Here is a 225944-nt window from a genome sequence, read left to right as displayed (position 1 = left end):
GCGCACGAACCGCACCGCATCATCCACAGCGTCCTCGCCCCGCTGAGCCCGCTGTGCCGGCCTCCTCAGCCGGCCCCCGCACCGCGCCTCCCCGGCCCCCGCACACCTGAGCCGGGGCCGCCGGCCCTACGTCTGCTCATCGGCGTTCGCAGCGGCCTGCCCGACCCTCCACGGCGCGTCTCCGGCGCCGGGGCCGAAGCCGACGGCCTCTTGGAAAGTCTCCTGCAGGTCTTCCCGGGCTGCCGGAGTGCACGCACCGACGACAGTTCCAGTCAGAACGACATCGCCGCCTACGTCCACGCCCTGATCTGCGACGACGGCGACCATCCGGGTGCGGAGAAGGCGTCGGAGGCGGTCGCGTCGGAGGTCTGGCCGTCGTTCGCCGATGCCCGCCTCGCAGGGGAGCAACTGCGTGCCGTCGAGGACCCGGAGGCCGAGGTGGCCACCGAGCAGTGGCGGACGACGGTGCGAGCCGGCACGACCGGCCTGCTGCGGCGCGACCTGATGCTGCTGGAGGCGGAGAAAGAGGGGGAGGACGGCAAGAAGCTGCCTGCCGATGTGGCACTGGCGCTGCTGCGGGCCAGTGCCTGGGCACAAGGCGGTGGCGTCCCCTGGTCGGACATCTGGCCCGCCATGGCCTCGGCGATTCTTCAGCGCCCCGTGGAGAATCCCGACACCATGATCAAGAAACTTCTCGAAAGCAGGCTCGCCGGCTACCTGGCGTGGGGCGTCGAGGACAACCGACGCGTCTACCGGCCTGCGCACGAAGTGGTCGCCCGGACACTCCGGGACCCGAACGTGGAACAACTGCTGTACGGAGAGACACCGTGAACGCACCGCTCGGCGGCGGCGAACCCACCGACATCCACCGCCGGATCGCCGCCGCGCTGGCAGACCTCGTCACCGATACACCAGGTGTCCCGCCCCACCCGTATCTCAGCCGTCACCTCGCTCAGCACGCTGCCCGAGGACAGGTCCTCGACGACGTTCATGTGCCGCCCGCGCTGCTGGCCTGGGACACCAGCGCCTCCGTGCGGCGTCTGCTGCACGGTCAGGATGCCCCGCACCAGCGACAGGAATGGCTGCAGACCTGGGCGGCCCTCGAACCCTTCGCCCGGGACATCACTCCCGCCTCGCGGCTGACGAGCCTGCACCTGGCCCACCACGCCGCCACCTGCCGGCGCACACCGGCCTCCGCCCCCGCCGCCCGCGCAGCCGAGCTGTCCGGCTCACGGGTCACCGCCCTGTGGAGCGACTGCTCACCGCCTGACAACGTGTGGTCCATCACCGACACCGCCGTCACCTCCCTGGCCGCGGTCACCACCCCCGGCGAGGGCGCCCTGGTCAGCGGCGACGACCACGGCGTCGTACGGATGTGGCGCAAGGACGGCACCGCTGCCGCGACGCCCCTGAACATGCACGAGGGAGCCGTCACCCACCTCCTGCCCCTCAGCCCCGGCCGCCTGGCCACCGCCGGCACCGACGGCACGGTCGCCGTACTCGACATCCACCACAACCGCCGCCTGGCGACTGTCCACCGCCGGGCCCGCACCTGGGTCACCTCGCTGGCCCTCTACCGCCCGCCCCGCGCCCCCCACGTACTTCTCGCCGCTCACAGCGACGGCTACATCGCCGTGCTCGACGCCGAGACCTACCGTCCTGTGGACCTCCCCCTGCCCAGCCGGGACAACGCCCCCGTTCTCCTGGCCATCGTCCACCAGCGCGATGACGCGCCCCTGTTGCTGTGTGCCCAAGGCGAGACGATCAGCGTCTTCGACGGCCGGGCCACCTTCATCCACGCGCGCCAGGGCAGCCGTGTACGCGCCCTCGCGGCCCTGCCGGAGCCAGGCCGCTATGCCGTGGGCGACGATGCCGGCAATCTCACCCTGTATGACACGGCCCGCCCGTCCCGGGAAGCGGTCCGGGCGGCTGTCCTTCCCGGCGACGCCCTGTCGAGACTGTCCGCGGTCACCGTCGACGGACAGCCACTCCTCCTCTCCGCCAGCACGGACGGCACCGTGCGACGGTGGAACACCACCACCGCCCTGCCGGTCGGGGACCCGCTGCGCGGCCACACCGCGGCGATCAACGCGATGGCCCTGCTCCCCGGGCAGACCGGCACCCGCCTGATCACCGCAGGCGCCGACCACACGCTGCGCAGCTGGCTCCTGGCCGCCGAAACGGCCCGGCCGCCACGACCGCGATGGCGCCCCGTGACGGCCGCGGCTCTGGCCGGTACACCCGCGCCGGAGCCCCCGCCGTTCTTCGCGGTCGCGTCGGGGGCCACCACGCGGCTGTTCAACATCCGTACCGGCGACCAGTGGACCCTGTGGAAGGACAGTGGTGTGACCGCGCTGACCTGGATTCAGAACGATGCGCAGCTGCTGCTGGCCGCGGCGATGAGCGACAACTCCATCCGCTTGACCGATCCCGCCGGGCCGAAAGGCTCCGCCGGAACACGGCATCTGACGGGTCATTACGCACCGGTGCTGGCTCTCGAAACGGTCCCGTTGCCCGACCGGACGATTCTGGCCAGCGCCAGTGGCGACGGCAGCGTGCGCCTGTGGGACCTGGAGACGGAACAGGCCCTGGCGGTCTTCGACGACCACAAATTCAGTGTGCGGGCCCTGGCCTCGGCCCAGACGTCCGACGGACCGCTCCTGGCCTCCGGGGGCAGCGACGGCAACGCACGCCTGTGGGACCCGCTCCGCCGCACCCCCTACCGTGACGCCATCCGGTGTGCGCAGTACAACGTCAATGCCCTCGCCTTCGTCCCTGCCGCGAGCGGCGCCGCGACGGCGCAGCTGGCCACCGCCGGCCAGGACGGCACCGTCAAGGTCTGGGACATCCGTTCCGGGCACCCCGCCAAGGCCGTGGCGCACCGTGATTTCGGCGACGGTCCCCTCACCGCCGTCACCAGCTTTCCCCACCCCGGCAAACGCACGGTGGTGGCCGCGGCCGGGCGAAGCGCGATTCATTTGTGGGACGTCACCCTGGACGTGGTTCTCCTGCAGATCGCCGTCGGCCGTTCGCTGTCCTCGCTGGCCTCGCGCACAGATCCGCGGGCTCTCGGCCCTGCCACCGTCATCACGGCCACCGGAGGGGCGGGCACCATGGTCTTTCGTCTTGACCACGAGCTGCTCTGACCCGTGTGCGCTGGCTGCGCGCCCCCGCGCTCCGGGGATGCGCCCTCGGGGGACGGCGTGAATCCGTCACCGGCCGGCCGCATCTGCGAGAAAATGATCGACTCATGCCGTCACCCGCTGCGGGGCAGAGCTCTGCCGGGCCCGTGCCGGCAGCCACCCCGTACCGCCAGCGAGGAATTGTGAACTCTGCCTTATCTGCTTCCCCGTCGCCCGCGGCCTGCCCTGCGCCTACGACGTGCCGGGTGAGCCGGGCCGCGATCACTGACGGGGGGTCTTCGCAGTGACCACCCACCCGGTGCCGCCGGTCGCTCTCGTCCCGGCTCCCCCGCGGGGCGTGTGGCGACTGGGGCGGGCCGCCGAGCCCCTTCGGTGCAATCAGCTCGAACCCGAGACCATGGCAGGCTCCTCCGCGGGCCGGTTCAGCCTCTTCAGCTACGGCACCCTCTACTGCTGCAGTGACCAGACGGGATGCTTCGCGGAGGCCCTCGCGCCCTTCCGTGTCCACCCCAAGTGGCGCCGGCTCCTGGATGACACATGGAGCGTGAAGACCGACTTCATGGCGGCCGGACACGTCGCCTCCAGCTGGCGCACGGAGCGCATCCTCGTCCGCCTGGCCGTGCCGCAGGAAGTGCGCTTCCTCGACATCGATGCCGAAGAGACGCGCGAGGTCCTCGCCGAGGCGCTGCACGGCGAACTGAGCGAGCTGGGCGTCCGCGGACCCCTGACGGACGACCATGTCCACGGCAGTGACCGCCGGATCACCCGGCAGATCGCGGCCTGGAGCGTTGCCCAGCGCAATGCCGCCGGCCACCGGCTCGCGCAGGGCATCGCCTACCGTTCCCATTACGGCGGGCGCAGGTGCTGGGCGATCCTCAGTGACGCCGGCCTGACGGAGGTCGAACGACGGCCGGTTCTGGCCGAGTCCCACGAGCTGCAAGAGGTGGCCCGTGAGTACGGGCTGACCGTTCACTGACCCGCTGCGGTGCGTCTGGCTGCCCGCGGGTCACCCGTTCGGGGCGGATGCCCTGCGCGATGTCAGACGTTCCGTCACCTCTCCTGACACAGCTCCGTCTGAAAACCGCTGTTCAGAGGTGAGCCGGGGTGACGGCAGGTGGGCTTTAGGGGGGTTTTTAGGCGGGAAAGCTGTGGAGTAGAGGGCGTGCCGACGGGTACCCTTCTCTCAACACCACACGGGAGTAGCTATGTTGAAGACGCCAGTGATCCGCTTATCAGGATCGCCGCCCAGCGGCAGAGACGACTCACCGGTTCCCCTGGGAAACCTCTTCCCCCTCCTCCAGGCTGCGGCCACGGCATCCGCTGCTGCAACGACGCCCAGCGGACGCTCTCGGAGCTGTGTCACATCCATAGCCGGCCATCCCGGCTGATCCACAGCACGCCAGAGCACACGCCAGCCTTCACATCGCGCCCCAGGCGCACGTCCTCAGCTCACGCTCACTCAGCGCAGCAGCGGGGAAACGAGGAGACCATGCAGATCCAGCGAGAGGCCGCAGCCGAAGCCCGAGCGCACCGCGACACCGCGCGACAGACCATCGCCGACATCGCACGCTTCCTGCAGGAAAATTTCAGCCAGCGCGTCACCGCGCACATCGCCGGCATCGAAGATGCCAAACAGGTCGGCAAGTGGTGCAAGGAGCAGAGCACCCCACGATTTGAATCCGAAGTCCGCCTGCGCACCGCCTACCAGGTCTTCCAGCTCATCCAGCATGCGGAGAACTGCCACACCGCCAGGGCCTGGATGATCGGTATGAACCCGCAGCTGGAGGACGACGCTCCGCTGCAGGCCATTGCCGACGACCGTTTCAAGGACGTCATGGCGGCAGCCCGCGCCTACCTGCAAGGCGACCTCTGAGGCAGCCGGCCATCGAGCCCGCACATCCACCACGAGATGTGCGGGCTCAGCGCGTTTCCACAAGCCTGCGGGCCGGTTCGTAGGACGCGCACGGCCCTACGCAACACCGGAACAGGGAACCAGAGGTCTTTGACGGGACGGCCCTGAAGGGGCGGCCACCGATCCATAAGATCGTCCGGTGCCTCCTGATATATCGCTGTTCACGCTGACCCTGCTCTGCCTGGCCGCGCTGGCGGCGGGCTGGATCGACGCCGTGGTGGGCGGTGGCGGACTGCTGCTGCTTCCCGCGCTGCTCGTCGGTCTGCCGCACACCCCGGTCGCCTTCGTCCTGGGGACCAACAAGTCCACCGCCATCGTGGGCACCACCGCGGCCGCGGTCACCTACGTCCGCCGGGCCCCGATCGACGTACGGACCGCGCTGCGCATCGGCCTCGCCGCGGTCGCCGGGTCGCTGGGCGGGGCGTTCTTCGCGGCCGGGATCAACAGTGCGGTGCTGCGCCCGCTGATCATGGCCGTGCTGCTGGGCGTGCTGGCGTTCATCCTGCTCCGGCCGGCCTTCGGGACCGCGCCCGCGCCCTCGGGGCCGGTCTCCCGCCGGCGTGTGCTGGCGGCCGTCCTGATCGCGGGGCTGGGGATCGGCTTCTACGACGGGCTGATCGGGCCCGGGACCGGTGCGTTCCTGGTCATCGCGCTCGCCGCGGTGCTGCACATGGACCTGGTCACCGCCTCCGCCACGTCCAAGGTCGTCAATGTCTGCACCAACATCGGCGCGCTGACGATGTTCGCGATCCAGGGCACCGTGCTGTGGCAACTCGGCGCCCTGCTCGCGCTGTTCAACTTCGCCGGCGGCATGGTGGGCGCCCGGATGGCGCTCAAGCGCGGTGCCGGATTCGTGCGCGGGGTGCTGGTGGTCGTGGTCGTCGCGCTGCTGTGCAAGCTGGGCTACGACCAGTGGCTGGCGGCCTGACGACGACGGAGGGCGGGCAGCGGCGGAGGGCCGGACGCGAGGGGCGGCCTGACGCCGCCGGGCCGCTCAGAACCGGCAGAGGTACATCCGCGCCATGTCCCGCACGGCGGGCAGCTTCGCCGACACCCGGGCCGCCGTCCGGTTGCCCGCCGGCAGCTTCTCGATGCCGGGGATCTCCATGGCGCTGAGGTTCTCGACGATCTCCAGCTTCGGGCTCAGCGCCGCGATGCCCGCCGTGTCCGTGCCCCAGTGCAGTCGCGCGCCGGCCTTCACCACGACGCGGTTGAGCCACTGGACGCGGATCGCGAACCGGCTGAAGGCGTCGAAGGCCAGCTCACCGCTCGGCACCCGGTCCATCAGCCGCCGCAGCAGCGCCGTGCCGTCCGCCTCGGTCAGATACATCAGCAGCCCCTCGGCCACGATCATCGTCGGCCGGTCCGCGGGGATCTGCGCCACCCACGCCGGGTCGGTCACGGACGACGGGACGGTGCTGTAGCCGGCGCGCTCCGGGTAGAGCTGCCGCCGCAGGTCGATGACCTCGGGGTAGTCGACGTCGAACCACCGCACCCCCGGCCCGGGGTCGAGGCGGTGGACGCGGCTGTCGAGGCCGCAGCCCAGATGCAGCACCGTCGCCTCCTCGTGCCGGGCGAGGAAACGCGCGGTCCAGACGTCCAACTGCCGGGCGCGCAGCGCGACTCCGGCGGCGTTGCCGGGGCTCAGCCGCATCTTGCCGAAGTCGTAGTCGAGCCGTTCCACGGTCTCGGCGGCCGTGGTGTCGCCGAGGATCGGCCGCCGGGCGCGGCTGTCGACCGCGCGGCCGTAGAGCGTGGCGAGGAGGGTCTCCTTCTCCTCGGTCAGCCGCACCTTGGGGCGCGGGTCGGGGCGAGGTTCGTGATGCCGTTCGGTACGCGGACTGGTCATGGCATAGAGAGTACTCAAGATTCAGAAAAATGTGAAGACTCGGAATTTCATGGCCGTTCGCCGTGACTCCTGCCGCCGGCTCGTCTCCCGGGGTCTACCGCCGGTCCGCCCCTGCCAGGGCCGCGGGGCGGGCCCCGATCGCGATCTCCGTGACCGCCGTCAGCAGCACTGCGGAGTCCTCCAGGGCCAGCAGGCCGTGTCGTTCGCGCGGCGTCGTGACGACCTGACCGATCGTCAGTTCCTGGCCGCCGCCCGCCCCGGTCAGCCGGACCCGGCCCCGCAGGACCTGCAGGCTGGCCGCCGGGGGCGCGTTGTGTTCGTCCAGCGAGACGCCCGCGACCAGGGCGATCACGGTCTGCCGCAACCGGTCGTCGTGCACGAAGAGGCGGGCGCTGCGCCCGTGCGCGGAGGCCCTGGCCTCGTCGAGCTGCTGGCGGGCGAGCGCATCGAGATCGTCCATGATGCTGGCCTTTCGCGTACGGACCGGCGGCTGGGCTGCCCTTTCCATCGTTGCCGGTGCACGGGGGGACGCAACCGGGGAGCGCGGCCGCGGGCCCGGGAAACCCGGCGGGCGGGCGCGGGGGCGTCCGGGTGCATACCGCCGCGGGGCGGGCCCGGCTCTTCCGGGATGATCATCAGGGTCCGTACGATGCGGTCCCGTGCCGTCGGCCGAGCCCGCTCGGCCGGCGCGGTCCCACCGTCCCGTACGTTCCCCTCCGCCCCCCACCGTGAAGGATGCGCACCCGTGGCCGACCCCACTGCCGTCAACGGCCCGCCCGACCCCACCGGGCCGACCGGATTCCTGACCGTCATGACGACCACCGACAGCGAGACCAAGGCCCGGAAGCTGGCGCGCGGGGCGATCGAGGGCAGGCTCGCCGCCTGTGCGCAGATCAGCGCGCCGGTCACCTCGGTGTTCCGCTGGGACGACGCGGTCGAGGCCAGCCAGGAGTGGCAGGTGCTGTTCAAGACGGCCCAGGCGCGCTACGAGGCGCTGGAGTCCTACCTCCTCGACGCGCACGACTACGACACCCCCGAGATCATCGCCACCCCCATCACCCGCGGTGGCGCCGGCTATCTGTCCTGGGTCGCAGAGGAGACGAGCTGACATGAAGCGCGACACCACGGAGCGCGGCGCCACGCGGCGGGCGCGGCCCCACCGGAAGCGCTGGATGAAGGCCGCGTCGGCCGTGGCCGGAGTGACGGTGTGCCTGGCCACCGCGTCCGTCGGCCACGCCGTCAACGAGGCCCGGCACGCGGCCCCGAGCGCCGGTGACCCCACCCCGGCCGCCGGCGACGCCTGGACCAGCCGGGACGCCGCCGCCTACTGGACGCCCGACCGCATGGCGGGCGCCGCCCCGGCCGGCAGCGACACCCCGGCCGAGCCCGCCGCCGGCCCGTCCACCCCCTCGACCCGGTCCGCCGCACCGAAGGGGACCGCCGCCGCGGCCCGCGCTGGACGCACCGCCCGGCACTTCGACGGCATCCCGTCCGTCGGCGTGCTGTTCTCCGTCGACGGGGACGCCGAGGCGCACCACTGCACCGCGAGCGTGGTGCACAGCCCGCACGGCAACCTGATCCTCACCGCCGGGCACTGCAACCCGGGAACCCGTGCCGCGTTCGTCCCGCAGTATCGTTCCGGCGCGAGCTCCCAGCCGTACGGCGTGTGGGCGATCGAGCGGACCTTCGCCTACCCCGGCCGCGGCACCAGCGGCGCCGGAGCGGACCTCGACTTCGCCTTCGCCACCGTCGCCTCCGGCGAGGACGGCGACACCCTGGAGGAGGTCACCGGCGGCAACACCCTCTCCCCGACGCCCGGTTACACCAACGACGTCACCGTCATCGGCTACCCGAACGTCCGCAACGACCCGGAGGACCGGGCCGTACGCTGCGCCACCCACACCGGCCGGCTGTCCGGCACCCGTGAACTGCGCATGGAGTGCGGCGGGTTCTACGGCGGCACCTCCGGCAGCCCCTGGCTGAGCGACTTCGACGAGGACAGCGGCACCGGCCGGGTCATCGGGGTCATCGGCGGTATCAACGGCGGCGGCCCGAAGGGCCCGGACGCCGACCGGATCTCCTACAGCCCGTACTTCGGGACGAAGATCCTCAGCCTCTACGCCCGCGCGGCCGAGAAGTGACCCGGGGACGGAGGCGCTAACGGGCGTCCGCCAGCGCCTCCGTCACCCCCTTCTCCTGCCGCCCGAGGAACTGCGGATCGGGCCGCAGCAGCGCGTCGGCCGCCGCCTTCCCGGCCGCGAGGATCTCCCGGACCCCGCCGTACGCCCAGGTCACATCGCGCTTCGCGGCCACCGCGACGCCGGCGGAATCGACCCCGGCCGCGCTGCACAGCGCCAGCGCGCGCCGGATGTGGAAGCCCTGACTGACCAGCACGGCCCGGTCCACCCCGAAGATCCGGCGGGCGCGGCTGCAGGAGTCCCAGGTGTCGAAGCCCGCGTAGTCGCTGACGATCCGGCGCCCCGGGACACCGTGCCGCAGCAGATAGGCGCGCATCGCGTCCGGCTCGTCGTAGTCGCTGCGGCTGTTGTCGCCGGTCACCAGTACCGCCCGGACCGTGCCCCGCTCGTACAGCGCGGCGGCCGCGTCCAGCCGGTGGGCGAGGTACGGCGACGGCTCGCCGTTCCACAGGCCCGCGCCGAAGACGATGGCCACCGGGGCGGCCGGGGAGTCGGCCACACCGTGCACCCGGGGCCCGGCGGTCGCGTTCATCCAGGTCGCGGGCGCCAGCGCCAGCACCGTCAGCGCCACCACGGCCTGGAAGGCCCGGCGCTGCCCCCGCCGGGTCCGCGGCGGCCGCAGCCGGCGCACCCCGCTCCGTATCCGCCGCCACGCCCCCGGTACCGGCCCGCGCATCCCGCCCCCGTTCCCGACCGCGCCGCTCGCGGTCGACCTCGCAGGCTGCGACGCCGGACGCGCCGTGATGGTTGCAGCGGCGGCCTGGCATCGTGGCAGGGGGAGCACCCGCCGTCCGGAGAGGAACGCACCACCATGACCCACGGAACCGAGCGGCTGCCGTTCTTCGTCTACGGGACGCTGCGGCCCGGCGAGGTCAACTACGGCCCGACACTGCGCGGCCGGACCGCGGCCGAGGAACCGGCCCGCATCGGCGGCGCGCTGCTCTACGACGGCCCCGGATACCCCTACGCGACGGCCGGGCCCGCCGACGCGGTGGTGCACGGCGCCCTGATCCGGCCCCGCGACACCGACTACGACGAGGTGTGCACGCTCCTCGACCGGCTGGAGGGCTACACGCCCGGCGACCGGCGGAACCACTACGAGCGGGTGGCCACCGAGGCGGTGTGCCCGGACGGCCGGACCGTACGGGCCTGGGTCTACCTGGCGGCCGGACCGCTCGCCGCCCGGCTGCGCGCCACCGGCACCCCCCTCGCGGGCGGCGACTGGCCCGCCTCGCGCGCGGCGGCCGGCTGACCCGCGCCGCCCCCTGCCGGGAACGGCACCGGCCCCGCCCCGGGCGCCGCCACGGCCCTGGCCCCCGCCCCGGCTAACCTGGACGACTCCTCGGACCCCGGGCTCGCTCCCGTACCGAGGCCCCTTCCCGTACCGCAGAACAGGTGTGACCGCGTGGCTTCCTCCCCGTCCTCCCCCTCCGCCGCAACCGCCCACGAACCGCTGCCCAAGGCGGAGCTGCATCTGCACATCGAGGGCACGCTGGAGCCCGAGCTGGCCTTCGCGCTCGCCGCGCGCAACGGCGTCGAGCTGCCCTACGCCACCGAGGACGAGCTGCGCCGCGCCTACTCCTTCGCCGACCTCCAGTCCTTCCTGAACCTCTACTACGCCCTGATGGCCGTGCTGCGCACCGAGGACGACTTCGCCGACCTCGCCCACGCCTATCTCGCCCGCGCCAAGGAGCAGGGCGTACGGCACGCCGAGATCTTCTTCGACCCGCAGGCGCACACCGCGCGCGGCGTCCCGATCGGCACCGTCATCAACGGCCTGGCCCGCGCCCTGGACAGCGCCCCGGAGACCTACGGCATCACCACCCGCCTGATCATGTGCTTCCTGCGCGACGAGAGCGCCGAGTCCGCCCTGGCGACCTTCGAGGCGGCCCGCCCCTTCTTCGACCGGATCACCGCCGTCGGCCTGGACTCGGCCGAGGTCGGGCACCCGCCGTCGAAGTTCCAGGAGGTCTTCGCGCTCGCCCGGGAGGCCGGCCTCAAGTGCGTGGCGCACGCGGGGGAGGAGGGGCCCCCGGCATACGTGTGGGAGGCCCTGGACGTCCTCGGCGTGGACCGCGTCGACCACGGGGTGCGCTCCCTGGAGGACGAGCGGCTGGTGGCCCGCCTGGTGGCCGACCAGGTGCCGCTCACCGTCTGCCCGCTGTCCAACGTCCGGCTGCGGGTCATCGACGACCTCGCCGACCACCCGCTGCCCGCGATGCTGGACGCCGGTCTGCTGGTGACCGTCAACTCCGACGACCCCGCCTACTTCGGCGGCTACGCCGACGACAACTTCACCGCCGTCCGCGACGCCCTCGGCCTGGACCGGGAAACCCTGCGCACCCTCGCCCGCAACTCCTTCCGCGCCTCCTTCCTCGACGAGCCGACCCGCGAGCGCTACCTGCGAGAGGTCGAGGCACACCAGGGGTAGGCGGCTTCGTCCGGACCCCTCCCGCCGGGCGCGCGTGCGCTGTCACGGGAGGGATCGCGGACGACGGCGAGCGGGGGCGTCGCCCGCGCCCTTCCCAACTCCCTTGAGTCCAGGGGGCGTAGTTCGATCAGAAGTGGGCGGGAAAGGATCGCGATATTGGCCGAATCCCTATAACCTGTGCGCATCTTCACCCGTTTCAGCGTTGTGCAGGAGTGACAGGCGAGCCTCGGCCGCGGCGCGAGAAGGCGTCCGGGGCGGTGTCAGGCAGGCGCACGGAAGCCGGGACAGGGCGTGTCCGGCGGCCGTGAGCGACGCGTCCGCCCGTTCGCCGCCCTATCGGAAGGCATGAAGAAACCGTGCTCCAGGCGAGCCCCGCGACCCCCAACTGCCGGTCCATATTCGGCCGGCGCGCGCATGTGCTGGTGGGCGTGAGCCCGTTCAACAGCCGCTTCAGCGACGCCTACATCGCCCGCCTGGCCGCCTGGGCGCAGGCGTCGGTGGCGGACTTCGACGTCCTGCTCCCCGGCGTCGAGCACGCCTCCTGGATTCTGGCGGCGGTCGGCGAGTCCCGGCCCCTGGCCAAGGCGCGCAAGGAGGTGGCACGCAGGAGGCGCGCGGTGGAGCAGGCGCTGGCGGCGTGCGCGCCGGAACACCGGGCGGCCGTCCACGACTTCGGCGACTTCGCCGACGACCCGCACTACCTCGGGCTCCGCGACGAGGTGGACCGGGCGTTCGCGTCCGACGAGGGCTTCCGGCGGGCCTGCCTGGACATGAGCCGTCAGGCCGTCGGCGGCCGGCTGCGCACGGTCCGGGGCCCCGAGGCCCGCGCCGACGACCGGCAGGCCGCCGCGGCGGTGCGCTAAGTGCTGGACGAACTTCCCTACGTCCTGGACGGCGCCGCCCTCCTCGGCGTCGAGGAGACGCTCATGGCCTACCACCGGCCCTGGCCGCTGTGGGAGCGCATCGCCCGGGGTGAGTTCCCGCTCAAGGTGAGCCCCCGCCAGGGATTCCTCGTCCTCCACGACCGCTGAGACACCCCCGCCGCCGGTCCGGCCGCCCGACCTGCCACCGGGGCACGGGCCGATGGCAGCCGCACGGAACACGGAGTTCGCCGCGGGGAAACGAGGCGGCAACGCCCGGCTGCCAGGCTCGGTCCATGACGGCGCCGATACCGCACCCGCCCTCCGCGTACCCCGCCCCCCTCGGCACGGGAAACCTCGCCGCCGAGATCACCGCGCAGCTCAGCACCCAGCTCCGCCGCGTCCGGCTGCACGGCTTCCGGCATCCGGAGACACCGGCCCCCACCCTCGTCGCCGTCGCCCACGGCAGCCGCGACCCCCGCGCCCTGCCCACCGTCCGCGCCCTGCTCGACCGGGTCCGCGCGCTGCGCCCCGGCCTGCCCGTACGGCTCGGACACATCGAGCTGAACCAACCGCTGCTCACCGACACCCTCGCCGGGCTGCGCGGCACCGCCGTCCTCGTGCCGCTGCTGTTCGGCCGCGGCCATCACGTCACCCACGACCTGCCCGCCGCGCTCGCGGCCGCACCGCTGCTCACCGGCCGGGTCGCCGCGCCCCTCGGACCGCACCCGCTCCTCGCCGAGGCGCTGCACGGCCGGCTGCTGGAGGCCGGCTTCCCCGGCACCCCGTCCCCGCGCACCGCCGTGGTCCTGGCCGCCGCCGGCTCCCGCGCCCCGCGGTCCGCCCGGGACACCGAGCGCACCGCACAGCAGCTCTCCGACCGGCTCGGCGGCACCCCCGTGCTCCCGGCCTACGCCTCCGCGGGCGCTCCCACCGTCCCCGACGCGGTCCGCGCGCTGACCGCCCGCGGCCACGACCGGATCGCCGTGGCCGGCTGCTTCACCGCCCCCGGCCGCTTCGCCGCCCAGTGCGCGGCCGCCGCCCCCGGGACCGCCGCCGCGCCCCTGGGCGACCACCCCGCACTGGCCCGTCTCGTGCTCCACCGCTACGACCAGGCGCTCCTCACGCCTACCGGATACGGCCCCGAGGGCGTCCGGGCGGCTACCGTCGCGGTATGACGGGCACACCACCGACCATCCCCGGCTACACCGCGGCCGACCTCGAACGCTGGGTCCCCGAGCCCGACAAACGGCCGGGCCGCACCGCCTTCCAGCGCGACCGCGCCCGGGTGCTGCACTCCGCCGCGCTGCGCCGGCTGGCCGGCAAGACCCAGGTCGTCACCCCCGGCGCGCACACCCCCGCCTGGGACGCCAGCCCGCGCACCCGGCTGACCCACTCCCTGGAGTGCGCCCAGGTCGGCCGGGAACTCGGCGCCGCCCTCGGCTGCGACCCCGACCTGGTCGAGACCGCCTGCCTGGCACACGATCTCGGCCACCCGCCCTTCGGCCACAACGGCGAGCAGACGCTCAACGAAGTCGCCGCGCCCTGCGGCGGCTTCGAGGGCAACGCCCAGTCGCTGCGGCTGCTGGCCCGTCTGGAGCCCAAGCGGTTCGTGCCCGCCCAGGACGGCTCGGCGGTCAGCGTCGGGCTCAACCTCAGCCGCGCCGCCCTCGACGCGGCCACCAAGTACCCGTGGCTGCGCGGCGGGCACCCCACCGACCCCGCGTCCCCCAAGTTCGGTGTCTACGCGGACGACGCGCCGGTCTACGCGTGGTTCCGGCAGGGCGCCCCCGACGCGGCCCGGAGCTTCGAGGCCCAGGTCATGGACTGGTCCGACGACGTGGCGTACTCGGTGCACGACGTCGAGGACGGCCTGCACGCCGGGCACCTCGACCCCAACCTGCTGCTCGCCGACGCCGAACGCGCCGAGATCTTCGAGGTCGCCGGGGAACGCTATGCGCCCGGCGCCGGCCCCGAGGAGCTGGCCGCGGCACTGGACCGCCTCCTGGAGCAGGAGTGGTGGCCGCACGGCTACGACGGCTCCGCGCTCGCCCAGGCCCGCCTCAAGGACGCCACCAGCCAGCTGATCGGCCGCTTCTGTCTCGCCGCCGAGGGCGCGACCCGGGCCCGGTGGGGGAACGGACGGCTCACCCGTTACGCGGCGGAGCTGGTGGTTCCGGCCGAAACCCGGCTGGAATGCGCCGTTTTGAAAGCCGTCGCCGACCGGTACGTCATGCAGCGCCCCGACCAGGAGGCGCTCCGCGCCGAACAGCGCGTCGTCATCGCCGAACTCGCCGAGGCGCTGCTCGCCCGCGCCCCCGACGGCCTTGATCCACAGTTCCGTTCACTGTTCGACACGGCACCGGACGACACCGCCCGGATGCGCGCCGTCATCGACCAGATCGCCGCCCTGACCGACACCTCGGCCCGCTCCCTGCACGCCCGTCTCACCCGGCGCCCCGGCCATCGGGGGGCCGGACACGGGTGACCCTGGGGGAGAGCCCCCTCTTCCCCCTTCACGCTCCGTGCGGGACGCTCGAACCCGGCCGTCTTCGAACGGAGCACCCTGACAACAGCGAACAGCGAGCCTGACGACAGCGCACGGGACCCGATCGGCGGCGATCGGGAACCCCGACGCCACCGAGCGCATCAACGGGGGAGACACCGGGGGGTACATCGGGGCGTTCACGGACGCGTAAGCGGACGTACGGCACCGCAACGAGGAGGAAGCAAGTGGTCGACGCACACCAGACGTTCGTCATCGTCGGGGGTGGCCTGGCCGGGGCGAAGGCCGCGGAGACGCTCCGCGCGGAAGGATTCACCGGCCGGGTGATCCTCATCTGTGACGAGCGCGACCACCCCTACGAGCGCCCCCCGCTCTCCAAGGGGTACCTGCTCGGCAAGGAAGAGCGCGACAGCGTCTTCGTCCACGAACCCGCCTGGTACGCCCAGGCACACATCGAGCTGCACCTGGGCCAGCCCGCCGTCCGCCTCGACCCCGTGGCCAGGACCGTCCGCCTCGGCGACGGCACCCTCATCGCCTACGACAAGCTGCTGCTGGCCACCGGCGCCGAACCGCGCCGCCTGGACATCCCCGGCACCGGCCTGGCCGGCGTGCACCACCTGCGCCGCCTCGCCCACGCCGAACGCCTCCGCGGGGTCCTGGCCTCCCTCGGCCGGGACAACGGCCACCTCGTCATCGCCGGGGCCGGCTGGATCGGCCTGGAGGTCGCCGCCGCCGCCCGCTCCTACGGCGCCGAGGTCACCGTCGTCGAGGCCGCCCCCACCCCGCTGCACGGCGTCCTCGGCCCCGAACTCGGCGGCCTGTTCGCCGATCTGCACCGCGAACACGGCGTCCGCTTCCACTTCGGCGCCCGCTTCACCGAGATCGTCGGCCAGGACGGCATGGTGCTCGCGGTGCGCACCGACGACGGCGAGGAACACCCCGCCCACGACGTGCTCGCCGCGATCGGCGCCGCCCCGCGCACCGCACTCGCCGAACAGGCCGGACTCGACCTCGTCGACCGGGCGGCCGGCGGCGGCATCGCGGTGGACGCGGCGCTGCGCACCTCCGACCCGTACATCTACGCCGCCGGCGACGTCGCCGCCGCCGACCACCCCCTCCTGGACGGCCGGGTGCGCGTCGAACACTGGGCCAACGCCCTCAACGGCGGCCCGGCCGCGGCGCGCGCCATGCTCGGCCAGGACGTCAGCTACGACCGCGTCCCGTACTTCTTCTCCGACCAGTACGACGTCGGCATGGAGTACTCCGGCTACGCCCCGCCCGGCTCTTACGCGCAGGTCGTCTGCCGGGGTGACGTCGCCAAGCGGGAGTTCGTCGCCTTCTGGCTCGGCGCGGACGGCCGGCTGCTCGCGGGGATGAACGTCAATGTCTGGGACGTCGCCGAGTCCATCCAGCAACTCATCCGCTCCGGGGCGCCGTTGGCCCCCGAGGCGCTGGCCGATCCGGAGGTTCCGCTGACCTCGCTGCTCCCGTAGCGTGCGCGTATGACGCAGAGCACCGACGGTCCCACCGGCCCCGGCGGCACCGACGCCCCGGACGCCGTCACCCTCGACGACGTCCGGGACGCCGCCCGGCGGCTGGCCGGCGTGGCACACCGCACGCCCGTGCTGCGCTCCCGCACCCTGGACGCCCTCGTCGGCGCCGAGGTCCACCTCAAGTGCGAGAACTTCCAGCGGGTCGGCGCCTTCAAGTTCCGCGGCGCCTACAACGCCCTCTCCCGGCTGTCCCCGGAACAGCTCGCCCGTGGAGTCGCCGCCTACTCCTCCGGCAACCACGCCCAGGCCGTCGCCCTGGCCGCCCGTGAGCTGGGCAGCCGTGCCGTCATCGTGATGCCCGAGGACTCCCCGAAGTCCAAGACGGACGCCACCGCCGGCTACGGCGCCGAGATCGTCCGCTACGACCGCTACACCGAGGACCGCGTCGCCCTCGGCCGGCAGCTCGCCGAGGAGCGCGGCCTCGCGCTGATCCCGCCGTACGAGCATCCGCACATCATCGCCGGGCAGGGCACCGCCGCCCTGGAGCTGATCGAGGAGACCGGCCCGCTCGACGCGCTGCTGACACCGGTCGGCGGCGGCGGGCTGATGGCCGGCTCGGCCACCGCCGCCACCGCCCTGGTCCCCGGCATCCGCATGATCGGCGTGGAGCCGGAGGCCGGCGACGACACCCTGCGCTCCCTGGCCGCCGGCCACCCCGTCACCATCCCCGTCCCGCACACCATCGCCGACGGCCAGGCCATCGCCACCCCCGGCGAGCTGACCTTCGCGATCAACCGGCGCCTCCTCGACTCGGTCGCCCTGGTCAGCGACGACGAGATCCGTGCGGCCATGCGGTTCGCCTTCGAACGCCTCAAGATCGTCACCGAACCCAGCGGCGCCAGCGCCCTGGCCGCCCTCCTGGCCGGCCGCATCCGCCCCCTGCCGCCCCGGGTCGGCGTGATCATCTCGGGGGGCAACGTGGGACTGGAGCGGTTTGTGGAGCTGCTGGGGTGAGCCGGGGGCGGGGGTGGGGGAGCCCACGGCGTTCGCGGTGAGGTGACCCACCCCCGCCCGCGACCAGGCGCGGCCGGAACTGTCCGACCCCGGCCGTAGAATTCACGCGTGGCAGGACGGATCAACGATGACGATGTGAAGGCGGTGCGGGACGCGGTCCCGATCGACGCCGTCGTGTCCGAGTATCTCCAGCTCCGCAACGCCGGCGGCGGCAACCTCAAGGGCCTGTGCCCCTTCCACGACGAGAAGTCCCCGTCCTTCCACGTCAGCCCGGCCAAGGGGCTCTACCACTGCTTCGGCTGCCAGGAGGGCGGCGACACCGTCGACTTCATCATGAAGCTCGACCACCTCTCCTTCGCCGAGACCATCGAGCGCCTCGCCTCCCAGGCCGGCATCACCCTGCGCTACGAGGAGGGCGGCTACACCCCCGGCCGCCAGCAGGGCGAGCGCACCCGCCTGGTGGAGGCCCACAAGGCCGCCGCCCAGTTCTACGCCGAGCAGCTCGACAGCCCCGAGGCCGAGATCGCCCGCGCGTTCCTCGCCGAGCGCGGCTTCGACCAGGCCGCCGCCCAGCACTTCGGCGTCGGCTACAGCCCGGCCGGCTGGGACCACCTCACCCGCTTCCTGCGCGGCCGCCGCTTCAGCGACCAGGAGCTGGTCCTCTCCGGCCTCTCACAGGAGGGCCGCCGCGGCCCCATCGACCGCTTCCGAGGCCGCCTGATGTGGCCGATCCGCGACATCGCCGGCGAGGTCGTCGGCTTCGGCGCCCGCAAGCTCCGCGACGACGACAACGGCCCCAAGTACCTCAACACCCCCGAGACCCCGATCTACCGCAAGTCACATGTCCTCTACGGCATCGACCTCGCCAAGAAGGAGATCGCCAAGACCAGCCGCGCGGTCGTGGTCGAGGGCTACACGGACGTGATGGCCTGCCATCTGGCCGGGATCACCACCGCCATCGCCACCTGCGGCACGTCCTTCGGTGAGGGCCACATCAAGATCCTCCGCCGCCTCCTGATGGACAACGCCGGCTCCGAGGTCGTCTTCACCTTCGACGGCGACGCCGCGGGCCAGAAGGCCGCCCTGCGCGCCTTCGAGGACGACCAGAAGTTCGCCGCCGAGACCTCCATCGCCATCACCCCCGGCGGGATGGACCCCTGCGACCTGCGGCTCGCCAAGGGCGACGCGGCCGTCGCCGACCTCGTCGAGGCCCGCACCCCGCTCTTCGAGTTCGCGCTGCGCCATGTCGTCTCCCGGCACAACCTCGACACCACCGTCGGCCGCGCCGCCGCCCTCGACGAGGCCGCCCCCATCGTCGCCAACATCAAGAACAGCTCCATCCAGCACGAGTCCGCCGTCCAGCTCGCCGGCATGCTCGGCATCCTGGACACCCAGTTCGTGGTCAAGCGCGTCTCCCAGCTCGCCCGCTGGGCCCGGGAGCGCGGCCGTGACGGCGGCCCCGACCAGGGCCGTCAGCAGCGCCGCGGCCAGCCGCCCGCCGCCGAGCAGGCCCGCCCCGCACCCGGCCCGCGCGGCCCGGCGCTCAACCTCCGCAGCCCCGCCCACCGCGTCGAGCGGGAGCTGCTCAAGCTGGCGCTGCAGCGCCCCGACCTGGTCTCCCCGGCCTTCGACGCGTACGGCGCCGACGAGTTCACCGCCCCGCCGTACGCCGTCGTCCGCCAGTGCATCGAGGACGCCGGCGGTGCCTCGGCCGGCGCCAACGACAGCGCGTACATCCCCAGGGTGCGGGAGGCCGCCCCCGACGACACCGTCCGCGCCATGGTCACCGAACTCGCCGTCGAGCCGCTGCACACCCGCCGCGACCCCGACGAGGCCTACGCCGGCGTCCAGTTGGTCGCCGTCCGCCTCGCCGCCGTCAACCACCGGGTCACCGAGATCCGCGGCACCCTCCAGCGCCTCGGCCCCCGCGCCGACCCCGAACACCTCGCCGCCGTACAGAACGAACTCTGGGTCCTCCAGCAGTACGGCCAGTCCCTCCGCGAACGCGGATACGCGGCCCTGTAGGGCGCCCTAACACTCCCGGGCACTCCCCGCGGTAGCCGTCCGGTCACGGACCGGACTCAAAAAGTGCTCGCACGCCCCTCGTGGCGGGACTGTGTCGTACTCCACACTGAGGAGCGGTGCCTGAGTCCCCGGTGCGCGGCGGGTCCGGTCGAACCGCACCGGAATCCCCCGCGGAACCACTCCTGACGTACGGGACGGACGGCGGTTCGGCCGCGACCGTGCCCGGCGTTTCTGCCGCTTCAGCAGCGATCACCCTGGAGGTCGCCCCCGTGCAGACCCAGACCCTCGCCGACGCGCCGACCGCCACGGAACCGGATACCGAGCCGCCCGCGGAGCCGCTCACCGTCCCGCAGCAGGCGGAGCCCCCCGCCGCCGAGATGATCGTCGAGGAGATCACCCCGGAACCGGAAGCGGAACCGGAAGGGGAGCCGGAAGCGGAAGCCGGCCCCGAGCCGGACCCGGACCCGGCGCCGCGCCCCGAGGCCGGCAGCCCGTCCGCCGACCTCTTCCGCCAGTACCTCCGCGAGATCGGCCGGATTCCGCTGCTCACCGCCGCCGAGGAGGTCGAACTCGCGCGCCGCGTCGAAGCCGGTCTCTTCGCCGAGGAGAAGCTCACCCACGCCCCCGACCTCTCCTCCCGACTCGCCTTCGACCTCGACAGGTTGGTGGTCCTGGGCCGGATCGCCAAGCGCCGCCTGATCGAGGCCAATCTGCGTCTGGTGGTCTCCGTCGCCAAGCGGTACGTCGGCCGTGGGCTGACCATGCTCGACCTCGTCCAGGAGGGGAACCTCGGACTGATCCGCGCCGTCGAGAAGTTCGACTACGCCCGCGGCTACAAGTTCTCCACCTACGCCACCTGGTGGATTCGCCAGGCGATGTCCCGCGCCCTCGCCGACCAGGCCAGGACCATCCGCGTCCCGGTCCACGTCGTGGAGCTGATCAACCGTGTGGTGCGGGTCCAGCGCCGCATGCTCCAGGAGCGCGGCCACGAGCCGACGCCCGAGGAGGTCGCCGCCCATCTCGACCTGACCGGGGAACGCGTCAGCGAGGTGCTGCGGCTGGCCCAGGAACCGGTCTCGCTGCACGCCCCCGTCGGCGAGGAGGAGGACGTCTCCCTCGGCGACCTCATCGAGGACGGCGACGCCGCCTCACCCGTCGAGTCCGCCGCGTTCCTGCTGCTCCGCGAGCACCTCGACGCGGTGCTCTCCACCCTCGGCGAACGCGAACGCAAGGTCGTCCAGCTGCGCTACGGCCTCGCCGACGGCCGCCCCCGCACCCTGGAGGAGATCGGCCGGATCTTCGGTGTCACCCGCGAACGGATACGGCAGATCGAGTCCAAGACCCTCAACAAACTCCGCGACCACGCCTTCGCCGACCAGCTCCGCGGCTACCTCGACTGAGACCGCCGGGCCCGGCTCCGCACGCGGCCGCACGCCCGGCCCGCCCCGGCCGCACGCCCGGCCCGCCCCGGCCGCACGCCCGGCCCGCCCCGGCCGCACGCCCGGCCCGCCCCGGCCGGTCACGCCTCCCGCTGGAACGCCCCCGGATAGGCCTCGTCGCGCACCGCCGTGTACTGCTGGCGCACGGCCTGGCCGACCGCCAGCTCGTCACCCGGTTCGAAGACCTGGCTCGTGGCGGCCGGCCACTGCGGTGGATCGATCCAGGCGGGCCCGCCGCCCGGCCCGGACTCCGCGCCGCCGGCCGGCGTCAGGGTGCCGTGCGCCACCCCCCACGCCCAGGCCGCCTGCCGGGCCGCGCCCAGCGCCGCGTACTCCGCCGGCTGCGGCACCACGACCGGCACCCCGAACAGCGCCGGCGCCACCGCCTGCACCGCGAACAGCTCCGCCGCCGCGCCCAGCAGGAACACCCGGCGCACCGCCATGCCCCGCCCCCGCAGCACGTCCAGCGCGTCCGCCAGCCCGCAGAGCATGCCCTCCACCGCCGCCCGCGCCAGATGCTCCGGCTTCATGCTGTCCCGCCGCATCCCGTGCAACGACCCGGCGGTGTGCGGCAGATGGGGTGTCTTCTCGCCCTCCAGATACGGCAGCAGCACCATCCCGTACGCACCGGGCGACGACTTCATCGCCAGCTCGGACAGGCCCTCCAGATCCGTCCCCAGCATCTCCGCGGCACCGCGCAGCACCCGGACCGCGTTGCTCGTGTGCACCACCGGCAGATGCCGCCCGGTGGCATCCGCGAACGAGGTGATCGTGCCGCTCGGGTCCACCAGCGCCTCGTGGTGAATCCCGAACACCGACCCCGAGGCGCCCAGCGACACCACCGCGTCGCCCTCCCCGACGCCGAGCCCGAAGGCGGCGGCCATCGTCTCGCCCGTACCGGCGGAGATCAGCAGCCCCTCCGGGGTGAACCCCGCCGTCCCCGACGGGCTCAGCAGCTCCGGCAGCCGCACCTGATGGCCCAGCGCCAGCTCCACGAGGTCCGGCCGGTACGCCCCGGTCGCCGCCGACCAGAAACCCGTCGCCGAGGCCCCGCCCCGGTCCGTCGTCCGCCGGGCCGGCCGCCCCAGCAGCTGCCACGCCAGCCAGTCGTGCGGCTGCATGACCTCAGCGATCCGGGCCGCGTTCGCCGGCTCCGTACGCGCCAGCCAGCGCAGCTTGGTCACCGCATGGGTCGCCTGCGGCACCGCCCCGACAGCCTGCGCCCACGCGGTACGCCCGCCGAGCGAGTCGATCAGGTCCGCCGCCGCGCTCTGCGCCCGCCTGTCGTTGCCGACCAGCGCGGGCCGCACGAGATTGCCCTCGACGTCCAGCGGCAGCAGCCCGTGCGGCTGCGCGGAGACCCCGATCGCCTGCACCCCTTCGAGCAGCCCGCTGCCCGCGGCCTCACCGAGTGAGATCAGCCACGCCTGCGGATCGACCTCGTGCCCCTTCTCGACGGGGTGCGGCGCATACCCGCGCCTGATCACGGCACCCGTGTCCGCATCGCAGACGACGATCTGCGTGCTCTCGGACGAACTGTCCAATCCGGCGACTATCCCCATGGCCTCAGATGATGCCCCATACGACGCATAGGGAGTGAGTCAGGGTTTGCCCGGGAGGGCCGGTCAGGTGTTGCTGGTGCCCCAGTCGTCCTCGTCGAAGCCGCGCGGCTCCCGCAGCGAGCGGACCCGGTCGGCGACGGACGCCGGCAGCCGGTCCCCGACCTTGGCCGACACCGTCCCGAAGGCCTTCGACGCGGCCTCGCGCCCGGTCAGCGCGGCCGACTCGGCGGTGTTCCGGACCGCGGGATTCTGCGAGATCCGCTGGGCGGCCTTGCGGAGCTGCTCGTACCGTTCCCGGCCGGCCCGTGCGCCGAGCACGTACCCGGTGGCCAGTCCCGCGATGAACGTGAGCCGGTAGCGCATTGCTCCACCCTTCCTCTCGTCGGTCCCGTCCGGTGCCGGAAGCACCGGAGTGCGGGCTGTGCCGCGCGCCTACCCTCCGGGGCCGCAGATCACCCGAGGTGACCTGAGGCGATACCGATTGGCGGAGCACCCCCCTGCTTGCGCTAATGTATGTGTCGCAGCGAGCACGCGCCGTCCGGAAGCCCGGACAGCGACGCATTCGAGGCACACAGAGCAATCCCCTGTAGCTCAATTGGCAGAGCAGCCGGCTGTTAACCGGCAGGTTACTGGTTCGAGTCCAGTCGGGGGAGCTCGGTCCCCTGTAGCTCAATTGGCAGAGCATTCGGCTGTTAACCGGAGGGTTACTGGTTCGAGTCCAGTCGGGGGAGCAGAGAGAAGAGGACCCCGCACGGGGTCCTTTTTCTTGTGCCATGGAACCGAACGGCCCGTGATCGAAGTCCTCTTGGGCGTGCGTGGTCGCCCGACGGCAGCCCTCACGGGCAGCAGATCGTATGAGCGGCTATGCTGCGGCAGACGGCGCGCACAAATGTGCGCGACGCGCCGTGGGGGGCGGTAGCTCAGCCGGTTAGAGCAGCGGACTCATAATCCGTCGGCCGTGGGTTCGAGTCCCACCCGCCCCACCGCAGCACCCAGGGCGAAGCCCCTTTCTACCTGGGGAAACGTCAGAACGGGGGCCACCGCCACAGCGCGGTGGCCCCCGTTCAGCCGTTCAGACCAAGATCCAGTGGACGCACAGTGGACACCCAGGGGCCGTCGGGCCGCACAGAGGTCCGGGACCGTATCCCCGCAGGCTCGGGGGACTTGGGAGCGCGTCGTCGCTCGCTCGGCGGCCACCCGGCCCGCCGGCGAGGCGGTGAAGATCTCCTGCCGGCGCAGCCCAGCGGGCCGGGCCATGCCGAGGCGGAGCACTCCCGCCGGGGGTGCCGACCGTCAGACCCTCGCCCCACAGGACTCCCAGCCCTGTCCCACACTCCTCGACCACCGCATCGCCTACGCCCAGTCGGTGGCCGGGCTCTGGCGAGCGGACCGGGGCGACGGCTGACTCGGTGCCCCTTCGCCCAAGTGGCTTTGCCGGCATGGTGCTTGTCCTGACGTGGCGTCGGACGGTGGTTGAGCGGGAAACCCAGTGGCAGTCCTGGCCCGGTGGCGAGGAGTATGCCGGGCATGAGCGAACAACCAGCGCGATGGACGCAGGCGACCGTCTACCCCGATATGTGGATCGATCCGGACGATGATCCCCGTGACAGTCAGGGGCCCGGTCCGGAGGGGGAGCGTGCGACGCTTCTGGAGTTTTTGGCGAGCTATCGCATGACGCTGCGGATGAAGTGTGAGGGGCTGGACGCGGAGCAGCTGGCGCGTCGGTCGGTGCCGCCGTCGACGATGTCGCTGCTCGGGCTGGTGCGGCACCTCGCCGAGGCGGAACGGGACTGGCGGAACTGGATCTGTGACGGTGATCCGGCGCCGAAGCTGTACGGCGTGAAGGACGCGGACTTCGACGGGGTGGTCGCCGAGCAGGCCGTGGTCGATGCCGCGTATGCGGATCTGGAGCGGGAGCAGGCCGCCACCGACGCGGCGCTGGCCGGGCATCCGGATCTGGGTGCGCGGGTGGGGAGGGAAGGGATCGCGGTCCGGGAGCTGATGGTGCACCGGATCGAGGAGTACGCCCGGCACTGCGGGCATGCCGATCTGTTGCGGGAGTGTGTCGACGGGCGGGTGGGGCAGTAGGCCGCGACGTCACCGAGGGCGGCCAGTAGGGGCGGCCCCCTGGGGGCGGGGCCGTAAGGGGCGCCCGTAAGGGGGCGGCCATAAGGGTGGGGCGGCGATGGGGTGGGCTTCGGGCCGACGTGCCGGATGTCTTTCGGCGTGCTCATCATGGTCGTTCAAGGGTCGGTCGGTCGGCCGTCGGGAGGGTGGGGCGCGAAAGGGCAGGGTGTGGGCGATGGAGCTGTTTCCGGCGATCCCGTATGCGGAGTGGCGGGACACCAAAGAGACGGTTCATCGGTTCGCGCAGGTGGTGGGGAAGGTGCGGCTGGCCGCCGGGCCGCGGCGTAACCACTGGTGGAACGTGCCCTTCCATCTCACCGGGCGCGGTATCACCACGCGGCCTATGGGGCAGGTCGACGGCAATCCGCTGTTCACGATCGACTTCGACTTCGTCGGGCATCAGCTGGTCGTGGCGGTGCTGGACGGCCGGACGGTCTCGTTCCCGCTCGCCGGGCGGTCCGTGGCGGACTTCCACGACACCCTGATGGACGTGCTGGCCGGGCTGGGTATCCGGGTGCGGCTCGCCGTCCCCGGGCCGTTCGACCTGCCCGACGCCGGGCGGCCGTTCGCCGAGGACACCGAGCACGCGGTCTACGATCCCGGGCACGCCCACCGCTACTGGCGGGTGCTCAGCCAGGTGGCGGCGGTGCTGGAGGAGTTCGCCGCGGGCTATGAGGGGAAGGTCAGCCCGGTGCACCACTTCTGGCACACCTTCGACATCGCCCACACCCGGTTCTCCGGGCGGCGGGTGGACCAGCCCCGGCAGACCGACCCGGTGACCCGGGAGGCGTACTCCCGGGAGGTGGTCAGCTTCGGTTTCTGGTTCGGGGACGACGGTTTCCCCGAGCCCGCGTTCTACTCCTACACCGCGCCGGAGCCCGCTGACCTGGACAAAGAGCCGCTGCGGCCGGAGGCGGCGCGCTGGGCCGAGCGCGGCGGCAGCCACCTGGCCGTGCTGCGGTACGACGACGCGCGCGCCGCGGCGGACCCCCGTGCGGCCGTGCTCGCGTTCTACGGGAGTGCCTACCGGGCCGGTGCCGGGCTGGCCGGGTGGGACATCGAAGGGCTCGCCTGTCCGGGCGGGGTGACGGACCCCCAGCTGCGGCACGAGCAGGGCTGAGCCGGCGCCGTCGAGGGGCGCGCCTCAGACGACCGGCGGGCGGCCCAGTCTCGTCATCCGCCACACCGTGCGCCAGCGCAGCGGACGGCGCCGGCCGCACGGGGTCCGTACCCCCTCGGCGAAGCCGGCGGCCCAGGCGCGCAGGCCCGCCGCCGAAGGGCTCCGGACGGCGGTCAGCACGGCCCATACGCCCAGGTAGAGCGGCACCAGGACGGCGGGGAGGTGCCGCCGGGCCAGCCAGACGCGGTTTCTGGCGACCATGCGGTGGTAGACCGCGTGCCGGGTCGGTGAGGTGTAGGGGTGCTGGAGCACCAGCTCCGGGGCGTAGCGGATGTGCCAGCCGTCGTCCAGGGCCCGCCAGGCGAGGTCGGTCTCCTCGTGGGCGTAGAAGAAGTCGTCGGGCCAGCCGCCGATCCGGTCCAGCATCGGTACGGACAGCGCGTGCCCGCCGCCGAGGAAGGTGGTGACCAGTCCGCCGCGCGCCGGGTCGCCGGCCCGCAGCCGGGGCACGTGGCGGCGCTGGGTGCGGCCCCGCTCGTCGGCGATGCGGAAGCTCACGATCCCCAACTCCGGGTCGTCGGCGTACAGTTCCGCCAGCCGGCTGAAGACGTCCGGGGCGGTCAGCAGACCGTCGTCGTCCAGGTCGACCACCACGTCGAGGTCCCCGAGCTTGCGCAGCTCGTCGAGGGCGACATTGCGGCCGCCCGAGACCCCCAGGTTCTCGCTCAGCTCGACGCCGAGGGCGCCGTGCGGCAGCGGGGGCAGCGGGGAGCCGTTTCCGATGACCACGAGGTGAGCGGGCTGGAGGTCCTGCTTGGCGACCGAGTCCAGCAGCGCCCGCAGCTCGGCGGGACGGTTCCCCATGGTCAAGATGGCGACGCCTACGCGCAGATGACGCACAGAAGTTTGCTCCGTTCTTGGCGGTCTTGTCGGGATGCTAACCGCCGGGTGCGGCGGCCGCGTGCCACGGCGCTGCCCCGGCGACATCCGGCCGCTGAACGCTGGGGAACATCCGCGCCGCGGGCGGGGCGCCCGCGGATGCCGGGGGTGCCGGACCGGCGCACCATGGAAGGGCCGGGGGGTTCGCCCGGATGCGAGGGGGGTGGATGGAGGAAGCCCTCATGATGGAAGTCAAGACGGTCGACAAGCCGGATGAACGGCGCGACTTTCCCCGGGGTCACCTCGAAGCCCTGCACCTCACCGGACTGGACTTCGCCGTGGCCACCTTCGAGCCCGGCTGGCGCTGGTCGGAGTCGGTGGGCCCGATAGCCGGGACCGACAGCTGCGAGGTGCACCACAACTGCTTCGTGGTCCAGGGCCGGATGCGGATCAGGATGAACGACGGCGCGGAGTCCGAGGTGGGGCCCGGCGATGTCTTCGTCCTCCCGCCCGGACACGATGCCTGGATCGTCGGGGACGAGCAGTGCGTCCTGTACGACTTCGCGGGCCAGATGGCGAAGGACTACGCGAAGGGCTAGGACGGGGCTGGACAAGCGCGACGGTCAGTGGCACCGGGAGGGGCTGCGCGGGCGGAGGACCCTGCCTGACCGCGTACGGAGCGGGGCCGGGGCGCGGTGTGCGGCCGCCGCGTCGGCCGGCCGGGTGACGTGTGGTTTGCCACGCAGATCCGTATGTCTAGGAACGCGATCGGTGGGCAGGGGTGCGGGACGGTCCGGCCTGCGGAATACCTCACGGGGTGATCCCGTTGCCGCAGCCGGAGACCGACTGACAAGCGTCGACAGACCGGAAGCAGGGAAACAGGCATGAGCACCATCGAGCTCACCAAGGAAAACTTCGACGAAATCGTCTCCGCCAACGACTTCGTCCTGATCGACTTCTGGGCCGAGTGGTGCGGGCCGTGCAAGCAGTTCGGCCCGGTCTTCGAGAAGTCCTCCGAGACGCATGAGGACCTGGTCTTCGCCAAGGTCGACACGGAGGCGCAGCCCGAGCTGGCGCAGGCCCTCCAGATCCAGTCCATCCCGACCGTGATGATCGTCCGGGAGAACATCGCGGTCTTCGCGCAGCCCGGCGCGCTGCCCGCCGAGGCCCTGGAGGACGTCATCGGCCAGGCCCGCGCCCTGGACATGGACGAGGTCCGCGCCTCGGTCGCCGAGGCCCAGCAGGCCGAACAGGCCGGGGCCGAGCAGGGGCAGCAGGCGCAGGGCTCGTGAGCGACCTCCTTCTGGTCCGGCACGGCGAGACCGAGTGGAGCAGGGACGGCCGGCACACCAGCTGGACCGACCTGCCGCTGACCGCCACCGGTGAGGAGCAGGCCCGCGCACTGCGGCCGCTGCTGTCGGACCGGAAGATCGGGCAGGTGTACGCCAGCCCGATGGAGCGGGCGCTGCGCACCGCCGAGCTGGCGGGCCTCGCCCGCCCGCAGATCGACGCCGACCTGCGGGAATGGGACTACGGCGGCTATGAGGGCATCACCAGCGCCGAGATCCACCGCAGCCGGCCCGGCTGGTATCTGTTCTCCGACGGCGTCGCCGAGGGGCCGGCGGAGCATCCGGGGGAGTCGCCCGAGCAGGTCGGGGCGCGCGCCGACCGGGTACTGGCGCGGCTCGCGCCACAGCTCGCCGCCGACGAGGGCGATGTGGCGCTGGTGGCGCACGCGCACTTCCTGCGGGTGCTGGCCGCCCGCAGGCTCGGGCTGCCGCCCGCCGCCGGGGGCCTCTTCACCTTCGAGACCGCGACGGTCGGCATCCTGGGAACCGAGCACGACCGGCCCGCGGTCGTCGCCTGGAACGCCCGCAGTCTGTGACGCCGGCGGGCCCGGGGCCGTGAGCGCCGGGCCGTACGCCCGGAGACCCGGGGACGCGGCCGCCGGCCGACTACGGGCTACGGGCTACGGGTCCATCGGGTCGAGGTGCAGGGGCTGCACCTTGCCCTCGATCATGGCGCCGAGGCCCATGACGGCACAGGTGTCGGGGTGGTCCGCGGTGTGCACCGGCATGTTCGTGGCCTGATGGATCATCGGCTCCAGGCCGGGGATCAGGGCGCTGCCGCCCGCGAGCACGATGCCGCGCTCCCCGAGGTCGGCCACCAGATCCGGCGGGCAGCGGCGCAGCACCGCCCCGATGCCGTCGAGGATCGAGGTCAGCGGGGTGGTGATGGCGTCCCGCACCCGCTCGGTGTCGACATGTACGGAGCGCGCCATCCCGCTGACCACGTCCCGGCCGTGCACCTCGGTGGAGCCGGGGGTGATCCCGTCGCCACCGGAGAGGATCAGCTGCAGCGGGCGTACCGCCTGCCCCGCCAGCATCAGTTCGTGGTGCAGCCGCAGATGCTGGACGACCGCGTGGTCGATGGCGTTGCCGCCCACCGGAACGGTCTCCGCCGACACGATCGAACCGAGCGAGAGCACCGCGACCTGCGTGGTTCCGGCGCCGCACACCACGATCATGGTCGCCTCGGGCTGCTCCACCGGAAGCCCCGACCCCACCGCGGCGGCGACCAGGGTGTCGACCAGCTCCACCCGCCGCGCCCCGAGCCCGGTGAGCGTCTCCACGGCGGCCCGCTGGGCCAGCGGCTCACTGCCGTACGGGAGGCAGACCGCGGCCCGCATCGAGGGGCGGCGCCGCCAGGTCCGGCGCAGCTTGTCGCCGACCAGGGTCCGCAGCAGCCGCTGCGCCATGTCGATGTCGACGATGGTGCCGTTGGAGACCGGGCGCACCACGCGGATGTAGTCGGGGGTGCGGCCGTCCATCACCTCGGCCTGGGCGCCGACGGCCAGCAGCGCCCCGCTGCGGGTGTTGATGGCGGCCACGGTCGGTTCGTCGACGACCAGCCCATGGTTCTTCACATACACCCTGGTCCGGGCCGCGCCGATGTCGATGGCGGCCGAACAGCGCCGCAATTGGGCGAGGCTGATGGTCATGGGTGATTCCTCCCCGATGGGCCGGTGTGGACGAAGCGCTCGCGCGGCCGGTTCGCAGGGACCGCTCGAGCGCCATCCTCCGGTCGCGCGCGGGGCGCCGCCCGCTGGACGGGTCCGCCCGGGGGACGGGGGCGGGGCGGTTGCGGCGAAGGGGTGACACGGCGGGGAGAAGCCGGTGCGGCGGCCCCTCAGCCGGTCAGCCGCTGATACAGCCCCCAGGTGAACTCGGGGACGATCTCCCGCGGGGTGCCGTCGGGGCCGGGCGCGGTGCAGGCCAGCCGCCAGCGGGTGGGGGCACTGCCCTCCATGGGGCGGGCCGGGGCGAAGGCGCGGGCGACCTCGTCGACGGTGCACGACCAGGGCGTCAGATCCGCTGTGGTGCGCAGGTCGGGGCCGGTGGCGCCGGGTGCCCGGACGAGCCAGGCGTTCCAGACGGCGCCCCGGCCGCCGGTGAGGACCTCGAACCGCAGGCCGGGCCAGAGCGGGACCGGCCAGGTCAGGGCCTCGCAGTGCAGATCGCCGATCCGGCGGGCGGTCACGCTCTCCGGGGTGCCGAGCAGCGCACGATACGGCCGGAGGCCGCCGGGCGCGCGCGGGGCGTGCATCCGCGCCTGCCAGCGGCGGTTGGCCTCGCGCATCGTGGCGCGGGAGACACCCAGGGTGCGCAGCGCGTCCTCGACCAGCCCGGGGTGGTGGTCGGCCATCCTGCGCAGCAGGACGAGCTGGAAGGCGACCGGTCCGGGCGGACCGGAGGGCGGGTCAGTGTCCGTGGTCGGGTCCATGAGGGACATGGTGGGGGACGGCGCGGGCGGCGGGGCGGCCGGGTCGCTCGCCGTCGGGCAGGAAGAGCACGGAGTTGACGTAGCGGCGGTGCGGGGCGAGGGAGCGGCGCAGCAGCCCGTGCTCGGCGACCTGGCAGGTGCGGGACTGGTGGCCGGGCAGATCGAAGGCGTCCAGCGGCAGCCAGCGGTCGTCCGGCAGGACCCAGCCGCGGTAGCCACGGGCGGCAGTCCAGTCCAGTACGGGCCCGAGGGGCTGGATGCGGGTCTCCAACTCGACGAACAGTGCCGGGAGTTGGTGCGCGACGGTGTCGGCGGCACCGCGCAGTACCGACAGCTCCGCGCCCTCCGCGTCGATCTTGATGAGGGTGACGGACGCCAGCCGCAGCGCGTCCAGCGGGAGACAGGGCACCTCCAGGGCGGCGGTGTGCAGCTCACGGCGGACGAGCGAGGAGACCCCGCGGTCGCCGCGGCCGTCCGCGGGCAGCCAGAGGGTGGCGCACCCGGTGCGGTCGGTGGCCGCGGCGGACACCACCTCGACATGCGCGGGAGTGACCGAGGCGAGCAGACGCGCCAGGTGGGGCACCGGTTCGAGGGTGACGACCCGGTCGGCGCGGCGGGCCAGCCGCCGGGTCCACGGGCCGTACCACCCGCCGACGTCGACGGCCGTGCCGCCGGGCGGGCAGAAGTCGGCGAGCCGACGCAGCTCCGGCTCGAACCGCGGATAGAGCCCGGCGGCCAGCGCCGACACCAGCCGGGCCGGCAGCCGGGGCGCCAGCCGCGCGGCCAGCGTCACGACCCCGGCTCGCGGTCGGCGAGCCGGCCGAGCGCGCGGGTGTGCTCGGCGTCGGTGAGCGGTTCGCCGGAGGAGGGCAGCAGCTGGGGGATGCCGTCGAGGACCGGGTAGCGGCGGCGCAGCCGGGGGTTGTAGAGGGCGTCACCGGGGGCGAGCAGCGACAGCGGGCCCTTGTCGAGCGGGCAGACGAGGATCTTCAGCAGCGGGTCATCGGGTGTCATGAGGCAACTCCGGGGTCTTGGTGGGGGACGCGGGGGCGGGCGGGTCGTGGCGGGGCAGCGCGAGCAGGACCGCCACGGCGACCGCGGTGCCGCCCAGCCGCAGCGCCCGGCGCAGCGGATCGGCGGGCAGCGGCTCACCGAACGCCACGGTGCCGCAGACGACGGTGAACACACAGGTCACGGTGGTGCAGACGGGGACGATCACAGAGGCCCGGCAGCGTTGCAGCGCGGTCTGGGACAGCACCAGACCGGCGGCCCCGGTGACGAGCAGCAGGTACGGGTAGGGCGAGCCGAACAGCCGCTCGGCCACGGCCGGGATGTCCCGGGTGGTCAGCAGCCCGGAGACGCCCTTGATGGCCAGCGAGCTGACCCCGTAGAGCAGGCCGACGGCGACCCCGTAGGGGACACCCGCCGTCGGCAGCCGGTGACGACGGCGGGCGCGCCGCTCCGCCGAGCGGTACAGCAGCAGCCCGGCGGCCAGCGACGGCACCGCGATCAGCAGCAGGGTGGCGGGCGGCGCGGTGCGGGCGACGGCCCCGGCGCCCTCGCCCCGGAGGGAGGCGACGACCAGCGCCAGCGCCACCAGAACCGCCAGGATGCTCCGCCGCTCCCGGCCGCTGGTCCGCTCGCCCAGCACCACCGAGGACAGCAGCAGAAGCAGCACCAGGCCGGAGACGAACAGGCCCTGGGCGGCGGCGAGCGGCAGCGTGCGGTACACGGCGAGCTGGGCGGCGAACCCGGCGGCCAGTGCCAGCGAACCGGCCAGCCACAGCGGGCTGGACAGCAGCCGGCCGACGACCCGTACGGGCTGCCGGGTGCTCAGCGCGGGCAGTCCGGCCAGTGCGCGCTTCTCCAGCACGAAGCCGGTGCTGTACAGGACGTTGGCGAGCAGCGCGGACGCCACGCCCCACCACGGCACCGCGTTACTCCCTTCCCCGGCGGGCGTGCGCGAGCAGGATGGAGGCCAGCGACGGGACATGGCAGGCGGCGCGGTCCACAGGGCGCAGCGGCCGCGGCACATCGTGGTACGGAGCGCCGGCGATCCGTACGGCCTCGAACCCGGACGCGGCCAGGAAGCCGCGCAGCGCACGGGCCGTGTAGAGCCGCAGATGGCCGACGACCTGGGTGCCCGGCCGGCCGTGGACGCGGCGCATGCTCACCTCCGAGAAGACGGGCTGGACCCCGGCGAGCAGCAGCCCGCGGTTGTACCAGGCGGCGAGGTTGGGGGTGGAGAGCAGCAGATGGCCGCCGGGGCGCAGGACCCGGCGCAGCTCGTCCAGGGCGGCGTCGGGGTCCACGAGATGCTCGATGACCTCACTGAAGAGGACGGCGTCCGCGGAGCCGGACGCGAACGGCAGCCCCCCGTCGGTGAGTTCCCCGCGCACCGCACAGGGGAGCCGGGTCCGGGCGCGGCGCAGGGCGTCCTGCGACCAGTCGACGCCGACCAGCCGGTGACCGGTGAGCAGTTCCGCCGCGGTGGCCGCCGCCGAGCCGTCGCCGCAGCCGATGTCCAGGATGGTGGCGGCCGGGGCACCGGGCCCTGCGGGGCCCAGGGCGCGGGCCAGCAGCCGGGCCTGCCGCCGGCTGCGGGCGGCGCCGGAGGCGACCGGCACGGCGGGGTTCTCGTAGAAGTCCCGCAGCGTGGCGGGGGGCCGGGTCACCGGGCCGCTCCGCCGGTCCAGGCGGTGGCGGCGAGCGAGGAGCGGAACAGGGCACCGAGCCGGGCGCCGGCCGCGTCGTCCAGGAGAGCCGGGGACCAGCGCAGCGCCAGCTGGATGCGGCCGGCCACGGAGACGGTGGTGACGGTGAGGCCGCGCGGCATCCGGGCCGGCGCGGAGAACCACACCGCGGTCGGGCGGCCGGCCGCCCCGAAGTCCAGCGGGTAGGGAATCCGGCCGATGTTGGACAGGAGGGTGGTGGAGGTCCAGGGCGCGGCGGCGGCGCGCAGCGCACGGGTGACCGCGCCGCGCAGCCCGACCGGGAGGACGGGCGCCGTCAACACCACGGAGGCGAAGCCGAGTTGGCGCCCCGGGGGTGCGGCCTTGAGGGCGCGGGTGCGGGCGGCGGTGCGCCGCAGCAGCCGGGCCACCGCCTCCGGGTCGGGCGGATCGGCGGTCAGCGGCCCGGCGTCCCTGCGCTCCTCCGGGCCGAAGCCGACCGTCAGCAGCCGGGTGCCGTTGCCGATGGGCATCTCGGCGCCGCGCGGCCGGTCGTCGACGGGCATGGTGAGGACGACGGGGGCGGCGGCCGGGCCGTGCGGGCCGCCCGGGGCGTGCAGCCGGTTCCAGCGGGCCACCATCAGCCAGGTGGCGACCAGGAGTTGGTCGTTGACGGTGTACGGCGCCACCCGTCCCGGTGCGCGCGGCGGCCGGGCCGGAATCGGCAGTTCGGTCAGGAGCATGCCGTTGCCCGGCCGGCCGGTGCGGGGAACGCGGCCGGGGGCGGCGGCGATACGGGCCGGCCGGGAGAAACGCGGCCCGGCGTCCGGCACGTCGTCGGCCTGCGGCCGCTCCGTACGGGGACCGGCGGCGCGCACGGGCGGCGGGGCGGGGGAGTTGTCGGCGCCGCTGTACAGCTCGGCGGCGGTGGCCAGCACCCGCAGACAGGCCGGACCGTCCAGCGCGGTGTGGTGCAGGGTGAGGAGCAGGACGGTGCCGCCGTCCGCCTGCGCGATCACCGTCAGCCGTACGGGAGGTGAGGCGTGCAGCGGCGGGCTGTCGTCGAGCGCGCGCTGCCGGGCGCGGGCCAGCGCGTCCGGGCCGGGCGGCGGGAAGTCGACCGGGTCCACGTCCGGGGCGGCGGTCAGCTGCCAGGTGTAGCGGCGGTGCCACCAGCGGACCGGCGCCTGGCGCATCAGGACGCGCGGATGGCGGGCGAGCGCCCGGTGGAACGCGGTGCGCAGCCGGGCGGGGTCGATCCGCCCGGGGAGGTGCACCTCGATGTGCACGGTCTCCGGATGGCCCTCGTCCAGACAGTGCCGGGAGACCTCGTCCACGACGGGGAAGGGGACGCGGGCCACGACGATGCCGCGGCTCGGCTCGTTGATGCCGTGGCTTTGCTGCCCGATGCCGTGGCTCTGCTCCCCCCCACCCCCGAACCCACCCCCCGCCCCCTCCCCCGAAGGGGGAGAGGGGGAGGGGGCGGGGGAGAACGCGGCGGGGCTGCTGGGGTTGGTGGGTGTGTCGGGGGCACAGGGGTTGGTGGGTGCGGCGGGGCTGCGGGGGTTGGTGGGTGCGGTGGGGCTGCCAGGGTCGGTGGGTGTGTCGGGGCCACAGGTGTTGGTGGGTGTGCCAGGGCTGCTGGGGTTGGTGGGTGTGCCAGGGCCGCGGCGGTTGGGGGGTGCGTCAGGGCCACAGGGGTTGATGGGTGTGCCGGGGCTGCTGGGTTTGGTGGGTGTGCCGGCGCCGCTGGGCGGTCCGTGTCGGCGGGTGGGCGCATCTGGCCAGCCGGCGGGCGGTTCGTGTCTGCCGACGGGCTCGGCGTCCCGGCCGTCGGGCTCGGCGCTCCGGCCGTCGGGTGCGGCGTCCCGGCCGGGCGGTGGTTCTCGTCGCTCGTCGGAGGGCTCGGTCTGGCCCTTGGACGGTTCGCCCCATTGGCCGGGTGGTTCGTGCCCGGCCGGTTGCCGTGTGGTCATCGGGTGGTGTCCTTCCCGCTGTTGTGGGTCGGCGGTGCGGGAGCGCTGTGGAGCGGCGGTGTGGCCCGGCTGTCGCCCGGTGGTACGGGACCGCCCGGCCAGGGGCCCGTCCGCTCGGCCCAGTTCGGGCCGGCGCCCGGTGTTCGTCCCTGGGCCACGATCGGCCGCCCGACCGCTACCGCGCCGCCGTCCCCGTCACCGTCCCGGTCGCTGCCCCCGTCCCGCACCCGGCGCGGAAGTGGCGGCGGCTCGTCGGGGCCGGGCGGATCAGCCGGCCCCGATGCTCCGGGCGCTCCGGACGCTCCCGACGCTCCGGACGAGCCCTCCCGTGCCCCGTCCGTATCGGGCCCCGCCCGCTCCGGAGAGGCCGGCTCCCGAACCGCCCCGCCCGGCATCGTGACCACCGCTGCCGCCAGGGCCAGCAGGGCCGCTGCCTGTGCGGTGGCGCTGAAGGCGCCCTGGCCGGCGGCGTGGGGTGCGCCCGCTCCCAGGGCCGCGATGATGCCGGCGGTCACCATCGCCAGCAGGGCCAGGGGGAGCAGGAGTTGGGGGCGGAAGCGGGCCAGGAGGGCCAGGGCCGGCACGATCAGGGCGTAGGGCCCGGAGGCCAGGGCGAGTACCGCGGTGAGTGCCAGGACGCCCAGGACCCAGGAGGGGGCGGGCGGGGGCGCCGGTGCGGGCGGCGGGGTGCGGGGGGTGCGGCGGACGAGGGCGGAGACGAGCAGGAGCGCGAGCCCGAGGGCGCCGCCGGCCAGGCCCAGTCCGTAGGTGACGGCCGGGGCGTAGGAGAGGGTGACGGTTCCGCCGGAGCCGGCCGGGACGAGGAAGGCCTGCTGCCAGCCGTCCACCCGGAGCGGGGTGAGCGGGCGGCCGTCGAGCGTGGCCTGCCAGCCGTCGTTGGCGTTCTCGTGCAGCTGGAGGTAGACGGCCCGGCCCGCGCCGACCGTCACACTGCGGCGGTCGCCCGCCCAGTCCTTCACGGCGACCTTCCGCTCGGGGGCGTCAGCTCCCTGCTCCGGAGGAGAGTCCTTCCGCTCCGCGGCCGTCGGCTCGCTCTCCGCCCCGTCGCCCACGGCCCGCGTGTCGCCCCGTCGCAGGGTGACCTCGGTCAGTGCCAGCGGCCCCTGGTCGCCCGCCTCCACCCGGTGGCGTCCGGAGGGGAGTTGCAGGCTTCCGTCACGGGCCGGGCCGGCGCACGGGCGGACCGTGACCGGGCGGCGTTCGGTGAGGTCGCGGACGTATCCGGAGGCCTGGGTGGTGTGCAGGACGCCGTCGACGGCGAGCATCGGGCCCTGGCCGCAGCCGACCGAGAAGCGGGCGCCGGCGGCGGGCCGCGGGGTGCGGTAGCCGTCGAGTGCGGGGATATGGATCTCGCTGAGTCCGACCGGGAGCTGGAGTGCCTGGCCGGCGACCGGGTTGTGCAGGGTCAGCGGTGTGACCTTGCTGAGGGTGAGGTCGAGGCGGTCGGTGGTGATCGGGTCGAAGCGGGCCTGGCCGTTCTCGTCGACGCCCGCGGTGGCCGCGCCGTCCGGCGAGTTGATGAGGATCTGTTCCGGCCGGGTGGCGAGGCCGCCGGCCGCGGCCAGCACGATCTGGTCGATCTTCTTCCGGCCGGGCCAGCGCAGATGCAGCGTCGGCCGGTCGCCGGCGATCCAGGCGGTGGTGAGATCGCCGTCGACGAGGTTGCGGGGGCTGAGCGACTGCCCGAAGCCGAAGCCGGTGGAGTCGGCGGTGGCGGTGATCCGGTCCCGCTGTTCCGGTGCGATGCGGTCCAGGAGCCGGTCGAGTTCGGGGCCGGGTACGGGCAGCGCCGTACCGGAGATCCGGTACGGGGCGGCGGCGCCGGTGCGGAACTGGCGGTGCAGTCCGGTCTCCGCGGAGACCGGGGAGAGCCCGCCCGGGTCGCTGCCGCGGTGCAGCGAGAGGACCTCGGCGGGTGCGCCGGACCGCTCGGTGTCGGTGGGGAGTTGCAGCAGCCGGGTGACCTGGACGCCGGGTACGGAGATCTCCCGGAAGCCGGCGCCGGAGAGCCCGGCGCGCGGGGTCTGCGAGCCGAGGATCGTCACCTTCAGCCAGGCCGCCCGCCCGGCCGGGGCCTTGACCCGCTGGGGCGTCCCGTCGGGGCGCAGGGTGCCGGTGGTGCTGCCGCGGTCGGTCTCCACCCGTACGGAGGTCGGGGCGGCGCGCAGCCCGTCCCCGGGCAGCGGGGTGAGGGACAGCGCGGACGGGAGGGTGACGGGCCGGGTGAACGCGACCCGCACCCACTGGCCGACGGGGGCCCCGGCGCTGCCTTCCGCCCAGGCGGTGTCGGGGTTGCCGTCGAAGGCGTTGACCGGGTCGTACTGCGGCAGGTGGAAGAGCCAGTTGCCGCTGGTGGAGGCGGTGACCGAGGACGCGCCGCGGAGGACGGCGGTGGTCTGGTGGCCGGGGCCGGTGGTCGGCAGGATCTGCCGGGGCGGGCGGCCGGGGTCCTGGACGCTGCCGGGGTGGTTCCGCTCGCCGGCGGTGTAGGTGTACGAGGTGTTGCTGTTGACCAGGCCGAAGCGGGTGTCGGCGCGGCGCAGGCCGTCGGCGGTCAGCTGGAGCGGCGGGGTGCCGAGGCCGGGGTGGCGGTCACCGGTCAGCACGGTGGCGCGGCGGCGCAGCGTCGGGTCGGCGGACAGCTGGAGGAGGGCTTCGGGGCCGCCGCTGAGCTGGGCGGTGTCCGCGACGGCCCGGGTGGTGACCGGGCCGGGTTCGGGGGTGCCGGCCGGCCGGTAGATCTCGACGGCGCGCTGGCGCGGGTAGAGGCCCTGGACCTGGAGGGGCGCCCCGGAGGGGATGCGGCCGCCGGTGGTCAGCGGGCCGAAGGCGGCCGCCTTGCGGTAGCCGGAGGCCTGCAGGGTGCGTTTGACGGTCTGCGGGGGGACGTAGCCGATCTGGTCCGGGTCGAGGTCGTTGCGGACGACCACGTCGTGCAGTCCGGCCCGGCCCAAGTAGTCGCGCAGCCCCGGCACTTGCGCGCCGGTGAGCAGGGCCTGTTCGACGGCGTCCAGGGTGCGGCGGGCGCCCGGGGTGCTGAACGGGACGAAGTCGCGCTGCGCCCAGGGGGAGGTGGCGAGCACGTCGAACGGTTCGTCGATGGGGGAGCCCCAGGTGTAGAGGCCGTGCGCGGTCGCGGGGACGACCAGGGCGCGGCTGTGCGGGGAGTGCTTCTGGAGCCAGGCGGCGGCCCGTTGCCAGGAGTCGGGCAGTTCGGTGAAGGCGCCGGGCTGGAGGACGGTGCCGGTGAGGAAGGGCAGCGCGAGGGCGGGCAGCACGAGGAGCGCGGTGAGCAGCGGGAGGCGGCGGCGGGCGGGGAGCCGCCGGGTGCCGCGGCGTTCGGTGGCGATGGCGAGCAGATGCGCCAGGCCCAGGGTGAGCGCCAGCGCCAGGCCCGGGGTGAACTTGTAGATGTTGCGGAACGGGCGCAGCCAGCCGTTGAGCCAGTCCTGCCACAGGCCGTGCAGCGGTCCGCCGAGCGCGCCGCCGTACCCGGCCAGCGCGATCAGCGCCACGGCCAGCACGGTCAGCAGCAGCCAGCGCCGCTCGGGCAGGTCCCGGCGGGCGAGCCCGGCCAGGCCGAGCGCCGCGGCCAGCGCCGAACCGAGCACCGCGTACGGCCGGGCCGTCATGGTCCAGCCGGCCGGCAGCCAGGGTTCGCCGAAGTCGAGGTAGCCGACCCAGTTGCCGGCGCCGCGCAGCAGCTCGGTGGCGGACATGGTGCCGGTGGTGGTGTCGGCCTGCTCGATGAACGGCATGAAGTTCTCGCCGTGCAGGCCGAGCATCAGCAGCGGCACCACCCACCAGGCGGTGGCCAGCACGACGCCGGGCAGCCACCAGGCGAGCAGCCTCGCCCGGCGCGGCCCCGTGCGCGACAGCAGATACAGGCCGGCGGGCAGCAGCGAGGCCAGCGTCGAGGCCGCGTTGACGCCGCCCATGAAGGGGATCAGCAGCGCCGAGCGGGTGGCCGCGATCCGCGCGCTGACCTGCGGGTTGGTCAGTGGCAGCAGCACCCACGGCAGCAGCGCGCCGGGCAGTGCGGCGGCGGAGGTGGAGCCGATGACGAGGGTGAAGGTTGGCCACAGGGCGTAGCAGGCGGCGGCCAGGAGGCGGGCCGGCGGGGTGCCGGTGCGGAGCCGTTCGGCGAGCCGCAGCGCACCCCAGAACGCGGCCGTGACGATCAGCGACATCCACAGCCGCTCGGCCAGCCACACCGGGACCTGGGCGAGATCGGCCAGGCCGTAGTAGGGGAGCGTGGGGAAGGCGTAGCCGATGTACTGGTCGGCGATGCCGCCGAAGCCCGCCCGGTCGTGCCACAGCTGCCCGAGGTCGGCGAGGAACCGCCACGGGTCGGTGGCCACCCCCAGCTTGGTCTCGAACGTCATCTTCCCCGGCGCGGGCGCGAGGAAGCCGGCCAGCGCGAGCGCCCAGAACGCGAACAGCCAGCGTCTGCGCCGGGGAGGGCCGGGCGGCGGCGCGGGCGCGGGCACCGGCCGTCCCCCGGTGTCGGGCGAACCGGGGGACGGGAACGGCCTCAGGGTCTGGGTCATGGCAACCGCCGGAGGATGAGGAGGAGGTTCCAGGTGGCGACCTCCCGGACGCCCGGGAGGCGGGGGAGGGCCTCGGCGAGGAACGGCGCGTAGCGGGAGCGGGCGCTGACCACGGCGATGTCGTCCCTGGCCCGTACCTGGCGCAGGGTGCGGCCGATGTGCACCGCGAACAGGTTGACGCCCAGGGTGTGTTTGGCCGGGTGGCCGGTGCGCCGCAGGTAGCGGGCGCGGGCCCGCTCGGCGCCCAGGTAGTGCCAGGGCGCGGTCTCGTGGCCGCCCCAGGGGGAGAACCAGTTGGTGAAGGCGACGTAGATCAGCCCGCCGGGGCGGGTGACCCGGATCAGCTCGCTGAGGAAGGTCTGCGGGTCGGCGACGTGTTCCAGGACGTTGGAGGAGAAGCAGATGTCGACGGCGCCGTCGGCGAGCGGCAGCAGGTAGCCGTCGGCGACCACGGCGCCCTCGGGCGGCGGGCCGTGCGCGGTCAGCTCGGCCGTGTCGGGTTCGAAGAGCCAGCCCGCGGCGCCGCGGCGGCGGAACTCCGCGGTGAAGTAGCCGCTGCCGCCGCCGACATCGGCGACCACCGCGTCCCGCAGCGGCACATACCGCTCGATCTGGTCGGCGGCGTCCCGGGCGAGCAGCCGGTAGCAGTGCCCGGGGTCGGTCCGCTCCCGGAGGAAGGCCCGGAAGAGGGTGGCTGATCTGCGCAGCGAGGGGTCGCGCACCGGTCCTTCACCGCCCGGACAACGGGTCGAGGACGGCCTCCGCCGCGACCGCGCGGAAGCTCTGCACGGTATGGCTCCACCGGAAGCGGGCGGCGCGCCGTTCGGCGGCGCGGCCCAGGGCGTCGCGGCGCCGGGCGCTGAGCGCGAGGGCGCACCAGTGCGCGGCGAACGCGCTCTCGCCGCGGGCCAGCAGCCCCGTCCGGCCGTCCTCGACGGAGTCCCGCAGGCCCGGGATGTCGAAGCCGACGGCGGGGGTGCGGCGGGCGGCGGCCTCCATCACCACCAGCCCCCACCCCTCGACCAGCGAGGGGTGCAGCAACAGCCAGGCCGAGCACAGGAGTTGGTGTTTGCGCTCCTCGGAGACATGGCCGGTGAGGGTGACGCCGGGCCCGGCCATGGCGGCCAGCCGGGCGCGCTCCGGGCCGTCGCCGACGATCACCAGCCGTCCGCCGGTCACCGGCCGCACCCGCTCCCACAGCCGCAGCAGCAGATCGATGCGCTTGTACTCGACCAGCCGCCCCATGGCCAGGAACAGCGGCTCGGGCGCCTTGGGGGCCAGCGGGCCGGGCTCCGCCACGCCGTTGTACACCAGCCGGATGCGGTCCGGGTCGACACCGAGGCCGTGCAGCGCGGACGCCGTGGAGCCGGAGACCGCGACCATCAGGCCGCGGCGGTGCGCACCGGCCAGCGCCCAGTGCTCCAGGCGGCGGCCGAGCCGGGCGGCGGGCCCGGGACAGCGCAGCCGCCACAGATCCGTGTGGACGTGGTTGACCAGGCACAGCGTCGGGCCGCGGTGCCACAGTGGCGCTAGGTACGGCATGCCGTTGCAGACCTCGACCAGCAGATCGCAGGGCCCGGCCCGGCGCGCCGCCCGGGGCACGCGCAGGAAGTGGCCGGCGTCGCCGCCCGCGGACAGCACCCGGTAGCCGCGGGCGGGCGCTTCGCCCTGTGCGGGAGGAGCCGGGAGCCCGGAGGACGGCGGTCCGCCGCACAGCAGGGTGACCTGGTGCCCGTGGGCGGCGAGTCCCTCGGCGATCCGGTGCACCAGCAGCTCGGAGCCGCCGGCGGCGGGGTTGCCCAGATCGCGGCGGGCGAGGAAGACGATCCGGCGCGGGAGCGGCGGCGGCCCGGAGCCGGGCGGCCCGGACGCCGCGGGGCCGGCGGCGGGCACTGCGGGAGGCGGGGACGGCTGTACGTGCTGGGGCATGTGCGCTCCAACTCGTCTCAGGGTGCGGTACCGGCGGTGGGGGACGTACTGCGTACTGAGTGTGCGGGCCGTGCGGCAGCATGCGGTGGTGCGGTCGCGCCGGGCGGCGGTCCGCCCGGCGCCCGGGGTGCGGTGCCGGGGTGCGGTGCGGCGCGGCGGACGTGCGCCGGCCGGCTGCGTGTGGGGTGGACAGTGTTCGCCCGCCGCCTTCGCCGCGGCTACTCACCGGCGTGACAAAAACGGCCCCGAATTCGACTGACGGTTCATCACTTCGCTCAGGACCCGTCCGGTGTCCGCCTGCCGCGCACCACCCACACCACGCCCACAGGCACGAGCACGGCGCCCGCCGCCGCGGCCGTGACCGGCAGCGTCCGGCCCACCAGCACCAGCTTGTCGCTGTCCGCCTTCGCCAGCCGCACCTGCGCCCGCTGCGTCGCGGGCGTGAACTCCAGCCGCTCACCGCGCAGCAGCGTCACCGCGGTACGCCGGGAGCCGGGGGCCCGCAGCGTCTTGACCGGCGAGAGCACCGCGTTCATGATCCGGCCGGTGCGCGGCTCGACGACCAGCTCGATACCGGAGTTGGCGTACCACTCCTCGGCCTGGATCTGGCCCTGCCGCGGCCGTCCGACCAGCCGCCCCGGCACCTGCCGGCTGCCGGTCCTGGTGGCCGGCACGGTCCCGGTGAAGCGGTAGCCCGGGTAGCCCCGCACCTCCCGCGTACCGGCGAAGCGGAGCGGGACCGCGGCGCCCAGCGTGTTGTCCCACCAGCGGTAGCCCCTCTTCTGCACATCGAAGGGGAACTTGAGGTAGGCCTCGCCGTCGAACCGGGTCGGGGCCTCCGCGCAGCAGTGCACCGGCGCGTTGCTGCGCCGGTCGGTGACCCAGCGCTCGGTGGTCCACTGGAACGCGCGCCGCGGGTCCTTCAGGGCCAGCGTCTGCGGGGTGTCGACGGTGGTGGAGACGTCCCACACCGCCCGCCCGCTCTTCTCGCTCGCCGCGACATCGCCCAGGACGTGCCGGGTGATCGTGATCTGCCGGTGGTCGCGGGTCTTCAGCGCGGCGGTGTCGAAGTAGCCGCCCTCGCCGGTGAAGACGGTGGTGACATCGACATCGACCGGTGTGACCTTGGCCCGTGGCGTGACGTACCAGGCCAGCAGGGGCGCCAGGACCAGCAGGAAGACGCCGAGACCGAGGACGGCCAGGGACAGCGGAGGGGCGGCGGTGGCCGCGGCGGGGGAGGGGGCGGACTTGCCGGATACGGGCATACGGGCACTCCTGGAAGCGGTGGGGGAATCACGCTCTGGTGCACGTGCGGCGCCCCGAGGCGCCATGGGCCGGGAACGTAAGGGAACTCTTGACAGGGCGTCAATGCCCTTCCACACTCGGCAGGCACCGCGACCCCAGTGGTGCCGCGCTGTGGGGCGCGGTTGCCGGACCGGCCCGGGAGGCCGTGCCGGGTGCCGCGCCAACCCCGACGGAGGCCGCCGACGGACTCCGCCTCGACGAAGGGCTCGCCGCGCCATGCCCCGAACGCTCGCCGCCGCTCTGACCGTGCTGACCGCCGCCGCCCTCGCCACCGGCGTCGCGCTCGGCGCCGTCGCCGCCCTGGACACCACCCCCGAGCAGCCGAACGTTCCGCTGGTGACCTTCGGCCGGGGCGGTGACTAGCGGGCCGGGGCGGGCCGGGGAGACGGGGCCGTGCCGGTACGGGGCGTGCTGAGGAGGTCCGCGTCATGGTGACGGCCGTCCGCTCGGCCTGGCGGGAGGTACCGCCCTATCAGGTACGGCAGTTCGCCGCCCTGGCACTGGAGGAGGTGCCCGCCCTCGCCCAGGACATCCTCCGAGAGATCCGCCGTACCTACCCGCAACTCCCGGTGATCCCCGACGAGTTCGGGGAGCCCCGGGCGCTGGTGGGAATCCGCCAGTCGCTGGAGCACTTCGTCGCGCGTCTGACCGCCGGCCCGGACCGGCCGCACGTCCACCCGCGGGTCTTCCAGGAGTTCGGCCGCGGCGAGGGCCTCCAGGGCCGCAGCCTGGACGTCCTCCAGGCCGTCTACCGGCTGGGCGTCCGGCTGGCCTGGCGGCGGCTCGCCGAGATCGGCCAGCAGGTCGCGATCCCGGCGCCCGCGATGTACGAGCTGGCCGAGTCCGGCTACGAGTACCTGGACGGCCTGGTCGCCGAGTCCGTCCGCGGCTACGCCGAGGCCGCCGCCCGCCAGGCCGGTGAGCGGCTGCGGCGGCAACGGCGCCTGATGGAGCAGCTGTTCACGGCCCCCGCGCGGCCCCGGCGCGGCGCGGCGGCGGACGTGCCGCCGGCCCTCGCCGAGCGCGCCGCCGGCCTCGGCTGGGCGCTGCCCGAGCGGGTCGCGGTCGCGGTGCTGCTGCGGCCGGACCGGGAGGCGGTGGCGCCCGCCGTCGCCCCGGACGTCCTGCTGGACATGGAGAGCGAACGGCCCCGGATGGTGGTGCCCGACCCGGATGCCCCCGGGCGGCGTGAGCTGCTGGCCCGCGCGGCGGCCGGCTGGTCGGGCGCGATCGGCCCCGCCGTACCGCTGCTGGACGCCGCGAAGTCGCTGCGCTGGGCCGGGGCCGCGGTCGACCTGACGGAGCGCGGACTGCTGCCCGCCGGCGAGCTGCTGCAGTGCACCGAGCACACCGAGGCGCTGGTCCTGCTGCCGCCGGAGGAGCTGATCGGGGACCTCACCCGCCGCCGCCTCGCGCCCCTGGAAAGCTGTGGCCCGGCCCATGCCCGCCGCCTCGCGGAGACCCTGCTCGCCTGGCTGGAGACCCGCGGCGGCGCCCCCGAGGTCGCCGCGCGGCTCGGCGTCCATCCGCAGACCGTGCGCTACCGGCTGCGCCAGATACGCGAGTTATGGGGCACGGAGATCGACGACCCGGACCGCCGCTTCGAACTGGAGCTGGTGTTACGGGCCCGCCGGCTGCGCGGGGAACTCAGCTGACCCCGCCGGAGCCCGGGGCCCTGCCCTCCACCAGCACCGCCATCCCGTCCAGCAGCCGCGCCAGCCCGAACTCGAACAGCGAGGTCAGCGTCACCACGTCCTCGTCGTGCCCCGAGATCCCCCCGTACATGGGGTAGGAGCCCGAGGTGAGGATGCCCTCGAACACCGGCTCCATGGAGGCCATCCACTGTCTCTGGTCCATCCCGGTCTCCTGCTCGGCCTCCAGGTCGTCCTCGAAGCCGGCGGCGGTGGCGCGGACGTGGTTCAGCAGGGTCACGGCCATGTGGAGCAGCGTCACCGGGTCCACGCCCGCCACCCGCGCCATGGTCCACTCGATGAGCGCCATCGCCCGTGGCATCGGCTGCGGCCGGGTGATCGACAGGTAGTGGGCCAGCCACGGATGCCGCTGGTAGAGCTGCCATTGCAGCCGCGCGCCCGCCTCCATCCGCGCCCGCCAGCCGTCCGGCGCCGGGTCCGGGAGCACGATGTCGTGGAACGCCGCGTCCGCCATCAGCACCACCAGCGCGTCCTTGTTGGCCACATGGCGGTAGAGCGCCATCGAGGACACCCCGAACTCGGCGGCGACCCGGCGCATGGACAGCGCCCGCAGCCCCTCGGCGTCGGCGATCCTGAGTCCGGCCCGGACGACGCGCTCGCGGCTCAGCCCGCTGTCCGTCTCCCGCGGCCCCCGCTCGCGCGCGGGTCCGGGGCGCGCGGTCCGCTGCGGCTGCGGCGCGGCCACCACCGTGCCCACGCCCGGCACGGCGCGGACCACGCCCTCCTGGCGCAGCGTGGTGAGCACCTTGGTCGCGGTCGCCATCGCCACCCCCCACTCCCGGGTGATCCGCCGGGTCGAGGGCACCCGGTCGCCCGGTGCGAGCGTGCCGGAGTCGATGCGGCTCCGGATCTCCTCGACGATCCGCCGGTAGGGCGGCGGGGCTGCCGACTGCTCCACGGGACGACCTCCGTACTAGTGCACCAGGGGCTTTCGCCAGGCTCGCGAGCGTATCAGCGCACCTCGCCAGGGCAGGGCGTTGCCGGTAGTGCACTAGTGTGATGCACCTCCAACTCCCTTACCACTCCAACTGTTTGCACCGTAAGCGCGCCCTGCTTACCGTGTCACCCATGTTGTTTACTCCGTACACACCCCGGCCGTCGGCCGGCCGCCGGGAGTGGACCGCCCTGGCCGTCCTTCTGCTGCCCTGCCTCCTGGTCTCGATGGACGTCTCGGTGCTCTACTTCGCGGTGCCGTTCCTGACCGCCGAACTGGAGCCCAGCAGCGTCCAGCAGCTGTGGATTCTGGACGTCTACGGCTTCGTCCTGGCCGGCCTGCTGATCACCATGGGCGCACTGGGCGACCGCATCGGCCGCCGCAGGCTGCTGCTGTCCGGCGCCCTCCTCTTCGGCCTCGCCTCCGGCGTCGCCGCCTACGCGCAGAGCGCGGAAACCCTCATCGCCGCACGGGCGTTGCTCGGCGTCGGCGGCGCCACCCTGATGCCGTCCACGCTCGCGCTGATCCGCAACCTCTTCCATGACGCCCGGCAGCGCGGCAGGGCCGTCGCGATCTGGTCGTCGGCGATGATGGGCGGCATCGCGGTCGGCCCGGTGCTCAGCGGGGCGCTGCTGGAGCACTTCTGGTGGGGCTCGGTGTTCCTGATCAACACCCCGGCGATGGTGCTGCTGCTGGTCTGCGGGCCGCTACTGCTGCCGGAGTTCAGGAACCCGGCGGCCGGACGCTTCGATCTGCCCGGTGCGCTGCTGTCCTTGCTCGCGATGCTGCCGACGGTCTACGGCGTCAAGGAGATCGCCCGCGACGGCCTGGCACCACGGCCCGTCCTCGTCCTCACGGCCGGACTGCTGGCCGCCGCGGCCTTCGTCCACCGCCAGCGCACCGCCCGCCACCCGATGCTCGACCTGGAGCTGTTCCGCCGCCGCGGGTTCAGCGTCTCGGTCCTGATGAACCTGCTGGCGATGTTCGCGGTCGTCGGCTGCGCGGTCTTCTTCACCCAGTACCTGCAGTCCGTACGGGGCATGAGCCCCATGGAGGCGGCACTGTGGAACCTGCTGCCGACCCTCGCGGTGGGCGGCATGGCACCGCTGGCCGCCACCCTCGCCCAGCGCATGGACCGGGCCCGGGTCATCGCCCTGGGCTTCGCCCTCGCGGCCGGCGGCTTCGTCTGGCTGTCCCGGCTGGCACCGGACTCCGCCCTGTGGTTCGTCCTGGTCGCCTCGTCGGTCTACGCCGCGGGCCTGGTGATGGTGATGTCCCTCGGCAACGAACTGGCCATCGGCCTCGCCCCGCCCGAGCGCGCCGGCTCCGCCTCGGCCCTGCTGGAGTCCGGCACCGAACTGGGCGGCGCGCTGGGCATGGCCGTCCTGGGCAGCATCGGCGGCGCCGTCTACCGGGCCGGCATGGCCGACGCCCTGCCCGCCGCCCTCCCCGCACCCGCGGCCGACGCGGCCCGCGAAACACTGGCCGGCGCCGCCGCGGTGGCCGCCGAACTCCCGGGCCGGGCAGGCGAAGCGCTCCTGACCGCGGCCCGCTCCGCCTTCACCGACGGCTTCCAGTCGGCCGCACTGACCGCCGCGAGCGTGATGGCCTGCGCCGCGGTCCTGGCGCCGGTGCTGCTGCGGGGGGTGCGGACGACGGGGGCCGGCGGGGAAGCGGACACCGCCGGGGCGGGGGCACCGGACCTCGCCGCGCCGGCGGGAGCGGGGGCGACCGGCACCTCCGCGGCGCCCTAGCGAAGATGCCGCGGGTTCGCGTGCCGCCAGGGCACCACAGGCCTCGTCAGGGGGCCGCCGGCCGGGCCGCGGCGGGGACGGCCTCCGGGGCCGGCGCGGTGTCCGCGCTGATGCGCAGGGACTTCACCAGCTCGCGGTACAGGGCGTCCTTCGCCAGCAGTTCCTCGTGGCTGCCCTGGACACGGATGCGGCCCGCCTCCATCACCACGATGGAGTCTGCGTCGATCACGGTCGACAGCCGGTGGGCGATCGTGACCACCGCACCGGTGGCCGCGCGGGCGCGGACGCAGTCGTGGACGGCGGCCTCGGTCAGCCCGTCGAGCTGGGCGGTCGCCTCGTCCAGGAGCAGGACGTCGGGGGTGCGGAGCAGGGCCCGCGCCAGGGCGACGCGCTGGCGTTCGCCGCCCGAGACGGTCGTGTCGGACAGCGGTGTGTCGAGGCCGTCGTCGAGCGCGTCGACCTTCTCGGCCAGCCGGACGTCGCGCAGCACCCGGCGCAGCTCCCCGTCCGACGCGTCGGGGCGGGAGAGCAGCAGGTTGTCGCGGAGCGTCCCCGGCACGATCGGGGTGTCCTGCTCCACGTACGCCAGTCGCGCCCGGAGCTCCTCGTGGGTGTGGTCACGGTACGGGTGACCGTCCAGGAGCAGTTCGCCCCGCGTCGGCTCCAGAAAGCGCAGGAAGAGGGAGAACAGCGTCGTCTTGCCGGCTCCCGACAGGCCGACGATCGCGGTGTGCCCGCGCCGGGGGACGGCCAGGTCGATGTCCCGTACGGCCGGTTCGGCGTCGGGGCCGTAGGCCGCGGTGACCTGTCGCAGCGCCAGCACGGGCACGTCGGGCCGGTGCTCCCGCTGCGGCGCGGGGCCCGTCGAGGGTGTCGGCCGCGCGGTGCTCTCGGTCGCCAGATCGGCGGTCTCCCGGATGCGCTCCGCCGCGGCGATGCCCGACTGCAGCGCGCTGACGTTCGCACTCAGCTCGGTAACCGGCTCCATGAGCCCGAACGCGTACAGCAGGAAGGCGATCAGGCTGGAGACCTCCATCTGCCCCTCGCCGACCCGCCAGGCGCCCACCGCCAGGATCGCGATGGTCGCCAGCTCGATGCCCGACAACGAGACCGTCCAGGCCAGCGCCTCGCGGCGGACGGCGCGGATGCCGTACTCGGCGGAGGAGCGCGCCTGGGCCAGGATGCGTTCGGCCGTGCGGTCCTCGGCACGGCTCACCTTCACCGTTCTGATGGCACGCAGGGTGCCCGCCAGTACGCCACCGAGCCGGCCGAGGTGCTCCTGGGCGCGCTGCTGCGCCGCGGCGATACCGGGCATCAGGACCGCGAACAGCACCCCGGTCAACGCGACCGCCGCCACGGTGGTGCCGAGCAGCACGACATCGAGCACACCCATCAGGACGAGGGTGCCCAGCAGCATGACCGTCCCGTTGATCAGGCCGATCAGCGCGCCGGTGGCGGCTTCGCGCAGCAGCACCGTGTCGGAGGTGACGCGGGTGACCAGCTCACCGCTCGGGCGCCGTGTCACGGCCGGCACGGTGGCCCGCAGAAACCGCCGTACCAGCGCCTCGCGGGCCTCCAGCACCACGCGTTCCCCCACGGTGCCGAGCAGGGTCCACTGCCGGAACCGGACGGCTCCGCCGAGGACGAGCAGGACCAGCAGCGCCGCCACGGGCCCCTTCAGCGACGACGAGGTGCCCAGGGCGTCGAGCACCCACTTGGTGACCATCGGAGTGGCCAGCCCCAGCGCCGACGCCACCAGCCCCAGAAGCAGTGCCCCCACCAGCGCACCCTTGTGCGGCTGAGCGAACGACCACAGGGTCCGCAGCCGCGGCGCGGTCCCCTTCCGAGGGAGGGTGTGACGAACAGTCATGTCACCGAGTGCAATATGTCCGCTCGGCGGGCGCAAGCGAATTTCATCCGGTGCGGCGCTGCCGTTATGCGGTTATGGGTAGAGGAGTTGACGAGGCATCAGGTGGCTGCCGCGACGGCCGGTGTCCGTCCGGCTCACTCCGGGGCGACGCCCAGCATCCGCTGCAGCAGCTCCTTCAGCAGTGTCCGTTCGGCGACCGTCAGGCGGCCGAGGGGCTCGCGGGCGAAGTTCAGGGACGTCCGCAGCGCCTGGGCCAGCCGCGCGCCCTCGTCGGTGGGGGCGGCGAGCTTGACGCGGCGGTCGGCCGGGTCGGGGCGGCGCTCGACCAGGCCGCGGGACTCCAGGCGGTCCACTATGCCGGTGATGTTCGACGGCTCGCACTTCAGGCGCTGGGCGACCTTGCGCATGGGCAGGGGCTCCAGCGAGAGCAGGCTGAGCACCCTGGCCTGCGCGCCGGTGAGGGAGTGCTCGGTGGCGGCCTGCTCGTACTCCTCGTAGTAGCGGGAGACGACGGTGCCGATGAGGTCGACGACCTCGACGGTCAGGGGGTCTGCGCGGGGGGTCATGCATACGAGGATACCCATTTACTTGACAACATGAAATATCGAGGCGCATGGTTGTTTCAGCACCTGAAGCATTTAGGAGGATCGCGTTATGTCCGCACTGCCCACGACCAGCCGCGAATGGCACCTCGTCGCCCGCCCCCACGGCTGGCCCACTCCGGAGGACTTCGCGCTGCGCGAGGTCGCGGTGCCCGAGGTCGGCGAGGGCCAGATCCTCGTCCGTACGCAGCACTTCTCCGTCGACCCGTACATGCGCGGCCGGATGAACGACGTCAAGTCCTACGTCCCGCCCTTCCAGCTCGACCAGCCGATGGACGGCGGCGCGGTCGGCGAGGTCATCGCCTCGCGCGACGACTCCGTAGCCGTCGGTGACCACGTCCTGCACGGCCTCGGCTGGCGGGAGTACGCGGTCCTGGACGCCAAGCGCGCCGCCAAGGTGGACCCGTCGCTGGCCCCGCTCACCGCCTACCTCGGCGTGCTGGGCATGCCGGGCCTGACCGCGTACGCGGGCCTGCTGGAGGTGGCGTCCTTCAAGGAGGGCGACGCCGTCTTCGTGTCCGGCGCGGCCGGTGCGGTGGGCAGCGAGGTCGGCCAGATCGCCAAGCTCAAGGGCGCCTCGCGGGTCATCGGCTCGGCCGGTTCCGACGAGAAGGTCAAGCTCCTGGTGGAGGAGTACGGCTTCGACGCCGCCTTCAACTACAAGAACGGCGATGTCAACAAGCAGCTCAGGGAGGCCGCCCCCGACGGCATCGACGTCTACTTCGACAACGTCGGCGGCGACCACCTCGAGGCGGCCATCAGCTCCCTCAACGTCCATGGCCGGGCCGCCATCTGCGGCATGATCTCGATGTACAACTCCACCGAGCCGACCCCGGCGCCCCGTAACCTCGCCATGGTGATCGGGAAGCGCCTGCGGCTCCAGGGCCTGCTGGTCAGCGACCACGCGGCGCTCCAGCCGAAGTTCGTGGAGGAGGTCTCCGCCTGGATTCGCTCCGGCGAGCTGAAGTACGGCGAGACCAAGGTCTCCGGCATCGAGAACGGTGTCGAGGCCTTCCTGGGCCTGCTGCGCGGCGACAACACGGGCAAGATGATCGTGAGCCTGGAGAGCTGAGTCCGGCCCCGGCCGGAGAGCTGACCTCAGCCCTCCGACCGGCACCGAGGGCGGGGTGGGGCGGGGGGCGGGGGAGGGGAAGCCGGAGAACTGCGCACCTCCCCCCTCGGCGCCCCTCGGACCCCCGGCCCCCTTGCCCCCGCCCTTCACCCCCTCGCGCCACCCGCCACCCCTCACCCGTCACCCGTCACCCGTCACCCGTCACCCCTCACCGCCCCATCCCCCTTGCCCCGCCCGTTAGGCTCGGGGCACGCCGTCGTGATCCGTGGGCGCGAGTCGCGGCGAACCACAGGAGGATTCGGTATGTCCATCCAGACCGTCGACGTCGTCTACACCGCCGTCGCCACCGCTGAGAACGGCCGTGACGGCCGCGTCGCCAGCGACGACGGCAAGCTCGACGTGGTCGTCAACCCGCCCAAGGAGCAGGGCGGAAGCGGCGCCGGCACCAACCCGGAGCAGCTCTTCGCGGCCGGTTACAGCGCCTGCTTCCAGGGTGCGCTGAGCGTCGTCGCCCGCCGGGAGAACGTCGATGTCTCCGGCTCCCGCGTGACCGCCGAGGTCGGCATCGGCAAAACCCCGGACGGCGGCTTCGGTCTCACGGCCGAGATCATCGTCTCGATCCCGCAGGCCGACGCGGCCACCGCCCAGGACCTCGTGGCGAAGGCGCACCAGGTGTGCCCGTACTCCCACGCCACCCGCGGCAACATCGAGGTGAAGCTGACCGTCGCCTGACCCACGGCGCCACCGGCTGATCCATGGCGTCACCGGGTCGCCGGCGTCACCGGTGCCAGGGGCGTCACCGGCGTCACGGGCTTTCCGCAGGGGCCGCATCCCACGACGGGGTGCGGCCCCTGCGCTGTCCGCGCCGCGGCCCCCGCGCTGTCCATGGCGCGAGCCCCGCGCTGTCCGCGACGCGGCGCTTCCGGCCCCTGTGTGCGGACTCAACTCGCGCTATTCTGGCGGCGCTTCACCGCGTTCCTCCCCACAGCTCCGTCGGCGGCCGGCCGGCGGGGGCCCTGGTCTCCGGGGCCTGTCCGGAGGAGCGAGGAGGAGTGATGGACGATCAGGACACGGAGCAGCAGAGCAACCGGTGGGCGCCGTCCGACAGATGGCAGGTCGTCATCGGGGCGCTCGGTCTGCTGGTGGCGATCGTCGCGTGTGTGGGGCAGTTCGCCCGGTAGGTGACGGGACCGGCCCCATGGGTCCGGACACGGCCGGCACCCGTCCTCGTGGCGGGACGGTCAACGGGGGAGTGCCCGGGCTCGCCGTGCACCGCGCGCCGCACCCCCTTGTGTGCCTGTGCCCGCACTCCCGAGCCTTTGCGCCTTTCCCTCGGGTCTGCCCCTCCCGCACCCCGCGCGCCACCCTCCCCACCCCCGCCCATGTGACGCAGGCAACATTCACCCCGTCTTGACGCACCCCCCGTGTAATCGATTTCGTAGCCTCCGCGCGTTCCCCACGGAATCGATTACACGACGATCACGCACACGACGATCACGCGCAGCGAAACCCGCCCCCGTACCGGAGGCGGTGCACGGACAGACGGAACAGCGAACGGACGGCGACGGTGCCATGGCGAACATCAAGGATGTGGCAGAGCGGGCAGGGGTCTCCGTCGCCACGGTGTCGCGGGTCCTCAACGGCCACAGCCCGGTCGCCGAGACCCGGGAGCGGGTGCTCGCCGCCGTACGGGAGCTGGGCTACCGCCCCAACAACGTCGCCCGCGCACTGCGCACCGCACGGACCGGTGCGCTCGGCCTGATCATCAGCGATCTCACCAACCCCTTCTTCACCGAGCTGGCCGACGCCGTCGAGGACGAGGCCCGCAGCCTCGGCTACAGCCTGGTCATCGGCAACGCCGGTGAGCGCCCCGACCAGCAGGACGACTACATCCGCACCCTGCTCGACCGCCGGATCGACGGCCTGCTGGTCAGCTCGGCCGGCACCGGTTCGACGATGCTCAGCGAGGTGGTCGCGTCCGGCACCCCGCTGGTGCTGCTGGACCGCACCGTGCCCGGCGTCGACGCCCCCTGCGTCCGCGCCGACGGCCGTACCGCGCTCACCGAGCTGGCCGCGCATCTCGCCGCCCACGGCCGCCGCCGCCCCGCGATCATCGTCGCCCCGGCCGGCACCCCCACCGGTGACGAGCGCCTGCGCCTGTTCCGGACGGCGCTGGCCGGATACGGCCTGACCCTGCCCGACGAGCGGGTCGGTTCCACCCCCGACCTCCAGCACACCGGCGGCCGGCAGGTGATGAGCGCCTTCCTCGACCTCGCCGAGCCGCCGGACGCGGTGCTGGCCACCGACAACCTGATGGCCCTGGGCGCGATGGACGAACTCCGCGCCCGCGGGCTGCGGGTGCCCGATGACATGGCGCTGGTGGTGTACGACGACGTGCCGTGGTTCACGCACACCGATCCGCCGCTGACCGCCATCACCCAGCCCACCCGCGAACTGGGCCGGGCCGCCGTACACACCCTGCTGGCGCGGATCGAGGACCGGCCCGCCGGCTCGGTGCTGCTGCCCGCCCGGCTGGTCGCCCGCCGCTCCTGCGGCGAGGTGCCCGCCCCCTGAGCCGGCCCGCCCGGTGCCCGTGTCCGCCATGCCGACACGGCTTCCCCGTCCGGGCGGGCCACCCATCCCCATCCCCACCCTCACCCCACCTGAGCCAGCCACCACACAAGCCATCCGAGGAAGAGAGGGGCAGCGCATGACCGGCGTCAACGACGACGTACCGGGCGGACGCGAACTGCTGCGCGTGGAGGGGGTGACGAAGTCGTTCCCGGGCGTCCGCGCGCTCGACGGCGTGGACCTCACCCTGCGCACCGGTGAGGTGCATGTCCTGCTCGGCGAGAACGGTGCGGGCAAGAGCACCCTCATCAAGATGCTCTCCGGCGCCCACCGCCCCGACGCGGGCCGCCTCCTCGTGGACGGCGACGAGGCCACCATCCGCTCGGCGCAGGACGCCGAACGGCTCGGCATCGCCACCATCTACCAGGAGTTCAACCTCGTCCCCGGGATGACCGTCGCCGAGAACCTCTTCCTGGGCCGGCAGCCGCGCACCCGGCTCGGGCTGGTCGACCGGAAGACGATGCGGACCCGGGCCGCCGGCCTGCTGCGGCGGGTACGGCTCGACGTGTCCCCCGACACCCCGGTCTCCGAACTCGGCATCGCCCGCCTCCAAATGGTCGAGATCGCCAAGGCGCTGAGCCTGGACGCCCGGGTCCTGATCATGGACGAGCCGACCGCGGTGCTGACCTCCGAGGAGGTCGAGACCCTCTTCGAGATCGTCCGCGAACTGCGCGACAGCGGCGTCGGCATCATCTTCATCACCCACCACCTGGAGGAGATCGGCGCACTCGGCGACCGGGTCACCGTCCTGCGGGACGGCCGCTCCGTCGCACAGGTGCCGGCCTCGACGGACGAGGACGAGCTGATCCGCCTCATGGTGGGCCGGGACATCGCCGAGCAGTACCCGAGGCAGCGCCCCGAGGCGCCGGGCGCGCCCCTGCTGCGCGTCCGCGGGCTGAGCCGCGACGGCGCCGCCGCCGGGCCGGTCTTCGAGGGCATCGACTTCGAGGTGCGGGCCGGCGAGGTCGTGGGCCTCGCCGGGCTGGTCGGCGCGGGCCGCACGGAGGTGGTCCGGGCGATCTTCGGCGTCGACCGCTATGACGCCGGGACGGTCGAGATCGACGGCAAGGAGCTGGCCGCCGGCGACGTCCGGGCCGCGATGCGCGCCGGGCTCGGCCTCGTACCGGAGGACCGCAAGGGCCAGGGCCTGGTGCTGGACGCCTCGCTGCAGGACAACCTCACCCTGGCCCGGCTCGACCGCGACAGCCGCGGCGGGCTGGTGGACCGGGGCGCGCAGCGGCGCGAAGCGGCCGCGGTGGCCGCGCAGCTGAAGGTCCGGATGAGCGGCCTGGGCCAGAGCGCCCGCACCCTCTCCGGCGGCAACCAGCAGAAGATCGTCATCGGCAAGTGGCTGCTGACGGACACCCGGCTGCTGATCCTCGACGAGCCGACGCGCGGTATCGACGTCGGCGCCAAGGTCGAGATCTACCAGCTGATCAACGAGCTGACGGCGGCCGGCCGCGCGGTCCTGATGATCTCCAGCGATCTGCCCGAGGTCCTCGGGATGAGCGACCGGGTGCTGGTGATGTCGCAGGGCCGGCTGGCCGGTGAGCTGTCGGCCGAAGAGGCCACCCAGGACGCCGTGATGGAGCTGGCGCTCCAGACCCCCGGCTCCCCCAAGAGCACCAAGCACCACGACGAGAGCGCGATGGAGGGCTCCGATGTCCACTGAGGTGAAGACAGGAGCCGCCGCCGAGGCGGTGGGACAGGCACCGGACCGGGACGGCTTCGGGCCGTGGTTCTCCCGGGCGGTCCTCAGGAACGGCCCGCTGGGCGGGCTGATCGCACTGGTCGTCGTGATGGCGGTGCTGTCCAGGGACTTCCTCAACGGGCAGAACCTCCTCAACGTCGGCGTCCAGGCGTCGGTCACCGCGATCCTCGCCTTCGGCGTCACCTTCGTGATCGTCTCGGCCGGTATCGACCTGTCGGTCGGCTCGGTCGCCGCGCTCTCCGCCACCGTCATGGCCTGGGCGGCGACCAACGAGGGCCTGCCCGTCTGGGCGGCGGTCCTGCTCGGCCTGGTGGTCGGCGCGGCGGCCGGCCTGGTCTCCGGCGCGCTGGTCGCCTACGGCAAACTGCCCGCGTTCATCGCCACCCTGGCGATGCTGTCGGTCGGCCGCGGCCTGGCCCTGGTCATCTCCGGCGGCTCCCCGATCGCCTTGCCCGCCTCGGTCGGCGCGCTCGGTGACACCCTCGGCGGCTGGCTGCCGGTGCCGGTCCTGGTGATGATCGCGATGGGGCTGATCGCCGCGCTGGTGCTGGCCCGTACCCACGCCGGCCGGGCGATGTTCGCGATCGGCGGCAACGAGGAGGCGGCCCGGCTCTCCGGCATCGACGTCAGGCGCCGCAAGCTCGCGATCTACGCGATGTCCGGGGTGTTCGCCGCGGTCGCCGGCATCGTGCTCGCCGCCCGGCTCACCTCTGCCCAGCCGCAGGCCGCCACCGGCTACGAGCTGGACGCGATCGCCGCCGTCGTCATCGGCGGGGCCAGCCTCTCCGGCGGCTCCGGCAAGGCCTCCGGCACTCTCATCGGCGCGCTGATCCTCGCCGTCCTGCGCAACGGCCTCAACCTGCTGAGCGTCTCGGCGTTCTGGCAGCAGGTCGCCACCGGACTGGTCATCGCGCTGGCGGTGCTCCTGGACACGCTGCGCCGCCGGAGCGCGCGATGAGCGCCCGGCGGACCACCCGGATCAGGGCCGCGCTGGCGGCCGGGCTGGCGGCGACCGCCGTCCTGGGCCTGGCCGGCTGTGACCGGGGCGGCAACACCGACCTGGGGCTGGCGCTGTCCACGATGAACAACCCGTTCTTCGTCGGCATCAAGGAAGGCGCCCAGGCCGAGGCGGACGCCCGCGGACTGCACCTCAACATCACCGACGCGCAGAACGACCCCACCCAGCAGATCAACCAGATGGAGACGTTCACCAGCCAGAACGTCAAGGCGGCCATCATCAACCCGGTCGACTCCGACGCCGCCGTCCCGGCCGTCGGCGTCGCCAACCGGGCGAAGGTGCCGGTGATCTCCATCGACCGCGGTGTCAACGGCGGCACGGTCGGCTCGACCATCGCCTCCGACAACGTCGCGGGCGGCCGGCTCGCCGCGAAGACGCTGGCCGACTCGCTCGGCGGCAAGGGCAAGGTGGCCTTCCTGGAGGGCCAGGCCGGCACCTCCGCCGCCCGCGAGCGCGGCAAGGGCTTCGAGGAGGGCATCAAGAAGTACCCCGGCATCGAGGTCGTCGCCCGCCAGCCCGCGGACTTCGACCGCACCAAGGGCATGGACGTGATGACCAACATGCTCCAGGCGCACCGCGACATCGGCGGGGTGTTCGCCGCCAACGACGAGATGGCGCTGGGCGCTTCCAAGGCGCTGGGCGGCCGCTCCGGCAAGGACGTCAAGGTGGTGGCGTTCGACGGCACCCCGGACGGCGTCAGGGCGGTCCGCGGCGGCACCCTGACGGCCACCGTCGCCCAGCAGCCAAAACTCCTCGGCAAGCAGGCCGTGGACTGGGCGCTGAAGGCCTCCCGCGGTGAGAAGCTGCCGCAGTCGGTCAGGGTGCCGGTGGTGCTGGTGACCGCGGAGAACGCCGCGAAGTTCGACGGCTGAAGTCATGGCAGAAGCGGGAGAGATGAGAAGAAGTGGGAGAGCGGTGCATGTATGACGTCCTGGTGGTCGGCTCGGCCAACGCGGATCTGACGGTACGGGTCGACCGGCGGCCCGGCGCGGGCGAGACGGTGCTCGGCACGGACCTGGTCGAGTCGGCCGGCGGCAAGGGCGCCAACCAGGCGGCCGCCGCGGCCCGGATCGGCGGGCGCACCGCGCTGCTGGCCCGGGTCGGCGGCGACGCCTACGGGCAGCTGCTGCTCGCAGCCCAGCGCGCGGCGGGCACCGATGTCACCCCGGTCATCGTGGACGAGGCGGCCCGCACCGGCACCGCGATGATCATCGTCGACCCGGACGGGGACAACAGCATCGTGGTGTCGCCCGGCGCCAACGCCGCGCTCACCCCGCAGGACGTGGCCGCCGCGAAGGACACCATCGAGGCCTCCGCCGTGGTCTCCCTCCAGCTGGAGATCCCCATGGAGTCCGTGCGGGCCGCCGCCGCGGCCGCCGAACAGGCCGGTGCCCGCGTGGTGTTCAACCCCTCCCCGGCTCCCGCCACCGCGCCGGCCCCCGAACTCCTCGCGGTGGCCGACCCGCTGGTGGTCAACGAGCACGAGGCGCGGCAGCTCTCCGGGCTGACCGACGGCACCCCCGCCGAGTGGGCGCAGGCCCTGCGCGACCGGGGCGCCCGCTCCGTCGTGGTCACCCTCGGCGGCGACGGCGCGCTGGTCCTGGACGCCTCCGGAGCCGAGAACGTCCCGGGCGTACGCGTCACCGCCGTCGACACCACCGGCGCCGGCGACGCCTTCACCGGCGCCCTCGCCACCCGCCTGGCCCGCGGCGACGCGCTCCCCGAGGCGGCCCGCTTCGCCGTACGGGTCGGCGCCGCCGCCGTCACCAAGCCGGGCGCCCAGCCGTCCTACCCGACCCGGGCGGAACTGGAGCTGCTGGCGCCGGAGCAGCCGCAGGGCTGAGGCCCCGGCACCGCCCGGCCGCCGCGTCCCGCGCGGTGGCCGGGCGGTGCCGACGGCCACCGGTGTCACCGCCCGTCCCGCTCCTTCGGCCCGTACAGCGCGCGGTCCGCGCCGGTCGCCAGCGCCCAGTAGCGGTCGCCGTAGGACCAGTGCCACCACTCGGTGGGGTAGTTGACGAGACCGGCGGCGGTCAGTGCGGCGTTCAGTACCCGGCGGTGGGTGCGTGCGGCGGGCGTCAGATCCGGGGCGCCCGTGTAGCAGGCCCCCTCGCTCTCCTCCGGGCTGGCGTTGACCGGCGTCCCCATGTCGACATGTCCCCCGTCGGCGGTCACGAGGGTGAGGTCCACCGCGCCGCCGGCGCTGTGCGGTGCGATCCCGGGCGGCGAGACGTACCGGCTGGCGGCCCGGTGCAGCCGCTCGGCGTCCCAGTCCGGGTGGGCGGCGCGCAGTTCTCCGGTGTATTCCTCGAAGTAGCGGCGCTGCAGCCCCGGCGGCCGGTAGCCCTCGACGAACTGCAGCCGCAGCCCGTCCGGCAGCGACTCCTGCGCCGCCAGCAGCCGTTGGAGCACACCTTCCCGCAGGAAGGCGAAGTCGCCCGGCGCGTCCTGCCGTTCCCCGGCCACCAGCAGTCCGGGCGCCGCGGTCCGTACGTCCACCAGCCGCTCACCGCACTCCGCCACGGGGATCGCGGCCACCGCCGGGTCCGACATCAGCGTGATCCGGTCGCGGACATCGGTGAGCACCAGCTCCGCCCCGTTCCCCGGCTCCGCCCCGGTCCACTCGGCGGCCGTCACCGCCCGCTCGCCCGACGGCAGCCAGGCGCCGCTGAGACCGCACCCCGCGGCGGAACCGCCGGTGCCCAGCCCGTTGGCGAGCACCAGATGCAGCCCGTGCTCCCGCGCCGACTGCCCGTACCGCGCCACCCGCTCCGCCGTGCCGTGGAAGGAGCTGGCGAGGTACACCCGGCAGCCGTCCGCCGCGGCGCGCGCCGGGACCCCGGGGAAGCTGTTGTCGAAGCAGGTGGCGAGCGCGAACCGGATGCCGCCCAGGGTGAAACGGCCCTCGGCGGTGCCCGGCGCGAAGACCTCGTCCTCACCCTCGAAGAGGTGGACCTTGTCGTAGCGGGTGAGCGGGGCGCCGTCCGGGCCGAAGACGAACGAGGAGACGGCCGGGCGCGAGCCGTCCCCGGCGGTGCGGCCCGGCGCGTTCACGACCGCGGCGACCCCGTGCGCCCGGCAGGCCTCCTGTACGGGCGCCAGCCGGGCGTCGTCGGCCGTGACCGCGAGGCCCACGGGATCGGCGGCTATCCGGGCCAGGTCGTAGTGCGTCAGCGCGAGTTCGGGGAAGACCACCAGCCCGGCACCGCGCCCGGCGGCCTCGGCGAGGAGCCCGGCCATCCGGGCGGCGTTGGCCTCGATGTCGCCCGGCACGGGGAGGAATTGTGCGGCAGCAATGATCATCCGCCCATGATGCCGGGCGGCACGGGCGGACCCGGCGGAATCTCCCTCCCCGGCCCGCCCGTTGAACCGTCCACGACCTGAACCGTCTGCCTCTCGGCCCGCCTACTTCCGGGCCGCGGCCTCCGACGCCGCCACCGTCACGACCGCCCGCACCTGCCCGGTGATCGCGATCCGGTTCCGCACGAAGGCGGGGTCGGTGACCTGGCCGTGCGCCGGGTCCGTGTTGCCGGGGCCGAACTCCAGGACCGGAGTGTGCAGATGCCCGCCCGGGATCGCCGGCCGCACCGCGTCCCGCAGCAGCGTCGCCCGGTAGGCGATCTCGTTGGACAGGTAGTCGCCGCCGCCCCCGGAACGCGCCGTGGAGCCCGGGGTCGGGCCGTCCGGCCGGTCGACCGGTGCGCCGCCGCCCGCCGGGATCTCGGTCACGGCGGTGTGGTCGACCACCGGATACGGCCCGGTGCCGGCCGCCACGATCCGCGCGTACGGCAGGCTGGTGGCCGTCCACTGCGGCTGCGGCCGTACGGTCGGCACCCCCGCGGGAATCGGCACGACCTCCGTGCGGGACTCCCGGGCGTTGTCCGGATAGCCGCCCCGCCAGGCCCCGTTGGTCCGCTCGACGTCGAACCGTCCGGGCCGCCCCTGGCTGACCGTCGTGAACAGGTCGGCCTGCCGCGGCCCGCCCCGGAAGTGCGGCAGCAGGGTGCGCTCCACGGTGCCCGCCGCGAAGTCGGCCCACCGTACGGGGAAGACCGCGGTCTCGATCCGGGCCGGCTTCCCGGACGCGGTCCGCACCGTCGTCCCGTCCAGCGCGAGCGCCGCCGCCCCCGACGGATTGCTCCGCCGGGCGTCGTCGTCCAGCTGGAACGGGTCGAAGCCGGTCACCACGACCCGCAGCACCTCCTTCCCGCCGGGCAGCGCGATCGAGTCCTGCCCGCGCGAGCCCCGCTCCAGCGACCCGAGCAGGGCCTCGCGCTCGCTCTCGGTCAGCCCGAACTCCGGCCGCCACTGCCGTAGTTCCCTCGTCATCCCGAGCCGCGCCCAGTACAGCGGACGGTCGTCGTCCCGGCTCAGATCGCCCCCGGCGGGTCCGCGGCCCTGCGCCCGGTCCACGGCCCGCCGCCACAGCGCCCGCGCCTCGTCCGCGACCTGGCGCCGGGCCTCCGGGTAGCTCGTCACCCGCGCCAGACCGCGCGCGAAGTCCCGCTCCCACCCGTCGAATCCGCTGCGCCGCAGGATCTCCCGCGGTGCCGCCTGCGTCAGCCGCCCCTCCTCCACCGTGGTGTCCGCCGCGGGGGCCGCGGCGGCCGGGGCCGTCAGGGCCAGCGGGGCGACGGCCAGCAGCGCGACACCGAGCGCGCCCATCCTGGTACGTATGCGTGTCATGGGGCGAGTAAAGCGGGGCGCGCGCGGGGGCGGTAGAGGCGGTGTCGGGGACGCGCGGGGCCAACGGGCCCTTCCGGCCCACGGGTTCCGGGCGTCAGCGCTCGCCCGGCCTCTCATCCGGCCCCTCGCCGGGCTCCCCGCCCCGTTCCTCCCCGGGACCGTCACCGGCCTCCCCGGCCCCCGGCTCCCCGCACCCGAGCAGCGCCAGGAAGTCCCGGAAGGCCGCCGGCATGTCCACCTCGTCCGGGTCAAGCAGCCACTGCAGCTGCAGCCCGTCCATCGCGGCGACCATCAGCGGCGCCGCCCGCTCCGGCGTCAGCCCGCCGGGCAGGTCCTCGCCGCACTCGGTCCGCAGCACCGTGGCCATCGCCGCGCGCACGGCCCGGAAGCGGGACTCGAAGAACGGGCGGGCGGGGTGCTCCTCGGTGACACTGTCGGCGGACAGCACCGTGTAGGTCCGGACGAGGCCGGGGCGGGTGGCGTTGTAGTCGACGAGCTGGGCGAGGGTGTCGGTGTGCCGGGCGCCGGCCGCCGCGGCGGCCGAGGCCAGATCCCAGCGGTCGCGGGTCTCCAGCACCCCCACCAGCAGCAGCTCCTTGGAGGGGAAGTGGTGCAGCAGGCCCTGCTGGGTCAGCCCGGCGCGTTCCGCGACGGCGGCGAGCGAGGTACGGCGGTAGCCGCGCTCGGCGATCAGCTCCATGGCGGCCTCCAGGATCGCCGCACGCCGCTCCGCGCGCTGGGCCTCGCGCCCGCCGCCGGTCCGCCGTGCGCCCGGCCCGCAGCCGTGGTGTCCGTCCTGGTCTCGTGGAGTCACCGGCCGAGCGTAACCCTCCCGTGGAGATCCCGTACGACTGATGTAACGGAAAAGTAACGGCGCCTACCGGTCGGGAGGTAGTCCGACAAGAATCCGGACACGGGGGTTCGCACGTCCACCCAGGGAACACCGGAGAGCCGCATGACCGACCACCATCCCCACGGCCCCACCGCTGACGCCGCCCACCATCATGGCCCCGGCCGCGCGCAGGAGCACACCGCGGCCGTCGAGCGGGCCCTCGCCGCGCTCGACCTCGACACCAAGACCCGGCTGCTGTCCGGCCAGGACATGTGGACGCTGCCGGCCGTGCCCGCGATCGGGCTGCGGTCGCTGGTGATGTCGGACGGCCCGGTCGGGGTGCGCGGCCAGGAGTGGAACGCCGCGGACCCCTCGGTCGCGCTGCCCAGCCCCACGGCGCTGGCCGCCACCTGGGACCCCGAGCTGGCCCGCCGGGCCGGTCGGCTCCTCGCCCAGGAGGCCCGCCGCAAGGGCGTGCACGTCCTGCTGGCGCCCACGGTCAACCTGCACCGCTCACCGCTCGGCGGCCGGCACTTCGAGTGCTACGCGGAGGACCCGCTGCTCACCGGCGAGATCGGGGCGGGATATGTCCGCGGGGTGCAGGAGGGCGGCGTCGGCGCGACCGTCAAGCACTTCGTGGGCAACGACGCGGAGACAGACCGGCTCACCGTCGACAACCGCATCGCCCCCCGCCCGCTGCGCGAGCTCTATCTCGCGCCCTTCGAGCACCTCGTGGAAAACGCCCGCCCCTGGGCCGTGATGACCGCCTACAACCAGGTCAACGGCGCGACGATGACCGAACACCGGGACCTCGTCCAGGGCGTCCTGCGCGGTGAGTGGGGCTTCGACGGCTGCAACGTCTCCGACTGGACGGCCGCCCGGAACACCGTGCGCGCCCTGCGCGGCGGCCTGGACGTGGCCATGCCGGGGCCCCGTACGGTCTACGGCGCGCCGCTCGCCGAGGCCGTCCGCCGGGGGGAGGTGGCCGAGTCGGAGGTGGACGACGCGGTGCGCCGGGTGCTGCTGCTCGCCGCCCGCACCGGGTGCCTGGACGGGGTGCCGGCCGCGGTCGGCCCGGACGAGGTCCCGCGGGGGATCGACGGCCGGGCGCTGGCCCGTGAGGTCGCCCGGCGGGGGTGTGTCCTGCTGCGCAACGAGCCGGTGGACGGCGCGCGGCGGGCGCTGCCGCTCGACGCCGCCACGGTCCGCAGGGTCGCCGTCATCGGCGGGGCCGCGCGCGAGGCACGGGTGCTCGGCGGCGGGTCCGCGACCGTCTTCCCCGAGGCGGTCGTCTCCCCGCTGGAGGGGCTGCGCGCCGCGCTGCCCGACGACGTCGAGATCACCTTCGCGGCCGGCGCCGATCCGCGCTGCCGGGTCCCGCACGCCCGTGAGGGCTTCACCCTGCGCGCCCGCTACCTGGCCGCGGACGGCCGGACGCTCGCTGAGACCGCGCAGCACGACGGCAGGGTGCAGGTGATGGGCCGCTTCCCCGAGGGCGTCACCCGGCAGAACCTGAGCGCCGTCGAACTGACCGGCAGCTTCACCCCGCGGAACACCGGCAGCCACACCCTCGCCGTCACCGGCACCGGTGAGCTGCGGCTGACCGTCGGCGGCGCGGTGCTCTTCGACGGACGGTGCGCACCGGCGGGCGGTGACCCCTTCGAGGCGTTCCTGAACCCCGCCGAACGACGGGTCACGGCGCAGCTCACGGCGGACGAGCCGGTCGAGGTCGGCCTGCGGTACGTCCCGGACGGAACGGACCGCGGCGAGGGGCCGGCCGCGCTGACGTTCTCCCTCGGCCACCGGGCGCCGCGGGGCGACGCGGACGCGGAGATCACCGAGGCGGTCCGCGCCGCGGCCGGCGCCGATGTGGCGCTCGTCGTCGTCGGCACCACCGAGGAGACCGAGTCCGAGGGCTTCGACCGGGACGAGCTGCGGCTGCCGGGCCGCCAGGACGAGCTGGTGCGCCGGGTCGCCGCCGCCAACCCGCACACCGTCGTGGTCGTCAACTCCGGCTCCCCGGTGGAGCTTCCGTGGCGCGAGGAGGTCCCGGCCGTGCTGCTGAGCTGGTTCCCCGGCCAGGAGGCCGGGGCTGCGCTGGCGGACGTGCTGCTCGGCACCCATGAGCCGGGCGGCCGGCTGCCCACCACCTGGCCCGCCCGCCTCGACGACGCCCCGGTCACCACCGTCACCCCGGCCGACGGGCAACTCGACTACGCCGAGGGGGTGTTCGTCGGCTACCGCGGCTGGCAGCGGTCCGCGGCCGCCCCCGCCTACCCCTTCGGGCACGGCCTCGGCTACACCGACTGGGAGTACGAGTCGCTGGACACCACCCCGGACTCGGTGCGGGTGCGGGTCCGCAACGCGGGGGACCGGCCCGGACGCGAGGTCGTCCAGATCTACCTGGCGCCCACCGCGGACGCCGCCCCGGACGCTCCGGAGCGCCCGGAGCGCTGGCTGGCCGGCTTCTCCGTCGTCGAGGCCGGTCCCGGTGAGAGCGCCGAGGCCGAGATCCCGCTGCCGGACCGCGCGTTCGCCGTCTGGGACGCGGAGGGCGACGGCTGGCACCGGGTCAAGGGCGTCTACCTCGTCGAGGCGGCGCACAGCGTCGACGACCGCAGGCTGACGGCGGAGGTCACCGTCGGCTGACCGGGCCATGGGCGGGGGCGCTCCTCCCCAGGGACGCCCCCGCCGGTCCCGCCGTCCCCTCATGAGGGCACCACCGCCACATCACCGCCGCTCGTGCGAGCCGTGACCTTGTGCGCGGAGTTCTCGTCCGTCGCGACGGAGACCTTGCGGTTGCCGCCGCTCGTGGTGGCCTCCACGGCGTAGGCGCCCTTCGGCAGACGGATGGTGACATTGCCTCCGCTGGTGCGGCCCGACACCTCGTCCGGGGCCGTGGACAGCGCGAGATCCACGTTGCCGCCGCTGGTCCTCGCCTTCATCGCGCGGGCCGCGGAGTCCTTGACGGCGATGTTGCCGCCGCTGGTCTCCGCGGCGATGCCGCCCGCGGCGCCGCGGACGGTGATGTCCCCGCCGCTGGTCCGCAGGTCGACCCGGGCGTCGCGCGGCAGCAGCACCCGGTAGGCGACCTCGCACCGGCGCCCCATGCCGCACTCCTCGGCCTTGAGCGTCAGCGTGCCGTTCTCGACGCGGTGTTCCGGGCTCGGCTTGCTGTCGTTGTAGACGTACTTCTCCGTCACCCTGACCGGGCCGCCCGCGCCGACCGGGACGACCTCGATGTTCCCGCCGTGCGTCGTCGCGGACAGTGCGGTGACCCTGCCGTCCACGGTGTACGTGCGCTCCGCCCTCTTCACCGGGCCGTAGTCCGTCAGCGAGCAGCCAGCCATCATGACGGCCAACGCCGCACAGGACAGCACGAGATGAGGGGTACGCAGGCGGGCCATGATGAGAGGTCTCCCGGAAAAGGCGGCGAACGGAAACGGAACGGACCGGACAACCGATCACCGCCATCGTTCCGCGCCGCCCCGCCCCACGGCGTCGCCGCACAGGATGACCTTGGCCCCGCCGTGCCCTTAGGGGGTGTCGTTCGGATCAGGGCGGGCTCGCGGGGTCTGGTGCGCACGCTCGCCGCGTTGTCGTCACTCTTCCCCAAGCTCTCGGCTTCGCTCGAGCAGGGGAGGCCCCAACCGCTCCGCGTCGACTCCCTCCTCCGCCTTGCGATCGCACGCACCAGACCCCGCTCCCTGATCCGCCCTGATCCGAACGACACCCCTTAGGGGTCCCCCGCACTCCCCGCCCGCACCGAGAAGCGGTACACGGTCTCCGACCGGTAGGTCTCGCCGGGCCGCAGCACCGTGCTGGGGAAGTCCGGCCGGTTCGGCGAGTCCGGGAAGTGCTGGGTTTCCAGGGCCAGTCCGGCCGCCGGCCCGTAGGGGACGCCGGAGGTGCCGGTCAGGGTGCCGTCGAGATGGCCGGCGGTGTAGAGCTGCAGTCCGGGCTCGGTGGTGGCCAGTTCCAGGGCGCGGCCGGAAACGGGGTCGTACAACTCCGCGACCGTACGCAGCGCGTGGCGCACCCCGCCGTCCAGCGCGAAGTTGTGGTCGTAGGCCCCGTCCACCGCGCGCTCCGCCCGGAAGTCGAAGCGGGTGCCGGCGACCTCGGCCGGCGCGCCGGGCAGCGGAATGCCGCTGTCGTCGCACGGCGTGTACCGGGACGCCGCCAGCCGCAGCCGGTGGCCGGCGGCACTGCCGCTGCCGTCCCCGCCCAGATTGAGGTACGTGTGGTTGGTGAGGTTCACGACGGTCGGTGCGCCGGTCCGCGCACGGGAGACGATCCGCAGCGCGCCATCGCGGGAGAGGGCGTATGTCACCCGCACGTCCAGCGCGCCCGGGAAGCCCTCCTCCCCGTCCGGGCTGACCCGGCGCAGCTGCACCCCGCCGTCGACCGGCCGGGCGTCCCACACCACCCGGGAGAAGCTCCGCGCCCCGCCGTGCAGGCTGTTGTGCCCGTCGTTGGGCGTCAGCGTCCAGGTCCGGCCGTCGAGCCGGAACGCGGCCCCGGCGATCCGGTTCGCATACCGCCCGACCAGCGCGCCGAAGTGCGACCCGCCGTGCGCGACATACGAGCCGAGGTCCGCGAACCCCAGCGCCAGCTGCCCCCGCGCCCCGTCCCGGTCCGGTGCCTCCACCGTCTGGACGATGCCGCCATAGGTCAGGACACGCACCCGCACCCCGCCCGGCCCCGAATCCAGGGTCCAGCGGTCGACCCGCGTACCGTCGTCCAGTGCGCCGAAGGCTTCCCTGCTGACCTGCGTCGTCATGGCAGCGACCCTATGCCCGCCGGCCACCGGGACGGAGCCCGGGGGAGCGCGGTCAACCGCCGCGGCCGGGCCGGGTGATGGTGCGGAACGCCAGCTCCGCCAGCTGCTTCTGGCCGCCGGTGCCCGGGTGGAACCAGTCCCAGGTGCTCAACTGCCGCCCCGTGAAGCGGTAGTCGAAGACCGACTTGTCGAACCGGCACAGCGGGTCCTTGCCGCACACCTCCGCCAGCGCCGAGTTGTAGTCCCGCACCCGGTCCTGGACCTGCTCCCGCCGGTCCTGCGCCGCCGGCGTCAGATCGTCCGGATCGCGCAGCATGGACCCGCAGATCCCCAGCTTCCACACCTGCTTGCCGAGCGGGTTCTTGCGCCCCTCCGACCACAGCCGCAGCAGATCCGGCACCGCCGCGACATACACCTGGGTGTGCGGCAGCGCGCGCCGCAGATACTTCATGGAGCGCGCGAAGTCGGCGTGGAAGGCGTCCGTCGGCGTCATCGAGCGCACGTCGCGCCGGCAGGCGTCGTTGGCGCCGATCAGCACCGTGACCAGCTCCGGCTTCCGGTCGGCGGCCGCGGTGACCTGGTCCGGCAGATCGGTCATCAGCGCACCGGCGCGGGCGAGGTTCCAGCTCTGCTCGGCGGGGTTCTTGACGAGCCGTCGGGCCAGGCTGTCGACCTTGGGGCTGGTGCCGGTGGACCAGGAGACCTGCGGGCAGTCGGAGAGGACCGTACAGGCGTCGAAGCCGACGGTGATGGAGTCGCCGAGGGCCGCGATCGAGCGGGGGTGGGTGCGCCAGACGGGTGCCTTCGCGGCCTTCCGCTTGCCCGCCGCGCCGGACTGCGGAGCGGAGCCGCCGCCACTACAGGCGGTGAGGGCGATCACCAGTGCGGAACCGAGGGCGACGGTGCGTGAGGAACGGCGGCCGAGGCGGCGCCGCCACGGGCGAAAGGGCCGATCGATCCGCGTCATCCCCTGTCCCCTCCGGCGTGCGAGTGATATCTCTTCGGGTACCGACGGTACGTCACCCCCTCGACCGGCACCGCGCGATAGCTTTGCCCCGTGCTTGCCGGGCGGTGACCCGAAGTGGCGAGTGCAGTCGGCACAGACAAATTGCATCACGTCATTTCCTGTCCCATTTGCGGCAAATTCCGCCCAATGGTGTTTACTGTAGGTCACCAGCATGCTGGTGCCGAAGCGATCACCGGGGCAGAATGACAACTGTCCCGGCCGCAACCGGAACGGGCACGAGGCCGCTGGGGAAGGCGAACCTCGAACCGCACTGGAGGTCCCGGTGACGACACGTGGAGTTCTGTACGTCCACTCCGCTCCGCGCGCGCTGTGCCCGCACGTCGAATGGGCCGTGGCGGGCGTCCTCGGCGTGCGCGTCAACCTCGACTGGATTCGCCAGCCGGCGGCCCCCGGCACCTGGAGAGCCGAGTTCTCCTGGCAGGGCGAGGCCGGCACGGCGTCCAAGCTGGCCTCCGCGCTGCGCGGCTGGCACCTGCTGCGCTTCGAGGTGACCGCGGAACCCTGCTCCACCGCCGAGGGCGAGCGCTACAGCTCCACCCCCGAACTGGGCATCTTCCACGCCGTCACCGGCATCCACGGCGACATCCTCATCCCCGAGGACCGGCTGCGCGCCGCGGTCGTCCGCGCGGCCGGCGGCGAGACCGAACTCGCCGCCGAGGTCGCCAAGCTGCTCGGCAAACCCTGGGACGACGAGCTGGAACCCTTCCGCTACGCGGGCGAGGGCGCCCCGGTCCGCTGGCTCCACCAGGTCGTCTAGGACCCGCCGTTCGGACCGGGCCCGGCGCGCCCCGACGCGCGGGCGGCGCTCGCCTCCGCGCCCGCTCCGGGGACTGCGCGACAGCACGACTGGGGTGCTGACGGTCATCAACGGCACCGGCGAGGGGCGCGGCCAAGAGGACGCCGTGGCGGCGTACTTCGCGAGCTTCGGCGGCGGAGACGGCTGACACGCCCGAGGGCCCGCCCGGTGGGTTTCCACCGGGCGGGCCCTCAGGGTGTGCCGAAGGTGCCTCAGACCGTACGGAAGGCCAGGACCACGTTGTGGCCGCCGAAGCCGAACGAGTCGTTCAGGGCCGCGATCCGGCCCTCGGCCGGCAGCTGCCGGGGCTCGCCGCGGACGATGTCGGCGTCGGCCTCCGGGTCGAGCTGGTCGATGTTGATCGTCGGCGGGGCGACGCGGTTCTTGAGCGCGAGGACCGTGGCCACCGTCTCGACGCCGCCCGCGCCACCCAGGAGGTGACCGGTCATCGACTTCGTGCTGGTGATGGCCATGTGGTCGACGTCGTCACCGAACGCCTTGCGCAGCGCCCGGAGCTCACCGACGTCACCGGCCGGCGTCGAGGTCGCGTGCGCGTTGACGTGCACGATCTCGGCGGGCTGGAGGTCGGTGTTGTCGAGGAGGTTCTGCAGCGCCGCCGCGATGCCGTTGCCGGACGGCTCGGGCTGCGTGATGTGGTGCGCGTCGGCCGAGATGCCCTGGCCGACGGCCTCCGCGTAGATCTTGGCGCCGCGGGCCCTGGCGTGCTCCTCGGACTCCAGGACGATCACGCCGGCGCCCTCGCCGAGCACGAAGCCGTTGCGGTCGACGTCCCAGGGACGCGAGGCGCCCTGCGGGTCGTCGTTGTTCTTGGACATCGCCATCATGTTGCCGAACGCGACGATCGGCAGCGGGTGGATGGCGGCCTCCGTGCCTCCCGCGACGACGACGTCGGCGCGGCCGGAGCGGATCATCTCGATCGCGTAGCCGATGGCCTCCGCGCCCGACGCACAGGCCGAGACCGGCGTGTGCACACCGGCACGGGCGTTGAACTCGATACCGACGTTCGCGGACGGCGAGTTCGGCATCAGCATCGGCACGGTGTGCGGGGAGACGCGGCGGACGCCCTTCTCCTTGAGCACGTCGTACTGGTCGAGCAGGGTCGTCACGCCGCCGATGCCGGAGGCGATGACGGCGCCCAGACGGTCGGGGTTGACCGCAGTGTCCTCGCCGGCCTTGGCGGTGAAGCCCGCGTCCTTCCAGGCCTCCTGGGCCGCGACGAGCGCGAACTGCGCCGAGCGGTCCAGCTTGCGGGCCTGCGGGCGCGGAATGATCTCGGAGGGCTCGACGGCGATCTGACCGGCGATACGGACCGGCAGATCGGTGGCCCACTCCTGTTCGAGGGTGCTGATGCCGGAGCGTCCGGCCAGCAGGCCCTCCCAGGTCGAAGCGGTGTCGCCACCCAGCGGTGTGGTTGCGCCGATACCGGTGACGACCACGGTGCGATTGGTCGCGTTCACGGGAATTCTTACTCCACGGGTAGAGGGGTCTGAATCGACGGCGCCACCGCGGGGTGGCGACTGCGCAGAAGCTGGATCAGCTCTGGTGCTTGAGGATGTAGTCGGTCGCGTCGCCGACCGTCTTGAGGTTCTTGACGTCGTCGTCCGGGATCTTCACGTCGAAGCGCTCTTCGGCGGCGACGACGACCTCGACCATGGACAGCGAGTCGACGTCCAGGTCGTCGGTGAAGGACTTGTCCACCTGGACGTCCTCGGTGGGAATCCCGGCGATCTCGTTCACGATCTCGGCGAGACCGGCGACGATCTCTTCCTGAGTGGCGGCCATGATGGCGCTCCTTCGGTCATTTTATGGGGAAACTGCGTTACTTGCGGTGAAGATCCTTGCGACGGCCGAGACGTCCGGGGACGTACGGTGCTGCGCAGATCTGCCTAGGGGAGGGTAACGACCGTAGCGGCGTACACGAGACCCGCCCCGAAGCCGATGACCAGCGCGGTGTCGCCGCTCTTGGCCTGTCCGGTCGCCAACAGCCGCTCCATGGCGAGCGGGATGGAGGCGGCCGAGGTGTTGCCGGTGGTCTCCACGTCGCGGGCGACCGTCACGCTCTCCGGCAGCTTCAGAGTCTTCACCATCGAGTCGATGATCCGCATGTTGGCCTGGTGCGGAATGAAGACGTCCAGGTCGTCCGGGCTGATGCCGGCCGCGTCCAGCGCCTGCTGGGCGACCTTCGCCATCTCGAACACCGCCCACCGGAAGACCGCCTGGCCCTCCTGGGTGATGGCCGGGTAGCGGATCTCCTCCGGAGCCGGACGGCCCTCGGGGGCGTCCCCTCCGGGCACCGGGGTGGGGCGGTAGACGTCCCAGCCGAGGGTCTGCTTGATGGTCTCGGACTTGTCGCCCTCCGACCCCCAGACCGTCGGGCCGATGGCGGGCTCGTCGGCCGGACCGACGATCACCGCGCCGGCCCCGTCACCGAAGAGGAAAGCCGTCGCACGGTCCTCCAGGTCGGTCAGGTCCGAGAGCCGCTCCACACCGAGGACCAGCACGTACTCCGCCGAGCCCTCGGTCACCAGACCCTTGGCCAGGGTCAGGCCGTAGCCGAAGCCCGCACAGCCCGCCGAGATGTCGAACGCGGCCGGCTTGCCGGCGCCGATCCGGTGCGCGATCTCCGTCGCGACCGCCGGGGTCTGCTTGAAGTGCGAGACGGTGGAGACGATCACGGCGCCGATCTGCTCGGGCGTGATCCCCGCGTCGGCGATGGCCTTGCCGGACGCCTCGACCGACATGGTCGCCACGGTCTCCTCGGGGCCCGCCCAGTGGCGGGTCGCGATACCGGACCGCGAACGAATCCACTCGTCGGACGAGTCGATGTGCTTGAGGATCTCCTCGTTCGGCACGACACGGGTCGGGCGGTAGCCGCCGACGCCCATGATCCGCGCGTACGGGGCGCCCTTCGAGGGCTTGATCTTCGAGGTCATGCGCTGCGGACTCCTATTCGGCCGGTGCGGATTGCTCGGCGATCAGCGTGCGGGCCGCGTCGAGGTCGTCGGGCGTCTTGAGGGCGAGGGTCCGCACGCCGGGCAGTGCGCGCTTGGCCAGGCCGGTGAGCGTGCCGCCGGGGGCCGCCTCGATGAGGGTGGTGACCCCCAGCTCCTTGAAGGTCTCCATGCACAGGTCCCAGCGCACGGGGTTGGCCACCTGGCCCACCAGCCGCTGCACCAGCTCCTGGCCGGAGGAGACCAGCGCGCCGTCCTTGTTGGAGACGTAGCGGGTGTACGGATCGGCGACCGGCAGCTGGGCGGTCGCGGATTCCAGGGCGGAGACGGCGGGAGCCATGTGGTGAGTATGGAACGCGCCGGCCACCTTCAGCGGTACGACCCGGCGAGTGCCCTCCGGCTTGTTCTCGACCAGCGCGGCGATCTGCTCGGCGGTGCCCGCGGCGACGATCTGGCCGGCGCCGTTCACGTTCGCCGCAGTCAGGCCCAGCTGCTCCAGATGCGGGATGACGACGGCCTCGTCGCCGCCCAGCAGCGCGGCCATACCGGTCTCGGTGACGGCGGCGGCCTCGGCCATCGCCAGACCGCGCCGGCGCACCAGCACCATCGCGTCCTCGTCGGACAGCGTGCCGGCCAGCGCAGCGGCGGCCAGCTCACCGACGCTGTGGCCGGCCACCGCGCCGGCCTGTGCGGCGACGGCGTCGGCCTGCGGGAACAGCTGCCTGGCGGAGAGCAGGGCGGAGGCCACCAGCAGCGGCTGCGCCACCGAGGTGTCGCGGATCTCCTCCTCGTCCGCCTTGGTGCCGTAGTGGACCAGGTCCAGGTCGATGGCGTCCGACCAGGCACGGAGCCGGTCCTCGACACCGGGAAGGTCGAGCCAGGGAGTCAGGAAGCCGGGCGTCTGAGCGCCTTGGCCGGGAGCGACGAGTACGAGCACCCTCACACTCTCTCTTGTGGGTGGTTCCGCCCGCCCGTGGGGACAGGGACGAAGAACCATCGGGGGAATTGTTGGTGTCCGACAAAAGTCTAGGGTTGTGCCTCACCGTCAGCCAGACGCCCCAGGATCAGCGCGATACGGAGGGTGAACGCCGAGCGCACATCGGAGGGTGACCAGCCGGTGACGTCGGTCACACGTCGAAGCCGATAGCGCACGGTGTTGGGGTGCACGAAGAGCATCCTGGCGGCCCCCTCCAGACTGCTCGCCTGCTCCAGATAGACGCTCAGTGTCTCCAGCAGCGCCGACCCGGCCTCCTCCAGCGGTCTGTAGATCTCCTCCACCAGCTGCTCGCGCGCGACCGGGTCCGAGGCCATCGCGCGCTCCGGCAGCAGATCGTCCGCGAGCACCGGCCGCGGGGCGTCCGGCCAGGCGGCACAGGCCCGCAGCCCGGCGGCCGCGGCCTGCGCCGAGCGGGTCGCGGCCAGCAGGTCGGCGACCACCGGACCGGCCACCACGGGACCGGCGGCATACGGCCCGATCAGTGCCTTCGCGGCCTTCAGCGGGTTGTCCGAGCCGCCCGCGATCACCACCAGGCGGGAGCCCAGCACACCGGTCAGCACCTGGAGCTTGGCGTGCCGGGCGGCGCGCCGGATGGCCTCCACGGTCAGTTCGCTGTCCCCGTCCGGCGCGGTGCCCAGCACCACGCACACATGCTCGGGGGAGTTCCAGCCCAGCGCCGCGGCGCGGGAGACCGCGCCCTCGTCGGCCTCGCCCGACAGCACCGCGTTGACCACCAGCGACTCCAGCCGGGCGTCCCAGGCGCCGCGGGCCTCGGCGGCCTGGGCGTAGACCTGGGCGGTGGCGAAGGCGATCTCCCGGGCGTAGACCAGCAGCGCCTCGCGCAGCACGGACTCATCGCCCGGCGCCGCGACCTCGTCGATCGCGGACTCCATGACCTCGATGGTGGTGCGCACCATCTCCACGGTCTGCCGCAGGGTGATCGCCCGGGTCAGTTCGCGCGGCGCCGTGCCGAAGACGTCGGTACTGATCGCCTGCGGGGTCTCCGGATGCCGGAACCACTCGGTGAACGCGGCGATACCGGCCTGCGCCACCAGGCCGATCCAGGAACGGTTCTCCGGGGGCATCGCGCGGTACCACGGCAGCGTGGCGTCCATGCGGGCGATGGCGGCGGCCGCCAGCTTGCCGGACGAGTTCTCCAGGCGCCGGAGGGTCGCGGAGTGCGGGTGCGCGTCGCGCGATGCGGGTTCAGACACGGGACAAGCCTGCACTATCGGGGCGGGGAGGTGCGGGGGCGGGGCTACCGTGGGCCCATGATTCAGGTGCGGAGAGGCCATGAACGGTATCCGGGCGGGGACGCGGAGGCCGGGATCGCGTCGCTGCACGCGTTCTCCTTCGGGCCGCATTTCGACCCGGAGAATCTGCGGTTCGGCGCGCTGATCGCCTGCAACGAGGAGCGGCTGGCGGCGGGCGCCGGATTCGACGAGCACCCGCACCGCGACACGGAGATCGTGACCTGGGTGGTCGAGGGGGAGCTGACCCACCGCGACTCGGCCGGGCACGAGACCACCGTCCGCCCGGGCGATCTCCAGCGGCTCAGCGCGGCCGGCGGCGTCCGGCACGTGGAGCGCAACGACGGCGACCGGCCGCTGTGCTTCGTCCAGATGTGGCTGGCACCGCGGGACGCCGGCGGGGAGCCGTCGTACGAGGTGGTGCGGGGGATCGCCGACGGCACCCCGTACGCGGTGCCGCGGGCCGGTGCCCTGCTGCACGTGCGCCGCCTCGCCGACGGCGAACGGACCGCGGTCCCGGATGCCGCACGGGCGTATGTGCAGGTGGTGCGCGGTGCCGTACGGCTCGGCGAGGAGCGGCTGGAGGCCGGTGACGCGGCGCGGATCACCGACGCGGCGGGGCTGGAGCTGCGGGGGCTGGCGGCGGCGGAGTGCCTGGTGTGGGAGATGGGGCCGGAACCGGCGTACGGGTGAGCCGGTGCGGTGCGGGGCGGGCGGCCGGTGCGGCCTGGTGCCGTCCGGCCCGTCCCCGCCGGGTCAGGCCGTCTGTGCCAGCTCGGCCAGTACCGCATCGGTCAGCGGCGGCCAGGCCTCGACCGCCCATGGCCCGAAGGCCCGGTCGGCGAGCGCCACACAGGCCGCGCGGGCGTCCGGGTCCACCCACAGGAACGTCCCGGACTGTCCGAAGTGCCCGAAGGTGCGGGGCGAGGACGAGGCGCCCGTCCAGTGCGGGGACTTGCCGTCACGGATCTCGAAGCCCAGCCCCCAGTCGTTGGGCTTCTGGTGCCCGTAGCCCGGCAGCACACCGGTCAGACCGGGGAAGACGACCTGGGTCGCCGCCGTCAGCGTCTCCGGCGCGAGCAGCCGCGGCGCCTGCAGCTCGGCCGCGAAACGGATCAGGTCGGCGACCGTGGAGACCCCGTCCTTGGCGGGCGAACCGGGCAGCTCCGTCGCGGTCATCCCGAGCGGCGCGAGCACCGCCTCGTGCAGGTACTGCGCGAAGGGGATGTCGGTCGCCTTTGCTATGTGGTCGCCCAGCGCCTCGAAACCGGCGTTGGAGTAGATCCGGCGGGTGCCCGGCGCGGCCATCGGGCGCGGCTCGTCGAAGGCCAGCCCCGAGGTGTGGGAGAGGAGATGGCGCACCGTGGACCCCTCGGGCCCGGCCGGTTCGTCCAGCTCGACGGCTCCCTCCTCGACGGCCAGCAGCGCGGCGTACGCGGCGAGCGGCTTGGTCACGGACGCCAGCGGAAAGCGCTGCTCCAGGGGGCCGTACGCGCCGGCCACCGATCCGTCGGCGCGCACGACGGCGGCCGCAGCGGTCGGTACCGGCCAGTTCTCGATCATCCGCAGGCTCTGCATGCCCACGAGCTTAGGGCCTGCCCCCGAGCGCCCGGCCGGGGCCCCGATCCCCCGGTCCGGCCCCGGCGCCCCAAAATCCGGTCAAGTCTTCCCTTGATCGGCGCTTGCCTGGAGTGCACTCGAAGTCTCTAGCGTTGAAGCCGTCGAGAGGCATCCGGCGACACCGCCGGCAGACATCCGGCGCGACAGGGGAGACGGGGCATGACGGTGATGCAGAGCGGACCGGCGGCGAGCGGCGCGACCGCGGTCAGGGAGCTGCCGGCGGCGGTGCACGACTGCCGCGCCGCGCCCCCGCATCCACGGCCGGCGGGCCGCGACCGGTACACGATCAGCGAGGTCGCGGAGCACACCGGCCTCAGCGCCCACACCCTGCGCTGGTACGAGCGCATCGGCCTGATGCCGCACGTGGACCGCACCCACACCGGGCAGCGGCGCTTCACCAACCGCGATCTGGACTGGCTGGGCCTGGTGGCCAAGCTGCGGCTGACCGGTATGCCGGTCGCGGACATGGTCCGCTACGCCGAGCTGGTGCGGGCCGGGGAGTGCACCTTCGCCGAGCGGGAGCAGCTGCTGACCGCGCACCGCGAGGACGTACGGCAGCGGATAGCCGAGCTGCAGAGCACGCTGGACGTACTCGACTACAAGATCGACATCTATGCCGACGCCCGGCGGGCGTCCGAGAGGTTCTGAGGTCTCCATGGGTAGCGAGAAGATCGAGACGGTCGAGCTGGGCACCGGCGGACCGCGGGTCGGGGTGCAGGGTCTGGGCTGTATGGGCATGAGCTTCGCCTACGGCCCGACGGACGCCGACGAGGCGCTGGCCACGCTGGAGCGGGCCAGGGAACTGGGCGTGACGCTCTTCGACACCGCCGACATGTACGGCATGGGGGAGAACGAGAAGTTCATCGGCCCCTTCATCCGGGCCCACCGCGACGAGGTCGTGCTGGCCACCAAGTTCGCCATCTCGCCCGACCCGGACCACCCGGACGACCCGTACAAGCGCGTCATCCGCAACGACCGGCCGTACATCCGCCAGGCCGTCGAGAGCAGCCTGAAGCGCCTGGGCGTCGACGAGATCGACCTGTACTACATGCACCGGCGTGATGTGAACGTCCCCGTCGAGGAATCGGTCGGCGCCATGGCCGAACTCGTCGCCGAGGGCAAGGTCAAGCACCTGGGGCTGAGCGAGGTGACCGGCAGCGAACTGCGCGCGGCGCAGGCCGTGCACCCGATCGCGGCGGTGCAGTCCGAGTGGTCGCTGTTCAGCCGGGACATCGAGGGCGGGGTGGTGCAGACCGCGGCCGAGCTGGGCGTCGGCCTCGTGCCGTACTCCCCGCTCGGCCGGGGCTTCCTGACCGGTGCGTTCGTCAGCGCCGACAAGGAGCTGGCCGCGGACGACTTCCGGCGCACGCAGCCCCGCTTCACCGGCGACAACGCGGCCGCCAACGCCGCGCTCCTGGAGCCGGTCCGCGCGATCGCCGACGCCCATGGCGCCACGCCCGGCCAGATCGCGCTGGCCTGGCTGCACCATCAGGCCACGGCACGCGGCCTGGCCGTCGTCCCGATCCCCGGCACCCGTAAGCGCAGCCGGATCGAGGAGAACACCGGGGCGACCCGCCTCCGGCTGACCGACCAGGACCTGGCCCGGCTGGAGCCGATCGCCGGGCAGGTCGCGGGGGAGCGGTACGCGGACATGACGCTCACCTCGGCGGGACGGGAGTAGTGCCGTCGGGGACGGCCTAGTTGGGGCAGGGACTCCCGGCCCCTACTAGGCCAGCCCCAGCGCGAAGGCCCCGAAGCCGGTGGCCAGGAGCGCCGCAGCGGTGCGGCGGAGGCGGGTGGCGCCGGTCCAGGGGGCTTCGAAGCGGCGGGTGGTGCGGCCGATGAGGAGCAGCGCGACGGCGAAGACCGGCAGCCAGGCGAGCCGGAGCGGCAGCCAGCCGAGGGCGTCCGGGGCCGTCGTCAGCCCGGGGACCTGCCCCAGGAAGGACGCCGGTACGGCCAGCGAGAGCATCGCCGTCTGGTGCCAGCACAGGACCGTCAGCGCGGAGAGGTTGACGAGCGCCACCGGCGCCCACAGCGCCGGCCGGCGCAGCAGCCGGGCGAGCCGGTCACGGAGCAGCACCGCGGCGCCGGACTGGGCGGCGGCCAGCGCCAGGACCAGCAGCGACGGCGGGTGGGAGTTCGTCCGGTGCTGCCCGGGAACGCCGACCATGCTCGCCGGGTAGTGGAAGCACAGCAGCAGCGTGGCGAACACCGCGGCGCCGCCCAGCAGCAGCGACCAGGCGGCCCGTCGGCCGAGCCGCCGCTCGCCCCAGGAGACGCCGAGCTGATAGGCGAACATCCAGCCGGGCAGCAGGTTGAGCAGGCTCAGCCACGGCGGCACGGCGTCGGCGTACGGCCCGTAGCGCAGGAAGTCCACCACGGCCACCGACACCGCCAGAGGGGCCGCGGCCCAGACGCCCAGCCACCGCGCGGCGCGACGGCAGTACGGCGTCAGCGCGGTGATCACCGCGTAGACGCCGACGAACCACAGCGGCTGGATCACCAGCGTCGCCCCGGTCCGCAGCGTCGCCTCGGGCACGCCCAGTCCGTACAGGAGGGGCAGCAGCAGCGCCCATACGGCCGTCACCCCCAGCACCGGACGGCCCAGCCGCACCAGCCGGCCGCGCAGCCAGGTCCCGGTGGACTCGCCCCGTTCGGTGGCGCGCCGCAGGGACAGCACCGACGCGTGCCCGCCGACCAGGAAAAAGAGGCCGAGCAGCTGCAGGACCCAGCTGGCCGGGGCGAGTTGGCCGACGGCGGTCAGCAGACTGGCGTTGTGCAGTGCGCCCCCGGCGTCGAGGGTGAAGCCGCCCACCAGCCAGTGGCCGGTGGGGACGGCGAGCAGCGCCAGCGCCCGCAGACCGTCGAGCGCGCGGTCGCGGTCCGGGGGCGTGCGCGCCGCCACGGCCGCCAGGGCGGCGCCGGTGCGCGGCCGTCTGCCGCGGGCGATGGTGCACAGCCTGGACATGGTGGGGTCTCCCTCTCCCGTGGATGCGCCGGAGGGAAACCTAGGAAGAGGGGATATGACGAGGCGTCACCCCGGGGAACCGACTCCCGGGGGCTACGGGGGTAGGGGGCCCGGGCCGCGCTCCTCCTCCCGGAGGAGAGACACCCGGGGAGCCGGGCGCTACCGCTCGCCGGGCGAGACCAGCCCCGACTCGTACGCGAAGATCACGGCCTGCGCGCGGTCCCGCAGCGCCAACTTGGCGAGCACCCGGCTGACATGGGTCTTCACCGTCTGCTCGGCGACGATCAGGGCATCGGCGATCTCCTGGTTGGACAGCCCGCGGGCGATCAGCTCCAGGACCTCCGTCTCGCGCGGAGTCAGCCCGTTCAGCCGCAGCGAGGGGCGGCCCTTGCGGGCCACCGGCCCCGAGCGGGCGAAGTCGGCGATCAGCCGCCGGGTCACGGACGGCGCGAGCAGCGCCTCACCGGCCGCCACGACCCGGACCGCGGAGATCAGATCGGCCGGCGGCGCGTCCTTGAGGAGAAAGCCGGACGCCCCGGCGCGCAGCGCCTCGTAGACATAGTCGTCGACGTCGAAGGTGGTCAGCATCAGCACCTTCGGACGGTGGGTGACCCCGGCGGGCGGTTCGAGCAGCTGACGGGCCGCCTCCAGGCCGTCCATCTCCGGCATCCGCACGTCCATCAGCACCACATCGGGGTGCGTCCGGCGGCTCAGCGCCACGCCCTGCACCCCGTCCGGGGCGTCGCCCACCACATCGATGTCGCTCTGCGCGGCGAGCAGCGCGGCGAAGCCCGCACGCACCATGGCCTGGTCGTCGACGATGATCACGCGCGTGGTCATACGGAGGGGGAGTCCTTTACGGAGAGGGATGAGGCCGGGGAGGGCGGTGGGGCGAGGGGGAGCTGGGCGGCGACCCGGAATCCGCCGTCGGGCAGCGGCCCGGTGTCGAGCGAACCGTCCACCAGCCGGACCCGCTCGCGCATCCCGACCAGGCCGTGGCCGGTGCCGCCGGTCTCCAGCGGCGCGGACGGCGCGGACGGCGGGGAGTTGACGACCAGCACGGTCAGCCGCGCACCGTCCGCGGCCGGCGTCACCGACACCCGGGTCGGTGCCCCCGGGGCGTGCCGCACCACATTGGCCAGCGCCTCCTGCACGATGCGGTACGCGGACAGATCCACCGCCGGCTCCAGCGCCACCGGCTCCTCCGGCAGCGCCAACTCGACCGGCACACCCGCCCGTACGGTCCCCTCGACCAGCTTCGGCAGCATGCCGATCCCGGGCTGCGGGGTCTTCTCCGGGCCGCTGTGCTGCTCCGCCTCCTCGCTGCGCAGCACCCCGAGCAGCCGGCGCATCTCCGCCAGCGACTCCCGGGCGGTCGCCGCGATCGCACCGAACTCGTCCTCGGCCTCCCGGGGCATCCCGCTGATGCGGTAGGGGGCGCTGGCCGCCTGGACGGTGATCACCGACATGTGGTGGGCGACGACGTCATGCAGCTCACGGGCGATCCGGGCGCGCTCCTCCAGCAGCGTCCGGTGCGCGCGCTCGGCCTCGCTGATGGTCTCCTGCTCGATCAACTTGCGCTGGGCGTCGCCGCGTTCGCGCAGCGTGGCGCCCATCATCAGCACCACACCGGTGAGGACGAACAGCAGCACCCAGGTGTTGTCGCCGCCGTCGGGGCTGAACGGTTCGGAGAGCAGGCCCGCCACACCGGTCGTCAGCCAGACGGCGGTCAGGGTGCGGCGGCGCTCGCGCAGCGACAGCGCCAGCATCAGCGCGAGATAGCCGACGATCTCCATCGGCGGCCAGGGCCAGGCGCGCCCCACGACCCCGTCGGCACCGGTCAGTGCCACGGCACCGACGACATCCGCCGCGAAGATTACCCACCAGGCCTGCAGCGGCCGGGTCACCGCGAGCAGCAGCGGCACGGTCTGCGCGGTGGCGAGCGCGCCGGCCAGCCGGCCGGTGAGGCCGTAGTCGTTGCTGAGCACGGTGATGGTCGTCGGCAGCAGGGAGACCGCGAACCCGAAGGCGAGGACGTAGGGCAGCCGGCGCAGCCAGGGACTGCGGACGCTGCCCAGCAGCGGGGTGCCGGGCTCGGTCGGGGTGCCGAGTTCCACGGCCAGGAGGCGCAGCGCCTGCCGTGCGGCGCGCAGCGCCTGTTGACCGGCCGTCTCACGCACGGGGCCGTGCGCCGGCTCGTGTTCGGGTTCGGCAGCTCGTCCACTCATCGCGCCTCTATCTAAGCGGAGGGCGCGGGCGGGTGCGTCATACCTGGGGCCGGGCTTTCACCCCGTACCACGGTATGAGTCCCGGCCCGGTCGACGGCCCGCGCTCCCGCCCCGGTCCGCGTGAACCCGGCGGGCGCTTCAGAGTTCCGCGAGCAACTCGGCCTTCTTCGTGCTGAATTCGTCGTCGGTCAGCAGCCCGGCACCGTGCAGCTCGCCGAGGTGCCGTATCCGGTCCGCGATGTCCGCCGGATCGCGGCGCGTCTCGCCGGTCCGGTGGCGTACCGGCGCACCGTCCGCCGTCTCCTGCGCCGACTCGGCGGCGCGTACGGCCTGCAGCACCGAGGCCGCGAAGGGCAGCGACTCGTGCACGGGTCCGTAGCCCAGCCCGAACACCACGGCGGCCGGGTCCTGGTCCGCCTCGCCCGTCCCGGGCTCGCGCGCCCCGCGCTCCAGCAGCCGCAGATAGCCGTTGAGGATCTCCGGCGACCGCCATTCGACCCCGGCCAACTCGCCGACGGAGAAGGTCTGGTCGCCGCACTTCCACTTGGCCGAGGAGGCGCCCGTCCAGAACCACCGGAAGGCGACCGCGCGCCCGTCGAAGGACGCCTTGCCGTCATACGCCTTGAAGTGCAGCGGGGGCTCCGGCGCGGCCACCAGATGGCGGTCGGCGGGCTCCTTGGCGTCGGGGCCGAGCGCCGTGCGCAGCTCGTCGGCGTAGTACTCGGCCAGCGTCTCGCGCTCGGCCGGCAGCACCAGCCGATAGGGGTCGGAGTCCTCCTTGAGCTGCCCGTTCGCCGCCTCCATCAGGGGATCGGCACCATGTCGGGGCACGGCGTGCAGCACCACCGTGCCACGTCTGCCCTCGGTCACCTCCACGGAGCTCAGCGCCTCGTACGGAATGCGTCGCTCACCGAGCGCCTGGAGCAGCTTCGGCCTGCGTATCCCCCGTTCGAAGCGGATGAGTACGGAGTCCGTGTCGAACTCCCAGACGGCATGAAAACCGGCCAGCACATCACCCATGCGGCTCATCGTATGCGGGCGGTCGCCCGCCCGTCCCCCTTCCGGGTGCCTCGGGAGCGCGCGTCGAAGCGGTGCCCGTCACTCCGGTCACCTGCGCCGCCTGGCGTCCCGTGGGCGTCGCGGCGGGCGGGCGCGGTGGGCGGGCCCGGCCCGTCCCCGGGCGCCGGGCCGGGCCCGCCGACCTGTGGTCCCGCGGTCCTCAGACCGGACGGGTGCCGCACTGCGGGTCGTCGGACGCGCAGTCGACGGTGTGCGCCGCGCCGACCCCGACGAGCGCGAAGTTGCGCAGGCTGCCGGTGCCCGGCGCGAAGTATCCGGCGTGCCCGACGGCGCCGTCGGCCGACAGGATGCGCGAGCCGAAGGACGGGTCGACCGGGTCGGCGCCGTGCCCGAGCCCGCCGACCTCCAGGTTCGGGATGTCCTGAATCCAGTCGTCGGCGTCCCGCATCGCCCAGATCCGGGCCTGGGTGCCGAGCCCCGAGCGGCTGTTGGCGCGCATGCCGGGGCTCCCGGCCACCGCGATGTCCTCGACGTTGGACGGCAGGTCCCGGGCCGCGACACCGCACACCACGGAGCCGTAGCTGTGGCAGAACAGCGAGACGGCGTCGGAGGAGGGCAGCGAGTCGACCAGGGCGCGCAGCCGGTCCGCGCCGTCCGCGGCGAGCTTCCCGGTGGCGGCCTCGACACCGACGCCGGACGGCGAGGTGTAGTCGGCCCAGGCGATCACGGCCGTACGGGCGCTCGGCCGGGCCGACCGCTCGGCGCCGTAGAGGGCGCGGCCCATACCGACCGGGGCGCTGGTGGCCCGCGCGGTGCGCTCGAACGTCGACAGGTTGGTGTCCACGCCGGGCACCACGACGGAGACCCGCTGGGCCGCGGGGAGGTTGCCGAAGACCTCGGCGGCCCGGCCGCCGCCGGCCGGATCGAACGCCAGGATCTGCCGGCCGGGCGACATCATCGATGCGAGGCGGTGCATCAGCCGGCCCGCCTCCTGGCGGCCGACGGGCGTGAGCCGCTGGTCGCTCATCCGGCGCTTCTCGATCCGGCGGGCGTCGTCGATGGCCATCCGGTTGGCGTGGTAGCGCAGCTTCACGGGGGCGCCGCCCATGTTGCCGACGACCAGCGGGTAGCGGGCGGTGAGCTGCTGCTTCTCGGCCCGGCTGAGCTTGGCGAAGAAGGCCCGGAGCGCGGCCGGCGGCCCCTGGGGGTCGGGCAGCGGGCGTCCGAGGAAGGTGGCGTGCTGCCAGGACGTCCTGGCGGTGGCCAAGGGGTTGGCGTCCTCCTTGGTGCCTCTGACCGCCGTCCAGCCGGTTATGGCGAGCATGACGAAGACCACCGCCAGAGCGAGAGCGGCACGCCAGGCCGTGGACTGAAGGAAACCGGAGGAGGGGCCGAGGCCCGAGAACGAATTCACCGCGAGCCACCCTAGGAGACGTGACGGGGCGTCCGCTGTGACCGTGAGTGATATCACGTTTCGCGGTGGGTATTTCGACCAAAACGGACACCTGTCATCGGTTTCCGGTGCTCAGCCGTGCAGGCTCGATCTCAGTCGGCGCCCTTCATGATCGCTTAGCGGTGTGCTTTCGTCACGCAGGGTGGCGATTTCGCGGCAGGGGTGCCCGTGTGACGGCCGGACCGGAGCGAGCCGCTCCGCCGGGCCGGGTGAGGCGCGGACCTGGGGTCAGCGCGTCCCCCAGTCGTCCTCCATCGCCGGCCCGATGTGGTCCATGTAGGACTGGGTCATCTCCCGGATCGAGGCCACGCTGCACTCCTGGCCCTCGCCCCACACCTGGCCGGCCACCCGCATCACCCCGCCGAACGCGGCGACCAGCACCCGCGGCCGGGGGTCGGTGTCCACGTCCAGCCCCTCGCGCCGGGCGATCAGCCGCGCTATCTCCTCCTCCAGCCCGGAGGACCGCCGCAGATGTGCGGCGATCAGCGCGGGCGTCGACTCGATCATCCGGAACGAGCGGATGTACAGCTCCACCGGGATCACCGACTCGATGGTGCCGGCGATGTCGTCCCAGGCCGTCGTCACGGCGGTGCGCAGGGCGGTCAGCGGCGCCTCCGCCGCGGGCCGCGCGAGCAGTTCCTCGACGAAGCGGGCCTCGACCATCTCCTGGACGGCGAAGGCGACGTCCTCCTTGTTCGCGAAGTAGCGGAAGTACGTCCGCTGGGAGACGTTCACCGCCTCCGCGATCTCGTCGATCGTCGTCGCCTCGTACCCCTGCTCCGTGAACAGTTCCAGCGCCGCGCGGATCAGGGCGTCGCGGGTGCGCCGCTTCTTGCGTTCCCGCAGGCCCGCGAGGGCTGTCTGCGGCGTCGGGGTCGCCATCCTGAGCCGCCTTTCCGTGGTGTTCTCGCTGCTCAGGTTACCTGTGAGCGAGATGACAGTTACCGACTCATGAATCCCTTTGTCAATTGTCAGTGGCTGACATTAGCCTCCCGGTATGAGTTCTCACACCCCGGTCGCCGAAGCCGCGCCGGACGTTCCCGTACCGGACGCCCCCAAGGGGCTGCGCGGTCACCCGTGGCTGACCCTCTTCTCCGTCGCCATCGGCGTGATGATGGTCGCCCTGGACGGCACGATCGTCGCCATCGCCAACCCGGCCATCAAGCAGGACCTCGGCGCCTCCCTCGCCGACGTGCAGTGGATCACCAACGGCTACATGCTCGCCCTGGCCATCGCGCTGATCACGGCGGGCAAGCTCGGTGACCGCTTCGGCCACCGCCAGACCTTCCTGATCGGAATCCTCGGCTTCGCCGCCGCCTCCGCCGCCATCGGCTTCTCCCACGAGGTCGCGCTGGTGATCACCTTCCGGGTGCTCCAGGGCCTGTTCGGCGCGCTGCTGATGCCCGCCGCGCTGGGGCTGCTGCGCGCCACCTTCCCGGCCGAGAAGCTCAACATGGCGATCGGTATCTGGGGCATGGTCATCGGCGCCTCCACCGCCGGCGGCCCGATAGTCGGCGGACTGCTGGTCGAGCACGTCAACTGGCAGTCCGTGTTCTTCATCAACGTCCCGGTCGGTGTGCTGGCCCTGGTCCTCGGCCTGGTGATCCTCAAGGACCACCGCGCGGAGAACGCCCCCCGCTCGTTCGACATCCCGGGCATCGTGCTGCTCTCCAGCGCGATGTTCTGCCTCATCTGGCCGCTGATCAAGGCCGGGGAGTGGCACTGGGACAGCATGAAGACCTGGGGCTTCCTGATCGCCTCCGTGGTGCTCTTCGCCCTCTTCGCCCTCCTGGAGAGCAAGGTCCGCGAACCGCTCATCCCGCTGCGGATGTTCCGCTCGCTGCCGCTGACCGCCGGCACGATCCTGATGGTGCTGATGGCCTTCGCCTTCATGGGCGGCCTGTTCTTCGTGACGTTCTACCTGCAGAACGTGCACGGCATGACGCCCGTCGACAGCGGACTCCACCTGCTGCCGCTCACCGGCATGATGATCGTCGGCTCGCCGCTCGCCGGCGCCCTGATCACCAAGTTCGGCCCGCGCATCCCGCTGGTCGGCGGCATGGTCCTCACCGCCGTCGCCATGTACGGGATGTCCGGCCTCGACACCGACACCGGCACCGGCCCGATGTCCGTCTGGTTCGCGCTGCTCGGCCTGGGCCTCGCGCCCGTCATGGTCGGCGCCACCGAGGTCATCGTCGGCAACGCCCCGCTGGAGCTCTCCGGCGTCGCCGGCGGTCTCCAGCAGGCCGCGATGCAGGTCGGCGGCAGCCTCGGTACGGCCGTGCTCGGCGCGGTGATGGCCTCCCGCGTCGACAGCGACCTCCCGGACAACTGGCGGTCGGCCGGCCTCCCGCCGGTCCCGCCCGCGCAGGCGTCCCAGCTCTCCGACGCCGTCTCGGCCGGCTTCTCCCCGGTCCCGAAGGGCACCCCGCCGGAGATCGCCCAGAAGGTCACCTCCGCCGCCCATGACACCTTCGTCTCCGGCATGGGCGAGGCCTTCACGGTCGCCTGCGGGGTGGCGGTCGTCGCGGCGGTCGTCGCGATCTTCACCAAGCGCGGCGAGAACGCCGAGGCGGGCGCCGGCGTCGGCCACATCTGACCGGCGCCCCCGGCCGTACGGCACCCGCCCCGCGGAGCGCCGTACGACCGGCCGGCCCCCCTGCCCGCAGCGCCCGGCGCGCGGCTGCACGAGGTCCCCTCGTCCGGCCGCGCGCCGTCGTGCGTCGCCCCCAGCACGGCGTCACCGCACCCCACCCATCGGTCGTACGGACCGTGCTCCGCCGTCAACCACCCGCCCCGGCCCCTCGCCGGGCCCATCTCGCTTGTCCCTTGCGGCGGTTGGTCCGGCCCGGCGGGCCGAATCCCTCATCCGGATGAGCCGGGCCGGGAACCCGGCCGCCTCTCCTACGGCCATGGCGCGCCGCCCGCGGACACCGCACCCGGCGGGCACCGGGAGGAACGGTTTCCGCAGCCCGCCCGCGCCGTCCCGGCCCGCGTCAACCTCGCGCACCGGCCGCCCGGCCCCGGCGCCGCCGACTGTCCACATACCTGATCCGGGTGGCAGTGCCGCCACGGGCTTGGCAGCCGCGCCCCGCCCTCGCGAAGCTCGATGACGAACCGCCGCGGGCGACCGGCCCGCGGCGGGACCTCAGCGTCGTACTCCACGGGGGAGATTCCCATGCGCCTGCGTACTTCCCGGACCACCGTGTTCCTCACCGGCCTCCTGGCCGTCCTGATCACCGCCCTCGCCGTCCCGCCCAGCCTCGGCACCCCGGCCGCACACGCGGCCGGCGGCCGCACCGCCGCGTCCGGAGCCTGCGACGCGGGCCAGCTCTGTCTCTGGCCGAAGGCCGGCTTCGGCGGCGCCCGGCGGACCTACGAACTGTCCGGCACCGACATCGAGAGCTGTGTCCCGCTGCCCGAGGGGAGCGGCGCCGCCGCCCTCGCCAACCGCACGGGCCGGCCGGTCACCACCTACCAGAGCGGGGAATGCGCCGAGACCGCCGAGTTCGACACCTACCCGGGCGGCGGCAGCTGGGTGCCCCGGTCCCCGTACCGGGTCAGGGCGTTCAAGGTGTGGGAACGCTGACCCGGCCGCCCACGGACCCGCCACCGCGTGCCCGTGGCCCCCGCCGCACAGCACCGCGCCCCCCGACCGGCGGGAGACGCGGGTCGGGGGGCGCGGCGGAAGCGGTGCGGCGGCAGGCCGCGGGGAGGTCAGGCGTCGCCGCCGGCCTCACCCGCGTCGGCGGCCGCCACGTCCAGGAGCTGGTAGCGGTCGATCGCCTGCTTCAGCAGCGACCGGTCGACCTTGCCCTCCTTGGCGAGCTCGGTGAGCACGCCGAGGACGATGGACTGCGCGTCGATGTGGAAGAAGCGACGGGCCGCGCCACGGGTGTCGGCGAAGCCGAAGCCGTCGGCACCCAGCGACTGGTACGTGCCGGGAACCCAGCGGGCGATCTGGTCCGGAACGGCCCGCATCCAGTCCGAGACCGCGACCTTCGGGCCCTCGGCCCCCTGGAGCTTCTGCGTCACGTACGGGACGCGCTGCTCCTCCTCCGGGTGGAGCAGGTTGTGCTCCTCGGCGTCCACCGCGTCGCGGCGCAGCTCGTTCCAGGACGTCGCCGACCAGACATCGGCCTTGACGTTCCACTCGTCCGCGAGGATCTGCTGGGCCTCGACCGCCCACGGCACCGCGACACCCGAGGCGAGGATCTGGGCGCTGTGCTCGCCCTTCTCGCCGGGCTTGACCCGGTGCAGACCCTTGAGGATGCCCTCGACGTCGGCCCCGGCCGGCTCCGCGGGGTGCTGGGTCGGCTCGTTGTAGACGGTGAGGTAGTAGAAGATGTCCTCGGCGTTCTCGCCGTACATCCGGCGCAGACCGTCCTTGACGATGTGCGCGATCTCGTAGCCGTAGGCCGGGTCGTAGGAGACACAGGCCGGGTTGGTCGAGGCGAGCAGCTGCGAGTGGCCGTCCGCGTGCTGCAGGCCCTCACCGGTCAGCGTGGTGCGGCCGGCGGTCGCGCCGAGCACGAAGCCACGGGCGAGCTGGTCGGCCATCTGCCAGAACTGGTCACCGGTGCGCTGGAACCCGAACATCGAGTAGAAGACGTAGACCGGGATCAGCGGCTCACCGTGCGTCGCATAGGCGGAACCCGCCGCGATCAGCGAGGCCGTGCAGCCCGCCTCGGTGATGCCGTCGTGCAGCATCTGGCCGGTCGGCGACTCCTTGTAGGCCAGGAGCAGTTCGCGGTCGACCGACTCGTACTGCTGGCCCAGCGGGTTGTAGATCTTGGCCGACGGGAAGAACGCGTCCATACCGAAGGTGCGGTACTCGTCGGGCGCGATCGGCACGAAGCGCTTGCCGATCTCCTTGTCCCGCATGAGGTCCTTCAGGATGCGGACGAACGCCATGGTCGTGGCGATCTTCTGCTGCCCCGAGCCCTTCTTGGCGCCCGCGTAGGCCTTGTCGTCCGGCAGCTTCAGCGGCTCGGCGCGCACGACACGGGTGGGCACATAACCGCCCAGGCCCTTGCGGCGGTCGTGCATGTACTGGATCTCTTCGGAGTTCCGGCCCGGGTGGTAGTACGGCGGTACGCCGTCCTCCAGGTCCTTGTCCGGGATCGGCAGGTGCAGCCGGTCACGGAAGCCCTTGAGGTCCTCGACGGTCAGCTTCTTCATCTGGTGGGTCGCGTTGCGGCCCTCGAAGTTCGGACCGAGCGTCCAGCCCTTGACGGTCTGGGCGAGGATCACCGTCGGCTGGCCCTTGTGCGCCTTGGCCGCCGCGTACGCCGCGTAGATCTTCTTGTGGTCGTGACCGCCACGTCCCAGGTGCAGGATCTGGTCGTCGGTCATGTTCTCGACCATCGCGCGCAGGCGGTGGTCGTCACCGAAGAAGTGGTCACGGATGTACGCACCGGTCTCGGTGGCGTACGTCTGGAACTGGCCGTCGGGGGTGGTGTTGAGCTTGTTGACCAGGATGCCGTCGCGGTCCTGCGCGAGCAGCGGGTCCCAGCTGCGGTCCCACACCAGCTTGATGACGTTCCAGCCGGCGCCGCGGAACTGCGACTCCAGCTCCTGCATGATCTTGCCGTTGCCGCGGACCGGGCCGTCGAGGCGCTGCAGGTTGCAGTTCACGACGAAGGTCAGGTTGTCCAGGCCCTCGCGCGCGGCGATGGACAGCTGGCCGAGCGACTCGGGCTCGTCCATCTCACCGTCGCCGAGGTACGCCCAGACGTGCGACTTGGAGGTGTCGGCGATACCGCGCGCCTCCATGTAGCGGTTCATCCGCGCCTGGTAGATCGCGCCGAGCGGGCCGAGACCCATCGAGACGGTCGGGAACTCCCAGAAGTCCGGCATCAGCCGCGGGTGCGGGTAGCTGGACAGACCGTCGGGGGCCTTGGACTTCTCCTGGCGGAAGGCGTCGAGCTGGTTCTCGCCCAGCCGGTCCAGGAGGTAGGCACGGGCGTAGACACCGGGAGAGGCGTGGCCCTGGAAGAAGATCTGGTCGCCGCCGTCGCCCTCGTCCTTGCCCCGGAAGAAGTGGTTGAAGCCCACGTCGTAGAGGGAGGCGGAGGAGGCGAAGGTGGCGATGTGCCCGCCGACGCCGATGCCCGGACGCTGGGCCCGCGAGACCATCACGGCGGCGTTCCACCGGGTCGCGTTGAGGACCTTGCGCTCGATCTCCTCGTTGCCCGGGAAGAACGGCTCGTCCTTGGTCGCGATGGTGTTGACGTAGTCCGTGCTGCGCATCTCGGGCACGGCCACACGCTTCTCGCGGGCACGCTCGATCAGGCGGAGCATGAGGTAGCGGGCACGTTCCCGGCCGCGCTCGTCGACGGCCGCGTCGAGCGAGTCGAGCCATTCCTGGGTCTCTTCGGGATCGAAGTCCGGGACCTGGCTGGGAAGGCCGCCAATGATGATCGGGTTTCGATCTGATCCGGAAGCCACGCTGTTCCTTCGTGTTCGGTTCGTGTCGTGCCCTGCAAGGGATTGCTGCTGCGCACGGGACGAATGCTGTCTCTGCCTTGGTGTCGCGCCGTCTTCCATCGTGTACCGAGCCACAGGGATACGTCACCTCTACTGATGGGTAACCCATCCGTAGAGAGATGGCGCTGAAAAGGCCGATTTCTCGCGTCGGCCAAATCGCAACCATACGCCCATGTCGAAAGTGCTTCGCGTACGGACGTGCGGACCCCGAAATCAGGTCCGCGAGCCACGGCCGCCCCCCGAAGGGACCAGTCGTGCGCAGATGCCCGATAAACCCTGCAGAAAGCTGTGTCGTGAATCACTTCAGCCTGTCCCGGCGGGGTCGCGGTTGCGGCGAGACGCCGCCAAACGTCACCGTTTCGGCGGTCTGGACCGCTGGGTACTTGCGCGATCCGCCCGGCCCGTGTGGACTACGCCCAATGCTCCGCGCACGCGCGGGGTCCCCGAGCATTTCCGAAACATGACAGGAGGCAATCCGTGAGCGCGACCGCGGACCACGCGGAGGAGCGGACCAACCCTGCCGCCAGGCTGGGGTTCGAGCCCGGACAGGTGGTCCAGGAGATCGGTTACGACGACGACGTCGATCAGGATCTCCGCGAAGGCATTGAGACCGTGATCGGCCAGGATCTCGTCGACGAGGACTACGACGACGTCTGTGACGTCGTGGTGCTGTGGTTCCGCGACGAGGACGGCGACCTCACGGACGCGCTGGTGGACGCCATCGGCCTGATCGACGAGGGCGGGCAGATCTGGCTGCTGACCCCGAAGACCGGCCGTGAGGGCTACGTCGAGCCGAGCGACATCAATGAGGCCGCGCAGACCGCGGGTCTGTCCCAGACCAAGAGCATCAACGCGGCCAAGGACTGGACCGGCAGCCGCCTGGTCACCCCCAAGTCCGGCAAGCGCTGAGCCACACCGACCCGACGTTCGCCACCGAGCCCCCTCCGCCTGTTCCGGAGGGGGCTCGGCCCTGTTCAGGACGGGTTCCCCGGACGTGCACCCCGGCGCGTAGGGTTGGTCGCGTCCTGTTGAGAGTGAGCGGAAGGGAAGCACCCCATGGCGATCGAGGTCGGCACGAAGGCTCCGGATTTCGAGCTGAAGAACCAGCACGGCGAACTGGTCAAGCTCTCCGACTTCCGCGGCGAGAAGGCCGTCGTCCTCCTCTTCTACCCCTTCGCCTTCACCGGGGTGTGCACCGGCGAGCTCTGCGCGCTCCGTGACGAGCTGCCGAAGTTCGTCAACGACGACGTCCAGCTGCTGGCCGTCTCCAACGACTCCCCGTTCTCGCTGCGCGTCTTCGCCGAGCAGGAGGGCCTGGAGTACCCGCTGCTGTCCGACTTCTGGCCGCACGGCGAGGCCTCGCGGGCGTACGGCGTCTTCGACGAGGAGAAGGGCTGCGCGGTGCGCGGCACGTTCATCATCGACAAGGAGGGCGTGGTGCGCTGGACGGTCGTCAACGGCCTGCCCGACGCCCGCGACCTGAACGACTACCTCAAGGCGCTCGGCACCCTCTGAGCCGGCGCACTCCCGGGTACCGCTGCGCCCACCGGGCCGACATCCGCATGATCCAGGTGCGATATCTGCAATCGGTGGGAACCGGTCACTAGGATCAATTCGTTGATCCGATGCCATGCACGATGGGGGCGCAGGTACCCCTCGAATCTATGGGAGGACTCGTGGGAGTCAGCCTCAGCAAGGGCGGCAACGTCTCGCTGACGAAGGAAGCCCCCAATCTGACCGCCGTCATCGTCGGTCTGGGCTGGGACGCGCGTACCACCACCGGTACGGACTTCGACCTGGACGCCAGCGCCCTGCTGACGAACGACCAGGGCAAGGTGGGCAACGACCAGAACTTCGTGTTCTTCAACAACCTGAAGAGCCCGGACGGTTCGGTCGAGCACACCGGTGACAACATCACCGGTGAGGGCGAGGGCGACGACGAGCAGATCAAGGTGAACCTGGCCTCCGTGCCGGCCGATGTCTCCAAGATCGTCTTCCCGGTGTCGATCTACGACGCCGAGACCCGCCAGCAGAGCTTCGGCCAGGTCCGCAACGCCTTCATCCGGGTGGTCAACCAGGCCGACAACAACGAGCTGGCGCGCTATGACCTGAGCGAGGACGCCTCGACCGAGACCGCCATGGTCTTCGGCGAGCTGTACCGCAACGGCGCGGAGTGGAAGTTCCGGGCCATCGGCCAGGGCTACGCCTCCGGCCTGCGCGGCATCGCGCAGGACTTCGGCGTCAACGTCTGACCGGCCGGATTCGAGGTCCGATCGTCGGCAACCGGCCGGGCGGTGCCATAGCGGCGGCCGCCCGAGCCCAGAACGACCGCGTCCGGCGCCGTACGTCCCTGCCCGGGGAGTGCGGCGCCGGACGCGCGTGAACGAGGGGGCGGGCCGGGCGGGTCCGCACCGACACCGGGGAGGAAGCGAACGATGAGCGTCACGCTTGCCAAGGGGGGCAATGTCTCCCTGTCCAAGGCCGCTCCGAATCTGACACAGATCATGGTGGGCCTCGGCTGGGACGCGCGGTCCACGACCGGCGCGCCCTTCGACCTGGACGCCAGTGCACTGCTGTGCCAGTCGGGTCGGGTGCTGGGGGACGAGTACTTCGTCTTCTACAACAACCTCAAGAGCCCGGAGGGCTCCGTCGAGCACACCGGGGACAACCTCACCGGCGAGGGTGAGGGCGACGACGAGTCGGTTCTGATCGATCTTTCCCAGGTGCCCGAGCAGGTCGACAAGATCGTCTTTCCGGTCTCCATTCATGACGCCGATCTGCGCGGGCAGAGCTTCGGCCAGGTCAGCAATGCCTTTATCCGCATCGTCAACCAGGCCGACGGCAGCGAACTCGCCCGCTACGACCTCAGCGAGGACGCCTCCGGCGAAACCGCGATGATCTTCGGCGAGGTGTACCGCTACAAGGGCGAATGGAAGTTCCGGGCAGTAGGACAGGGGTACGCGTCGGGTCTCCGGGGCATCGCTCTAGACTTCGGGGTCAACGTTTCGTAAAGCGCCGCGCGCTGCGCGCGGGGGACCCACACAGCGAGGGATTGGGTAGGCAGTGCTCCTGAAAACCTTTGGCTGGTCGTTCGCCGTCACGGCGCTCGGCCTCGCCTTGGCGGGCGTGCTCTGGGGGTGGCAGGGGCTGGCGATTGTCGGAATCCTGTCCGTCCTGGAGATCTCCGTCTCGTTCGACAACGCCGTCATCAACGCGGGCATCCTGCGCAAGATGAACGCCTTCTGGCAGAAGATCTTCCTCACGCTCGGCATCCTGATCGCCGTGTTCGGCATGCGGCTGGTGTTCCCGGTCGTCATTGTCGCGATCACCGCGAAGCTGGGGCCGATCGAGGCGGTCAGCCTCGCCATCAATGACAAGGCGCAATACCAGGAACTGGTCACCAGCGCCCATCCGGCCATCGCGGCCTTCGGCGGGATCTTCCTGCTGATGATCTTCCTCGACTTCATATTCGAGGAGCGCGATTACAAGTGGCTGTCCTGGATCGAAAAGCCCATGGCCAAGATGGGCAAGCTGGACACCCTGTCGATCATCATCGCGCTGGCCGTCCTGCTGGTGACCGCGATGACGGTGGCCACCAGCGTCGGGCACGGCGGCGGTGACAAGAGCGCCACGGTCCTGCTGTCCGGTGTCGCGGGCCTCATCACCTACCTCGTCGTGGGCGGTATCTCCGGCTACTTCGAAGGCAAGCTGGAGGACGAGGAAGAGGACGCGGACGCGGAGGCCGCCGAGGCCGCGGCGGCGCCCGCCACGAAGGGCAACGTCTCGGCCGCGGGCCTGGCCGGCAAGGCCGCGTTCTTCCTGTTCCTCTACCTCGAGGTCATCGACGCGTCCTTCTCCTTCGACGGCGTCATCGGTGCCTTCGCGATCACCAACGACATCTTCATGATGGCGCTGGGCCTGGGCATCGGCGCGATGTACATCCGGTCGCTGACGGTCTTCCTGGTCCGCAAGGGGACCCTGGACGACTACGTCTACCTGGAGCACGGCGCCCACTACGCGATCGGCGCGCTGGCCGTCATCCTGCTGATCACGATCAAGTACGAGATCAACGAGGTCATCACGGGCCTGGTCGGCATCGTGCTGATCGCCCTCTCGTTCGCCTCCTCCGTGGCCCGGAACCGGCGCGAGGGCAGGACCGGGGACACCTCGGACGACAAGGCGGAAGTCGCGTCCGGAGTGTGACGCGACGCTGATTGAGGAACGCTCTCTGCGGGGCGGCCTGAGGTGCAGACCTCGGGCCGCCCCGTTGGTAGTTGGGGCCGAGCGATGGGGTGGGCAAGGTGTCGTTCCTGGGGAACCTGTGGCGCGGTGGTGCGCAGAAGAGGGACTTCGACAGCGGAGGCGCGTCGTACGTCGTCGAGCTGACGAAGCGGAATCCGGTCGTCTCACTGACTAAGCAGGGGGCCGCCTCCGGGCATCTGCGGGTCAATCTGCACTGGCAGATGAGGACGTCGGACCTGCATGAGCGGAACGGGGGCAAGGGCGGCCTGCTGCGGCATCCGGGCAAGCTGTTCAAGCCCGAAGTCGTACAGGCGCAGGGGCCGGCCGTGGTCAACGTCGACCTGGACCTGGCCTGTCTGTACGAGCTCAAGGACGGGACCCGGGGCGTGGCACAGCCGCTGGGCAACTTCCTGGGGGACCTCAACGGGCCGCCCTTCGTCAAGCTCAGCGGTGACGACCGCTTCGGTTCGGGGTCCGGTGAGACGCTCTACATCAACCTGGACCACCGCGACGAGATCAAGCGCATGCTGATCTTCGTCTACATCTATGACGGGACGCCGGCCTTCGACCGTACGCATGCGGTCGTGACGCTCTATCCGAGCAGCGGACCGCGGGTGGAGGTCAAGCTGGACGAGCGGGCGCCCCAGGCGCGCTCCTGCGCCGTCTTCATGCTGGAGAACGTCAAGGGCGAGCTGACGGTGCGCCGCGAGGTGAAGTACGTCTACGGCTTCCAGGCGGAGCTCGACCGGCTGTACGGCTGGGGGCTCCAGTGGGGGCGGGGCTACAAGTCCAAGGTGTGAGCCGCCCGGTGCGGCGCACCACCCGGTGTTGTACGGGGTGGGCGCCGCGGGGCGGTGCCGTGGTGGTCAGGGCACCCGCCGGTGATCCGTTACCGGCGCTGGAACTGTGGTCCCTGGGGCGGCAGGACAAAGGACGGGTCCGGCACGAAGGGCTGCTGCACCGGGTAGCCGTACGTCGAGGCCGGGTGCGGCTGGGGCTGCGGGGCGCCGTACGGGGCCGGCGGCTGCTGCGGGGGCTGGTACTGGGGCGGCGGCCCCGGGTAGCCGTAGGCGGGCTGGGCCGGGGGCTGGGCCGGCGGTGGTGGAACGTTCTGCGGGTAGCCGTAGCCGCCGCTCGTGGGCGGGGGTGCCGCGGAGGCCGCCGCGGCGGCGGGCTGCGGCGTGGGCGGGGCCTGCTCCGGCGGAGCGTCGGCCACGTGCTGGGTGACGGCATCGGGGTCCGACGCCGGGTAGGTCTGCGGGTCGGCCGCGGAGGGCGGGCCCGAGGCCTCTTCCGGCCAGGTGCTGGGCGGCGGGGTCACGGGGGAATCGGCGGGGCCGTTCGCCGGGCCGGCGGCGGGCGGGGCGCCGGAAGGGCCGGAGGCGGTGGGGCCGGGATCGGCCTGCGGGGACGGCTCGTCGGTGGTCGCGGGCTCCGGGCCGGGCGAGGCCACCGTGGCCTCCGTGGCCGACGCGTCGGTCTGTGCGGTGTCCGGATCGTTCTCGTCCACCGAGATCCCGAACTCGGTCGCCAGGCCGACCAGTCCGGTCTCGTAGCCCTGCCCCAGCGCACGGAACTTCCAGGACTCCGCGCGGCGGTACAACTCCCCGCAGATCAGGGCCGTCTCATCGCCGGTCTCCGGCACCACGTCGAAGACCGCGAGCGGCTCACCGTCGCTCGCCGCCGCGTCGTACAGCCGGACCTGCAGATCCGTGACGCCCGCGAAAGCGCCGCCGTCCGAGGACGCGGCCAGCACGACCCGGTCCACCGACGGTTCCAGCGCCGCCAGATCCGCCTCGATGGTGTCGGTCAGCTGGTCACCGGCCTGGCTCTTGGGGAGATGCCGAACCAGGCCGCTGGGGTGGCGTGGTTGGTTGTAGAAGACGAAGTCCTCGTCGGAGCGCACGCTTCCGTCGGGCCCCACCAGCAGGGCCGAGGCGTCGACATCGGGAACACCTGTGCCGGCCGTCCAGCGCAGGACGGCCCGGACAGCCGTGGCATCGAGGGGTACGTTCGACCCTTTCGGCATCGCGTGCGTCATGCCGTAATCCTGCCTTCCCTGAGGTCGCAGGGACAACGCGGGGGCCCGGTGGACTGCAGCGGGCTTTTCCGGGGACTCCTGGGTGACTCGTGGGGGTTACGTGATTTTCACGCACGCGGGAACTAACCACACCCCCGCGCACGTACGATTACCGGCTGGATCGAGACAGCGAGGCGCAGCGGGGGTGCCCGAGACCCGCAGGTAGACGGGGAGATATATGCGGCATTTTGGGCATCTTGCGCCCGATGTCCGGAGGACGTTGTTCCATCAGGAGCCGGTGGAGTTCACCGCCGATTCTCCGGCGCGCACGCTCGCGGTCGCCCTGGGCGCCACGCTCTACAGCCCCGCCACCCGCCCGCACCTCGCCGCCGACGTGATCAAACAGGCCGGGCGTGGCGTGATGTCCATGGTGCTGTGCCTGGAGGACTCCATAAGTGACGCGGACGTCGAGGCCGGCGAGGGGAATCTCGTGCGGCAGCTCGGCCTCCTCGATGAGGCGGCGGCCGCCGGAACCGGTGTCCCGCTGCTGTTCGTCCGCGTCCGTGCCCCCGGTCAGATTCCGGACCTGGTGCGCCGGATGGGCTCCGCCGTCCACAGACTGTCTGGATTTGTACTTCCGAAATTCGCCGAGGAGCGTGGCATCCCGTTCCTGGAGGCGCTGACGACGGCCGAGTCCGTCTGCTCGCGCCGGCTCTTCGCGATGCCGGTGCTGGAGTCCCCCGAGCTGCTGCACCTGGAGAGCCGCGCCGAGACCCTTCAGGGCATCGCCAGGACCGTCGACAAATACCGGGACCGGGTGCTGGCCCTGCGGCTCGGCGTCACGGACTTCTGCTCCGCCTATGGGCTGCGCAGACCGCCCGATATGACGGCGTACGACGTCCAGATCGTCGCCTCCGTGATCGCCGACGTGGTGAATGTGCTCGGCCGGGCCGACGGAACGGGCTTCACCGTCACCGGGCCGGTGTGGGAGTACTTCCGGCAGCACGAGCGGATGTTCAAGCCGCAGCTGCGGCGCAGCCCGTTCCTCGGACGCGCCGAGGACCTGCGGACCGCCCTGATCGAGCACGACATGGACGGCCTGCTGCGCGAGATCGAACTCGACCGCGCCAACGGCCTCCAGGGCAAGACCTGCATCCACCCCTCGCATGTCGCGCCGGTGCACGCACTGTCGGTCGTCAGCCACGAGGAGTTCAGTGATGCGCTCGACATCCTGCGTCCCGAGCGGGGCGACGGCGGTGTGCTGCGCTCCTCGTACACGAACAAGATGAACGAGGTGAAGCCGCATCGCGCCTGGGCCGAGAGGACCCTGCTGCGGGCCGAGGCCTTCGGGGTCGCCCGGGAGGGCGTCGGATTCGTGGAGCTGCTGACAGCGAGCGTGCCGCAGACCTGATCTGCGGTGATCGATATGCACGGTACGACGGAGGAGACGGAACGCGTGGTCTGGACAGGGGAATGGGTCGCCGGCCGGCTCGGGGTCTCGCTGAGCGGCGGGGACGAGCTGCCGGAACTGCTCGGGCTGGCGCTGCGGCGCAATCCCAAGCGGGCCCATCTGCTCGTGTCGAACGTGCTGGGCAAGCATGTGCCGCAGCGGCCGGGCGTGGTCCATGGCGCCGGCCTCGGGCTGGGGCGCCGGGTGCGGGAGCTGCTGGGTGACGAGGCCGCCGCCCGCTCCGTCGTCCTGGGGTACGCCGAGACCGCCACCGGCCTGGGGCATTCGGTGGCCGACGGCCTCGCCCTCGCGCCGTATCTGCACTCCACCCGCCGCCCCGTCGCGGGTGTGGCACAGGTGGGCGGGTTCGAGGAGGAGCACAGCCACGCCACCTCCCACCTGCTGCTCCCCGAGGACCGGGAACTGCTCGCCGGAGACGGGCCGCTGGTGCTCGTCGATGACGAGTTCTCCACCGGCAGGACCGTCCTGAACACCATCAAGGCGCTGCATGCGCGCTTCCCGCGCGAGCGGTACGTGGTCGTCGCCCTGGTCGACATGCGCTCCGACGCGGACCGCAGCCGTCTGGAGAAGTTCGCGGCGGAACTGGGCGCCCGCGTCGACCTCGTCGCGCTGGCCGCGGGCGGCGTACGTCTGCCCGAGGACGTGCTGAGCCGCGGCCAGGAACTCGTCGCCGCACAGGAGGCCGCCGCGGCACAGGGCCCGGGGGCCGCCCCGGCGTCCGGCGGTGACGGCGCGGACGTCATACGGGTCGACCTCGGCTGGCCCGCGGGGCTGCCGGACGGCGGCCGGCACGGCTTCACCCCGGCGCACCGGGAGCGGCTGGAGGCCGGGCTGCCGGGCATGGCGGCCCGTCTCGCGCAGCGCCTGGAGGGCGCCCGCCGCGTTCTCGTCCTCGGCAACGAGGAGTTGATGTACGCGCCGCTGCGGATAGCGGAGGCCCTGGACGCTCACGTCGCCCGGGAAGGGGGCGGCCAGCAGTCCGCGCCGGCCGGAGGTGCGGGTGTCTTCTTCTCCACCACCACCCGGTCGCCGGTGCTCGCCGTCGACGACCCCGGTTACGCGATACGGACCCGGCTCTCCTTCCCCGCCCACGACGATCCCGCCGACGGTCCGGGGGAGCGGTACGCCTACAACGTCGCCGCCGGCACCGCCCCGGAACGCCGCTTCGACGCCATCGTGGCCGTCGTGGACTCGCACGGCGACCTCCCCGAACTGCACGCCGCCGACGGTCTGCTGAGCCGGCTCGCCCGGCACACCGACCGCCTGCTGCTCGCCGTCATCCCCTCCCACGCCCCGCAACCACAGGCCGGACCCATGTCCCTCCCCGAGCCGCTGCGCGGCCCCGCCTTCTCCTCCTACACCGCCGACGAGGTCGGCTGGCTGCTGCAGGATCTCTCCGGCGTCACCCTGGAAGCGCCGACCGAGGAACGCGAGGAGGCGATTCAGCGCGGCGGCGCCCACTACGCGGAGTCGCTGCCCGTCGAGTACCAGCCGAGCGAGGCGTACCAGGCGCTGTTCCACCAGGCGCTGGAGACCTCCGCGAGCCGGATCGCGCGGGCGGTCGGGACCGTCACCGAGTCCGTGCTCGCCGAACGCGGCCCCCGCCCCGTGCTGGTCTCGCTGGCCCGGGCGGGCACACCCGTCGGGGTGCTGATGCGCCGCTGGGCGCAGCGTGCGCACGGTCTGGAGCTGCCGCACTACGCGGTCTCGATCGTCCGCGGCCGGGGCATCGACACCACGGCGCTCCGGTGGCTGGCCGCCCATCACGACCCGGCGGATGTCGTCTTCGTGGACGGCTGGACCGGCAAGGGAGCCATCACCCGCGAACTCGCCCAGGCCCTGGAGGACTTCCCGGGCTTCGACCCGAGGATCGCCGTGCTCGCCGACCCCGGCGGCTGCGTCGAGACCTATGGCACCCGCGACGACTTCCTCATTCCGTCCGCCTGCCTCAACTCCACCGTCTCCGGCCTGATATCGCGCACCGTCCTGCGCGACGACCTCGTGGGCCCGGACGACTTCCACGGCGCGAAGTTCTACCGCGATCTGGCCCCGACCGACGTGTCGCGTGCCTTCCTCGACGCGATCACCGCGCGCTTCGACGAGGTCGCCGCGGACGTCGCCGACGAGGTGAAGGCCCTGGCCGCCGCCGACCGGGCCCCCACCTGGGAAGGCTGGGCGGCCGTCGAGCGGATCAGCGAGGATTACGGCATCCACGATGTGAACCTCGTGAAGCCCGGTGTCGGGGAGACCACCCGGGTACTGCTGCGGCGGGTCCCCTGGAAGATCCTGGCCCGGCGGGGTGCCGGTACCGACCTCGATCATGTGCGCCTCCTGGCCGAACAACGGGGCGTGCCCGTCGAAGAGGTCGACGAACTGCCCTACACCTGTGTGGGGTTGATCCACCCCCGCTTCACTCGCGGAGCGACGGGTGCCGACGGCAAGGCGGTGGCCTCCTGATGAGCAGCCGGCCCCTCGCCCACCACCCCTCCCCGGAAGCGCTGCGCGCTGCCCCTCTCTTGGTCGCCAGCGACCTCGACCGCACCCTGATCTATTCGGCGGCGGCCCTGGGCCTCACCATGCCCGACGCCGAGGCGCCCCGGCTCCTGTGTGTGGAGACCTACGAGCGCAAGCCGCTCTCCTACATGACGGAGACGGCCGCCGGCCTGCTCGCCGAACTGGCCGGCAAGACCACCTTCGTGCCGGCCACCACCCGCACCCGCGAGCAGTACCACCGCATTCATCTCCCCGGACCGGCACCGGAGTTCGCCATCTGCGCCAACGGTGGCCAGCTGCTCGTCCACGGAGAGCCGGACCCGGGCTGGCAGCGCACCGTCGCCGAGCGGCTCGCCGAGCAGTGCGCGCCCCTGGACGAGATCCGCGCGCACCTCGTCCGTACCGCCGACCCGGCCTGGCTGCTCAAGGAGCGGGTCGCGGAGGACCTCTTCGCCTATCTCGTCGTGGAGCGGCCGCTGCTGCCGGACACCTGGGTGAAGGACCTCACCGGCTGGGCGCACGAGCGCGGCTGGACCGTCTCGCTGCAGGGCCGCAAGATCTATGCCGTGCCGCAGCCGCTGACGAAGAGTGCGGCCGTGGCGGAGGTGGCGCGCCGCACCGGGGCGTCCGAGATCCTCGCGGCCGGTGACTCCCTCCTCGACGCCGATCTGCTCCTGGCCGCGGACCGCGGATGGCGGCCCGGACACGGCGAGCTGGCGGACTCCGGCTGGCAGGCTTCCCACGTCACCGCGCTCGACGAGCGGGGTGTCGCCGCGGGCGAGGAGATCGTGCGGGCCTTCATCCGCGCCGCCATTCCCCCGAGCCACGCCGGCTGACCCGGAGAGCGACAAAGAGCCCCACCGCCAGCGCAGTTGCCGCGAGGACCACCTTCGAATAGACGTCCACATACCCTGTCACCTCCTCCCAGTTGTCGCCGAGCAGATAGCCCGCGAAGACGAAGACCGCGTTCCAGATGAGGCTGCCGAGTGTGGTCAGGGCGAGAAAGACCGGTATCGGCATGCGCTCGATTCCGGCGGGTATGGAGACGAAGCTGCGGAAGAGGGGAATCATCCGGCCGAAGAACACCGCCTTCGTCCCGTGCCGCCGGAACCAGCGCTCCGTCTTCTCGATGTCCGGGACCTTGACCAGCGGCAGCTTCGACGCGATCGCGACCGTACGCTCACGCCCGAGCAACGCGCCCGCGCCGTACAGTGCCAGGGCGCCGGTCACGGAGCCGAGGGTGGTCCACGCGAGCGCGGACAGCAGAGGCATGCTGCCGCGGGCGGCGGCGAAGCCCGCGAGCGGCAGGATCACCTCGCTCGGCAGCGGCGGGAAGAGGTTCTCCGCAGCGATGGCCACACCCGCGCCGGGCGCGCCGAGCGTGTCCATGAGGTCGGTGATCCAGCCGGGTGCGGTGCTTTCGATGCTCTCGATCATGTTTTCAACGCTATGAATTCTCGCCTCGCGGCACATTGCGGTACACCGCACGAAAGATTGCGGTTTTCCGCAGTGTGCGCGGACGCGCGGTGCGGCTAGCGTTTTGATCATGTTAGGAATTGCACGGCGCGGATTGCGTCTCGCGACAGGTCTGGTGCTCGGTGCCGCGATCGCGGCGGCCGAACTCCCCTTCGTCGTGCTCTCCGGCCTCTCCCTGCTGTGCGTGATCGCCTGGCCGCGTGGCCGCCGCGCGGTCCTCAAACCCGTCCTCGCCACCGCACGAGCCCTGACCGAGACCCATCGACGCCGCCTCTGCAGCTATGTCGCGGCCGACACGTCGGACGCGTACGCGGACCATCGCGCCCTGCAATATCTCTCCCTGCGCTGGGGATTGGGCCTGCTGGGCGCACTCGTGCTGGGCACGGCGCTGATCGGAACGGCGTACGGCATCTCCTGGATCTTCATCCTGCCGCTCACCGACGTCCGTCATCCCGGCACCGTCGTGCTTTCGAGCCTCGGAGGCCTCTTCCTCCTGTTCCTCAGCCTGCAGGGCACCTTCGGGGTCGCCGGGCTGGAGACCAGGCTCGCGCGGTACTACCTCGGCCCCAGCCATCACGAAGCGCTGGAGCGCCGCATCGAGCAACTGGCCGCCAGCCGCGCCGGCGTGATCGCCGCGGTCAACGATGAGCGCCGCCGTATCGAACGCGATCTGCACGACGGTGTGCAGCAGCGGCTGGTGGCCCTGGGAATGCTGCTCGGCCGCGCGCTGCGCAGTCAGGACGCGCAGCGGGCGGAACAACTCCTGCGCCAGGCACATGAAGAGAGCGGCCGGGCCCTGACCGAGCTGCGCGAAGTGGCCTGGCGAGTCTACCCGACGGTGCTGGACGAAGCGGGGCTGCGCGCCGCTTTGGAAACGGTGGCCGAACGCTCGGCCATCCCCGTACACCTCGACTACGACCTCGTCACCGAACCCGAGACCGCCCTGGCGACGGTCGCCTATTTCGTGGTCTCCGAAGCGGTCACCAACGCCGTCAAGCACTCCGGTGCCGGACGGATATCGGTCCGCGTCGCCCCTGGCGAGGACGCCGTGCTCGTGCGCATCGAGGACGACGGACCGGGCGGCGCGGATTCCACCGGCAGTGGCCTGTTCGGCCTGGCCCGCCGGGTCGCCGCCCTCGACGGCCGGTTCCGGGTGGACAGCCCGGCCGGCGGACCGACCCTCATCACCGCGGAGCTGCCGTGCGCGTAGTACTGGCCGACGATTCGACCCTGCTGCGCGAGGGCCTGGTACGCCTCCTCGCCGAGGAGGGGCACGAGGTGGCGGCCGCGGTCGGCGACGCCGAGCAGCTGATCGCCGTGCTGGAGCAGGCGGAGAGGCAGGAGAAGAGGCCGGACGCGGTCGTCGTGGACGTCCGGATGCCGCCCACGCACACCGATGAGGGGCTGCGCGCCGCAGTGCAGATCCGGGAACGCTGGCCCGGCATCGGAGTGCTGGTGCTCTCGCAGTATGTCGAGCGCCGCTATGCGACGGAGCTGCTGACCGATGACAGTGAGGGGGTGGGCTATCTGCTCAAGGACCGGGTGGTCCAGGTGGACGAGTTCCTGGACGCGCTGGAACGGGTGAGTGCCGGTCAGGCCGCCTTCGACTCCGAGGTCGTACGGCAGCTGCTGATGCGCAGCAGCCGCTCGGACCCGCTGGGCACACTGACCACACGCGAACAGGAGGTGCTCCGGGAGATGGCGCAGGGCCACACCAACGCGGCCATCGCGGTCCGGCTGCACATCTCGCAGAGTGCCGTGGAGAAGCACATCAATGCGATCTTCGAGAAACTCGGCCTGACCGGCACATCCGGATACTCCCGCCGGGTCCTGGCGGTATTGCGGTACCTGGGGACTTGAGGGCCATGGCACGAGGTCCGGTACACGAGACCGGTCACAACAAGGCGGCCGCACAAGGGCGCGCGTACGAGGCCGGACCGGGAGGTGACCGGTGCGGCGAGAGGACAGGAGAGGGGGAAGGCGACGGGGACAGGGGCCACCCGGAGTGGCAGCGTCGTGTGGGGAGGCCCCCGCCGCTGGGCACCCCAGGGGCAACGTCCGAGTGACGGCTCGTCGGGGGACCGGGATATCTGCGAACGGTGGGCGACGGGCTCGACTAGTGTCGCCGAGGCGGTTGGCCGCACTGCCCGGTGATCCGCCGGGACCACGATCCTTGACCAAGAGGAGAGCCAGTGGCTGAGTCCAAGAGCACGCCGATCACAGCGGAGATGTACGCCTACGTCCTCGCCCACAATCCGCCGCTGAACGCCGCGCAGCGGGACATCGTGGAGCTCACGCACCAACAGTTCCCCGAAGCGGCGGGGATGCAGTCGGCGGAGGAACAGGGGCCGCTGCTGGCGTTCCTGGTCCGGCTGACCGGCGCTCGGCATGTCGTCGAGGTCGGGACGTTCACCGGCTTCTCGACGCTCTCCATGGCTCAGGCGCTGCCCGAGGGCGGCACGCTGATCGCCTGCGACGTGTCCGAGGAGTGGACCGCCTACGGCCGGGAGTCCTGGGCCAAGGCCGGGGTCGCGGACCGTATCGACCTCCGTATCGCACCCGCGCTGGAAACGCTGCGGTCGATGCCCGCCGAGCCGCATATCGACCTTGCCTATCTCGACGCGGACAAGGGCGGCTACATCGCCTACTGGGAGGAGTTGGTGCCCCGGCTGCGGCCGGGTGGCCTGATCATCGCGGACAACGTCCTGTACCACGGGGAGGTCGCCGACCCGGCGGCCACCGGGTCCGCCCTGGCCATCAGGGCGTTCAACGACCATGTGCTGGCGGACCCCCGTATGGAGGCGGTGATCCTCACCGTGGCGGACGGCGTGACGCTGGCGCGCAAGCAGTAGCGTTCACCGGCCACCCCGGACCGGCCACCGGCCACCGGCCCCCGGACCGGCCACCGGCCCCCGGACCGGCCGATGGCCACCCGCCCTGGCCCGGCTCCGTGACGTGGTGTCGCCCGGCAAGCACTAGCCGCAGCAGCCGCCTCCACAGCAACCGCCGCCGCCACCGCCACCGCTCGGGGCGCGGGCGGGGGCGGTGGCGGAGCCGCCCACGGCGACCGTGGAGAGCAGCTTCACGGTGTCCTCGTGGCCCTCGGGGCACGCGGCCGGGGCGGAGGACTCGGCCATCGGCCGGTTCAGCTCGAAGGTGGAGTCGCAGGGGCGGCACCGGTATTCGTAACGAGGCATGGGCACAGGTTAGCCGCGGCGCCGATCAGCGCACGACGGTGCCGGGTGGCGCGCCCAGCATGCCCAGCTCCGAGCGGGTCGGCGCGCCCTCCCAGTCGCCCGGCGACGCGACCGCGAACGCTCCGGTGGTGACGGCGCGCTCCAGCCGTCCGGCTAGCCCCTCACCGTCCAGCAGCGCCGACAGATAGCCCGCCACGAAGGCATCGCCGGCGCCCACGGCATCCACAGCCCGTACGGGTGTGGCGGGCCGGTGCAGGGCGCCGCTGTCGGTGAAGGCCGTCGCCCCCGCCGCCCCGAGTTTGACCACGACCTCGCCGATGCCCTGGTCCAGCAGGAGCCCGGCCTGCGTCGCCACGCGGGCCGCGGGGGCGCCCGCGCCTTCCTCGGACGGCAGGGGCACGGCATCGCCCCATGCACGGGCGCCGGCCGCCATGGGCCCTTCTTGCACCTCAGCCCCCTCCGCTCCTTCAGCCCCCTGGCTCCCCTCGCCCCCACCTGGCGAGCCCTCCCGGCCCTGGCCCCCGTCCCGGCCGCCGCCTCCTCCGGGCAGACACAAGGGCAGCTCGTCGTCGGAGGCGATCAGGACGTCCACGGCGGGAAGCCACTCGCGAAGTACCTCGGCGGCCTCTTCGGCGGTCCACAGGCGGGCGCGGAAGTTGACATCGAGGCAGACCAGAGTGCCGTGCTCCCGCGCCAGTTGGAGGGCGCGCCCGGCTGCCGAGCGGGCCGTGGGGCTCAGAGCCGGGGTGATGCCCGTCAGGTGCAGGACGCGGGGCGGGGCGGCGGCGAAGGCGCGCTGGATCACCTCGGGGGTGAGCCGGGAGCCGGCCGATCCCGCGCGGTAGTAGTGCACCCGGGTGACCTCGGGCAGCCGCGGCTCGAAGAGGAGCAGCCCGGTCGGGGCGCCGGGATCGGCCGTGGCGCCGGACACCTCGACGCCCTCGGCACGCAGCGTACGCAGCACCAGCTGTCCGGCCTCGTCGTCGCCGACCGCGCCCGCCCAGCGGACCTCGTGCCCGAGCCGGGCCAGGCCGATCGCGACATTGCTCTCCGCCCCGGCGACGGAGACGTTCATCGTGCCGCCGAGCTTCAGCGGGCCGCTGCCCCGTAGGGCGACCATCGTCTCGCCGAAGGTGAGGACGTCCGGGCGGCCGGGCCGTCCCGGGAGCAGCGGCCGGCCGGGCGCCGCCCCGGGACGGGCATCGGCGGCGCCTTGCCGGTCCGTGCCGCGCGAGGCAGTCGGCTGCCCCGTCACTGTGCGCACGCTGCCTTGAACTCCGCCGCGCGCTTGCGCAGCCCGTCCAGGTCGCCGCCGTCCGCCGCGTCCCCGATCAGCGGGGTGCCGACGCCCACCGCCACTGCCCCGGCGGCGAAGTACGCCGGTGCGGTGGCCGCGTCCACCCCGCCGACCGGCACGAACGCCGGCTCGGGGAAGGGGCCGCGGAGCGCCTGCAGGTACGCGGGCCCGCCGACGGACGCCGGGAACAGCTTCAGGGCCGAGACGCCCAGCGCGTCGGCGGCGATCACCTCGGACGGTGTGAGCACGCCGGCGAGCGTCGGGAGCCCCTGCCGTACGGACTCCTCCAGACCGGGGCCCAGCCCGGGTGTGACGATGAGGTTGGCCCCGGCCTCGGCGGCGCGCCGGGCGTCAGCGGCGGTCAGGACGGTGCCGGCGCCGAGCCAGGCCGCATCGCCCAGCTCGGCACGGGCCCGCTGGATGACGGTCAGGGCGTCGTGTCCGCTGAGCGAGACCTCGATCAGCGGAAGGTCCGCCTCCGCGAGCGCCATGACCGTACGGAAGGATGCCTCCGCATCCCTGCCCCGGATGATGGCGACCAGCCGTTCGGTCCGGAGCGCTGTGCTGAAGTCCATGGCGTTCCTGCTTTCTCCTGCTCCCCGCCGCGTGCGTACTGCGCGACCGGGCCGTTCGGGCGCACGGGTAACACCTCTGATTATTCCGGGCCGGATGGGCGGGCGTGAGGGGTGTGGAGCACGGGACCCGTTACCACTCGGCGAACGCCCCGTCCTCATGGCGCCATACCGGGTTCCGCCACACGTGCCCCCGCTGATCCGCCGCCCGTACGGCGGCCTCGTCCACCTCCACGCCGAGGCCGGGGCGCTCGGTCCGCAGCAGCGAGCCGCCGTGGAAGCGGAACGGCTCCGGGTCCGCGACATGGCCCAGCAGCTCGGCGCCCTGGTGGTAGTGGATGCCGATGGACTGTTCCGGGACGAGGAAGTTCGGGGTGGTGAAGGCGACTTGGAGGCCGGCGGCCAGGGCGACCGGGCCGAGGGGGCAGTGCGGGGCGAGCTGCGCCCCGTACACCTCCGCGAGCGCAGCGATCCGGCGCAGCTCGGAGATGCCGGGCTGGAGGATCGCCATCCCGGCTTGCTGAGGAGCCGGGAACTCTCGCCGGGTGAAGAGACGTTCACCGAGTGCGAGGGGATGGAAGAGGCGTTCACGAGACCGGGGAGGGCATCCATGTAGTCGCAGAGGACGGGCTCCTCGACGAACATCGGTGCGTAGTCGGCCGGCAGGGGGAGGAGCCTGCGGGCGTTGGCGGGTGAGACCAGGCCGTGGAAGTCCAGGCCGAAGTCCCGTTCGTCGCCGAGGACTTCGCGCGCGGTCTCGGCGCGCAGCAGTCATCCGCGTACTTCGGCGCGGGTCGCCACCGGCGTCATCCTGCCGCAGCCGTTCATCTTGACGGCGGTGAAACCCGCCTCGGTCTGCGCGGTGACCGCGTCACGGAGGGCATGCATGGACGGTCCGTCCTTTCGGCGTCCGGCCGTACCGACCGGGCGTCCCCGGCCACCCGTGTACCGGGCTCGTGCGCGAGGTCCTGCCCACCCACTCCGTCACCCGAACCGACACCGAACTCCCAGCACCGAACCCGGAACGTGGCCGCCCACTTACTCCGGCCCCCACGGATTCCCGGCCCGCCAGGCCGCCCGGCCACCCCTACGGATGCTCCCGCGCGGACACATCGAGCAGTTCGAGCATCGCCATGTACGCCCCGTCGACATCCCGGTTCCGTACCGCCTCGACGACCGTGGCATGCAGCGCATGAGGGTCCTCGAAGGTGCCGGCCGCGGCCAGCACCGCCCGGTCGCGCTGGACCAGCACCGGCACGATCACCCGGTGCATCTGCGCGTAGAAGCGGTTGTTCGAGGCGATCAGCATCGCCGTGTGGAAGGACGCGTCGGCGCGTACGAGCAGCACCGGGTCGTCCTCGGCCGCGGCCATCGCGCTCAACGCGGCGTCCAGGGCCGCCAGATCCTCATCGGTCCGGCGCTCCGCGGCGAGCCCGGCCGCCGCGGGCTCGATGGAACGGCGCAGTTCGAGCACGTCGGCGAAGAAGTCGGACGAGACACCGGCCGCCAGCTTCCACCGCAGTACGTCCGTGTCCAGGAGGTTCCAGTCCTCCCGGGGGCGGACGAAGGTGCCACGCTTGCGGTCGCTCCCGAGGAGGCCCTTGGCGGTCAGCACCTTGACCGCCTCCCGCAGCACGGTCTGGCTCACGTCCAGCTCCGCCATCACCTCGGGGACCGCGAGGCTCTCGCCCTCCCCGAACGTCCCCTTCAAGATCCGCTGGGCGAGCCTCTCGACCGCCGCATGGTGGGCCCCGTGCCCCGAGGAGGCGGCGGCGTGCCCCGAACCGCTCATCGTGCTGCTCCCTGCTCCCCGCCCTTACCCAGCCGTCAGGGCGTACCGAGCACCCCATTCCCACCTCGGTACGCCCTGACGTTTCTGGCCCCGACGCGCCCTGGTCCGCCCCGGCTCAGGGCTGCTTGCTGTCGCCACCGGTGCGGGTGCCGGCGTCGAGGGTGGTGCGCCTCCGGCTCCCGCTGGTCCCGGCGCCGAACGAACCGCGCCCGGCATGGGAGGCGCCCTGCATCTTGACCCGCGCCGCCTGCCGCGCGGCCGTCATACCGGAGACGGGCTGCAACTGTCCGCGGTCGAACTGCTCGGCCTCCTCCGGATGCCGGGCGCGCCAGTACGGATTGTCGTGGGGGAGGCCGCCGCTGACCCGCCCGTACATCCCGAAGACCAGCAGCATCAGCCCGACCAGGAAGCTGAACAGGACGTTCTGGATCTGGAAGGCGAGGAAGTTCGCGCCGGTGTCCAGCAGCGCCAGGTTCACGAATCCGCTCAGGAGGAAGAGGCCGCCGAGCACGATGTTGAGGGTCGAGGCGAAGTTCCCGCCGATCACCATGCCGGCGACGAGGATGGCTCCGACGACGATCGAGAGCACGCTCAGCGTGCCGTTGGTGTTGAGCCCGGCCACGGTGTCGCCGCCGGTGTCGAAGTAGCCGATGTGGTGGGTCAGCCCGAGGATGCCGAACGCGATCAGTACCAGGCCCATCAGCCCGGCGCCGATGCGGTAGACCCTGCTGAGCCGGTGGTCCACGGGCAGATGCTCGTCGAGCCGTGTGCGGTGCTTCTTCTTCGCCCGGTGGAACGGGTTCGCGGGCCCGTGCAGGGTCTGGCCAGTAGCCCCAGTTGCCATGTCCGGCCTCCTTCGCGCAGGTGCCGACTGGGCCGTACTTCCCTCCAGCATCCGCCCAGGTGCCAGTTCACGCCATCGCACCCAGCGACGCGGCAGCACGAAGGGGCTCCCACGGCGCCGCAGGATTCCCGGCCGGGCGCCCCGGACCGACCCGGCCACGCTTCGGGCCGCACCCCGGCCGGGCCGCCGCACGTCACCCCCCGGAGCCGCCCCGCAGCTGCGGTCTCAGCCGCCGGTCCCGCCCCTGGCGTCCCGGATCTCCTGCACCACCCGGGCCGCCGTCTCCCGTACCGCCTCGGTCTCCATCAGGAAGTGCCACCAGTCCGGATGGCGCCCCTCCAGGCCCGCGACCGCCCGGTCCAGCCGCGCCACCGCCTCGTCCAGGGGGCCGGCGTGCCGCGGATCGGGGGTGCTGCGCCCGGTCATCGCCAGCCGCTGCGCGTCCCGTACGGCGAAACGGGTCCGCTCGACCTCCTTCTCCCGGTCGAACGACACCGCGTCGAGCCGCCGCAGCCGGTCACCGGCCGCCGACACCGCCTCATCGGTGGTGTCCAGCAGCGCCCGTGCGGTCGCCAGCCGGCTCGTGGCATCCGCCCAGCGCTGCTCGTCCCGCGCCTGCTGCGCCTCCCGCAGCTTGGCCTCGGCCTGCTGGACGGACTGCGTGGCCTGCTCCGGCACCTGCTGGAGGTCCTGCCAGCACGCCGCGCTGTACCGCCGCCGCAGCTCGCTGAGGACCGGGTCGACCTTGCCGGCGCGCGTCGTGATCGCCTGCGCCCGGGTCCGCAGCGACACCAGCCGCTTGTCGATCTCCGCGGCCTTCCCCGGCAGCCGCTCGGCCTCGGCCCGTACGCCCTCGGCCTGGCGCAGCATGTCGTCGGCGCGCCGGATCGTCTCCTGCACGCCGTGCTGCCCCGCGCCCTGATTGAGCTTGGTCAGCTCCGGTGCGAGCGCCGCCAGCCGGGCCGCGAGATCATCGGCCCGCAGGCCCTGCGCACGGACCGCGTCCAGCGCGTTGCTCGCCGCCAGCAGCCCCTGCCGGGCCCGCTCCACGGCCGGCGCCAGCCGCGCCAGCTGCGTCTCGGCGGACTGCAGCAGCGGGGTCAGCCCCTGCGCGAACCGGTCCAGCTCGCCCTTGACCCGCTCCAGCTCCTGCTTCGCCTGGGTCAGATCGGCCCGCGCCCGCGCCACCGCGGCACCGTCGAGGTCGTCACGGTCCAGATCGTGGGAGTCGACCGCGGTGATGTACCCCTGGCTGACCTCGTCGATCCGTCGGCCGAAGCCCTCGTACTCCTCTGCGGCCTTCCGCGCGGGCGGCGAGGTGTCGACGGCGGTGATCGTCTCTATCGAGATCCGCAGATCACGGTGGGCGGTGTCCAGCTCGTAGAACGCCGCCGCGGCGGCATCCTTCGCGGCCTGCGCATCGGCCCGCTGGCCCTCCCCGCGCCCGAACCAGCGACGGGTCCCCCCGCCCGCGAACGACAACGGCACCATCGCCGCCACCAGCGGCAACGGCAGCAACATGAGCGCCACCACATCGCGGACCGGGCCCCCACGGGCGCGACGGCGTTCTCGCTGCTCATGCGGCTGAGTCTCTGTCGCCGTCACTTCCCTCTCCCGATCGGATCGCCCCAGGACCGAATGTCATTCTCCCACTCACCGGAAACGAACACACCGGCCGGTAAGTTCGCACTTCGCGCACTGGTTTGCAGTTCAGGCCCAGAGGCAAGGTAGTCTGTCGGCTCGGCAAGGGCGCATAGCTCAGCGGTAGAGCGCTGCTCTTACAAAGCAGATGTCACAGGTTCGAATCCTGTTGTGCCCACTCCTTGCGTGAAACGACAAAGGCCCAGGTCATCCGAGGTGAATTCGGATTCCTGGGCCTTGATCATTTTCTGTGGCGCGGCGAGGTGAGGTGGCGGGCGTCAGGCGCGGGTCCCGCTTCGACCGCCGGTTCTGTCCCGTATGCCCACGTACTCGTACGCTGGCCTGTATGACGCGCGTGATCGTGGCAGCGGGCGGAGGCGGTGATGCTGTCGCCGCTGCGATGCTGGACGGCGCCCTCTACGGTGGCGGGACGCCGGCGGTGGTGTTCACCTACGCGTGGGACCGGATGGTGACCGATCCCGTCCCGGGGCCCAGAGGGCCGGCCAACTTCACCGGGCTTCGCGCGCTCACCCGCAGTGTCTGGACGGTCCCCGCCGACGCGGCGGCGATCGCTCCCGCCGGTTCGACGCTCCCGGGGCTGGCCGCTGAGCTTCCGCAGAGCTTCGCGCTCATCGATCCGCATCATGGCGCCGAGGGCATGGTGCGCCAGCTGGAGGAGCTCGTCCAATACGTGGAGCCGGAGTCCGTCGACCTCCTGGATGTCGGCGGTGACATCCTCGCCCGAGGCGGCGAACCCACGCTCCGCAGCCCGCTCGCCGATGCCCTCACCCTCGCGGCGTGCTGCGAACTCAACTTCCCCGTACGGCTTCTGGTCGCGGGACCCGGCCTCGACGGCGAACTCCCCGCCGATGTCCTGCGTGACCGGCTGGGGCCGGTGGTTCTGACCCTCGACGCCGGGCATGTCGCCCCGGTCGGCCCGGTTCTGGAGTGGCATCCCTCCGAGGCCACGGCGATGCTGGCCGCCGCCGCGCGTGGCGTGCGCGGCCGGTGCGAAGGGGGAGGTGGCGGCGTGCCGGTGCCGCTCACCGACGAGAGTCCCGTCGTGTACGAGGCGGACCTCGACGCAGCCCTCGACCGCAACCGGCTCGCCGGCGCCGTCCTCGCGACGGAGAACCTGCACCAGGTCGAGCGGTACAGCCGCGAGATCTGCGGCTTCTCGGAAATCGACGACGAACGGCACCACGCCGGCCGGGCCGGCCGGCAGCCCGCGGGGGAGTTCACCCCGGAATTCGCGCTCCGGCGGCTCGATGAATTCGAGGCCGGTGCGCGGGCGCGCGGAATTACCCACACCACATTCCGGCGGCTCGCCGAAGGCTGTGGTCTCGGCGGCGGCCAACGCCAGCAGCTCAGGGCGCTGTTGCTCAGTTGTCGGCCGGAGCAGTATCAGGCTCCGCTGTGGCGCATCCCGGCTGAAGCCTGAGCGCGCGGCGGGGGGTGCCGGTCGTGTCCCCTGCGTCCCCTGCAGGTAACTCGCATGCAGGTGAGGGGAGTCGGCGGCCCGATCTTTGCCGCGATGGGGGTGCAGGTGTCGCCATCGCGCCGGCGCCCCCGGGAGGTGTGCGCTGTTGTTCGTGGTGGGGGTGCTGTGTATCGTCGAGAGAGTGACTTGAAGTTTCAAGTAGTTGTTCGCGGCCTCGCGTGGCCGGCCCCGATATGCGAAAGAGCGGCTCCTGCATGACGTCTCCCCTCGGCACTCTCGTGTCCTCCCGTATCGACCTCCCCGCCCGCCGTGACGCCGCTCCGCACGGCTACGACGCCGGGCTCCTGCTGCTGCGCCTCGCGCTCGGGCTGACCATGGCGGCTCATGGGGCCCAGAAGCTGTTCGGCTGGTTCGGCGGGCCGGGGCTGGACGGGACCGGGCAGTTCTTCACGATGAGCGGCTATCCGGCGGGCCGGACGATGGCCGTCGTCGCCGGTCTGAGCGAGACGCTCGGCGGGCTCGGGCTGGTGGCCGGGCTGCTCACGCCGCTGGCCGGGGCAGCGGTCGTCGGCACGATGGTCAACGCGCTGGCCGTGAAGTGGGGCGGCGGCTTCTTCGCGCCCAAGGGGGTGGAGTACGAGCTGCTGCTGACGGCCGGTGCGGCGGCCCTGACGCTGACCGGGCCCGGCCGCTACGCCGTCGACCGCCTGCTGCCCGGTCTGCGGTCCGTCCGGCCGCTGCACGGAGTGCTCGCGCTGCTGGTGGGGGTGGTGCTGGCCGGCGGGGTGCTGCTGGTCCGGAAGTGACCACGGGCCCCGGGGGCGGCCGCCTCGCTCCGCGCGCACCGGGGGGGCACGGACAGGACGTCCGTCGGGCCGCATAACGGGCCGGCCGGCCCTGGGCAGGGGCGGGGCGTGCGGGGTACAGCAGAGGCAGGGAAGGCGGCGGCGCCACGGCGGTGTCGCGGCCGGGAGACGGGAGAAGGGCTCCATGTCCGTACGACGTCTGAACCACGCGGTGCTCAACGTCCGCGATGTAGCACGGTCGGTGGCCTTCTACACCGACGCCCTCGGGCTGACGGTGGACGTCGAGGTGCCGGGGCGGGCCGCTTTTCTCAGCGCCCCCGGGTCGCTCAACGACCACGATCTGGGGCTGTTCGCGGTGGCGCCGGACGCGCCGGGGCCGGAGGCCGGGCAGGTCGGGCTGTATCACCTGGCCTGGGAGGTCGGCACGCTCCGCGCACTCGTCGAGGCCCGGACCCGGCTCACCGAGCGGGGCGCCCTGGTGGGTTCCAGCGACCATCTCGTCGCCAAGTCGCTGTACGCCAAGGACCCGGACGGCAACGAGTTCGAGGTGATGTGGCGGGTGCCGCGGGAGGACTGGCCGGGCCCGGACCTGCCGGACCGGCTGCTGCCCCTCGATCTGGAAGCGGCGCTGGAGCGCTGGGGGCCGGACCGGGAGACGGGCGCCGCGGCCGGCTCCGCCACGTGAGAACGCCGGGCCGGGCCGGACGCCGAGGAGGCGGGGCCGGTGGAGTCGGTGGGGCCGGGGTGGGGCTCTGCCTCAGGCGCTGCGCGCGGCCCGCTCCGCCTCAGGGGCTGGGCCCGCCTCAGGCGCCCGGCGCGGTCCGTTCCGCCGGCTCGGTCGTCTCACCGGCCCGCTCCGCCCGCTCGGCCCAGCGCTGTTCGACGCCGGCCAGCCGCCAGTAGGCCAGTGCCGCGGCCCACACCACCACGAACAGGCCGACGATGATGAATCCGACGTTGTCGAGGTCGAGGCCCGAAATCCAGCCGGTCAGCGCGTCGTTGAGGCCGAGCTTGTCGTGCAGCACGGTCACCAGCTCGATGGTGCCGATGAAGAAGGCGACGGCGATCGACAGACCGGTGATGGTGAGGTTGTAGTAGACCTTGCGCACCGGGTTGGCGAACGCCCACTGGTAGGCGAAGTTCATGAAGGTGCCGTCCAGGGTGTCGAACAGGCTCATGCCGGCGGCGAACAGCAGCGGCAGGCACAGGATCGCGTACCAGGGCAGGCCCGCCGCGGCGCCGCTGCCCGCCATCACCATCAGGGTCACCTCGGTCGCGGTGTCGAAGCCGAGCCCGAAGAGGAAGCCGAGCGGGAACATCTGGCCGGGCCGGGAGATGGAGCGGGTGAACCGCCCCAGGAAGCGGTTCATGAAGCCGCGCGCGTCGAGGCGCTGCTCCAGCTCGGCCTCGTCGTAGCGGCCGTCGCGCAGCCCGCGGAAGACCCGCCAGATCCCGGCCAGCGCGACGAGGTTGAGGGCGGCGATGAGGTAGAGGAACGTGCCCGAGACCGTGGTGCCGACCGTGCCCAAAATCTGGTGCGTACGGGACTCGTCGTTGAGCAGGGTGCCGGCGAGCTGGGCGCCGCCGGCCACCAGGGCCGCCATCGCCACGACCACGCTGGAGTGGCCGAGGGCGAACCAGAAGCCGACCGAGACCGGACGCTTGCCGTCGGCCATCAGCTTGCGGGTGGTGTTGTCGATCGCGGCGATGTGGTCGGCGTCGAAGGCGTGCCGCATGCCGAGGGTGTACGCGGTGACGCCGAGCCCGACGCCGAAGACCTGGCTGCCGACGGCGTAGTGGTTCGGGACCACGAGCAGGAAGAGCACGCCGAAGGCGACGACGTGCAGCCCGGCTATGACGGCCATCAGGCCCGCGGTGCGGAGGGTGTCCTGCCGGCGCCAGCGGAACGCGGCGGGGGCAGGGGACTTGGGAGTATTGGTGGACAGGGCCATCCGGACGGTCACGCTCCAGCACCTCGTGGATCACTTCGTGAGATGCCGTGGCCGGTCTCCTGGCTTGGGGTTGCCACCCTGTCCCTTTGCAGCCTGGGGGAGGGTGCCCGTCTCCACCCCGCCTTCCCGGCCGCAGGCTGCGGTCAGTGGCGCCGCGGACGCGTCAGGCGCCCGCGGAAGGGGTGGAAACTTCCCGATCACAGTGGCGAGGGCCGCTCCGGACTGGGACCACACGGTCCGTCACCGGATTCCCGAGCACCACGGCCCGGCCACTCTAGCGGCCACCCCGGCGGCACGAGGGGCGTGGGGGTTCGCAGCCGCCCACGGGGAGTGGCGCGCCGTGGGTCAGTAGTCCAGGGACGACAGGAAGGCGTGCAGTTCGTGATCGAAGAGCGGGGTGTTCTCCAGATTGACCATATGGGCCGCCCCCGGTATGCGGACTCTTCGGGCGCCCGGGACGGTCAGGGCTATCGCGTGGGCGTTGGCGGAGATGTCCTTGCTGTCGAGATCACCGTCGAGCACGACCGTCGGTACCCGGATCTCGCCGAGGCGGTCGGCGGCGCCGACCTCCAGCGGTATCCCGGCACCCGTGCCGTCGGCATGGACCTCCACATTGGCCGCGGCCGAGGCGCGCATCCGTTCGCGGAACCCCGGGTGCACCGCGGACGGCTCACGATGCGGCCCGTCCACCCACATCCGCAGGAAGTGCTCGACATACCACTCCGCGCCGTCCGGTGTGCCGATCGCCGCCACCTGCTCCTTGATGTGCTCCAGCACGAAGGGGTCGCTGAAGGCCCGGCCGCTGATCCCCGGGGAGGCCAGCGCGAGGGCCGTCACCTGGCCGGGATGGGCGAGGGCGGTGTCGAGCGCGACCCGTGCGCCGTGGGAGAGGCCGACGAGGACGGCGCTGGGGACGTCGAGCGCGTCCAGCAGGGCGCACAGGTCGTCGTGGTTGGCGTAGTCCCCGGTCACGGTCGAGGACAGGCCGTGCCCGCGGAAGTCGTAACGGATCGCGCGCAGGCCGGAGTTGACCAGCCAGGTGAACTGCTCGTCCCACATGTGCTGGTCGAGCATGCCGCCGTGCAGCAGCACCACCGCGGGGCCCGAGCCGGCCGTCTCGTAGAACAGCTCGCCCTCGTCGACCGGCACGATGCCGTTGTCGATCTCGGACCAGGCGGTGATTCTCCGCGTCATTCCCCTGACCGTCCTTCGTGCATGAGAGGGGCCGGGGCGGGTCTGCCGCCGCGGCCGTCCGGCGTGCCGTCGTTACCGATACTGCCGTTACCGTCGTTACTGCCTTCATTGATACGACTATCACGACTGTCCTGGCTGCCCTGACTGTCGGTTTCCTCCCGTGGAACGTGCGAGCCGTTCGCCAGGTGCCGGAATTCCTCGCCGAGCCGGTCGAGTACGTGCAGCGCGGTGCGGACGTCGGCGGCGGGCAGGTCGGCCAGCCGTCGCCGCAGCTCCGTCGCCTCGAACTGCTGGATGCCGCGTATCGCCGCCGTGCCCTCGGCGGTGAGCCGGATCAGTGAGGAGCGGCGGTGGGCGGGGTTCGGGGCCGTGACGACCAGGCCCAGCTCCGCCGCGTGGTTCACCCGGCGCTGTACCGGCTGGCGGTCGAGCCCCATTCCGCGCGCCAACTGCGGGACGGTGCGCGGGCCTTCGGTGTGCAGCGCGTCCAGCAGTGCGTGTTCGCCGGCGGTCAGGCCGGTGTCCGCCAGCTCGCGCTCCACCGCGCGCACGACCGTGCGGTGCAGCGGCCACAGGCGCCGGATGACGCCGTACAGCAGATCCTCGGCGGCCGCAGCTTCTCCGGCGCCGGCATCCCTCTCGGCGTCCTGCTCGGCATCCCGCTTGGCCCCCCGGTCGGTGTCCCGCTCGGTATCCCTCTCGGCGCCCATCTCCGCCCCCTTCTCGATGACACTCGTGATGTCATGATGACACCGCTGATGTCGTTTGGGAAGAGGTCTGCCGCGGAATGGAGTTGAGGAGGCGGAGGGGAGGGATGAGGCGTGTGTGGTCAGCTGTGGTCAGTGTCGGACGGTCGGTGGGCGAGGAAGGTGGACGGCGGATGAAGGTCGGTCTGTTGCGTGCGGTCGGGGTCGCCACGGCGGTGTACGGGGCGGCGGTGGCCGCGGTGCCCGATCTGCTGGCGCGGCCCTCGGGGCTGGTCGACGAGGAGGGGCGGACCGCGTGGGCGACGCGCCTCTCCCTGCGTCCGCTGGCCTGGCGGGACGCGGTGAGCGGGCTGGCGCTGGCGACGGCTCCGGAAGGCCCGGCGCTGCGTACCGCCGCGTATGTGCGGATCGCGGCGGACTTCGGGGACGCGGTCCTGCTCGGTGCGACGCTGCCCGGCCGCGACCGGAAGCTCGCGGCGGTGGCGGTGTCCGTGGGGTGGGGCGCGCTGTCGGTGGTCGGGCTGCTCGCCGGCGGGCGGCGGGAGGTCAGCAGCCCGTCGGCGGCGGGGCCTCGTCGGGGGTGAAGGTGAGGACGAGGTCGGCGCGGTCGCGAGTGGCCGCCACGACGCGGGCATTGGCCTCGTCGGAGGTGTGGACGAACCGTTCGGCGTCGGCGCGCGGGCGCCCGAAGTGCTCATGGCGGTCGATCAGCCGCCGGAGCCGCTCCGGGGTGTCCAGGTCCACGTACCAGACCTCGTCGAGCAGCGCCCGGACCCGCGCCCAGGGGCCGGCGTCGAGGAGGAGGTAGTTGCCCTCGGTCACGACGAGCGGGAGGTGCGGTGCCACGGCGATGCTGCCGGCCACCGGCTCCTCGATACGGCGGTCGAACGCCGGGGCGTAGACGGCGCCGTCCGGCTCCGGCGTGCGCAGGCGGGCCAGCAGCGCCGCGTACCCGGCCGGATCGAAGGTGTCCGGTGCGCCCTTGCGGTCCGTCCGGCCCAGGCGGCTCAACTCAGCCCCGGCGAGGTGGAAGCCGTCCATCGGGACGAGCGCCGCCCGCCCGGCCAGCTCCGCCACGAGGTGGGCGGCGAGGGTGGACTTGCCGGCGCCGGGCGGGCCGGTGATACCGAGCAGCCGGCGCCGGCCGGGAGTCGCGGAATCGGCGAGCCGCCGGGCGCGGGAGAGGAGGTGCCGGGGATGCATGGTGCGTCCATCGTGCCCGATCGGCGGCCCCTCGGCCGGACGGGCCCGGGCCGGCGCTCCCCGGCCGTATGGGGTGGCCGGCCGGGGACCGTTCAACCGCGGGCGGACGCGGGCCGGTTCGCGAGGCCCAGGCGCCACAGGGACGTGACCTCGGCCGCGCGGGCCACGTGGAGCGGGTCGGAGGTGTCGCGGGCGCGCGGATGGCGCGGGGTGATGTCGAGCCGGTCCAGGACCGTGAGACCGGCCGCGGCGAAGGCCTCGACGAGCACGGTGTGCGGACGCAGGCCGAGGTGCTCCGCGAAATCGGAGAGGATCAGCCAGCCCTCGCCCTCCGGGGTCAGATGGTCCGCGAGGCCGTTCAGGAAGCCGTACAGCATCCGGTTGCCCGGGTCGTAGACCGCGTGCTCCACGGGGGAGGTCGGTTTCGCGGGCACCCACGGCGGGTTGCAGACGACCAGCGGGGCGCGGCCGGCCGGGAACAGATCGGCCTCGACAACCTCCACCTGCCCGGCGACGCCCAGACGTTCGGTGTTCTCGCGGGCGCAGGCCAGCGCGCGCGGGTCCTGGTCGGTGGCCACGACCCGGCGCACTCCGCGCCGGGCGAGCACCGCGGCCAGCACGCCGGTGCCGGTGCCGATGTCGAAGGCCAGCTCCTCGGTGGGCAGCGGTGCCTCCGCCACCAGGTCGACGTATTCGCCGCGGGCCGGGGAGAAGACGCCGTAGTGCGGATGGATGCGGTCGCCGCCGAGCGCCGGGATCTCGACGCCCTTCCTGCGCCACTCATTCGCGCCGATCAGGGCAAGGAGCTCGCGCAGCGAGACGAGGGCGGCGGTCGGGTCCGGGCCGGCCGTCGCGCCGGACGCCTCGCCCCGGGCGGGCTCACCGGGGCCATACGCCCGGGTGCAGGCCTCGCGGACGTCGGGGGCGCGGTGCAGCGGGACGGCGAAGGTGTCGTCGAGGGGGACCAGCAGCATGCCCAGGATGCGGGCCCGGTGATTCTGCGCGGCCCGGTGCACATGGAAGGCCTGGGTGACATCGGTGGGCGGGTTCTTGCGCGGGCGGCGGTCGATACGGCGGGCCATCGCCGTCAGCAGCTGACGGGCGTTGTGGAAATCGCCGCGCCACAACAGCGCCGTGCCCTCGCAGGCGAGCTTGTAGGCGTCGTCGGCCTTCGTCCGGTCGTCCGCGATGACGATACGGCGCGGCGGCGGGGCGTCGTTCTCGGAGCGCCAACGGGCGGAGCGGGGCTGGTCGGCCTCGGTCCATTCGACGACCGGCGGGTGGTTCACCGCAGTGTGCCTCGTATGTGTGGTGGGAGCCCTCCCAGGGGAGCCGCCCGTGAGGCGGCGCCGGTCCGGCGCCGGGGGAGCGGTGCTGCGCCGGGGGAGCGGTGCTGCGCTCGCAGGAGACGGTGGGCGGGTGGTGTGACCGTCGACTTTACTCGGTGTCGGTGTGGCCCCCGGCCGCTCACCGTGCCCGCCGGCGGGCGGCGGGCACGCCCGAGGTCAGTCGATGCCGAAGGCGCGGGCGTAGCGCACCGTGCCGCGCGGGGGTGTGGAGCCGTCCAGGGACAGTGCGAGGAAGGCCTCGTCCGGCCAGGGCTGCGGCGGCAGGATGCCGAACCCGGAGGCGGCCGGGGTGAAGCCGAAGCGCGGGTAATACGGCGGATGGCCGAGCACGATCGCGGTCCGCTCACCCGCGGCCCGCGCCGCCTCCAGGAGCGCCCGGATCACCGCACCGCCCGCACCGGACTTCTGGTGCGCGGGCAGCACCGCGCACGGCGCGAGCGCCACGGCGGGGACCTCGTCGACATGACAGCGGGTCAGCAGCGCATGAGCCGCCGGGATGCCGTCCGGGGCGTCGGCCACATAGGACAGGCCCGGCAGCCAGGCCGACGGGTCGCGGCGCAGGGCGTCGACGAGGTCGGCCTCCTCGGGCGTCTCGAAGGCGGCGAGGTTGATCCGGCGGACGGCCGCGGTGTCCGCGGCGGTCTCGGGGCGGGGGCGCCAGGCGACGGCGGGCCCGGCCGGGTCCCCCGCGCCGCTGTCGCCGGTCCCCTGCGGGTCATGGGATGCGTGGATACCGCTCATGTCCGTCATCGTCGCACCGGCTCCGGTGAACGGCCAGGGTTTTTCCGCTCCGCCGCCACAACGGGCGGTCGCCAACAGGCGGTCACCAACGCCCGGTCGCCAACGGGCCGTCGGCGTCCGCCGGACGGTCCTCCGCGAACGTCCGTGTCCGGCCGGTCCGTGTCCGGCCGGTCAGTGCGCGGGGTGCCGGTCCGGGCGGCGCATCAGGAAGACGGCGGCCGATCCGGCGGCGAACAGGGCGACGACGGAGAGGGCGGTGCTCATCCAGGAGGCGCCGAGCCAGTGCCCGCCGAAGTAGCCGAGGCTCACGCTGTAGGCCGCCCAGGCCACACCGGCCAGTGCGGACCACGGGAGGAACTCGCGGACCGTACGGTGCGCGACGCCGGCGCCCAGGCTGACCACGGAGCGCCCGGCCGGGGCGAAGCGGGCCAGGACGACGATGCCGCCGCCGCCCCGCGTCAGCGCCGTACCGAGCCGCTGTTGCGCCGTGGTCAGCCGGCGGGAGCGGCCGATGGCGCGGTCGAAGCGGTCGCCGCCGCGCCGGGCGAGCCGGTAGGCGACCATGTCGCCGAGCACGGAGGCGGTGGCCGCACAGACCATCAGGGAGCACATTTCGGCCAGGTGGTTACCGGTGCCGGCGGCGGTGGCCTCGACGGCGCCGACCGCGTCCGCCGCCGGGCCGCTGCCGGCCGCCGTCGTGGCCGCGGCGATCACCAGGACCCCGCTGGGCAGGATCGGGACGAACACATCGAGAACGATCGAGAGGCTGACGATCACATACACCCAAGGGGTGCCGCTGAGGGACCCCAGGCTTTCCAACAACGTCCTTCTCCCCGGTCCGAACCCCGCCGCGACGTCGCTCGGTGCGGCAGGGGCGGCTCTACAGCCATACAGCGTACGCCTGGCAGGGTGGCCGAAAGGGTGGGGGTGGGATGCGAGGGAAGGGATGCTGTGCACCCTTCGCTGCGTATGGGTGAAATGCGCAGTGCGGGCGATATGGCCTGCGCGCGGGAAAGGGCGTGTCCGGTCGTCGTCGTCCGGGGAGTCCGGCGCCCCTGGACGCGGCACGGCCCGTACGGCGAGGTGCCGTACGGGCCGTGGAGGCGGAGCCGGGAGGTCCCGGGCTCCGCCGGGCAGCGGGGGTGTCAGGCGGCGGAGGGCTGCCGCTCGACGACCGGGACCGCCTCCTGGCCGCGGTCGCCGAAGAACACCCGGTCGAGCGCCCACGAGCCGGGGCCGGCGAAGACGAGCAGCAGGAACGCCCAGCAGTACATCGCGGAGGCCTCCCCGCCGTTCTGTATGGGCCAGAGCGCCGAGCCCTGGTGCGCGGTGAAGTACGCGAACGCCATCGAGCCGGAGCTGATGAACGCGGCGGCGCGGGTGCCCAGGCCGAACATCACCAGCAGGCCGCCGGCCAGCTGGATCACGGCGGCGTACCAGCCCGGCCAGCTGCCGGCGGGGACGGTGCCGCCCTGGCCCATGGCGCCGCCGAGGACACCGAAGAGCGAGGACGCGCCGTGGCAGGCGAAGAGCAGGCCGATGACGATGCGGAAGAGCGCGAGCGCGTGCGGCGTGGATCTCTGGAGGGACGTCGTGAGCGGTGCGGACATGTGGGGACTCCTACGGTTTCTGGGGACGAGGGAACCGTGAAGGGGACAGGTTAGGGAGGCCTAATCTGTACTTGCAAGTTCAACCTCTGGCCAAACGCTACCTTTGGCCGGAAGAAGGCGCACCCATCGCCGAAACCGCACCTGCCGCCGGAACCACGCCGTTCGCCGGGGCCGTGCCCGCCCCCACGCCCCCGTGCGCACCCGGGGCCGTGCCCTGGGCCGCCGCCCGCAGCGCCGCCCGCGCCACCGCGTCCGTGTCGGCCAAGGTGACCGATCCCACCCCGGGACGCGCCCCGGCCGCCGTCACCCAGTGCACGCCCTCCGTCGGCACCCCGACCGCGAACCGCCGCGGATGGCGCCGCCCGTCGGCCCCGATGAGGTGGTACGGGCTCGGCGACACATCGAGCCCGCCCGTCTCGTAGCCGTCCACGGTGTGCGGCCGGCCGCCGCCCTCGGCCAGCAGCCGGGCCAGCAACGGGTCCGCGGTACGCCGGACATCCGGCTCCGGCAGCCGCGCCTCGATCAGCGCCGTCGCCGTCACCGCCGAGCCCGGCACGTCCGGTGAGTGCGCCGTGAAACCGGGCGCGCCGCCGTCGGCCGCGCCGGGCCTCACCGTCATCCGGGGGCCGACCACCTCCAGCACCCCGGCCTCGATCAGCGCGGCCATCTCCTCGATCCGGCGCCGCGGCGGCCCGATGGACAGGAAGGCGTTGAGCGGGGTGTACCAGCTGTCCACGTGGTCGCGGCGGGACGCGCCGGCCAGCCCGCCGTGGTCGACGATCTGCCGCAGCTCGTTGCGCAGGTCCCGCAGCACGTCCAGCGCCGCCTTGACCGGGTCGGACACGTTGTCCTGGCGGGCGTGCGCGACATCCGCCCGCAGATGGTCCAGCAGCCAGTCCCGGAAGGCGGCACGGCCGGCGAACGACCGCTCCCCGTGCGGCCGGGAGACCCGTTCCCAGTCCCAGCGCTCGGCCGGTGCGATCCCGAACGCGTCCAGGACGGCGGCCTCTTCGGGGCTGCGGTGCGCGCTGTCCAGGAAGCGCCGCCGGAAACGCTCCCGGAAGAGGGGGTCCGCCGCGCCGCCCGCACCCCGCCGCGCCAGCAGCGCCTCGTAGTGGACCGACTCCACCTCCTTGGCCACCAGGGGCCAGACCTCCGCCAGGAAGTCGGGCAGTTCACCGGCGTCCGCGCGTTTACGGAACGCCGCTATCACGTCCGCGGTGAGCAGCAGCGGCAGATGACGGCCGTGTGCGCCCTTCGCGTTGTCACCGCGCGCGTGGTACGGAACGCCGCGCCGGGAGCCCGCGTACAGCCGGGGTTCGCGGCCGGACGGCAGATACGTCAGCGCCCCGTCGGAGCCGCGGACGAACCGGCCGCCCCGGGCCGTCGTCAGCAGCGCCATGTGATCGAAGAAGTTGAGGCCCAGACCGCGCAGCAGTACCGGACGGCCCGGCGCCAGCGCCTCCAGGGCGGCGGAGAGATCGGCGGGGTTGGCGGGCGGCAGGTAGTGCAGCCCGTGCCCGGCGGCGTAGTCGGCCAGGCGCCGCTGCTCCGCGTCCCCGACGGCCGGCAGATGGCCCTGGGCGAGAACCACCGCCCCCAGGCCGTGCAGCGTCCGGCCGTCGTCGAGGGTCAGGGACTGCGTGCCGTCGATGGCCTCGGCCAGCCGCACCGCGCGGGCCGGGTGCGTCACGACTGTGACCTCCTCGGGCGCGGTGCGCACCGTGCGGCGGAAGAACCACTCCAGATAACGCCCGTAGAGCGCGCGCCCCGGATAGTCGTCCGGGCCGACCTCGCACCCCTCCCAGTCATGGAGGCTCGGCCCGGTGCGTATCGGGCCGGCGCACGCGACGCTGTCGTCGGTGAACAGGGTGACCTGTGAGGCCACGGTGTTCATCAGGAGTTCGGGCGGCTGGGCGGTGCGCCACACCTGGCCCGCGCCCGGCGGGGCGGGGTCGATGACATGGACGGTCAGCCGCGATCCCGGGGCCAGTTCGGCGGCCGAGGCGCAGATCCGCTCCAGCACGCTCGTCCCGCGCGGCCCGGCCCCGACGAGGGCGAGGGCGGGCCGGGGGCGGCGGTCGGCGATGTGGTCGGCGGCCAAGAGGGGCTCTCCCTGGGGCGGCGGACGGCCGGCCCGGCGGGCCCGGCCGCCCGGGAAGGCGGGCGACGAAGGTGCGCCCCATCATCACCGCCCGGCCCGGTCGTGGAGCACCCGGGTGCGCAAAAAATACGCTGGAAACCGCAGATCGGAATCCTGGCTTCCGCTGCCCGTCCGGAGGTTCACGGGTGCCGGGGCGCCCGCCTCAGCCGGACGCGGTCCGTCCGGGGTCCGCTGCCGGACCGCCCTTACCACCGCTTTCCCCGCCAACCCGTGCATCGGTCAACGCCGCACGCCAGACCGTGACGAGCCGGACGCCGCCGTGCTTCTCCCGGCGGGTCTGGTCCAGGGCGAGCCGCGCCGCACGGCCCGCCAGCGTCAGCGTCATCAGCTGGTTGCCGAACCAGGGACCGCCCGTGCGCCGCCACTTCACCGCCGGCCGGGGCAGCCGCCCGTGCCGCGCCAGCAGCTTGCCCAGCCACCGGCCGGACCGGCTCCAGCCGAAGCGGAAACCGCCCCGCAGCGAGCCGGGAATGCTGTTGTGGACGGGGGAGCAGGTCAGCTGGAGCACCCGGCTCGCGGGGTGTGGACCGGCGCCGCGCCAGTGCGGCTCGGCGACGTACGCGTGGTGCACGTCCCCGGACAGCACACAGACCGTCGCCGGGGCCCGGTCACCGGACCCGGCCTCGGCGATCAGCTCGGTGAGCGCGGTGAACGAGCCGGGGAACGCCGCCCAGTGCTCCAGGTCGGCGCGCTGGCGCAGGAACTCGCTGCGGCGGGCCCAGCGCGGGCCCCGTTCACCGGCGCACAGCGCGGCGTTCCAGCCCTCCCCGGCATGGATGAGATGCGGCAGCAGCCAGGGCAGCGAACTGCCGAGCAGCAGATGGTCGTAGCCGTCGCGGCCGTCCAGCACCGCATGCCGCAGCCATTCGCCCTCCGTCTTGTCGAGCATCGCGCGACGGCCCTCGTCCAGGACGCGGGTGGCCCGGGTGTCGATCATGACCAGCCGCACCCGGCCGAAGTCGCGGCGGTAGCTCCAGCGGGCGTGCGCCGGCTCGTTGTCCGCGTGGGCCGCGAACTCCCGCACCAGGTCCGTGGCGTCCGGTACCGACCGCACCCGCGCGTACAGCTCGTCGGCGGCCAGTTCGGCGGGCGAGAGATTGCCCAGGTGCTGGTGCACCCAGTACGACATCAGACCGCCGAGTATCCGCTCACGCCACCAGGGGGTCGCGCGCATCCGGGCCAGCCAGGACGCCGAGGTGTTCCAGTCGTCGATGACGTCGTGGTCGTCGAAGATCATGCAGCTGGGGACCGTGGACAGCAGCCAGCGGACCTCGGGGTCGAGCCAGGACTCGTAGTAGAGGTAGGTGTACTCCTCGAAGTCGGCGACCTGCTTCCACGGCGGCTCGGTGAGGTCGCGGCGGCCGGCCAGCACCTGCGCGGTCGCCTCCGAGGTCTGGTCGGCGTAGACCTGGTCGCCCAGCAGGAGCAGTACGTCGGGGCGCCGCCGCCCGGAGCCGGCGGCCAGGGTGGCCGCGAGGGTGTCCAGGGCGTCCGGGCCGACCGGGTCGTGCGCCGCTTTCGAGGGCGTCGCGGACCAGCGGCAGGAGCCGAAGGCGAACTGCAGCGGCTCCTGCGGGGAGGCGGGGAGGGTGCGGATGGTGCTCGCGGGGAAGCGGCTGCCCGGCAGCGGCCAGACCTCCTGCTCGTCGTCGAGCAGGACCCGGTAGGCCGTCTCGCTGCCGGGCGTCAGACCGGTCACCGGGACCAGCGCGTAGTGGTGCCCGGCGACCTGCCAGGTGTGCTGTGCGCCGGCCGCGCCGTCCTCGCAGCGGACGTGCACCACGCACGGCCGGTCGGTCTCCACCCACACCGTCGCGCTGTCCGCGTCGGCATACCGCAGCAGCGGCCCCAGGCGCAGTCCGGTCATCGGGTGCCTCCCCTCGTCGTGGTCAGAGGATAGGAGCACAACGGGCGCGACGGGGGGTGGGGTGACGGCGCGCCCGCCGGACGGCGGGGTTCCGGCCGGCGGGCGCGGGGCGGCGGCCCGGGGGAGCGGGGCTCAGCAGCCGTCGAGGATCTTCTTCAGCGCGGCCTTCTCGGCAGAGTCGGCGGTCATGCCGTACTCATGCTTCACCGACACCCACATCCGGGCGTACTCGCACTGGTACGAGGTCTTCGGCGGCAGCCACTTCGCCGGGTCCTTGTCGCCCTTCTCCTGGTTGAGGTTGTCGGTGACGGCGATCAGCTGGGAGTGGGTGAGGTCGTTGGCCAGGTCCTTGCGGCGCTCGGTGGTCCACTTCGCGGCGCCCGACTTCCAGGCCTCGGACAGCGGGATGACGTGGTCGATGTCGAGGTCGGCAGGCTCGGTCCAGGTCTTGCCGTCGTAGGCCGAGACCCACTTGCCGCTGACCGCCGCGCAGCTGCCGTCCTGCTTCACGTCCGTGCCGTCACGCTTGAGCACCACCTCGCGGGTGTTGCACTCCTTGCCCTGGTCGATCCAGTGCGGGAACTTGTCACGGCTGTAGCCGTCCTGCGGGCCCTCGGCCTGTTCCTTGATCTCGGCGAGGTACTTGCGGGCGGTGGCGGCGTCCGGCGGGCTGGGCGGTGCCGCCTGGGCGGACTGGCCGCTGAGCGCCAGTGTGCAGACCAGGGCCGCGGCCGAACCCGCGGCGACGGAAACTCGACGCGCGTAGACCTTTTTCATCGAAACTCCCGTGATGTGGGGGGAAGTTGACGTGCGGTGCACGGCTCATGGTGTCGCTGTGGGGTTTCCGTGAGATGGGCACCAGGTAACAGAGTGACGACATGCCCACGTCAGTTCAAGGGCTGACGGGGCGCCATAAATGCACAACGGCGCTCCGGTTGTGGCGCTCCGGACGTGTCCGCGCCCCGGGCGCCCCTACAGTGAGCGCGTGCTGCTGCCGGTCAACGCCACTCTCGGGGTCGTCCTCGCCGTCCTCCTGGCCGCCGCCGTGGCCGTCGTCGCACTGGCCCGCCTCGGCCACTCCCGGGCCGTCGCCGTCGCCGGGCTGCGCGCCGCCGCCCAACTCGCGGCCGTCTCCTACCTCATCGGCTGGGTGGTGCACGCCCTGCCCCGGCTGCTGGGCTTCCTCCTGCTGATGTTCGCGGTGGCGGTACGGACCGCAGGGCGCCGGATCACGCAGAACCGCAGCTGGTGGTGGGCCGCCGCACCGATCGCCGTCGCGGTCGTCCCGGTCGTCGGGCTGCTGCTGCTCACCGGCCTGGTGCCCCCACGCGGCCTCACCCTGATCCCCGTCACCGGCATCCTGATCGGCGGCGCGCTGACCGCCACCGTGCTGGGCGGGCGGCGGGCGCTGGACGAGCTGGAGACCCGGCGCGGCGAGTTCGAGGCGGGCCTCGCGCTGGGGCTGCCGGACCGCGACGCACGGATGGAGGTCGCCCGCCCGGCCGCGTCGGACGCGCTGCTGCCGGGGCTGGACCAGACCCGGACCGTGGGGTTGGTCACACTCCCCGGCGCGTTCGTCGGCATGTTGCTGGGCGGGGCCTCGCCCGTACAGGCCGGTGCGGTGCAGCTGTTCGTGCTGGTGGCCCTGCTGGCGGTGCAGGCGACGGCCTGTGCGGTGGTGCTGGAGCTGGTCGCGCGCGGAAGGCTGCACCGCGTACCCTTGACGGCAGCAGAAGGGGAGTAGCTCTCTGCCGGACCGTCGACATAATGCCCTCCCGTCGCCCGACCACCACCCCCGGTGGAGCGCGTTCCGCGCGCTGTGACGACGTGGCGAGCCGGCGCCCGGAGCGCAGTACGTAGTCGTACGGCGCCAGCGAGACCTTCGGCCGCAGTGTCTGACGCTGCCGTGCCGAAGCGACCCCTTTCCCGGGCCCCTTTGGTGCGGCCCGACCGATCGAGGTATCCCACCCCGTGTTCAGCTTCACCGTCGCCGCCGTCGTCTTCGGCGTCGTCTTCCTCGCCGAACTGCCCGACAAGACCGCCCTCGCCGGGCTGATGCTCGGTACCCGCTACCGCGCCTCCTATGTCTTCGCCGGTGTCGCCGCCGCCTTCCTGGTGCATGTCGCCCTGGCCATCGCCGCGGGCAGCGTGCTGACCCTGCTCCCGCACCGCCTGGTACAGGGCGTGGTCGGGGTCCTCTTCCTGGCGGGCGCCGCCGTGCTGCTGTTCCGGAAGGGGGACGACGAGGAAGAGGTGCGCAAGCCCGCCGACCAGAGTTTCTGGAAGGTCTCCGGGGCGGGCTTCATGATGATCCTGGTCGCCGAGTTCGGCGATCTGACCCAGATCATGACCGCCAACCTCGCGGCCCGTTACGACGACCCGCTCTCGGTCGGCGTCGGCGCCGTCCTGGCGCTGTGGGCGGTGGCCGGCCTGGGCATCGTGGGCGGCCGCACGCTGATGAAGTACGTGCCGCTCCGGCTCATCACCAAGATCGCGGCGGGCGTGATGCTGCTGCTGGCGGGCTTCAGCCTGTACGAGGCGATCGCGGGGTAGCAGTTTTTTCCCCGCCGCCCACCCCCCTTCGGGGGGTGGGCGGGTGGAGAGGGGAGGAAGGGTGCGGCGCGGTCCCTTCGGGGGCGTGCGGTGCGGCCCGTTCGGGGTGTGTGGTGCGGCCCGTTCGGGGTGTGCGGTGCGGTCCCTTCGGGTCCGTGGGACGCGCGGCTCCTTCGGGGCCCGTGGGGCGCGGCTCCTTCGGGCCGTGCGGTGCGGGTGCGGTGCTCAGCCCTCGATGTGGACCGCGATGCCGCCGTCCGCCAGCGCCTCGACGCGGACCCGGGTGAGGTCGGGGACCTGCACGGTGGGCGCGAACGCGGCGGCCCGGTCACCGACGCCGACCACCCGCATCCCGGCCGCCCGGCCCGCTTCTATGCCCGCCTCGGAGTCCTCGAACACCAGGCAGTCCTCGGGGGCGAAGCCCAGCTCGGCGGCGCCCTTGAGGAAGCCCTCCGGGTCGGGCTTGCTGGCGCTCACGCTCTCCGCCGTGATCCGCACCTCCGGCATCGGCAGCCCGGCCGCGCCCATCCGGGCGTCGGAGAGCGCGACGTCCGCGGAGGTCACCAGGGCGTGCGGGAGGGCGGCGAGAGCGGCCAGGAAGGCGGGTGCGCCGGGGACCGGCACCACGCCGTCCATGTCGGCGGTCTCCTGCGCCAGCATCCGGCGGTTGTCCGCGAGGTTGAGCTCCACCGGGCGCTCCGGGAGCAGCGCGGCCATGGTGGCCCAGCCCTGCCGGCCGTGCACGACCTGGAGGATCTCGTCGCCGTCCAGCCCGTGTTCGGCGGCCCAGCGGCGCCAGCAGCGCTCGACGACGGCCTCGGAGTTCACCAGCGTGCTGTCCATGTCCAGCAGCAGGGCGCGGGCGGTGAGCGTGGTGACGGCCGTCATCGGCGGGCTCCTGGGCGCTACGGACGGACGGTGCGCAGGGCACCCCGGAAGAAACAGAGCGGTCCCGCCCGCCGGTCAGGGAGTGCGGGCGGAACCACTTTGTTTCTTCACGATACAAAACGTGGCGCCTGACGACAACCAGCCTGGTCAGAGCCCCGCCGGCCGCGCTCAGGGCTCCTCCGTCCGGGACTCCGGGGACGCCCGGGCGAGTCCTCCAGCCGCTCGCGCCCGCCGGAGCCGGTGCCGTCGGGCTCCTCCCCGTCCCCGTCGGGCAGTGACACGTACGGCCGAACGTGCAGCGGATCAAAGTCGTCCGCCTCGGCCGCCACGCACAGGCAGCCGGGCCGGCCGTCGCCGCGTACGGGGGCGCGGCAGTGCGGACAGGGCTGTGCCGTCACGGGTGTTGCCCTCCCCGGGGGCATCGAACCGGCAGGGATTGTCCAGACGTCGCCCGGTCCCCGCGGGCGCGCGACGACATCCGCCCCGGCATGCCCCGAGGCCCCTGCCGGGGCGCACCACTCGGCGGGCCATATCCGGTGGAACCGCCCAGGATGGAAGAAGTCCGAAGGAGGGGCACAACGGCAGCGTGGCCGGCGGCGGCCCGGGGACGGGACGGACGGCCCGGCTCCGTACGGGACGACCCGGGCCCGGCACCGCACGGGACGCTCCGGAACGGAGGAGAGGCTCATGGCGCAGGACACCGGTGCGCCGCCCGTCCCCGGCGAGGACCGGTCCCGGCGGACGGTCCTCGTCGCGATCGGCGCGCTGCTGCTCGGCCTGCTCATCGCCGCACTCGACCAGACCATCGTCGCCACCGCGCTGCCCACCATCGTCAGTGACCTCGGCGGCCTCAACCACCTCTCCTGGGTCGTCACCGCCTACCTCCTGGCCTCGACGGCCGCGACGCCCCTGTGGGGCAAGCTCGGTGACCTGTACGGCCGCAAGAAGCTCTTCCAGACCGCCATCGTGATCTTCCTGATCGGCTCGGTGCTGTGCGGCATCGCGCAGAACATGGGTGAGCTGATCGCCTTCCGGGCCCTCCAGGGGCTGGGTGGCGGCGGGCTGATCGTGCTGTCCATGGCGATCGTCGGCGACATCGTGCCGCCCCGCGAACGGGGCAGGTACCAGGGTCTGTTCGGTGGCGTCTTCGGCGCCAGCAGTGTCCTCGGCCCGCTGCTCGGTGGGCTGTTCGTGGACCACCTCAGCTGGCGCTGGGTCTTCTACATCAACGTTCCCGTCGGCATCGTCGCGCTCGCCGTCATCGCCGCCGTGCTGCACATCCCGCGCCGCCGCACCCCGCACCGGATCGACTACCTGGGCACCGCCACGATCGCCGCGGTGGCCGCCTGCTTCGTGCTGATGACCTCGTTCGGCGGCGTCACCTACCCGTGGGCCTCCTGGCAGGTCGTGGGGTGCGGCGCGCTCGGTGTCGTCCTGCTGGGCGCCTTCCTGTTCATCGAGCGCCGGGCCGCCGAACCCGTGCTGCCGCTGCGCCTGTTCCGGCTGCGCACCTTCTCGCTCACCGCCGTCATCGGCTTCGTCGTCGGCTTCGCGATGTTCGGGTCGATGACCTATCTGCCGACGTTCCTGCAGGTCGTACAGGGCGTCAGTCCGACCGTGTCCGGGGTGCACATGCTGCCGATGGTGTTCGGCATGCTGCTGGCCTCCACCGGCTCCGGGCAGATCGTCAGCCGCACCGGCCACTACAAGGTCTTCCCGATCGCCGGCACCGGTGTCGTGGCGCTCGGGCTGCTGCTGTTGCACCATCTCGACCGCTCCAGCGGCCTCGCCGAGATGAGCGCCTGCTTCTTCGTCTTCGGCTTCGGGCTCGGCCTGGTGATGCAGGTGCTGGTGCTCATCGTGCAGAACGCGGTGCCCTACCAGGACCTGGGCGTGGCCACCTCCGGCGCCACGTTCTTCCGCTCCATCGGCGGCTCGTTCGGCGTCTCCCTCTTCGGCACGGTCTTCGCCGGCCACCTCGGCCCCCGGATCGCCGACGCCCTCGCCGGACAGCGACTGCCGCCCGGTATCGACCCCGCCCGGATCGCCGAGGACCCGCGGACCGTCGACCGGCTGCCGCCCGGACAGCGCACCGCCGTCCTCGACGCCTACGCCGTCTCCATCACCGACGTCTTCCTCTACGCCGTCCCCGTCGTCCTGGTGGCCTTCGCGCTGGCCTGGTTCCTCAGGGAGGAGCCGCTGCGTAGCAGCGTCACCGCGCCCGACACCAGCGAGGTGCTCTCCTCCAACCCCGTCGAACGGTCCTCCCGCGACGAGGTCGCCCGCGCCCTGTCCATCCTCGGCAGCCGGGAAGGCCGCAGACACATCTACGAGAAGATCGTCGCGGGGGCCGGACTGGACCTCAAACCGGCCGCCGCCTGGCTGATCCTGCGCATCCACCGCTACGGCTCGGTGGAACCGGGGCTGCTCGCCGAACGCAGCACCGTGCCGCTGGGAGTGATCTCCGAGGGCGTCCGCCAGATCGAGGTACGCGGACTCGCCACCCGCGACGGGCTGTTGCTGCTGCTCACCGACCGCGGACGGGACACCGCGGCGCGGCTCTCGGCGGCCCGTCAGCAGTCGCTCGCGGAGATGCTGGGCGACTGGTGGACCCGGGACCGGCCCACCGACCTCACCGAACTCGTCCACGAGCTGACGGCGGAGCTGTGCGGCTCGGACGCGGAGGAGCCGCACAACGGCGACGCCCGGCGGCCGCTGCCCCGCACCCATCCGCCCACGCCGCAGCCGCCGGACCTGGCGAAGTGAGCACGGCGCGCGGGGCGGTGGGGCCGGAGGAGGCGGCCCCCGGCGGTCAACGGCCCCCGGTCAGCCGCTTCTCGAAGAAGACCTCCGCGTACGGATCGTCGTGATAGCGCTCGATCTCCCCGAAGCCGTGCCGCCGGTAGAGCGCGACGGCCTCCACCAGGTCCCGCCGGGTGTCGAGCCGCAGCCACCCGGCGCCGAGCCGCACCGCGGCCTCCTCGGCGGCCGACAGCAGCACGCCCGCACCGCCCCGCCCGCGCACGGCGGCCCGCACGAACATCTGCTTCAGCTCCGCGGTGCGCGCGTCCAGTAACCGCACCCCGGCACAGCCCGCCACCTCACCGCCGTAACGCGCCACCAGCAGCACACCGCCCGGCGGCGCCAGCTCGGCGCTGGGGTACTCCGCCACGCCCTCCGCGATCTCCTGCGGTGTGGCGCGGCGGTTCTCGTGAAGCGCGAAGTAGCGGTCGGCGACCTCGGTGTAGTACTCGCGCAGCAGCGCTGCGGCAGCCGCCGAACCGGCCGGCTCGGCGGCGACGGCCCAGGGGAGACGGAGGGTGGCGGCGTCACTCATGGCGCCATTGTCGCGGCCGGTCCGGCGGGCCGCGCAACGCATTTCGGGTGCCGCCGCCGTCGGTCAGCCCTGCTTCGGCGCGGCCTGCTGGACCACCTCGAAGGACCACAGCGTGGAACCGGACGCCGCGGGCTTGGGCCGCTCCCCGCCCCCGGCGCCGCCGCCCTGCTGGTGCGCGGCCTTCATCGGCCCCTCCATCCAGGCCTGGAACGACTCCTCGTCCCGCCACCGGGTGTAGACGAGGTACTGGTCGGTGCCCTCTACGGGGCGGAGCAGCTCGAACCATTCGAAGCCGTCCGAGGAGTCCACGGTCCCGGCCCGCGCCGCGAAGCGCTTCTCCAGGACCTCGCGCTGCTCGGTGGGGACGGTCAGTACATTGATCTTCACGATGCTCATGTCGACCATCGTGCCGCACGGTGCCGGAGGGGCGCAGTCCAGGGCCCGGAGCCGCGGCCGTTGAGGTTGCGCGGCGCTCCTGGAGGCCGCTGACCGGCAGGCATGCCGAGGGCCCGGCCGGAAGTGTCCGGCCGGGCCCTCGGGGAGTCCGGGTGCGGGCGGTGCGTGGGTCAGACCGCCGCGCCGCTCCGCGTCATGCCGCGCGCCGCAGCTCCTTCGCCTCGGCCTCGGTCTCGACGGCCGGCGGGGAGCCGGGGAGCGGCTTGCGGGCGCTCTCTGACATCAGCAGGACGGCGATACCGCCGATCACGGCCGCCGCCATCATGTAGTAGGCGGGCATCATCTTGTTGCCGGTCGCGCCGATCAGGGCGGTGACCACCAGCGGCGTCGTACCGCCGAAGAGCGACACGGAGACGTTGAAGCCGATCGACAGCGAGCCGTAGCGCACCTTGGTCGGGAACAGCGCGGGCAGTGTGGACGGCATCGCCGCGGTGAAGGTGACCAGCAGCAGCCCCAGCGCGGCCATGCCCAGGGCGATGGCGGCCAGCGAACCCTGCCGGATCAGCAGCAGCGCCGGGACGGACAGCAGCAGGAAGCCGAGGCAGCCCGCGCCGATGATGGGGCGGCGGCCGAAGCGGTCGGTGAGCCGGCCCGCGAACGGCTGGACGGCCATCATCAGGACCATCACCGCCAGCACGACCAGCAGCCCGTGCGTCTCGTCGTACTTCAGCTCCGAGGTCAGGTAGCTCGGCATGTAGGACAGCAGCATGTAGTCCGTGACGTTGAAGACCAGGACCAGCCCGACGCACAGCAGCAGCGCCCGCCACTGACCGAAGATCATCTCGCGGATGCCGATCCGCTTCTCGGCCTCGCGGCGCGCCTTCTCCTTCGTCCGCGCCTCCTTCTCCAGCTGCGCGAAGGCCGGGGTCTCCTCCAGCCGCATCCGCAGGTAGAGGCCGATGATGCCCATCGGTCCGGCGATCAGGAACGGGATGCGCCAGCCCCAGGAGGTGAGGTCCTCGGTGGACAGCAGCGCGGTCATCAGCGTGACCAGGCCGGCGCCGCCGACGTAACCGGCCAGGGTGCCGAACTCCAGCCAGCTGCCCAGGAATCCGCGCTTCTTGTCCGGCGCGTACTCGGCGATGAAGGTGGAGGCGCCGCCGTATTCGCCACCGGTGGAGAAGCCCTGTACCAGGCGGGCGACGAGCAGCAGGATCGGTGCGCCGACGCCGATGGAGGCGTAGGACGGGATCAGGCCGATGGCGAAGGTGCCCGCCGCCATCATGATCATGGTGATCGCGAGGATCTTCTGACGGCCGATCCGGTCACCCAGCGGCCCGAAAACCATGCCGCCGATGGGACGTACCAGGAACGCCGCCGCGAACGCCCCGAACGTCGACAGCAACTGCGCGGTCGGGTTCCCGGACGGGAAGAAGACATGTCCGAGGGTGACCGCGATGTAGCTGTACACGCCGAAGTCGAACCACTCCATCGCGTTGCCGAGCGCCGCGGCCGACACCGCGCGTTTGACCATCGCGGGATCGACGACGGTCACCTCGGCCGGCGCGTGCTGCGCGGAATCCGCCGCGTGGTCCTGTGAGGGGCCGGATGCGGCGTCGGCACGACTGCCGACGGGATGATCATGACCGGGTGCGACGGGGGACTGCGTCGGCACGTGCTCGCTCGCCTGCGCTCTCTTGGACGACAACATGACATCGCCCGCCGTGGGAGGCGGGCACGGCCCGTCATGACGCGACGGGCAAAGGTCGACCATAGGGGCAGACCGGATCATCACGGACAGTGCGCGGACGACCGCGCAGTCGGCCGTATACCCCCTCCTGGCTGGGCAAACGTCTTTTCGCGAAAGACTTCGTGGCACCTCGCGCTGTGATCCATATCGCGAAGTTCTGCCGCAACCATCGGCCGGTTGTGAGGTGTGCCACGCGCCGGAGGGTGGACGGCCGGGCAGCGGAACGGCGCGGCGGACGCACTGCACCGCCGCGCCGAGGTGGATCGTCGCGTCCCTCAAGGATCAGCCATGACCGGTCGCCCCGCCACTCGGGAGCGGCCCGGTCCGGCGTCCCGGCCCGCCGTCACCTCACGGCATCCACGCCTCGTACGACATGACCTCCCCCGACTTGATCCTGAACTCCGGCTCGTCCCTGGTGAAGGTGATCTCCAGGCCGAGGAGATCACCGGTCCGCGGATCGAGGATCACCATCTGGCGGGTGGAGTTCGTCGCGCCGTCCGGACCGTCGTACACATACGCCTGCCCGCGCCGGCCCAGCCGGTCGGTGACCACCCCCGCCTGCCGCAGACCGTCCGCCCCGGCCAGCATCCGGACGACGGCGGCCGTCTCCCGCGGCCCCGGCGTCCACTCCTGGCGGAACGAGGACAGCGCCGACAGAAGCTCCGGCGTCGTACGGGTGCCGCCCGCCCCGCTGTACAGCCACGACAGCTGTTCGCGCAGCGCCCCGGCGTCCGTCGCGGGCCTCGTACGGCCGGCCAGCCCGCTGTGCAGGGCCTCCGAGCCCGCCGGGTAGGTCTTGCGGTGCAGGACCTTGCCGTCGCTCACGGTCTGCCACTCGCCGTCGTCGTCGTGGATCACCGGACGGCCCGGGTGCCGCGGGTCGGTGGCCACCACCAGTTCTGAGCCGCTGCCGTCGTCGTTCCAGCTGGTGATGCGTTCCTCGGGCACGGTCACGGGGGGCGCGGCGTCCGGACCCGACTCCATGCTCATGTACCAGCTCTGCAGGTGGCTGCCCCGTCGCGGCCCGTCCTGGGCACTCGCCGCCCGCGCCTTGGCCTCGGCCCTGCGGGCGAGCACGTCCAGTGAGACGGACGGCGCACCGGCGCGTACCGGGAGGGCGGCGGGCGCGGCGACGGCCGGGCTGGTGGTGGCGCCGGAGAAGGTGAGTACTAGGGCGGCGGCCGCGGCCGACGACGCGGCGGCCAGGCCCATCAGCAGACGGCGCCGGCGCACCGGGCGCGGACGGCCGGGCGGTGCGGCACCGGACGTCAGCGCCGCCAGCCCGGCCTCGGCCCGCGCGGTCAGCGGGCGGTCGCGCCAGGGCCCCTCGTCGGCGGAGACGGGGTCGGCCTGGCGCAGCAGCTCCAGTTCCTCAGTCATGGCTGCGGCCTCCCGCGCGGGTCGTGACGGGCTGGGGGGAGAGGGGACGGGGAGCGGCCGGGCGGGGCACCGGCGGCGAAGGGGGTGCGTCGGGCCGTGGGGGAGGCGCGTCGGAGGGGGCGGTGCCGCGCGGACGCATCCGCTCGATCTGGGTGCGCAGCCGGCCGCGCGCCCGGTGCAGTCGCATGGCCGCCGCGCTCTGGCCGCACCCGAGGGTCACCGCCAGCTCCTCGACGGTCAGTTCCTCCCAGGCGGTCAGCCGCAGCACCTCCTGGTCGGCGGCGGAGAGCCGGGCCAGCGCCTCGTGCACCCAGGAGCCGGGCCGCTCGGCGTCCGGACTGTCCACGGTCTGCTGGCGGTGCGCCGCCTCGTGGTTGCCGAGCCGGTGCAGCAGCCGCCGGTAACGGCCCATCCCCCGCACCGTGTTGGCCAGGCAGTTCCGGGCCACCCCGTACAGCCAGGGCAGCGGCGCCCCGGGAAGCTCGGCGCGGCGTCTCCAGGCTATGGAGAAGACCTCCGCCACCACTTCCTCGACCTCGTGTGCCTGCCCGTCCAGCCGCCGCGCCACGAAGCGGCTGACCGCCCAGTAGTGCGCGCGATAGGCCTCGGCGAAGGCGTCGTCCGTGCTCATGAACCCTTGGTGTCCGGCATGGCCCCGATCTTCACACCCTCTCGGGTGAGACTTGCCACCCCCCTTGGCGGGCCTTTCGGCGCGCGGGCAGTGAAGATCGCGGCGGCTGCGGACACCTACCGGACATGAAGTTTCCCGTGAGGTGGCTGACGACCACCGACCACAAGACGATCGGCACGCTCTACCTGGTCACCGCCTTCGCCTTCTTCTGCCTCGGCGGACTGATGGCCTTGGTGATGCGCGCCGAACTGGCCCGTCCCGGCCACCAGATCATGTCGAACGAGCAGTTCAACCAGGCGTTCACGATGCACGGCACGATCATGCTGCTGATGTTCGCGACGCCGCTGTTCGCCGGATTCGCGAACTGGATCATGCCGCTGCAGATCGGCGCGCCCGATGTCGCCTTTCCCCGGCTGAACATGCTCGCGTACTGGCTCTATCTCTTCGGCTCGCTGATCGCGGTCGGCGGGTTTCTGACGCCTCAGGGGGCCGCCGATTTCGGCTGGTTCGCCTATGCGCCGCTCTCCGACTCGGTGCATTCCCCGGGAATCGGCGGCGATATGTGGATCATGGGCCTGGCCTTTTCGGGATTCGGCACGATTCTCGGTTCGGTCAACTTCATCACGACGATCATCTGCATGCGGGCGCCTGGCATGACGATGTTCCGGATGCCGATCTTCACCTGGAACGTGCTGCTGACCGGTGTGCTGGTGCTGCTGGCGTTCCCGGTGCTGGCGGCGGCGCTGTTCGCGCTGGAGGCGGACCGGAAGTTCGGTGCGCATGTCTTCGATGCCGCCAACGGCGGTGCCCTGTTGTGGCAGCACCTCTTCTGGTTCTTCGGCCATCCCGAGGTGTACATCATCGCGCTGCCGTTCTTCGGCATCATTTCCGAGGTCATTCCGGTGTTCTCCCGGAAGCCGATGTTCGGTTACATCGGTCTGATCGCGGCGACGATCTCGATCGCCGGTCTCTCGGTCACGGTGTGGGCGCACCACATGTATGTGACGGGCGGCGTGCTGTTGCCGTTCTTCTCCTTCATGACGTTCCTGATCGCGGTGCCGACCGGTGTGAAGTTCTTCAACTGGATCGGCACGATGTGGAAGGGCTCGCTGTCCTTCGAGACGCCGATGCTGTGGGCGATCGGCTTCCTGATCACCTTCGTCTTCGGTGGTCTGACCGGTGTCATCCTGGCCTCGCCGCCGATGGATTTCCACATCTCCGACTCGTACTTCGTGGTGGCGCACTTCCACTACGTCGTCTTCGGCACCGTCGTCTTCGCGATGTTCTCCGGTTTCCATTTCTGGTGGCCGAAGTTCACCGGCAAGATGCTGGACGAGCGGCTCGGCAAGATCACGTTCTGGACGCTGTTCATCGGCTTCCACGGCACGTTCCTCGTCCAGCACTGGCTCGGCGCGGAAGGCATGATGCGGCGTATCCCCGACTATCTCGCCGCCGACGGATTCACCACCCTGAACACCGTCTCCAGCATTTTCTCCTTCCTTCTCGGGCTCTCCCTCCTGCCGTTCCTCTACAACGTCTGGAAGACCGCGAAGTACGGCGAAAAAGTGGAGGCCGACGACCCCTGGGGCTACGGCCGCTCGCTGGAATGGGCGACGTCCTGCCCGCCGCCCCGGCACAACTTCCGCGCCCTGCCCCGCATTCGCTCCGAATCCCCGGCGTTCGACCTGCACCACCCGGAGATCGCCCACGGAATCGCTGCCCTGCCGGATGCCGAGGAGACCGCCGCACCGGGAATCGGAGCGCGCACATGAGCGAGGGAACGCGGATGGGCCACGGTATGCGGAATACCGGGGGAACGGTGACCGGCGGGGACCTGCGCAGGGCCGCGGAAATGCAGCTGGACCGGGCCGTCAACGAGATCGAGGGGTTTCTCCTCCTGGAGGCGGAGAAGGACCGGGCGCGCACCCGCGCCAAAGCCTTCTGCGACGGCCTGCCCTGGCTCACCGACAGCCAGCGGCGGGAGGTCGAACTGCGTTACTGCCAGGACCAGCACGAGACCTCGCGGGCCTATCTGGAGCGCATCGCCCACCGCAGCGCCTCCTTGCGGACCGAATACCAGGGCGTCTACCGGGTGCTGCGCCGACGGCTGCTCACCGCGTTCCTGGCCGGCACGGTGGCCGTGGCGGTGCTGGCGGCCATGGCGGCCGCCGGCATGAGCGCACGCTGACCGGGTGACGCCCGCGCACCTGGCACGGCCGTCACCCGTGGCGCGGGCGCCGCTCAGCCGGTGACGGTGATCTGGGACGTGGGATCGGTGGTGTCCCGGACGGTGTAGGTGGCGTTGAACGTCGAGGTGGTCGCACTGGTCGGGCAGCCGAACCCGCCCACCACCTTCACCGGCACCGACGCGTTGGTGAAGGCGAGGGTGGAGGGCGCGCCGTTGGTCCAGCTGCCGTTCACCGTCGCCGCCGACGTGGGGGCCGCGGTCACCGTGCAGGACGCCAGCCCGCTGGTCTTGAGCACGAACCCGCCGGTCGGGATGGTCAGCCCGGCGGTCACCGGCGCCCCGTTCTGCATGGCCACGCCCCAGGTGCCGGTCGTGGTGACGGTCGCGCTGACGCCCGGCATGCTCGTCGTGCAGGAGCTGTAGGTCGCCGGGGTGGTCGAACTGCTCACCGGACCGGCCGGGTTGTGGTTGCCGGGCGCGGCCGGGACCTGACCGCTGGACACCGAGGTCGTACAGGTGACGGTCACGACACCGGCCTTGAAGGTGGCCTTGCCGCTGAGCGTGGCGGTGAAGTGGTGCCCCGCGGGGCTCACCGTGGTGGACGCCGCGGCGGACGGCGTTCCCGCCGGCTGCGCCGTCGCGGGGCTCGTCATGGCGAGGGCCAGGCCGAGGGCCGCGACGGCCCCGGTTCCGGCGGTGCGCAGGACGCGCTGACGGGGCGTACGGCGGGCGGGGCGCGTGGTCGTCGTCATCGTGGTCTCCTTCTGAGGGGTGAGGTGCCGGAGGAGCGGTGCGGCGGGCGTGCTGCGGGCAGCGGTCCGCCCCGTACGCGCGTGAGGTGTGGGGTGGCGTGTACGGGCGGACAGGGGACAGCCGGAACGGGCGTAGCGGGCAGCGGGCAGGGGCAGCGGTCGGCGGGCGGGCGCGGGCGCCTAGGACTCGCAGGGTGCGGGCGTGCTGCCGCCCGGTGTGGCGGCGGCTCCGGGCTCCTCGGGGGCTTCGGGTGCGGTCGGCTGCCAGGCAAAGATCATCGAGCCGCCGAGAATCCCGATGACGGTGCCGATCAGAAAGCCGCCGAGGTTGGACATCACCAGCGCGGCCGCAGCGCAGAGCACGGTGAGTACGCCGGCCAGGCCCCGGTAATGCGGCGCGAACCAGGCCGAGAGCCCCATCACGATCATCACCAGCCCCATCAGCACCGACGGGATACCGGCGATCCCCTGTTGCAGCATGATCTTCAGCGGCGCCAGAGGGATGGCGCAGATCTCGGCGCCGGCGATGACGGTCGCCAGACCGCCCCAGAAGGGCCGTCCCCTCCGCCAGCGCCGCCAGGTCAGAAGCATTCCTTCTTGCCCTTGGAGATCTTCATGTTCAGCCCGGACAGCTTGAAGGTCCCCGCGTTGGTGGCCCAGGCCGTCTGCCGGAGCTTGCTGATGGTGACGTCATCGGCCTGCTGGGCGAAGAGGTCCTGCATGCCCTGGGCGCCGTCCGGCCCCTTGTCGAGCGTGGAGGCGTCCCGGCCGATCTCGATCTGGTGGAAGGACGCGTTGCCGGAGAGCTGGGTGGCGTCCACGTAGAGGTCGGTCGCCTCGACGGGCGTACTGCCCGTACCGGCGCTGAGGTTGAGCGAGATGTCGCCGACGACGGGCAGGTGGGTGACGACCGACTGGCACAGATGGTTCATCCGGGCGGTCTTGATGGCGGTGACGGCGACCGGCAGGAGATCTCCCCTGGCGTTCGCGTCCACACTGCCGTACTGGGCGAAGCCGTCGCCCTTGAGACTGTCGGCGGAGACCTTGAACTGCTGTCCCGAGACGGCGAACGAGGCCGCCAGCGCCCCGTTGGCCAGGGCGATTCCCAGAGCGGCGGTGCCGGCCAGCGCCGGGACGGACAGCACGGCGAACTTCCGCCAGCTGATGCGTCCCGTGACCGGTCTGCCGTATGCGTCCTTCATGGTGTTATGTCCCCTTCGAAGAGCGGTGGAGCGCGCTGTCGAAACCTGTGGGGGGAATGCGTGGGCGCAGGGTCGCGCAGGGTGCTGAAGGCGCGCGGAGCCGGGGGTGAGCGTATGGGGGGAGCGTGTGCGGCTCGGGCGCAGGCGGTGCGGGGCGGTGCGCACGGAGGGCGAACTGCCGGGTGTTACTCGCGAGTTGAATGTAAGTCTGCCCATGACGGCTGGCAAGGTTGACGGAGGAAATGCTTTCGGACATACCGCTGGTCCGGCTTTCCCCGGCACGGCTTCGCGTGTACCGGGAGGGCCGGTCGGCGGGCACTACGGGCGGGCGCCGGAGCGTCGCGGCCGCCCCTGGGCCCACGCGCCGGCGGGACGCCCACCCGCCCGATCGGGGTGGACGTCCCGCCCGTGTGCCGGTCCGTGTCCGCCGCCGTGCTCCTGGAGCGCGGCGCCGCTGTCAGCCGTAGTGCACCTGGAGTTCCTTGACGCCGTTGAGCCAGGCCGAGCGGAGCCGGCGGGGCTCGCCCGCCAGGGAGATGTCCGGCATGGCGTCCGCGATGGCGCCGAAGATCAGGTTGATCTCCAGTACGGCGAGGGACTTGCCGAGGCAGAAGTGCGGGCCGCCGCCCCCGAAGCCCAGATGCGGGTTGGGGTCCCGGGTGATGTCGAAAACCTCGGGACGGTCGAACACCTCGGGGTCGTTGTTGGCGGAGGAGTAGAAGATCCCCACCCGCTGGCCCTTCTTGATCTTCGCCCCGGCCAGCTCGGTGTCCTGGGTGGCGGTGCGCTGGAAGGAGACCACCGGGGTGGCCCACCGGACGATCTCCTCGGCCGCCGTCCGGGGGCGCTCGCGCTTGAAGAGCTCCCACTGGTCGGGATGGGTGAGGAAGGCGTGCATCCCGTGGGTGATCGCGTTCCGGGTGGTCTCGTTGCCGGCCACCGCCAGCAGCAGCACGAAGAAGCCGAACTCGTCGGAGCCGAGGTTCCCTTCGTGCTCCGCCGCCACCAGCTGGCTGACGATGTCCTTGGCCGGGCACTCCTTGCGCACCGCGGCGAGGTTCATCGCGTACGAGATCAGCTCCGTGGCCGCGTTGAGGCCGACCTCTTCGGTGATGGCCAGTTCGGGATCGTCGTAGGCGACCATCTTGTTCGACCAGTCGAAGATGCGCGCCCGGTCGTCCTGGGGGATGCCGATGAGTTCCGCGATGGCCTGGAGGGGGAGTTCGCAGGCCACATCGGTGACGAAGTCCCCCGAGCCCTTCCGGCGCGCCCCGGCGACGATCTGTTCCGCCCGGTGGCGCAGCGCGTCCTCCAGGGCCCGGATCGAACGGGGGGTGAAACCGCGCTGCACGATCTGCCGGACCCGCGTGTGCTCGGGCGGGTCCATGTTCAGCATGATGAGTTTCTGTACGTCGATTTGGTCACGGGTCATGGCCGCGTTGAAGCGGATAATCGAGGTGTTGAGGTGCGCCGAGAAGATCTCGGGCCTGGTGGACACCTCTTTGACGTCCTGGTGACGGGTGACGACCCAGTACCCGTCGTCGTCGAAACCGGCGATGCCGTGCGGCTGGGCGTTCCACCACACGGGCGCGGTCCGCCGCAGCTGCGCGAACTCAGGGAGCGGGACGCGGGACTGGTAGACGTCGGGATCGGTGAAGTCGAACCCGTCGGGCAGCGCGGGACATGGCATCGGCGGCTCCTGGTCCATCCGAATCATCTGACGGTTCATCAGCTACGGGTCGCGGTGAAGGTAATGACGAGTCCTGTAAGTGGCAAGGGGCAGAGCGACTCCGGTCAGGGGCAAGGGTTGCATGCCCCTTGCGCCTCAGGGGGTGCCTCATAAGACTGTGGCGTAGAAGTAGAACGCGTACTAGTTCTTCTTCCGTGGGTGCCGGGACATCCGCGGACGCGAGGAGAGGACGAGTCAGTCATGGCCGCGGAACCCGTCATCGTCGAAGCAGTACGCACCCCCATCGGCAAGCGCGGCGGCGCGCTCGCCAACCTCCATCCCGCCTACCTCCTGGGGGAGACCTACCGCGAACTCCTCGCCCGTACGGGCATCCAGCCCGACTGTGTCGAGCAGATCGTCGGCGGCACTGTCACCCACGCGGGTGAACAGTCCATGAACCCGGCACGCAACGCCTGGCTGGCGATGGGCCTCCCGTACGAGACCGCCGCGACCACCGTCGACTGTCAGTGCGGGTCCTCCCAGCAGGCCAACCACCTGGTCGCCAACATGATCGCGGGCGGGGTCATCGACATCGGCATCGGCTGCGGCGTCGAGGCGATGTCCCGGGTGCCGCTCGGCAGCGGCTCCAAGCACGGTCCCGGCAAGCCCTGGCCCGACGAGTGGAACGTCGACCTGCCCAACCAGTTCGAAGCGGCCGAACGCATCGCCCGCAACCGGGGACTGACCCGGGAGAACGTCGACTCGCTCGGCCTGATCTCCCAGGAGCGGGCGGCCGCCGCGTGGGCCGAGGAGCGCTTCAAACGGGAGACCTTCGCCGTCCAGGTCCCCACCACGGAGGACGAACAGGCCGCGGGCCAGGGCATGTGGCGGCTGGTCGACCGCGACGAGGGCCTGCGCGACACCAGCATGGAGGCGCTGGGCGGCCTCAAGCCCGTGATGCCCACCGCCGTCCACACGGCGGGCAACTCCTCGCAGATATCCGACGGCGCCGCCGCGCTGATGTGGGCCTCCAAGCGGATGGCCCGCGCCCTCAAGCTCAGGCCGCGGGCCCGCATCGTGGCCCAGGCGCTGGTCGGCGCCGATCCGCACTTCCATCTAGACGGCCCGGTCGACGCCACCCGCGCGGTCCTCGGCAAGGCCGGTATGTCCCTCAAGGACATCGACCTCGTCGAGATCAACGAGGCCTTCGCCTCCGTCGTGCTGTCCTGGGCCCAGGTCTTCGAGCAGGACCTGGAGAAGGTGAACGTGAACGGCGGCGCCATCGCCCTCGGCCACCCGGTCGGCGCCACCGGCGCCCGCCTCATCACCACTGCACTCCATGAACTCGAACGCCGGGACAAGGAGTTCGCCCTGATCACCATGTGTGCGGGCGGGGCACTGGCGACGGGGACGATCATTCAGCGGTTGTAGGAGGCGGGACGGGGCGGGGCGGCGAGTGGTCGGCCCGGGGGCTTCTGGCCTTCTTCCCGACCTGAGGAAAACCACAGCTGAGTTGTGCGGAAATCCGCATTCTGCGCGGCTCGCGATCTCCGTACCGTCAAGCACATGACGACGAACCGAGCACCGCGACAGCACCCCTCCTCGATCTCCTCTCCCGCGCCCTCATCCGCTCCCACTTCCGCCATCCCTCGCCCGCGCACTGCCCCTCGCCCGCCGGCACGGCACCGAGGGGGCTGGGCCCGTTCAGCCCGGGGCGGTCTCTCGCGAGGCGCCAGAGGTGAAAGAGGCGGGGACGTCGAAGGCCGCGCGGCGGGTGGCGCGGCGCAGGGCCCTGAGGACGGTGCCCCCGAGGACGAAGGTGAGCACCACGGTGACCAGGGCCCGGGGGAGGTCCCAGCCGAGGGAGGTGGCGAGGCAGTAGGCGAGGTAGCGGGCGAGGTTCTGGTCGAGCGGATCGCCGGGGACGAAGGAGACCCCTGAGGCCAGGCCGCCGATGTAGGGCCAGCCCTGGAGGTTCATGACCAGGCCGTAGAGGACGGCGGACACGGCGCCGTAGGCGGCGAGCAGGGTGAGTTCACCGCGGCCCCGCAGCCGGTCCGGCCCCGGCAGCAGCCCGGCGCCCATCGACACCCACCCCATCGTCAGCATCTGGAACGGCATCCAGGGACCGACACCACCGGTCAGCAGTGCCGACGCGAACATCGCCACGGAACCCAGTACGAAGCCGAACCCGGGCCCGAGGACCCGCCCCGCCAGCACCATCAGGAAGAACATCGGCTCGATCCCCGCCGTCCCCGCGCCCAGCGGGCGCATCGCGGCCCCGGCCGCGGCCAGGACGCCGAGCATCGCGATGGCCTTGGCGTCCAGACCGGTGTCGGCGATCGTCGCCACGACGACGGCCAGCAGCATCGGCAGCAGCGCGGCGAACAGCCAGGGCGCGTCCTTGGAGTGGGCCAGCCCGGAGGCGGAGTCGGCGAGCAGCGGCCAGCCGAACGCCATCACGCCGATCGCCGAGATCAGCGCCAGCGCGGCGACGGAGCGCGGCCCGAGCCGCACGGCACGGGCCTGGCGACCGGACCCGGGGCGGCCGGAGTTGGGACGGCCGGAGTCGGAGCGGCCGGAGTTGGGCCGGCCGGTGCCGGTGACGGGCGCGGGGCCCTCCGGACGGGGTGCGGGCACGGTCATGCGAGGGCCTCCAGGGCGCGGGCCACCTGCGGAACCGTCAGCCAGGGGAGCGGGGCGAGGACCTTGGCGACCTGCGGCGCGAAGGAAGGAGAGGAGACCACGACCTCGTCCGTGGGGCCGTCGGCGACGATCTCGCCGTCGGCGAGGATGACGACACGGTGCGCCAGTTCGGCGGCGAGTTCCACGTCGTGGGTGGCCAGGACGATGGCGTGGCCCTCGGCGGCCAGGGTGCGCAGCACCTCGATCAGACGGGCCTTGGCGGAGTAGTCCAGGCCGCGGGTGGGCTCGTCGAGGAGGAGCAGCGGCGGACGGGCGGTCAGCACGACCGCGAGGGCGAGGGCGAGCCGTTGGCCCTCGGACAGATCACGCGGGTGAACGGAGTCCGGGACATCCGGCAGCAACCGGGCGACCAGCTCCCGGCAGCTGCCGGAGGGCGCGTCCGCGTCCTGGTCGGCGGCGGTGCACTCGGCGGCGACGGTGTCCGCGTAGAGGAGGTCACGCGGCTCCTGGGGGACCAGGCCGACATGCCGCAGAAGGTCCCGGGGGCGGGTGCGGTGCGGGACGGCGCCACCGACGCGCACGGTGCCGGACGACGGCTCATGCATACCGACGAGAGTGGTGAGCAGGGTGGACTTGCCCGCGCCGTTGCGCCCCATCAGCGCGAGCGTCTCACCGGCCCGCACGGTCAGATCCACCCCGTGCAGCACCTCGGCCCGCCCCCGGCGCACCCCGAGCCCCGAGACCTCCGCGGCAGCATCCGACGCCGGTGACGACACCGACGCCGCCACCGGCGCACCGCCCGTGCCGGTCCCCGGCGCCTGGGGCGGTACGGCCGTCAGCAGCTCGCGCAGCGGAGCCGCCTTGCGGCGGGCGTCGCGGACGGAGAGCGGGAGGGGAGACCAGTGGGCGAGGCGTCCGAGGGCCACGACCGGGGGGTGGACGGGGGAGACGGCCATGACGTCGGCGGGGGTGCCCATGACCGGGGGCGCGCCCGGCGCGGGAAGGAGGATGACCTGGTCGGCGTACTGGACCACGCGCTCCAGGCGGTGTTCGGCCAGCAGGACCGTGGTGCCGAGGTCATGGACCAGCCGCTGGAGGACGGAGAGCACCTCCTCGGCGGCGGCCGGATCGAGCGCGGAGGTCGGCTCGTCGAGGACCAGCACCTTGGGATGGGTGGTCAGGACCGACCCGATGGCCACCCGCTGCATCTGGCCGCCGGAGAGCGTGGTGATCGCCCGGTCCCGCAGCTCCGCCAGCCCCAGCAGGTCGAGGGTCTCCTCGACCCGGCGGCGCATCACCTCGGGGGCGAGGCCGAGCGACTCCATGCCGTAGGCGAGTTCGTCCTCGACGGTGTCGGTGACGAAGTGCGCCAGCGGGTCCTGGCCCACGGTGCCGACGACATCGGCCAGTTCGCGCGGCTTGTGGGTGCGGGTGTCACGCCCGTCGACGGTCACCCGGCCGTGCAGCGTGCCGCCGGTGAAGTGCGGGACGAGACCGCAGACGGCGTTCAGGACGGTGGACTTGCCGACGCCCGACGGGCCGACCAGCAGACACAGTTCGCCCTCGGGAACGGTCAGGTCGACGCCGTGGACGGCGGGTGCCGCGGCATCGCCGTAGGTGACCGAGACCTGCTCGAACCGGATCACTGGGTGGGCTCCTTCGTACGGGGAACGACATCAGAGGCACGGGGACCGCCGCGGGACGCACCACCGGACCCGGCACGGTCCGCGCCCGGCGGGAGCGGGGCGACGAACGCGGGCAGCAGTCCCACGAGTACGGACACGGCCGGCCAGAGCGGAAGGACGGGGGCGGTGAGCGGGACGGCGGGGGGATGCAGGGCGGCGGGCGCGTAGTCGTTCGCCCAGATCATCAAGGCGGCGACGGCCAGCCCGGAGCCCGCGACCAGCCAGGCGCGGGCGCCCCACCGCTCGGGCCGGTAGCGGCTGCGCACCGACCGGCGGCCACCGAGCCACAGCCCGGCGAGCGCCGCCGCCAGCCCGGCGAGCAGCAGCGGCAGCCCGTAGCCGCCCCCGGTGTCGCCCAACAGCCCGTAGGTTCCCGCGCAGACACCGAGCAGCCCGCCGAGGGTGAGCACGGACGTGGTGTGGCGCACGGCGGGCGGCACCTGGGCGCTGCGGCCGTAGCCGCGCGCGTCCATGGCCGCGGCCAGCGCCACCGAGCGCTCCAGCGCGCCCTCCAGCACCGGCAGTCCGACCTGGAGGAGCGCGGTGAACCCGCGGTCGGGACGCCCGCGCAGCCGGCGGGCGGCCCGCAGCCGCTGGACGTCGGCGACCAGGTTCGGGGCGAAGGTCATCGCGACGACGACCGCGACGCCCGCCTCGTAGAGCGCACCGGGCAGGGACTTCAGGAGCCGGGCGGGGTTGGCGAGCGCGTTGGCGGCGCCCAGACAGATGAGGAGTGCGGCCAGTTTCAGCCCGTCGTACAGGGCGAAGAGCATGCCCTCCGCGGTGACCCGCCCGCCGATCCGGACGCCCTTCGCCCAGTCCGGCAGGGGCACTTCGGGGAGGGTGACCAGGGTGTGCGTACCGGGGACCGGCGAGCCGAGGAAGAAGGCGAACACCAGCCGGATGACGATCACGACCAGTCCGAGCTTCACGAACGCGCCGTACGAGCGGGCCCATGGCGCGTCCGTACGGCGTGCCGCGACGACATACCCGGCGACGCCCACCAGCAGCCCCAGCAGCAGCGGGTTGGTGGTGCGGGACGCGGCGGTGGCCAGACCCAGCGCCCACAGCCACCAGGCGCCGGCGTGCAGCGCGGTGGTGCGGGTCGCCCGCGGGGCGCTCATCCGCGTCGGCGGCGTGCCTGCCACACCGCCGCCGCACCCAGGGCGGCCACGGCCGCGACCCCGCCGAGCAGCCCGGCGGACGGCCCGCCGTCACCGCTCCCGCCGTCTCCGCCGCTCCCGCCGTCCCGGTCCGCCGCCCCCGCCGGCGCGGCCGAGGACCCGGAGCCCTTCGACCCGCTCACCGACTCCGCGCACCCCGCCTTCGGATAGCCGGCGATGGCGCACAGCAGGGCGTTGGCGTCATAGCGCAGCGGCCGGGCGACCGCCGCCAGCGCCTCGCCCGCCGAGGCGTCCTCCGGCACCCGCGCACACTCCGTCCTGGCCTTCGGCGGCCGCTCGCCGCCGGGCGCCTCCGCCGCGGTGCCGAAGTCCAGGACGACGCCGATCCGCTTGCGGCCGTCCTTGGCCGGGGTGCCGTGGCAGATCGCCTCGAAGTCGGCGGCCGCGCGCGGCTTTCCGGCCCCCGCGGAGTCGGCGCCGACGGTGAAGCGGAAGCCCGCGACCGCGCCGTCGGCCGGCCGCAGCGTGGCCGGCCCCTGGGTGGCGTACGCCCAGGAGCCGCCCTTGCCGTCCCAGAACGACCAGTAGCGGTACTCCTGCGCCTGCGCGGGCCCGGCGGCCAGGCCGGTGACCGTACCGGCCAGCAGCAGCGCCGCGGCCATCCTGGTGCCGCGCATCAGAGCTGGTTCTTCTTCCGGCCGCTCAGCAGGAAACCGATGCCGGCACCGATGGCGAGACCGACGCCGATGATCCACCAGATGCCGGAGCCGCCGCCCGAGGAGTCACCGTCCTTGTCGTCCTTCGCCGGTGCGGCGGCCGGCTTGGGGCCGGTGGCGTTGAGCGCGGCCACCAGGTCGGTGCCGCCGAAGGACCGCGGGTCGGTACCGGTGGCGTGCGCGGCCAGCACCAGCTGCGCGTACGCGGCGGGCCCGCTCTGCCCGGCCCAGTCCGCCGCGTTCTTCTCCAGCCACTTCAGCGGCTTCGCGGCGGCGGCACCGTGGCCACCGGCCGCCAGTGCCACCACGGCGTCCGCGGTGTTGCCGACGTCGGGCTGCTTCTCGGCGCCCGGCATCGCGGACAGCAGATGCTGCCCGTTCTTGTCGAGCTGCGCGACGAGATAGGCGGCGCCGCCCTCAGCGGCCTGCGACAGGTCGCCCTTGCCCGTCTTCTTGCCGGCGTCCTTGCAGTCCAGCGGCTTGACCGGGGTGTTCGCCCGGCCGTCGGCGGGCGCGACGACGAAGCCCTTGCCGAGCGCTCCGGTCGCGGCGGCCGCGGTGGCGTCGGCGTTCGGGGCGGCGCCCTTGAGCTGGAAGGTGAACGCGCCGCGCTCGCCCTCCTTCGCGTCGCAGCCCAGCTGGAAGGTGAGCAGCCCGTCGTCAGGGGACTTGCCGCCCTTCTTCGACGTCACGGACCGCGGCTTCTCGCCCGCCGCCGCGAGCGCGCCGATGACCACGGACGTGGAGTTGGCGTCGCTGGCCGAGCCGGGCACCGAGCTCCAGCCGCCGTCGTCGTTCTGCACCGACTTCAGCCAGCCCACGGCCTTGCGCACGGTGTCGCTCTGCCCGCCGAGTGCGGCCAGCGCCTGCACCGCGGCGGCCGTCTGGTTGGTGTCCCGCATGGTCTTGGCGTCACAGGCCTTGCCGGGGTCGGCACGGAAGGCGCTGAACGAGCCGTCGGCGCACTGCTGCTCGACCAGCCAGCGCACGGCGGACCCCGCGGGCCGCAGCCCCACCGTGTCCTGCGCCAGCAGCGCCAGCGACTGCCGCCAGACCCCGTCGTACTGGGGGTCCTTGCTGCCGTACAGGCCGTCCGGCAGCTTCTTCGGGGACGCGGACGGGGCGGCGTCGGCATACGCGGCGGGGGCAGCGGCCGCGCCCAGCACCACCGCGGCGGCCAGCGCCGTGGCGGCGCGGCGCGCCAGGAGGGCGACGGGGTGCGTCAGGGGGGCCTGGTGAGCCATGGAAGCCATGGGGGCCATCGGGTCGGTGCCTCTCGGGTCGGGTCGCGGCGATCTACGCAGCCACGCTCGGCCGGCCGCCCGCGCACCGATCCCTGGGGATCACGGGCGCGGTGGCACCGGGCTCAGCTCCGTATACCTCGACGGTGCCGCGCACCGGGCCGTCCCAGTGGCGGACGTTTCCGGTGGCGGGAGCCTTGGTCGTGCCCCCTCGGGTGCTCCGGCTCGTACGGCTGTCCCTGCCGGTCCAGCCGGCGCGGTACGGACGGGCCGTCCTCACGGTTGCGGGTCAGCGCCGGATTTCCACCGGCTTCCCCCGATCGGGTACGGATGAAGTTGTCCCGCACACCTTAACCGGCACCCGCAGGGCACTCGCTCGCACGTACGAGCCGCACCTGAGGGCGCGAGCCGGGGACCGGAGCGGAGGCCGCCCGGAACGCCACCCCAGACGCCGGGCCGGCCCGCCCGCCCTCACACCGCCCGGTACCGCACCGGACCGCTCCCCGGCACCGGCTCCGCGTGCCCCAGCTTCACCAGCCGGCGCAGATGTGCCTCGGCCTCCGAGACGGCGATGTTGCGGGACCCGTAAGGGATCTGCTCCCAGGGCCGGTTCCACTCCATGGCCACGGCGAGCTCCCAGACGGTGCGCGGTTCCCGGAGCAGGGCCCGCAGCCGGTCCAGCCGCTCCTGGTGGTGGGCGATCAGCGCGCGCACCCGGCCCCCGGCGTCGGTGAAGGCGTGCTGGTGGGCGGGCAGCACCTCGGCGGGGCCGAGCCGGCCGACGCGTTCGAGGGAGTCGAGGTAGTCGCCGAGCGGGTCGGTGCCCTCCGCCGCGTTCGCCGCGCCGTGCGGGCCGGGCGGAGCCCCTGCACTGTCCGGGGCCTCGTACAGGCCGATGTGCGGCGTGATGCCGGGCAGGAGGTGGTCGCCGGAGAACAGTCGGCCGAAACCGGGGGCCCGCGCCGAGGGGTGTGCCTCCTCCAGGTGGAGACACACATGGCCGGGGGTGTGGCCGGGCGTCCAGATGGCGCGCACCCGGCGGCCCGGCAGGTCGAGCAGTTCGCCGGGGTCGATACCGCGGTCCGGCAGCGCGGCCCGCAGTCCGGGCAGCTTCCGCCCGCCCCCGGTGGCGCGCGCCTTCCGCAGGGGTACCAGATGCTCGTCCGGTGCGCCCGCCGCCGTGAGTCTGGCGAGCAGGTAGTCGAGCCACTGGGCCGGTTCGGCCTCGCGGGTGCGGCGGACCACCGCGGTGTCGGCGGCGTGCATCGCGATCCAGGCGCCGGAGGCCTCCCGGACCTTCGCGGACAGCCCGTGGTGGTCGGGGTGATGGTGGGTGATCAGGACGCCGTGCAGGTCGGTGAGGGCGAACCCGCAGGCGGTGACGCCGGCGACGAGGGTGTCCCAGGAGTCCGGATCGTCCCATCCGGTGTCGACGAGCACCGGGCCGCGGTCGGTCTCCAGGAGGTGGACGAGGGTGTGGCCGAGCGGGTTGTCCGGGATGGGGACGGCGATGCTCCACACCCCGCCCTTGTGGTCGGTCACCTGCGCGGTCATCCCGGTCCCCTTCCGGTGCGGCATACACCCGGTACCCGGCCTCACTATAACTAGAACTGGTTTCAGGATGGCTTGAAGTTCCCCGTGCGCTCAGGGGAGTTGAGATGAGCGCGGCCCCGTGGACTCCTCCAACTAGAACTGGTATCAGTTCCTGATGCGGTGCAGCGGGCTGCGCCGCATCCGCACCGAAGCACCGTCAGCAAGCGCGTTCCGAGGCACAGCAGCAACCACAGGGAACCGGCAGGGCACGCCGGACGGGCGGCCCACCCGCGGGAGGCGGCAGCGATGAGCGACCTCGTCGAGCACGGCAAGCTCTACATAGGCGGTGAGTGGGCCGATCCGGCCGGCCGGGACACGATCGAGGTCGTCTCACCCCACACCGAACAGGTCATCGGCCGGGTCCCGCACGCCGCGCGGGCCGATGTCGACCGTGCGGTGACCGCGGCCCGTACGTCCTTCGCGTCCGGGGTGTGGGCGAACGCCCCGCTGGCGGACCGGATCGCGGTGGTGACCCGGATCAAGGACGCCTTCGCGGCCCGCAGCGAGGAGATCGCCAAGGTCATCAGCGCGGAGAACGGCACCCCGTTCACCTCCGGCGTCATGGTGCAGTCGCTGGCCGCGATGCTGGTGTGGGACGCGGCGCTCACGGTGGCCCGCGACTTCCCGTTCGAGGAGCGGCGCAGCGGGGTGCTGGGGCCGCTGCTGGTGCGCCGGGAGCCGGCCGGGGTGGTGGCCGCCGTGGTGCCGTGGAACGTCCCGCAGTTCACCGCCGCCGCCAAGCTCGCGCCCGCGCTGCTGGCCGGCTGCTCGGTGGTGCTGAAGGTGTCACCGGAGACCCCGCTGGACGCCTACCTGCTCGCGGAGATCGCGACCGAGGCGGGGCTGCCGCCGGGTGTGCTGTCGATCCTGCCGGCGGACCGCGAGGTGAGCGAGTACCTGGTCGGGCACCCGGGCGTGGACAAGGTGTCGTTCACCGGCTCGGTGGCGGCCGGTAAGCGGGTCATGGAGGTCGCGGCCCGCAACCTCAGCCGGGTCACGCTGGAACTCGGCGGCAAGTCGGCCGCGGTGATCCTGCCGGACGCGGACCTGGACGCGGCGGTGGCCGGCATCGTGCCGTTCGCCTGGATGATCAACGGTCAGGCCTGTGTGGCCCAGACCCGGATTCTCGCCCCGCGCAGCCACTACGACGAGATCGCCGAGCGGTTCACCGCGGCGGCCTCGGCGCTCACCGTCGGCGACCCGCTCGATCCGGCCACCGAGGTCGGCCCGCTGGTCGCCCGCCGCCAGCAGCAGCGCTCGCTGGACTACATCGCGCTCGGGCAGCGCGAGGGCGCCAAGGTCCTGACCGGCGGCGGCCGTCCCGAGGGGCGGCCCACGGGCTGGTACGTCGAGCCCACCCTCTTCGGCGAGGTCGCCAACTCCATGCGGATCGCCCGGGAGGAGATCTTCGGCCCGGTCATCTGTCTCCTGCCGTACGACGACGAGGCGGAGGCGGTGCGCATCGCCAACGACTCCGACTACGGGCTCTCCGGCTCGGTGTGGACGGCCGACGTCGACCACGGCGTCGAGATCGCCCGGCAGGTGCGCACCGGTACGTACTCGGTGAACACCTTCAGCATCGACATGCTCGGCCCGTTCGGCGGCTACAAGAACTCCGGCATCGGCCGGGAGTTCGGCCCCGAGGGCTTCGGCGAATACCTGGAGCACAAGATGATCCACCTGCCGGCGGGCGCCTGATGGGGGACCGCTGGGAGGTGGTGGTGGACCGGAGCGTCTGCATCGGGTCGGGGATGTGCGCCGCCACGGCCCCGGACGGCTTCCGGCTGGACACGGCCCGCCAGTCGCACCCGGTGGCGCCGGAGACGGACGCCGCCGAGAACGTCCTGGCGGCGGCGGAGGGATGCCCCGTGGAGGCGATCACCCTCACCGCGGCCGGCAGCGGCGAGGCGGTGTTCCCGCCGGAGGAATGAGCGGCGGCACCGCCGGGCGGGGGAGGGCGGCCGGGGTGCGGGGCGGGAGCCCCGGGGGTGGGGCCTTAGGGGGTGGGGAGTGGCGTCCCGTAGGGGGTCGGTGGCCCCCTTGCGGGCCAACTACCCGCGGCAGCGGCGGAGTTAACGCACGACGGCGAAGCCGTCAGCGGAGTCAACGCGCGACGGCGAAGCCATCACCGGGGTCAACGCGCGACGACGAAGCCACCACCCGCGTGCCAGGACAAGGGGGCACCCGGCGCCGGTATCCACTCCCACGCCCGCCGGCGCCCGCCCCCACCCCCGTTACGGCGCCGTCCCGGCTCTCCCGTTACAGCGCCCCTCGGCTCAGCTCTCCCGGTCGGGCGAGGTGAGGTCGATCAGCCGGCAGACGGTCTCGATGTCTATCTTCACCTGGGCGATCGAGGCCCGGCCGGAGAGCCAGGTGATCAGGGCCGAGTGCCAGGTGTGCTCGATGACCCGGACCGCGGAGAGTTGTTCGGGGGTGGCCGAGACGGCGGGGTGCGCCGGCTCCTGCGAAGGGTGGTGGTGAGTGGCTGGCGGGGCCATCGCGTCGAGGATGATCGTGGTGGTCAGCCGGGAGACGGTGTCCACCTCGGGGCTGACGGAGCGGTCCGCGAAGGTCAGCGCGCGCACCATCGCGTCCGCCAGATGCGGTTCGCGCTGCAGTGCGCGGAAGGCCCGCATCAGGGTCTGGGCGACCCGTGCGCCCGGGTCCTGCTCCGACGGGGGGCGCTTGCGCAGCGTTTCGTGCATGTGCTGGAGCTGGTCCTGCATGGTGGCGACCAGCAGATGCACCTTGGAGGGGAAGTAGCGGTAGAGGGTGCCGAGCGCGACGCCCGAGGACTCGGCGACCTCGCGCATCTGCACGGCGTCGAAGCCACCACGGGACGCCAGCTTGGCGCTGGTGTGCAGGATGCGGCGGCGCCGGGCCTCCTGACGCTCGGTCAGGGGAGGACTCGCGGGAAGGGTCGGTCTGGCCGCCTTGGATTCCGTAGTCATATTTCCCATTCCGTGGCATTCCGTCCGCGATGCGGCGAGTGCCGGTGGTGTGCTCGGCACAGCATGGCAGGGGGGCGGGTGGTGGCGCGAATCACCTGGTGCGGCTCTTTTCGCCTCGTTCTCGGCCGGTAGATTCGAAGCTCGGTGAACTGATCAGTAGCCAATCAGTTCTGAAACTTGTTCTAGATTACCGCCAGCGGTTACGCTCCGGCGAAAGTCCAGTGAGAAGGGGGCCGAGCGTGACCGCAGAGGCCGTCCAGGCAGCCGCGCCTCGCCCCGCAGAGGCCTCCCCGGCCTCCGCCCCGTCGAACGGCGAGCGTCCCCTGCGGATCGCGATGCTCACGTATAAGGGGAACCCGTTCTGCGGCGGACAGGGCGTCTATGTACGCCACCTCTCGCGCGAACTGGCCCGCCTCGGGCACTCCGTCGAGGTCATCGGCGCCCAGCCCTACCCCGTCGTCGACGACGGGGTGACCCTCACCGAGCTGCCCAGCCTGGACCTCTACCGTCAGCCGGACCCGTTCCGCACGCCGAAGCGCGGCGAGTACCGCGACTGGATCGACGCCCTGGAGGTCGGCACGATGTGGACCGGCGGCTTCCCCGAGCCGCTGACCTTCTCGCTGCGGGCCCGGCGCCATCTCGCCGCCCGCCGCGGCCAGTTCGACGTGGTCCACGACAACCAGACCCTCGGCTACGGCCTGCTCGGCGGCCCCGGCGCCCTCGGCGCCCCGCTGGTCACCACCATCCACCACCCCATCACCGTCGACCGGCGGCTCGACCTGGAGGCCGCCGACGGCTGGAAGCGCCGGGCCTCCGTCCGCCGCTGGTACGGCTTCACCCGGATGCAGAAGCGGGTGGCCCGCCGGCTGCCGTCCGTGCTGACCGTCTCCGGCTCCTCCCGCCAGGAGATCGTCGACGACCTCGGGGTGTCCGCCGACCGTATCCACGTGGTGCACATCGGCGCCGACACCGACCTGTTCTCGCCAGATGCCGCGGTGCCCGAGGTGCCGGGCCGGATCGTCACCACCTCCAGCGCGGACGTCCCCCTCAAGGGACTGATCCACCTCGTCGAGGCGCTCGCCAAGGTGCGCACCGAGCACCCCGACGCGCATCTGGTGGTCGTCGGCAAGCGCGCCGACGACGGGCCGGTCGCCGCCGCCATCGAACGGCTCGGACTGTCCGGCGCCGTCGAGTTCGTCAAGGGCATCAGCGACCCCGAACTCGTCGACCTGGTGCGCAGCGCCCAGATCGCCTGTGTCCCCTCCCTGTACGAGGGGTTCTCGCTGCCCGCCGCCGAGGCGATGGCCACCGGCACGCCGCTGCTGGCCACCACCGGCGGCGCCATCCCCGAGGTCGCCGGCCCGGACGGCGAGACCTGTCTCGCGGTGCCCCCGGGGGACGCCGGTGCGCTGGCGGGCGGACTGCTCCGCCTCCTGGGCGACGAGGACCTGCGCCGCCGCCTCGGCGCGGCCGGCCGGGAACGGGTGCTGGCCCGCTTCACCTGGCGCCAGGCCGCCCTCGGCACCGCCGAGCGCTACCGCGAGGCCCTCGCCCTCCAGAAGAACGGCCGGCCCGGCGCCCTCTCCCCGACAGCGTCCGGAGGGGGCACCGCGGCCGCGCCGAGCCCCGCCGGACAGCTCTAGGGGCCCGCCCGGCCCGTACCTCCTTCTCCGCAGCCCCCACCGCCACCCACCGCCGGACGAAAGCAGAACGCCGTGCTGACCGTCGACTTTTCCCGCTTCCCGCTCGCTCCCGGCGACCGTGTGCTCGACCTGGGGTGCGGCGCCGGCCGGCATGCCTTCGAGTGTTACCGGCGCGGCGCGCAGGTCGTCGCCCTCGACCAGAACAGCGAGGAGATCCGCGAGGTCGCCAAGTGGTTCGCCGCGATGGAGGAGGCGGGTGAGGCCCCGGCGGGCGCCTCCGCCACCGCCATGGAGGGCGATGCGCTCAACCTGCCGTTCCCCGACGACAGTTTCGACGTCGTGATCATCTCCGAGGTGATGGAGCACATCCCGGACGACAAGGGCGTGCTCGCCGAGATGGTCCGGGTGCTGCGCCCCGGCGGCCGGATCGCCGTCACCGTCCCCCGCTACGGCCCCGAGAAGGTCTGCTGGACGCTCAGCGACGCCTACCACGAGGTCGAGGGCGGCCATATCCGCATCTACCGCGGCGACGAACTCGTCGGGAAGATACGCGAGGCCGGTCTGGAGCCGTACGGGACCCACCACGCGCATGCGCTGCACAGCCCCTACTGGTGGCTGAAGTGCGCCTTCGGGGTGGACAACGACAAGGCGCTGCCGGTGCAGGCGTACCACAAGCTGCTGGTCTGGGACATCATGAAGAAGCCGCTGGCCACCCGGCTCGCCGAGCGGGCCCTGAACCCCGTCATCGGCAAGAGCTTCGTCGTCTACGCCACCAAGCCGCATCTGCCCGGGGAGGCCGCCGCCGAGCCCGCGGCCACGGAGGCGAGCGAGCCCGCGGCCGAGCCGGCGGCCGAGTCCGGTACCAAGGCCTCCGCCAAGCCCGCTTCCCGGCGTTCGTCCAAGGCGTCGTCCAAGACGTCGTCCAAGGCATCCGCCAAGCCCGCCGCCGGGGCCGCCAAGTGACGAGTCCCGGACGTACCGAACGACTTGTCCTGCCGGGGGTGCTCACCGCCGAGCAGGCCGCCCGCACGGTGGCCGGCATCCTGGCGACCCAGCGGCCGGACGGCGCGATCCCCTGGTTCCGGGGCCACCACCTCGATCCGTGGGACCACACCGAGGCCGCCATGGCCCTGGACGCGGCCGGCGAACACGAGCGCGCCGAGGCCGCGTACGACTGGCTGGTGCGGCACCAGAACCCGGACGGGTCCTGGTACGCGGCCTACGACGACGGCGACGCCGAGGCCCCCACCGACCGCGGCCGCGAGACCAACTTCTGCGCGTATCTCGCGGTCGGCGTCTGGCACCACTACCTGTCCACCGGCGACGAGGCCTTCCTCGACCGCATGTGGCCGGCGGTGCAGGCCGCGACCGAGTTCGTCCTGGAGCTCCAGCAGCCCGGCGGCGAGATCGGCTGGAAGCGCGAGGACGACGGCACGCCCGTCAACGAGGCGCTGCTGACCGGCTCGTCCTCCATCTACCAGGCGCTGCGCTGCGCGCTGGCGCTCGCCGAACAGCGCGAGGAGCCGCAGCCCGACTGGGAGCTGGCCGTCGGCCGCCTGGGCCATGCGATACGCAGCCACCCCGAACGGTTCCTGGACAAGTCCCGCTACTCCATGGACTGGTACTACCCGGTCCTCGGCGGCGCGGTCCGCGGTGCCCAGGCCCGTGAGCGCATCGACGCGGACTGGGAGGAGTTCGTCGTGCCCGGCCTGGGGGTGCGCTGTGTGCTGCCCAATCCCTGGGTCACCGGCGGGGAGAGCGCGGAACTGGCGCTCGCCCTGTGGGCGATGGGGGAGTCCGAGCGGGCCGTACAGATCCTCAAGTGGATTCAGCACCTCCGCGCCGACGACGGCATGTACTGGACCGGCTACGTCTTCGACGACGACGCGGTCTGGCCGCGCGAACGCACCTCCTGGACGGCCGGTTCGCTGCTGCTCGCGGTGGCCGCCCTGGGCGGCGACGAGGCCACCACCACGGTCTTCAGCGGCGAGCAGCTGCCGACGGGACTCGACCCGGACTGCTGCCGCTAGGCCAGGGACCCATGAGGGTCCCCAGTGCCGGGACCGGCGGCCCGTACGTACGGGCCGCCGGGCAGCGGCCGCCGGCCAACAGCCGCCGTTCAGCGTCCGGCAGGGCCGCCCGCCCCGGCGCGAAAAGGGGAGGCCGCCCGCGAGCCCTCCCGCTACTGTGCGCCGCATGACACTCCAAGGCTCCCTCAGTCATGAGGCCTACTGCGCCCAGATAGTGGACGAGACCACGAAGTTCCGGGCGATCCTGCGCGACGCCGAGCTGTCCGCGACCGTGCCCACCTGCCCGGACTGGACGCTGGCCGACCTCGCCCGGCATCTGGGCGGCGCGCACCGCTGGGTCGCCGCCCTCGTCGCCACCCGGGCCGCCACGGACATCGACGAGGCCGACATCCCCGAGGGCGACGGGCCCGGGACGGACGACGCGGCGGCGCTGGACGCCTGGCTCGCGGACGGCGCCGAACAGGCCGTGGCGGCGCTGCGCGAGGCCGGTCCCGACGCCGGGGTGTGGACCTGGGCGCCGGTGCGGCGGGCGGGCTTCTGGGCCCGCCGGATGACCCACGAGACGGTGATCCACCGCGCCGACGCGGCACGCACCGCGGGCGTCGCCTTCGACGTCCCGCCCGAGGTCGCCGCCGACTGCCTGGAGGAGTGGCTGCAGTTGTGCGCCCTGCCACTGGCCACGGAGCACCGCGCGGAAGCGGCGGCCCAGCTCTTCGGCCCCGGCCGCTCCCTCCACCTGCACGCCACCGACACCCCGCCCGAGCTGAACGCCGAGTGGCTCCTCGACCTCACCGGCGACCGGCTCGCCCATCGCCGCACCCATGAGAAGGCCACCGTCGCCGTCCGCGGCCCGCTCACCGATCTGCTGACCGTGATCTACCGCAGGCAGCCCGCCGACAGCGGCCGGGTCGAGGTGCTGGGCGAGCGCGTGGTGTTCGACCGGTGGCTGGAGTGGGCCTCGTTCGGCTGAGCCGTCCGTGGCCGTCAGGAGTTCAGCTCGGCCAGCACCCGCAGCGTGTCCGGGTCGGGGGCGGTGACCAGCAGATCGGTGACCGGCCCCGCCCGCCACAACTCCAGCCGCTTCGCGATCCGTTCGCGCGGGCCGACCAGCGAGATCTCGTCGGCGAAGGCGTCCGGTACCGCCTGCACCGCCTCCTGCCTGCGGCCTTCGAGGAAGAGCCGCTGCACCCGCCGGGCCTCCTCCGCATAGCCCATCCGGGCCATCAGGTCGGCGTGGAAGTTCCTGGCGGCGTGCCCCATCCCGCCGATGTAGAAGCCGAGCATCGCCTTGACCGGCAGCAGTCCCTCGGCGACGTCGTCGCAGACCACGGCGCGGGCCATGGGGGCGATGAGGAAGCCCTCCGGGGCCTGTGTGAGCGACGCCCGGTAGACGTCGGCGCGCTGCGGTGACCAGTACAGCGGCAGCCAGCCGTCGGCGATTTGGGTCGTCTGGGCGATGTTCTTGGGACCCTCCGCGCCCAGCAGGACGGGGAGCCGCGCGCGCAGCGGGTGGGTGATGGGCTTGAGCGGTTTGCCCAGGCCGGTGCCGTCCGGGCCGCGGTAGGGGTGCGGGTGGAAGGCCCCGCCGGCCTCCACCGGCCCTTCCCGGCGCAGCACTTGGCGGATCACGTCGACGTACTCGCGGGTGGCGGTCAGCGGGCTCCTGGGGAACGGCCGTCCGTACCATCCCTCGACGACCTGCGGTCCGGACAGTCCCAGGCCCAGCAGCACACGGCCGCCGGAGAGATGGTCGAGGGTCAGCGCGTGCATCGCGGTGGCGGTGGGGGTGCGGGCCGCCATCTGCGCGATACCGGTGCCGAGTTTGATGCGGGAGGTGTGGGCGGCGATCCAGGTGAGCGCGGTGAAGGCGTCCGAGCCCCAGGCTTCCGCGGTCCACACCGAGTCGTAGCCCAGCCGCTCGGCGGCGCGGGCGAGTTCGAGGTGCCGGGGGTCCGGGCCGCGGCCCCAGTAGCCCAGTGCCAGACCGAGTCGCATACCGGTCGCCCCTCTCCGGCGGACGGGTGCCGTCCACGGGTAGCTGACGCTGCGTCAGATCGATGTCCGCGAACTGTACGGCCGGGCCGCCGGCAGCGCAACGGCCCCCCGCCCGCAGGGGCGAGGGGCCGCGAAAGGACCGCTGTGCGTCCGGTGTCAGCCGCGCTGGATACCGGTGGTGTCCTGGAGGACGCCGCGCCGGCCGTCCTGGGTCTGCGCGATCAGGGCCTGACCGCGCTGGTCCACCGCCAGGTACCAGGTGCCGGGCGCCAGTTCGGCGATCGGGGCGGGGGCGCCGTCCTCGCCGTACAGCGGGCGCGCGACGGGCACCGCGAACCAGAACGGCGCGAACTCCGCCGGGGCACCGGCCGCCGGGCCGGCTCCCCTCGCGCCGCCGGCCGTGCCGTCCATCGGCATCTGCTGGCCGTGGGGCTGGGCGGCCTGCGGCTGCTGCTGCTGGGCGCCCGGGTAGCCGTAGCCCTGGCTCGCCTGCTGCTGCTGCGCGCCGGGGTAGCCGTAACCCGGGTTGGGGCCGGCCCCGTAGGGGGCGGCGGCCTGCGGCTTCGGGGCGCCGATCAGGGCGGCCTGGAGCGGCGGGAGCAGCGGCGAGGCGACGGCGCCGCCGGCCAGGATCAGGGCGGCGATCAGGCCGATGATGAGGCCGGGGCCGGCGCTGTTGCTGTCGATGAGGGACCAGAACGCCGTCCAGGCCGCGAACACCGTGAGGGCGACGCCGAACTGGCCGAGGTCGAGACCGGCGACCTTGCGCGGCTGCGGCAGCGCCCGGCTGACGATGATGATCGCCGCGCCGATCACCCCGGCCAGGTACACGCTCATCAGGCGGGACACCGACTCCCAGGCGTTGAGGCTGGGGAAGGGGCCGCCGGTGATGGAGAGGAACGAGGCGATGAACAGCAGCACCGCTGCTCCGATCACCACGCCGTCGCCTCGAGTGAGGGAGCGGATGTTCACGTAAAGGTCCTTTGTCGGTTTCGTGGGTCCGGTCGTCGCTGTCGCGGTGCGCCAGTGCGAGGCACGGCGGTGGCCACCTATCGTAAAGGGGAACCTGTCGCCGAATCCGGCGGCCCGTCCCGTTGGTTTCCGCGCGCTATCGGCAGGTTGCGCCGGAGGGGGTATCGGGCGGGTTCCGGAGCCGGTCCGAGGCCGGTCAGTGCGTCAAGAAGTCCGTAATGCCCTCGGTGATCCCGCGCGCCGCCTTTTGCCGCCAGCCGGCGTCGGTCAATTGCGCGGCGTCCTTCGGGTCGCGCATATTGCCGCACTCGATGAACACCTTCGGCACCGTGGAGAGGTTGAGGCCGCCGAGATCCGCGCGCTTGTCGAGTCCGGTGCCGCCGCCGATGTAATTGGAGGCGGAGCTTCCGGTAACTGCCCGGAACCGTTCGGCCAGCCCCTCGCCCAGTCGGCGCGAGGGCCCGGTGATCGCGGCGGTGTCGGCCGGGCCGTCCGTGACGCGGGCGGGCAGGATCACATGGAAGCCGCGGTTGCCGGTGCCCGAACCGTCGGCGTGGATCGACAGCGCGGCATCCGCGTGCGCCCTGTTCCCGATGCCCGCGCGCTGGTCAACGCACGGCCCGTAGGGGCGGTCGCCGTCCTGGGTGAGGACGACCTTCGCGCCCTCGGCCCGCAGCAGCGTACGGGCCCGGCGGGCCACGTCCAGGGTGAACGAGGCCTCGGCGTACCCGTCGTCGGTGGCGGTGCCGGTGGTGTCGCACTCCTTGTGGGCGTTGCCGATGTCCACCTGCCGGGCGATCTCCCGGCCGTGCGCGGCGTTGTGCGGATTGTGCCCGGGGTCGAGCACCACGACCTTGCCCTTGAGCCGGTCTCGCGGGCCGTGGCCCGTGGAGTCCTTGGCGCCCGGGGTGTGCCCGGCGCCGGGCCCGGTCGGGTCCCCGGCGTCGTGCCGCGCCCCGTCGCCCGGCGAGGGCTGTCCGGCTCCCGGCCCGCCGTCACCGCCCGACGAGCGCCAGGCCAGCCAGCCCAGGCCGGCGACCACCACGGCGGCCAGCACGACGAGGAGGGTGCCGCGCAGGCGGCGGCGCGGGGGGAGAGAACTGCCGTTCGACACGATCGCGATCGTAGCCCGCTCAGATGCCCGGTCCGGTGCGCCGCAGGACGTGCAGCGACCGATGGGACGAGACCTCGGTGAACGCGCCGGACTCCAGGGCCCTGCGGTAGACGCGGTACGGGGCCTGGCCGCCGTCCGCCGGGTCCGCGAAGACATCGTGGATGACCAGCAGCCCGCCGGGCGCGACATGCGGGGCCCAGCCCTCGTAGTCGGCGGTGGCGTGCTCGTCGGTGTGCCCGCCGTCGATGAAGACCAGCCCCACCGGGGCCTGCCAGACGGCCGCGGCCTGCGGCGACCGGCCCACCAGGGCGATCACCTGGTCCTCCAGGCCCGCGGCGTGCAGCGTGCGGCGGAAGGTGGGCAGCGTGTCCATCCGGCCGACCTCGGGGTCCACGACGGCCGGGTCGTGGTACTCCCAGCCGGGCTGCTGCTCCTCGCTGCCCCGATGGTGGTCGACGGTGACGGCGAGGACCCCGGCGCCGCGTGCGGCGTCGGCGAGCAGGATCGTGGACCGCCCGCAGTAGGTGCCGACCTCCACCAGCGGCAGCCCGAGCGCGCCCGCCTCGGCCGCCGCCGCGTACAGGGCGAGGCCCTCGTCCACGGGCATGAAGCCCTTCGCCGCCTCGAAAGCGGCGAGTATCTCCGGCTGCGGGGCCTGCGGAGCCGTGGGAGCGGGCATGGGCTTCCTCCTGTGGTGCGGTCAGGGGCTCATCGTGCCGTACGGGGCGGCGCGGGCGGCGTGCGGGTGTCCCGGCCGGGGCATTCGGGTATCGGAACGGCGGTTCGCATTATCCGCACCGGAAGACCCGGCGATTCCTGTCGGTTCCCGCCGGGTTCCGGTCAGTTCTCCCCCTGTTCCCGCCGTTTTATCGCCGGCGCTTTCCGTGATGCCCGAAAGCGGCGAATTCGGAGGCGGGGGAGTCGGGGGTGCCGGGAGCGCCCGGAGGGGGAAGAGCCGGGGAGGGAGAGCGGACGAAATGAGTTCCACGACGGAATTCATCGGACCGTTTCCTGCGCGCATCCGCACCGTTCCCCGGAGAATCCTTGCGGTTCGGACGGGCGCCCGGCGGGGCGGGGGAGGGGAGGGGAGGGGAGGGGAGGGGAGGCCGTCATCCGGTGGCGGGCTTGCGGGCGTCCTGGGACGGGCGGCGGACCTGGCCCGGGTGTCCTGTCCGCTTTGAGGTTGCGAGACGTCTGCTGGTGGCCTGTGGCTCGCAGTGTTCATTGGGACGAAGCGGTGCTGGATCGTCCGGCTCAAGGTTGCGAAATGCTCGGGCTCTGGGTGGTGGTCCAGAGGCGTCAGTACCTGTTCGAGAGCCGTCGGCCGTCTACCTGATCTGGGCTGAAGCGTGTACGACGAAGGAGTTGAGGGACGCCCGTGCCTCGACCGACTTCGTCCGCAGTTCTTCGCGGTCTGTTGCGCGGTGAAGGGCACCGATCATCCCGATGGTCTGCTCTGCCCGTGTATGCAGGTCGCCATCGGGCATGAGCAGGCGGAGCTGGTGAACTGCCTGGAAGGCCTGCCCGCGGACCCGGAAGGCTTCCGTTCTGGCTGCCACGTGCGCCGGACCGTCCTGTTCCTCGTGCTGGCGATGCCACCAGTCGTGTTGGCTCCGTATGAATTCGTTGGTCGCAGCGGTGAAGGCGAGGACGGCGCTGCGGCGTTCGGTCCGGTCCGCCACACGCTTCTGGAACCGGTACCCCAGAAGAGAACCGATGAGCGTTCCCGCCACTGCGATGAAGGTCGTAAGTACCTGGCCCACTCCACTAGTTGACCATGCCCACTCCAGCATCAACAGGGCACGTAGTGGCGAGATGCCGCGCAGGCCCTCAACCGATGGGGCCGTCGTTGATGAAGTCGTAGTGCCCTCGGACGGGTTGGGAGCGGAGAGACGGCGCGGCCCCTCGGATCAGCTGGGACAAGGTGTCGATCATGCCCCCGGTGCGTTGGTAGAGGTACTCGCCCATGCGCGCCGGCGTCCCGGGCTGGTGGTGACGCAGCCGGAGCATGGACTCCAGGGTTTCGACGAGAGCCTGCCAGGCGGCGCGGTCCGCTCCGGCGCAAGGTTTGACCTGGACTTCGCAAGGTTCACACGCACCGGACAGCGGGCCCCCGGCCAATACGCCCGAGCCGGCCCTCATCTGACCTTCCGTCAGAGTGAAACGTGTTCTAGCCTGCCCCGCATGGGCATTGGAATCACGCAGGAGCAACGTGACCTGGCCGAGGCGGCGGGCGGCTGGGCGGCGCGGGCGATGCCGCCCGAAGCGGTGCGCAAGCTGCTCGACGCCGCGCCCGCGCGCCCCGGGCGCCCCGCGTACTGGGAACAGCTCGCCACCCAGGGCCTGCTCGGGCTCCATCTCCCCGAGGCCGACGGCGGCGGGGGCGGTGACCTGCTCGACCTCGCCGTGGTGCTGGAGGAGTTGGGCCGCGCCGCGTTCCCCGGCCCCTGTCTGCCCACCACTCTCGCGGCCGCCCTCCTGCACCGCGGCGGCGCCCCGGCCCTCGTCCGGGACCTCGCCACCGGCGTACGCATCGGCGCCGTCGCGCTCGGCACCGGCACGCTCACCGCCGCCGAAGGCCCCGACGGCTATGTCCTGGACGGCACCGCGCCCCCGGTCCTGGCCGGAGCCGACGCGGATCTGCTGGTGCTGGCCGCGGAGTTCACCGCGGCACCGGGCGGCGCCGCGGCAGCGCCGGGGGAGACCGTCTGGCTCGCCGTCGACGCCGGGACGCTGACCGTACGCGTCCAGGAGAGCGCCGACCCGACCCGGCCGACCGCCGAGGTGAGCGCGCACCGAGTGCCGGTGCCCGCCGGACGGCGGCTCGGCGTCGACAGCGACCTGGTCCAGGATCTGGCCGGGGTGCTGTGGGCCGCCGAGAGCTGCGGCACGGCCTCCTGGGCGCTGCGCACCGCCGCCGCGTACGCCGCGGTCCGCGAGCAGTTCGGCCGCCCCATAGGCCAGTTCCAGGCGGTCAAACACCTCTGCGCCGACATGCTCGTCCGCTACGAGCAGGCCGCCGCTCTGGTCTGGGACGCGGCCCGCGCGCTGGACGAGCCGCCCGCGGTCCGCGGACTGGTCGCGGCACTGGCCACCGCGACCGCCCTGGACGCCGCCGTCAGCTGCGCCAAGGACTGCATCCAGATCCTCGGCGGCATCGGCTTCACCTGGGAACACGACGCCCACCTCCACCTGCGGCGGGCGACCGTCGCCCGCCAGCTCCTCGGCGGCGGCGACACCCACCGCCTGCGGGCCGCCCGGCTCGCCGCCGACGGCGCCCGGCGCCCGCTACACCTGGAACTCCCGGACGAGGCGGCGGAGTTCCGGGCCGAGGCGCGGACGGTCATCGACGGCGTCCGCGGCCTCGACCCCGCGGACGTGCGCCGCGCCCTGGCCCCCACCGGCTACGCCGCACCGCACCTCCCCGAGCCCCACGGACTGGGCGCCGGCCCCGTGCAACAGCTGGCGATCCAGCAGGAACTGGCCGCCGCCGGGGTCCGGATCAGCGATCTGGGCATCGCCACCTGGGTCGTGCCCTCGCTGATCGCCCACGGCACCCCGGAGCAGCGGGAGCGCTATCTGCTGCCGTCGCTGCGCGGCGATCTGCTCTGGTGCCAGCTGTTCTCCGAACCCGAGGCCGGCTCGGACCTGGCCGCCCTGCGCACCCGCGCCGAGAGGACGCCGGACGGCGGCTGGCGGATCAACGGCCAGAAGGTGTGGACCTCCGCCGCGCAGGAGGCTAGCCACGGCATCCTGCTGGCCCGCACCGACCCGGACGCGCCCAAGCACAGGGGGCTGACCTTCTTCCTCGTCGACATGACGGCCCCGGGCATCGACATCCGCCCGCTGAAGGAGATCACCGGCGCCTCGCTCTTCAACGAGGTCTACTTCGACGAGGTGCTGCTGCCGGCCGATTCGGTGGTCGGTGAGGTCGACGACGGCTGGAAGGTCGCCCGCACCACCCTGGACAACGAACGCGTCCACATGGCCGACCAGTTGACCTTCGACACCGGTCTGGCGGCGCTCCTGGAACGGGCCGCCGGGCTGGACGGATCGGTGCGGGCGCGGGTGGGCGCGCTGGCCGCCGAGGCGCACGCGCTCGGCTGCATCGGGCTGCGCACCACGCTCCAGCAGGTGTCGGGGCTGGAGCCGGGGGCCGGTGCCAGCATCCGCAAGCTGGTGCAGACCCCGCACCAGCAGAAGGTCGCCGAGCTGGCGCTGGAGCTGCTCGGCCCGGCCGGCGCGGTGCGCGAAGGGGCCGGTGAACGAGCCCTGCAGGGCTTCCTGATGTCGCGCTGTCTGACCATCGCCGGCGGTACCACCCAGGTGCAGCTCAACGTCGTCGCGGAGCGGCTGCTGGGCCTGCCCCGCGACCCGGAGCCCCGCCCCCTGATCTGACCTCCCTGATCTGACTCCCCGGACTCGGCCACCTCCAGGAGGACACACATGGCTGGCAAGGCGTACATCGTCGGCGTCGGGATGACCCGCTTCGAGAAGCCCGAGACCCGCGAGTGGCAGTACTGGGACATGGCGAGGGAGGCGGGCGGCGCGGCGCTCGCGGACGCCGGGATCGGCTACGAGGCGGTCGAGCAGCTGCCGGTCGGCTACTGCTACCAGGCATCGACGGCCGGCCAGCGCGCCGCCTACGAACTGGGCCTGACCGGCATCCCCGTCTACAACGTCAACAACAACTGCGCGACCGGCTCGACCGCGCTGATGATGGCCCGCCAGTTCGTCGCGTCCGGCCTCAACGACTGTGTCCTGGCCCTGGGCTTCGAGAAGATGAAGCGCGGTGCGCTGGGCGGCGGCGCGGACGGCGGCGACTTCGCCACCTCGCCGGTGGCCCGCCACTACGGAGTGATGGCCGCGGCGCACGGTTTCGAGCGGACGCCGCCCACCGCCCAGATCTTCGGCAACGCGGCCCGTGAGCACATGGAGCGCTACGGCACCACCGCCGAACAGCTCGCCGCCGTCGGCGCCAAGAACCACCGCCACTCGGCGCACAACCCGAACGCCCAGTTCCAGGACGTCCACACGGTCGAGGAGGTCCTCGCCGCCAGGACCGTCCACCGGCCGCTGACCAAGCTGCAGTGCTCGCCGACCTCCGACGGGGCGGCCGCCGCGGTGATCGTCTCCGAGCGGTTCGTACGGGAACACGGGCTGGCCGACCGGGCGGTGGAGATCGTCGCGCAAGCCATGACGACGGACACCGAGGAGAGCTTCGCGAGCGGCTCGTGCATCGACGTCGTCGGCAAGCCGATGTCCCGGGCCGCGGCCCGGCAGGTGTACGCGGCCGCCGGACTCGGCATCGAGGACGTGGACGTCATCGAGCTGCACGACTGCTTCTCGATCAACGAGCTGCTGACCTACGAGGCGCTGGGCATGTGCGCGGACGGGGAGTCGGGGAAGCTGGTCGCCGACGGCGCCACGACCCACGGCGGCCAGTGGGTGGTCAACCCGTCCGGCGGCCTGATCTCCAAGGGGCACCCGCTGGGCGCGACGGGCCTGGCACAGGCCGCCGAACTGGTCTGGCAGCTGCGCGGCACCGCGGGCGGACGCCAGGTCCCCGGCGCCCGGGTGGGCCTGGCCCACAACATCGGCCTGGGCGGCGCCGCGGTGGTGACGATGCTGCGAAGGTGAGGGGGTTTGGGGGCCTCGCCTTGCGGTTTCGGCAGGCGCTGGTGCGGGGTGCCACGGGGCCGGTTGGCCGCACCCGGGGGAGGGCGCCAGTGGGCAGTGTGCGACCGCCTCCGCGTTAACTCACCTCTCCTGATGGGTAGTTGGCCCTTCGGGGGCCCTTCCGCCCCCTAGGGGCCCGCCACCCCCACCCCCTAAGGCCCCACCCGCCAAGCCCCACCCCTTAAGCCCCCGCCCCACCCCCGCCGCTCCGCCGTCCTGCGACTTCCGGCCCAGGTCTCCTGTCAGGTGGTTCATGCAGCGATTTACCGATGCGGGATGCAACCGGCGAATGCGAGCATGGTCGGCATGCCGCCGATAGCCACCCCCGCCACCCTGCCCGAAACCGCGCGCCGGAGGCGGGTGCCGCCGGCCTGGCTGGTGATGCTGCTGGTCTGCTCCGGGCAGTTCCTGGTCGTCCTGGACGTGTCCGTGGTGAATGTGGCGCTGCCCGCCATGCGCACCGGTCTGGGGCTGAGCGAGCTGGGCCTGCAGTGGATCGTCAACGCCTACGTCATCACCTTCGCGGGCTTCATGCTGCTCGGCGGCCGGGCCGCCGACCTCTTCGGCCGTAAGCGGATCTTCGTTCTGGGGCTGGCGCTGTTCACGGTCGCGAGCCTGGGCGGCGGACTGGCGCAGCAGCCCTGGCAGCTGGTCGCGGCGCGTACGGTCCAGGGCGTCGGCGCGGCCGTGCTCTCGCCCGCCACCCTCACCATCCTGACCACGTCGTTCCCGGCGGGACCGGCCCGTACCCGCGCCATCGCCACCTGGACCGCGGTCGGCGCCGGCGGTGGCGCGGTGGGCGGCCTGGTGGGCGGGGTGCTGACCGAATTCCTTTCGTGGCGCTGGGTGTTGCTGATCAACGTGCCGGTCGGGGCGCTGGTGCTGGGCGGCGCAGTGCTGTGGCTCACCGAGAGCCGGCAGGGTGCCGGGCGGCGGCTCGATGTGCCCGGTGCGCTGCTGGTGACGGCCGGGCTCGGGCTGGTGGCCTACGGGATCGTGCAGACCGAGACGGACGGCTGGGCGGCGCCGTCCGCACTGCTGCCGCTGGCCGCCGGGCTGGCCGTGGTCGTGCTCTTCCTCGTCGTGGAGGCGCGCGCCAAGGCCCCGCTGATGCCGCTGGGGCTCTTCCGGCTGCGCTCGGTCTCCTCGGCGAACGGGGCGATGGTGCTGGCCGGCGCGGCGATGTTCTCCATGTGGTACTTCCTGTCCCTCTATGTGCAGAACGTGCTGGGATACCGGCCGTTGGAGGCCGGGCTCTCCTTCATCCCGCACTCGCTGTCCATCGTCCTGGGCTCCAAGATCGCGCCCCGGCTGATGAACAAGCTGGGTGCCAAGCCACTGGCCGTCGCCGGTGCGGTGATCTCCGCCTGCGGCATGGCCTGGCAGGGCACGATGGACGTCGACGGCACCTATCTCGGCACCATCCTCGGGCCCGGCATCCTGATGGCGCTGGGCGCGGGGCTGACGGCGACGCCGATCGCCTCCATCGCGACCTCCGGGGCCGACCCCGCCGACCAGGGCCTGGTCTCCGGCCTGATGAACACCTCCCGTCAGATGGGCGGTGCGCTGGGCCTGTCGGTCCTGTCCACCGTCGCCGCCGCCCGGATCGAGGCGGGCGACGGCCCGAAGGCCCTGGCGGACGGCTACGGGGCGGCCTTCCAGGTCGGCTCGATGGTGCTGGTCGCCGGCATTCTGCTGATGGTCTTCGCGCTGCCGCAGCGGCGGGCGGACGCGGCGCACGGCTGACCGCGCCGGCGCCCCCGCCGCCGGCCGGGCGGCAGCGCCGGCGCCCGGCCGCCGGTCCGCCGCGCGCTCCCCGTCGAGCGCCGGGCGCGGTGTAGAGCACGCGCGGTGTGCTCAGCGCGCGGAGGACGGGCGGGCGTTCGCGGACCGGGAGGGCCTTTGCGGACGCGCACGACAGCTACAGCCAGCCGTTCTGCCGGGCCGCCCGCACCGCCTCCATGCGGTTGCGGGTGCCGGTCTTGCCGATGGCCGCGGAGAGGTAGTTGCGGACGGTGGCCTGGGAGAGGTGGAGGCGGCCGGCGATATCGGCGACCGTGGCGCCGTCCACGGCGGCGGTCAGGACCTCGCGCTCCCGCTGGGTCAGCGGATTGGGGCCGGCGCTCAGCGCCGCCGCGGCGAGGCCGGGGTCGATGACCCGCTCGCCGGCCAGCACCCGGCGGATCGCCGCCGCCAGTTCCTCCACCGGGCCGTCCTTCACCAGGAAGCCGGACGCCCCGGCCTCCATGGCGCGGCGCAGATAGCCGGGGCGGCCGAAGGTCGTCACGATCAGCACCTTGCAGTCCGGCAGCTGTGCGCGCAGATCGGCGGCGGCGTCCAGGCCGCTGCGGCCGGGCAGCTCGATGTCGAGGAGCGCGATGTCGGGGCGGGCGTCGAGGGCGGCGGCGACGATCCCATCGCCCGCCGCGACCTGCGCCACGACCTCCATGTCCGCTTCCAGGTCGAGCAGCAGCGCCAGTGCGCCCCGCATCATTCCCTGGTCCTCCGCCAGCAGGACCTTGATCACCTGGTCCACTCCTCCACATCCGCCATCTCGCCCGTGCCGACCGGGAGTTCGGCCGTGACCCGGAAACCGTGCCGGCCGTCCCGGCCGCTGTGCAGTGTCCCTCCTGCCGCGGCCAGGCGCTCGGCCAGCCCCTTCAGCCCCGTGCCGCCCACCGGCCCGGGCCGGGTGGCCGGCGCCGGGCCGCCTCCATCGCCGGCGCCGCCCGCCCCTGGTATGCCGCCCGTCTCCCGGCCGCCGTCCCCGGCCCTGACCTCGCCACTGCCTCGGCCCTCGCTTCCGTCCCCGTCCCCGTCCCCGCCGGGCTCCGGCACGCGGTCCCGGAGCCAGGTGAGGCCGGGGGCCGCGGCGGCGCCGGAGTTCAGGGGGCCGCGGCCGTCGTCCGTGATCGTCAGCCGTACCCGTTCCTCGTCGGTGTGTACGGCGATCTCGCAGCGGGTGGCGCCGCTGTGCCGGACGGTGTTGGTGACGCCCTCGCGGACCACCCAGCCCAGCAGTGCGCCGGTCTGCGGGGGCAGCGGCGGCCCGGCCTGCCGGACGACGGGCTCGATACCGGCCGCCTCCAGCGCCGAACGGGCCCGGTCCAGCTCGGTGGTCAGGCTGCCCTCGCGATAGCCGGTGACCGCCTCGCGGATCTCGGTCAGCGCCTGCCGGCCGACCGCCTCGATGTCGGTGGCCTGGGCGAGCGCCGCGTCCAGGTCGCGCGGTGCCAGTCTGCGGACCGCCTCGGCCTTGACCACGACCACGGACAGGGTGTGTCCCAGCAGGTCGTGCAGATCGCGGGAGAAGCGCAGCCGCTCCTTCTCGACGGCGCTGCGGGCCAGTTCCTGGCGGGTGGCGTTCAGCTCCTGGATGGTGTCGAACAGGCTCAGGACCGAGGCCGTCACCATGCCGGACAGGAAGGTGCCGTACCCGATGCCGAACCCGCCCCACGGGTCGCCGTCGTGCCGGCCGGTGAGGTAGCCGGCCGTCCCGCTGAGCGTGATCAGCCAGACGGCGAGCTTCTTGCCGCGCAGCATCCGGACCGTGCCCGAGGCCAGCGACAGCAGCGGGAAGAACAGGAACCAGTTGCCGCCGAAGCCGATCGCGATGGCGAAGGTGACGACGGCCAGCATCCCCAGGGCGTACAGGGGGCGGCGGGAGTCACGCAGCCGCGGGTTGAACGAGGACCAGACGACGCTGAGGTAGAGGGAGTTGAAGGCGAGCAGTCCGAGACCGGCCAGCCAGGGGTTGCCGGTCTTGCCCTGGATGAGGTTGGAGAAGGCGCCCAGGCCCATCAGCAGCCAGGGCAGGAAGGCGTACTTGCCGGGCCCCCTGCCACGCTTCCGGCCCAGCGGCCCCAGCGGCCCCAGCGGCCCCAGCGGCCCCAGCGGCCCCAGCGGCCCCAGCCGGCCGGTCCGTCCGGGCCGGCCGAAGCCCTCGCTGCCGTTCGTGCCGCCGGGGCCGTCCTTCTCGCCCGCGGTGGGGCGTTCCGTGTGCTGCATGGCCGCTTCCCAGGTCTGCGCCATCGCCGGTCACACCGTTCGTGCGGCCCGGCGGTACGCGTACACCGCGTATCCGCCGAAGACTGCCAGCCAGACGGCCAGCACCGCCACCGGAGCCAGGCCGGGCGCGCTGCCGTCGGTGACGCTGCGGCCGAGTTCGGCGAAGCGGTTGCCGGGCGTCCAGGCGGACAGCGAGCGCAGCCAGCCGGGGAACAGCTCGGTCGGGAACCACAGACCGCCGATGATCGACAGCAGCAGCACACAGCCGGTGTTGACGACGCCGGTGGACTGCGCGGACAGGCCGTAGCCGTTGCCGAGGCCGAGCAGGGTGAACGGGACGGTGCCGATCCACAGCAGCCCGGCCAGCGCGGCCCACTGCCAGGCCGGCAGCCGGACGCCGTTGACCAGCGCGCCCACCAGCAGGACGGCGGCGACGGCCGGCAGCACCGTCACCGAGCCGGTCAGCCCGCGGCCCACCACCACCCGTACGGGGCTCAGCGGGGTGATGCGCAGCTGGCGCAGCCAGCCCAGCTGCTTGTCCTCGGCGACACCGGTGCCGGTGCCGATCGCCGTGCCCAGCGCGCCGTAGGCGGCCATGCCGACCATCGAGGCGATCTTCCACTCCGGGTCGGCGCCGCCCGGCCCGACGCCGATGTTGGTCATCAGCAGGTACATCAGCACCGGCATCCCGATACCGAACATGACGAAGCCCCGGTCGCGGAGGGTGCGGCGGACTTCGAGACGGAGGTAGGCGAGCATCACACGGTCTCCTTCGCGGAGCGGGCGCCGGCGCCCGCCGGGGCAGCGGGGGCGGCTTCGGTGGAGGTCAGCGCGAGGAACGCGTCCTCCAGGCTGGCGGGGGTGACCTCAAGTCCGCGGACGAGCCCGAGTCCGGCCAGTGCCAGGACCGTGGCGTCCGGGTCCGCCGTCCGCAGCAGCGCGCGGTCGCCGCGCACCTCCACGGCGCTCACCCCGGGCAGCCCGGACAGGGGCCCGGTGGCCGCGCCCGCGAGGTCGAAGGAGACCCGTGAGCCGCCGGCCCGCCGCTTGATCGCCGTGCCGCTGCCGTCGGCGGCCACCCGGCCGCGGTCCATCACCACGATCCGGTCGGCGTGCTCGTCGGCCTCCTCCAGATAGTGCGTGGAGAAGAGGACGGTGCGGCCCCGGCGGGCGTAGGCCCGCATCGAGCGCCAGAAGGCGCGGCGCGCCTCGACGTCCAGTGCCGCGGTCGGCTCGTCGAGCACCAGCAGTTCGGGGTTGCCGGCCAGCGCCACGGCGAAGCGGACCCGCTGGGCCTGCCCGCCGGACAGGCCGTCCACCCGCCGCCCGCCGAACTCCTCCAGGCCCGCCAGCTCCAGGGCCTCGGTGACGTCCATCGGGTCCGGGTAGGTGGCGGTGACGAAGGTGAGCAGTTCGCGGACGGTGACCCGCGGGATGGCCTTGCCGTCCTGCAGCATGGCGCCCACCCGCCCCGCGCGTACCGCCGCCTCCGGGGGGCCGCCGAACAGCCGGACCGTTCCGGAGCTGGGCGGCAGCAGCCCCAGCAGCATGTTGATAGTGGTGGACTTGCCCGCGCCGTTGCGCCCGAGCAGCGCGACCGTCCCGCCCGTCGCGATCTCCAGCTCCAGCCCGTCCACGGCCCGCATCGCGCCGTAACTCCGCGTCACCCCGGAGAAGGCCACCGCCGCGGCGCCGCCCGCCCTTTCCGCCGCGCTGCCCGGCCTCGTCGCCTCTGCCATGCCCGTGCCGCCTCTCCTCTGCATGACCTCGACGTTACGGAGCGTGGTCGGTTCGCGGGAGAGGCGAATGTCGGCGATCTCCTCTGACAAATGTCACGGTCCGGCGCAACGAAAGTGGGGGGTGCGCACCGGTCGTCGGGGTCCGTGCCGCGCGGGCGAGGGGGCCGCGCCTCCCGGTCCCGGACCCGGCCGGGAGCCCGGCCCGGCCAGGAGTCCCGCCCCCGCCCGCTCTCCGCCGTCCGCGCGACCCGGATCTGACAAACCGTCAGGGGTCTTCCGGGTGCCGGACGGATCGGCTATACATGAGAACCATCGGCTAGAACGCGTTCTAGAAGTGTGCCCTGTGCGCTGTCGGAGCGCGGCCGCGCCGACCAGATACGACCCCGGCTCGGTCGACGGTGCGGACGGCCGGGCCGGGGTCTTCCCCTCGTGGTGAAGGAGCAAGCAGCCCCATGCCCATCGACGCCGCCAAGGCCACCTCCGCCGAGCCGCGGACCACCGGACTCGCCTGGGACCACAAGGACGTCCAGCTCTACCACCTCGGCATCGGTGCCGGTGCGGCCACTCCGGAGAAGGCCCACCCGGCCACCGACCCCGACGAACTGCGCTACACCCTGGAGAGCGCACTGCACGTCCTGCCCAGCTTCGCCACCGTCGCGGGCGGCGGGATGGCGCTCGCCGGCGGGCTCTCCGCGCCCGGCATCGACGTCGACCTCGCCGCGGTCCTGCACGGCGGCCAGACCGTCACCGTGCACCGGGCCCTCCCGGTGAACGGCCGCGCCACCCAGACCTCGTCCGTCCCCGCCGTGTACGACAAGGGCAAGGCCGCCGTCATCGTGCTGCGCTCCGAGGTCGCCGACGACGACGGCCCGCTGTGGACCTGCGACACCCAGATCTTCGTCCGCGGCGAGGGCGGCTTCGGCGGCGAGCGCGGCCCCTCCGCCCGCCTCGAACTCCCCGACCGGGCCCCCGACCTGAGCACCGAACGCCGTATCCGCGCCGACCAGGCGCTGCTCTACCGCCTCTCCGGCGACTGGAACCCGCTGCACGCCGACCCCGGGTTCGCCAAGCTCGCCGGATTCGACCGGCCGATCCTGCACGGGCTGTGCACCTACGGGGTCACCCTCAAGGCCGTCGTCGACACGGTGCTGGACGGTGACGTCACACGGGTGCGCTCCTACACGACCCGCTTCGCCGGGGTGGTCTTCCCCGGGGAGACGCTGCGGATGCGCCTGTGGCGGGAGCCGGGCCGGGTCCTGGTGTCGGTCACCGCGGCCGACCGGGAGGACGCGCCCGTACTGGCGGACACCGTGGTGGAGCACAGCTAGGGCGAGTCCGCCCTGGGGCCCGTCCGGCGCAGGCGTCGCGGTCCCGGCCGTGAACCGCCGGACCGGCCCAGGGCGCTTTGTTCGGATTCTGAAGCGCCCCCGAGCGATCCGAGAGGCCACCCCGGCCGGTCCGGACGGGGCCGGAGTGCCGTCCGTACGAGAGGAGCCGTGACATGCGCGCAGCCGTACAGCACGAGACAGGGCAGGACAGGCTCGAAGTCCTCGACGACATCGAGACGGTGGGCTTCGGCCCCGGCAAGGTCAAGATCCGCATCCGGGCGACCGGACTGTGCCACTCCGACCTCTCCGCGATGAACGGGGTGCTGCCGCAGCCCGCCCCCTTCGTCCCCGGTCACGAGGGCGCCGGGGAGATCCTCGACGTCGGCGACGGCGTCACCGGACTCGCCCAGGGGGACCGCGTCCTGATGTGCTGGCTGCCCGCCTGCGGCAGCTGTCCGTCCTGCCGGCGCGGCCAGACCCACCTGTGCCTGGCCGGATTCATGAACGCCGGCACCCCCAACTTCCGGCGCCCCGGCGGGGACGTCTTCGGCTTCGCCGGCACCGGCACCTTCGCCGAGGAGGTCGTGGTCGCCGCCAACTGCGCGGTCCCGATCCCCGACGACGTCCCCTACGAGATCGCCGCGCTGATCGGCTGCGGTGTCACCACCGGGCTGGGCGCGGCCCTCAACACGGCCCGGGTGGAGGCCGCTTCCTCGGTGGCGGTCATCGGATGCGGCGGGGTCGGCATCTCCGTCATCCAGGGCGCGAGGGCCTGCGGCGCCGCCCAGATCATCGCCGTCGACCCGGTACCCGCCCGCCGGGAGGCCGCGCTGCGCTTCGGCGCGACCGAGGCCGTCGCCCCGGAGGAGTTCGCCGGCGCCAAGGCCCGGATCACCGCGGGGGAGGGCTTCGACTACGTCTTCGAGGTGGTCGGCAAGTCCGCCACCGCCCGTACCGCCTACGAGATGACCCGCCGCGGCGGCACCCTGTGTGTGGTCGGCGCGGGCGCCATGGACGACACCTTCCAGGTCAACATGTTCGAGCTGTTCTTCGACGAGAAGCGGATTCTGCCGTCCCTGTACGGCGGCGCGGATGTGCTGCGCTCCTACGAGCGGGCCATCGCCCTGTGGCGGGCCGGCCGGATCGACCTCGAAGGCCTGATCACCCATCGCGTCCAGCTCGCCGAGGTCAACGACGCGCTCGACCAGATGCGCTCCGGCACCGCGCTGCGCACCTGCATAGAGATCTGACGCCCACCGTTTACCCCTCGCACCGCACCGCACCGCACCGCGTGCCGCGACCACTGGAGAGGACAGGAATGGCACAGCCACTGGAGGGACTGACCGCGATCGTCACCGGCGCCGGGCGCGGTCTGGGCCGCGCCGAGGCCCTCGAACTCGCCCGCCTCGGCGCACAGGTCGTGGTCAACGACTACGGGCAGCCGGGCCGCGACGGTACGGGGGAGGCCTCCGCGGCGCCCGCCGAGGACGTCGTCGCCGAGATCCGCGCAGCCGGCGGCACCGCCGTCGCCCACCTCGGAGACGTCGCCGACCACGCCCAGGCCCGCGCACTGGTACGGCTCGCGGTCGAGACCTACGGACAGCTCGACATCCTGGTCAACAACGCGGGCATCCTGCGCGACCGGATGGTGTTCTCGATGACCGAGGACGAGTGGGACTCGGTCATCCGCGTGCACCTCAAGGGCCACTTCAACACCACCCACTTCGCCGCCGTCCACTGGCGCGAGCGCGCCAAGGCGGCCGGCGGCCCGGTCCACGGCCGGATCGTCAACACCTCCTCCGAGGCGTTTCTCGCGGGCTCGGCGGGCCAGCCCAACTACGCCGCGGCCAAGGGCGGCATCGTCGGCCTGACGACCTCCACGGCGCTGGCGCTGGGCAAATACGGAGTGACCGCCAACGCGATCTGCCCGCGCGCCCGCACCCGTATGACCGAGGACGTCTTCGCCGGCTTCCAGGAGCCCACGGACGGCCGGCTCGACGCCCTCGCGCCCGAGCATGTCGCGCCGCTCGTCGGGTACCTCGCCTCACCGGCCGCGGCCGGGGTCAACGGACAGCTGCTGGTCGTCCACGGCGGCATGGTCGCCATCGCCGAACGCCCGCGGATCGCCGCCCAGTTCGACACCACGAAGGAGGTCTTCAGCTTCGAGGAGCTGGATGACCTGCTGACGCCGTACTACGCGCAGCGCCCGCCGAACGAGACCTTCGCGGCGGCCGAGGTGCTGGGCCTCAAGCACGGCTGAGCCCACGCGGAGCACACGCGAACGGCCGTGGCCGCCGCCCCGCTGTCATGGGGCGGCGGCCACGGCCGTGTGCACGCGGTCGGCGGTCGGGGCCCGCCGGACGGCCCTACGCGCCCTGCGGCTGCTTGTCCCGGCGGTGCCGGCCGTGGGCGGCGGAGTCGGACTCCTCCGTGGCGGCCGGGCCACGATGCCTGCCGGAGCTTGCGGCCTCGGCGGCCTGGGCGGATGCCTCCTGGGGGCGCGCCTGGGTCGTGTCGGTTCGGGCTTCGGACATGGAAAGAGTCACTCCGTCAGTTCGCTTACAGCTGTACGCATCGGGACCTCGCCCGACGACCGCCAGGGCTGCTCCCGAGCGGCACTGCCGGTGGCCGGTCAACCGGCTGCGCAGCTCCCGGCCGGAATTCTAACGGGGCCGGAAATCGCGCTCCACCGGGTCTAGCGGGCCGCCAGAGGTGCCTCTTGCAAGGGAACTGGCCTGCACATGTGGGGATGTCCGGGGGCGGGCGGCGGTTCCGCGTCCAGGGCCTGAGGATGTGCAGATGCTGTGGAGCGGTTGTCGGCATCCCCTGCATCCGGGACAATCCCCCCTTCGCTCCCGGTGGCGCCTCCGGAGGGCGGCGCTTCCTCCGGCCGCACGGCCTCCATGGGCTCCACCACCGCCATCGGCGCCTCCACCACCACCGCCGGAGCCTCCACCACCGCCACCGGCCGAGCCGCCCCCGCCGGCCCCCCGGCCCACGCCGCCTCCCCCCGCCCCGCGGCCCGTGGTACCGCCACCTGCCGCACCGGCCCCATGGGCCCGAGGGGCCACACCGGTTCCACCGGCCGTACCGGCCGCGCGGGCCGCACCGGTTCCACCGCCCCCACCCGCTCCCGCCGCACCACGGGCTCGACGGACCCCGTCGGCTCCACCCCCACGGCCAGCCGCGCCACCCCGCACGGCTCCGCCGCCGTCGCGTACGGCAGCAGCAGGTCGCCGGCCGCCGTCCACCGACCGGTTCCCCCCAGCCAGCCCTCCGGTGCCGGGTACTGCCGCAACTGCCGCCCGGAGGGCCGCCAGACGCCGAGCCAGCCGCTGCCCGCCGCGGTCATCCGGAACGCCACCGCACAGCTCTCCGGCGCCAGCGCCTGCCCCGGCTGCACCGCGAACGGGGTGACCGCCGCGCCCGTGGGCCGCAGGCACTCGGGGAAGCGCACCGGCAGGCTGCTGCCCAGGACGCCCCAGCCGAGCCGGTCGTGTCCCGGGGCGTCCGAGCGCACGAGCAGCAGCCCGCTGTCCGGATCGGCCAGCAGCAGCCGGTCGTTGCTCTCCTCGGTGATCTGGAGCAGCGGACCGGTCTCGCCGCCCCGCTCCAGATCGACCACCACGGTCTTGGTCCGGCCCGCCGACTCCCGGTCCAGCGCCAGCAGTCGGCCGGTGCGGTCCAGCCACACGCCGCCCGTGCAGCGTCCCGGGATGCGGGCGATCCGCTCGGGTCCGCCCGTCCCGCCGTGCAGCAGCCACAGCGCGGTGTGCTCCGCCTCGGGGGCGAGGGCGTGGGCGAGGGTTCCACCGGGGGCGGGCGGCAGCAGCGTCAGCCGGGGGGCCGCCACGGCGCCCAAGAGGAGTTCGCCGGTTCCGGGGCCCGCCGGGTAGAGCAGGGAGACGGCGAAGCGCTCGGCGACCCGGCGCAGGATCAGCACCCGTCCGTCCGTGAGCGGCAGCAGCGCGCTGTCCGGCTCCTCGGGCTGGGTGCCCTGCAGCGGCACGGCGTACGGCGCGGGGCCGCTCAGCGTCCAGCGCTCCGGGAACCAGCTTCCGGCGGCGTCGTCGTGCCGGGTGAGCCGGGCGGCGTACGAGCCGTCGGCGGCGATCGTCAGGCGCCCGGCGAGCGGGCCGGCCGACGCCCTGGTGTCCTCAGTGGCACAGATCGTCATCGAGTGGTCACCTCCAGTCGGCAACCGAAACTAGTTTTCGTACTTCCGGCCGAACACTGCAAGTTGTCGCACTTCACGCATAAGGGTGGCAGTTGTCCGGTTCGCCGGTGCCGCGCCGGGGGGTTGTGCTCCTGGGCCCGTCGTGTGCCGGTGCGGCGGGCGCGGGCGGGCCCGCGCCGTCCGTTTCCCCGCTCTGCCGCAGGGGAGCCGGAAGGGGGCTCGACCCGACGCCATGTCACAGCCGGGAGGTAACCTTCCACCCGTGCCCGTACTGTCTGAAGTCCTCACCGCGCTCGACGCCCTCTGGCCCCCCGAGCGGGCCGAAGGGTGGGACGCCGTCGGCACGGTCTGCGGAGACCCCGGCGCGGAGGTCCGCCGTGTGCTGTTCGCCGTCGACCCGGTCCAGGAGATCGTCGACGAGGCGGTCACGCTCGGCGCCGACCTCCTGGTCACCCACCACCCGCTCTATCTGCGCGGTACGACGACGGTGGCGGCCTCGACCTTCAAGGGCAAGGCCGTGCACACCCTCATCAAGCACGACATCGCCCTGCACGTCGCGCACACCAACGCCGACACCGCCGACCCCGGTGTCTCCGACGCCCTGGCCGGCGCCCTGGACCTGCGCATCCTCGGCCCGCTGGTCCCGGACCCGAGCGATCCGGCGGGGCGCCGGGGCCTCGGCCGGATCTGCGAGCTGCCGCATCCGATGACGCTGGCCGAGCTGGCCGCCCACGCCGCCGAGCGGCTGCCCGCCACCGCGCAGGGCATCCGGGCGGCCGGCGACCCGGACCGCGAGATCCGCACCCTCGCCGTCTCCGGCGGCTCCGGCGACAGCCTCTTCGACGCGGTACGGGCGGCCGGTGCGGACGCGTTCCTCACCGCCGACCTGCGTCACCACCCGGCCTCCGAGGCCACCCAGAAGAGCCCGCTGGCGCTGCTCGACGCCGCCCACTGGGCCACCGAATGGCCGTGGTGCGAGCAGGCCGCGGCCCAGCTCGACGCGGTCTCCGACCGGCACGACTGGGGACTGCGCACGCATGTCTCCCGTACGGTCACCGACCCCTGGACCGCCCACGCGGCGTCCACCCGATTCGTCACCCCGACGCACACCACAGGAGCCCCACGCTGAACGCCGCGCCCGCCGACCAGATCCGCCTCCTCGACGTCCAGTCCCTGGACGTGAGGCTCACCCAGCTCGCCCACCGCCGCAACAACCTCCCCGAGCTGGCCGAGCTGCAGACCCTGGAGGCCGACCTCATCCAGCAGCGCGACCTGCTCGTCGCCGCGCAGACCGAGGAGAGCGACACCAGCCGCGAGCAGACCAAGGCCGAGCAGGACGTGGACCAGGTGCGCCAGCGCGCCGCCCGCGACCAGAAGCGCCTGGACTCCGGTGCCGTGACCTCCCCCAAGGACCTGGAGAACCTCCAGCGCGAACTGACCTCGCTGGCCAAGCGCCAGGGCGACCTGGAGGACGTCGTCCTGGAGGTCATGGAGCGCCGGGAGTCCGCCCAGGAGCGGGTCACCGAGCTCACCGGCCGGGTCGAGGCCATCCAGGCCAAGGTCGACGACGCCACCGCCCGCCGGGACGCCGCCTACGCCGAGATCGACGCCGAGCACGGCACGGTCGCCAAGGAGCGCGAGCTGACCGTCGCCGACATCCCGGCCGATCTGCTCAAGCTCTACGACAAGATCCGCGCGAAGGAGGGCGGCGTCGGCGCGGCCCGCCTCTTCCAGCGCCGCTGTGAGGGCTGCCGCCTGGAGCTGAACATCACCGAGATCAACGATGTGCGCGCCGCCGCCGCCGACACCGTCGTGCGCTGTGAGAACTGCACCCGCATCCTGGTCCGTACGCCCGACTCGGGTCTGTAGGCCGTGGCCCGCACGCTGATCGTCGAGGCGGACGGCGGCTCCCGGGGCAACCCGGGGCCGGCCGGCTACGGCGCGGTCGTCCTCGACCCGGAGTCCGGCGAGGCGCTGGCCGAGGCCGCCGAGTTCATCGGCACCGCGACCAACAACGTCGCCGAGTACAAGGGCCTGGTGGCCGGTCTGCGGGCGGCGCACACCCTCGATCCGCAGGCGCGGGTCCGGGTGCGGATGGACTCCAAGCTCGTCGTCGAGCAGATGTCCGGGCGCTGGCAGATCAAGCACCCGGACATGAAGCCGCTGGCCGCCGAGGCCCGGTCGGTCTTCCCGGCCGGCCAGGTCACGTACGAGTGGATTCCCCGCGCGCGGAACAAGCACGCCGACCGGCTCGCCAACGAGGCGATGGACGCCGGGAAGGCCGGCCGGCAGTGGGAGCCGCGCGACTCCCGGGCGGCGCTCGACAGCGGCACCGCGCCCGCCCGCAGCGCAGCCGCCCGAGCGGCCGACGAGGCCGCCGAGACGGCGGAGGCGGCGGACGCGGCGCCGAGTGCTCCGGCGGCCGGCTGGGGCGCCCCCGACCTCGGTCCGCCCGCGACCTTCGTCCTGCTGCGGCACGGCGAGACCGCGCTGACGCCGGAGAAGCGGTTCTCCGGCAGCGGCGGCACCGACCCCGAACTCTCCGCGGCCGGACGCCGGCAGGCCGAGGCGGCCGCCGTCGCGCTGGCCGCCCGGGGCACGGTCCAGGCCGTCGTCAGCTCACCGCTGCGGCGCTGCCGGGAGACCGCCGGGGCGGTCGCCGACCGGCTGGGCCTGGAGGTCCGTATCGAGGAGGGCCTGCGGGAGACCGACTTCGGGGCCTGGGAGGGGCTGACCTTCGCCGAGGTGCGCGAGCGCTTCCCCGAGGACCTCGACGCCTGGCTCGGCTCCGCCCGGGTGGCGCCGACCGGCGGCGGCGAGTCCTTCGCGACGGTCGCCCGCCGGGTCGCCGTCGCCCGCGACAAGCTGCTGGCCCGGTACGCGGGCAAGACGGTGCTGCTGGTCACGCATGTGACACCGGTCAAGACGCTGGTCCGGCTGGCGCTGGGCGCCCCGCCGGAGTCGCTGTTCCGGATGGAGCTCTCGGCGGCGTCGCTCTCCGCGGTCGCGTACTTCTCCGACGGCAACGCCTCGGTGCGGCTGCTGAACGACACCTCGCACCTGCGGTAGCGGGGCGTCCCCGGAGCGGACACGGGCCCGGCACCCCGGACGGCCGGGGCGCCGGGCCGGTATGCGTACGCACCGCCGTCAGGCCGCCAACGCCGCCGCCTCCCGGGCGAGTTGGCGCACCCGGCCCCAGTCCTTCGCGGCCAGCGCCTCGGCCGGCAGCATCCAGGTGCCGCCGACACAGCCGACGTTGGGCAGCGCCAGATAGGACGGCGCGGCCGCCGGGCCGATCCCGCCGGTCGGGCAGAAGCGGGCCCGGGGCAGGGGCGCGGCGAGCGAGTGCAGATACGGGGTGCCGCCCGCCGCCTCCGCCGGGAAGAACTTCATCTCGGTGACGCCTTCCTCCAGCAGGGTCACCACCTCGGAGGCCGTCGAGACCCCCGGCAGGAACGGCGCCCCGGAGTCCTTCATCGCGCCCAGCAGCCGCGGCGACCAGCCGGGGCTCACCAGGAAGCGCGCGCCGGCCACGAGGGCGTCCTCGACCTGCTCGGGGGTGAGCAGGGTGCCCGCGCCGATCACCGCTTCCGGGACCTCCCGGGCGACGGCGCGGATCGCGTCGAGCGCCGCGGGCGTCCGCAGGGTCACCTCGATCGCGGGCAGCCCGCCGGCGACGAGCGCACGGGCGAGCGGTACGGCGTCCTCGGCGTCGTGCAGCACGACGACCGGGATGACCGGGGCGAGCCCGAGGACGGAAGGGGCGGCGGGGGAGGAGGCGGCGCGGGTCACGCCGCCCATGGTGCGCCGTTCGCCCACCCTCCGCAACGAGCGTTGCACATGCTGCAACGTAGGGTGCTAGAGCTCCGTGACGATCACATCGAGGGCCCACGCCTTGCCGGCCTTCGCGGGCGCCTCCGCCTCCACCGCGTAACCCAACTCGCACAGCGCCGCGACCAGCTCCGCCGGACCCGCCGGATCGAGCCCCGCCGTCAGCAGGTCCCGCACCAGCCGCCCCTTCGTCGCCTTGTTGAAGTGGCTGACCACCGACCGCTTCTCCACACCGGCCACGGTCTTCGACTGGAGCACCCGCACCGTCGCGGTCCGCCCGGCCACCTCGCCCTTGGGCTTCCACGCCGTCGCGTACGCCGCCGACCGCAGGTCCAGCACCAGCCCCTCCCCGGCGGCCTCCGGCAGCGCCTCGGCCATCGGCGCCCGCCAGTAGGCGCCCAGCGCACCCAGCCCCGGCAGCTTCACGCCCATCGAGCAGCGGTACGACGGAATCCGGTCGCCGATCCGCACCGCGCCCCACAGCCCCGAGAACACCAGCAGCGACCGCTCGGCCCGCCGCCGCGCCGCCGCGTCCAGCGACGCCAGACCGAGCGCGTCGTAGAGCACCCCGGTGTAGATCTCCCCGGCCGGCCGGGTCCCCGCCGTCCGCAGCCCCGCGTTCTTGGCGACCTCGCCCTTGAGGCCCTCGCTGAGCCCGAGCACCTCCTGGGCCTTGACCGCGTCCGCCGCGGACAGCTCGACCAGCTCCGTCAGCACCGTCTCGCGCGCCGCGGTCAGCCCCGGCAGCGACAGCGCACCGGTGTCCAGCGGCGCCCCGGCCTCCGCGGAGGCCTTCCCTTCGGACGGCGGCAACAGCACGAGCACGGTGTTTCTCCTTCACGGCGGTACGGGCGGGGTTCGGCCCCGGGAAAGCGTAGGGCCTGCGGCGGCCGGGCGCGGACCCCGCACGGCGCCCGGGGCCCGGGGCGGCACCGCACGGCGCGCCGGGAGCGGCCGCCCGCCATACGCTCGATGTCATGCCCCGTCTCCATATGCATGTGACCGACGCAGCCGAGGCCCCGCTGCGTGTCGCGCTGCATGAGCTGCGCGGCAGGCTGGAGATCCCGGACCACTTCCCGCCCACGGCCCAGGCCGAGGCGGAGAGCGCGGCCCGCGCCCCGCGCATCCCGGCCGCCGACGGCGCCGTGGCGACCGAGCACACCCTGGAGGACGCCACCGGCCTCCCCCTCTTCACCCTCGACCCGCCCGGCTCCCTCGACCTCGACCAGGCGATGTTCCTCTCCCGCCGCCCGGCGCCGCCCGGGGCGAAGGGCAGGGGCGGCTACCGCGTCCACTACGCCATCGCCGACATCGCCGCCTTCGTCACCCCCGGCGGTGCCCTGGACGCCGAGGCGCACCACCGGGTGACCACCCTCTACTTCCCCGACGAACGGGTCCCGCTCCACCCTTACGTGCTCAGCGAGGGCGCCGCCAGCCTGCTGCCCGACCGGGACCGCCCGGCCGTCCTGTGGCAGCTCGACCTCGACGCGGACGGCGCCCTGACCGGCGTCTCCGTACGCCGCGCCCTGGTCCGCTCACGGGCCAGGCTGGACTACGCGGGCGTCCAGCGCGTCCTGGACGACGACACGGCCGAGGAACCCCTCGCCCTCCTCCGCGAGATCGGGCAGCTGCGCGAGGAGCGGGAGGTCGCCCGGGGCGCGATATCCCTGAACGTCCCCGAGCAGGAGATCGTCGAGCTGGACAGCCGCTACACCCTCGAATACCGCGCCCCGCTCCCCGCCCACGCCTGGAACGCGCAGATCTCCCTGCTCACCGGCATGGCCGCGGCCGAGCTGATGCTCGCCTCCGGCACCGGCATCCTCCGTACGCTGCCCACCGCTCCCGACGGTTCGGTCGCCCGGCTCCGGCTGACCGCCCGTGCGCTCGGCGTCGACTGGCCCCACCACACCTCGTACGCGGCACTGATCCGCACCCTCGACCCGCGCCGTGCCGCCCACGCCGCCTTCCTCCAGGAGTGCACCGCCCTGTTGCGCGGCGCCGGCTACACCGTCTTCGACGGCACCGCCCCCGCCGCCTCCGAGGCCCTGCACGCCGCCGTCGCCGCCCCGTACGCCCACGCCACCGCGCCGCTGCGGCGCCTGGCCGACCGCTACACCTCCGAGCTGTGTCTGGCCGCCTCGGCCGGCGCCGCACCGCCCGGCTGGGTCCGCACCGCGCTCCCCGCGCTGCCCCGGGAGATGGAACTGGGCACCCGGCGCGCCAACCAGGTGGAACGCGCCTGTGTCGACCTCGTCGAGGCGGCCCTGCTGCGCGACCGGGTCGGCGAGATCTTCGAGGCCCTGGTCGTCGAGATCCAGGAGCAGGACCCCACCCACGGCACCGTCCACCTCTACGACCCGGCCGTCATCGGCACCGTCGAAGCCGCCCCCGAAGGCCCCGCCCTCCCCCTGGGCCACCGCATCCCGGTCCGCCTCACCGAGGCCGAACCGGGGCATCATCCGGTGCGCTTCACGCCTGCTTGAGGGGGCGGAATGGGGCCCGCCTGGGGGCTGGCTTTATGCGGGACCGGCTCTACGGGGCCCGTTCTACGGGGTTCCGGCCGTTTGCGGCGCCCCGTCTTCCGGAGCCCTGTCGGCTTCCGGTGCCGCCGTCCCACCGGCCCCCTCCGCCTCTGCTGCGTCCCGCGCCGCCATCGCGGCCCGTACGGCCGCCACCGCCGCCCGCGCGTCATCGGCGTGGAACCGCACGGTACGGACCGTCTCCCGCTGCCCCAACAGCCGTACGGCCACCACCGGTTCGGTCAGCTCGACGGTGACCGAGGTCTGACCCGCGACCGCCAGCTCGGCCACCCCGCCCCCGCTCCCGCCCCCGCTCCCGCCCCCGCTCCCGTCCCCCTCCTTCTCCTTCTGCTGCTCCCTGGAGAACCGGAGGTCGTAGCGGACCGAGGCGATCCGCTCCAGCGGTATCCGGATCTCGCGCCGCGCACCGTCCCGCAGCCGCAGCGCCTCCGTCCCCAGCACATGCGGCCGGGTGACCGCCGCCGCCTGAAGCCCCAGCACCGCCAGCACCGTGTACACGTCGATGAACAGCATCACCTCGTGTGCCACCGGCTTCCCGGCGAGCAGCACCGCGAGCCCGTCCGTCTCCACCAGACACACGAACGCCAGCCCGTACACCAGCGCCGCCTGTGCCCCCGCATACGCCAGGGCCCGCTCACCCGGTGCCACCCCGATCCGCCGCCGGGCCACCCACCACCCCAGGCTCAGCAGCCACCGCCCCTCATGGGCGGCCAGCCGGCGCAGCGCGGTACCCCGGCTCATCGCGCCCGCTCCGCGACCAGCTGGATCGCCCGGCGCACGGCCCTGGCCTGCGCGGGCGCGAAATCCGCGTAGTACGCCGCCATGAACCCGTCGTCCGACTCCGCACCCGGCCCGGCGGCGTGCTCCCACTTCTCCGCGCCGAGCTCCGCGACCACCGCGTCCGGAATGCAGTCGGCGAGCGCCCGCGCGGCCTCTTCCACCCGCCGGTCCTCCACCCCGGCCCCCGCCAGCGCGTCCAGCAACCCGTACACCTCGTACGCCCGCTCCATCGCCCCCGGCGCCGAGGTCGCCTTGCTGAGCATCTCCACCATCCGCTTGCTCTCCCCCTCCTCGCCCGCCGACTCCAGCAGCGCCAGAATCTCCCGCTCCTTCGACGCCAGGACGGGCTCCGGCCCCGGCCGTGCCGCCGAGGTACGCGCCATCTCCGCGAAGAACGCCGCCAGTTCATCCGAAACGGGCCCCTCGGCGGGCAGCCCGCCGTGCTCCTCGGCCTGCCGCCGCACGGCCGCCAGCCGGGCCCGCCGCACCCGGAGCTCCTCCTCCTGCCGGGCCAGATCCGCGTCCAGCTCGTCCAGCACCTCGTGCAGCTCGCGCCCCGCGTCGTCGGCGAGCACGTCCCGCACCTCGTCCAGCCCGAGCCCCAGCTCGGTCAGCCGCCGCACCCGCGCGAGTGCGACCGCGTCCCGCAGCCCGTAGTCCCGGTATCCGTTGGCCCGGCGCTCCGGCTCGGGCAGCAGCCCGAGATGGTGGTAGTGGCGTACGGCACGGGTGCTGATCCCGATCAGACCTGCAAGCTCACCGATTCTCATGCGCTCAGTAGAAACGTTGCCGCCGCGACAAGGTCAAGCACGCCCGTCCGGAAGCGGGCACGGGGGGAGGGGGCCTGGCCTGGCGGGGACCGGTGCCCCCTACGGGTAGCATGGTCGGCACGGCGGACGAGCCGGCCGGACGGCCGCGTGGGGATCTCACGATCCTCCCGAGGAACGTCCGGGCTCCACAGGGCAGGGTGGTGGGTAACGCCCACCCGGGGTGACCCGCGGGACAGTGCCACAGAAAGCAAACCGCCGGAGGCTTCGGCCCCCGGTAAGGGTGAAACGGTGGTGTAAGAGACCACCAGCCTCCGAGGTGACTCGGAGGGCTAGGTAAACCCCACCCGGAGCAAGGTCAAGAGGGGGCATCGGTTGATGCCCCTGCGCGGACGACCGAGGGCTGCCCGCCCGAGTCCGCGGGTAGACCGCACGAGGCTGCCGGCAACGACAGCCCTAGATGGATGGCCGTCTCCCCCCGGCCCGCAAGGACCGGGGGCGACAGAACCCGGCGTACAGGCCGACTCGTCCGCCATCACCTGGGACTTTGCCCCGGAAAGGGCCTCTGACCTTCGTCGGAGGCCCTTTCCGACCTTTCAAGTGCTTGCTGCCTTACGCGGCTGAACGTCCTCGAAAGTCCCTCCGACAGAGCTGAGAATCCCGGAGGTGGGCGGCCGCCGGAGGCGTCTGAGCAGCTGATTGGGCATCGAGCGTGATGGTCACTACGAGTGCCGGTTACTGCGGTGGACAGCACGGCCGGCGCTTGCTGTCCACCGCGGCGATCGGACACAGGAGCCAACACGCCCCCATGGATGCCTGGTTCTCACCCCAGTTCCCAGTCCTCTTGCTCGGTGCTCTGGTTCCCCCTTGGAGGCGCTCCCGGCTTGCTGGATCAGCCTTCACTCGCGAGCTCTCGCAGCCTGACCAGCTCGATCACGCTAGGCCTGTCGCCCTGGGCGAGGCCGGCCAATTCGGCGAGAGCCTGTGAGGGGGACAAACCCCGGTCGTGTGCAGACCTCAGCCGCTCCAGCCACGAGAGCGAAGCCTTGTACGTCTCCTCGTCATCGAGGTCCCGTGGTTCGAAGCTCGCGCCGTTCTCTGCATCGGAGGCCCAGAGGTACCCGAGCACCCCGTGCTCGTCTCGTACAGGGACGTACTGGACCTCACCGTCGACTGAACGCTTATAGCCGATGTGGCCGAAGCCAGGTGCATGCCTGAAGTGGCTGTACCGCCGGGGAATTTCGAAACTGGTCCATACGTCGGACGCGGCGCCGTCTGCATCGATGTAGTTGTCGATTCCTGTCGCGCTGGGCTTGCCGAAGTAAGTGGGATCGTCTGGGTCGATCTCCGAGTCTAGTGCCTCCGACAGATCATGAAGGGCAGTAGATAGCCGCGGCGCGTTTGCCCCGTAGACGGAGGGCTGGCCGCAGCCCTTGAGGTCGTAGGGCATCCAAGCGTCGGAGAACGTCACCAGATCGACACTGACGTAGCCGAGAAGCGTCGAAGCCCCCAGTTGGAACAGCCTGTCTGCACGAAACTCATCATTACCGTCAATGATGAACCCAGAACTCTTGACGTCAGCGTAAACGGACCCGATCTGCCCTGGGCGTAGCGCAGCCCTGACTACACCGGCCAGATGTTGTGCAGGGTCGGACCATGTGGCATCGAACTCAAGGTCTCCCTGGAACAAGAAAGTGTTCGGCTTTCCCGCTTCGTGGACGGAGGCGGATACTTTCGGAGTAGCGGCCACAAGGCGATGCCTGGACAGGATGGTGTAGGCGGTCAAAAGTTCATGAAGGCACGCGGCGATCTCATCCTCGGCGTGTTCCTCCCGCCCCCAGGTCCAACGCGCGACAGGCGTACTCGCGATCACAGTGTTCCTTCCGGCATGAACTTACCGTTGGGCGGGATGATCAGAATCCCGTCCTCGACCCGAATGATGAACTGGATGTTGGTGTTCCCGTACACATCGGTGAGGCGCTGTTGAGCCCGGAGGGCCTCGTGTTCTGCCACCGTTCCCTTGGTGTCGACCACGAAGGTTTTGAAATCTGCACCGGACTCGTCCAGCTGTTTGATATTGTCAAAAATCTTCTTGACGAGCTTCTTCGGGTTCTGAATCTCCTTGAATTGGCGGCCGTGGATACTGCCATCCGAATCCCGGGCCATCACATCGAGGTCCGTTTTCTCCCCGGTCCGAACTCCGGGCTTGATTTCGACATCACCCTTGATCTCGAAAGAGATGTTGCGGACACCCATGCCATACAGCCTGTTGGCCAGGCGGAGTTGTTCAATGCCGCCGGACATTTTGTCTGCGTGGCTGAGGCTGGACACTACCTGATCAAAGTTTTCGGCGCCTTTGAACCTGCCCGACGCGATGGTGTCGGCGATTTCGCGACCGGCTGGATCTTCGGCCAGGTTAGCCAAAACCCTTTCAAGATCGTTGGGTTTGACCTTGGAGCCCCGCAATTGATCTTGGATCTGCTGTTCCTGCTCGCCCCCACGCTGGAAGGGGCCGGATTCACCATGAGGCATCTCCCAACCACTCGCGTCACCAGGGCCATCGCCAAGTGGACGGCCAGGTCCAGCTGCCGTTCCGCCTGAGGGCACGTCTCCAACAGTGCTCGAGGCGCCCTCGGAGACACCTGCAGGCGCTGTAGGGCCACCGCCGGGCGAGTCTCCTCCGTGGCCGGCAGGGAATCCGTGTTGACCATCCGCGCCGGACACGTCGCTGTGCACAGGAGGCGGTTCGTGGCTGGCGGAGGGAGCCGCAGAGCGGTCGTCAGCCCGGCCGCCGGGCAGGTGGTTGGCAGAGCCACCCGGAGGGCTGTTACCGTCCCGCCCACCGGGGACGTTGTCGCCGGTACGGGCCGGGTCGGGGGCGTCCGAGCCGACGCGTATGAAGTCGTCGCCTCGTCCGCCGACGCCGACCGGGACCCTGCTTCTCCTGCTCAGCCTTCTGCGTGGCCAGCGTGTGCTGAAGGAACGACCACCCCACGCACCCCGCACACAGGACAGCCGTGATCGCGATCCCCGCGAAGACCTTTCCCAGCCGCTCGTCCGCCGTGCGACGTCCCCGCTGCATGCCGAACAACAGAGCATCCCGCATTCTGCGGCGGCGTACCGCCACTGACTCCAGCAGCTGACTGTCGTAATCCCGCGCCATTTCCTCATCCGTCGCTTCAAGTCGCCTGCCGCGCACCCGCCATGGTCGATGACCCCTCGGCCATTGGCGTCCGTACGCTGGCCGATACTCCGAGACCCTCATGCATGATGGCGCACTTCTGTGCCCGCCGTCGTCCGGCTGGCTCGTCGAGCACTGTCATGCGCCCGGTAGACGTGGTGCACGGCGGACCGACTCCAGATCTTCAGCGACCTGAATGGCTGGCCGAGATACAGACGGACTCGCTCCGCGGCGACTTCGTCGATCCGCGCGATGGTGAGATCACCGTGCGCGAGTACGTCGAAAGCATTGGTGGCCGACCCGGATATGGCCAGCTCAATCGCTGGAGAGCATGGAGTATCCGGACTGGGGACAGGTGCTGCCTCACCTGGGAGAACTGGCGCTCCGCGAGGTCGGCGTCGCAGTCCTCCGGGCACGCAACCTAGCAAGTCAGAACTTGATCCACTCCTCAGCCGGACAGAACCCGGCGTACAGGCCGCCTCGTCCGCCGTCTGCGCCCCCGTTGCCGGGGTGAGCGTGCTCTCTTCTGCCGCCCTCATCAGAGGGTTGGCGGTGCGCAGTCGGGGACCGCACGCACCTCCCCGTACGGCCCCCGAAACCACTGTCAGTCCGGATGGATCAGGACGACTGGGCCTGGTTGTACAGGTTCTTGGCGTCGTCGCCGAAGTAGGGGCCGAACATGGTGTTGGGCCAGAACTGGTAGCCGAAGCTGTTCACGGAGGACTGGAGGCCGGTGCCGGTTTTTTCGTCGAAGGAGGTGAACCAGGGGCCGCCGCTGGAGCCGCCGGTCATGTTGCAGGACAGGCCATGGTCCTGGGAGAACAACGGGTCCTTGATGGTGGTGCCGCTGCAGTAGATGAGCTTGCTGCCGTCGTAGGGGGCGGCGGCGGGGTAGCCGTAGGCGTACATCGGCTTGGTGTAGCCGGAGTTGAAGGAGAGGCCCTGGCCGCCGACGACGTCGGTGAGTTTCTTGCCGTCGAGCGGGGCGACGACCGCGGCGCCGACGTCGTAGTTGATGTCCTCGCTCGCGGTCCACTGGGGCGTGGCGAGCGTCTTGGTCGCCGTCCACTTGCCGTACGGGGACTGGCCGTCGTGGTAGCCGGGGACGAAGGCCCAGTTGGTGTGCCAGGCGCCCTGCAGCTTCACGCAGTGCCCGGCGGTGATCACGGTGCTCTTGTTGCCGCTGGTGACCGCGTCGCCGGAGCAGGAGGCGTTGCGGCCCTGGTAGGTGAAGAACACCCGGCCGGTGGTCTTGGTGACCGCGCCGCCGCCGGTCCACGGGCCGCCGGCCTGGGGGAGGGCTCCGGGCGACGCCGAGGGGGCCGCGGGGAGCCGGGGGAGGGTGGGGGACACCTTGAGCGGGGCGCTGCGCGGGACCGCGGCGGAGGCGGACCGTTTCGTGGGGGTGGCGAGGTCCAGGGGAGTGGCGGCGCGCATCCGCTCCGCGGTCCAGTAGGCGCCGAGGGTGGTCTGCGGGGTGCCGGCGTGGTGGAGGGTCTGCGGGGTGGCGGCGCCGGCCTGGCCGGTGGGGAGCAGCAGGGCGAGCAGGGTGCCGGCGGCCGTCAGGGTGCCGAGGGCGGCCCGGGATCTGTGCGCGGGGCGCGGGGTGGAGAGGCCGTCAACTGCCGGTATGCCGCGGTCGGTTCGTCTCACACGTGACTCCTTCTGCGGGGGCCGCGTACGGCGGGCGTGCGCGGCCGCGTGGGGACGGGCCGCGCGGGGCGGCCCGGCAGACGAGTGGTGCGGATTCGAGCGAAGCGTCTGCCGCCGCGCCGCGGACGGTCGTCCGGCCGGGGTGCGAGGGCAGGCTCATAGGGTGCCACCGGAAGGGGAAAGTGGGCAGGGGTCGTACGGGATTCGACGCCCGGGGGGCCTCGCCGCCGGGCTCGGTGGGGCGGTGGGTTTCCTCGGGCCCGGCAGTCGCCGCCGTCCCCTCAACCCCGGCCGATGTACGGCATGTTGGTGGCCATCACCGTGGCGAACTGTACGTTGGCGGTCAGCGGCAGTGCCGCCATGTGGACGACCGTGCGGGCGACGTCGGCCGCGTCCATCACCGGCTCGACCGCCAGTTGGCCGTTCGGCTGCAGGATGCCGGTCTGCATCCGGTCGGTCATCTCGGTCGCCGCGTTGCCGATGTCGATCTGGCCGCAGGCGATGTGGTACGGGCGGCCGTCCAGGGAGAGCGACTTGGTCAGGCCGGTCATCGCGTGCTTGGTGGCGGTGTAGGCGATGGAGTGCGGGCGCGGGGTGTGCGCGGAGATCGAGCCGTTGTTGATGATCCGTCCGCCCTGCGGCTGCTGGGCCTTCATGGCGCGGAACGCGGCCTGGGCGCAGAGGAAGGCGCCGGTGAGGTTGGTGTCGACGACCGCGCGCCAGTCGTCGTAGCCGAGTTCCTCCAGCGGTGCGGGCGGGCCGAAGGTGCCCGCGTTGTTGAAGAGCAGGTCGAGCTGTCCGAACCGCTCGTGGACGGCGGCGAACAGGGAGCCGACCTGCTCGGGGCGGGTGACATCGGTCGGTACCGTCATGATCGCGGGGCTGTCGGGGGTGGTCGGGCCCGCCTGGCGGGCGGTTTCCGCCAGCGCCTCCGCGCGCCGCCCGGCCAGCACCACCGTCCAGCCGGCGGCGGCCAGCGCGAGCGCGACCGCCCGGCCGATGCCGGAGCCGGCGCCGGTCACCACGGCGACCTGCCGGGGTGCCGCCCCGTCCTGCCGTGCCTCCTGTGCCGCCGGCGCCGTCCGGGTGCTCTGCCCGCCCCGCGAGGACGGCGCCGGCAGCGTGGGCCGGGGCGCCGTCGCCGTGCCGCCCACCTGCCCGGCCCGTGCCGTCGGTGTCGTCCGCGCTGTCCCTGCCGGCTCTGTGTTCTCTGCCATGGCGGCAGCGTAAACGGCGTACGGGCGGCGCACGGGACGTCGTCGCCGTGACCTGGAGCAGCGGATCGGCGTCGTCCCGCAGCCGCAGCCGCAGCCGCAGCCGCAGCCGCAGCCGCAGCCGCAGCCGTCCGCCCTTGCGGCCCGGCTCGTGGGCGATGCCGGCCGGCGCGGCCGGCGGCACCGGGAATTCGCCCAGGTCGCGGCGGAGTTGGTGCACTCCGCGCTCGCGTCCCGGCACGAGGCGTACGGCATCGCAGTCGAAGGTCCAGATGCCGTCGCGCACCATCGGTTCAGCCATGCGCCGCATGCTGCGGAGGCCCGGCCGGTGCCGTGATTGTCCGACCGCGTCCGGTGCGGGCCCAGTCCTCATCCAGCTGTCATGTATGTGACGTGCACGGGACAGCGCCGCGCCGTCCCGCGCCCCTGGAATGGCTCCCCTACGGGCTCTGCGACAACCACCTCCAGGGGAGGGCCAGATGACGCACCACGCACCGCACGAGCAGGAGATCCGGGCCGCCGCCGCGCACTTCGGCCGCCGCCGCTTCCTCACCACCACCGGGGCCGCCGCCGCGCTCGCCTTCGCGACCAACCTGCCGGGCGCGGGCGCCGCCCACGCCGCCGGGGCCGATGCGCGGAAGATCACCGAGAACCCCTTCACGCTCGGCGTCGCCTCCGGTGACCCGCAGCCCGGCTCCGTCGTGCTGTGGACCCGCCTCGCCCCGCGCCCGTACGAGCCCGGCAACGGCCTCCCGGACGCCAGGGTCACGGTCCGCTGGGAGGTCGCCTACGACGAGCAGTTCAAGCGGCTGGCCGGCCAGGGCCGCGCCGACGCCCACCCGGAGTTCAACCACTCGGTGCACATCGAGCCCACCGGCCTCGCGCCCGACCGCGTCTACTACTACCGCTTCCGCGCCGGCAGCTGGATCAGCCCGGTCGGCCGCACCCGCACCGCCCCCGCCCGCAGCGCCCGCATCTCCGAGCTGAAGCTCGCCGCGGTCTCCTGCCAGGCCTACCACGACGGCTACTTCACGGCCTACCGGCACCTGGCCGAGGAGGACCTCGACGTCGTCTTCCACCTCGGCGACTACCTCTACGAGTACCCGGTGCCCGCGAACGGCGGCGCCCGCAACTACACCGACCGCACCCTCCCCGCCGTCTTCCACCGCGAGACGGTCACCCTGGAGGACTACCGGCTGCGCTACGCCCTCTACAAGTCCGACCCCGACCTCCAGGCCGCGCACGCCGCCCACCCCTTCATCGTCACCTGGGACGACCACGAGGTGGAGAACAACTACGCCTCCGACATCAGCGAGGACCACCTCCCGCCCGCCGAGTTCCTCGTCCGCCGGGCCGCCGCCTACCGCGCGTACTGGGAGAATCAGCCGCTGCGCCGCCCCCAGCGTCCCCAGGGCGCCGACGCCCGGCTCTACCGCCGCCTCCAGTACGGGCAGCTCGCCCAGTTCGACATCCTCGACACCCGCCAGTACCGCTCCGACCAGGCCTACGGCGACGGCTGGCACGCCCCGGGCCCGGAGTCGCTGGACCCCGCGCGCACCCTGACCGGCGCCGCCCAGGAGCGCTGGCTGCTCGACGGCTGGCGGCAGTCCTCCGCACGCTGGAACGTGCTGCCGCAGCAGGTCACCTTCTCCGAGCGGCGCAACGCCACCGGCCCCGGCTACCAGCTGAGCATGGACGCCTGGGACGGCTACGCGGCCTCCCGCGACCGGGTGCTGAAGGGCGCCGAGTCGGCGGGTGTGGACAACCTCGTCGTCCTCACCGGCGACGTGCACGTCCACTATGCCTTCGACATCAAGAAGGACTTCAAGGACCCCGGCTCGCGCACCGCGGGCGTGGAGCTCGTCACCACGTCGATCGCCAGCGGCAAGGACGGCGCGGACAAGCCCGCCAACTGGGACACCTACCTGGCCGCCAACCCGCACCTGAAGTTCTACAACGGCCGGCGCGGCTACCTCGCCGTCACCCTGGATCAGGACACCGCCCGCGCCGACTACCGCACGGTGTCCGCCGTCACCACCCCCGGGGCGCCGGTGCGCACCGCCGCCTCCTTCGTCTCCGAGGCGGGCGACCCGGGGCTGAAGCCGGCCTGATCCGGGACATTCGTCCTAGGCCCAATGGACCGGTCCGAAACCGGTCGGAAGCCGTCATGCGCGTGACACCATGGTGCAGCCATCTATCCCATGGAGACCCGTATGACGGAGCCCGGCGCGGCCGAGACCCAGGACCTTCCCGCCATAGCCGAGCGGGGCGCGGCAGCAGCACCGGCCGCGTCCCGCCGCACCAGCCTCCTCGTCACCCTCGTCCTCGGCGGCCTCACGGCGGTCCCGCCGCTCTCCATGGACATGTACCTCCCGGCCCTGCCGCAGGTCACCGCCGCCCTGCACAGCCCGGCCGCCACCGTCCAGCTCACCCTCACCACCTGCCTGGCGGGCATGGCGCTGGGGCAGATGATCGTCGGCCCGATGAGCGACAAGTGGGGGCGCCGCCGCCCGCTGCTGGCCGGCATGGTGATCTACGTCCTGGCCACCGCCCTGTGCGCGCTCGCCACCAACGCCGAACTCCTCATCGCCTTCCGCCTGTTGCAGGGACTGGCGGGCGCGGCCGGCATCGTCATCGCGCGGGCCGTGGTCCGCGACCTGTACGACGGTGTGGCGATGGCCCGGTTCTTCTCCACCCTGATGCTGATCTCCGGGGTGGCGCCGGTCGTCGCCCCGCTCATCGGCGGCCAGATCCTGCGGTTCACCGACTGGCGCGGGGTCTTCGTCGTCCTCACCGCCGTCGGGGTGGCGCTCACGCTCCTGGTGTGGCGCACGCTCCACGAGACCCTGCCGCCCGGCCGCCGGCACTCCGGCGGCCTCGGCCAGACCCTGCGCACCATGCGCGATCTGCTCGCCGACCGGGTCTTCTCCGGCTACGTCCTGGTCGGCGCCTTCGCCTTCGCCGCGCTCTTCGCCTACATCTCCGCCTCGCCGTTCGTGGTCCAGGAGATCCACGGCGCCTCGCCGCAGGTCTTCAGCCTGCTCTTCGGCCTCAACTCGGTCGGCCTGGTGGCCCTCGGCCAGATCAACGGCAAGCTGCTGGTCGGCCGGGTCCGCCTGGACAAGGTGCTGGGCACCGGCCTGGCGCTGATCACGCTCGCCGCGACCGCCCTGCTCCTGATGTCCGCCGGTGTCTTCGGGCCCGTCGGCCTGGCCCCGACGGCCGCCGGCCTCTTCGTCCTGATGGCCTCGATGGGCCTGGTCATGCCGAGCACCAACACCCTGGCGCTGCTGCGCACCCCGCACGCGGCCGGCTCCGCCTCCGCGCTGCTGGGCACCTCCACCTTCCTCCTCGGCTCGGTGGCCTCCCCGCTGGTGGGCATCGCGGGCGAGCGGACGGCCGTGCCGATGGCCCTCGTACAGCTCTCCTGCGCCGTGTTGGCGCTCGTGAGCTTCCTGGGAATGTGCCGCCCGTGGCAGCGTAGGGGGGACAGCAACGGGAGCACGGCGGGCGAGAGGACCAGGCTCTGAACGCAACGGCACTGACCTACGGCACACCGGCCCGCGCGGGCCTGGACCCCGGCTGGACCGAACGGCTGGTCCGCGGGGTGCGGGCGCTGCCCGAGGGCCGGCCGCCCTGGGCCCCCGGCGTCGTCGTGCTGGCCGGCCGGGGCGCGGTCGTCGCCGCCGAGGCCGCCGCCGGCTGGGCGCTGCGCCACCGGGCCTACGACCCCGAGCACGACCGCGCCGTCGATCTGCCCCGTGACCAGTGGGAGCCGATGCGGGTCGGCACGGTCTTCGACCTCGCCTCGCTCACCAAGCTCTTCACCGCTGTCGCCGCGCTCCAGCAGGCCGAACGCGGCCGGCTGGCCCTCGACGAGGAGGTCCGGGCCGAGCTGCCCGCCTTCGCGCCCGGCATCACCGTCCGGCAGCTGCTCACCCACACCTCGGGGCTCGCCCCCGAGCTCCCCTTCTACGACCACCGGGGCCGCGCCGCCCAACTGGCGCTGCTGTGGCGGGAGGCGGCGGCCCCGAGCGGCGGCCGGGCCCCCGTCCACCGCTACTCCGACCTCAACCTCATCGCCCTGCAGCTGATCCTGGAGCAGCGCACCGGGCACCGGCTCGACGCCCTGATCCGCGACGGCATCACCGGCCCGCTGGGCATGTCCAGCACCTCGTACGGGCCGCTGGCGCCGCAGGGCGTCGCCGCCACCGAGGACCAGCGGCGGCCCTGGGCGAAGGCGGACCGCGGCATGATCCGCGGCGAGGTGCACGACGAGAACGCCTGGGCGCTGGGCGGCGTCGCCGGCCACGCCGGGCTCTTCTCCACCGCCCAGGACCTGGCCGTCCTGTGCCGCACCCTGCTCAACGGCGGCTCCTACGGCACCGCCCGGATTCTCCGCCCCGGCACCGTCGCCGCCCTCCTCGACCCGCCCGGCCTCGGCTTCGGCGTCGACCAGCCGTACTTCATGGGCGAGTTGGCGGGCCGCGGCGCGGCCGGGCACACCGGCTTCACCGGCACCAGCCTGGTCCTGGACCGGGCCACCGACACCTTCCTCGTCCTGCTCGCCAACACCGTCCACCCCCGCCGCCGGGAGGGCGGCAGCGCGCCGCGCGCCGCGGCCGCCACCCGGCTGGCCCGTGCGGCGGCCCGCGGCTGACCAGGCGGGGCACGCCGCGGGGCGCCGTAGAATTTCCCCCATGCACGAGGAACTGCGCGCCGCACTGGCGGGCCTGCTCGACGGCCTGCCGCCCAAGCAGGCCGCGCAGGCCGTCGACCGGCTGATCACCAACTACCGGGGCAACACGCCCACCGATGCCCCGGTCCTGCGCGACCGCGCGGACGTCGCCGCGTACGCCGCCTACCGCATGCCGGCCACCTTCGAAGCCGTACGGGCCGCGCTGGCCGCGTTCGCCGCCCGGGTCCCGGACTGGTCGCCGGCCACCCATGTGGACATCGGCGGCGGCACCGGCGCCGCCACCTGGGCCACCGCCGCCACCTGGGAAGGCCACCACAGCACCGTCCTGGACTGGGCCCAGCCCGCCCTGGACCTCGGCCGGGAGCTGGCCGCCAAGGCGGTCCCCGACAGCACCTGGAAACGGCAGACCATCGGCGAGGGCCTCACCGTCCCCGACGGCACGGACCTGGTCACGGTCTCCTACGTCCTGGGCGAGCTCCGCCCCGAGGACCGCCGCGCCGTCGTCGCCGCGGCCGCCGCGGCCCGTGCCGTCGTCCTGATCGAACCCGGCACCCCCGACGGCTACCTCCGCATCCGCGAGGCCCGCACCCAGCTCATCGAGGCCGGTCTGCGCATCGTCGCCCCCTGCCCGCACGGCGACACCTGCCCGATCGTCCCCGGGGAAGACTGGTGCCACTTCTCCGCCCGGGTCAGCCGCTCCTCCCTCCACCGCCAGGTCAAGGGCGGCTCCCTCCCGTACGAGGACGAGAAGTTCAGCTACGTCGCCGCCACCACCCTCGACGCCACCCCTGTGCCGGCCCGCGTCGTGCGCAAGCCCCAACTCCGCAAGGGCCAGGTCCTCCTGGACCTGTGCACCGCCCACGAGTCCCTGCAGCGCACCACGGTCACCAAACGCCAGGGCACCCACTACCGCACCGCCCGCGACACGTCCTGGGGCGACCCCTGGCCGCAGGACTGATCCACACCCCCCTCCCGTCGAGGCCACGGCCGGCAAGCCGAAAAGAGTGGAAAGAAAAACGGCGGGCGATGTCGAGAAGCCGCGCCTCGCTCCGTCCCCGGGGTGAACGCGACCACAATGGGTCGCACCCGCACCGAGGAGACTCACGATGGCCAAGTACCTGCTGCTCAAGCACTACCGCGGCGCTCCGGCGGCGGTGAACGACGTCCCCATGGACCGGTGGACGCCGGAGGAGATCTCCGCGCACGTGCAGTACATGAACGACTTCGCGGCCCGGCTGGAGCAGACCGGTGAGTTCGTCGACGGCCAGGCGCTCGCCCCCGAGGGGTCGTGGGTCCGGTACGACGGCGAGGGGCGCCCGCCGGTCACCGACGGCCCGTTCGCCGAGACCAAGGACCTCATCGCCGGCTGGATGGTGATCGACGTCGACAGCCATGACCGCGCCGTCGAGCTGGCCGGGGAACTGTCGGCCGCCCCCGGGGCAGGCGGGAAGCCGATCCACGAGTGGCTGGAGGTGCGCCCGTTCCTGACCGCGTCGCCCACCATCACGGAGTGCCACTGAGGTGGACGAGGTCCTGCTGAGGAGCCTCACGCCCCGCGTCCTCGCGATCCTCGTCCGCCGCGGAGCCGGCTTCGCGGCGGCCGAGGACGCGGTGCAGGACGCCCTGGTCGAGGCCCTCCGGACCTGGCCGGCCGACCCTCCGCGGGACCCGAAGGGCTGGCTGGTCACCGTCGCCTGGCGCCGGTTCCTCGACGCCACCCGGGCGGACGCCGCCCGCCGCCGGCGCGAGGACCGTGTCGACGAGGAGCCGCCGCCCGGTCCCGCGCCCTCGGCGGACGACACGCTCCAGCTCTACTTCCTGTGCGCCCACCCGTCGCTCAGCCCGTCCTCCGCCGTCGCACTCACGCTGCGCGCCGTCGGCGGACTGACCACCCGTCAGATCGCTCGCGCCTACCTGGTGCCCGAGGCGACCATGGCGCAGCGCATCAGCCGGGCCAAGCGCACCGTGTCCGGAGTGCGCTTCGACCGGCCCGGTGACGTCGCCACCGTGCTGCGCGTCCTCTACCTGGTCTTCAACGAGGGCTACTCCGGCGACATCGACCTCGCCGCCGAGGCCATCCGGCTCACCCGGCAGCTCGCGGCCGCGATCGACCACCCCGAGGTGGCGGGGCTGCTCGCCCTCATGCTGCTCCACCACGCCCGGCGCGCGGCCCGGACCGCGCCCGACGGCAGCCTGGTGCCGCTCGCCGAGCAGGACCGCGGCCGGTGGGACACCGTGTCGATCGCCGAGGGCGTCGCGATCCTGCAGGCGGCCCTCGCCCGCGACCGGCTGGGCGAGTTCCAGGCCCAGGCCGCCGTCGCGGCGCTGCACGCCGACGCGCCCACCGCCGAGGAGACCGACTGGGTGCAGATCGTCGAGTGGTACGACGAGCTGGTGCGGCTGACCGACAGCCCGGTCGTCCGGCTCAACCGCGCGGTGGCCGTGGGCGAGGCCGACGGACCGCGCGCGGGCCTGGCCGCGCTCGCCGCGCTGGACGACTCCCTGCCCCGCCACACCGCCGTGGCGGCCTACCTCCACGAGCGCGACGGCGACCCGGCGACCGCGGCACGGCTCTATGCCGAGGCGGCCCACAAGGCCACCGACCTCGCCGAACGCGACCACCTGACCCGCCAGGCCGCCCGCCTCAACACCCGAGGGCGCCACTGACGGGCAAGCACCACAGGCGAAACCCACCACGGCGGGAAAGCCGGAAACGCGCGCCCCGCGCCACAGCCGACCCCACCACGGCGGGACAGCCGAAAACGTGGGAGGTCACCCCACCCGCAGCTCTCCGGTCACGCACTTCACGCTCCCGCCGCCCTTCAGCAGCTCGGTCAGGTCCATGCCGATCGGCTCGTACCCCCGCTCCCGCAGTGGTGTGAAGAGCCCCACCGCCGCCTGCGGGAGCAGCACATGGTGCCCGTCGGACACCGCGTTCAGCCCGAACGCGGCCGCGTCGGCCGGGCCGGCGAGCAGCGCGTCGGGGAACAGCCGCGCCAGCACCGCCCGGCTCCCGGGGGAGAACGCGCCGGGGAAGTACATGACCTCCGCGCTCCCCGGCTCCGTGCCGCCGGGGTCGAGCACGCACAGCGCCGTGTCGAGGTGGTAGTAGCGCGGGTCGACCAGATCGAGGCCGATCACCGGGCGGGCGAAGTACTCCTGGGCCTCGGCGTGGGACAGCGGGCTGCTGCGGAAGCCGCGGCCGGCCAGCAGCCAGGACCCGGTGACCGCGAAGTCGCCCTCGCCCTCGTTGACGTTCTGCGGCTCCCGTACGGCGTCGAACCCGTGGCCGCGGTACCAGGCGGCGTGCACCGCGGCCTCGCCGTGCCGTTCGGCGAAGGCGAACCGCGCGCCGAGGACCCGGCCGTCCACGACGGTGGCCCCGTTGGCGGCGAAGACCATGTCGGGGAAGGCGGGGTGCGGGGGCAGCTCGTGGACGGTGTGGCCGAGCGCGCGGTAGCGGTCGCGCAGGTCCTCCCACTGGGCCTGCGCGAGCGCGAGGTCCACCGGCTTGTCGGGGTCCATCCAGGGGTTGATGGAGTAGCTGACCCGGAAGTACGTGGGCGGGCACATCAGGAAGCGCCGGGGGGTGGCGCTGCGCCGGGAGGTACGCAAGGAGGGCTCCGCACGGTGGTCGCACTGGGGGCGGGTACGTGATCCCGTACCCGCCCCCACATCGTCCGCCGCGCGGAGCCCCCGTGCCGCGGCCCGTGCACCGTTCGGGTGGCCCCCGGCGCACCCCCCAGTAGTCCCGGCCCCGACGGGCCCGCCCCCGCCGAGCCGTCCCCAGCCGGGTCCGCTCCCCAGGCCACCCTGCCGCCTTGCCCGGTCACTCCTTCCGGTTCCGTTCCTGGAATCTGCGCAGCAGTTCCTCGCGCCGGTCCGCCTCGGACCGCCCCCGGCCGCCGCGGCCGGTGCCCCCGCCGCCGCGCAGCGCGCCCCGGGAGAGCTTGTTCCGGGTGCCGCCGACGCCGAGCATCCCGCCCGCGTTGCCCTTGCTCATGGGAATCCCCTTCCTCCGACTCGGCGAGACGCTTCGTCTCGCCCTCGGCCTCCACTATGGGCGAGACGTCACGTCTCGTCAAGACGATACGTCTCGCCTCTTCCCGGCTAGACTCCGCGCCATGGCGAACAAGACAGCCCCCGACTCCTCCCGCCGCAGCGAACGCTCCCGGCGTGCGATCTTCGACGCCGCCCTCGCCCTCGTCGGCGAGGTCGGCTACGACAAGCTCACGATCGAAGGCATCGCCTCCCGGGCCGGGGTCGGCAAGCAGACGATCTACCGCTGGTGGCCCTCCAAGGCGGCCGTCCTGCTCGACGCGTTCACCGCCGGTGTCGACGACTACTCCACGGAGGGCCTGCCGGACACCGGCGATCTGGCCGCCGACCTGAAGGCCGTGCTGCACGCGACCACCGACGAGTTCAACGATCCGGCCTTCCAGGCCCCCTACCGCGCCCTCGCGGCCGCCGGCGCCAACGACGAGCAGCTCTCCCGCGCCTTCGTCGCGCGGCTGATGGAGCCCGGTACCCAGCTCTACATCGACCGGCTGCGGGCGGCGCAGGAGGCCGGGGAGATCGCCGCCGGCGCCGATCTGCGGATCACCGTCGAGATGCTGCTGAGTCCCTTCTCACAGCGCTGGCTGATGCGGACCGGCGAACTGACCTACGACTTCGTCGACACCCTGGTCGACCAGGTGCTCGGGGGAGTGCGCCCGCGCGGCTGAGCGGGGCGGGCGGCGGGGCGCGACGGCATCCGAGCGCCGTCAATGAGCCGAATTGCCGGTATTCATCCGTCCTTCGTTCACCCCGGATACGCACACCGGTCACCCGAGGAGCAGGATGGTGGCAGCATTGATCCCAGACCACCGCTCGAAGTGAGGGGATAGATGGAACGCAAGAGCAGGTTCTCCCAGTGGCTGCGCCGGCCGAAGAGCGGATCGGGCGGCGGCGATACGGACACGGGATCAGCGGCTGCGCGCGGCCGCGAGGACCTGCTGCTGGCGGCAGCCGAAGCGGGTTTCCCGGTGGCCCCGGCGGCGTACCCCTCCGGCTACGGCTGTTCCTGTGAACGCATCGGCTGTCCCACCCCCGGCCGCCACCCCGTCTCCTTCGGCTGGCAGACCGTCGCCACCACCGACCGCGACAAGGTCGCCGCCTGGGTCCGCACCCTCCCGCAGGCCAACTTCATCACCGCCACCGGCATCACCCACGACGTCCTGGACGTCCCCGTCGAGGCGGGCCGCAGCGCCCTGGGGCGGCTGGACGCGGCAGGTATCGACGTCGGGCCGATCGCTCTCAGCGGCGCCGGTCTCGGCGACGGCCGGATGCTCTTCTTCACCGCCACCCGCGGCACCCCGGACGACGAGGACGAGTGGTGGCCCTGCGAACTCGACTGCCATCCCGAGACCATGGACGAACATCCGGGCCTGCGCTGGCACTGCCGCGGCAGCTATGTGCTGCTGCCGCCCTCGACCCTGACCGGTGACCAGCCCGCGGTCACCTGGCTGCGCGGCCCCGAGCTGACGCTGCCCGATCCGCTGACCCTGCTGGAGTCGCTCACCGACGCCTGCGCGGAGTTCAACGACCGCGAGCCGCACCACCACGAGGCACACGCCTGGCCGATCGGCCGCTGACCGGTTCCGGACACCGTCCGGTCACCGCCGTACGCACCCCGAAGGGCCGCCGGGAGCACCCCGGCGGCCCTTCGGCGTCTGCCCGGTCCGGCCTTACAGCGGCTCGACCGACGTCTTGCCCTCGCGGCGGTTCAGGACGGTGACCTTCTCGCCGGAGCCCTTGGCCGGCACCTTGACCACCTGCGAGGAGACGGTGGTGAAGGTCATCCGGTTGGTCTTCTTCTCCGGCCCCACGACGAGGCCGCGAAGCTCCGCCGGCACCCGGATCGTCGCCCCGGCGAACATCGTCTGCTGCTGGTGGTAGACGGTCGAGAAGAACACCAGGGCCCCGCCGTCCGTGGTCCGCAGCGCCACCGGCGGATGCTCCGAGGGGGTGTCCCGCCACAGGACGCGCGAACCGACCTTGCTCGCGTCCTTGACGCGCCGGGCCCGCCAGCCGTCGGTCTGCGGACCGGACGCGAACACGCTGCCCTTGCCGGTGTTGAGGTAGTCCGCGTAGGCCCGGCTCAGCTTGCCGGGCGCCACCGTCAGCCCGGAGCCGGAGTCCAGCGGCACCGCCTCCGCGTAGCCGTCCTTCGTCTTCAGCTCCGGCGCCTGGTTTCCCGGGAACTGCGCGAAGTAGACCGCGCGCCACTTCTCGTCGATGTCGTCACGGCTGAACACCAGGAACCAGCGCGTCGGGTGGCCGGCGGCGTCCTTGCGGTTGCTGAGCGCGTCCGCGATGAAGTACTTCGGCCAGCCCGCCTGCTTGGGGACGGTGAAGTGCGGCTCTGTCAGCTCCAGCGCCGGGAAGCGCGGATTGCCCTGCGGCCGGAGGGCGTGCGCCGCCTTTATCCCGGCCTGGTCGATGGCGAGCAGCGCACCCGCCTCGAAGCCGGGGTTCAGCTTCGGGTCGAGCTGCCGGTAGGCCTTGTTGAAGCCCTGGGTGAAGCGGGTGAGGGCCTTGGTGCCGTCAGCCTTCGACACCGCCGGCAGCATCTCCCGTTCGCCGTGCACCGTCATGCACCCGCTCAGTATCACCAGCGCCGCCGTCGCCGACGTCAGCGTTGCGGGCACCCGGAACGGCGACCTGCGTGTCATGGGGCTCGGGCTCCTTCGGGGCGACCGGGGCGGACGGGGCGGCCGCCGGGGTGGCACGATTCGGCGCCACCCTACCGGGGGCGAGGAAGAGCGCGAGCGTGGGGACCAGATACAGAGCCCACACCGTGACCTGAAGGACGGTCGGGTCCGGCTGGAAGTTGAACACGCCCTTCAGCAGCGTCCCGTACCAGCTGTCGGCCGGGATCTGCGCGCTGATGTCGAACGCCCGGGTGGTCAGCCCCGGCAGGAACTCCGCCTCCTGCAGGTCGTGGAAGCCGTACGCCAGCACGCCCGCCGCGACCACCACCAGCATGCCGCCGGTCCAGGTGAAGAACTTCGCCAGGTTGATCCGCACCGCACCGCGGTAGAACAGCCAGCCCAGCGCCACGGCCGTCAGCAGCCCCAGCAGCGCCCCGACCAGCGGCCGTACCCCGTCGTTCGCGGACTGTGCGGCGGTCCAGATGAACAGCGCGGTCTCCAGGCCCTCGCGGCCCACCGACAGGAACGCGGTGACCACCAGTGCCACGGTGCCCATCTGCAGCGCCGCGTCCAGCTTGCCGTGCAGCTCCCGCTTCAGATGCCGCGCGGTGCGCCGCATCCAGAAGACCATCCACGTCACCAGGCCCACCGCGATGACCGACAGCGAACCGCCCAGCGCCTCCTGCGCCTTGAATGTCAGGGTCTGCGAACCGAACTGCAGCGCCGCACCGAACGCGAACGACAGCACCACGGCGAGCGCGATACCGAGCCAGACCGGGCGCAGCGCCTCCCGCCTCCCGGTCTTGACCAGGTAGGCGATGAGAATGCAGACGACGAGGCTGGCTTCCAGGCCCTCGCGCAGACCGATCAGGTAGTTGCCGAACACGTCGGTTCCTTCCCTTCCTTCATGAAGCCGGCGACGGGTCCGCCCCGCGCCGGCACAGGCACGACGGGATCAGGCGAACAGCGCCCGGCCCCACCAGTCGTCCGCGTCCCGGACGCCCGGCGGCACCGCGAAGACCGCTGAACCCACGTGCTGGATGTATTCGTTGAGTGCGTCGTCGGCCGCCAGCCGCTTCTGCAGCGGGACGAAGCCCTGGCGTACGTCCCGCTGGTAGGCGAGGAAGAACAGCCCCGCGTCCAGCCGGCCCAGCCCGTCCGTCCCGTCGGTGAAGGAGTAGCCGCGGCGCAGAATCCGCACCCCGCCGTTGGAGTCCGGATGCGCCAGCCGGACATGCGCGGTGGGCAGCATCGACTTCAGATGCGGGGTGTCCCGCTCGTGCTTCCTGCCGACCGGTGCGCCCTCGCCCTTGTTCCGGCCGAAGATGTCCTCCTGCTCCTGCAGCGAGGTGCGGTCCCAGGTCTCGATGTGCATCCGTATCCGGCGGGCGACGAGGTAGGAGCCGCCGGCCATCCAGCTCTCCTTGCCCTTCGCTTCGCCGTCCCCGACCCAGACGTGCTTGTCGAGCGCGGCGCCGTCGGTACCGGCGAGGTTGTGGGTGCCGTCCTTGAAGCCGAACATGTTGCGCGGGGTCTGAGCGTCCGGCGTCGTCGAGGACGTCTTGCCGAAGCCCAGCTGCGACCAGCGGATCGCGACCTTGCCGAAGCCGATACGGGCGAGGTTGCGGATCGCGTGCACCGCGACCTGCGGGTCGTCCGCACAGGCCTGGACGCACAGGTCGCCGCCGCTGCGCGCCTTGTCGAGGTTGTCGCCGGGGAACTTCGGCAGGTCGATCAGCGCCTCGGGGCGCCGCCCCTTGATGCCGAACCGGTCCTTGCCGTCCTTCTCGAACAGCGTGGGGCCGATGCCGAAGGTGAGGGTGAGCCGCGACGGCGGCAGCCCGAGCGCCTCGCCGGTGTCGTCCGGCGGCGCCTCCGCCAGCCCGCCGACCGCGCCGTCGCCGACCGCGTCGCCGGCCGTCATCCGCGCCGCCGCCTTCGTCCACTCCTTGAGCAGCGCGATCAGCTCGGCACGGTCGTCGGTGGTGACATCGAACGCGGCGAAGTGCAGCCGGTCCTGGACCGCGGAGGCGATGCCGGCCTGGTGCCTGCCGTGGAAGGCGATCGCGGCGCCCGTGGTCGCGTCCGCGCCGGCCGGCTGGGCGTCGTCGCCGGTGCGCAGCGCCGCCGCCGTACCACCGGCCGCGACCGCACCGAGCGCCAGGCCCGCGCCGCCCCAGCCGAGCAGCGCCCGGCGGGACGGTGCCCGCCCGCCGTCGGTCCGTGCGGCGGCGGTGTCCTCGGTGCTGCCGGTCCTGGTGGACGTGCCGTCGTCGTGCGTCATCGTCTCCCCTTGCCTGGCGGACTACTTGGCGGTGGCCACGGCGGCGGCCAGCTTGGACAGCGGCTCGGCGAGCGCGTTGACCCCGTCGGAGAGCTTCTTGCGCTCGCCCTTGCCGACCTTGTCGTACGAGGTGAAGCCGTCGGCGGTGCCGCTGTCGCGGTGCTCGTCGAGCAGCTCGCCGATCACCTTGAACTGCTTGTCCAGCTCCTTGGCGAGCGCCGGGTCGTTCTTGCCGACGACCGGCTTGAGCAGCTCGTAGGCCTTCTCGGCGCCCTCCACATTGGCGTGGAAGTCGAGCAGGTCGGTGTGGCTGTAGCGCTCTTCCTCACCGGTGACCTTGCCGGTCGCCACCTCGTCCAGCAGCTCCTTGGCGCCGTTGGCCATGCTGGTCGGGGTGATCTCGGCCTTGCCGACCCGCTTCTGCCAGTCCTTCAGGTCGGTGATCAGCTGACCGGCGAGCTTCTTGTCGTCCCCGGAGATCTTCTTCTCCTCCCACAGGGCCTTCTCCAGCTTGTGCCAGCCGGTCCACTTCTGGCCCTTCTCCAGGCCGTCGGCGCGCACATCGACCTTGGGGTCGATGTCCCCGAACGACTCGGCGACCGGCTCGGTGCGCTCCCAGCCGACCCGCGAGAGCGCGTAGGTCTTCTTGGCCGCCTCGACATCGCCGTCCTTGACCGCGTCGGCGAACTTCTGCGCCGCCGGGAGGGTCTGGTCGGCCTGCTCCTGGACGTACTTGCGGTACGCGGCGACCGCGGCGTCCAGCTTCGGGTCGCGCTTCGCGCTCGCGCCCTTGCCGCTGGCGGTCACCTTCTGGCGGATGCCGTCGCCCTTCATGCCCGGCTTGCAGGCGATCTCGTACGTACCGGCCTTGATCTCGGCGGTGATCTCCGTACGGGTGCCGGGACCGATGTTCTCCCGCTCGGTCACGATCCGGTCGCCGGGCGCGTAGACATACACCTCGGTGACCTTGGAGCCCTTGTTCTGCACCGCGAAGCGGACATGCCCGGCGGGGAACTCCTTGGCGGAGAGCTCACAGCTGCTGTCGGTCGCGGTCACCTCGACCGTGCCTTTGCCGCCGCCCTCTTTGCCGTCGTTCTTCGCGGCGCAGCCGGCGACGGCGGTGACGGCCGTGGCCGCGGCGAGGGCGGCGACGGCGGAGGGGCGAAGGGCACGCATACGGGGCTCCAAGCGGGCTCGGACGGACGGAAACGACGTACGGAACGATAGACACGGGCCGTGAGGGCCACTAAGGCGGGCCTAACTTATCTGAGGCTTACCTATTTCTGCCCCGCCTGTCGAGTGATCCCGCTCTCATGCACAACGGCCCGATTACGGATTGACCGGCCCCCGGTCACGGAACCGCCATGCGCCGGTCAAGGTAAGGGCCGCCGCCCCCCAAGGTCCCTGACTGCCCGAAATGCCGGCCCGCCGCTTTCCGGTCGCCGCCCTCCCATTCCCGGATCTGCTGTTCACTGTCCCGATGACCGATCTTGACGTGCTCCGGGTGTTCTGCGGACCGGACGGGGGCGGCGGCAACGCGCTGGGGGTGGTCCGCGATGGCGCCGCCCTCCCCGGCGCCGCCGCCCGTGCCGCGCTCGCCGCCGAACTCGGCTTCAGCGAGACCGTGTTCCTCGACGATGCCGCCCGGGGCACCGTGGACATCCACACCCCGAGCGTCCCCCTCCCGTTCGCCGGTCATCCGCTGGTCGGTGTGGCCTGGCTGCTGCGGACCCTGGGACGGCCGCCGCGCACCCTGCGCCCGCCGGCCGGTGAGGTGGCGGTCGGCTTCGAGGGGGATCTCACCTGGGTGCGCGGGCGCGCGGAGTGGGTGCCCGCCCGGACGACCCGGCGCCACGCCTCGGCGGCCGAGGTCGACGCGCTGCCCGCGCCGCCGCCGGGGGAGGGCTGGCTGTACGCCTGGGCCTGGCAGGACGAGGCCGCGGGCGTGGTCCGCGCCCGGGGCTTCCCGCGCCGCGGCGACAACATCGCCGAGGACGAGGCGACCGGCGCCGCCGCCATGCTGCTGACCCACCAGCTGGGCCGCCCCCTCGACATCCGGCAGGGCGCCGGCTCCCAGATCCTCACCCGCCCCTGCCCCGACGGCACCGTCGCCGTGGGGGGACGGGTGCGCCGCGACGCACCGTGACCCCGGCGGCCGCGACCGCGCGCAGGGTCGACGGGCAGAGGCCGGAAGGCGGTTGACGCGGCGCGGGGCACGTCCGTGCGCTACGCGGACAGTGGGAACTGTGCGCCCAGCTCGCGGAAGACCGCGCTGTTCAGCCGGAAGGCCCGCTTGCACTCGTCCACCACCCGCTGCTTCTCCAGGTCGTCCACGGGCAGCGCGTCCAGCAGCGCCCGGTACTCCCGCTTGAAGGCGGCGGGGTTGGGGATGTCCTCGAAGACGTAGAAGCGCACCCCGTCGCCCTTGCGGGCGAAGCCCCAGGTCTTCTCCGCGGTGCCGCGGATGATCTGGCCGCCGGAGAGGTCGCCGAGGTAGCGGGTGTAGTGGTGGGCGACGAAGCCGGCCGGCCAGTCACGGGCGCAGGCCGCCACCCGGTCCGCGTAGGCGGCGGTGGCCGGCAGCGGGGTCAGGCCGGTCTGCCAGGACGGCCCGCCGAGGTGGGCGAGGTCGCGCTCCAGTGCGGCGGTGCGGGCCAGCTCCGGGCGGAGGAAGGGGCCCGCGACCGGATCGCCGGCGAGCGGCCCGGAGGCGCCCTCCAGCGCGCGGTAGACGAACCACAGCTGCTCGGTGTAGCGCCGGTAAGCCTGCACGCCGAGCCGGCCGCCGAGCAGGTCGCTCATGAAGGAGGAGTTCTCGGCCTCGGTGTGCTGCTCGTGGGACGCGGTGCGGATCACCGTCGAAAAGGCGGCGGACGGAGCGGGCGGGGTCGGGCTGGACGCTTCCAAGACGGACCTCCGGGGACCGAGGGATGGGTCCCCCCTTGCTCGGATTCGAGAGCTTGGGGGAGGGCGGGAACAGGCCGGCTCCGCCGAGCCGCCAGAACTTAGGGTTACCTGACCCGCGGTCCGCGTCAACCCGTTCCCGACGCCCTGTCGGTAAAAAGTCTCCCCGCTTCCGTCAGGGCAGCGTGAGGATCTCCGCCCCGGTGTCCGTGACCACCAGCGTGTGCTCGAACTGCGCGGTCCGCTTGCGGTCCTTGGTCACCACCGTCCAGCCGTCGTCCCACATGTCGTAGTCGTAGGACCCCAGCGTCAGCATCGGCTCGATCGTGAAGGTCATGCCGGGCTTGATGTCGGTGGTGTGGTGCGGGCTGTCGTAGTGCGGAACGATCAGGCCGGAGTGGAAGGACGAGTTGATGCCGTGACCGGTGAAGTCACGGACCACCCCGTAGCCGAAGCGCTTGGCGTACGACTCGATGACCCGGCCGATGATGTTGATCTGCCGGCCCGGCTTGACGGCCTTGATCGCGCGGTTGAGCGCCTCCCGGGTCCGCTCGACCAGCAGCGTGGACTCCTCGTCCACGTCGCCGCACAGGTAGGTGGCGTTGTTGTCGCCGTGCACACCGTTGAGGAACGCCGTGACGTCGAGGTTCACGATGTCGCCGTCCTTGAGGACGGTCGAGTCCGGGATGCCGTGGCAGATGACCTCGTTGAGCGAGGAGCACAGCGACTTGGGGAAGCCGCGGTAGCCGAGCGTGGACGGGTAGGCGCCGTGGTCGCACATGAACTCATGGGCGACCCGGTCCAGTTCGTCGGTGGTCACACCCGGCGCGATCAGCTTGGCGGCCTCCGCCATCGCCTGCGCGGCGATCCGGCCGGCGATCCGCATCTTCTCGATCGTTTCGGCGTCCTGCACCTCGGGCCCCGTGTAAGGGGTGGGTGCGTCCTTCCCGACGTACTCGGGGCGCGGGATCGAGGCGGGGACGGGGCGGGTGGGGGAGATCTTCCCCGGGGCAAGGAGTGACTGGCCAGACATGTCAGCGAGTGTATCCGCGGGCCGTCGGGCAGGATGGTGGCACGGAATATCCACAGGAGGCGGCAATGGCGCTGTTCAAGAGGCGTACGGTCGGCAAGCCGGGCGAGTGGTACTACTGCCTCGAGCACCAGACGGTCGAAGAGGGGCCCGAGTGCCGCGCCGCCGACCGCTTCGGCCCCTACGGCTCCCGCGAGGAGGCGGCGCACGCCATGGAGACCGCCCGGGAACGGAACCTGGAGTGGGAGACCGACCCGAAGTGGCATGACATGGACGCGGGCAAGGGGAAGGGCGCCGGCGAGGACGCGTAACGCGGGCGGGGCGGTGGCGCGGCGTCCCGTCGCGCCGGCGCTCCGCCGTCCTCACGCCGGTGCCCGGTCCGCGTCCGGAGCGCCGGCCCCGGGACCGCCCCGCTCGCCGTCCTGGCCGGGGGCCCCGGCAGCGACGGCCCGCTGCTCCCGCACCCGCCGGGCGTGCACGTCCGTCCTGGCGTCGTACGCCATCAGCTTGGGCAGCCCGAGCGCCAGCAGCCCGACCCCCGCACAGCACAGCAGGCCGCCCAGGGACACCGACGCCCGCACGCTCGTCAGTGCCGCCATGCCGCCGATCCGGACCTGTCCCAGCTGCGGGCCCGCCGAGTACGACAGCAGCTCGATACCGGCCAGCCGCCCGCGCAGCGCGTCGGGGATGGTCTGGTTCCACATCGCCGAGCGGAAGATGCCGCTGATCATGTCGCAGGCACCGGCCACGGTCAGCAGGAGCAGCACCAGCCAGACCTGGTGCAGCAGCCCGGCAGCGGTCACCGCCAGGCCCCAACCCGCGGCGGCCAGCGCGATCGCACGGCCCTGCCGGTGGACGCGCGAGGTCCAGCCGCTGGTCAGGCTCACCAGGAGCCCCCCGGCCGGCAGCGCCGCATACATCAGCCCCAGAGCCCAGGGTGCGTCGAGCTCGTCGGCGAGGAACGGGAAGATCGCCAGGGGGAAGGCGAACAGCATCGCGAGGACGTCGATGGCGTAGGTGCCGAGCAGCTCCTTACGGCTCCAGGCGTAGCGCGCGCCCTCGGCGATCGCGCGCAGCGACGGCCGCTCGGCGTCGTGCGAGGCGGGCGAGGGCGCCAGCCTCAGGGTGAGCAGCACCGAGACCGCGAAGGTGGCCGCGTCGATGGCGTACGCCCAGCGCGGTCCGGCGACCGCCAGCAGCCCGCCGGCCAGCGCGGGCCCGGCGATGGAGCCGATCTGCCAGCGCAGCGCGTTCAGGGCGGCGGTCGCGGGGAGCTGCTCGTGCGGGACGATCCGCGGCACGATCGAGTCCAGGGCCGGCCGCTGCATGCCGGTCAGCGCGCTGGTCGCCGCCGCGGCCGCGTACAGCGGCCACACCATCGGGTGCGGCAGCAGGCTGTTGAGCAGCAGGAGCACGGCGACCAGGCCGAGCGCGACCTCGGTCCACAGGACCAGCCGGCGGCGGTCGAAGGAGTCCGCGAGCGCCCCGCCGTAGAGGCCGAAGACGATCATCGGGACCAGCTCCACGGCGCCCAGCGCGCCAACCGCGAGCGTGGAGCCGGTCAGTTCCTTCAGCTGGAGCGGCAGGGCCACGAAGGACAGCGAACTGCCGAAGACCGTGACCAGGCCCGCGCACCACATCAGCCGGAAGTCGCGCGAGGAGCGCCAGGGCGTCAGATCCGGCAGCAGCGCGGAGAGCCGCCGGCGGGCGGGGCGTTCAGGGGGTGGGGGTGTCGAGAGGGGGGTGTCGTCCGAGGTCACGGGGCACCATCGTGCGCACCGGGACGGACCGGCGCAAAGGGTTTTGGCCCCGGGCGGACCGCGCGGGGTCACCAGCGGGGCGGCGGGGGAGCGGTGAGTCCGTCGGCGAGGCGGGCCAGGCGGTCGCGGAAGCGGCGGTGCCGGCGGGGCGCGGGCAGGCTGTTCTCCCCGGCGGCCGCGCTCACCAGATGCTGGAGTGTGTCCAGGTCGAGGTCCCCGGGCGCCCCGTCCGTGCCGTCGGGCGGGGGCGGCGGCGCGGCGAGCGCGTCATGGGCCAGTGCGTGCAGATCGCGGTCGCCGCCGTCCAGGGCGAGCACCGTCGCCCCGTTCCTGCGGGCGTCGTGTACCCGCTCCAGCAGCTCGGCGCCCGGCTGCTCCGGCGTCACGACCAGCAGCGTCTCGCCGCGCCCGGACGCCGCCAACCGGCCGAGCCCCACGGTCAGATGGGCCGGTGCCCCGCCGGGGACGCGATGGCGCACCAGGGTCGGCGACAGCTCGGACAGACCCGACCAGGCGGCCTCGTCGTCCAGGTGCGCGGCCAGGTGCCAGGGCTCGTACGCGGCACAGCCGACCAGCAGCAGCCCGCCGCCGTGCGGGGCGACGGCACCGCGCAGCGATCCCGCGAAGCGGCGGGTGGCCTGCACCCACTCGGTCCCGGCGAGAACCTCACGCAACAGGGCGACTCGTACGGCATCCATGGCCCGGCATCCTGCCGCGGCACGGGCCGTTCCGTACGGGGTTTCCCCGGGTGTCACCCGTACGGGAGGCGGGCGGAGGGGCGGCCGGGCCGAGGGCGCCGGCCGGTCCCGCCGCCGCGTCGCGGGGCCTACCGGACGGGCCGCAGGCCGGCGGCGGTGAGCCGACGTCCCACCTCCGCCACGGCCGCTTCGCTCAGCGGGCGCTGCGGGAAGGCGGTGGCGCCCCGGTCGATCACGCCGAGGAGGTGCAGCGCCGCCTTGAACGCGCCCAGGGCGGAGGAGCTGCGGCCCATCTCGCTCTCCGGGCCGACGTCGACGAGGGCGAAGAGCGAGACCAGGCGCTCCTGTTCGGCGGCGGCCCGCTCCCAGTCCCCGGCACGGGCGGCGTCGTAGAGGCGCACATAGGCCGCCGGGTCGACATTGCCGATGCCGGGGACCACCCCGTCGGCGCCCGCCAACAGGGCCGCGTCCACGGTCAGTTCGGAACCGGTGAGGACCGAGAAGCCCGGGGCGGGGCCGGTGCGGCGGGCGGTGCGGCCGCCGAGCGCGGTCAGCAGCCGGCGCAGCGAACCCTCGTCGCCGCTGCTGTCCTTGAGCCCGGCGAGGGTGCCGTCCTCGGCCAGCTCCCGCAACAGCGACGGCGACAGCTTGCTGTGCACGGCGGCCGGGATGTCGTAGGCGAAGAGCGGGAGGTCCACGGCCGTGCGGAGGTGACGGAAGTGGGCGGCGATCTCCCGGGGGTGGGTGCGGGTGTAGAAGGGCGCGGTGGCCACCAGGGCGTCGGCGCCGAGGGCGGCGGCGGTCCGGGCGTGGTCGAGCACCCGCGGGGTGGTGGTGTCGATGACCCCGGCGAGCACCGGGACCCGGCCGTCCGCGGCCTTGAGGACGGCCTCCAGGGCGGTGCCGCGCTGGGCGTCGGTCAGGTACGCGACCTCGCTGGTGGAGCCGAGGGCGAACAGGCCGTGCACCCCGCCGTCGACGAGGTGGTGCACCAGGCGGGCCAGGGAGGCGGTGTCGATCTCGCCGCGCGGGTCGAGCGGGGTGCAGACCGGCGGGACGACGCCGTGCAGGGGGGCGGGCAGTGCCATGGGCGCTCCGGGCTCCGATCGGACAGGACATGGGATGTCCTATGTCGAGCACAATAGACCTGTTCACAGGCGGGCGGTCAAGGATCAGCGGGTACGGCGGGGCAGGTGGCGGAGGGCGCGTCGGTCCGGCCGGCGCGGGAGCGGGAGAGGGAATTCCATGGCGCGAGGGACGATGTCCGAGGATGTGCAGGACCGGATCAAGCAGTTGATCCTGCAGGGCCGGCTGACGCCGGGTGATCCGCTGCCCACCGAGGCCGAACTGGTCGGCCTGCTCGACGTCAGCCGCAACTCGGTGCGCGAGGCGCTCAAGGCGCTCCAGGCCATGCGGATCGTGGAGATCCGGCACGGCTTCGGCACCTACGTCGGCCCGCTCACCCTGGAGCCGTTCGTCGAGGGTGTCGCCTTCCGGGCCGCGGTCCGCCACCGCCAGGGCGAGTCGAGTCTGTACGAGCTGATGGAGGTCCGCGAGGCGCTGGAGGCGGGCCTGATCGGCACCGTGGCCCGCACGCTGCCGGCCGAGGACCTCACCGTCCTCAAGGGGCTGGTGCAGCGGATGGCGGAGGAGGCGCGCGGCGGGCAGGTGCAGAGCGCCACCGACCGGGCCTTCCACCTCGCCCTCTACCGCTCACTGGGCAACCACCTGCTGAGCGAGGTGCTGGACGCGTTCTGGGCGGCGCTGCGCCGGGTGCGGGAGGACCTCTCCGACGACCGGCCCGACCCGGTGGTGACGCACCGTCAGCACCAGGAGATCGTGGACGCGTTGGAGGCGGGCGACGGTGACCGGGCCGTCGAGGCGATGCACCGGCACTTCGACTCCATCCGGCGCCGGCTGGCAGAGCAGTGAGCTGACCGGGGGGCGGTGGCGGTGCGCCGGCACGGCACCGGTGCGGGCGCGGGCGCGCCCGTTCACCGGGATGTCACCCGGTGTCGGTGAGGCCGTCGCCGGGCCGAAAAGGCGCCATGTGGGGCATCTTGACGGCCTGTTGGGCACTCCCTATGGTCGCCGCAGGACAAGGGACATCCTACGTCCTTGCCCGTTGGGGGTGACCCATGGCGTACGAGAGCTGCGTGCCGTACTGCCCGCCGGGCCACTCCGCCGCCCCCGCCCCCGTACGGCCCGCGGACACCGCCCGCGCCCGCCGCGCACTGCACTCCGGCGCCCTCGCCCACCCCGCCCGCGACCGCGCCGGACCGCCCCGCGCACCCGGCGGCACCGGCGCGCGCCCGGCGCTCACCTTCCGCCGCACCCCGTGGAGGAGCCGACATGACCAGCAACGCCATGCACCGCAGAACGGTCCTGGGCGGGGCGGCCGCCCTCGCCGCCGGCTTCGCGCTCGCCGGCTGCGGCGACGGTGACGACGGCCGGGCACCCCAGGAGCGCAGGAAGGGGCAACGGATCAGCCTGACCTTCTGGTCCTGGGTGCCGGGCATCGACAAGCCCGTCGCCCTGTGGAACCGCAAGCACCCGGACGTCCAGGTCGAGGTCGAGAAGGTGTCGGCCGTCAACGGCCAGCAGTACGCGAAGATGCACGCCGCCATCAAGGCCGGCAACCCGCCCGACCTCGGCCAGATCGAATTCCCGGTCCTCCCCGGCTTCCTCCTCGACAACGGGCTGCTGGACCTCGCCCCGCTCGGCGCCGCCCGCCACAAGGACAAGTTCATCGGCTGGCAGTGGCAGCAGTCCGTCTTCGGCACGAGCGTCTACGCCATCCCGCAGGCCTCCGGGCCCATGGGCCTGTTCCTCCGCCGGGACCTCTTCGACAAGTGGGACGTGGCGGTGCCGCGGACCTGGGACGAGTACGAGACCGCCGCCAGGGCCGTCCGCAGGAAGGGCGCCTGGATCGAGACCTTCGCGCCCACCAACGGCAACCGCTTCGCCGGCCTTGCCTGGCAGGCCGGCGCCAAGTGGTACGCCACGCACGGCGACACCTGGGTCGTGCACCTCGACGACGAACCCACCCGCAGGGTCGCCGACTACTGGGAGTCCCTGGTCCGGCGGAAGCTCGTCAAGACCATCCCGGACCGGCAGAACGCCTGGTACCGGGACCTGCAGACCGGCGCCATCCCCGCCTGGCTGGGCGCCAGTTGGGGCGACGCCCTGCTCGCCGGCAACGCCCCGGGCACCAAGGGCAAGTGGCGGGCCGCGCCGCTGCCGCAGTGGAAGGCGGGCGAGCGGGCCTTCGCCAACTGGGGCGGCTCGACCACGGCCGTCTTCGCCAAGGCCCGCTACCCCAAGGACGCCCTGGAGTTCGCGGTCTGGCTCAACACCGACCCGGAGTCGGTCGCGCTGCTGATCGACGGCGGCTACGGCTTCCCCAGCGCCAGGAAGGGCTACGCCACTACCGACCTCGACGTCGACAAGGACTTCTTCGGCGGCCAGGCGTACAGCAGGGTCTTCGCGGACGCCGGTGCGCGGGTCGACACCAGCTGGCGGTGGGGGCCCGGCGTGGACACCCTCTACCAGCGGCTCGGCGACGCCTTCACCGAAGCGCTCGCCGACGGCGGCTCCTTCCGCTCGGTGCTGACCAAGGTGCAGGGCCAGACCCTCGCCGACCTCAAGGGCAAGGGCCTGAAGGTGGAGAGCGGCGGGTGAGCCGGGACACCCTGAGCCGGCCAGAACCGCTCACCGCGCGTCCGGCCTGCCGGGCCCGGCGCCGCGCCTCCCGCACCGGGGCCCGCAACGCCCGTGCCGCGGCCGTCTTCGTGCTGCCGTTCTTCGCCCTCTTCGGTCTCTGCTTCCTCGCCCCGATCGGCTACGCCCTCCACCAGAGCCTGTTCACCACCGAACGGACCGGCCCGCTCGGCCTCGGCGGCCGGGAGCGCGAGATCTTCGCCGGCCTTGCCCACTACGCCCAGGCGCTCTCCGACGACCGGTTCCTGGCCGGCTTCGGGCGGGTGCTGCTCTTCGGCGCCGTCCAGATCCCGCTGATGATCGTGCTCGCCACCGCCCTGGCCCTGCTGCTGGAGAGCGCGAGCGCCCGCGCCGTCCCCTTCTTCCGCAGCGCCTTCTTCCTGCCGTACGGCGTGCCCGGCGTGATCGCCTCGATCCTCTGGGGCTTCCTCTACGTACCGGGCATCAGCCCGCTGGTGAAGATCGCCGAATCCGTGGGCTGGGACCTCGACTTCCTCTCCCGCGGCACCGTCCTGTGGTCCCTCGCCAACATCGTGACCTGGCAGTTCACCGGCTACAACATGCTGGTGCTGATCGCCCAGCTCAAGTCCGTACCGGGGGAGCTGTACGAGGCGGCCCGGATCGACGGGGCGAACGCCTGGCAGGTCGCCCGGTACCTCAAGATCCCGCTGATCCGTCCGGCGCTGGTGCTCACCGGCGTCTTCAGCATCATCGGCACCCTCCAGCTGTTCGCCGAACCCATGGTGCTGCGCCCGCTGGCCTCCTCCATCGACTCCGGCTACACCCCCAACCTGCACGCCTACAGCCAGGCGTTCGTCGGCAACGACCCGCATGCGGCGGCGGCCGAGGCGGTGCTGCTCGCGCTGGTGGCGTGCGTCCTGTCGTTCGGCTTCCTGCGGATGGCCGGCCCGCGCGCGAAGGAACGCGGATGACCCGGCCCCCGGTCCGTCACCGGATCATCACCGCCTCGCTGCTGACCGTCGCCGCGCTCTACTTCCTGGTGCCCGTCTACTGGCTGGCCGTCTCCGCCACCAAGAACAGCGCCGACCTCTTCGGCACCTTCGGCTTCTGGTTCTCCGACCACCCGGACCCCGTCGGCCACCTCACCGACGTCCTCACCTACGACCACGGCATCTACGCCCGCTGGTTCGCCAACTCCCTCCTCTATGCCGGGACCGGCGCGGTCTGCGCCACCCTGCTGTCCGCCGCGGCCGGCTACGCGCTGGCGAAATTCCCGTTCCGGGGCCGGGAGGCGCTCTTCGGCGTGGTGCTCGCCGGCGTGCTGATCCCCGGCACGGCACTGGCCCTGCCGCTCTACTTCCTCTTCAGCGCGATGGGCCTGGCCGACACCTACGGGGCGGTGCTGATCCCCAGCATGGTCAGCCCGTTCGGCGTCTACCTCTGCCGGATCTACGCGGCCGCCGCGGTCCCCGACTCGCTGCTGGAGGCGGCCCGGATCGACGGCGCGGGCGAGGCGAGGATCTTCGGCGGGCTCGGGCTGCGGCTGATGACCCCGGCGCTGGTCACCGTCTTCCTCTTCCAGTTCGTGCACATCTGGAACAACTACTTCCTGCCGCTGGTGATGCTCTCGGACTCCGCCCTCTATCCGGTCCAGCTGGGCCTGACCTCCTGGACCGGCTACGCCGACCGCCAACCGGTGCTCTACCAGTACACGGTGGGCGGCGCGTTCCTGTCCGTGGTGCCGCTGATGGTGCTGATGACGGTGCTCCAGCGGTACTGGCGTACGGGGCTGACCGAGGGCAGTGTGAAGGCCTGAGGAGCGGCGGCGGCGGGGCGTGACACCATCACTGTCATGACTACTCCTGACGCTTCCCGGTCCCCGAACGCCGCGACCCGTGCGAAGGCCGCCCTCCAGCGCGATCCCTGGGACCTCCCGGACGTCTCCGGGCTGGTGGTCGGTGTCCTCGGCGGCACCGGTGACCAGGGCCGCGGCCTGGCCTACCGGCTGGCCAGGGCCGGCCAGAAGGTGATCATCGGCTCCCGGGCCGCCGAACGCGCGCAGACCGCCGCCGGTGAACTCGGCCTGGGCATCGAGGGCGCGGAGAACGCCGAGTGCGCCCGGCGCAGCGACATCGTGATCGTCGCGGTGCCCTGGGAAGGCCACGCCAAGACCCTGCAGGCGCTCGCCGGCGAACTGGACGGCAAGCTCGTCGTCGACTGCGTCAACCCGCTCGGCTTCGACAAGAAGGGCGCCTACGCGCTGAAGCCGGAGGAGGGCAGCGCCGCCGAGCAGGCCGCCGCCCTGCTGCCCGGGGCCCGGGTCACCGCCGCCTTCCACCACCTGTCCGCGGTGCTGCTCCAGGACCCGGAGACCGAGCAGATCGACACCGATGTGATGGTGCTCGGGGAGTCCCGCGCCGACACCGATGTCGTACAGGCGCTGGCCGCCCGTATCCCCGGGATGCGCGGCGTCTTCGCGGGCCGGCTGCGCAACGCCCACCAGGTCGAGTCGCTGGTCGCCAACCTGATCTCGGTCAACCGCCGCTACAAGGCGCACGCGGGCCTGCGGGTCACGGACGTCTGAGGGACGGGGCCGGGCCGGGGGCGGGCCAAGCGCGGGCATGGGGGACACTGGGGAGGTCCGACCACTCCCGACAGGAGCCGACCGCATGTCCCTCTTGCCCCCGTCCGGCCCGGCCCGGCGACTCGCCCTGATGGCTCTCGCCGTGTGCGTCCTCTCCGTCGCCGCGGCCGTCGTCGCCTTCGTGGAGGGCAGCTTCGTCGGCGTCGTCTGGATTCTGCTGGCGGGCATCTCCAGCAACATGGCGTGGTTCTACGTACGCAAGGCGAAGGCCGAGCAGGCCCGGGCAGCCGGCTGACACCGGGCCGCCGGGGCCCCGGCCGGGCCCGGCGAAGCCGCCACCCGGCCGCGGGAGCGGGCGCGCCGCCGCCCCGCCGTCAGCCCCGCCGCCCCGCCGTCAGAACAGGCCGCCGGTCTGCGGGAGCTGCGGCTCGCCCTGCCAGAAGCGGAAGTACTCCTGGCCGAGGTAGGTCTCCAGGCCGGGGACGCCCAGACCGCGCAGGACCGCGTCGACCACGTCGAAGAACACCCGGTTGACCTCCGGGACCCACAGGAAGACGAAGACCGCCAGCAGCCCGAACGGCGCGAACGGCTCCACCTGCCGCCGCAGCTTCCGCGACAGCCACGGCTCGATCACGCCGTAGCCGTCCAGCCCCGGCACCGGCAGGAAGTTCAGGATCGCCGCGGTCACCTGGAGCAGGGCCAGGAAGGCCAGCGCGTAGCGGAACACCGCGGGCACGCCGGACAGCGCGTGCAGCCAGAACGGCGCCGTGCACACCGCAGCGAACAGGATGTTCGTCAGCGGCCCGGCCGCCGAGATCAGGCTGTGCCGCCAGCGCCCCCGGATGCGGCCGCGCTCGATGAACACCGCGCCGCCCGGCAGCCCGATCCCGCCCATGATCACGAAGATCACCGGCAGCACGATGCTCAGCAGCGCATGGGTGTACTTCAGCGGGTTCAGCGTCAGATAGCCCTTCGCCTCCACCGAGATGTCGCCGCTGTGCAGCGCCGTGCGGGCGTGGGCGTACTCGTGCAGACACAGCGAGACCACCCAGCCGGACACCACGAAGAAGAACACCGCGACGCCCGTGCGGTCCGCGAGCGTCCCGCTCCACACGGCCCATCCCGACACCGCCATGACGGCGACGAGCGCGAGGAAGACCGGGCTGACGCGACGGTCGGCGCGCCGGATCGCTGTGGTCATGGTGTGGCTCCCGGGGTCTGGTGAGGGGCTGCCATGACCGTAACCGCAGCAGGGCGCGCGGTGCACGGCCCCCGCGGAACCGGCTCGTCCGCGGGACCCCTCCTCCCGAGCCCGTGCCCCGGAAGGCAACGCGATACCTGCCCGATTCCGCCGTGCACGACAATGGGCCGGTGCATTACGGAATTCTCGGCACCACCCAGGCCAGGCGGGCCGACGGCACCCCCGTCGCCCTCGGCGGCGCACGTCTGCGCGCGCTGCTCGCCGCCCTCGCGCTGCGCCCCGGCCGGGCGCTCTCCCCGGAGCTGCTGATCGGCGACGTCTGGGAGGCGCAGCCGCCCGCCGACGCGGCGGGCGCGCTCCAGGCACTGGTCGGCCGGCTGCGCCGCGCGCTGGGGCACACCGCCATCGCCTCGGTGGACGGCGGCTACCGGCTGTGCGCCGAGCCCGACGCCGTCGATCTGCACCGCTTCGAGCGGCTCGCGGCGGAGGGCGCCCGCGCGCTGGCCGACGCTGACCCCTCCGGTGCCGCCGCACTGCTCGATGACGCCCTGGCGCTCTGGCGCGGCCCGGCCCTCGCCGACCTCCCGGACCCGGGCGCCGAGGCGGCCCGTGCCGAACGCCGCCGGCTGGACGCCCAGTGCACCCGTCTCGCCGCCGATCTCGCCCTCGGCCGGGCCGCGCAGGCGCTGCCCACCCTCCTCGCACTGTGCGAGGAGCACCCCCTCGACGAGCCCCTCCAGGCCCTGCGGCTGCACGCATTGCGCGCCGCCGGCCGCACGGCGGAGGCCCTGGCCGCCTACGAGGAGATACGTACCGGCCTCGCCGAACGCCTCGGCGCCGACCCCGGCCCGGAGCTGCGCACCCTGCACGCGGAACTCCTCCGCCCGCCGTCCGCGCCGACGGACCCGCCGCCGTCCCCGCTGCCGGGCACCCCGGCCCCCGCGCCGTACGCCACCGCCGACGGCACGCCGTACGCCACCGCCCCCGGCAACGGGACCGGCCCCGCCTCCCACCCCCGCCCCGGCAATCTGCGGGCCCGGCTCACCTCCTTCGTGGGGCGGGACGCCGATCTGACCGCGCTCCGGGCCGACCTGGCCGGGCACCGGCTGGTGACCCTGCTGGGCCCCGGCGGTGCCGGGAAGACCCGGCTGGCGCAGGAGGGGGCCGAGACCACCGCGGACGCGCTGCCGGACACCTGGCCGCACGGCGTCTGGCTGGCCGAACTCGCGCCGGTGGACGATCCGCTGACGGTGCCCGAGGCGGTGCTGACCGCGCTCGGCGCCCGCGAGACCGTGGTCCGCGGCACCGCCGCCGAGGGGCTGCGCGCCGCCGCCGACCCGACCGCCCTGGACCCGCTCGCCCGGCTCGCCGAGCACTGCGCGGGCCGCCGGATGCTGCTCGTCCTCGACAACTGTGAGCATGTGATCGACGCTGCCGCCGCGCTCGCCGAGCGGCTGCTGGCCGACTGCCCCGGGGTGACGGTGCTGGCCACCAGCCGGGAGCCGCTGGCCGTACCGGGCGAGGTGCTGCGACCGGTCGAGCCGCTGCCCGGACCCGTCGCGCTGCGGCTGCTCGCCGACCGCGGCGCCGCCGCCCGGCCCGGCTTCCGGGCCGACGCCGACGAGGAGACCGCGGCGGCCTGCACCGAGATCTGCCGCCGGCTGGACGGGCTGCCGCTGGCCATCGAACTCGCCGCCGCCCGGCTGCGGTTGCTCTCGCCGCGGCAGCTGGCCGACCGCCTCGACGACCGGTTCCGGCTGCTGACCAGCGGCAGCCGGACCCTGCTGCCCCGGCAGCAGACGCTGCGCGCCGTCGTGGACTGGTCCTGGGAACTGACCGACGAGCCCGAACGCGCCGTGCTGCGGCGGCTGTCCGTCTTCGCCGGGGGCTGCGATCTGGCCGCCGCTGAAGAGGTCTGCGCGGGCGACGGCGTCGACGCACGCGAAGTGGCCGTGCTGCTCGGCTCGCTGATCGACAAGTCGCTGGTGGTGGCCGCCCCGGCCGGTGCGGAGCGCGGTGGCGTCCGGGCCGCCGGGCAGATGCGCTACCGGCTGCTGGAGACCGTGGCGGAGTACGCCGCCGAGCGGCTGGACGAGGCGGGGGAGCGGTCCGCCACCGAGCGCCGCCACCTCGTCGCCTACCGCGAACTGGCCCGTACCACCGACCCGTTGCTGCGCGGAGCGGGCCAGCGCGCCGGTATGGAGCGGCTGGAGCTGGAGCACGACAATCTGCGCACCGCGCTGCGCCGCGCCCTCGCCGCCCGGGACGAGCACGAGGCGCTGTGCCTGGTGCTGTCCCTCCAGTGGTTCTGGTCGCTGCGGGACCACCGCAGCGACGCCCGGCACTGGGCCACCGCCGCCTCCGCCCTCGGCCCCAACCCCTTCGCCCGTCCCGCCGAACCCGCTCCCGACCTGCACGAACGCCCCATCGACACGCCGCCTCCGCTGTCTCCCGAACAGTTGCTGGAGGCCCGCCGCGAGGTCCGGCTGGTCGCGCTCTCCAGCCGGGACAGCGACCTGGAGGCGCTGCACGAGCCGGAGATGCGGGAGGAGCTGGCCGGGATGCTCACCGCCTACCGCGCCGGCATGCCGCAGACCTGCAAGGTGCCCGGCGTGATGTGGCACTACGCGGTGCTGATCACCGGGCGGTTCGACGAGCTGATGGCGCTGGTCGACGGCGCGGTGCGGGCCTGCCGCGACTTCGGCTACGAATGGGAGCTGGCCTACGTCCTCCAGCTGCGCTCCAAGTTCTTCAACGACCGTCCCGGCGGGATGACCCAGGCGGCCGGCGACGCCGACGAGGCGCTGCGGCTCTTCCGCCGGCTCGGCGACGCCTGGGGCGCGGCCGAGGCGCTGGCCGGGCGCGGCGAGAACCACGAGAAGCGCGGCGCGTACGGGCCGGCCGCGGACGACTACCGGGCGGCGATGGTGCACGCCGAGGACCTGGGGGCGCAGGGCCAGATCATGCTGCTGCGCTGCCGGCTGGGCGCGGTGCTGATCGAGGACGGCCAGGAGGAGGCCGGTGAGCGGCTGCTGCGCGAGGTGCTGACCGATGCCGCGAAGGGCAACAGCGGGCGGGACACCGAGCCGTTCGCGCGGCTGACCCTCGCGATGTGGCTGACGGCCACCGGGCGGCTCCGGGAGGCGCGGGCGGAACTGCAGCTGGTCCGGACGCTGTTCGCACCGCGGTCCCCGGACCTGTTCGCCGGGATGCTGGAGGCCCTGCTGATCTCGCTGGATGTGGACGAGGGGCACCGGGAGGGGCTGCTGCCCAGGTTCCGGTGGGCCATGGAGCTGATGCAGGACTCCCTGGCACAGACGGTCGCGCCGGCCCTTCCGGTGGTGCAACTCCTCACCGGCGCGCGGATGCTGCTGTCGCTGCGCGGCACGGAGGCGGGCCGGGACGCGGCGCGCCTGGTGGGTGCCTACGACGCGCTGCGGACGGCGGACCAGGTGCCGCCGCGGCTCGTGCGCAGGGACCGGGCCCGTACGGAGGAGGCGGTGCGGGTGCTGCTGGACGACGCCTCCTATGCCCGTGCGCACGCCGAAGGCGGTGGCCTCTCGCTCGGAGAGGCCACCGCCCTCATCTGACGCGAGCCGGGCGAAGGCCGTCCCGCGGGGAGGCCCCCCGCGGGACGCGCGTCAGGTCTTCTTGCGGAACTTCGCCACCGCGAGCGGCATCGTCACGGCCGTGATGGCGACCGCCCAGCCGAGCGTGACCAGCGTCGGATGCGCCACCGCGCCCTGGCCGTTGATCAGCGCGCGGGCCGCGTCCGCCAGGTTGGACACCGGGTTGACATTGGTGAAGCCCTCCAGCCAGCCCGGCATCGACGTCGTCGGCGCGAAGATCGACGAGGCGAACTGGAGCGGCATCAGCACCAGCATCGCCATGCCCTGGACCGCTTGCGGGGTCTTCACCGCGAGCCCCAGCAGGATGAAGATCCACATCAGGGCCGCACCGAAGACCGTGGCCAGCGCGATCGCGCCGAGGAACTCCAGCAGGCTGCCGCGGATCTCCAGCCCGAGCAGGAAGCCCATGCCGAGCAGGATCGCGGTGGCGATCAGCATCCGCCCGATCTCGACGACGATCTTGGCGATCAGGACCGAGGACCGGGCGATGGGCATCGTACGGAAGCGGTCCATCACCCCCTTGCGGAAGTCCTCGTTGACGCCCGTGCCCACCGCCATGGCGATGTTCATGGCCATCATCGCGATCATGCCGGGCACCAGGCGCTGGATGTACTCGTGCTGGTTGCCCTTGCCGGCGATCGCGCCGCCGAAGACATAGGTGAACAGCAGGATGAAGATGACCGGCATCAGCAGGACGTCGAACATCGACTCCGGGTCCTGCTTGATCTGCAGGGCGTTGCGGCGCGCCAGCGCGCCGATGTGCCGCAGATTGGCGCGCAGCCCGATCCGGCCCTCGTCCGCGCCGGGCTTGACGGCCGGCGCCGTCATCGTCGCGGCGCTCATGCCGGTACCTCCGCGTACTGCTGGTCCATGTCGTCCTCGGATACGTCGGCCCGGGAGGTCTTCTGGCCCGTGATGGCCAGGAACACCTCGTCCAGGCTGGGCAGATGGGTGCTGATCCCGGCGAGCGGGAAGCCCTGCCCGCCGAGCAGGCCGACCACCTCGGTCAACTGCTCGTCGCTGACGATCGGTACGTTGACCACGCCCCCGTGGTGGTCGGCGGTGGCCCCCGCGATGCCGTCCAGCCCGGCCTGCTCGATGGCGGCGACCATCCGGTCCAGCTCGCTCCCGTCCGACGGCTGGATCTGCAGCGTCCGTCCGCCGACCTTGGCCTTCAGCTCGTCGACCCGGCCCTCGGCGATCACCCGGCCGCGGTCGACCACCGTCAGCTCGTTCGCCAACTGCTCGGCCTCTTCCATGTACTGGGTGGTCAGCAGCACCGTCGCGCCGTCCCGCACCATCCGCTTGACCTCCGCCCACACCTCGTTGCGCGTACGGGGGTCCAGGCCGGTGGTCGGCTCGTCCAGGAAGAGCACCGCCGGCCGGCCGATCATCGAGGCGGCGAGGTCGAGCCGGCGGCGCATCCCGCCGGAGTACTTGGCGGCGGGCCGCTTGGCGGCCTCGGTCAGCGAGAACCGCTCCAGCATCTCGTCCGCGCGCCGCCGGGCGTCCCTGCGGGACAGATCGAGCAGCCGCCCGATCATGTAGAGGTTCTCCCAGCCGGAGAGCTTCTCGTCGACCGAGGCGTACTGCCCGGTCAGGCCGATGGTGCGGCGCAGCGCGCGAGGCTGGCGCACCACGTCGTAGCCGGCCACCACGGCCTGCCCCGCGTCCGGCGTCAGGAGGGTGGACAGGCACCGTACGAGCGTCGTCTTGCCCGCACCGTTGGGGCCGAGCACCCCGAGCACGGTGCCTTCCTTCACGTCCAGGTCCACTCCGTCGACGGCCTTGACCGCCCCGAAGTGCTTGACCAGACCGCGCACCTCAACGGCGTTGCCGCCGGGGGTGGATATCGTCTGTCGCGTCATACCAATACCCTGCCAGGGGCTGCCGACAACCTGCCTACAAGCCGCCGACAGCCGTCGGCCTGGGCTTGCTTCGGGTCCGCTGCGCGGGGCGTGGGTGCGGGTGATGTTTGCGGGTGGCCGCGCCGTTGCGCCTGCGGCGGGCGGGTCCGCTGCGCGGGGCTGTCGGGGTGCGGTGACGGGCCTGCGCGGGTGGGGTGTGCCGGACTGCTTCGCTTTACGTCCGGCACACCCCACCCGCTCCGGCCCCGCCCCCCCCCCCC

At 72.9% G+C, this 225944-nt stretch carries 200 protein-coding genes, 4 tRNA genes, 1 other RNA gene, 5 pseudogenes and 2 riboswitches (1 of these 212 cut by a window edge); of the genes and pseudogenes, 98 read left to right on the top strand and 112 right to left on the bottom strand.

The window, feature by feature from the left end:
• The 5 genes from ACGFN2_RS12705 to ACGFN2_RS12685 form a co-directional block, all read left to right on the top strand.
• Nucleotides 1–831 carry the 3' end of an AAA family ATPase gene (locus ACGFN2_RS12705; protein ID WP_393359723.1) on the top strand. It extends 1230 nt beyond the left edge of the window, so only the last 831 of its 2061 coding nucleotides appear in the window; the start codon falls outside the window, past its left edge; it ends in the stop codon at nt 829–831.
• Nucleotides 828–3146 carry a WD40 repeat domain-containing protein gene (locus ACGFN2_RS12700; protein ID WP_393359721.1) on the top strand — a complete coding sequence of 773 codons (2319 nt, stop codon included), beginning with the start codon at nt 828–830 and terminating at the stop codon, nt 3144–3146. The genes ACGFN2_RS12705 and ACGFN2_RS12700 overlap by 4 nt, the downstream gene beginning before the upstream one ends.
• 394 nt (nt 3147–3540) lie before the next feature.
• Complete coding sequence (locus ACGFN2_RS12695) at nt 3541–4119, top strand: RES domain-containing protein (RefSeq protein WP_362606458.1); 579 nt, start codon at nt 3541–3543, stop codon at nt 4117–4119.
• A gap of 513 nt (nt 4120–4632) precedes the next feature.
• Nucleotides 4633–5016 carry an XRE family transcriptional regulator gene (locus ACGFN2_RS12690; RefSeq protein WP_393359719.1) on the top strand — a complete coding sequence of 128 codons (384 nt, stop codon included), beginning with the start codon at nt 4633–4635 and terminating at the stop codon, nt 5014–5016.
• A 178-nt stretch (nt 5017–5194) separates the two neighbouring features.
• On the top strand, nt 5195–5983 hold the full coding sequence (locus tag ACGFN2_RS12685; protein WP_362606463.1) for a TSUP family transporter: 789 nt from the start codon (nt 5195–5197) through the stop codon (nt 5981–5983).
• A gap of 66 nt (nt 5984–6049) precedes the next feature.
• On the opposite strand, the gene ACGFN2_RS12680 is transcribed toward ACGFN2_RS12685, so the two are convergent.
• The gene (locus tag ACGFN2_RS12680) at nt 6050–6904 is read right to left on the bottom strand and encodes a class I SAM-dependent methyltransferase (protein ID WP_393359717.1); all 855 of its coding nucleotides are present in this window, start codon (nt 6902–6904) and stop codon (nt 6050–6052) included.
• Between the two features lie 94 nt (nt 6905–6998).
• On the bottom strand, nt 6999–7364 hold the full coding sequence (locus tag ACGFN2_RS12675; protein ID WP_362606469.1) for a cupin: 366 nt from the start codon (nt 7362–7364) through the stop codon (nt 6999–7001).
• 285 nt (nt 7365–7649) lie between these two features.
• Between ACGFN2_RS12675 and cutA the strand changes: the two genes are divergently transcribed.
• Nucleotides 7650–8012: a divalent-cation tolerance protein CutA gene (gene cutA / locus ACGFN2_RS12670; RefSeq protein WP_362606472.1), complete on the top strand. Its 363-nt coding sequence runs from the start codon at nt 7650–7652 to the stop codon at nt 8010–8012.
• Between the two features lies 1 nt (nt 8013).
• Nucleotides 8014–9045, top strand: a complete 1032-nt coding sequence (locus ACGFN2_RS12665) for a trypsin-like serine peptidase (RefSeq protein WP_393359715.1) — start codon at nt 8014–8016, stop codon at nt 9043–9045.
• Nucleotides 9046–9061: 16 nt separating this feature from the next.
• Here ACGFN2_RS12665 and ACGFN2_RS12660 read toward each other — a convergent pair whose 3' ends face one another.
• Nucleotides 9062–9778, bottom strand: a complete 717-nt coding sequence (locus tag ACGFN2_RS12660) for a vancomycin high temperature exclusion protein (RefSeq protein ID WP_393359713.1) — start codon at nt 9776–9778, stop codon at nt 9062–9064.
• Between the two features lie 135 nt (nt 9779–9913).
• Between ACGFN2_RS12660 and ACGFN2_RS12655 the strand changes: the two genes are divergently transcribed.
• The 9 genes and pseudogenes from ACGFN2_RS12655 (at nt 9914) to ACGFN2_RS12615 (ending at nt 20831) form a co-directional block, all read left to right on the top strand.
• Nucleotides 9914–10354 (top strand): gamma-glutamylcyclotransferase family protein, encoded by a 441-nt coding sequence (locus tag ACGFN2_RS12655; RefSeq protein ID WP_393359711.1) that lies wholly within the window; start codon nt 9914–9916, stop codon nt 10352–10354.
• 153 nt (nt 10355–10507) lie between these two features.
• Complete coding sequence (locus ACGFN2_RS12650) at nt 10508–11533, top strand: adenosine deaminase (protein WP_393359709.1); 1026 nt, start codon at nt 10508–10510, stop codon at nt 11531–11533.
• A gap of 356 nt (nt 11534–11889) precedes the next feature.
• Nucleotides 11890–12564 (top strand): annotated as a pseudogene (locus tag ACGFN2_RS12645) (tRNA-dependent cyclodipeptide synthase).
• A gap of 125 nt (nt 12565–12689) precedes the next feature.
• On the top strand, nt 12690–13571 hold the full coding sequence (locus tag ACGFN2_RS12640; protein ID WP_393359707.1) for a sirohydrochlorin chelatase: 882 nt from the start codon (nt 12690–12692) through the stop codon (nt 13569–13571).
• Nucleotides 13568–14881 (top strand): deoxyguanosinetriphosphate triphosphohydrolase, encoded by a 1314-nt coding sequence (locus ACGFN2_RS12635; RefSeq protein WP_393359705.1) that lies wholly within the window; start codon nt 13568–13570, stop codon nt 14879–14881. The genes ACGFN2_RS12640 and ACGFN2_RS12635 overlap by 4 nt, the downstream gene beginning before the upstream one ends.
• Before the next feature lie 245 nt (nt 14882–15126).
• Nucleotides 15127–16392 carry an FAD-dependent oxidoreductase gene (locus tag ACGFN2_RS12630; RefSeq protein WP_362606493.1) on the top strand — a complete coding sequence of 422 codons (1266 nt, stop codon included), beginning with the start codon at nt 15127–15129 and terminating at the stop codon, nt 16390–16392.
• 9 nt (nt 16393–16401) lie between these two features.
• Nucleotides 16402–17406 carry a threo-3-hydroxy-L-aspartate ammonia-lyase gene (locus ACGFN2_RS12625; RefSeq protein WP_393359703.1) on the top strand — a complete coding sequence of 335 codons (1005 nt, stop codon included), beginning with the start codon at nt 16402–16404 and terminating at the stop codon, nt 17404–17406.
• Nucleotides 17407–17514: 108 nt separating this feature from the next.
• Nucleotides 17515–19431 (top strand): DNA primase, encoded by a 1917-nt coding sequence (gene dnaG / locus ACGFN2_RS12620; RefSeq protein ID WP_362606498.1) that lies wholly within the window; start codon nt 17515–17517, stop codon nt 19429–19431.
• Between the two features lie 116 nt (nt 19432–19547).
• A complete protein-coding gene (locus ACGFN2_RS12615) occupies nt 19548–20831 on the top strand; it encodes an RNA polymerase sigma factor (RefSeq protein ID WP_393359701.1) in 1284 nt (427 codons plus the stop codon).
• 119 nt (nt 20832–20950) lie between these two features.
• Here ACGFN2_RS12615 and ACGFN2_RS12610 read toward each other — a convergent pair whose 3' ends face one another.
• Both ACGFN2_RS12610 and ACGFN2_RS12605 read right to left on the bottom strand, forming a co-directional pair.
• The gene (locus ACGFN2_RS12610) at nt 20951–22432 is read right to left on the bottom strand and encodes an FGGY family carbohydrate kinase (protein ID WP_362606501.1); all 1482 of its coding nucleotides are present in this window, start codon (nt 22430–22432) and stop codon (nt 20951–20953) included.
• A 63-nt stretch (nt 22433–22495) separates the two neighbouring features.
• Nucleotides 22496–22795, bottom strand: coding sequence for a YtxH domain-containing protein (locus ACGFN2_RS12605; protein WP_362606504.1), 300 nt, complete (start codon nt 22793–22795; stop codon nt 22496–22498).
• 217 nt (nt 22796–23012) lie between these two features.
• Between ACGFN2_RS12605 and ACGFN2_RS12600 the strand changes: the two genes are divergently transcribed.
• The 5 genes from ACGFN2_RS12600 to ACGFN2_RS12580 all read left to right on the top strand — a co-directional run bounded on the left by ACGFN2_RS12600 (nt 23013) and on the right by ACGFN2_RS12580 (nt 25679).
• Nucleotides 23013–23085: transfer RNA gene (locus ACGFN2_RS12600), tRNA-Asn, on the top strand.
• Between the two features lie 5 nt (nt 23086–23090).
• A tRNA-Asn gene (locus tag ACGFN2_RS12595) sits at nt 23091–23163 on the top strand.
• A gap of 178 nt (nt 23164–23341) precedes the next feature.
• Nucleotides 23342–23415 (top strand) — tRNA-Ile (locus ACGFN2_RS12590).
• Nucleotides 23416–23950: 535 nt separating this feature from the next.
• Nucleotides 23951–24520, top strand: coding sequence for a DinB family protein (locus ACGFN2_RS12585; protein ID WP_362606506.1), 570 nt, complete (start codon nt 23951–23953; stop codon nt 24518–24520).
• A gap of 214 nt (nt 24521–24734) precedes the next feature.
• The gene (locus ACGFN2_RS12580) at nt 24735–25679 is read left to right on the top strand and encodes a DUF5996 family protein (protein ID WP_362606508.1); all 945 of its coding nucleotides are present in this window, start codon (nt 24735–24737) and stop codon (nt 25677–25679) included.
• A 24-nt stretch (nt 25680–25703) separates the two neighbouring features.
• Here the strand turns inward: ACGFN2_RS12580 and ACGFN2_RS12575 are convergent, their stop codons facing one another.
• On the bottom strand, nt 25704–26579 hold the full coding sequence (locus ACGFN2_RS12575) for a glycosyltransferase family 2 protein (RefSeq protein WP_362606510.1): 876 nt from the start codon (nt 26577–26579) through the stop codon (nt 25704–25706).
• Nucleotides 26580–26800: 221 nt separating this feature from the next.
• Here ACGFN2_RS12575 and ACGFN2_RS12570 point away from each other — a divergent pair, with 221 nt between their 5' ends.
• The 3 genes from ACGFN2_RS12570 to ACGFN2_RS12560 all read left to right on the top strand — a co-directional run bounded on the left by ACGFN2_RS12570 (nt 26801) and on the right by ACGFN2_RS12560 (nt 28443).
• Complete coding sequence (locus ACGFN2_RS12570) at nt 26801–27157, top strand: cupin domain-containing protein (RefSeq protein WP_362606513.1); 357 nt, start codon at nt 26801–26803, stop codon at nt 27155–27157.
• 285 nt (nt 27158–27442) lie between these two features.
• Nucleotides 27443–27850 (top strand): thioredoxin, encoded by a 408-nt coding sequence (trxA, locus tag ACGFN2_RS12565; protein ID WP_362606515.1) that lies wholly within the window; start codon nt 27443–27445, stop codon nt 27848–27850.
• Nucleotides 27847–28443 carry a histidine phosphatase family protein gene (locus tag ACGFN2_RS12560; RefSeq protein WP_362606517.1) on the top strand — a complete coding sequence of 199 codons (597 nt, stop codon included), beginning with the start codon at nt 27847–27849 and terminating at the stop codon, nt 28441–28443. Before trxA ends, ACGFN2_RS12560 begins: the two co-directional genes overlap by 4 nt.
• 84 nt (nt 28444–28527) lie before the next feature.
• Here ACGFN2_RS12560 and ACGFN2_RS12555 read toward each other — a convergent pair whose 3' ends face one another.
• The 11 genes from ACGFN2_RS12555 to ACGFN2_RS12505 all read right to left on the bottom strand — a co-directional run bounded on the left by ACGFN2_RS12555 (nt 28528) and on the right by ACGFN2_RS12505 (nt 42754).
• Entirely contained in the window at nt 28528–29559 is a 1032-nt protein-coding gene (locus ACGFN2_RS12555) for a rod shape-determining protein (RefSeq protein ID WP_362606520.1), read from the bottom strand.
• A 188-nt stretch (nt 29560–29747) separates the two neighbouring features.
• A complete protein-coding gene (locus ACGFN2_RS12550) occupies nt 29748–30341 on the bottom strand; it encodes a hypothetical protein (RefSeq protein ID WP_362606523.1) in 594 nt (197 codons plus the stop codon).
• The gene (locus ACGFN2_RS12545) at nt 30319–31134 is read right to left on the bottom strand and encodes an FkbM family methyltransferase (RefSeq protein ID WP_362606525.1); all 816 of its coding nucleotides are present in this window, start codon (nt 31132–31134) and stop codon (nt 30319–30321) included. The genes ACGFN2_RS12550 and ACGFN2_RS12545 overlap by 23 nt, the downstream gene beginning before the upstream one ends.
• A complete protein-coding gene (locus ACGFN2_RS12540) occupies nt 31131–31355 on the bottom strand; it encodes a Trm112 family protein (RefSeq protein ID WP_393359696.1) in 225 nt (74 codons plus the stop codon). The genes ACGFN2_RS12545 and ACGFN2_RS12540 overlap by 4 nt, the downstream gene beginning before the upstream one ends.
• Nucleotides 31342–32274 (bottom strand): DMT family transporter, encoded by a 933-nt coding sequence (locus ACGFN2_RS12535; RefSeq protein ID WP_393359694.1) that lies wholly within the window; start codon nt 32272–32274, stop codon nt 31342–31344. Before ACGFN2_RS12535 ends, ACGFN2_RS12540 begins: the two co-directional genes overlap by 14 nt.
• 4 nt (nt 32275–32278) lie before the next feature.
• Nucleotides 32279–33016, bottom strand: coding sequence for a class I SAM-dependent methyltransferase (locus ACGFN2_RS12530; RefSeq protein WP_362606532.1), 738 nt, complete (start codon nt 33014–33016; stop codon nt 32279–32281).
• Entirely contained in the window at nt 33013–34422 is a 1410-nt protein-coding gene (locus ACGFN2_RS12525; protein WP_393359850.1) for a condensation protein, read from the bottom strand. Before ACGFN2_RS12525 ends, ACGFN2_RS12530 begins: the two co-directional genes overlap by 4 nt.
• Before the next feature lie 563 nt (nt 34423–34985).
• Nucleotides 34986–39560, bottom strand: coding sequence for an alpha-(1->3)-arabinofuranosyltransferase family protein (locus ACGFN2_RS12520; RefSeq protein ID WP_393359692.1), 4575 nt, complete (start codon nt 39558–39560; stop codon nt 34986–34988).
• Nucleotides 39557–40282 (bottom strand): class I SAM-dependent methyltransferase, encoded by a 726-nt coding sequence (locus tag ACGFN2_RS12515; RefSeq protein WP_393359690.1) that lies wholly within the window; start codon nt 40280–40282, stop codon nt 39557–39559. Before ACGFN2_RS12515 ends, ACGFN2_RS12520 begins: the two co-directional genes overlap by 4 nt.
• Before the next feature lie 7 nt (nt 40283–40289).
• On the bottom strand, nt 40290–41489 hold the full coding sequence (locus tag ACGFN2_RS12510) for a glycosyltransferase family 4 protein (protein WP_393359688.1): 1200 nt from the start codon (nt 41487–41489) through the stop codon (nt 40290–40292).
• Between the two features lie 275 nt (nt 41490–41764).
• Entirely contained in the window at nt 41765–42754 is a 990-nt protein-coding gene (locus ACGFN2_RS12505; protein ID WP_393359686.1) for a DUF3068 domain-containing protein, read from the bottom strand.
• 256 nt (nt 42755–43010) lie between these two features.
• Here ACGFN2_RS12505 and ACGFN2_RS12500 point away from each other — a divergent pair, with 256 nt between their 5' ends.
• Nucleotides 43011–43157, top strand: a complete 147-nt coding sequence (locus tag ACGFN2_RS12500) for a hypothetical protein (protein ID WP_362612190.1) — start codon at nt 43011–43013, stop codon at nt 43155–43157.
• Nucleotides 43158–43222: 65 nt separating this feature from the next.
• Entirely contained in the window at nt 43223–44449 is a 1227-nt protein-coding gene (locus ACGFN2_RS12495; RefSeq protein WP_362612188.1) for a helix-turn-helix domain-containing protein, read from the top strand.
• Here the strand turns inward: ACGFN2_RS12495 and ACGFN2_RS12490 are convergent.
• Complete coding sequence (locus ACGFN2_RS12490; RefSeq protein WP_393359683.1) at nt 44442–45404, bottom strand: GntR family transcriptional regulator; 963 nt, start codon at nt 45402–45404, stop codon at nt 44442–44444. The two genes, ACGFN2_RS12495 and ACGFN2_RS12490, sit on opposite strands and share 8 nt — an antisense overlap.
• A 170-nt stretch (nt 45405–45574) precedes the next feature.
• Here ACGFN2_RS12490 and ACGFN2_RS12485 point away from each other — a divergent pair, with 170 nt between their 5' ends.
• Complete coding sequence (locus tag ACGFN2_RS12485; RefSeq protein ID WP_393359681.1) at nt 45575–47194, top strand: MFS transporter; 1620 nt, start codon at nt 45575–45577, stop codon at nt 47192–47194.
• Nucleotides 47195–47240: 46 nt separating this feature from the next.
• Here ACGFN2_RS12485 and ACGFN2_RS12480 read toward each other — a convergent pair whose 3' ends face one another.
• Together ACGFN2_RS12480 and ACGFN2_RS12475 are read right to left on the bottom strand one after the other, a co-directional pair.
• Nucleotides 47241–49064, bottom strand: a complete 1824-nt coding sequence (locus tag ACGFN2_RS12480) for an ABC transporter ATP-binding protein (protein WP_393359679.1) — start codon at nt 49062–49064, stop codon at nt 47241–47243.
• A 134-nt stretch (nt 49065–49198) separates the two neighbouring features.
• Nucleotides 49199–49630, bottom strand: a complete 432-nt coding sequence (locus ACGFN2_RS12475; RefSeq protein ID WP_362612179.1) for a MarR family transcriptional regulator — start codon at nt 49628–49630, stop codon at nt 49199–49201.
• Nucleotides 49631–49718: 88 nt separating this feature from the next.
• On the opposite strand from ACGFN2_RS12475, the gene ACGFN2_RS12470 reads away from it, so the two are divergent.
• The 7 genes and pseudogenes from ACGFN2_RS12470 to ACGFN2_RS12440 all read left to right on the top strand — a co-directional run bounded on the left by ACGFN2_RS12470 (nt 49719) and on the right by ACGFN2_RS12440 (nt 57941).
• Nucleotides 49719–50738 (top strand): NADP-dependent oxidoreductase, encoded by a 1020-nt coding sequence (locus ACGFN2_RS12470; RefSeq protein ID WP_393359677.1) that lies wholly within the window; start codon nt 49719–49721, stop codon nt 50736–50738.
• A 303-nt stretch (nt 50739–51041) separates the two neighbouring features.
• Nucleotides 51042–51470, top strand: a complete 429-nt coding sequence (locus tag ACGFN2_RS12465; RefSeq protein ID WP_362612176.1) for an organic hydroperoxide resistance protein — start codon at nt 51042–51044, stop codon at nt 51468–51470.
• A 323-nt stretch (nt 51471–51793) separates the two neighbouring features.
• Nucleotides 51794–51919: a hypothetical protein gene (locus tag ACGFN2_RS12460; protein WP_362612174.1), complete on the top strand. Its 126-nt coding sequence runs from the start codon at nt 51794–51796 to the stop codon at nt 51917–51919.
• 391 nt (nt 51920–52310) lie between these two features.
• On the top strand, nt 52311–53312 hold the full coding sequence (locus ACGFN2_RS12455; protein ID WP_362612172.1) for a LacI family DNA-binding transcriptional regulator: 1002 nt from the start codon (nt 52311–52313) through the stop codon (nt 53310–53312).
• Nucleotides 53313–53448: 136 nt separating this feature from the next.
• Nucleotides 53449–55041, top strand: a complete 1593-nt coding sequence (locus ACGFN2_RS12450; RefSeq protein ID WP_393359674.1) for a sugar ABC transporter ATP-binding protein — start codon at nt 53449–53451, stop codon at nt 55039–55041.
• Nucleotides 55031–56970 (top strand): annotated as a pseudogene (locus ACGFN2_RS12445) (substrate-binding domain-containing protein). The gene ACGFN2_RS12450 and the pseudogene ACGFN2_RS12445 overlap by 11 nt, the downstream one beginning before the upstream one ends.
• 47 nt (nt 56971–57017) lie before the next feature.
• The gene (locus ACGFN2_RS12440; RefSeq protein WP_393359672.1) at nt 57018–57941 is read left to right on the top strand and encodes a ribokinase; all 924 of its coding nucleotides are present in this window, start codon (nt 57018–57020) and stop codon (nt 57939–57941) included.
• 65 nt (nt 57942–58006) lie between these two features.
• Here ACGFN2_RS12440 and ACGFN2_RS12435 read toward each other — a convergent pair whose 3' ends face one another.
• From ACGFN2_RS12435 to ACGFN2_RS12425, 3 genes are all read right to left on the bottom strand, one after another.
• On the bottom strand, nt 58007–59401 hold the full coding sequence (locus ACGFN2_RS12435) for a nitrilase-related carbon-nitrogen hydrolase (protein WP_393359670.1): 1395 nt from the start codon (nt 59399–59401) through the stop codon (nt 58007–58009).
• Nucleotides 59402–59503: 102 nt separating this feature from the next.
• Complete coding sequence (locus tag ACGFN2_RS12430) at nt 59504–60784, bottom strand: pyroglutamyl peptidase (protein WP_393359668.1); 1281 nt, start codon at nt 60782–60784, stop codon at nt 59504–59506.
• A gap of 94 nt (nt 60785–60878) precedes the next feature.
• A complete protein-coding gene (locus ACGFN2_RS12425) occupies nt 60879–61598 on the bottom strand; it encodes a TetR/AcrR family transcriptional regulator (protein ID WP_393359666.1) in 720 nt (239 codons plus the stop codon).
• A 141-nt stretch (nt 61599–61739) separates the two neighbouring features.
• On the opposite strand from ACGFN2_RS12425, the gene ACGFN2_RS12420 reads away from it, so the two are divergent.
• Nucleotides 61740–64265 (top strand): beta-glucosidase, encoded by a 2526-nt coding sequence (locus tag ACGFN2_RS12420; RefSeq protein WP_393359664.1) that lies wholly within the window; start codon nt 61740–61742, stop codon nt 64263–64265.
• Nucleotides 64266–64324: 59 nt separating this feature from the next.
• Here the strand turns inward: ACGFN2_RS12420 and ACGFN2_RS12415 are convergent, their stop codons facing one another.
• The 3 genes from ACGFN2_RS12415 to ACGFN2_RS12405 all read right to left on the bottom strand — a co-directional run bounded on the left by ACGFN2_RS12415 (nt 64325) and on the right by ACGFN2_RS12405 (nt 67366).
• Nucleotides 64325–65023 carry a DUF4097 family beta strand repeat-containing protein gene (locus ACGFN2_RS12415; RefSeq protein ID WP_393359662.1) on the bottom strand — a complete coding sequence of 233 codons (699 nt, stop codon included), beginning with the start codon at nt 65021–65023 and terminating at the stop codon, nt 64325–64327.
• Between the two features lie 329 nt (nt 65024–65352).
• The gene (locus ACGFN2_RS12410; RefSeq protein ID WP_393359660.1) at nt 65353–66399 is read right to left on the bottom strand and encodes an aldose epimerase family protein; all 1047 of its coding nucleotides are present in this window, start codon (nt 66397–66399) and stop codon (nt 65353–65355) included.
• Between the two features lie 52 nt (nt 66400–66451).
• Nucleotides 66452–67366, bottom strand: a complete 915-nt coding sequence (locus ACGFN2_RS12405; RefSeq protein ID WP_362608493.1) for an SGNH/GDSL hydrolase family protein — start codon at nt 67364–67366, stop codon at nt 66452–66454.
• Nucleotides 67367–67688: 322 nt separating this feature from the next.
• Between ACGFN2_RS12405 and ACGFN2_RS12400 the strand changes: the two genes are divergently transcribed.
• The gene (locus ACGFN2_RS12400; RefSeq protein WP_393359658.1) at nt 67689–68183 is read left to right on the top strand and encodes a DUF3145 domain-containing protein; all 495 of its coding nucleotides are present in this window, start codon (nt 67689–67691) and stop codon (nt 68181–68183) included.
• A gap of 251 nt (nt 68184–68434) precedes the next feature.
• Here the strand turns inward: ACGFN2_RS12400 and fabF are convergent, their stop codons facing one another.
• The 5 genes from fabF to ACGFN2_RS12375 form a co-directional block, all read right to left on the bottom strand.
• Nucleotides 68435–69700 (bottom strand): beta-ketoacyl-ACP synthase II, encoded by a 1266-nt coding sequence (gene fabF / locus ACGFN2_RS12395; protein ID WP_362608490.1) that lies wholly within the window; start codon nt 69698–69700, stop codon nt 68435–68437.
• Nucleotides 69701–69776: 76 nt separating this feature from the next.
• Complete coding sequence (locus ACGFN2_RS12390; protein ID WP_006605825.1) at nt 69777–70025, bottom strand: acyl carrier protein; 249 nt, start codon at nt 70023–70025, stop codon at nt 69777–69779.
• A 104-nt stretch (nt 70026–70129) separates the two neighbouring features.
• The gene (locus ACGFN2_RS12385; RefSeq protein ID WP_362608488.1) at nt 70130–71176 is read right to left on the bottom strand and encodes a ketoacyl-ACP synthase III; all 1047 of its coding nucleotides are present in this window, start codon (nt 71174–71176) and stop codon (nt 70130–70132) included.
• A gap of 13 nt (nt 71177–71189) precedes the next feature.
• Complete coding sequence (locus ACGFN2_RS12380) at nt 71190–72131, bottom strand: ACP S-malonyltransferase (protein WP_393359655.1); 942 nt, start codon at nt 72129–72131, stop codon at nt 71190–71192.
• Nucleotides 72132–72220: 89 nt separating this feature from the next.
• A complete protein-coding gene (locus ACGFN2_RS12375) occupies nt 72221–73405 on the bottom strand; it encodes a helix-turn-helix domain-containing protein (protein WP_362608484.1) in 1185 nt (394 codons plus the stop codon).
• Nucleotides 73406–73462: 57 nt separating this feature from the next.
• Between ACGFN2_RS12375 and ACGFN2_RS12370 the strand changes: the two genes are divergently transcribed.
• Complete coding sequence (locus tag ACGFN2_RS12370) at nt 73463–74134, top strand: pirin family protein (RefSeq protein WP_393359653.1); 672 nt, start codon at nt 73463–73465, stop codon at nt 74132–74134.
• Between the two features lie 63 nt (nt 74135–74197).
• On the opposite strand, the gene ACGFN2_RS12365 is transcribed toward ACGFN2_RS12370, so the two are convergent.
• A complete protein-coding gene (locus ACGFN2_RS12365) occupies nt 74198–75019 on the bottom strand; it encodes a serine hydrolase domain-containing protein (protein WP_393359651.1) in 822 nt (273 codons plus the stop codon).
• 201 nt (nt 75020–75220) lie between these two features.
• Here ACGFN2_RS12365 and ACGFN2_RS12360 point away from each other — a divergent pair, with 201 nt between their 5' ends.
• Nucleotides 75221–75709, top strand: coding sequence for a MerR family transcriptional regulator (locus tag ACGFN2_RS12360; RefSeq protein ID WP_362608478.1), 489 nt, complete (start codon nt 75221–75223; stop codon nt 75707–75709).
• A gap of 7 nt (nt 75710–75716) precedes the next feature.
• On the top strand, nt 75717–76742 hold the full coding sequence (locus ACGFN2_RS12355; protein ID WP_362608476.1) for an aldo/keto reductase: 1026 nt from the start codon (nt 75717–75719) through the stop codon (nt 76740–76742).
• Between the two features lie 45 nt (nt 76743–76787).
• On the opposite strand, the gene ACGFN2_RS12350 is transcribed toward ACGFN2_RS12355, so the two are convergent.
• From ACGFN2_RS12350 to ACGFN2_RS12325, 6 genes are all read right to left on the bottom strand, one after another.
• A complete protein-coding gene (locus ACGFN2_RS12350; RefSeq protein ID WP_393359648.1) occupies nt 76788–78032 on the bottom strand; it encodes an acyltransferase in 1245 nt (414 codons plus the stop codon).
• Between the two features lie 159 nt (nt 78033–78191).
• Nucleotides 78192–78872, bottom strand: coding sequence for a response regulator (locus ACGFN2_RS12345; protein ID WP_393359647.1), 681 nt, complete (start codon nt 78870–78872; stop codon nt 78192–78194).
• Nucleotides 78869–80260 (bottom strand): sensor histidine kinase, encoded by a 1392-nt coding sequence (locus ACGFN2_RS12340; RefSeq protein ID WP_393359646.1) that lies wholly within the window; start codon nt 80258–80260, stop codon nt 78869–78871. The genes ACGFN2_RS12345 and ACGFN2_RS12340 overlap by 4 nt, the downstream gene beginning before the upstream one ends.
• Before the next feature lie 138 nt (nt 80261–80398).
• On the bottom strand, nt 80399–81280 hold the full coding sequence (locus ACGFN2_RS12335; protein ID WP_362608469.1) for a DUF4429 domain-containing protein: 882 nt from the start codon (nt 81278–81280) through the stop codon (nt 80399–80401).
• Between the two features lie 199 nt (nt 81281–81479).
• Complete coding sequence (locus ACGFN2_RS12330) at nt 81480–82694, bottom strand: alpha/beta hydrolase (RefSeq protein WP_362608467.1); 1215 nt, start codon at nt 82692–82694, stop codon at nt 81480–81482.
• A 267-nt stretch (nt 82695–82961) separates the two neighbouring features.
• Entirely contained in the window at nt 82962–83615 is a 654-nt protein-coding gene (locus ACGFN2_RS12325; RefSeq protein WP_362608465.1) for a TetR/AcrR family transcriptional regulator, read from the bottom strand.
• A gap of 229 nt (nt 83616–83844) precedes the next feature.
• Here ACGFN2_RS12325 and ACGFN2_RS12320 point away from each other — a divergent pair, with 229 nt between their 5' ends.
• Nucleotides 83845–85332, top strand: a complete 1488-nt coding sequence (locus ACGFN2_RS12320; protein ID WP_393359848.1) for an MFS transporter — start codon at nt 83845–83847, stop codon at nt 85330–85332.
• Between the two features lie 579 nt (nt 85333–85911).
• Nucleotides 85912–86322, top strand: coding sequence for a peptidase inhibitor family I36 protein (locus ACGFN2_RS12315; protein ID WP_393359643.1), 411 nt, complete (start codon nt 85912–85914; stop codon nt 86320–86322).
• A 128-nt stretch (nt 86323–86450) separates the two neighbouring features.
• On the opposite strand, the gene aceE is transcribed toward ACGFN2_RS12315, so the two are convergent.
• On the bottom strand, nt 86451–89183 hold the full coding sequence (aceE, locus tag ACGFN2_RS12310) for a pyruvate dehydrogenase (acetyl-transferring), homodimeric type (protein ID WP_393359641.1): 2733 nt from the start codon (nt 89181–89183) through the stop codon (nt 86451–86453).
• A gap of 516 nt (nt 89184–89699) precedes the next feature.
• On the opposite strand from aceE, the gene ACGFN2_RS12305 reads away from it, so the two are divergent.
• From ACGFN2_RS12305 to ACGFN2_RS12280, 6 genes are all read left to right on the top strand, one after another.
• On the top strand, nt 89700–90131 hold the full coding sequence (locus ACGFN2_RS12305) for a DUF3052 domain-containing protein (protein WP_006605843.1): 432 nt from the start codon (nt 89700–89702) through the stop codon (nt 90129–90131).
• A 147-nt stretch (nt 90132–90278) separates the two neighbouring features.
• Nucleotides 90279–90737 (top strand): peroxiredoxin, encoded by a 459-nt coding sequence (locus ACGFN2_RS12300; protein ID WP_362608458.1) that lies wholly within the window; start codon nt 90279–90281, stop codon nt 90735–90737.
• Between the two features lie 161 nt (nt 90738–90898).
• The gene (locus ACGFN2_RS12295; RefSeq protein ID WP_362608456.1) at nt 90899–91474 is read left to right on the top strand and encodes a TerD family protein; all 576 of its coding nucleotides are present in this window, start codon (nt 90899–90901) and stop codon (nt 91472–91474) included.
• Nucleotides 91475–91657: 183 nt separating this feature from the next.
• Complete coding sequence (locus ACGFN2_RS12290) at nt 91658–92233, top strand: TerD family protein (RefSeq protein ID WP_393359638.1); 576 nt, start codon at nt 91658–91660, stop codon at nt 92231–92233.
• 52 nt (nt 92234–92285) lie between these two features.
• A complete protein-coding gene (locus ACGFN2_RS12285; RefSeq protein WP_362608450.1) occupies nt 92286–93425 on the top strand; it encodes a DUF475 domain-containing protein in 1140 nt (379 codons plus the stop codon).
• Between the two features lie 98 nt (nt 93426–93523).
• A complete protein-coding gene (locus ACGFN2_RS12280) occupies nt 93524–94264 on the top strand; it encodes a Tellurium resistance (protein ID WP_362608448.1) in 741 nt (246 codons plus the stop codon).
• Nucleotides 94265–94353: 89 nt separating this feature from the next.
• Here ACGFN2_RS12280 and ACGFN2_RS12275 read toward each other — a convergent pair whose 3' ends face one another.
• On the bottom strand, nt 94354–95505 hold the full coding sequence (locus ACGFN2_RS12275; RefSeq protein ID WP_393359635.1) for a TerD family protein: 1152 nt from the start codon (nt 95503–95505) through the stop codon (nt 94354–94356).
• Between the two features lie 217 nt (nt 95506–95722).
• On the opposite strand from ACGFN2_RS12275, the gene ACGFN2_RS12270 reads away from it, so the two are divergent.
• The 3 genes from ACGFN2_RS12270 to ACGFN2_RS12260 are packed head-to-tail and all read left to right on the top strand — an operon-like array spanning nt 95723 to nt 100284.
• On the top strand, nt 95723–96895 hold the full coding sequence (locus tag ACGFN2_RS12270) for an HpcH/HpaI aldolase/citrate lyase family protein (RefSeq protein WP_393359633.1): 1173 nt from the start codon (nt 95723–95725) through the stop codon (nt 96893–96895).
• A 15-nt stretch (nt 96896–96910) separates the two neighbouring features.
• Nucleotides 96911–99412, top strand: a complete 2502-nt coding sequence (locus ACGFN2_RS12265; RefSeq protein WP_393359631.1) for a phosphoribosyltransferase — start codon at nt 96911–96913, stop codon at nt 99410–99412.
• Nucleotides 99412–100284, top strand: coding sequence for an HAD family hydrolase (locus tag ACGFN2_RS12260; protein ID WP_362608441.1), 873 nt, complete (start codon nt 99412–99414; stop codon nt 100282–100284). Before ACGFN2_RS12265 ends, ACGFN2_RS12260 begins: the two co-directional genes overlap by 1 nt.
• On the opposite strand, the gene ACGFN2_RS12255 is transcribed toward ACGFN2_RS12260, so the two are convergent.
• The gene (locus tag ACGFN2_RS12255; RefSeq protein WP_393359629.1) at nt 100247–100885 is read right to left on the bottom strand and encodes a DedA family protein; all 639 of its coding nucleotides are present in this window, start codon (nt 100883–100885) and stop codon (nt 100247–100249) included. The genes ACGFN2_RS12260 and ACGFN2_RS12255 overlap by 38 nt on opposite strands.
• Nucleotides 100886–100994: 109 nt before the next feature.
• On the opposite strand from ACGFN2_RS12255, the gene ACGFN2_RS12250 reads away from it, so the two are divergent.
• The 3 genes from ACGFN2_RS12250 to ACGFN2_RS12240 all read left to right on the top strand — a co-directional run bounded on the left by ACGFN2_RS12250 (nt 100995) and on the right by ACGFN2_RS12240 (nt 103776).
• Entirely contained in the window at nt 100995–102134 is a 1140-nt protein-coding gene (locus ACGFN2_RS12250; protein WP_393359627.1) for a sensor histidine kinase, read from the top strand.
• Complete coding sequence (locus ACGFN2_RS12245; protein ID WP_393359625.1) at nt 102125–102784, top strand: LuxR C-terminal-related transcriptional regulator; 660 nt, start codon at nt 102125–102127, stop codon at nt 102782–102784. Before ACGFN2_RS12250 ends, ACGFN2_RS12245 begins: the two co-directional genes overlap by 10 nt.
• Before the next feature lie 368 nt (nt 102785–103152).
• On the top strand, nt 103153–103776 hold the full coding sequence (locus ACGFN2_RS12240) for an O-methyltransferase (protein ID WP_393359846.1): 624 nt from the start codon (nt 103153–103155) through the stop codon (nt 103774–103776).
• Nucleotides 103777–103899: 123 nt separating this feature from the next.
• Here ACGFN2_RS12240 and ACGFN2_RS12235 read toward each other — a convergent pair whose 3' ends face one another.
• From ACGFN2_RS12235 to ACGFN2_RS12205, 7 genes and pseudogenes are all read right to left on the bottom strand, one after another.
• Complete coding sequence (locus ACGFN2_RS12235) at nt 103900–104121, bottom strand: zinc ribbon domain-containing protein (RefSeq protein WP_362608431.1); 222 nt, start codon at nt 104119–104121, stop codon at nt 103900–103902.
• 25 nt (nt 104122–104146) lie between these two features.
• Entirely contained in the window at nt 104147–105292 is a 1146-nt protein-coding gene (locus ACGFN2_RS12230; protein ID WP_393359844.1) for a sugar kinase, read from the bottom strand.
• Nucleotides 105293–105372: 80 nt separating this feature from the next.
• Entirely contained in the window at nt 105373–105993 is a 621-nt protein-coding gene (locus tag ACGFN2_RS12225) for a bifunctional 4-hydroxy-2-oxoglutarate aldolase/2-dehydro-3-deoxy-phosphogluconate aldolase (protein WP_362608427.1), read from the bottom strand.
• A 130-nt stretch (nt 105994–106123) separates the two neighbouring features.
• Nucleotides 106124–106869: pseudogene (locus ACGFN2_RS12220) on the bottom strand (enolase C-terminal domain-like protein); the annotation flags it as partial.
• A 208-nt stretch (nt 106870–107077) separates the two neighbouring features.
• The gene (locus ACGFN2_RS12215; protein ID WP_393359623.1) at nt 107078–107782 is read right to left on the bottom strand and encodes a FadR/GntR family transcriptional regulator; all 705 of its coding nucleotides are present in this window, start codon (nt 107780–107782) and stop codon (nt 107078–107080) included.
• A gap of 115 nt (nt 107783–107897) precedes the next feature.
• Nucleotides 107898–108626, bottom strand: a complete 729-nt coding sequence (locus tag ACGFN2_RS12210; protein ID WP_393359621.1) for a DUF4383 domain-containing protein — start codon at nt 108624–108626, stop codon at nt 107898–107900.
• 225 nt (nt 108627–108851) lie between these two features.
• Nucleotides 108852–110231, bottom strand: coding sequence for a hypothetical protein (locus ACGFN2_RS12205; protein WP_393359619.1), 1380 nt, complete (start codon nt 110229–110231; stop codon nt 108852–108854).
• 142 nt (nt 110232–110373) lie between these two features.
• Between ACGFN2_RS12205 and ACGFN2_RS12200 the strand changes: the two genes are divergently transcribed.
• The 4 genes from ACGFN2_RS12200 to ACGFN2_RS12185 all read left to right on the top strand — a co-directional run bounded on the left by ACGFN2_RS12200 (nt 110374) and on the right by ACGFN2_RS12185 (nt 113199).
• Nucleotides 110374–110445 (top strand) — tRNA-Val (locus ACGFN2_RS12200).
• Between the two features lie 168 nt (nt 110446–110613).
• Nucleotides 110614–111708: a DUF1152 domain-containing protein gene (locus ACGFN2_RS12195; RefSeq protein WP_362608418.1), complete on the top strand. Its 1095-nt coding sequence runs from the start codon at nt 110614–110616 to the stop codon at nt 111706–111708.
• A gap of 254 nt (nt 111709–111962) precedes the next feature.
• A complete protein-coding gene (locus ACGFN2_RS12190; RefSeq protein WP_393359617.1) occupies nt 111963–112514 on the top strand; it encodes a DoxX family protein in 552 nt (183 codons plus the stop codon).
• A gap of 184 nt (nt 112515–112698) precedes the next feature.
• On the top strand, nt 112699–113199 hold the full coding sequence (locus tag ACGFN2_RS12185) for a VOC family protein (RefSeq protein ID WP_393359614.1): 501 nt from the start codon (nt 112699–112701) through the stop codon (nt 113197–113199).
• Between the two features lie 118 nt (nt 113200–113317).
• Here ACGFN2_RS12185 and ACGFN2_RS12180 read toward each other — a convergent pair whose 3' ends face one another.
• The 3 genes from ACGFN2_RS12180 to ACGFN2_RS12170 form a co-directional block, all read right to left on the bottom strand.
• Entirely contained in the window at nt 113318–114478 is a 1161-nt protein-coding gene (locus ACGFN2_RS12180; RefSeq protein WP_393359612.1) for a HoxN/HupN/NixA family nickel/cobalt transporter, read from the bottom strand.
• Between the two features lie 19 nt (nt 114479–114497).
• A riboswitch (cobalamin riboswitch) is annotated at nt 114498–114744 on the bottom strand.
• Between the two features lie 67 nt (nt 114745–114811).
• The gene (locus tag ACGFN2_RS12175; protein ID WP_393359610.1) at nt 114812–115660 is read right to left on the bottom strand and encodes an alpha/beta fold hydrolase; all 849 of its coding nucleotides are present in this window, start codon (nt 115658–115660) and stop codon (nt 114812–114814) included.
• Nucleotides 115657–116370, bottom strand: coding sequence for a MarR family winged helix-turn-helix transcriptional regulator (locus ACGFN2_RS12170; protein ID WP_393359608.1), 714 nt, complete (start codon nt 116368–116370; stop codon nt 115657–115659). Before ACGFN2_RS12170 ends, ACGFN2_RS12175 begins: the two co-directional genes overlap by 4 nt.
• 170 nt (nt 116371–116540) lie before the next feature.
• Between ACGFN2_RS12170 and ACGFN2_RS12165 the strand changes: the two genes are divergently transcribed.
• Nucleotides 116541–116951 carry a hypothetical protein gene (locus tag ACGFN2_RS12165; RefSeq protein ID WP_393359606.1) on the top strand — a complete coding sequence of 137 codons (411 nt, stop codon included), beginning with the start codon at nt 116541–116543 and terminating at the stop codon, nt 116949–116951.
• On the opposite strand, the gene ACGFN2_RS12160 is transcribed toward ACGFN2_RS12165, so the two are convergent.
• From ACGFN2_RS12160 to ACGFN2_RS12125, 8 genes are all read right to left on the bottom strand, one after another.
• On the bottom strand, nt 116914–117570 hold the full coding sequence (locus ACGFN2_RS12160) for a nucleoside/nucleotide kinase family protein (RefSeq protein ID WP_393359604.1): 657 nt from the start codon (nt 117568–117570) through the stop codon (nt 116914–116916). The two genes, ACGFN2_RS12165 and ACGFN2_RS12160, sit on opposite strands and share 38 nt — an antisense overlap.
• A 92-nt stretch (nt 117571–117662) precedes the next feature.
• Nucleotides 117663–118859 (bottom strand): methyltransferase, encoded by a 1197-nt coding sequence (locus ACGFN2_RS12155; protein ID WP_393359602.1) that lies wholly within the window; start codon nt 118857–118859, stop codon nt 117663–117665.
• Between the two features lie 216 nt (nt 118860–119075).
• Complete coding sequence (locus tag ACGFN2_RS12150; protein WP_362608401.1) at nt 119076–119660, bottom strand: N-acetyltransferase; 585 nt, start codon at nt 119658–119660, stop codon at nt 119076–119078.
• Between the two features lie 171 nt (nt 119661–119831).
• A complete protein-coding gene (locus ACGFN2_RS12145) occupies nt 119832–120482 on the bottom strand; it encodes a DedA family protein (protein ID WP_393359600.1) in 651 nt (216 codons plus the stop codon).
• A 323-nt stretch (nt 120483–120805) separates the two neighbouring features.
• Entirely contained in the window at nt 120806–121270 is a 465-nt protein-coding gene (locus ACGFN2_RS12140) for a DoxX family protein (protein ID WP_393359598.1), read from the bottom strand.
• 97 nt (nt 121271–121367) lie between these two features.
• Nucleotides 121368–123374, bottom strand: a complete 2007-nt coding sequence (locus tag ACGFN2_RS12135) for an FAD/NAD(P)-binding protein (RefSeq protein ID WP_393359596.1) — start codon at nt 123372–123374, stop codon at nt 121368–121370.
• 202 nt (nt 123375–123576) lie between these two features.
• Nucleotides 123577–125301 (bottom strand): alkaline phosphatase D family protein, encoded by a 1725-nt coding sequence (locus ACGFN2_RS12130; protein WP_393359594.1) that lies wholly within the window; start codon nt 125299–125301, stop codon nt 123577–123579.
• 132 nt (nt 125302–125433) lie between these two features.
• The gene (locus tag ACGFN2_RS12125) at nt 125434–126078 is read right to left on the bottom strand and encodes an HNH endonuclease family protein (RefSeq protein ID WP_362608391.1); all 645 of its coding nucleotides are present in this window, start codon (nt 126076–126078) and stop codon (nt 125434–125436) included.
• Nucleotides 126079–126286: 208 nt separating this feature from the next.
• Here ACGFN2_RS12125 and ACGFN2_RS12120 point away from each other — a divergent pair, with 208 nt between their 5' ends.
• Complete coding sequence (locus ACGFN2_RS12120; RefSeq protein WP_362608389.1) at nt 126287–127045, top strand: ABC transporter permease; 759 nt, start codon at nt 126287–126289, stop codon at nt 127043–127045.
• Nucleotides 127046–127272: 227 nt separating this feature from the next.
• Nucleotides 127273–127854 (top strand): TMEM165/GDT1 family protein, encoded by a 582-nt coding sequence (locus ACGFN2_RS12115; RefSeq protein ID WP_362608387.1) that lies wholly within the window; start codon nt 127273–127275, stop codon nt 127852–127854.
• A gap of 225 nt (nt 127855–128079) precedes the next feature.
• On the opposite strand, the gene ACGFN2_RS12110 is transcribed toward ACGFN2_RS12115, so the two are convergent.
• On the bottom strand, nt 128080–128742 hold the full coding sequence (locus tag ACGFN2_RS12110; RefSeq protein WP_393359591.1) for an HAD-IA family hydrolase: 663 nt from the start codon (nt 128740–128742) through the stop codon (nt 128080–128082).
• A gap of 687 nt (nt 128743–129429) precedes the next feature.
• Here ACGFN2_RS12110 and ACGFN2_RS12105 point away from each other — a divergent pair.
• On the top strand, nt 129430–131508 hold the full coding sequence (locus ACGFN2_RS12105; protein ID WP_362608383.1) for an MFS transporter: 2079 nt from the start codon (nt 129430–129432) through the stop codon (nt 131506–131508).
• Nucleotides 131509–131554: 46 nt separating this feature from the next.
• On the opposite strand, the gene ACGFN2_RS12100 is transcribed toward ACGFN2_RS12105, so the two are convergent.
• The 5 genes from ACGFN2_RS12100 to ACGFN2_RS12080 all read right to left on the bottom strand — a co-directional run bounded on the left by ACGFN2_RS12100 (nt 131555) and on the right by ACGFN2_RS12080 (nt 136236).
• Nucleotides 131555–132079, bottom strand: coding sequence for a GNAT family N-acetyltransferase (locus ACGFN2_RS12100; protein WP_362608381.1), 525 nt, complete (start codon nt 132077–132079; stop codon nt 131555–131557).
• Between the two features lie 63 nt (nt 132080–132142).
• On the bottom strand, nt 132143–132475 hold the full coding sequence (locus ACGFN2_RS12095; protein ID WP_362608379.1) for an antibiotic biosynthesis monooxygenase: 333 nt from the start codon (nt 132473–132475) through the stop codon (nt 132143–132145).
• Nucleotides 132476–132668: 193 nt separating this feature from the next.
• Complete coding sequence (gene proP, locus ACGFN2_RS12090) at nt 132669–134030, bottom strand: glycine betaine/L-proline transporter ProP (RefSeq protein ID WP_362608497.1); 1362 nt, start codon at nt 134028–134030, stop codon at nt 132669–132671.
• Nucleotides 134031–134573: 543 nt separating this feature from the next.
• Entirely contained in the window at nt 134574–135605 is a 1032-nt protein-coding gene (locus ACGFN2_RS12085) for a CU044_5270 family protein (protein ID WP_393359588.1), read from the bottom strand.
• A complete protein-coding gene (locus tag ACGFN2_RS12080; RefSeq protein ID WP_393359586.1) occupies nt 135598–136236 on the bottom strand; it encodes an RNA polymerase sigma factor in 639 nt (212 codons plus the stop codon). The genes ACGFN2_RS12085 and ACGFN2_RS12080 overlap by 8 nt, the downstream gene beginning before the upstream one ends.
• Nucleotides 136237–136373: 137 nt before the next feature.
• Between ACGFN2_RS12080 and ctaD the strand changes: the two are divergent.
• Nucleotides 136374–138008, top strand: a pseudogene (gene ctaD, locus ACGFN2_RS12075) (cytochrome c oxidase subunit I); the annotation flags it as partial.
• On the top strand, nt 138005–138424 hold the full coding sequence (locus ACGFN2_RS12070) for a hypothetical protein (protein ID WP_393359584.1): 420 nt from the start codon (nt 138005–138007) through the stop codon (nt 138422–138424). The pseudogene ctaD and the gene ACGFN2_RS12070, both read left to right, overlap by 4 nt.
• A 53-nt stretch (nt 138425–138477) precedes the next feature.
• Here the strand turns inward: ACGFN2_RS12070 and ACGFN2_RS12065 are convergent, their stop codons facing one another.
• From ACGFN2_RS12065 to ACGFN2_RS12050, 4 genes are all read right to left on the bottom strand, one after another.
• Nucleotides 138478–139176, bottom strand: coding sequence for a hypothetical protein (locus ACGFN2_RS12065; RefSeq protein WP_393359582.1), 699 nt, complete (start codon nt 139174–139176; stop codon nt 138478–138480).
• A 180-nt stretch (nt 139177–139356) separates the two neighbouring features.
• Nucleotides 139357–139767, bottom strand: coding sequence for a DUF6114 domain-containing protein (locus ACGFN2_RS12060; protein ID WP_362607548.1), 411 nt, complete (start codon nt 139765–139767; stop codon nt 139357–139359).
• Nucleotides 139758–140378 carry a DUF6230 family protein gene (locus ACGFN2_RS12055; RefSeq protein WP_362607550.1) on the bottom strand — a complete coding sequence of 207 codons (621 nt, stop codon included), beginning with the start codon at nt 140376–140378 and terminating at the stop codon, nt 139758–139760. Before ACGFN2_RS12055 ends, ACGFN2_RS12060 begins: the two co-directional genes overlap by 10 nt.
• Before the next feature lie 457 nt (nt 140379–140835).
• Nucleotides 140836–142068 (bottom strand): cytochrome P450, encoded by a 1233-nt coding sequence (locus ACGFN2_RS12050; RefSeq protein WP_362607551.1) that lies wholly within the window; start codon nt 142066–142068, stop codon nt 140836–140838.
• Nucleotides 142069–142308: 240 nt separating this feature from the next.
• Here ACGFN2_RS12050 and ACGFN2_RS12045 point away from each other — a divergent pair, with 240 nt between their 5' ends.
• Entirely contained in the window at nt 142309–143478 is a 1170-nt protein-coding gene (locus ACGFN2_RS12045; protein ID WP_362607552.1) for a steroid 3-ketoacyl-CoA thiolase, read from the top strand.
• Nucleotides 143479–143751: 273 nt separating this feature from the next.
• On the opposite strand, the gene ACGFN2_RS12040 is transcribed toward ACGFN2_RS12045, so the two are convergent.
• The 6 genes from ACGFN2_RS12040 to ACGFN2_RS12015 all read right to left on the bottom strand — a co-directional run bounded on the left by ACGFN2_RS12040 (nt 143752) and on the right by ACGFN2_RS12015 (nt 151013).
• Nucleotides 143752–144693 (bottom strand): ECF transporter S component, encoded by a 942-nt coding sequence (locus ACGFN2_RS12040; protein ID WP_393359579.1) that lies wholly within the window; start codon nt 144691–144693, stop codon nt 143752–143754.
• A complete protein-coding gene (locus ACGFN2_RS12035) occupies nt 144690–146339 on the bottom strand; it encodes an ABC transporter ATP-binding protein (RefSeq protein ID WP_393359577.1) in 1650 nt (549 codons plus the stop codon). Before ACGFN2_RS12035 ends, ACGFN2_RS12040 begins: the two co-directional genes overlap by 4 nt.
• Nucleotides 146336–147502 (bottom strand): CbiQ family ECF transporter T component, encoded by a 1167-nt coding sequence (locus ACGFN2_RS12030; RefSeq protein WP_362607678.1) that lies wholly within the window; start codon nt 147500–147502, stop codon nt 146336–146338. Before ACGFN2_RS12030 ends, ACGFN2_RS12035 begins: the two co-directional genes overlap by 4 nt.
• Nucleotides 147499–148179 carry an SCO2322 family protein gene (locus ACGFN2_RS12025; RefSeq protein WP_393359575.1) on the bottom strand — a complete coding sequence of 227 codons (681 nt, stop codon included), beginning with the start codon at nt 148177–148179 and terminating at the stop codon, nt 147499–147501. The genes ACGFN2_RS12030 and ACGFN2_RS12025 overlap by 4 nt, the downstream gene beginning before the upstream one ends.
• Nucleotides 148179–149480 carry a prenyltransferase/squalene oxidase repeat-containing protein gene (locus tag ACGFN2_RS12020; protein ID WP_393359573.1) on the bottom strand — a complete coding sequence of 434 codons (1302 nt, stop codon included), beginning with the start codon at nt 149478–149480 and terminating at the stop codon, nt 148179–148181. Before ACGFN2_RS12020 ends, ACGFN2_RS12025 begins: the two co-directional genes overlap by 1 nt.
• A 171-nt stretch (nt 149481–149651) precedes the next feature.
• Nucleotides 149652–149813, bottom strand: a riboswitch (cobalamin riboswitch).
• A gap of 117 nt (nt 149814–149930) precedes the next feature.
• A complete protein-coding gene (locus ACGFN2_RS12015) occupies nt 149931–151013 on the bottom strand; it encodes an MBL fold metallo-hydrolase (RefSeq protein WP_393359571.1) in 1083 nt (360 codons plus the stop codon).
• Between the two features lie 285 nt (nt 151014–151298).
• Between ACGFN2_RS12015 and ACGFN2_RS12010 the strand changes: the two genes are divergently transcribed.
• Both ACGFN2_RS12010 and ACGFN2_RS12005 read left to right on the top strand, forming a co-directional pair.
• Nucleotides 151299–152750, top strand: a complete 1452-nt coding sequence (locus ACGFN2_RS12010) for an aldehyde dehydrogenase (RefSeq protein ID WP_393359569.1) — start codon at nt 151299–151301, stop codon at nt 152748–152750.
• Nucleotides 152750–152983, top strand: coding sequence for a ferredoxin (locus tag ACGFN2_RS12005; RefSeq protein WP_393359567.1), 234 nt, complete (start codon nt 152750–152752; stop codon nt 152981–152983). The genes ACGFN2_RS12010 and ACGFN2_RS12005 overlap by 1 nt, the downstream gene beginning before the upstream one ends.
• 345 nt (nt 152984–153328) lie before the next feature.
• On the opposite strand, the gene ACGFN2_RS12000 is transcribed toward ACGFN2_RS12005, so the two are convergent.
• Complete coding sequence (locus ACGFN2_RS12000; RefSeq protein ID WP_362607565.1) at nt 153329–154003, bottom strand: TetR family transcriptional regulator; 675 nt, start codon at nt 154001–154003, stop codon at nt 153329–153331.
• Between the two features lie 239 nt (nt 154004–154242).
• Here ACGFN2_RS12000 and ACGFN2_RS11995 point away from each other — a divergent pair, with 239 nt between their 5' ends.
• The 4 genes from ACGFN2_RS11995 (at nt 154243) to ACGFN2_RS11980 (ending at nt 158646) form a co-directional block, all read left to right on the top strand.
• Nucleotides 154243–155646, top strand: coding sequence for a glycosyltransferase family 4 protein (locus tag ACGFN2_RS11995; RefSeq protein ID WP_393359565.1), 1404 nt, complete (start codon nt 154243–154245; stop codon nt 155644–155646).
• A 72-nt stretch (nt 155647–155718) separates the two neighbouring features.
• Nucleotides 155719–156609 carry a class I SAM-dependent methyltransferase gene (locus ACGFN2_RS11990; protein ID WP_393359563.1) on the top strand — a complete coding sequence of 297 codons (891 nt, stop codon included), beginning with the start codon at nt 155719–155721 and terminating at the stop codon, nt 156607–156609.
• Complete coding sequence (locus tag ACGFN2_RS11985) at nt 156606–157676, top strand: prenyltransferase/squalene oxidase repeat-containing protein (RefSeq protein ID WP_393359561.1); 1071 nt, start codon at nt 156606–156608, stop codon at nt 157674–157676. Before ACGFN2_RS11990 ends, ACGFN2_RS11985 begins: the two co-directional genes overlap by 4 nt.
• 166 nt (nt 157677–157842) lie before the next feature.
• Nucleotides 157843–158646 carry a maleylpyruvate isomerase family mycothiol-dependent enzyme gene (locus ACGFN2_RS11980; protein WP_393359559.1) on the top strand — a complete coding sequence of 268 codons (804 nt, stop codon included), beginning with the start codon at nt 157843–157845 and terminating at the stop codon, nt 158644–158646.
• A 14-nt stretch (nt 158647–158660) separates the two neighbouring features.
• Here the strand turns inward: ACGFN2_RS11980 and ACGFN2_RS11975 are convergent, their stop codons facing one another.
• From ACGFN2_RS11975 to ACGFN2_RS11950, 6 genes are all read right to left on the bottom strand, one after another.
• Nucleotides 158661–159671 carry an LLM class F420-dependent oxidoreductase gene (locus ACGFN2_RS11975; RefSeq protein WP_393359557.1) on the bottom strand — a complete coding sequence of 337 codons (1011 nt, stop codon included), beginning with the start codon at nt 159669–159671 and terminating at the stop codon, nt 158661–158663.
• 156 nt (nt 159672–159827) lie between these two features.
• Nucleotides 159828–160643 carry a DUF5336 domain-containing protein gene (locus ACGFN2_RS11970; protein WP_393359555.1) on the bottom strand — a complete coding sequence of 272 codons (816 nt, stop codon included), beginning with the start codon at nt 160641–160643 and terminating at the stop codon, nt 159828–159830.
• Nucleotides 160644–160839: 196 nt separating this feature from the next.
• On the bottom strand, nt 160840–161757 hold the full coding sequence (locus tag ACGFN2_RS11965; RefSeq protein WP_393359553.1) for an N-acetylmuramoyl-L-alanine amidase: 918 nt from the start codon (nt 161755–161757) through the stop codon (nt 160840–160842).
• A gap of 19 nt (nt 161758–161776) precedes the next feature.
• On the bottom strand, nt 161777–162436 hold the full coding sequence (locus ACGFN2_RS11960) for a class I SAM-dependent methyltransferase (RefSeq protein ID WP_393359551.1): 660 nt from the start codon (nt 162434–162436) through the stop codon (nt 161777–161779).
• Between the two features lie 649 nt (nt 162437–163085).
• Nucleotides 163086–163490 carry a hypothetical protein gene (locus tag ACGFN2_RS11955; protein WP_393359549.1) on the bottom strand — a complete coding sequence of 135 codons (405 nt, stop codon included), beginning with the start codon at nt 163488–163490 and terminating at the stop codon, nt 163086–163088.
• A gap of 97 nt (nt 163491–163587) precedes the next feature.
• The gene (locus ACGFN2_RS11950) at nt 163588–163767 is read right to left on the bottom strand and encodes a hypothetical protein (protein ID WP_362607580.1); all 180 of its coding nucleotides are present in this window, start codon (nt 163765–163767) and stop codon (nt 163588–163590) included.
• 174 nt (nt 163768–163941) lie between these two features.
• Between ACGFN2_RS11950 and ACGFN2_RS11945 the strand changes: the two genes are divergently transcribed.
• The 3 genes from ACGFN2_RS11945 to ACGFN2_RS11935 all read left to right on the top strand — a co-directional run bounded on the left by ACGFN2_RS11945 (nt 163942) and on the right by ACGFN2_RS11935 (nt 169182).
• Entirely contained in the window at nt 163942–166155 is a 2214-nt protein-coding gene (locus ACGFN2_RS11945; protein ID WP_393359546.1) for an acyl-CoA dehydrogenase, read from the top strand.
• A 48-nt stretch (nt 166156–166203) separates the two neighbouring features.
• Nucleotides 166204–167397, top strand: coding sequence for a beta-ketoacyl synthase N-terminal-like domain-containing protein (locus tag ACGFN2_RS11940; RefSeq protein ID WP_393359544.1), 1194 nt, complete (start codon nt 166204–166206; stop codon nt 167395–167397).
• Nucleotides 167398–167733: 336 nt separating this feature from the next.
• Nucleotides 167734–169182: an MFS transporter gene (locus ACGFN2_RS11935; protein ID WP_393359841.1), complete on the top strand. Its 1449-nt coding sequence runs from the start codon at nt 167734–167736 to the stop codon at nt 169180–169182.
• Nucleotides 169183–169357: 175 nt separating this feature from the next.
• Here the strand turns inward: ACGFN2_RS11935 and ACGFN2_RS11930 are convergent, their stop codons facing one another.
• From ACGFN2_RS11930 to ACGFN2_RS11915, 4 genes are read right to left on the bottom strand one after another with little or no spacing between them, the layout of a single operon-like run.
• Entirely contained in the window at nt 169358–169963 is a 606-nt protein-coding gene (locus ACGFN2_RS11930) for a response regulator (protein ID WP_393359542.1), read from the bottom strand.
• Nucleotides 169960–171468: a sensor histidine kinase gene (locus tag ACGFN2_RS11925; protein ID WP_393359540.1), complete on the bottom strand. Its 1509-nt coding sequence runs from the start codon at nt 171466–171468 to the stop codon at nt 169960–169962. The genes ACGFN2_RS11930 and ACGFN2_RS11925 overlap by 4 nt, the downstream gene beginning before the upstream one ends.
• A 6-nt stretch (nt 171469–171474) precedes the next feature.
• Complete coding sequence (locus tag ACGFN2_RS11920) at nt 171475–172203, bottom strand: ABC transporter permease (RefSeq protein ID WP_393359538.1); 729 nt, start codon at nt 172201–172203, stop codon at nt 171475–171477.
• Nucleotides 172203–173090, bottom strand: coding sequence for an ABC transporter ATP-binding protein (locus ACGFN2_RS11915; protein ID WP_393359839.1), 888 nt, complete (start codon nt 173088–173090; stop codon nt 172203–172205). The genes ACGFN2_RS11920 and ACGFN2_RS11915 overlap by 1 nt, the downstream gene beginning before the upstream one ends.
• 545 nt (nt 173091–173635) lie before the next feature.
• Here ACGFN2_RS11915 and ACGFN2_RS11910 point away from each other — a divergent pair.
• From ACGFN2_RS11910 to ACGFN2_RS11900, 3 genes are all read left to right on the top strand, one after another.
• Nucleotides 173636–174511: a MaoC/PaaZ C-terminal domain-containing protein gene (locus ACGFN2_RS11910; protein WP_393359536.1), complete on the top strand. Its 876-nt coding sequence runs from the start codon at nt 173636–173638 to the stop codon at nt 174509–174511.
• Nucleotides 174512–174684: 173 nt separating this feature from the next.
• A complete protein-coding gene (locus tag ACGFN2_RS11905) occupies nt 174685–175761 on the top strand; it encodes a Zn-dependent alcohol dehydrogenase (RefSeq protein WP_393359534.1) in 1077 nt (358 codons plus the stop codon).
• A 68-nt stretch (nt 175762–175829) separates the two neighbouring features.
• Complete coding sequence (locus tag ACGFN2_RS11900; RefSeq protein WP_362607594.1) at nt 175830–176771, top strand: 3-oxoacyl-ACP reductase; 942 nt, start codon at nt 175830–175832, stop codon at nt 176769–176771.
• 106 nt (nt 176772–176877) lie between these two features.
• On the opposite strand, the gene ACGFN2_RS11895 is transcribed toward ACGFN2_RS11900, so the two are convergent.
• Nucleotides 176878–177045 (bottom strand): hypothetical protein, encoded by a 168-nt coding sequence (locus ACGFN2_RS11895; protein WP_362607596.1) that lies wholly within the window; start codon nt 177043–177045, stop codon nt 176878–176880.
• A gap of 161 nt (nt 177046–177206) precedes the next feature.
• Nucleotides 177207–178688: a hypothetical protein gene (locus ACGFN2_RS11890; RefSeq protein WP_393359531.1), complete on the bottom strand. Its 1482-nt coding sequence runs from the start codon at nt 178686–178688 to the stop codon at nt 177207–177209.
• Nucleotides 178689–178950: 262 nt separating this feature from the next.
• Here ACGFN2_RS11890 and ACGFN2_RS11885 point away from each other — a divergent pair, with 262 nt between their 5' ends.
• From ACGFN2_RS11885 to ACGFN2_RS11875, 3 genes are read left to right on the top strand one after another with little or no spacing between them, the layout of a single operon-like run.
• On the top strand, nt 178951–179817 hold the full coding sequence (locus ACGFN2_RS11885) for a Nif3-like dinuclear metal center hexameric protein (protein WP_362607600.1): 867 nt from the start codon (nt 178951–178953) through the stop codon (nt 179815–179817).
• Complete coding sequence (locus ACGFN2_RS11880; RefSeq protein ID WP_362607685.1) at nt 179814–180557, top strand: C4-type zinc ribbon domain-containing protein; 744 nt, start codon at nt 179814–179816, stop codon at nt 180555–180557. Before ACGFN2_RS11885 ends, ACGFN2_RS11880 begins: the two co-directional genes overlap by 4 nt.
• Nucleotides 180558–180560: 3 nt before the next feature.
• On the top strand, nt 180561–181757 hold the full coding sequence (locus ACGFN2_RS11875) for a bifunctional RNase H/acid phosphatase (RefSeq protein WP_393359528.1): 1197 nt from the start codon (nt 180561–180563) through the stop codon (nt 181755–181757).
• A 78-nt stretch (nt 181758–181835) separates the two neighbouring features.
• Here the strand turns inward: ACGFN2_RS11875 and eda are convergent, their stop codons facing one another.
• The gene (gene eda / locus ACGFN2_RS11870) at nt 181836–182489 is read right to left on the bottom strand and encodes a bifunctional 4-hydroxy-2-oxoglutarate aldolase/2-dehydro-3-deoxy-phosphogluconate aldolase (protein ID WP_393359837.1); all 654 of its coding nucleotides are present in this window, start codon (nt 182487–182489) and stop codon (nt 181836–181838) included.
• A gap of 57 nt (nt 182490–182546) precedes the next feature.
• Nucleotides 182547–183344 carry a peroxide stress protein YaaA gene (gene yaaA, locus ACGFN2_RS11865; RefSeq protein ID WP_393359526.1) on the bottom strand — a complete coding sequence of 266 codons (798 nt, stop codon included), beginning with the start codon at nt 183342–183344 and terminating at the stop codon, nt 182547–182549.
• 152 nt (nt 183345–183496) lie between these two features.
• Here yaaA and ACGFN2_RS11860 point away from each other — a divergent pair, with 152 nt between their 5' ends.
• The gene (locus ACGFN2_RS11860; RefSeq protein ID WP_393359524.1) at nt 183497–185002 is read left to right on the top strand and encodes an RNB domain-containing ribonuclease; all 1506 of its coding nucleotides are present in this window, start codon (nt 183497–183499) and stop codon (nt 185000–185002) included.
• Nucleotides 185003–185065: 63 nt separating this feature from the next.
• Here ACGFN2_RS11860 and ACGFN2_RS11855 read toward each other — a convergent pair whose 3' ends face one another.
• Both ACGFN2_RS11855 and ACGFN2_RS11850 read right to left on the bottom strand, forming a co-directional pair.
• Nucleotides 185066–185800 carry a hypothetical protein gene (locus tag ACGFN2_RS11855; protein ID WP_393359522.1) on the bottom strand — a complete coding sequence of 245 codons (735 nt, stop codon included), beginning with the start codon at nt 185798–185800 and terminating at the stop codon, nt 185066–185068.
• Entirely contained in the window at nt 185797–186609 is an 813-nt protein-coding gene (locus ACGFN2_RS11850; RefSeq protein ID WP_393359520.1) for a MerR family transcriptional regulator, read from the bottom strand. The genes ACGFN2_RS11855 and ACGFN2_RS11850 overlap by 4 nt, the downstream gene beginning before the upstream one ends.
• Nucleotides 186610–186736: 127 nt before the next feature.
• Here ACGFN2_RS11850 and rnpB point away from each other — a divergent pair.
• An RNA gene (rnpB, locus tag ACGFN2_RS11845) (RNase P RNA component class A) lies at nt 186737–187138 on the top strand.
• 360 nt (nt 187139–187498) lie between these two features.
• On the opposite strand, the gene ACGFN2_RS11840 is transcribed toward rnpB, so the two are convergent.
• The 6 genes and pseudogenes from ACGFN2_RS11840 to ACGFN2_RS11815 all read right to left on the bottom strand — a co-directional run.
• Entirely contained in the window at nt 187499–188479 is a 981-nt protein-coding gene (locus ACGFN2_RS11840; protein ID WP_393359518.1) for a hypothetical protein, read from the bottom strand.
• Nucleotides 188476–189138, bottom strand: coding sequence for a hypothetical protein (locus ACGFN2_RS11835; protein ID WP_393359516.1), 663 nt, complete (start codon nt 189136–189138; stop codon nt 188476–188478). The genes ACGFN2_RS11840 and ACGFN2_RS11835 overlap by 4 nt, the downstream gene beginning before the upstream one ends.
• A 295-nt stretch (nt 189139–189433) precedes the next feature.
• Entirely contained in the window at nt 189434–189769 is a 336-nt protein-coding gene (locus tag ACGFN2_RS11830) for a hypothetical protein (protein ID WP_393359514.1), read from the bottom strand.
• 636 nt (nt 189770–190405) lie between these two features.
• A complete protein-coding gene (locus ACGFN2_RS11825) occupies nt 190406–191440 on the bottom strand; it encodes a peptidase (RefSeq protein ID WP_393359512.1) in 1035 nt (344 codons plus the stop codon).
• 281 nt (nt 191441–191721) lie between these two features.
• Nucleotides 191722–192657: an SDR family oxidoreductase gene (locus tag ACGFN2_RS11820; RefSeq protein WP_362607620.1), complete on the bottom strand. Its 936-nt coding sequence runs from the start codon at nt 192655–192657 to the stop codon at nt 191722–191724.
• Nucleotides 192658–192727: 70 nt separating this feature from the next.
• Nucleotides 192728–192943, bottom strand: a pseudogene (locus ACGFN2_RS11815) (DUF4429 domain-containing protein); the annotation flags it as partial.
• A 190-nt stretch (nt 192944–193133) separates the two neighbouring features.
• Between ACGFN2_RS11815 and ACGFN2_RS11810 the strand changes: the two are divergent.
• The 6 genes from ACGFN2_RS11810 (at nt 193134) to ACGFN2_RS11785 (ending at nt 200020) form a co-directional block, all read left to right on the top strand.
• Nucleotides 193134–194765: an alkaline phosphatase D family protein gene (locus tag ACGFN2_RS11810; RefSeq protein ID WP_393359509.1), complete on the top strand. Its 1632-nt coding sequence runs from the start codon at nt 193134–193136 to the stop codon at nt 194763–194765.
• A 102-nt stretch (nt 194766–194867) separates the two neighbouring features.
• Nucleotides 194868–196184: a multidrug effflux MFS transporter gene (locus ACGFN2_RS11805; protein WP_393359507.1), complete on the top strand. Its 1317-nt coding sequence runs from the start codon at nt 194868–194870 to the stop codon at nt 196182–196184.
• Nucleotides 196185–196261: 77 nt separating this feature from the next.
• A complete protein-coding gene (locus ACGFN2_RS11800; protein WP_393359505.1) occupies nt 196262–197314 on the top strand; it encodes a serine hydrolase domain-containing protein in 1053 nt (350 codons plus the stop codon).
• Nucleotides 197315–197354: 40 nt separating this feature from the next.
• Complete coding sequence (locus ACGFN2_RS11795) at nt 197355–198311, top strand: small ribosomal subunit Rsm22 family protein (RefSeq protein WP_393359503.1); 957 nt, start codon at nt 197355–197357, stop codon at nt 198309–198311.
• Between the two features lie 148 nt (nt 198312–198459).
• Nucleotides 198460–198873 carry a YciI family protein gene (locus ACGFN2_RS11790; protein ID WP_393359501.1) on the top strand — a complete coding sequence of 138 codons (414 nt, stop codon included), beginning with the start codon at nt 198460–198462 and terminating at the stop codon, nt 198871–198873.
• A 1-nt stretch (nt 198874) separates the two neighbouring features.
• Nucleotides 198875–200020, top strand: coding sequence for an RNA polymerase sigma factor (locus tag ACGFN2_RS11785; RefSeq protein ID WP_393359499.1), 1146 nt, complete (start codon nt 198875–198877; stop codon nt 200018–200020).
• 105 nt (nt 200021–200125) lie between these two features.
• On the opposite strand, the gene ddaH is transcribed toward ACGFN2_RS11785, so the two are convergent.
• Complete coding sequence (gene ddaH / locus ACGFN2_RS11780) at nt 200126–200968, bottom strand: dimethylargininase (RefSeq protein WP_362607634.1); 843 nt, start codon at nt 200966–200968, stop codon at nt 200126–200128.
• A 214-nt stretch (nt 200969–201182) separates the two neighbouring features.
• Nucleotides 201183–201356: a DUF6243 family protein gene (locus tag ACGFN2_RS11775; protein ID WP_393359497.1), complete on the bottom strand. Its 174-nt coding sequence runs from the start codon at nt 201354–201356 to the stop codon at nt 201183–201185.
• Nucleotides 201357–201477: 121 nt separating this feature from the next.
• Here ACGFN2_RS11775 and ACGFN2_RS11770 point away from each other — a divergent pair, with 121 nt between their 5' ends.
• Together ACGFN2_RS11770 and ACGFN2_RS11765 are read left to right on the top strand one after the other, a co-directional pair.
• Nucleotides 201478–202077, top strand: coding sequence for a TetR/AcrR family transcriptional regulator (locus ACGFN2_RS11770; protein ID WP_393359495.1), 600 nt, complete (start codon nt 201478–201480; stop codon nt 202075–202077).
• A 162-nt stretch (nt 202078–202239) separates the two neighbouring features.
• Nucleotides 202240–202986 (top strand): bifunctional DNA primase/polymerase, encoded by a 747-nt coding sequence (locus ACGFN2_RS11765; RefSeq protein ID WP_393359493.1) that lies wholly within the window; start codon nt 202240–202242, stop codon nt 202984–202986.
• Between the two features lie 93 nt (nt 202987–203079).
• Here the strand turns inward: ACGFN2_RS11765 and ACGFN2_RS11760 are convergent, their stop codons facing one another.
• From ACGFN2_RS11760 to efeO, 4 genes are all read right to left on the bottom strand, one after another.
• A complete protein-coding gene (locus ACGFN2_RS11760) occupies nt 203080–203952 on the bottom strand; it encodes a hypothetical protein (protein WP_362607642.1) in 873 nt (290 codons plus the stop codon).
• Entirely contained in the window at nt 203939–204931 is a 993-nt protein-coding gene (gene efeU / locus ACGFN2_RS11755) for an iron uptake transporter permease EfeU (RefSeq protein WP_393359490.1), read from the bottom strand. The genes ACGFN2_RS11760 and efeU overlap by 14 nt, the downstream gene beginning before the upstream one ends.
• 69 nt (nt 204932–205000) lie before the next feature.
• On the bottom strand, nt 205001–206329 hold the full coding sequence (gene efeB, locus ACGFN2_RS11750) for an iron uptake transporter deferrochelatase/peroxidase subunit (protein ID WP_393359488.1): 1329 nt from the start codon (nt 206327–206329) through the stop codon (nt 205001–205003).
• 21 nt (nt 206330–206350) lie between these two features.
• Nucleotides 206351–207505, bottom strand: coding sequence for an iron uptake system protein EfeO (efeO, locus tag ACGFN2_RS11745; RefSeq protein ID WP_393359486.1), 1155 nt, complete (start codon nt 207503–207505; stop codon nt 206351–206353).
• A gap of 304 nt (nt 207506–207809) precedes the next feature.
• Between efeO and ACGFN2_RS11740 the strand changes: the two genes are divergently transcribed.
• Entirely contained in the window at nt 207810–208475 is a 666-nt protein-coding gene (locus ACGFN2_RS11740; RefSeq protein WP_393359484.1) for a PhzF family phenazine biosynthesis protein, read from the top strand.
• A gap of 80 nt (nt 208476–208555) precedes the next feature.
• Here ACGFN2_RS11740 and ACGFN2_RS11735 read toward each other — a convergent pair whose 3' ends face one another.
• Nucleotides 208556–209236 (bottom strand): biliverdin-producing heme oxygenase, encoded by a 681-nt coding sequence (locus ACGFN2_RS11735; RefSeq protein ID WP_362607650.1) that lies wholly within the window; start codon nt 209234–209236, stop codon nt 208556–208558.
• A 172-nt stretch (nt 209237–209408) separates the two neighbouring features.
• Nucleotides 209409–210266: a type I methionyl aminopeptidase gene (map, locus tag ACGFN2_RS11730; protein ID WP_362607652.1), complete on the bottom strand. Its 858-nt coding sequence runs from the start codon at nt 210264–210266 to the stop codon at nt 209409–209411.
• A gap of 65 nt (nt 210267–210331) precedes the next feature.
• Between map and ACGFN2_RS11725 the strand changes: the two genes are divergently transcribed.
• Nucleotides 210332–210574 carry a hypothetical protein gene (locus tag ACGFN2_RS11725; protein WP_362607653.1) on the top strand — a complete coding sequence of 81 codons (243 nt, stop codon included), beginning with the start codon at nt 210332–210334 and terminating at the stop codon, nt 210572–210574.
• A gap of 51 nt (nt 210575–210625) precedes the next feature.
• Here ACGFN2_RS11725 and ACGFN2_RS11720 read toward each other — a convergent pair whose 3' ends face one another.
• The 3 genes from ACGFN2_RS11720 to ACGFN2_RS11710 form a co-directional block, all read right to left on the bottom strand.
• Nucleotides 210626–211903 (bottom strand): MFS transporter, encoded by a 1278-nt coding sequence (locus ACGFN2_RS11720; RefSeq protein WP_393359835.1) that lies wholly within the window; start codon nt 211901–211903, stop codon nt 210626–210628.
• A gap of 188 nt (nt 211904–212091) precedes the next feature.
• Entirely contained in the window at nt 212092–212721 is a 630-nt protein-coding gene (locus ACGFN2_RS11715) for a hypothetical protein (RefSeq protein ID WP_393359481.1), read from the bottom strand.
• 128 nt (nt 212722–212849) lie between these two features.
• The gene (locus tag ACGFN2_RS11710) at nt 212850–213809 is read right to left on the bottom strand and encodes a dihydrodipicolinate synthase family protein (RefSeq protein ID WP_393359479.1); all 960 of its coding nucleotides are present in this window, start codon (nt 213807–213809) and stop codon (nt 212850–212852) included.
• A gap of 172 nt (nt 213810–213981) precedes the next feature.
• On the opposite strand from ACGFN2_RS11710, the gene ACGFN2_RS11705 reads away from it, so the two are divergent.
• The 6 genes from ACGFN2_RS11705 (at nt 213982) to ACGFN2_RS11680 (ending at nt 219281) form a co-directional block, all read left to right on the top strand.
• Nucleotides 213982–214653, top strand: coding sequence for a FadR/GntR family transcriptional regulator (locus tag ACGFN2_RS11705; protein WP_393359477.1), 672 nt, complete (start codon nt 213982–213984; stop codon nt 214651–214653).
• Between the two features lie 420 nt (nt 214654–215073).
• Entirely contained in the window at nt 215074–216402 is a 1329-nt protein-coding gene (locus ACGFN2_RS11700) for an ABC transporter substrate-binding protein (RefSeq protein ID WP_393359475.1), read from the top strand.
• A complete protein-coding gene (locus ACGFN2_RS11695; protein WP_393359473.1) occupies nt 216399–217373 on the top strand; it encodes a carbohydrate ABC transporter permease in 975 nt (324 codons plus the stop codon). The genes ACGFN2_RS11700 and ACGFN2_RS11695 overlap by 4 nt, the downstream gene beginning before the upstream one ends.
• Nucleotides 217370–218218, top strand: coding sequence for a carbohydrate ABC transporter permease (locus tag ACGFN2_RS11690; protein ID WP_362607664.1), 849 nt, complete (start codon nt 217370–217372; stop codon nt 218216–218218). Before ACGFN2_RS11695 ends, ACGFN2_RS11690 begins: the two co-directional genes overlap by 4 nt.
• A 36-nt stretch (nt 218219–218254) precedes the next feature.
• Nucleotides 218255–218986 carry an NADPH-dependent F420 reductase gene (gene npdG, locus ACGFN2_RS11685; RefSeq protein ID WP_393359471.1) on the top strand — a complete coding sequence of 244 codons (732 nt, stop codon included), beginning with the start codon at nt 218255–218257 and terminating at the stop codon, nt 218984–218986.
• An 85-nt stretch (nt 218987–219071) separates the two neighbouring features.
• Nucleotides 219072–219281 carry a hypothetical protein gene (locus ACGFN2_RS11680; protein ID WP_362607668.1) on the top strand — a complete coding sequence of 70 codons (210 nt, stop codon included), beginning with the start codon at nt 219072–219074 and terminating at the stop codon, nt 219279–219281.
• A 99-nt stretch (nt 219282–219380) separates the two neighbouring features.
• Here the strand turns inward: ACGFN2_RS11680 and ACGFN2_RS11675 are convergent, their stop codons facing one another.
• Nucleotides 219381–220187, bottom strand: a complete 807-nt coding sequence (locus tag ACGFN2_RS11675; protein ID WP_362607670.1) for a site-2 protease family protein — start codon at nt 220185–220187, stop codon at nt 219381–219383.
• 170 nt (nt 220188–220357) lie between these two features.
• Between ACGFN2_RS11675 and ACGFN2_RS11670 the strand changes: the two genes are divergently transcribed.
• Nucleotides 220358–223777, top strand: a complete 3420-nt coding sequence (locus ACGFN2_RS11670) for a BTAD domain-containing putative transcriptional regulator (RefSeq protein WP_393359468.1) — start codon at nt 220358–220360, stop codon at nt 223775–223777.
• 51 nt (nt 223778–223828) lie between these two features.
• Here ACGFN2_RS11670 and ACGFN2_RS11665 read toward each other — a convergent pair whose 3' ends face one another.
• Nucleotides 223829–224659: an ABC transporter permease gene (locus ACGFN2_RS11665; protein WP_362607674.1), complete on the bottom strand. Its 831-nt coding sequence runs from the start codon at nt 224657–224659 to the stop codon at nt 223829–223831.
• On the bottom strand, nt 224656–225684 hold the full coding sequence (locus ACGFN2_RS11660; protein WP_362607676.1) for an ATP-binding cassette domain-containing protein: 1029 nt from the start codon (nt 225682–225684) through the stop codon (nt 224656–224658). Before ACGFN2_RS11660 ends, ACGFN2_RS11665 begins: the two co-directional genes overlap by 4 nt.
• Between the last annotated feature and the right edge of the window lie 260 nt (nt 225685–225944).

It is taken from the genome of Streptomyces sp. NPDC048612 (assembly GCF_043199295.1).
In the GTDB taxonomy this organism is placed as follows: Bacteria; Actinomycetota; Actinomycetes; order Streptomycetales; family Streptomycetaceae; genus Streptomyces.
Note: the sequence above shows the minus strand (reverse complement) of the source record. Positions and strands in the feature narration are given on the sequence as shown.

What these genes read in the sequence shown, in the direction of transcription:
- ACGFN2_RS12015 (WP_393359571.1), bottom strand. Translation starts at nt 151,013, where the DNA reads ATGACCGCGCAGGTGACCGACCACAAGGGCGGGGTGTGGAGCATCGCC.
- ACGFN2_RS11950 (WP_362607580.1), bottom strand. Translation starts at nt 163,767, where the DNA reads ATGCTCCGGCTGCGTCACCACCAGCCCGGGACGCCGGCGCGCATGGGC.
- ACGFN2_RS11770 (WP_393359495.1), top strand. Translation starts at nt 201,478, where the DNA reads ATGGCGAACAAGACAGCCCCCGACTCCTCCCGCCGCAGCGAACGCTCC.
- ACGFN2_RS11910 (WP_393359536.1), top strand. Translation starts at nt 173,636, where the DNA reads ATGCCCATCGACGCCGCCAAGGCCACCTCCGCCGAGCCGCGGACCACC.
- ACGFN2_RS12690 (WP_393359719.1), top strand. Translation starts at nt 4,633, where the DNA reads ATGCAGATCCAGCGAGAGGCCGCAGCCGAAGCCCGAGCGCACCGCGAC.
- ACGFN2_RS12060 (WP_362607548.1), bottom strand. Translation starts at nt 139,767, where the DNA reads ATGCTTCTGACCTGGCGGCGCTGGCGGAGGGGACGGCCCTTCTGGGGC.
- ACGFN2_RS12080 (WP_393359586.1), bottom strand. Translation starts at nt 136,236, where the DNA reads ATGAGCACGGACGACGCCTTCGCCGAGGCCTATCGCGCGCACTACTGG.
- ACGFN2_RS12365 (WP_393359651.1), bottom strand. Translation starts at nt 75,019, where the DNA reads ATGCAGAGCCTGCGGATGATCGAGAACTGGCCGGTACCGACCGCTGCG.
- ACGFN2_RS12175 (WP_393359610.1), bottom strand. Translation starts at nt 115,660, where the DNA reads ATGACGCGGAGAATCACCGCCTGGTCCGAGATCGACAACGGCATCGTG.
- ACGFN2_RS12150 (WP_362608401.1), bottom strand. Translation starts at nt 119,660, where the DNA reads ATGAGCGGTATCCACGCATCCCATGACCCGCAGGGGACCGGCGACAGC.
- ACGFN2_RS12640 (WP_393359707.1), top strand. Translation starts at nt 12,690, where the DNA reads ATGACGGCGCCGATACCGCACCCGCCCTCCGCGTACCCCGCCCCCCTC.
- ACGFN2_RS12000 (WP_362607565.1), bottom strand. Translation starts at nt 154,003, where the DNA reads ATGACTACGGAATCCAAGGCGGCCAGACCGACCCTTCCCGCGAGTCCT.
- ACGFN2_RS12045 (WP_362607552.1), top strand. Translation starts at nt 142,309, where the DNA reads ATGGCCGCGGAACCCGTCATCGTCGAAGCAGTACGCACCCCCATCGGC.
- ACGFN2_RS11710 (WP_393359479.1), bottom strand. Translation starts at nt 213,809, where the DNA reads ATGGCACTGCCCGCCCCCCTGCACGGCGTCGTCCCGCCGGTCTGCACC.
- ACGFN2_RS11665 (WP_362607674.1), bottom strand. Translation starts at nt 224,659, where the DNA reads ATGAGCGCCGCGACGATGACGGCGCCGGCCGTCAAGCCCGGCGCGGAC.
- efeO (WP_393359486.1), bottom strand. Translation starts at nt 207,505, where the DNA reads ATGCGTGCCCTTCGCCCCTCCGCCGTCGCCGCCCTCGCCGCGGCCACG.
- ACGFN2_RS12610 (WP_362606501.1), bottom strand. Translation starts at nt 22,432, where the DNA reads ATGGGGATAGTCGCCGGATTGGACAGTTCGTCCGAGAGCACGCAGATC.
- trxA (WP_362606515.1), top strand. Translation starts at nt 27,443, where the DNA reads ATGAGCACCATCGAGCTCACCAAGGAAAACTTCGACGAAATCGTCTCC.
- ACGFN2_RS11900 (WP_362607594.1), top strand. Translation starts at nt 175,830, where the DNA reads ATGGCACAGCCACTGGAGGGACTGACCGCGATCGTCACCGGCGCCGGG.
- ACGFN2_RS12675 (WP_362606469.1), bottom strand. Translation starts at nt 7,364, where the DNA reads ATGGACGATCTCGATGCGCTCGCCCGCCAGCAGCTCGACGAGGCCAGG.
- ACGFN2_RS12505 (WP_393359686.1), bottom strand. Translation starts at nt 42,754, where the DNA reads ATGCCCGTATCCGGCAAGTCCGCCCCCTCCCCCGCCGCGGCCACCGCC.
- ACGFN2_RS11775 (WP_393359497.1), bottom strand. Translation starts at nt 201,356, where the DNA reads ATGAGCAAGGGCAACGCGGGCGGGATGCTCGGCGTCGGCGGCACCCGG.
- ACGFN2_RS12660 (WP_393359713.1), bottom strand. Translation starts at nt 9,778, where the DNA reads ATGCGCGGGCCGGTACCGGGGGCGTGGCGGCGGATACGGAGCGGGGTG.
- ACGFN2_RS12130 (WP_393359594.1), bottom strand. Translation starts at nt 125,301, where the DNA reads ATGACCGGACTGCGCCTGGGGCCGCTGCTGCGGTATGCCGACGCGGAC.
- ACGFN2_RS11795 (WP_393359503.1), top strand. Translation starts at nt 197,355, where the DNA reads ATGCACGAGGAACTGCGCGCCGCACTGGCGGGCCTGCTCGACGGCCTG.
- ACGFN2_RS12655 (WP_393359711.1), top strand. Translation starts at nt 9,914, where the DNA reads ATGACCCACGGAACCGAGCGGCTGCCGTTCTTCGTCTACGGGACGCTG.
- ACGFN2_RS11715 (WP_393359481.1), bottom strand. Translation starts at nt 212,721, where the DNA reads ATGGATGCCGTACGAGTCGCCCTGTTGCGTGAGGTTCTCGCCGGGACC.
- ACGFN2_RS12335 (WP_362608469.1), bottom strand. Translation starts at nt 81,280, where the DNA reads ATGGGTGATGTGCTGGCCGGTTTTCATGCCGTCTGGGAGTTCGACACG.
- ACGFN2_RS11790 (WP_393359501.1), top strand. Translation starts at nt 198,460, where the DNA reads ATGGCCAAGTACCTGCTGCTCAAGCACTACCGCGGCGCTCCGGCGGCG.
- ACGFN2_RS12520 (WP_393359692.1), bottom strand. Translation starts at nt 39,560, where the DNA reads ATGACCCAGACCCTGAGGCCGTTCCCGTCCCCCGGTTCGCCCGACACC.
- ACGFN2_RS12355 (WP_362608476.1), top strand. Translation starts at nt 75,717, where the DNA reads ATGGGTAGCGAGAAGATCGAGACGGTCGAGCTGGGCACCGGCGGACCG.
- ACGFN2_RS12550 (WP_362606523.1), bottom strand. Translation starts at nt 30,341, where the DNA reads ATGGACCCGACCACGGACACTGACCCGCCCTCCGGTCCGCCCGGACCG.
- ACGFN2_RS12455 (WP_362612172.1), top strand. Translation starts at nt 52,311, where the DNA reads ATGGCGAACATCAAGGATGTGGCAGAGCGGGCAGGGGTCTCCGTCGCC.
- ACGFN2_RS12260 (WP_362608441.1), top strand. Translation starts at nt 99,412, where the DNA reads ATGAGCAGCCGGCCCCTCGCCCACCACCCCTCCCCGGAAGCGCTGCGC.
- ACGFN2_RS11960 (WP_393359551.1), bottom strand. Translation starts at nt 162,436, where the DNA reads ATGCCCGCTCCCACGGCTCCGCAGGCCCCGCAGCCGGAGATACTCGCC.
- ACGFN2_RS12385 (WP_362608488.1), bottom strand. Translation starts at nt 71,176, where the DNA reads ATGACCTCGAAGATCAAGCCCTCGAAGGGCGCCCCGTACGCGCGGATC.
- ACGFN2_RS12190 (WP_393359617.1), top strand. Translation starts at nt 111,963, where the DNA reads ATGACGTCTCCCCTCGGCACTCTCGTGTCCTCCCGTATCGACCTCCCC.
- ACGFN2_RS12480 (WP_393359679.1), bottom strand. Translation starts at nt 49,064, where the DNA reads ATGACTGTTCGTCACACCCTCCCTCGGAAGGGGACCGCGCCGCGGCTG.
- ACGFN2_RS12345 (WP_393359647.1), bottom strand. Translation starts at nt 78,872, where the DNA reads ATGACCACGCGCGTGATCATCGTCGACGACCAGGCCATGGTGCGTGCG.
- ACGFN2_RS11660 (WP_362607676.1), bottom strand. Translation starts at nt 225,684, where the DNA reads ATGACGCGACAGACGATATCCACCCCCGGCGGCAACGCCGTTGAGGTG.
- ACGFN2_RS11925 (WP_393359540.1), bottom strand. Translation starts at nt 171,468, where the DNA reads ATGGCGCAGACCTGGGAAGCGGCCATGCAGCACACGGAACGCCCCACC.
- ACGFN2_RS12360 (WP_362608478.1), top strand. Translation starts at nt 75,221, where the DNA reads ATGACGGTGATGCAGAGCGGACCGGCGGCGAGCGGCGCGACCGCGGTC.
- ACGFN2_RS12275 (WP_393359635.1), bottom strand. Translation starts at nt 95,505, where the DNA reads ATGACGCACGCGATGCCGAAAGGGTCGAACGTACCCCTCGATGCCACG.
- ACGFN2_RS11850 (WP_393359520.1), bottom strand. Translation starts at nt 186,609, where the DNA reads ATGAGAATCGGTGAGCTTGCAGGTCTGATCGGGATCAGCACCCGTGCC.
- ACGFN2_RS12470 (WP_393359677.1), top strand. Translation starts at nt 49,719, where the DNA reads ATGTCCGCACTGCCCACGACCAGCCGCGAATGGCACCTCGTCGCCCGC.
- ACGFN2_RS12210 (WP_393359621.1), bottom strand. Translation starts at nt 108,626, where the DNA reads ATGGCAACTGGGGCTACTGGCCAGACCCTGCACGGGCCCGCGAACCCG.
- efeB (WP_393359488.1), bottom strand. Translation starts at nt 206,329, where the DNA reads ATGACGCACGACGACGGCACGTCCACCAGGACCGGCAGCACCGAGGAC.
- ACGFN2_RS12580 (WP_362606508.1), top strand. Translation starts at nt 24,735, where the DNA reads ATGGAGCTGTTTCCGGCGATCCCGTATGCGGAGTGGCGGGACACCAAA.
- ACGFN2_RS11920 (WP_393359538.1), bottom strand. Translation starts at nt 172,203, where the DNA reads ATGCTCGCCTACCTCCGTCTCGAAGTCCGCCGCACCCTCCGCGACCGG.
- ACGFN2_RS12350 (WP_393359648.1), bottom strand. Translation starts at nt 78,032, where the DNA reads ATGTCCAGGCTGTGCACCATCGCCCGCGGCAGACGGCCGCGCACCGGC.
- ACGFN2_RS11700 (WP_393359475.1), top strand. Translation starts at nt 215,074, where the DNA reads ATGACCAGCAACGCCATGCACCGCAGAACGGTCCTGGGCGGGGCGGCC.
- npdG (WP_393359471.1), top strand. Translation starts at nt 218,255, where the DNA reads ATGACTACTCCTGACGCTTCCCGGTCCCCGAACGCCGCGACCCGTGCG.
- ACGFN2_RS11680 (WP_362607668.1), top strand. Translation starts at nt 219,072, where the DNA reads ATGTCCCTCTTGCCCCCGTCCGGCCCGGCCCGGCGACTCGCCCTGATG.
- ACGFN2_RS11915 (WP_393359839.1), bottom strand. Translation starts at nt 173,090, where the DNA reads ATGCGGGCCGTGGACGGGCTGGAGCTGGAGATCGCGACGGGCGGGACG.
- ACGFN2_RS12170 (WP_393359608.1), bottom strand. Translation starts at nt 116,370, where the DNA reads ATGGGCGCCGAGAGGGATACCGAGCGGGACACCGACCGGGGGGCCAAG.
- ACGFN2_RS12055 (WP_362607550.1), bottom strand. Translation starts at nt 140,378, where the DNA reads ATGAAGGACGCATACGGCAGACCGGTCACGGGACGCATCAGCTGGCGG.
- ACGFN2_RS12440 (WP_393359672.1), top strand. Translation starts at nt 57,018, where the DNA reads ATGTATGACGTCCTGGTGGTCGGCTCGGCCAACGCGGATCTGACGGTA.
- ACGFN2_RS12415 (WP_393359662.1), bottom strand. Translation starts at nt 65,023, where the DNA reads ATGGCCCGCCTGCGTACCCCTCATCTCGTGCTGTCCTGTGCGGCGTTG.
- ACGFN2_RS12465 (WP_362612176.1), top strand. Translation starts at nt 51,042, where the DNA reads ATGTCCATCCAGACCGTCGACGTCGTCTACACCGCCGTCGCCACCGCT.
- ACGFN2_RS12635 (WP_393359705.1), top strand. Translation starts at nt 13,568, where the DNA reads ATGACGGGCACACCACCGACCATCCCCGGCTACACCGCGGCCGACCTC.
- ACGFN2_RS12430 (WP_393359668.1), bottom strand. Translation starts at nt 60,784, where the DNA reads ATGACACGCATACGTACCAGGATGGGCGCGCTCGGTGTCGCGCTGCTG.
- ACGFN2_RS12325 (WP_362608465.1), bottom strand. Translation starts at nt 83,615, where the DNA reads ATGGCGACCCCGACGCCGCAGACAGCCCTCGCGGGCCTGCGGGAACGC.
- ACGFN2_RS12265 (WP_393359631.1), top strand. Translation starts at nt 96,911, where the DNA reads ATGCACGGTACGACGGAGGAGACGGAACGCGTGGTCTGGACAGGGGAA.
- ACGFN2_RS12160 (WP_393359604.1), bottom strand. Translation starts at nt 117,570, where the DNA reads ATGCATCCCCGGCACCTCCTCTCCCGCGCCCGGCGGCTCGCCGATTCC.
- ACGFN2_RS12100 (WP_362608381.1), bottom strand. Translation starts at nt 132,079, where the DNA reads ATGAGTGACGCCGCCACCCTCCGTCTCCCCTGGGCCGTCGCCGCCGAG.
- ACGFN2_RS11830 (WP_393359514.1), bottom strand. Translation starts at nt 189,769, where the DNA reads ATGGCGCGGGATTACGACAGTCAGCTGCTGGAGTCAGTGGCGGTACGC.
- ACGFN2_RS11820 (WP_362607620.1), bottom strand. Translation starts at nt 192,657, where the DNA reads ATGGCAGAGAACACAGAGCCGGCAGGGACAGCGCGGACGACACCGACG.
- ACGFN2_RS12020 (WP_393359573.1), bottom strand. Translation starts at nt 149,480, where the DNA reads ATGGCCCCCATGGCTTCCATGGCTCACCAGGCCCCCCTGACGCACCCC.
- ACGFN2_RS11835 (WP_393359516.1), bottom strand. Translation starts at nt 189,138, where the DNA reads ATGCCTCATGGTGAATCCGGCCCCTTCCAGCGTGGGGGCGAGCAGGAA.
- ACGFN2_RS11810 (WP_393359509.1), top strand. Translation starts at nt 193,134, where the DNA reads ATGACGCACCACGCACCGCACGAGCAGGAGATCCGGGCCGCCGCCGCG.
- ACGFN2_RS11905 (WP_393359534.1), top strand. Translation starts at nt 174,685, where the DNA reads ATGCGCGCAGCCGTACAGCACGAGACAGGGCAGGACAGGCTCGAAGTC.
- ACGFN2_RS12390 (WP_006605825.1), bottom strand. Translation starts at nt 70,025, where the DNA reads ATGGCCGCCACTCAGGAAGAGATCGTCGCCGGTCTCGCCGAGATCGTG.
- ACGFN2_RS12165 (WP_393359606.1), top strand. Translation starts at nt 116,541, where the DNA reads ATGAAGGTCGGTCTGTTGCGTGCGGTCGGGGTCGCCACGGCGGTGTAC.
- ACGFN2_RS11975 (WP_393359557.1), bottom strand. Translation starts at nt 159,671, where the DNA reads ATGCGACTCGGTCTGGCACTGGGCTACTGGGGCCGCGGCCCGGACCCC.
- eda (WP_393359837.1), bottom strand. Translation starts at nt 182,489, where the DNA reads ATGGGCGGCGTGACCCGCGCCGCCTCCTCCCCCGCCGCCCCTTCCGTC.
- ACGFN2_RS11720 (WP_393359835.1), bottom strand. Translation starts at nt 211,903, where the DNA reads ATGTGGTGCGCGGGCCTGGTCACGGTCTTCGGCAGTTCGCTGTCCTTC.
- ACGFN2_RS12105 (WP_362608383.1), top strand. Translation starts at nt 129,430, where the DNA reads ATGGCGCAGGACACCGGTGCGCCGCCCGTCCCCGGCGAGGACCGGTCC.
- ACGFN2_RS12010 (WP_393359569.1), top strand. Translation starts at nt 151,299, where the DNA reads ATGAGCGACCTCGTCGAGCACGGCAAGCTCTACATAGGCGGTGAGTGG.
- ACGFN2_RS12485 (WP_393359681.1), top strand. Translation starts at nt 45,575, where the DNA reads ATGTTGTTTACTCCGTACACACCCCGGCCGTCGGCCGGCCGCCGGGAG.
- ACGFN2_RS12605 (WP_362606504.1), bottom strand. Translation starts at nt 22,795, where the DNA reads ATGCGCTACCGGCTCACGTTCATCGCGGGACTGGCCACCGGGTACGTG.
- ACGFN2_RS12270 (WP_393359633.1), top strand. Translation starts at nt 95,723, where the DNA reads ATGCGGCATTTTGGGCATCTTGCGCCCGATGTCCGGAGGACGTTGTTC.
- ACGFN2_RS12050 (WP_362607551.1), bottom strand. Translation starts at nt 142,068, where the DNA reads ATGCCATGTCCCGCGCTGCCCGACGGGTTCGACTTCACCGATCCCGAC.
- ACGFN2_RS11740 (WP_393359484.1), top strand. Translation starts at nt 207,810, where the DNA reads ATGACCGATCTTGACGTGCTCCGGGTGTTCTGCGGACCGGACGGGGGC.
- ACGFN2_RS12460 (WP_362612174.1), top strand. Translation starts at nt 51,794, where the DNA reads ATGGACGATCAGGACACGGAGCAGCAGAGCAACCGGTGGGCGCCGTCC.
- ACGFN2_RS12185 (WP_393359614.1), top strand. Translation starts at nt 112,699, where the DNA reads ATGTCCGTACGACGTCTGAACCACGCGGTGCTCAACGTCCGCGATGTA.
- ACGFN2_RS12450 (WP_393359674.1), top strand. Translation starts at nt 53,449, where the DNA reads ATGACCGGCGTCAACGACGACGTACCGGGCGGACGCGAACTGCTGCGC.
- ACGFN2_RS12320 (WP_393359848.1), top strand. Translation starts at nt 83,845, where the DNA reads ATGATGGTCGCCCTGGACGGCACGATCGTCGCCATCGCCAACCCGGCC.
- ACGFN2_RS11690 (WP_362607664.1), top strand. Translation starts at nt 217,370, where the DNA reads ATGACCCGGCCCCCGGTCCGTCACCGGATCATCACCGCCTCGCTGCTG.
- ACGFN2_RS12500 (WP_362612190.1), top strand. Translation starts at nt 43,011, where the DNA reads ATGCCCCGAACGCTCGCCGCCGCTCTGACCGTGCTGACCGCCGCCGCC.
- ACGFN2_RS12085 (WP_393359588.1), bottom strand. Translation starts at nt 135,605, where the DNA reads ATGACTGAGGAACTGGAGCTGCTGCGCCAGGCCGACCCCGTCTCCGCC.
- ACGFN2_RS12065 (WP_393359582.1), bottom strand. Translation starts at nt 139,176, where the DNA reads ATGACGACGACCACGCGCCCCGCCCGCCGTACGCCCCGTCAGCGCGTC.
- ACGFN2_RS12125 (WP_362608391.1), bottom strand. Translation starts at nt 126,078, where the DNA reads ATGAAAAAGGTCTACGCGCGTCGAGTTTCCGTCGCCGCGGGTTCGGCC.
- ACGFN2_RS11705 (WP_393359477.1), top strand. Translation starts at nt 213,982, where the DNA reads ATGTCCGAGGATGTGCAGGACCGGATCAAGCAGTTGATCCTGCAGGGC.
- ACGFN2_RS12495 (WP_362612188.1), top strand. Translation starts at nt 43,223, where the DNA reads ATGGTGACGGCCGTCCGCTCGGCCTGGCGGGAGGTACCGCCCTATCAG.
- ACGFN2_RS12240 (WP_393359846.1), top strand. Translation starts at nt 103,153, where the DNA reads ATGTACGCCTACGTCCTCGCCCACAATCCGCCGCTGAACGCCGCGCAG.
- ACGFN2_RS12095 (WP_362608379.1), bottom strand. Translation starts at nt 132,475, where the DNA reads ATGAGCATCGTGAAGATCAATGTACTGACCGTCCCCACCGAGCAGCGC.
- ACGFN2_RS12070 (WP_393359584.1), top strand. Translation starts at nt 138,005, where the DNA reads ATGAGCGAGGGAACGCGGATGGGCCACGGTATGCGGAATACCGGGGGA.
- ACGFN2_RS12405 (WP_362608493.1), bottom strand. Translation starts at nt 67,366, where the DNA reads ATGACGCGGATCGATCGGCCCTTTCGCCCGTGGCGGCGCCGCCTCGGC.
- ACGFN2_RS11855 (WP_393359522.1), bottom strand. Translation starts at nt 185,800, where the DNA reads ATGAGCCGGGGTACCGCGCTGCGCCGGCTGGCCGCCCATGAGGGGCGG.
- ACGFN2_RS11725 (WP_362607653.1), top strand. Translation starts at nt 210,332, where the DNA reads ATGGCGCTGTTCAAGAGGCGTACGGTCGGCAAGCCGGGCGAGTGGTAC.
- ACGFN2_RS12225 (WP_362608427.1), bottom strand. Translation starts at nt 105,993, where the DNA reads ATGGACTTCAGCACAGCGCTCCGGACCGAACGGCTGGTCGCCATCATC.
- ACGFN2_RS12040 (WP_393359579.1), bottom strand. Translation starts at nt 144,693, where the DNA reads ATGACCGTGCCCGCACCCCGTCCGGAGGGCCCCGCGCCCGTCACCGGC.
- ACGFN2_RS12435 (WP_393359670.1), bottom strand. Translation starts at nt 59,401, where the DNA reads ATGATCATTGCTGCCGCACAATTCCTCCCCGTGCCGGGCGACATCGAG.
- ACGFN2_RS11805 (WP_393359507.1), top strand. Translation starts at nt 194,868, where the DNA reads ATGACGGAGCCCGGCGCGGCCGAGACCCAGGACCTTCCCGCCATAGCC.
- ACGFN2_RS12510 (WP_393359688.1), bottom strand. Translation starts at nt 41,489, where the DNA reads ATGCCCCAGCACGTACAGCCGTCCCCGCCTCCCGCAGTGCCCGCCGCC.
- ACGFN2_RS11890 (WP_393359531.1), bottom strand. Translation starts at nt 178,688, where the DNA reads ATGACGATCTGTGCCACTGAGGACACCAGGGCGTCGGCCGGCCCGCTC.
- ACGFN2_RS12025 (WP_393359575.1), bottom strand. Translation starts at nt 148,179, where the DNA reads ATGCGCGGCACCAGGATGGCCGCGGCGCTGCTGCTGGCCGGTACGGTC.
- ACGFN2_RS12555 (WP_362606520.1), bottom strand. Translation starts at nt 29,559, where the DNA reads ATGACCATCAGCCTCGCCCAATTGCGGCGCTGTTCGGCCGCCATCGAC.
- ACGFN2_RS12255 (WP_393359629.1), bottom strand. Translation starts at nt 100,885, where the DNA reads ATGATCGAGAGCATCGAAAGCACCGCACCCGGCTGGATCACCGACCTC.
- ACGFN2_RS12475 (WP_362612179.1), bottom strand. Translation starts at nt 49,630, where the DNA reads ATGACCCCCCGCGCAGACCCCCTGACCGTCGAGGTCGTCGACCTCATC.
- ACGFN2_RS11765 (WP_393359493.1), top strand. Translation starts at nt 202,240, where the DNA reads ATGGAACGCAAGAGCAGGTTCTCCCAGTGGCTGCGCCGGCCGAAGAGC.
- ACGFN2_RS11940 (WP_393359544.1), top strand. Translation starts at nt 166,204, where the DNA reads ATGGCTGGCAAGGCGTACATCGTCGGCGTCGGGATGACCCGCTTCGAG.
- ACGFN2_RS11935 (WP_393359841.1), top strand. Translation starts at nt 167,734, where the DNA reads ATGGTCGGCATGCCGCCGATAGCCACCCCCGCCACCCTGCCCGAAACC.
- ACGFN2_RS12215 (WP_393359623.1), bottom strand. Translation starts at nt 107,782, where the DNA reads ATGAGCGGTTCGGGGCACGCCGCCGCCTCCTCGGGGCACGGGGCCCAC.
- ACGFN2_RS12290 (WP_393359638.1), top strand. Translation starts at nt 91,658, where the DNA reads ATGAGCGTCACGCTTGCCAAGGGGGGCAATGTCTCCCTGTCCAAGGCC.
- ACGFN2_RS12665 (WP_393359715.1), top strand. Translation starts at nt 8,014, where the DNA reads ATGAAGCGCGACACCACGGAGCGCGGCGCCACGCGGCGGGCGCGGCCC.
- ACGFN2_RS12625 (WP_393359703.1), top strand. Translation starts at nt 16,402, where the DNA reads ATGACGCAGAGCACCGACGGTCCCACCGGCCCCGGCGGCACCGACGCC.
- ACGFN2_RS11980 (WP_393359559.1), top strand. Translation starts at nt 157,843, where the DNA reads ATGACACTCCAAGGCTCCCTCAGTCATGAGGCCTACTGCGCCCAGATA.
- ACGFN2_RS12410 (WP_393359660.1), bottom strand. Translation starts at nt 66,399, where the DNA reads ATGACGACGCAGGTCAGCAGGGAAGCCTTCGGCGCACTGGACGACGGT.
- ACGFN2_RS11675 (WP_362607670.1), bottom strand. Translation starts at nt 220,187, where the DNA reads ATGACCACAGCGATCCGGCGCGCCGACCGTCGCGTCAGCCCGGTCTTC.
- ACGFN2_RS12110 (WP_393359591.1), bottom strand. Translation starts at nt 128,742, where the DNA reads ATGACGGCCGTCACCACGCTCACCGCCCGCGCCCTGCTGCTGGACATG.
- ACGFN2_RS12300 (WP_362608458.1), top strand. Translation starts at nt 90,279, where the DNA reads ATGGCGATCGAGGTCGGCACGAAGGCTCCGGATTTCGAGCTGAAGAAC.
- ACGFN2_RS11895 (WP_362607596.1), bottom strand. Translation starts at nt 177,045, where the DNA reads ATGTCCGAAGCCCGAACCGACACGACCCAGGCGCGCCCCCAGGAGGCA.
- ACGFN2_RS11945 (WP_393359546.1), top strand. Translation starts at nt 163,942, where the DNA reads ATGGGCATTGGAATCACGCAGGAGCAACGTGACCTGGCCGAGGCGGCG.
- ACGFN2_RS11860 (WP_393359524.1), top strand. Translation starts at nt 183,497, where the DNA reads ATGCCCCGTCTCCATATGCATGTGACCGACGCAGCCGAGGCCCCGCTG.
- ACGFN2_RS12420 (WP_393359664.1), top strand. Translation starts at nt 61,740, where the DNA reads ATGACCGACCACCATCCCCACGGCCCCACCGCTGACGCCGCCCACCAT.
- ACGFN2_RS12540 (WP_393359696.1), bottom strand. Translation starts at nt 31,355, where the DNA reads ATGACACCCGATGACCCGCTGCTGAAGATCCTCGTCTGCCCGCTCGAC.
- ACGFN2_RS12195 (WP_362608418.1), top strand. Translation starts at nt 110,614, where the DNA reads ATGACGCGCGTGATCGTGGCAGCGGGCGGAGGCGGTGATGCTGTCGCC.
- ACGFN2_RS12340 (WP_393359646.1), bottom strand. Translation starts at nt 80,260, where the DNA reads ATGAGTGGACGAGCTGCCGAACCCGAACACGAGCCGGCGCACGGCCCC.
- map (WP_362607652.1), bottom strand. Translation starts at nt 210,266, where the DNA reads ATGTCTGGCCAGTCACTCCTTGCCCCGGGGAAGATCTCCCCCACCCGC.
- ACGFN2_RS12370 (WP_393359653.1), top strand. Translation starts at nt 73,463, where the DNA reads ATGATTCAGGTGCGGAGAGGCCATGAACGGTATCCGGGCGGGGACGCG.
- ACGFN2_RS12695 (WP_362606458.1), top strand. Translation starts at nt 3,541, where the DNA reads ATGGCAGGCTCCTCCGCGGGCCGGTTCAGCCTCTTCAGCTACGGCACC.
- ACGFN2_RS12030 (WP_362607678.1), bottom strand. Translation starts at nt 147,502, where the DNA reads ATGAGCGCCCCGCGGGCGACCCGCACCACCGCGCTGCACGCCGGCGCC.
- ACGFN2_RS12140 (WP_393359598.1), bottom strand. Translation starts at nt 121,270, where the DNA reads ATGTCCGCACCGCTCACGACGTCCCTCCAGAGATCCACGCCGCACGCG.
- ACGFN2_RS12315 (WP_393359643.1), top strand. Translation starts at nt 85,912, where the DNA reads ATGCGCCTGCGTACTTCCCGGACCACCGTGTTCCTCACCGGCCTCCTG.
- ACGFN2_RS12680 (WP_393359717.1), bottom strand. Translation starts at nt 6,904, where the DNA reads ATGACCAGTCCGCGTACCGAACGGCATCACGAACCTCGCCCCGACCCG.
- ACGFN2_RS12250 (WP_393359627.1), top strand. Translation starts at nt 100,995, where the DNA reads ATGTTAGGAATTGCACGGCGCGGATTGCGTCTCGCGACAGGTCTGGTG.
- ACGFN2_RS12235 (WP_362608431.1), bottom strand. Translation starts at nt 104,121, where the DNA reads ATGCCTCGTTACGAATACCGGTGCCGCCCCTGCGACTCCACCTTCGAG.
- ACGFN2_RS12005 (WP_393359567.1), top strand. Translation starts at nt 152,750, where the DNA reads ATGGGGGACCGCTGGGAGGTGGTGGTGGACCGGAGCGTCTGCATCGGG.
- ACGFN2_RS12585 (WP_362606506.1), top strand. Translation starts at nt 23,951, where the DNA reads ATGCCGGGCATGAGCGAACAACCAGCGCGATGGACGCAGGCGACCGTC.
- ACGFN2_RS12570 (WP_362606513.1), top strand. Translation starts at nt 26,801, where the DNA reads ATGATGGAAGTCAAGACGGTCGACAAGCCGGATGAACGGCGCGACTTT.